Below are 230,686 nucleotides of genomic sequence, written 5' to 3' on the forward strand. Positions count from 1 at the left end.
ACCTGCTTCCCGCTTCTCCAGCCAGCTGCGGACGACTGCAACAGTCTGTTCCGCAAAGCCGTTGCGGCGTTCAATCGCCTTCATCACTGCCCGTTCAGCAGCATCATCGCCGATGGCTTCCACAATCGCTTGAACTCTGTCCATCCTGCCGCGAAGCGCATTAAACCACAGTTCATGCGCCAGAGGTACAACCGGCACAACGACATCATCCGCAAGTTTAACTTCAAGCGCGTGCGGATATAACAAATCATGAACTTCCGTCTTATAGACGCAGCCGTGCGCCGTCACCGAAAAACCGCCAACCAGCTCTACTTCCACTTCATGAATGATGCAGCAGCCAAGCATGGAACGGTACATGGCGGTTACGCTAAGCTCCGGCTCGCTTACTCGCGTTTCCCGGCTAAGCCGTTCATATAACAGCCCGAAATCATCGTCATCCGCATATAAATCAACATCATTTGGCGGCTGGGAAAGCCGGATTCCCCGCAGCGCCAGCCCGGCGCTGCCCCCGACCACCCAGCTGCGGTCCCGGCCTAATGCCCGGGCAGCAGCGGTCAGCGCCTGGGCTATATTCGTATTTGGCAGCATTTACGTACACTTCCTTCAATCGTTGCAGCAGCCGGCATCGTTAAAAATAAGGTTTATTTACGGCTACAATCCGCTGAGCGCCTTGCTTTACAACCGCTTGGCAGGCAAGCCTGTAGCCCTGTTCGAATTCTTCCGGCTCCAGCCGGTCCCACTCTTCATCTGTTATGCCGTCCAAATATTCGTTCCCTTCCGAAACGAAACAGCGGCATTTGGCGCAAGTGCCTTTCTTACACATGTGGCCCCAATCCACTTTATACTTAATCGCATGCTTCAGAATCGACAAGCCGGGTTCCGGCTCTACGACCGCGAACTTGGTTCTTCCTCTCAATTCAATCATGCTGTGATCTCCTTATGTACGCTATAAAATAGAGAAAAAGCCGTAAATAAAGCCAAAAACAAGCATAACAAAAGCAATAAACGATAAAATACCCTTCATGATCCCTCTAGTTTTGACACGGGCAAACGTAATTAAAAAGGCTGCAACGGCCATCAAGCCGATGCCGATAAAAGAAACCCACATCTTTGTCATTCCATCCATCGAGGCGATCTTCTCCTAATCTGTGAAATTCTCCTATTGGCAAGGATCACCTTATTATAGCATCGTTACAAAAAAAGGACAAAAGCAGCAAAGAATCTGCTTATATCCCTATCGGTCGACAGGAAGCAGCAGGCTTCTTTTCGCTTTTGCCCGTGTACTTCTTATTTTTTGACCATCATTTTGATCAGCGATTCCAAATGATTCAAACCAACGCCGCTGGCGGTAACCGCCTTGACAATATCGTTAGTTGTAGATTCCGAGACCGGCACCTTTGCCATTTCCGCTACTTGTTTAATCAGCTTCCGGAGCTCCGCTTCATTTTTGAGCGTATCAGCCGTAACGCTGCTAGCCAGTTTTTTGACCGCATTCTCGGAGATATTTTTTCCGGTTTTTTTGTTGATGGCGCCTAGCACATCTTTGGACAAATCTTTGTTAGCCACTGCTTCCCCTCCTAATGATGCGTAAATAAGTTCTCCCAGCATCATATGAGGGAAACGGGCGATAGGTGCAGGCTATCCGATCGGCTCGATTTCATGCGTCCGCAGCCGGCCCATCAGGCGCGATACGGCCGTCCGGGGTTCCAACTGCTCGAACAGCACTTGATAAAGCTGCGCTGTGATCGGCATTTCAACATCATATTGCTTCGCCAGTTCGAATGCCGCATTTGTTGTGCGTACGCCTTCAACGACCATGCCCATCCGCTCCAGCACCTGGTCAAGCGGAGCGCCGTCCGCCAGCATGGAGCCAGCCCGCCAGTTGCGGCTATGCTTGCTTGTACAGGTCACTACAAGATCCCCGACGCCGGCTAATCCGGCGAATGTCAGCGGATTAGCGCCCATCGCGCCGCCAAGGCGGCCGATTTCGGCAAGGCCTCTTGTAAGCAAAGCGGCTTTGGCGTTGTCGCCAAAACCTAACCCGTCGGATAAGCCGGCGCCTAAAGCGATAATGTTTTTGATCGCGCCGGCTACTTCTACGCCAATGACATCCGGATTGGTGTACACGCGGAAATACGGATTCATAAAAGCATCCTGCGCCTGCTCCGCAACGGACAGCTCTTCAGCGGCTACAACCACGGTTGTCGGCTGCTTGCGGATAACTTCCTCCGCATGGCTTGGGCCAGACAAAGCGGCGATATGGCTAACCGGGCGGTTCAGCTCTTCTGCCAGCACGACCGTCATCCGTTTGAGCGTGCCTGTCTCAAAACCTTTCGTCGCATGCACGCATAACGTAGCTTCATCCATATGGGGGCAGCCTGACGGGCAACATCACGCATCGCTGAGGAAGGCGAAACAAACAAAGCAAGCTCCGCGCCAGCCAGCGCATCCTCCATGCGGGTTGTCGCCTGAATGCCGTCCGCTAGACGGATCCCCGGCAAAAACTTCCCGTTCTCATGCTTCTCGTTGATTTCCTCCGCCTGCTGCGGATTCCGCGTCCAAAGCTTCACTTCATAACCGTTGTCGGCAAGCACCGAAGCCAGCGCAGTTCCCCAGCTTCCAGCGACAAGCACGGCAGCGCGGCGTTCCTTCCCGTTTCTGTTCAAGCTGCCTCACATTCCTTTCTTGGCGCCAAGCTTGCTTTCCGTGCCGTGCACAAGCTTCACCAGATTGGTGCGATGGCGGACAAACGCAAACACGCATAATACAAGACTGATCACCAATTCAGGAGCGCCAAATTGAATAATGCCAATCGCAATCGGAGTCAATAACGCAAACAGCAAAGAGCCGAGCGAAACATAACGTGTAAGGGCAATAACAGCAATGGCCACTACGCCGGCTATAAGTGCCGGAACAAACGCAAGCGTTGCGACAACGCCTACCGTCGTAGCAATGCCTTTGCCTCCTTTAAAGCGGAAATAGACCGGCCAGTTATGGCCGATAATCGAAGCTAAGCCGGCTACAGCAGGGATCCAGCTGTTGTCGCCAAGCCATTTGCCCAGCCATACAGCAATTACCCCTTTTGCAATGTCCAGCAAAAACACGAGAATGCCCGGGCCTTTGCCAAGCACGCGAAGCGTATTCGTTGCACCGGCGTTGCCGCTTCCGTGCTGGCGAATATCAATCCCTTTTACCCATTTGGCAATCAAAATACTGAATGACACCGACCCCAGCAAATAACTGACGACAACCGAGATAACCGATAACAGCAATGTTCTCTCCCCTAATCTTCGTCGGACTTCCGTCTGGTGAACAGACGAATCGGCGTGCCTTCGAAATCAAAGGCCGCTCTGATTTTATTTTCCAGGTAACGTTCATACGAGAAGTGCATGATTTCCGGATCGTTTACAAAAATAACCATAGTAGGCGGTTTTGTCGCCACTTGGGTCACGTAATTAATGCGAAGCCGTTTACCTTTATCTGTTGGAGGCGGATTAATCGCTACTGCATCCGAAACGACATCATTCAGCAGATGCGTTTGAATACGAAGCGAATGCTGCTCCGAAACATGGTTCACAACCGGCAGCAGCTTATGCAGCCGCGACTTCGTCAAGGCGGACAGGAATACGACCGGCGCATAACTCATAAACAAAAAATGATCGCGGATCGTTTGCTCAAACCGCTGCATCGTTTTATCGTCTTTTTCCACAACATCCCATTTATTCACGACAAAAATAGAAGCTTTGCCCGCTTCATGCGCGTATCCGGCAATATGCTTGTCCTGCTCGATAATGCCTTCTTCGCCATTGATTAACACCAATACGACGTCTGCACGTTCAATCGCTTTCAAGGAACGCATTACGCTGTATTTTTCCGTTGTTTCATACACTTTGCCGCGCTTGCGCATACCGGCGGTATCAATAAGGACATAACGCTGCCCGTCCCGTTCAAAAGGCGTATCAATCGCATCGCGTGTTGTGCCTGCCACATCGCTGACGATAACGCGGTCTTCACCTAGCAGGGCATTCACGAGCGACGATTTGCCGACATTCGGCCGGCCAATCAAAGCAACTTTAATAATATCCTCGTCGTATTCTTCATCATCCAGCTCCGGCAGCTTCTCCACTGCAGCATCCAGCAGATCGCCAATACCGGTACCATGAGAGCCGGAGATCGCAATCGGCTGTCCAAATCCTAATCCGTAAAATTCATAAACATCATCCATACGGTTCATGTTGTCGACTTTGTTTACTGCAACAACTACCGGTTTGTGTGATCGGAACAACATTTGAGCCACTTCATCATCAGCATGCGTAAGCCCGGCTTTCGCATCGACCATAAAAATAATGACGTCCGCTTCTTCGATAGCGAGCTCCGCCTGTGCGCGAACCAGCCTCAAAATATGGTCTTCGCCATCAATTTCAATACCGCCTGTGTCAATAATACTGAATGATCTGCCGTTCCATTCACCGATTCCGTATATCCGGTCACGGGTAACGCCCGGTTTATCCTCTACAATCGCGAGCCGGTCGCCAATGACCCGATTGAAAATAGTGGACTTCCCTACGTTCGGACGCCCGACGATAGCAATAACGGGTCTAGCCATAAATTTCCATTCACTCCTTCAAAAATACTCATGACTATCATCATAACAAAAAAGCGCTCGCTTGGCTAATATTATCAAACATTGTTTGCAGCCGCCAGACTAAGCTTCATCTGCATCCCCGCCGGCCTCGCCGCTTGTTTTCCAAGACAAATAAGGAAGTTTCCGGACAGCTTTCTTCAGCCAGCCCAAAACAGCCGTCACCGTTCGGGCTGCAGCCAGTGAAATTAATAATCCGTCCCACCAGGCCAGCGAGCCGATGGATGCTGTATAACCTAACGTGCTTAATGCCGCCCCTGTTATTTCCGACCAAATGGCGCTCCAGACAAGCAAAGCAAACTGATGCGCAAGCTTGCTTACAAAAGCCGAGGCAAGCAAACCGCCAAGAAGAGGCGCATCCCATACCGGGTGCACCCAATAAAAAACCGGATCAGCATAATAAATTTGCTTGACCGAACCCCATATAATACCGACAATAAATGCGCAAAGCATCAAATATCCGGTTTGCGTAACAGGCTTCTCGCTTCTGAATACCGCTGATGATAGCAGCAGCAGCGCAAACACGCCCCCATAATATTCGATGTGGATATGCCCGAGCATAAATGTCCCATACACAAGCTGAAGCAGACCGCATCCGACTCCAGCAGCCGCTGCCGCCCGACCCGAAACGCCTGGAAAAAAAACAGTGCCCCACCCTGTACTGAGCAATATACCCGCCGCAATTAGTATTAGCAGTGAAATAAACCCGGGATTCATTGGACGCATCACCTCATTCCTGCCTATTATGCGCCAAAAAAAAGAGGCTATTCCAAGATCCATAGAATCGAGGAACAGCCTCCGGACAGCCTGCGGCGGTAAGCTGCAGCTGCTATGAAATTATTTCAGCTTGCTCAATTTGTCGCCGAAACGTTCCGCCAGCGTAAAGCTCATGCTTTGATTGCTCAAGCTTACGTTAGGGTTGTTGATTTCTTCTTGCTTAGGTGCGCGCTCACGCTGCGGTTTTTCCGCTTTTGGAGCTTGCTCAGGAGCTTCTTCCGTTTCTTTGATGCTGAGGCTTACGCGTTTCTCAGCCGGGTTGAAGTCCAAAATTTTCGCTTTCACTTCTTGGCCTTCTTTCAATACTTCGAAAGGAGTTGCGATGTGACGGTGAGCGATTTGAGAAATATGAACAAGGCCTTCAACGCCTGGAGCGATTTCAACGAATGCGCCGAATGCTACGAGGCGGCGTACAACACCGGTAACGATGTCGCCGATAGCGAATTGCGAACCGGCCGTTTCCCATGGGCCAGGCTGAGCCGCTTTAATGCTCAGGCTGATTTTGCCAGCAGCCGGATCCACTTTCAGCACGCGTACGCGAACCGATTGGCCTTCGGATACTACGTCTTTTGGATGTGCAACATGCTGCCACGACAGTTCGGATACATGAACCAGGCCGTCGATGCCGCCGATATCCACAAATGCTCCAAACGGAGTGAGGCGTTGTACCGTACCGTCCAGCTCTTGGCCGGCATACAGCGATTCCATAATGCGTTGTTTATTTTGTTCGAATTCCGCATCCAGCACTTCTTTGGCGGACAAAATCACTTTATTGTTTTCGCGGTCGATCTCTTTCACTTTCACGCGAAGCGTACGGCCTTTGTAATCGCTGAAGTCTTCAACAAAATGGCGTTCAACCATCGAAGCCGGAATGAAGCCGCGTACGCCAACGTCTGCTACGAGGCCGCCTTTAACAACATCGGCAACCGCTACTTCAAACACTTCGCCGCTTTCAAAACGGGCTTGCAGAGCATCCCATGCTTTTTCAGCGTCGATTTGGCGTTTCGACAATACGAGGCGCTCTTTCTCATCGTCGATGCTAACCACTTTCACTTGCACTTCCTGACCGACTTGAACCGCTTCGGAAGCATTGTTCAATTGGACTGAAGAAAGCTCGCGAATTGGAATAACGCCGTCATATTTATATCCAAGGCTTACGAAAGCTTGGTTATCTTCGATTTTGACGATTGTACCGGTTACGATATCGCCTTTCTTCAAAGATACGAGATTATCCATAGCTTCTTGACTTTCCTGTACATTCAATTCTTCTGACATCCCAATTACCTCCTCAATTCATACCACAACTTTATTTAAATCCGATTGACTTGCTTGGTCAAGCGGCATTTAAAACTTATTTGACGGCCCATTCTCGTTAACCAGTTCGCGGATGCGCCCCATTACAACTTCGGTAATAAGCTCAAGCGGGTCTGCCGCTTCCGGATTGGCCTCTACGACCGCTTTCGGGTCAATCGGCTCTCCATATACTACTTTTAAAGTTCGAAAAAGTTTATAATTTCCAATAATAGCAGCCGGAACGATTAATGCCCCGCTCCGATGAGCGATAAGAGCAAGCCCTTTTTTGCCGGAACCTCCGCTGTTGCGTGAGCCTTCCGGGAACATCGCCAGCGCCTTGCCTTCTTTCAGAAGCGCAATGGCGGCTTTAATGGCATCCTTGCTGACGCCGCCGCGGTTAACCGGGAATGCGCCAAGCCTGCGAATAAGCGGACCGAATAAAGGAACTTTAAATAATTCCACCTTCGCCATAAAATGAAGCTTTCGCTTAATCGGAATGCCTACCGTTGGCGGGTCGAAATTGCTTACATGATTAGAGGCCACAATGATTGGGCCGCGGAGAGGGATATGTTCCACTCCCGACGATTTCAATCGAAACAGCGCTCCATACAGAACACGCAAAAAGAATTGACCTGCTAAGTATAACATTAGTTTACTTCGCCTCCGCCAATTTGGTTCTGCTTAAATTCACAATCGCCGCTGCGACCTCGTCAATTGACATGGAGGTGCTGTCCAGGACGATAGCGTCATCAGCGCATACAAGAGGCGATATGTCCCGCTCCGCATCAAGTTTATCGCGGCTCGCTATTTCCTTCTCCAGCTGTTCCAACGTTATGCCTTGGCTTAAGCCGATTTCGCGATATCTGCGCAGCGCCCGCTCTTGCACGGAAGCCGTCAAAAACACTTTCAGTTCTGCGTTCGGAAGCACGGATGTGCCGATATCCCGGCCGTCCATTACGACGCCCTTGTCCTGCGCCAGCTTGCGCTGCATATCGGTCAGCACGCTGCGTACCGTTTCATTAGCCGCTACTTGCGACACCGATAACGTCACTTCGCGGGAACGGATTAAATCCGTTACATCTTCGCCGTTCAAATAAACAAGCTGCCCATGCTCTCCGGGCCGAAGCACGATGTTTAACGTCTTGGCATGCTCGGACAGCGCAGCCGAATTCTCAGGCTCTACGCGGTTTCTTAGCGCGCTTAGTGTCACAGCGCGATACATGGCACCCGTATCGATGTAAATATAACCTAGCTGTCCCGCAACTTTCCGCGCTACCGTACTTTTCCCCGCGCCTGCGGGTCCGTCGATGGCAATATTCATGCGGAAGACGTTGCCGTCTTGCTGCATCACTAACTGTCAGCCCCCTTAGCTCCGATAAATTCTTGGCAGAATAATCGGTTGCCAAGAAAAAAGCAGGCTCTGCCTGCGAACGTGAAAATTATACCACACTGTGGACATAGATGCAAAATTACGTAATGGATTAAAAGCGGGGAAAACCGCATAACCATGCCGTTTTATCTTATTGGAAGGAATCCCCTTCCCATCTTTCGACATGGGTCGCCCACTGTCTAAACGTGTCGTTTTGCAGCAGTATTTGTATCACGAATACAGCTGTCAAAAGCACGATAACCGCAATTCGCAGCCCGCCCGCAACCCGGTCAGAAAACGCAAGGAGCCGCTTGCGGCTCCCTGCTGGCTTGTTCGAAACGGTTTGTATTTTATTGCGATTCGAATCCATCGGAATGCCACCTGCCCTTCTGCAAGCTAGCATTCCAAATTATAACAGTTATTATTCACCGGTTGCGGAAATCGAATTGCCGCTCAAAGCAATACCGGATAATCTTTTGGCGCTCATAATCGTTAATGGATACGAACTTGATCATGACCTGCTTCCGTGCTGCCGCCACTTCAACGATACGGACAATTTCAGCCGCAAACGGCGCATGCTCAATCGTGCCGTTTTTATAATTCAACAACAGCCAGCACACGAGAAGTTGACCTGGATGCAGCTGCCATTTCGATTCACAAAGAAAAGAAATACCGCCGCCGCCTACGTCGTCTGTTACAGCAACAAATTGCTCATGATCAGGGAGCTTGACCGCAATTTCCAGCTCAGCCGGCACCCGCAAAAAGTTTCTTCTTTGCACTTTTGTAATCCGGTCCGTATCGGGAGTACGGATTTTGACCAGCGGAATCGCATCCTGCTGGAATCCTAATACATGCGAACCAAAATAATGCTTGACTCCGGTTTCCGTTATGTAGTAAAACGACAGCTCGTCACCGAGAAACAGCTTCTTCATCCTGCCGGACTGCTCGTGAATCGGGGTCTCCATTAAAATGAATTCATCGTTCCAATCCGCAATCCTTGCTTTGTACTCTTTGCCCGCTTCCTCTTCATCAGGCGTTGCAACATGAAGAAACAGCATTTGATTAATTTTTGGCAACAAATAGGCTCCCTCCCATATAAACGTCATTATAGCACGTCGAATGGAGGGGAGCCATACTGTTATTTGGCGTATTTTGACATTCTAGATTGCGCTGTTCTGCAATGCCATTTCTTCGATAGCTTCTTCTGTGCCATTATCCGCATTGATGTAAATCCGGTACAAGCTGCCATTAATTTTGCCGGAAAACTCATAGCAAAGCACTTCATCGCCCATTTCGCCTTGAATGAGCGCCATATTTTCCCGCGTAATTTTCATATTCGGATTAACGGCTTTTCTGGCTTCATCTTTGCTCAGTTTAGCTTGCGGCAAGTTCCGTTTATGATGCTCATACACATAATCGTTTGCATGCAGCCCAATCGTCTCGCCGTTATCCAGCGCAACTTTCACCGTCAATTTTTCGGGATAGATCAGCACGCCGTTCTGGGTGCCTACGTAAGTAAATGTGCCTGTATTATTGTATTCGTCGTACGCGATCGGCTTCATGCCATCAAAGTCATGTTTCTTCAAAAACGCGCCTGCCGACTTTTCCGCTTGTTTTATTTGAATCTGTTTGCTGCCTACATCCCTTGAATTCATAAACCAGATAAGCTGGCCGCCTTTTTGCGTAAAATCCATATGGATCGTACTGTCCTGCTTGCCTTTAGGCTCGATGCTGGCCGAGTAAGAGGCATATTCGGTGCCTTTTCCGTTCTCAACAACACGGATCTCATCCGCATTGGTGTTCAAAAACTTGGCGGCAAGCGATTTCACCTGTTCCGCCGTAACCATATTGCCGCTCAGCATATTGACCGTTCGTTTTTGATACATGCTGCTGACTGAAGGGCCCCAGTTAATTTCCGGGTATTCGCTTACTTTTTTGTCAACTGTCCTGAAGCCGTCGATAATAGAGTTGTCGCGGGCGGATTTTTCGGCGGCAACAGCAACCTCTACATCCATCCAGCGCAAGTTTTTGCTAAGTACTTTTTCCTGCATGCTTTGCAAGTCATTGGAAATTTGCTCCGAATTGGCATACAGCGTCTTCATCGTCTTAAACTCTTCATCCGTCAGCGGCTGCTTGCTCAGATCGCGGACTGCTGTTTTGTAAGAAAAGTTGGCGATTTTGGACAAAAACTCTTCTGCATCATTAAAAGGAAGCAGCGTCAGCGGGAGCTGATTGACTTCATTTTGCGCTTCGCTTGTCAGCCGCCACACATTAATAAGCCCTTTGCGGTGATAGTTTTGGGAGGTGGAGTTGACAGCAAGCGTATTGCCAAGCTGGTTATGAAGCTGCTGCACATGGTAGGTCAGATCATGGAAGGCGCGCTGGTATTGGTTTTCCGCTTTAATCAGTACTGAATTTTTATCCTGATGCTCCTGGTAGCCCCAATAGGCTGCGCCGATAAACAACACGGTAAAGACAGGAAACAGCACTGCGCTCAGTCGTTGGTACATAACACAAAAGCTCCTTTCTTGTGCAAAACCTGGTGTTAGTTTGGTTTGCCAAAAGGAGCTTTATGCATCCGAATGCTATGAAGTTATCGTTTTTAAAGCGCGATATGCTCTTCAATCTCCAGGTCATTGCTGTTGTTGCATATGCACTGGCGGAAACCGGTATCAATCGTGCCTTTGTCCCTTCGCCCGCGCAGCACATACTTCTCGCCGCATACTTTGCATCTGATCGTAACCTTCACTCGGCTTGTCTCCATCATAACCTCCATGCCCATCCTTTTTTTCAATCTTTTGTATCATCCAGTATGGGCATTTCGGTTAAAGCTTAATCTCTTCTTCGGAGGCGAGGTAGCGGAACGGCGATCTGGAAGTTGCTCTTTGCATTTTGCGGATTCCCCACACCCACAAAAAAGCCATGAACGGGATAATCGTCCACATCCAATTGCTGCTGTAGCTGACCATCAAGTAGTCGTAAATGCCGTGCAGCAGCATCGGCAATAGAAGCGTAATCGCCAAATAACGCTGCACTTTGCGCTTCGGGGCAAATTTGGCTTTGCCCAAATAATACCCCATCGCGACGCCAAACAGCGCATGGCCGGAAACCGGAAGCAGCGCCCTCATCAGCAGCGTACCGAACGTCGCCGGCGAAAACACGGCGTACATGACGTTTTCCAGCGTTGCGAAACCTAGCGATATCGATGCGGCATATACAATCCCGTCATACGGTTCGTCAAATTCGGTATGGTTAAATATCAAATGATACAGCACAAACCACTTGGCCAGTTCCTCAATGCCAGCCGATTGCACAAAAGCAAACAGTACCGGATTGTCGCCAAGCCACAGCTCTAACCCCCGCTGGATAACTACGATCGGAATAACGATCAGCATGCCGAACACAAACATGCGGATCACCATGGAGATCGGTTCGGACTCGTACCGGTCTTTCAAATATAAATAGGTGAGCAGCGAAATGCCTGGTGCAACTGCAGCCGTCAATATGGAGAACAACAGCATTTCGACTCACCTCCTGTGTGTATGAAATGCTTTTCATTTGCCATGTTGCTTACAAGTATACAATGCCTCAGCCGATAACGGAAATACTTCTCCCGTATGCAAACGCTATTATCCATACATTGCTAAGCAAGAAGAGCATCCGCTGACGAAAACCGCCTGCGGATGCTCTTTAGTCCCAGCTTTCTTGTGCCCGCGTTCAGCCGGAAAAATGCGTGCATATTTCTTGTATCGCTCCCGATGCAACAATCACCTTGCCGTATTCTTCAAGCATGGCGTATGTCACCGATGTTGCTTCGCCAAATTCGGCTAGCACCGCGATAACCGCATTATGCCTCGATGTTTCCATATTCGCAGGCTCTAAAGCCAATATATATTTCCCGTTGTACGAATAGAGCCGACCGTCTTCGGTAAGCGAAGCCGATTTCAGTTTCTTGCACACGTCGATAACATCCTCGAAGTCCCGAAAGGCGTACATGACAACATCGCTTTGCTCCATTGTCACTTCCATTTCGTATATATCCTCTTCGCTGTCGTCATCTTCCTCCAGAATGTGATCTTCAGAACCGGCAGCAACTTTGCCGCGGGTTACGATGACGACCATTCCTTGTGCAGGAAGGGCAAATACTTCAACGGCGAGCGGTCCCCCGCTTGCGTCAAAGCCGAGTTCGGTGTATGCCTGATCCATCATTTCGCTAAACAGCTCATGTACTTTAGGAATTTCTCGCCACATATCATCCTTCTGGATCCCACGTTCCAGCAGGTCGTCGTACGTCAGGAATATACGTATCTTGTCCTGACTCAGCCGCTCGATCTTCATGACAGGATCCTCCTCTGCAGCATCTGTTGTAACAGCGTATGAAATTTTAGATAAGATGTGAACAAAATATGCTATGTAACTATGTTACCATGTTCGTCCTTTAAATGCACTATCACCCTAAAAAAAGAATCGTACAATCAGCCCGCTTTTTCTTACAGGCGATTGTACGATTCTTGATCCGTCCGGCGTATTTAATGCGGGCCGGAAGCCGCCTCTTCCTTAATACGCGATACCTCCTGCTTTACCGAAGGGTCACTTTCAATAAGCGCCTCCAGTTTACCCCATTCTTCGCCGGAGTGAGCTTTGGTATCGCTTGACGGCTTTGGGACTTGCTTGGCCGCCTCGTGCATCGATCGGTTCATCATGCCGGATACCGCAAAGCCCGTTAATTTAGAGCCGATGCCCGTCACTGCGTGTGAAAGACGGGCAGCCGCATCCGGCCTTTTGCGCGCAAACACCATAGCTGCTGCTGCGCCTACGAGACCGCCTACAATAAACCCGCTGCGTAGCTTGAACATATTCGGAAGCCTCCTTCAAATGAGACTCAAGTTATGCGCATGAGCTCATTTATAGAATGCCTGCCTCTCCGTCCCTCCATGCCGCATAATTATTGGAAAGGCGCTTACTCCGTATAGTTAATCCCGTACCAGAACAACCCGGCAACCAGGCAAACAAACAGGACAAACAGCAGATTGTAATACCACTTGCTCAGCTTTTGCGAGCTTGAAGGATGTTTCTTGCTTCTGGGGGGCAGAGCATGATCCGTCATCGAGTCTGTGCTTGCGGCCGTTTGTCCGGGCGCTTGTTCATGCTGAGAATGCTTCTGCCTCGATTTACCGAATTTTTCTACCCTGCTCATGGCTCCCTCCTGTATCGGATAATTAGTCCCATAATCAAATCAACAATAAAATGCGTAACGATTGGGGCCCAAATCGTCCCCGTCTGAATGTAAATCCAGCCCAGCCCATAGCTGATGGAAAATACAAGCCCCGTTGGAATCCAATGCCGCAAGTACCGGACATGGATTGCAGCAAAGATAATGCTTGTCCAATACGGGCCAAATGAATGCTGAACTGCACCGCGGAACAGCAGCTCCTCACAGATCGATACAACCAAACAAATAAGCACGATATGCCAAATCGGCCTTCTGCGGAACAGCATTTCGTTAATGCCGCCGTCATCCGACGCTTCTTCCGGCACCCATTTGGCGAGCAGCAGGTCCGCAGCTACTACAGCCGCTGCCAAACCGGCGCCCCATGCGGCAAATTCCCAATTGCCCGGCAGCTTAAAAAGATGAAAAATATTTTGGCGCTGAAATAACAGCCAGATCAGACCGATAATAAGAGTAAGCGCCTGAGTCATATACAAATTAATGAGAAGCAGCCGGTCGTTAAGCTGATCGGAGGTTACCTGCTTCAATCGGATTTTTCGAAATTCGAACTTTTTCATAGATTCCCGCCTGTCTTTGAAGGTTCATATGGTCTTTGCGCTTTACGGTAATCATTTTATGTTATAAAAAAGGGGTTATTTTATGGAAAAAAGACATCGCCGCTCTACTATGCTGTTCAGCCTTTTATTTTTGCTTATGCTTGTCATAGCCGTTGGCTCTTTTATTTTCGGCGTCAAAATCGGCGTAAACAAAACGGAGGACAGATACAAGTCTGACCAAGAAGCGGCGGCTGTATTAAAAACAGCGGCGCCAGCAAGTCAGCAGGATCTTGTTTCTTTCTATAATACCGTATTTTTGCCTTATAGTGAATTTCAGACGAAATGGCTCGAATCCGAGCGGGCTTTGTCGCAAGGCAAACTGACAAAATCCGAGTCTGCATTCACCAAGCTGGCCAAACTCGCCAAACAACAATATGTAGAGGCCGGAACGGTAAATATGCAGAACATTCAGCTGCTAGGCAGCGCGCAAACGAGCTATCTGCGCAGTTTAAAGCTGTTTGGACAAGCAGCAGAGGAAGCTGCGGCTCATGCTAAAAAGCTGAAAAACGCCGATTTGAGCGCAAGTATCGCGGCAGACGTCAACTACAAGACCGCCATTAAGCAGCAGCTCGCCGCACAGCAGCTTTTTTATGACGGCATGCTGCAGTGGAATGCGTCCGTCGACAGCAGCATCCCGGCACATTACAGCTATAACCCGAATATGAAGCTGGCGGCCTGGAATAAACTTCCTTTAATTGTAAAAAATAAATTAATGGCCGATCAGCTTAAATCAGTTAATGCCCTAACGGAATTTTACCCGCAGGACTTGGCAAGCCGCATTGATGCCTTGGTTAAAGGCGGCCAAGCGGCCAAGCTGAAGCTGGTTACGCTGAGCGATGCCATTCATTTGCTCTCCGATACGAATGCAGTACGGAGCGGCGACTACGATTCCAGCAAAACGAAGCTTTACGCAGGAGAACAGCTTCCGGTGCCGTTCTCCTAAATCGCCTAATCGTATTGAAAACCTTGGAGCATGGCATACGCCGCCATACCGCCAGTTACGTTATGCAGCCCGGTGATGCCCTGCTCCGCTAAATAATCGCATACGGCTGCGCTTCTCACCCCATGAGCGCAAATAATATAAACCGGCTTGTCTTCCGGCAGCCTGCCGATTGCATGCGGAATACTGTTCATCGGAATATGAGTGGATGACGGGATATGATAATATTGCCATTCCGCTAGTTCTCTTACGTCAATAATTTGCTGCGGTTCCACTTCCTCGGCTTCCAGCAGGCGAAGCAGCCCGGAGGCGTCCAAATCTATCCAATTGCTCATACAAGTCTCTCCTTATTCTCCATACCGTGTCAAATTACGGCTCTATCCTTCAGTTTACTGTACGAATTCTAACGAAATTTTCACAATTGGGCAAGTTTCAGCATTGCATTCCAACGCTGCCTTGCTATAAAATGATATAGTCTAAATGGAGAACTTGTTCTCGTGCTTGATTTAATGGATGTGTTTGAGTACTAAATTTTTTGTAAGAGGCGGTATCAAATTTCTGTAACAACGGAAAGTTTCTTATCCGTTTCGTCTTGTTGTTTGCAGGCAATGAGTTACATTAAAGTGTTAAAGTGGTGATTAGAACTCCATGCGGAGTTTTTTTCTATAATTTACTCAGTCAACATTCGTTATGAATCCTTTAATTATCAGTTTCATAGCGACACCACCATTAGGAGGCATTCTGAACATGTTTAAAGTGCTAGTATCGGATCCAATCAGTGATCTCGGCATCCAGCAGCTTGTCGATGCACAAGATGTTATCGTCGAGAAAAAAACAGGGCTTAGCGAAGATGAGCTTGTCGCAATTATCGGAGATTACGACGCGCTGCTCGTTCGCAGCCAAACGCGGGTAACCGCACGCATTATGGAAGCGGCTTCCAAACTGAAAGTTGTTGGCCGCGCAGGCGTAGGTGTCGACAATATCGACCTGAATGCCGCTACGACACAAGGCATTATCGTTATTAATGCTCCAGACGGCAACACGATTACCACTTGCGAGCATACGTTTGCCATGATGATGGCTGTCGCACGCCACATCCCGCAAGCATATTTGAAAACGGTCGGCGGAGAATGGGACCGTAAAACATTCCTCGGCGTAGAGCTTCGCAATAAAGTGCTTGGCGTTCTCGGCATGGGTCGTATCGGAAGCGAAGTTGCCAAGCGCGCAAAAGCATTCGGCATGCAAATTCTTGGCTACGACCCGTTCTTGACGGAAGAACGTGCTGACAAGCTTGGCATCAAGCTGGCAACCGTGGATGAAATTGTCCGCAACGCTGATTTTATGACGGTTCATACGCCGCTTACACCGGAAACCCGCCATATGATCGGAAGAGCGCAATTCGAAGTGATGAAACCAGGCATGCGTATCGTTAACTGCGCACGCGGCGGAATTATTGATGAAATGGCATTGGTAGAAGCGGTTAACAGCGGCATTGTAGCCGGCGCTGCATTTGACGTATTCGAATCGGAGCCGCCTGCAGCCGATCATCCGTTCCTTTCCAATCCTAAAATTATCGTAACGCCTCACCTTGGCGCTTCGACAGTTGAAGCACAAGAAAACGTGGCGATCGACGTTTCGGAGCAAGTGCTGCACATTTTGCGCGACGAGCCGTTTATGAACGCAGTAAACATGCCTCCTATTCCGGCAAATCTGCAAAGCAAGCTTCAACCTTATTTCGAGCTTGGCGAAAAGCTTGGCAGCTTTATTGCACAAGCGACGGACGGCGCGGTGCAGGAGATCGTGGTTGGCTACTCCGGCGAGCTTGCTGAGCTGGATACACAGCCGATTACCCGTTATATCGTAAAAGGCGTGCTGTCGCATCACCTTGGCGCTGAGCAAGTGAATGTCGTTAACTCGATGCATCTGGCCAAAGTGCGCGATTTGAACATCGTCACCAACAAATCGCATGCAGCTAAAGACTTTACGAACCTGGTTACCGTTTCGCTTCGCACGAAACAAGAAGAACGTTCGGTATCCGGCACATTGCTGACGGGCTACGGCCCGCGTATTGTAAGCATCGACAAATTCTCGGTTGACGTTACACCGGAAGGCAATCTGATCCTGATTGCGCATAACGACAAACCGGGTATTATCGGTAATGTCGGTACGCTGCTGGGCAGCAACGACGTGAACATTGCAACGATGCAGGTTGGCCGTCAGCTCGTAGGCGGTTCCGCTATTATGGTGCTTCGCGTCGACAAGAGCGCGCCAAAAGACGTACTGCAAAAAATTACAAGCTTGCCTGATCTGAACAACGCGAAAGAAATTACGCTGTAATCCGATCAAGCTGATACAAAATCCCCTCTATGCTAGACATAGAGGGGATTTTTTTTGCCGGTTATGGTGCTGTCAAATCCATGGAAAGCTGCTCAGCTTCATCCCGGTCAGCCGCAGGACCAGCCAGATACACTTGCATGCCGTATTGGTTATCCAAATCTTTAAGGCTAATCCATGCTTTATCCGCCTGTTCGTCCGCCCATACAAAACCAATTGATTGTACGGTTTGATCTGAGCCGGAGACGGTGACATTACCAAACAAAGAATGGCCGTCTTGACGCAAAGTAACCGGATAAGACTTGTCATTGACGGTCAATGTCCCTTTAAAACGGTAATTTCCCTGCAAGTTATGATTTCTTGTGCCGCTCAAATGAAATGACATCTTCTCCACCAAATGCGAATCAACGCCATACAAAACACCGTCCATTTGCTTGTCCACTTTCAACGGCTTCAGCCAGCCGTAACCTGCATAAACGAGTACAACGATAACGACCGCTGCAATTGCCGCAATCCATTTTTTCAAAATGCCATCACCGCCCAGATGTAAAAAAGATTATGTGCCGATAGCATAAACGCACCAGCTAACAAAAAGGTTACCATAAACGTTAACTTGCAGCATCTTTTTTGCCGTTTCCTATTTATTCCGCTTTATTTCGAGTGATTACAGCAATAATAACGCCCAATGTTTCACGAGCAACAAGATTACTCTTCTTTTTTCAACAAAATAATGCCCCGATTAATTCGGGGCATGGACGGACGAGGCAGCTTCGACAGGCAGCAGCAGCGTAAACGTTGTACCGGCACCAACAGTGCTTTCAACTTGAATACGGCCTCTATGCAGTTGAACAAGGTTTTGCACAATCGCCAGCCCGAGGCCGGTACCGCCGCCTGTTGCCTCGCGTTTGCGGGCTTTATCCGCTTTATAAAAACGTTCGAAAACATACGGAACGTCTTCGCTTGGGATCCCTTTTCCTTCATCTATCACTTTAATTTGAATAAACCGGCTGCTGTTTTGCACGATTGGCTGTGCAGCGATCGTAATCGACTTGCCCGGCGGCGTATATCGAAAAGCATTGTCCAGCAAATTCGTTAAAATTTGCTCAATCCGGTCAATATCCGCTTCTTCGACGGTAAGCGGCTCCGGTGACAAGTTAACGCGAAGCTCTACTTCGCGGTCTTTCGCATATACAAGAAATTTCCGGTGCACGCGGACGATAACGGACTGCAAGTCGACGGATTGCAAATGAAGTTCGGTATGCCCCGCTTCCATACGGGTTAAATCGAGTAAATCCGCTACCAGTCGCCCCATCCGAAGCGATTCGTCATAAATGATCTGCACCAGCTCATTACGCTCCTCCGGCGTTGTAGGAATATCATCCAGCAGCGCCTCGCTGTAGCCTTGCAGCATTGACAACGGCGTCCGAATTTCATGCGAAATGTTCGCCAGCAGATCGCGGCGCATCTTATCCAGCATATGCTCCTCGGTCACATCACGGATCACCGCCACAGCGCCTCTTGTTACGCCTTCCGAACGAAGCGGCGCCATCATTAATGACCAGACGCTGTTCTGCACCTGCAGCTTTTCGAATATTTCCTTGCCTTCCTCTATGACCGTATCGAATGAATCGCGTAAAGGAGCCGGAACCTCCTGTAGATTGGGCTCGCCGTCTTCTTCTTTCCGCCAAGTTTTGTCCACTTCCGCCCAGCGGCCGATCAACTTCTCGCCGGGCGGGTTGGTCAATATAATTTGCCCATCCGCGTCAAAGGACATGACCGCGTCGCCCATGCTGCGCAATATACGGGACAGCTGCTCTTTCTCATGGCTTAAATCATGAATAAGGCGGTCCAGCTCATCGGTCATCCGGTTAAAGGTTTTGCCCAGTTCGCCGATCTCATCGCTGGAGCGGATTTCAACCCGCATTTTGTAGTTGCCCTGCGAGATCGAATCGGCGGCTTTTTTGAGCTGCAGCAGCGGCTGCTGGATTTTGGTCGATAAGAAAAAAGCAAGCAGCGTGGACAATAAAAATCCGATAATGCCCACCACGACATAAAGCAGCTGTACCTGCTTTGGCTCGCTGAATGCCACATCAATATACCGAAGCAGGAATACGCCCAATATGAGAAGCACAAACGCAACGAGCAGAATGATGGTCGCCCACAGTTTGCCGACGACGCTGTTCCAGATGAGGCGGAACAATTTTCGCCACAGCTTCATTTTATTTCGGCACCTCTAGCTTATATCCGATACCCCATACGGTTGTAATCATCGCCGCCGCTTCGGAGGATACTTTATTCAGCTTTTCGCGCAGCCGTTTGACATGGGTATCGACCGTGCGCAAATCGCCAAAAAACTCGTAGTTCCACACATCCTTCAGCAGTTCCTCGCGGGAGAAAACTTTATCCGGGGATACGGCCAAATAATGCAGCAGCTCATATTCTTTTGGCGTCAAGCTTACTTCCTGCCCGCCTGCGGTTACACGGTGCGCATCATGCTCTATAATGAGATGCGGGAACACAATATTGTTGCTTGAATTGGCTTCTTTAGACAAATAAGCCGTTGCCGACGAGCGGCGCAAAATCGCTTTTACACGGTAAATGACTTCGCGCGGGCTGAACGGCTTTACGACATAATCGTCGGCACCAACCTCAAACCCTTGCACACGGTTCATTTCTTCGCCTTTCGCCGTCAGCATAATGACCGGCGTTGCTTTTACCTGGCGCAACCTGGAGCACACCTCCACGCCGTCAATTCCCGGCAGCATGACATCGAGCAAAATGAGCTCGTAGTCTTCGCTTGTCGCCATGCGCAAAGCGGTCTCGCCGTCTTCCGCCTCGTCGATCAAGTAACCTTCCTTCTCCAAATACATTTTAAGCAGCCGGCGAATTCTTTCTTCGTCGTCTACTACTAGAATACGGCTGTCAAATTCCGACAAAGCCCTCACTCCTTTCACGAACCATCTTTATTGCGATGATCCTGAACGATCTATCTATCTTTATTATACACCTGCATAGGAATGTAATCCTGCTATTACAAGGTTTACGCCAACGAGCGTAAACAAGACGATAACGAATCCGATCACTGCAAGCCAAGCCGACTTCTTCCCGTGCCAGCCCCGGGATAACCGGAAATGCAAATACGCGCTGTAATACAGCCAAGTGATTAGCGCCCACACTTCCTTGGGATCCCAGCCCCAGAAACGTCCCCAAGCCTTGTTCGCCCAAATCATCGCAAAAATAAGCGCGCCAAGCGTGAAGACAGGGAATCCGATGGCAATCGCGCGGTAACTGATTTCATCGAGATCCTCAGCATCAATTCCTTCCGTTAACGGATGAACTACCGCAGACAGCCGTTTGCGGAACAACAGCCGCAGCAGCCCATACAAGAGGGTGCCAGTTATAAGCGACCAGATGACCGTGTTCAGCTTCCGTCCAGCGTTCACCCCGTTCATCCACGAAGGCGCTTCGAACAAGCCGTCCTTCATCCCGAGAAAAGCGTCCACCTTGACCGCTTGGCTGTTATACGGTTTCGCAATCGGCGGCAGCGTATAGTCGACGGTCTCATTAGCTGACTGCTCAACGCCTTGGCTGTCGATTTTCACTTTTTCCTGTACAAACTGCGCTTCATACCCAGCGCCTTTGAATACAAAGACCGCAAGAATAAAACCTACAACCAAAATAATCGAATAATAACAAAATTCGAGCCAAAACTGCTCCCGTTTCGCTTTTTTGTCCGTCCCTTTAAAATCTACCACGCGGGTCAAGTAAACCATGCCGGCTGCAAAACCAACTGCAAAAAACGCTTCGCCAAGCGCAGCTGTTGTGACATGCACCTTCAGCCAGTTCGATTGCAGCGCCGGAATAAGCGGCTGCACGTCGGATGGAAACACGGACGCATAAGCGATAATAATGACAACGAGCGGCAGGGTAAACATGCCAAGAAGATTTTTTCGATAAATGGCATACACGATTGTAAAAGCAATCATAATAGCCATAGCGAGAAAAGTCATAAATTCATACATATTGCTGGTCGGGATTTGCTTGCTGCCGATCCACCGGGTAAAAAAGAACAGCAAATGCCCTAGCAAAGCGGCGCAGGAGACGATAAACGAAATTCTGCCCCATTTTTTCTCATGGGCTTCCGGATCGCGGTTATTGCCCCATCTCTTCCCGGCGATTGCAATAACGAAAAACAAGAACGCAAAACAATACAGAAAAAAGGCGACAAAAAATACGTTGCTGCTGAAATGTACCATTACGCTTTATTCCCTCCGTTGTCCAGCGTTTTCGGATCGACCTCGATGCCTGCTTTTCTTAAAGCACTTGCGACGTCCGAACGCATGCCATACCAGTTTTTATTCGTGTGCGCGCCAAGCGACAGTTCGCTGCCGTCTATTCGAAGCCATATCCGGCGGTGATGCCAATAAGCGCCCATCAGCAGGCCGATCATGGAAATCACTGCACCGATCCATATAAAATTCATAGCCCGGTCAATACGCACGTTCAAATAGGTAGCCGATTCGGAATAATGGACATTTTCCATCCCGTCGACATGAATCTCGATTTGATTAGCCAAATCTCCATTGATTTGATCCTGTCCAAACTTTACTTTGTCCTTTTCCATCGGGAAGTACATATAAGGCACTCCGTCTTGGGCGAGGCCGGGGCCTTTTACAATAAATACAAAGGCAGGTGCGTTCGGATCGCGTCCAAGCGTCGTCGGGTTGCCTTTGTCATCAAGCGCAAAGTCCATAAAGTTGGCATAAAGCTTTAACGTATACGGACCGACGGTATAATCCAGCGGAGCGTCCTTCATCGGCAAGTCAAACGGCCCATAGCTTTGGCCGGTATGCTTGTCCGTAATAACAGGACTGACGGATTTTAGCCGCGGCGTCAAATCGTAATCGTACTGGTACAGCTTGAGGCCTTTATATTTCAGCGGGCTGTTCACTTTAATATCATGCTGGTAAACTTCCTGCAGCACCGGCTTTTTTACCGGATCGTCGCACTGGCTTGTACATTTGTACAAAATCGCTTTTGTCTCGTACAGTTTCGCGCGCGCCTTGCCTCTCAGCTCCTCGGGGAGCTCATCGTCCTTGTAGTATACAACGGTAAATTTATCGTTCTTCACAAAATAATCGGTGCCTTCAATCGCAACGGTTTCGCCGTCCGGCACAGACACATATGCGTCCATCTGCCAGCCTGGCAGGCTGCGCGCCAATATCGAAAGCAAAAACACGATGAGGCCAATATGGTTAATGTACGGCCCCCAGCGGCTAAACCTGTTTTTCTCGGCAAGCAGCGCCGTGCCGTCAATATGTACGCGGTAACGCTTTCGTTTCAGCGCATTCGCAAACGACTGGATCCATTCGCCCGAATCAGCCTCGATCGTTCCCGTATATACGGTCTTCTGGCGGCGGATAAACTGCAGATGTTTGCGAATCTGCTGCTTGCTGAGCGCTTTGTAAAGCGGCAGCACCCGGTCCAGACTGCAGACGACAAGCGAAGTGCCTATCATTACAAGCAGACCGATAAACCACCAGGAATCATATGTATGCGATAAACCAAGCGCGTAATAGATTTGCCCCGTTACGCCGTAGGTGTCCTTGTAATAGGACGCAAAATCGGCGTTGCTGCTGACAAATGTATTTTCCTGCGGATAAATGGTTCCAAGCGAAGCAGCGACAAGTGTAATCAGAATGAGATAGATAGCAATTTTAACCGACGAGAAAAAATTCCATACCCGGTCAATCACGCCCGGATTGCTTTTTTGGGAACGTCTCGCCGCCCCGTCGTATCTCATTTCGAGAGGCTCGCTGGAATGTTCTTCTTCGTTAAGCAGCGGCTTGCCGCAGCTTTCGCACAGCACTGTCCCGACATGGTTCTGATGCCCGCACTCGCATTTCGTATTATGGATGAGCGACAATTCTCGGAAACCTCCCAGACCAAACTCGCTTTGCTAGAAGCGGCTACAAGGAAAGCAAACGTTCAACACGCTCGTCAATGTCGGATTGTGACATGCCGCCAACCATGATGTCCATAATGGAGCCGTCAGGCTTCACAAAAAAGGTTGTCGGGTATGAGCGGAGCCCGTAGCTGTGTTCTGTCTTTCGATTAACGTCGCGCAGGATCGGATAATGCAAATCAAACTGGCGGACAAAGTTGTTGACCGTCAGCGTGTCCTCGCTTAAATTAATCGCCAAAATGACAAGCCCTTTATCTTTCCATTTCTGGTACTGCTGCTCGAACTCCGGCATCTCCTGTACGCATGGCGGACAAAAAGAGCCCCAGAAATTGATGACAATCGGCTTGCCTTTGTAATCAGAAAGTGCATGAACGTTCCCTTGCAGGTCAACCAGCTTGAAATCGGCGGGCTTGCCCCCCACTTTCGGAATCTGCCCGTCGCCGGCGGCAAACAGCGTCGTTCCTATCGCGTAGCCACCGATGATGAGCACAGCAAGCAAAATAACAATTTGAACCGGCTTTCGCGAAGCTTTCATTGTTCCTGTTCCACCACCCTGAGGGTATTGTCTGTTGTAGGCAGTCTAGGATGTCTGGTCTTGGCTGATAATCCCATTATAACGAAAATTCGACGGCAAATGCCGCCGATGATTTTTGCTATTTATGAATATTATGTGACTTCATCGCGATATCGCGAAGCTCTTTAATTTCTTCCTCATTCAGATGACGATATTTGCCGCGCGGCAGCGGACTTAGCGGAAGTTCGCCGAAGCGAACCCGCTTCAGCCTGATAACCGGATGGTGGATCGCATCGAACATCCGGCGCACCTGGCGGTTCCGGCCTTCATAAATAGTAATGCTGATTGTCGCTTGGTTTTTTTCAGTATCAATGTCGTGATATTCGACCTCTGCCGGAGCAGTCATGCCGTCCTCCAGCTTGATGCCTTTTTGCAGCTTCTCGAGCGAAGTGCCATGCGGAACGCCCCGTACGGTAGCCAAATACGTTTTGGGCACGTGATGGCTAGGGTGCGTCAGCAAATTGGCAAATTCGCCGTCGTTGGTCAGCAGAAGCAAACCTTCCGTATCGTAATCCAGCCGGCCGACCGGGTATACCCGCTCCTTGATTCCGGGCAAAAAATCAGTCACCACTTTGCGCCCCTGCGGATCGGTTGCGCTTGTGATGACGCCTTTTGGTTTATTCAGCATTAAATAGAGCTTCTTCTCGCCGCGGATTCGTTTGCCGTTTACCGTAATGACATCGGCAGCAGGATCGGCTTTAGCGCCAAGCTCGGTTACTTTTTCGCCGTTAACTTCAACCAGTCCGGCTTGAATCATTTCTTCGCATTTGCGCCGGGATGCTACACCCGCTTGCGCTAATATTTTTTGTAATCGTTCCAATGGGTTCACCTCAACCTCCATCATAACGATATGAAGGCAAAAGCACAAGCGGCGTTACCCGAATAGAATCATACAAATGACAATTGCCGCAACAAACCCGACTAAATCGGAAAAAAGCCCTACTTTCAACGCATAACGGGTCCGTTTAATGCCAACGGCTCCAAAATATACGGTCAGCACATACAGCGTCGTATCGGTGCTGCCCTGGATGGTGGAGGCGATCCGCCCGATCATCGAATCGGGTCCGTAATTTTGGATCAAATCCGCCGTAAAAGCTAACGAACCTGCTCCTGTGAGCGGTCGCAATATGCCCAGCGGCAAAATTTCAGTTGGAACGCCTATCGCATCAAAAACCGGCTTAACTGCGCCCAGCATTAAATCCATTGCGCCGGAAGCCCGGAACATGCTGATGGCCACCATCATGCCAACCAGCGGCGGAATGATGTTAATGGCGGTGCCAAAGCCGTCTTTGGCACCTTCTATAAACGTTTCGTATACGGGTACTTTGCGAAATGCGGCATATAACGGGACAAATACGATAATGGCAGGAATAATCCAAGCGGATACCTGCATGAACCAATCATACAACAGACTCACCTCTGTCTGTCGTATTTCCGGTGCCGGCGGCCGGAGGCGTACTGCCGGGTGCGTTGCCGGAAGCCTGCCCGAAGATCGAAGATGGCTGCGCGCGGTTTGCATAGACTGATGCGGCAGGCGGCTGCATCCGGACGTTGCCAGCCGGCGGAGGCGGATGGAGGTTTCCGGCTGCGGAAGGCGAATCCGCCGGGCTGCTGCTCGTGCGAGGCGCTGCAGCCCGGAATACGCTTCCTCCGCCGGAGATCGGATTGGCCGGAGGCTGCCGCTTCCGATACCACCTATCGGCCGCTATCGCGGCTCCTGTCGCAATAATCGTCGCCAGTATTGTCGTGCCTACGATTTCAGCCGGATTGGCAGAACCATATTTCATACGGATCGCAATAAGCGTTGTAGGCACAATCGTAATGCTCGATGTATTTAAGGCCAGCAGCGTACACATGGCCGGCGTAGCCGTCTCCTTGTCCGGATTCAGCTTCTGCAGCTCCTGCATCGCTTTAATGCCCATTGGCGTAGCCGCGTTGCCAAGCCCAAACAGGTTGGCGCTCAGATTGCTCATAATATAGCCCAGCGCGGGATGGCCGGCCGGTACATCGGGAAACAGCTTGCGCACTGCCGGGCCAAGCAGCTTGGCCAGCTTTTTGAGCAGACCGGCATCCTCGGCAATGCGCATCAGCCCCAGCCATAACACCATGATGCTGATGAGGCCAAAGCTGATCGTGACGCCGGATTCCGCGCCTTGAAACGCCGCTTTCGTCACGTCTTCCACTTTCCCGTTATATACAGCTGCAGCAACGCTTGCCACCATAAAAAACAACCAGATCCAATTGACCATCAACAACCGCCTCCCCCAAGCGATTTATTGCTTATGTTTCTCCCATTCCTTCCCTATCGAAACAGGGACGAAAGAACATCCCGGAGATCGGACCAAACGCCTTTATCTCCGGCAGCTTTTTTATAATCAGACCAAGCCTCGTCAGACATCGGTTTTTTCTCCGGAAGCTTCAGCCTTTTGCTGCCAATATCAACAAGCGGGACAGCTCCGATTTTGGAATCGTTCAAATACCACTCCAGCCGGCCTTTTTCCCCTAATACCGCTTGGACCGAAACCGGGTCATGCATTATAACGCGAGCTTGTACCTTTGATTTTTCCGAGTCAGTCATCGGATATTGAAACGCTTGTCCGGCAGCCAAGGCATAACCAGGAACAGGTTCTCCTTTGGCAGCAAGAGGCGTCAGCTTATAATTCGCAAATCCCCAGTCCAGCAGCTTCATATGGTCATTCCAGTCATCCCCGTCATTAATCGTTACCGCTGCAAGCTGCTGGCCGCCGCGGGTCGCCGAGCTGACAAGACAGCGCAAAGCCTGCTTCGTGTAACCTGTCTTAACGCCGTCCGCGCCTTCATAAAGGCGGAGCATTTTATTTTTGTTCGTCCATTTGTAATCCCATGGATCATTGGGATTCGGGGCTGTCTTTACGCTGGTTGATACAATTTTGGCGAACACAGGGTTTTTCAGCGAATACGCAGCAAGCTTGGCCAAATCATTGGCAGACGAATAATGGCCTTCGGCATCCAGCCCGTGCGGATTCATAAAATGCGTATGGCTAAGCCCCAAATAAGCTGCTTTTTCATTCATAAGCGCAACGAAACCTTCTTCGCTGCCGCCGACGTGTTCGGCGATTGCCGTTGCCGCATCATTGCCCGAACGCAGCATCAAGCCATACAACATGTCAAGCAGCTTCATCTGCTCGCCCGGCTTCAAGTAAATCGAAGAGCCTTCCTTGCCTGCAGCACGATTGCTTGTTTTGACAACGCTGGACAGTTTGCTGTGCTCAATCGCTACAATAGCCGTCATAATTTTCGTCAGGCTTGCGATTTTTAACGCTTCATCGCCGTTGCTGCTGTACAGCAGCCTGCCCGATGCCACATCAATTAAAGCGGAAGCTTTGGCATGTGTGTAGACGTTCGGAGGTTGTTCTCCCGCCGATTGTTCCGCGCTTGCGATGCATGTCGGCATGCACAGCGCTGCAGCAACCATCATGCTTACACTAAGCTGTAAAAGCCGGTTTCCAAACATTGGTCTTAAGTTGCCCCTTTCAAGTGTGCATTTCGTATCACGGCTTTATATAGTTTATGCTTATTCTCCCCGGGTTAGACGCTTGTTCCAAAACATCTCCGCTCCGTGCCGTCCCGTGCCAAAAGAACAACAGCCTTATCCCTCTGCGGAAGAAGGAATAAGGCTGTTGTTCATATCCTGTGCGATTGTTTAAATATAACGGTCATGTTCAACCGAGCCATGCTCCAGCGAATCAGAGTGATTGTGATTTTGGCGAATCATGGATTGGATTTTATCAAATACATGCGGCGCCGAGTCAATTACACGCTCCATCAGATGCGTTTGATTATCAAGCGGCACCACTTTAACGCCTTGCGAGCCTACAACAAGAAAAGCAATTGGCGTAATTGAAACACCGCCGCCGCTGCCCCCGCCAAAAGGAGCCGCCGAATCGTGGCTGCCATCGGATCCATGCATATGGCTGGCGCTGCCGTCGAACCGGATATCGCTGCCGCCCGCCACGAAGCCGAATCCAACTTTGCTGATCGGCATAATTACACTGCCGTCCGGCGTCTGCACCGGGTCACCCACTATCGTATTAACATCCACCATTTCCTTAATATTTTCCATCGCAGTCTGCATCAAGCCTTGAATCGGATGCTCGGACATTGCTATTCCTCCTCTATGCGAATCGGATTATCCTTACGCTTGTAGTATTGTGCTCACTGCGGGGAGAGAGTATGTACCGGATACCGAAAGTTAAAATTGTGCCTGGCGGCATCATTTGCCGATCATGTCGGCGAAAGCCTGAGCAGCCGCTGAATTTCTTTAAACGTTGTTTTCGTTTTGCGGAGGCGGCCAAGCAGCTGCATCGTAATGACAAAGCCGTCCCACAATGAAAGCGTTGCTTTGCATGTCCATTCCGTCCGCAGGCAAGGCTGCTGGGTATATATCGGCTGCACAACCATGACCGGCTCCGCCTTCAGCCGGACCAGCTGTGACAGCAATCCTAGTAACGCTGTTTTTACGGACCATACAGCGCCGGTCGCCATTGCCGTCCACATCGCGTCCCCCGTTCCGACGTCCGTCTTCCAATTCCACTCGACCAGCTTCACTCTGGCCAGCGCCTTGCGCATCCAGCGTTCCAGATTGCGGAACAAATGGACGATCCTCTGCATCCGGTCAATCGCGGTCATGACTTTGTCTTTATCAATCTCGGTGTCGGTTTCTCCGTCCATATGGGCCGCTGTAATATCAAAAGCCGATTGCTGCTGCAGCTGCAGCACACGGCCGTTAAAATCAAGAAACGGAATTCGTTTCCGGTAATTCACAATCCCATACAGCGCCCGGACCTTAAATATCCATTCGTCTGCAAAATCTTGCCGGTTTAAATACCCTTCGATAACAATCGGCGACAACATCACTATTAAAATGAGCAAAAAAAAGAAGCCTCCCCTATCGCCCAACCGTATGAGGCCGGAATCATTCCTTCCTCCTCCATTTCCTAATGCTGGTTGGCTATAGTATGGCTTGGCCGCTTAAACTCATGCATACGTTTAAACCGATTCCTCTTCTTCTGGCTGAGGCTGTGCCATCGGCGCGAATTCATCCAGCGTGAGCTGGCGCTCATCAAGCCGCTCGAACAGCATTTGCGTCTGCTCCTCCAGCGCATCTTCAATGCTGACATGTCCCGGATCCGGCAGCGCCTTCAAGCTGGCGAGCCCGAAATAATCGAGGAACGCTTTTGTTGTTCCATATAGGATAGGCCGCCCGATTGCTTCCGCCCGTCCGACCTCTTCGATCAGATCCTTGGATACAAGCGATGCGATCGCACGGTCGCTTTTGACGCCGCGAATCTCTTCGATATCGATACGGGTTATCGGCTGTCTGTACGCCACGATCGACAATGTCTCAAGCGCGGCTTGAGACAGATGCGAACGAGTTGGCGAATAAGCCATTTTCTCAAAATACGGCGCATGCTCCGGATGGGTTGTCAGCCGGTAAGCGCCTGCCACCTCCGCCAGCTGGATGCCGCGGCCTTCCCTTTCCAAATCGCGGTGCAAATCGTAAGCCAAATCGGTTATCAGCTCGGAATCCAGCTCCAGAATATCGGCGAGCTGCCGCTTCGTTAAGCCTTCGTCCCCTGCCATAAACAATAAGCCTTCAATAATCGATTTCAGCTTCGAGTAATCCACTTTCCGCCATTTCTCCTCTCCAATGAATGACAATATCTTCGAACAAGGTATGCTGAAAGCATCTAATATGCTTCATTTTCATCAGTTCCAGAATCGCCAGGAATGTTACGACGATCTCATGCTTGTTCATATTTTCACGAATTAAACGCGAAAAACGAACGGTTTCGTATTGCTTCAATACTTCCACAATGTCGCGGATGCGGTCTTTGACCGATATTTCATCCCGCTGGACGGTGGCTACGATACTTCTTCGCGCTGCTCTGCGTAATGCTTTCTGAAAGGCTGCTATCAAGTCGCTGAGATGAATGCCTTCCACCGGATTAACCGGCACTTCTTTCATATAAGGCGTCAAATCATCCGGCTCTCGCATATACACAAGGCTTCTGTTCATTTCCTTTTCTTTCAGCTGGGCCGCGATTTGCTTATATTTGCGGTATTCGATCAGCTTCTGGATCAGCTCGTCCCTTGGATCAAGCCCGTTATCCTCATCCATCCATTCGTCAATAAATTCATCTTCGAATACCGGCGGCTTCGGCAGCAGCTGCTTGCTTTTGATAGCAAGCAAAGTGGCCGCCATCACGAGAAATTCGCTTGTCACATCAAGCTCCAGCTCTTTCATGGCGTCCAAATATTCCATGTATTGATCGGTAATTTCACTTATAGAAATATCCTGTATATCGATTTCCGATTTATCAATTAAATGGAGCAATAAATCAAGCGGCCCTTCAAAAGTATCCAGCTTGTAAAGCACCGTCACCCTTATTCCTCCTGCCTGTCTCAACAACTCTATTCCATAATATTACCCGATACAAGTGCACATGGTAAAGCCCCAGACCCGGATTGGGTTGGGGGCTCTGCGATGAATGGAGCTGTAACGGACCGTCCGGTCAATCGCCTGGCAACCTGCCGTTAGGCTTGCAGCTGTCTCGTAAGGTTAGCCATCTCAATAGCGGAAACGGCAGCTTCATATCCTTTGTTGCCTGCTTTTGTGCCGGCGCGTTCAATTGCTTGCTCGATAGAATCAACCGTCAGTACGCCGAAAATAGTCGGCACGCCGGATTTCAGCGAAATCGCCGCAACGCCTTTCGCGACTTCGTTGCACACATAGTCAAAGTGAGGCGTTGACCCCCGGATAACAGCCCCCAGCGTAATGACCGCGTCATACTTGCCGCTTTCGGCCATTTTTTGCGCGATGAACGGAATTTCGAAAGCGCCTGGAACCCAAGCCACTTCCACATCGGAATCTTCTGCGCCATGGCGTTTGAAGCCGTCCAGCGCGCCATTCAGCAGTTTCGTCGAAATAAATTCGTTGAAACGGCCAACGACAACACCATATTTTAAACCTGACGATACTAAATGTCCTTCATATACATGCGGCATACAAATAATCCTCCTAAGTATAAATCAGTTTTTATTGGTCAAAACGGAGCATATGGCCAAGTTTGGCCTGCTTCGTCCGCAAATAACGGTCATTATCTTTATTGCTTTTCATTTGAATCGGCACGCGCTCTGTTACTTCAAGGCCGTAGCCTTCCAGCCCTTTTATTTTGCGCGGATTGTTTGTTAAGAGACGCATCTTCGTAATGCCCAAATCTTTTAAAATTTGCGCCCCGATGCCATATTCACGCAAATCCGCCGGAAACCCGAGCTTCAGGTTAGCATCCACCGTATCCAGGCCCTGCTCCTGCAGCTCGTAAGCTTTCAGCTTATTGATGAGGCCGATGCCTCTTCCTTCCTGCCGCATATAAAGCAGGACGCCTTGGCCCGCTTCCGCAATCTGGCTTAACGCCGCGGCAAGCTGCGGACCGCAGTCGCAGCGGTGGGAGTGGAATACATCGCCGGTCAAGCATTCGGAGTGGACACGGACCAGCACCGGCTCATCCTGCTGCCATTCGCCTTTGACAAGCGCCACATGTTCCTTGCCGTCAATCTCGTTCGTATAAGCTACCGCCCGGAAATCGCCGAAATCGGTCGGCAAGTTGACATCAACGGCGCGCTGCACCAGTTTCTCGCTGGCATTGCGGTATTGAATCAGCTCTTGAATAGTGATGAGCACCAGATTATGTTTTTGCTTGAATTCGATCAGGTCCGGCAACCGGGCCATCGTGCCGTCTTCTTTTATAATTTCACAAATAACGCCTGCCGGCGCCGAGCCGGCCATCCGCGCCAGATCAACCGCCGCTTCCGTATGTCCTGCGCGCCGCAGTACGCCGCCGTCTTTTGCAATAAGCGGAAAAATATGCCCCGGCCGGCGGAAATCCGATGCGCGCGTCTGATCCTGGATAAACGCCTGAACCGTCTGGGAACGCTCAAACGCGGATATGCCGGTTGTCGTTGTCGCATGGTCAACCGAGATCGTAAACGCCGTTCCGTGGTAATCCGTATTCCGGTTTACCATCGGCGGCAAGTCAAGCTGCGCTGCTCGTTCCTGCGTAATCGGCACGCATACAAGACCACGCGCTTCCGTAATCATGAAGTTAATGACTTCAGGGGTCGCATGCTCCGCCAGGGCGATCAAGTCCCCTTCATTCTCGCGGTCTTCGTCGTCGACCACAATAATGGGCTTGCCTGCCTTCAAATCGGCAATGGCTTCCTCAATCGTGTTAAAAGCCATTTAAATCCCCTCCTCATCCGATTGTGCTGCTTTATTATAAAAATCCGTTATCCGCCAAAAAATCCGCCGTCAACCGCTTAGCCCCGGCCGGTTTGGAATGGGCCGGCTCTCTGTAATGAAGGAGATGGTCGACATACTTGCCAATAACATCACATTCGATGTTGACGATATCCCCTTGCGATTTATGCTGCAAAGCCGTCTCCGCCAGCGTATGAGGGATAATCGAAACTTGGAATGTATCCATGCTTGTATCCACTACCGTTAAGCTGACGCCGTCAATCGTAATCGAGCCTTTCGGAATAATGTACCGGAGCGATTCCGGTTCCGATGCGCGTAATGTAAACACAACCGCATTCGCTTCCGACTGCCGGTTTAAAATTTCGGCCATGCCGTCGCAATGCCCTTGGACGATATGGCCGCCAAACCGGCCGTTCGCCTGCATGGCGCGTTCGAGATTTAACGGCTGCCCCGGGCGCAGCTGCTGCAGATTGGAACGCCTGAACGTCTCGGGCATCACATCAGCTGCAAAAGATGTCTGGTCATAAGCGATAACGGTCAGACATACGCCGTTCACCGCGATGCTGTCGCCGAGTGCAATGCCTTCAAGCACTTTGGACGCTGTGATAGTGAGAACCATCGCTTCTCCTTGCCTGAACACTTTTTTCAAACGGCCAATTTCCTCAATGAGTCCGGTAAACAAGACGCCCGCACCTCCTCTTTTGCCTATTGTTCCCCATATTGAGGATAACCGGTCACGCAAATATCGGCTCCCGCCAGCTCCACATGAACGTCTGTGAGCTGAATCGCATCAGCCATTTTCGCAAAGCCGTCAAACGTAAAAGTGCCGGGAGCATCGGAGCCGCCGATAATTTTGGCCGCATAGTACAAAATCACTTTATCGATCAGGCCAGCTGCCAGCATGGCCCCGTTGAGACGGCCGCCGCCTTCGAGCAATATCGAGCCGATCTCCAGCTCGCCAAGCTTAAGCATCGCCAGCTTTAAATCGACATGCGGGCCAGCCCCGCAAGCGATAACCTCCACGCCGGCCTGCTCTAAATCCGTTCGCTTAGACTCGTCCGCGCCTTCTGTCGCAAGCACCAGCGTACGGGCAGAACGGTCGGTTACAACTCTTGCCGCAAGCGGCAAACGCAGCTTCGAATCCACAATTATCCGTACCGGATCGATAGCATCGACAGCGGCGCGGGTCGTCAGCTGCGGATCGTCAGCAAGCACCGTTTCAATGCCAACCATAATCGCTTCATGCTGATGGCGGAGCGTGTGCACCTGTTCGCGGGCGGCAGCTCCGGTGACCCAGCGGCTGTCCCCTGTCCGGGAAGCGATTTTGCCATCCAGCGTGCTGGCCGTCTTGAGCGTAACGAACGGGAGTCTTGTCGTAATGTATTTGTTAAATTTCTCATTCATCGCATTCGACTTATCGCCCAGCAGGCCGACCGTAACGTCGATACCCGCTTCGCGCAGCCGTTTAATGCCTCTTCCGGCGACCTGCGGATTAGGATCCTCTGTCGCGACAACGACCCGAGACGCCTTCGCCTCGATAATTCTCTCGCAGCATGGCGGCGTTTTGCCGTGATGGCTGCAAGGCTCAAGCGTTACATATACCGTTGCGCCCTCCGCTTCATCGCCGGCCATCTTCAGCGCATGCACTTCAGCATGGCCGGTCCCGCGCTTCAAGTGGGTGCCTACGCCGATGATCCGGCCGTCTTTGACAACGACGCAGCCGACAACCGGGTTGATGCCGGTTTGCCCTTGCGCTTTGCGCGCCAGCTCAAGAGCAAGCTGCATATAATATTCATCGTTTAAAATATCTATCAACGCAAATAACCCCCGTAGGCAATCGCTTGGCCAACGGGGGAAATAGATGAAAAATGAAAAGCGTCCCGGCGCACTTCCGCACAAGGCAATTGACAGTTTCACAACCATCAAAAAAACAGGCCATGCGGAGCCGGCTAAACAACGCGCAGCGCTATAAGCTGCCGCCCGTTTATTGAGCCTCTGTGCGTAAACATCTTCAAATAAGCCGGCTGCTACGTTTGTGTGAATTCCTTCACAACAACAGCGGACATGATGCTAACCGAAAAGCTTCCCCTTCTCCCATCCAGACTATACTGTCGGTCCCGGATTTGCACCAGGTCCACCGTTCCGCTTCAGTCAAATGCATCAATCTGCTCTTCGCTGCAGCTCGGAACGGGTCACGGACTGACGAATAATGCTGCGATTTGGTGTTCCAATCCCGCAGCTTTATCCGATCACCGCCGGTTGGGACTTTCACCCGACCCCGAAGGTAAGCTGATTATTCATTTGGAATAATTAATGTGCATAATTAACTGCATCCGGTATAAACACATTAACATTGATGAAATGTTACCACTGAAAAAATAAAAATGCAAGGCTTTCTCGCGGCACTATTTTTGTAAGGGTTTCCACAATAAAAGGAAAACCGATTGATTTCGACATGAACAGACAGGCCGCTTCATCACAAAAAACCGCTCAAACCAAGGAATCCCCATCGGTTTGAGCGGTTTTCAGTTCGTTCAGCTAGGGATGGAAGGATTAAACTTCGACAACCTCTACCTTTTCCATTTTGGTGCCGTTTTTGAACGTATCGACATGCTCCATGCCTTTTGCCACTTTGCCAAATACCGTGTGCTGGCCGTCCAGGTGCGGCTGCGGCTGGTAGCAGATATAGAACTGGCTGCCGCCTGTGTTGCGTCCCGCATGGGCCATTGCAAGCGTACCGCGCTCATGTTTGTTCGGGTTGATCTCGCAGTTGATCGTGTAGCCAGGGCCGCCGGTGCCAGTGCCGTGAGGGCAGCCGCCTTGCGCTACAAAGCCGGGAATAACGCGATGGAACGTAAGTCCGTTATAGAAACCGCTGTTTGCCAGCTTCTCGAAGTTTGCTACCGTGTTAGGCGCATCAGCGTCAAACAGGTCCAGAACAACTTCCCCGCCGTCTGCGAGCGTAATTTTTGCTTGTTTTGCCATAATCGCATCTACCTTTCTTTTGCCAAATTTACAGCAGAAAAGCCAGCCACGGCTTTCGCATGAGACAGCCTGGCTGACTTTCTTGTCCGATTAACCTATACGTTACCAAAAAACACCCTTACTTCGCAACTCCGGATTTGCTCAGGCGAGCCGGGATCACATCGTTGCAAATAATGTTGTCCAGCGATTCGCGGTTTACGACGAGATCGGCTTCGCCGTTTTGTACAAATACAACAGCCGGACGGCGGATGCGGTTATAGTTGCTCGCCATCGCATAGTTGTAAGCGCCAGTGCAGAATACGGCAAGCAGATCGCCCGAATTTGCTTTCGGCAGGTCCAGATCCCAGATCAGCATATCGCCGCTTTCGCAGCATTTGCCGGCAATGGATACCGTCTCTTCTTTCGGTTCGTTGGCGCGGTTAGCGAGCACCGCTTCGTATTTCGACTGGTAAAGCGCAGGGCGCGGGTTATCAGTCATGCCGCCGTCAACGGCAACATATTTGCGCACGCCCGGAATGTCTTTGCTTGTACCAATTGTATACAGCGTTGTACCTGCATCGCCAACCATGCTGCGGCCCGGTTCAACCCAAATTTCAGGCAGCGGATATTCCGCAGCGTTGAAATTCGTAATAATCGCGCCCGTAATGGCTTGAACATATTCTGCGATCGGAAGCGGCTTGTCGCCTTCCACATAACGGATGCCGAAGCCGCCGCCCAGGTTGATCACTTTGAACGTGAGACCCAGCTCCGAGCGAACCGATACCGCAAATGCGGCCACTTTGTCGACAGCCATACGGAAGCCTTCCACTTCGAAAATTTGCGAGCCGATATGGGAATGTACACCCAAAATAACAAGGTTGCTCAGGCCCATAGCCGTTTCGATTGCTTGTCTAGCCGCTCCATTGCCGATATCGAAGCCAAACTTCGAATCCTGCTGGCCGGTCGAAATATAGTCATGTGTATGGGCTTCCACGCCAGGCGTTACGCGGAGCAGAATGTTTACTTTTTTGCCTTTGTCGCCTGCCAGCGCGTTCAGCAGCTGCAGCTCCACAAAGTTGTCTACAACAAAGCAGCCGATGCCTGCATCAAGAGCCATATTGATTTCGTCCGGCGTTTTGTTGTTGCCATGGAAATGGATGCGCTCGACAGGGAATCCTGCTTGCAGCGCGGTGTACAGCTCGCCGTCGGATACGACATCCAAGGAAAGCCCTTCTTGCTCAGCGATGGCGCACATCGCCATAACGCTGAACGCTTTGCTTGCATAAGCGACCTGGAAGTTCAGGCCGGATGCCTTGAACGCTTGGACATATTCACGCGCACGCTGGCGTACAAGCGCTTCATCCACAATGTACAGCGGCGTGCCGAATTTTTGAGCCAGGTCGGTTACATCGTTGCCGCCGATTTCGAGATGGCCTTTATCATTTATTTTACTCGTTCCATGCAAAAACATGATCTCTCTCCTCGTTTCCACTGCTCTTGCTCCATCCAATCGGCATTCGCAGTTCCGATAAAATATTATTTGCACCAATAGCATCAGTATATAATATTCTATCCGCGAGAGATATGGATAAATTAACAACACATTTGCAATTTTCACTCATTCTGGTTTGGGCATTTTTTCTCTTCGCTGCGGACGGAGCAAGTTTGGACGGAACCGGTTTTGCAGCACCGGCGGCCTCAAAATGATATTCATTAAAGCCCGCAGGTCAAACGGGATAAACGGCCACATATACGGACGGTTAAAGGAACGTTCCGTGCACAGCAGTATAAGCACCGCTGTAGTCGCAATGACCAGCCCCGGAACTTTAAACGCCGACACCGCAATGATTAAGAGGAGCCGTACGATCCGGTTGGCTAATCCCAACTCATAGCTTGGCGTAGCGAACATCCCAATGGCGGCAACCGCCATATATAAGATAACCTCGTTAATAAACACGCCTGTCTGAACGGCGATGTCGCCGATCAGGATCGCTGCAACGAGGGACATCGCCGTCGCAAGCGGCGTTGGCGTATGGACGGCCGCCATCCGCATCAGGTCAACCCCGACCTCCGCCAGCAGAAACTGGACGACCAGCGGCAATTTCCCGGTTTTCTCCGGACCCAGAAAATCAAGCGCGCTTGGCTTATATTCCGGATGCATGACGAACAAAATCCACAGCGGCAGCAAAAACAACGAAGCAAAAATCCCGGCAAAACGCACCCAGCGGAGATACGTGCCGATAAACGGCGTCTGGCGGTTCTCTTCGGCATGCTGAATCAAATCAAAAAAGGTTGTCGGCAATATCATGACGCTAGGCGACGTATCGACCAGCACAACCACCGCGCCCTCCAGCATATGCGCCGAAACGACATCGGGCCTCTCGGAATAACGGACGTTCGGGAACGGGTTCCAGCCCCGCTTCACCGTCGCTTCCTCCAGCTGCTTATCCGCAAGCGGCAAGCCGTCAAGCTTGACGGCTTTTATTTTGTCCTTGATCGCCTCCAGCAGCTCTTTGTCCACCAAATCGTTGATGTAGGCGATACAAATATCCGTCTGCGTCCGCGCTCCGACACGAACTAGCTCATACCGCAGCTGCGGATCGCGCAGACGTCTGCGGATAAGCGAAACGTTGGTCATCAGCGTTTCTGTAAAGCCGTCCCGGCTCCCGCGGACAACGCGTTCGATGGACGGCTCCTCCGGGCCGCGTCCCGGAAAGTTTTTGGCATCAATGTCGATCGCAAAAGGCTCCTCGTCAATAAACAACGCTGTATTGCCGGACAGGACGCTCGTTAAAATTTTGTTCCAGTCTTCCTGCTTAACCGCCTGTGAAGATGGCAAATATTCATTGAAAAACATTTTGAACGCATCGCCGGACAGATGATCCGGATTCAAAAACGTAAGCCGGTTAATGAGATTGCTGAGCAGCAGGCTGTTTGCAAGCCCGTTCATAAAGAAAAATGCGACGCGTTTATCACCGAAACTCATTTCCCTGACGACGATATCAAAGCTGGTACCGTAGCCGACCTCGTTTTTCAGCCGTTCCAGCACTTCATCCAGGTCTTGTGGAATCGGACTGAATTTTTTTTCGTTATCCGACTGCTCCTTTTGGCGGGAATCGCCGGCGGCATGCTTAGACTTCCGTTCAGCCCGTTTGTCCGGACGTTCATCCTGCTCATCCATCATAGGCAGGAAGCTTCTGTCTTCATCCTTCTGATCCCCGTCTTCATGGTCTTTATTCCGATCCTGATCCCGTCCGTACCTGCCGGATTCCTCGGCCAGCTGCTGCTCGGGAATGCCGATGAAGCTGTGGGGAATTTCTTCACTGCCTTTATCGCCAGTTTCCAAATGTTTCGACATGTCTTCCACCTCGTCTATTCAAAAGTTGCTGCTTACCATTGAAACCAAAGCCAATCAAACAAGGAACCTGCCGTCTTGCCAATGACCATCGCCATAACAAGCCCTACCGTATACTTCTGCAAATGAAGGCGTTTGGCGAGTATCGGCAGCACGTTCATCACTTCTGTCAAAGCTGCGGCCAGCATGCCGACGAACAGGCCGTCGAACAGGCCGGGCAGCACCAGCGTCCATTGTCCCGGCAGCATCGTCCGCCATCCGAAAAAATCGGCCAGCGTCCAATAAAGCGAGCCGCAAATAACGGCCGTTTCAAACCATAGCGATGATTTGTAAGCTGACGCGAGCTGCGCCAGCCGCGGAATCAGGTCAAATACAATCAGAAGCGCAACCGTACCGCTGCCAACCGCCAGCCCGCCGGACAAGCCAAGGATGGCTACAAACAGATTGACCAGAGCGTCAGCCATCGCCCTCCTCTCCCCCGCGCTGTTTTTTCCCCATTTCTTCCGCAATGACGTAAGCATTGACATTTTCCTGATACGTATACAGCTCGACCTCGAGCGGATTGGGTTCTTCGTTAAATTTTTTGCGGAACAAATGATTGAAGAAAACCGCCATGCCGAGGCCGATGCCAATCGAATACGGGATTTGGAACCATAGCGGGTGCTCCTCCTTTTTTCCGGTCAGCAGCTCCACAATGCGGACCTGCACTTCCTGCATATTGACATCCACATGAAAGTTCATAATGGCAAGGCCTGCACCAAAAAACAGGAGCAGCCATACGGCAATCAGGACTGTTATGCGGGGTTTGGCCGGTTTTTTCGAAATCATAATGAGCACTTGCGGTTCGCCAAATGTCTCAATCGACAAGTCAGGCGCCGTTTCCCGGATCGCCTTTACGATTTGCAGAATGTCAAGGACCACCCGGTTGCCGTCACCGGCGTGGTGTCTGTAAACTTGCATCTCGTTCAGCATTTGCTCCGTCTCGCTGTCGCTGGCCAGCATGCGGGCGATCTGGCCAAGCGTTACGGTTCTTTCCGGGCGGATCGTTATTTTTTTCTTCAGACGCAGATAGAGGACTTGCCCACTCCCATTGTCCATCTCTCATCATCCTTTTCGCCATATTCCTGTTTAGTATGAGAAAAGGAAGCGCTGGATACTCATGCAAATCCGGAAAAAAGAAAAACCAGACCGCGTCACTGCGCGATCTGGTCTTTTATGGACTGCAATATTTTTTTCTCCAGCCGGGAAACCTGCACCTGCGAGATGCCAAGGCGGCTTGCGACCTCGGACTGCGTCTTGTCCCGGTAATACCGCAAATAGACGATCAGCCGCTCTCTTTCGCTTAAGCCTTCGATCGCTTCCACGAGCGCGAGCTTATCGAACCAGCGTTCCTGCGAATCATCGGCAATCTGATCCATCAGCGTAATCGGGTCGCCGTCATTCTCAAACACCGTCTCATGGATCGAAGTTGGCGGTTTATTCGCTTCCTGCGCGAAGACAACATCTTCAGGCGTAATGCCAAGCCGGTCAGCTACTTCCTTGATTGTCGGAAGCCGGCCAAGCGTCTTGGACAGCTCATCTTTCATTTTGCGCACCTTATTGGCGGTTTCTTTCAGCGAGCGGCTGACTTTAAGTGTGCCGTCATCGCGCAAGAACCGCTGAATCTCACCGATAATCATCGGCACGGCATACGTCGAAAATTTGACATCGTAAGAAAGGTCAAATTTGTCCACTGATTTCAGCAGGCCGATACAACCGATTTGGAATAAGTCTTCCGGCTCGTAACCGCGGTTAATAAACCGCTGCACTACCGACCAGACCAGCCTGATATTGCACTGGACCAGCGTATCGCGGGCAAGGGTGTCGCCGGATTGGCTTAAGGCGATCAACCGCTTCACTTCCGCGTCATCCAAGTACGGCTGAGCCGTTTGCTTTAAGTTCACATCCATAGGCTCACCCCTACGCTAATTGTAGAGCGCTTTTTTCGATTCGATTCGTTTCATCATCTCGAGCCTTGTGCCGCCGTTCAGCTCGCTTACGACTTCGAACCGGTCCATAAAGTTTTCCATAATCGTAAAGCCCATACCCGAGCGCTCCAGCTCCGGCTTGGACGTATAAAGAGGCTGACGGGCAAGATCCAGATCCTCAATCCCTTTGCCTTTGTCAATAATCGTAAGCGATACCGTATCGCCTTCGATGAAAGCTTCCACCGTTACAATGCCTTCCGGGTTGCTGTCATAGCCGTGAATGATCGCATTCGTGACCGCTTCCGATACCGCTGTTTTCAAATCGTTCAGCTCATCCATGTTCGGATCAAGCTGGGAAACAAACGCCGCCACCGCGATGCGCGCAAACGCCTCGTTTTCGGAACGAGCGCTGAAGGAAAGCACCATCTCATTGCGTCCCTTCATGACACCACCTCCAAGCTGGAAATTGCCGCTCTTTCATTATCATAAGCGGTCAGAATTTTGAATAAACCGGACATTTCAAGCAGGCGGTGGACACTTGCATTAACCCCGCAGACGACCATTTTGCCGCCTTTGCTTTTCACCTGCTTGTAACGGCCCAATATAACGCCGAGGCCCGAACTGTCCATAAACTGCAAGTTTTCCAGGTTTAAGATGATGTGGCTGCTCGCCCCTCTCATGATCGCTTCCTCCATTTTGTAACGGACGACATCCGCCGTATGATGGTCAAGCTCTCCATGAAGGCGAACGATAAGCGCATTGCGGTAATGCTCCAATTCGACCTGCAGACTCATATCAGCTGTTCATCTCCTTCGCGCAATCTAGGTTCTGGATTGAACTAGCATTTCTCCTTCGCAGGCGGCTTTTCCTGCCCCCGACAAAACTAGAAGCAGACAGCTAAGAGATGACAAAATGAACGCCTGCAGACGACAATCTCTGCCTATTTCCGCCGATGCTTACTTAAACAATCCGCCAATCGAGCGTTTCATCATTCCCCACAGGCTGGCTTTGCCGACCGCCTCAGGCGCTTCGAGCGGGAATTCCTTCAGCAGCTGATTGCCCTGATAAACCGCAAGCGTACCGATTTGCTGGCCTTTCGCGATTGGCGCTTTCATTGAAGGGTTCATCTTCAGCTCGTGGCGGATATTTTTCAAGTCCGCTCCTTTGCGCAGCAATACGCTGTACGGCTGGCTGGCTACAATCGGCATCGATTGGACGGCGCCTTTCTCAATCTTCAAATTGCCGATCGTATCGCCGGATTTAAAGATCGGGTAATTCATGTATTGCGCAAACGCGTAGTCGAACATTTGCGTCACTTCCGCGTTTCTCGTTTTCGTATTCGGTTCGCCCATGACGACAGCGATAATACGGAACCCGTCCCGTTTGGCCGTTGCGGTCAAACAATATTTCGCTTCCGTCGTAAAGCCTGTTTTCAAGCCGTCTGCACCGCTGTAAAAACGGACCAGCTTATTTGTGTTCACCAGCCAGAACGGCTTCGCCGACGTTTTGCGCAAATGATCCTGGTACAGCCCCGTATAAGACGTAATCTCCGGATATTTCAGCAGTTCGCGGCTGATGACGGCGATGTCATGCGCGGAGGTGTAGTGGTCGGCTGTAGGAAGGCCGTTACAATTGGAAAAATGCGTATCCTTCAAGCCAAGCTCCTGCGCTTTTGCATTCATGGACGCAACAAATTGCTGCTCGGTGCCAGCAAGCTTCTCCGCCATCGCCACCGAAGCGTCGTTGCCCGATGCAAGGGCGATGCCACGCAGCATCTCATCAACGGTCATCTCTTCACCCGGCTCCAAAAAGATTTGCGAGCCGCCCATTGATGCCGCGTATTCGCTTGTCGTCACTTTATCCGTCAGCTTGATCGTGCCGTTATGCAAAGCCTCCATAATAAGAAGCATCGTCATAACTTTCGTAATGCTGGCCGGAGGCAGCTTGTCATGGCTGTTTTTTTCGAAAATAACCGTACCGGTATCCGCGTCCATCATAATCGCCGAACGGGCAGATCCTGCAAGCGCCGGCGCTGCGGACGGCGTATTGCCGGATGTGGGATTAGGTGCGGCTTTGGCCTCCTCCGCAAAAGCTGTGGCAGGTAACTGAAGCGCGATTACAGCGGCTGTTAGTAATAGCTTGAGCAATTTCATGGGTCAGATGTCCTCCTATGTCTAGTTCGGCTCTCTTTGATGCGATAGAAGAGGCCGGAAATCGGCTATAGTTCTTTCTCATTGTCGACCTGATTGAAGGAAAATATTCCAAGCCGGGGCAGAAAAAAAGAAGCGCCTTCCGTATTACATATGACGGAAGGCGCTTCTGCGCTGGAGCAGCAGTATCAGGTTTCTTCTGTAAAACGCTGAATGCCGGCGCTCGTTACAATCGAAAGCAGCAGCGGGCGCAGCTTCGGCGCTTCGCTTTGCAGCGTATAGGCCGCCTTGACTTTGGCGGCTACTTCGTCGTTGCTGCTGTTTAATGCATGAACATGCATAACAGCCAGCGTATCGCCGGCTTGTACGGCATCGCCTACTTTTTTGCTGAGCATCAGCCCGACACGATGGTCGATTGCATCGTCCTTGGTTGCTCTGCCCGCACCAAGCAGCATCGCTGCGATCCCCAACTGCTCGGCTTGAATGGCCGCGACATAACCGCTTTCCGAAGCGATGACCGGAACTGTATGCGGCGCTTGCGGCAGCTTCTCCGGATTATCCGCTACACTTTCGTCGCCGCCTTGCGCCGCCACAAACGATTTGAATTTGGCCAGCGCTTCGCCGCTGGACAGTTTCTGCCGCAGCAGCGCCTCCGCTTCTTCGAAGCTGGCAGCTTGTCCGCCAAGCACAACCATATAAGCGCCAAGCGTCAAGCAAAGCTTCGTCAAGTCCGCCGGCCCTTCGCCTTTCAGCGTTGCGATCGCTTCTTTCACTTCAAGCGCGTTCCCGATCGCATAACCAAGCGGCTGGTCCATATCGCTAATAACCGCTGCCGTCTGGCGGCCGACTTCGCTCCCGATCTTCACCATCGCTTCGGCCAGCTGCTCGGACTGCAAGACGGTTTTCATAAACGCGCCGCTGCCCGTCTTGACATCCAGCACAATGGCGTCCGCTCCCGCAGCGATTTTTTTGCTCATGACAGAGCTTGCAATAAGCGGAATCGATTCCACCGTAGCGGTCACATCGCGCAGCGCATACAGCTTTTTGTCGGCTGGCGCGAGATTGCCGCTTTGGCCGATGACCGACAAGCCGATGGCGTTGACCTGGGAAATAAAAGCTTCGCGGGACAGCTCCGTCCGGAAACCAGCAATCGACTCCAGCTTGTCGATCGTACCGCCGGTATGCCCTAGTCCTCTTCCTGACATCTTCGCAACGGGAACGCCCGCAGACGCTACAAGCGGCGCCACGATTAGCGTTGTTTTGTCGCCTACGCCGCCCGTACTGTGCTTATCCACTTTAATGCCGCCGATAGCCGATAAATCCACCTGGTCGCCCGACTGCGCCATCGCTAATGTTAAAGCGGCCGTCTCTGCAGGCGTCATTCCGCGAAAAAGGACCGCCATCGCAAATGCCGACATCTGATAATCCGGAATGCCGCCGTTGCTATAGCCGTCCACTAAAAAGACAAGTTCATCTGCGGACAGCTCGCGGCCGTCGCGCTTTTTTTGTATAATGTCTACCGCCCTCATGTCATCCCCCGGTCATTTGTTCATTTGGACCGTGAAAGAGCCAGCTCTTCTTGCGCTCTTACGATCAGCAAGTCAAGCGATTGGCTCAGCAGCAGCACTTCACGGTTCAGAAAATCTTCTTTTACCAGCGCTGTTTCGACCATTTGAACCCTTAAGTTTTCCATTTCCAACAGCAAATGCTTGTCCATCTCTATTCCACTCCGCATCTTTCAGTAATCATGGACATTATACGACTGTTTAGGAAAAAAATACTGTCACAATGAGTCGAGCGCAATATTACAATTTTGTTACAAAAAAGGTCTAAAGATATGGAATAACCCCTTTTACGAGACTAAGGAATTGGGTCTTGACGCGGTCTGTAGTTTCCATAACTTCATCATGCGACAGCGGCTGGTCCAAAATACCCGCTGCCATATTGCTGATACAAGAGATGCCCAGCACTTCCATGCCGGAATGCCTAGCTGCGATGACTTCCACAACGGTCGACATTCCGACAGCATCGGCGCCTAACGTACGCAGCATGCGTATTTCGGCCGGGGTTTCGTAGTTCGGGCCAAGCAAGCTGGCATATACGCCTTCCTGCACGGAAATGCCCAAGCTTGCGGCAACCTCTTTAGCCGCAGCGCGCAGCCTTTTGCTGTACGCCTCCGACATATCCGGGAACCGGACGCCAAGCCGGTTATCGTTTGGTCCGGCCAGCGGGCTTTTGCCCGTTAAATTCAAATGGTCGGAAATAAGCATCAGATCGCCCGGCTGAAAGGATGTGTTTACGCCGCCAGCGGCATTCGTCACGAGCAGAGATCCGATGCCAATCGCATTCATCACCCGCACCGGGAATGCCGTCAGCGCTGCTTCATACCCTTCATACATATGGAAACGGCCGCGCATAAGCGCTGCCGGACGGCCGTTCAGCGTGCCGACCATCAGTTCGCCGGCATGCCCTTCCACCGTCGATACCGGAAAATGCGGAATATCGTGATACGGGATCGATACCGCGTCCTCCAAATGATCGCCAAGAATACCAAGCCCTGATCCTAAAATAAGCCCGACTTCCGGCTGTATCGTTATTTGCTCACGTATGTACTGCGCAGCCTCCTGAATATGGCTGTAACCTGTTTGTCCCGTCATGCCAATGCTCCTTTATGCTCAAAATAGTCAAATGATTTTAGCTGCCAAAGGGCAATGGATGCCCTTCATCCGGATCTTATCTAAAAGCATCAAGCTCCGACAAAAAGCTGCTGCCGTTAGGCGGCGCCGCAACGCCAAAATTGTGCGCAATCGTTGCGCCCAGATCGGCATAGGTCGAACGGACCGCCAGCTGACCCGGCCGTTTAAAAGCAGGGCTGTACAGCAGCAGCGGCACATATTCGCGGGTATGGTCGGTTCCGGGATGTACCGGGTCATTGCCGTGGTCGGCCGTAATGACCAGCAGATCCCGCTCCCCGGTCAGCCGCATCAGCTCCGGAACGGCACGGTCAAATTCCTCCAGCGCGGAAGCGTACCCTTCGGGATCCCGCCGATGGCCGTATAAGGAATCAAAGTCAACCAGATTCGTGAACAACAAGCCGCGGAAAGGCTGTTTCAGCGCTTGCGCAGTTTTAGCAATGCCATCCGCGTTGCTTACGGTAGCCGTTGCCGAAGTAATGCCTTCGCCGTCGAAAATATCATTAATTTTGCCGATCGCAATCGTATCATAACCGCCGCTCTTCAAGGCATCGAGCACGGTTGGCGCCGGCGGCTTCAGCGCGTAGTCATGGCGGTTTGGCGTCCGCTTGAACGCGCCCGGCTGCCCGGCGTAAGGACGGGCGATAACACGCCCGACGGCGTACCGGTCATCCAGCGTCAGCTCGCGGGCGATCCGGCAAGCTTCGTACAGCTCCTCCAGTGGGATCGTCCCTTCATGCGCAGCGATTTGAAATACGCTGTCCGCGGACGTATATACGATCCATGCGCCTGTCCGCAATTGCTCTTCGCCAAGCTCGTCCAATATGTCAGTGCCGCTGGCCGCTTTGTTGCCGATCACTTTACGGCCGGTTTGCTCCTCGAATTGCTGAATCAGCTCCGGCGGAAAACCGTCCGGGAATGTCCGGAACGGCACCTTGATGTCCAGCCCCATCAGCTCCCAATGGCCGGTCATCGTATCTTTGCCTGCCGATACCTCGGCCATCTTCGTATAGACAGCTTCCGGCTGCCCGTCCGGTGCGGACCAGCTTCCAAGACGGGCGATCCGGTCCAGCCCCAATCGGCGCAAATTCGGAAGTGTTATGCCGGGAACCCGCTCTACAATATGGCCAAGCGTATGGGAACCGGCATCCCCAAATGATGCGGCATCAGGAAGCTCCCCGATACCAACGCTGTCCAATACAATAACGGTTATACGATCAAACGCCATTGCTGCCATCCTTTCAGGCTCCCCCTGCAGCCCGGTTAGGCGCGGGGATGCGTATGGTTGTAAATATCTTTTATTCTGGTTTTGGTCAATTTGCTGTAGCGCTGGGTCGTTGAAATATCCGCATGCCCAAGCAGCTCCTGCACCGAGCGGAGATCGGCCCCGTTCGCAAGCAGATGGGCGGCAAAAGAATGCCGCAGCGTATGGGGGTAATCTCCCCGCTGATGCCGGCTTCCCTGGCGTATTTTTTGATCATTTTCCAGAAGCCTTGCCTCGTCATTCTTGTGCCCAAATGGTTCAAAAACAACGCATGCTCGTCCGGTTCATCTTTCGCCAGCTGCTTCCGGCCGCCTTCGGCAAACAAATAGTCCTGCAGCGCCGCTTCCGCCATTTTGCCAAAAGGAATGATACGTTCCTTTCCTCCGCTGCTAATACAGCAAATGATGCCCAGCTGCAAATTGACGCTGTCCACGTTCAGCATGATAAGCTCCGTAACCCGGATGCCGGTAGCATACAGCAGCTCCAGCATCGCTTTATCCCGTCTGCCGGCCGGCGACGAAGGTTCCGGCGCGTCCAGCAGCGCGCCAGCCGCTTCAACGGACAATACGCTGGGCGGCTTCGCCTCCAGCTTGGGCGATTCAACGGCGACGGTCGGATCTTGCAGCACAATCCCTTTCAGCGCCAAATAATGAAAAAAACCGCGGATCGAGACGATATGGCGTGTTAAAGTAGACGGTTTGCGCCCGCTTTCTTTTAGCATAAGCAAATATCGGGACAAATGATGGCGCTCGACAGCCGCGGCTTCTGTAATGCCTTGTTCCGCTAAATAAGCGGCAAAAGCGCTCAAATCCCGCTCATACGACTGCAGCGTATTGACAGCCCGCGCTTTTTCATCGGCTAAATAATGTATAAAAGAATGAAGGTGATCGTTCATGGTCTTCCTCTCATGAGCTTGGTGACAAAACAATTCAACATTCGACTTCTAAATCCTGCTTAGCCGGCAACAAACTGTTTACTCGCCGTACCAAAAAAACCATCTTAACCGATCCAGCGGATTGTTGTCGCCGGGAATCTCCGGGTCGCTCCGGAATACTTTCGCCGCATGCCCTCTCGGCTCCTGATAAGGATGGACAGGCGAAATGGCATCAATCAGCAGCCGGTAACCGCCCGTAGCGACCAGAAACAATATCGCAAATGCGATCAAAAATAAAATGCGCGCCAACCATCTCCGCACCGAAACAATCATCATTCCACCGCCTCCGCACTTCGCTCCATACAACGTATGTGGGGCAAGCCGGGAATATGCAGACGGTTGTCCAAATGTAAAACGGCCTCAATGCCATTGCGTGACATCGAAGCCGCCTGTATGAGGATCGTCAACCGGACGATGAACCTTTAGGTTATGGTTTGCAGCGATGGCAAATGCCTTGAAAATCAAGGCGATGATCGTCAACCGCAAATCCGTATTCCTTCTCCAGCCGCTCTTCCAGCGGAAGCAGCCAATCTTCCTTGATTTCGTCAACCGAACCGCATTCCGTACAAATTAAATGATGATGATGGTGCTTGGAATTGTCGGCCCGCAAATCGTAACGGGCAACCCCGTCGCCAAAATTCAGTTTCTCAACAACATGCAATTCATGGAGCAGCTCAAGCGTACGATATACCGTTGCCAAGCCAATCTCCGGCGCTTTTTCCTTAACGAGCAAAAATACATCTTCCGCGCTTAAATGGTCGTCTTCATTAGCCAGCAGCACGAATACGGTTGCTTCCCGCTGCGGTGTCAACTTATAGCCCTGGGCTTGCAGCTGCTGTTTGATTTTATCAATCCGGGCTTCCATCGTTTCCCCCCGCCGTCTTTACATACAACGATTATAGGGGGAATGTTTCCGCAAAGTCAAACCTGCCCGGTTATGCCGGCTGCAGCATTGGCGCAACCCAGCCCATCATGACAGGCGATACGTAAGCCTCCACCAGTGCGGCGGCGGCAAGCAGGAGCAACATAAATAACGTCGTGGATGTTAAGGACAAGACTTGCGGCGCAAGCGGCCCGTTTTGCTTCAGCAGCCGGTTGTTAACGACATACAGCGAAAAGGATAATGAAGCGGCGCTTGCCATGAGAATCGCCGGCACAGCAATGATATTCGGCGGAGCGACGGATACAAGCGAAAATAATGCGCCTCTCCACGAATGCGTGCTGACCAATGTGCCGACCGCAAAACCAACCAGCGCGCCTTTCATAAAATCAAGCGCCAATATAAACGGTATGCCCACGACTGTTATGCCAAGCACCCATACGAGCAACAGCCATTTCGCATTAAACAGCAGCTGGCTCCAGAAGGAGGCCGTCCCGTCCTGCACGCCGCTTGCGCCGGTATAAATGCCGCCGATGAAGCGCGACAGATCCGCAGCCAAATCCTGCTGCTGCTCCAGCGTCAGCGCATTCACCATCAGGCCGCCGAATACTGTGCCCACAACAAATAAAATCGAAACGAACAAATATAACGTAAAGTGGCTTTGAACAGGCTTGTCTGCCGGGAACGGCTGCGGCTGGATCGACAAGGCTTCCCCCTCCTTGATGTTGGTAGGACAAACAGTCCTCCATACATCGTATGCTCGCAAAACCGGGCATATGCGGGGTGGCAGGCTGCAGGCAGCTTTTATACGATTTGTCCGGTCAGCTTATACAGCTTCCAGGCGTATAGTGCCATAATCGTTTTGGCATCACTGATTTTACCTTCCGCCAAATAGACTTCGGCTTCCTCCAGCGTAATCGCCTTCACCTGCAAAAACTCATCTTCATCCGGATTGGATTGTCCGGGCACAACCCGCTCGGCAAAATACAAATACAGCTTCTCGTCCGCAAAGCCGGGTGATGTATAAAACGCGCTGACGAGTTGAAGATGTTCAGCCCGGTAGCCGGTTTCTTCCTCCAGCTCGCGGGCGGCGGCAGCTTCCGGATCTTCTCCCGGATCCAGCTTGCCGGCCGGAATTTCAACTTGAAACTTCTCAAGCGGTTTGCGGAATTGCTCAACGACAAGCAGCTTGCCGTCCAGCAGCGCCATGACAGCAGCGGCTCCCGGATGTTTGACAATTTCGCGTGTAGCGGTTTTGCCTTCCGGAAGCTCTACAGTATCCACCTGCAGCGATATGACTTTCCCTTGAAAAACCGGTTCCGTATGTATAGTGCGTTCCACCCAAGCATCTATGGAATCTGATGGTTTCATAACGTTCTCCTCTCTGTACGCAGCTGAATGGAATGACCACATCAAATGTGATCATAGAAACAGGTATAACTTGTCCCCTTCCACGCATAACTATCGTTATCAGCCTAATATCTCGCTATGAGCAAAAAAGGGGCATTATAATGAAAATGTATATAGCAGACCATCAAATCCGCCTCATCGGAAAAGCATGGGAAGTCCGGCATCAGCTTCGCCGCCTTGTATCCGAGTCCGGTTCGATGCCTGTTTTTCCGCAAGGGAAGGAAACACTCCAGACAGACAGCAACAGCTCCCGCTCCGGCAGCCATCAAAGGCAGGGCTCCCGCTAAAACAGAGCGCAGCCTAAAGCCGTAATCGCCATTAAAGCCGGCGCTGCTTCTGACACTCTTTGTGTGACAAGAGGGAGAAAGTTGCGCCGGCTTCCGTATGCCTGTTATTGCACAGCCGCTTGCTTAATAATCGCCAGAACCAATTCTGCCAGCTTAGCAAGATCGGCCGCTTTAATTTGTTCTTTTGTCGTGTGAATATTTTCGTAGCCAACGGACAGGTTGACTGTCGGAACGCCGAAGCCGTTAAAGATGTTTGCGTCACTGCCGCCGCCCGAACGGAACGTGCGCGGCGTCAGGCCAATCGACGTGATGGCCCGCTTCGCAAATTGCACCACCCTGTCGGAGTCCTCGTATTGATAAGCCGGATAAGCGGTTCTCGCATGCACCTCGCCGCGGGCGCCAAACCGGTCCGCCGCCTCTTTCACCGCTTGCCGCATCGCTTCCACCTGGCTGTCCAGCTTATGCTGCACAAGACTGCGAGCTTCGGCTACGATTTTGACATAATCGCAGACAACGTTGGTTGCGCCGCCGCCTTCGATTTTCCCGATATTGGCCGTCGTTTCCTCATCTACGCGCCCCAGCGGCATAGCCGCAATTGCCGCCGCCGCCACTTCAAATGCGCTGATGCCGTCCTGCGGATTCACACCGGCATGAGCCGATTTCCCGAAAATTTCAATATCCACTTTCGCTTGCGTTGGCGCTGCAACCGCAATATCGCCAATGGAACCATTGGAATCAATCGCGTAGCCAAACGCGGCGTCCAGCTTGGAAACATCAAGCGCCTGCGCGCCTACAAGGCCGGATTCTTCGCCAACGGTAATGACGAGTTGAATTTGTCCGTGTGGAATCGACTGTTCCTGCAGGACGCGGATCGCTTCCAGCATCGCCGCAATGCCCGCTTTGTCATCCGCTCCCAGAATGGTTGTACCGTCGCTGCGAATATAACCGTCCTCGTCAAGCTGCGGTTTAATGCCGTTGCCCGGCGCCACGGTATCCATATGCGATGTAAAAAATATTTTTTCTGCTTGCACGCCTTCGGAAGCCGGGAACGTCACAATCAAATTGCCCGCGCCATGCCCGGTTATGGAAGCGGCATCGTCTTCTGCCCAAGTCAGTCCCAGCCCCGCGAACTTTTGTTTCAGAACGGCGCTGATCGCTTGCTCCTGTTTGGTTTGGCTGTCGACCTGGACAAGCTCCATAAATTCGGCGATAAGCCGCTTTTGATTAATCATGAACATTTCCTCCTGGTTTGACAATCGTTTATAATAGGGACAACTAACCTACACCGAAAAGAAAGGAGCGTTATGGATGCGCCCCGAGAAGCTGATTCGTATTGTCTCCATCATCATTGTGGCGGCAATCGTTGTTACTACCCTTATTTCCGGCATCGGCATGTTATTCTAAAATCGGCACTTCAAAGTTAAATCTCCGGCAAAAATGCGGCAGCAATTCCCGGGCTGCTTCCTCGACGGTTTTGTCCATTCCGGTCAAATCGTTAAAGGAGGTTACGCCGTATTGCTGGATGCCGCAAGGAATAATGCCGCTAAATCCTTCCGAACCGATTCCTTTTTTAATATTGAGCGCAAAGCCGTGGCTGGTGACGAAACCTCTTCTCGTTCTGGCCCGGTTGAACTTAACTCCGATGGCGGCGATTTTCTCGTCGCCGACCCATACGCCGGTATATTCCGGCTTCCGCCCGCCTTCGATGCCGTAATCGGCCAGCCAATCGATAATCGCCTGCTCTACCGTCCGTAAATACGCGTGCAGGTCCAAGCTTGCCGCATCCAAATAAATAAGCGGGTAGCCTACAAGCTGGCCCGGCCCGTGATATGTAATATCCCCGCCCCGGTCAATCTCGTATACGGCTATCCCTTGTTCCTTCAGCTCGGCTTCATCCATGAGCAGATGTTCCGGATGCCGGTCTGTGCCAAGCGTATATGTCGGCGGATGCTGAAGAAGGAGAAGCGTCTCGGGACGCTTCTCCTGATCAATTTCCTTTACATACGCTTTTTGCAAATCCCACGCTTCCGCGTAGTCCAGCATCGGAATATACCGGGCTTCCAAACGTTTGGTGCTTGCTGCACTTTCCGTCTCAGCCATGATGTTTTCCTCTTTTCCTATACTTTGATACAGCTATATATTAATACAGCTTGGTTTCCATATTAAAGCTTTCGAGATTGTCTTTGACGCGCTGCAGGAAACGGCCGCAAATGACGCCGTCCAATATGCGATGGTCAAGCGACAGACACAAATTCGCCATCGAGCGGACCGCAATCATATCGTTAATGACAACCGGGCGTTTCACAATTGATTCGAACGTCAAGATCGCCGCTTGCGGATAGTTGATAATCGGATAAGACAAGATCGAACCAAACGAACCGGTATTGTTCACGGTGAACGTTCCGCCTTGCATGTCGGACAAGGTCAGCTTGCCTTCACGCGTTTTTCTCGCCAGATCGTCAATGTCGCGGGCAAGGCCGGCAATCGTTTTATGATCCGCGTTTTTAATAACCGGCGTCAGGACGGAATCGTCCGTGCCGACGGCCAGCGACAAGTTAATGTCCCGCTTCACGATAATTTTATCAACTGCCCACATGGAATTCATGATCGGATAGTCCTTGATGGCGTTCACGACCGCTTTCAGAAGGAAAGCCAGGTACGTCAGGTTAACGCCTTCGCGCTTTATGAATTCATCCTTCACCTTGTTGCGGAGCATCACAAGGTTCGTGACATCCACTTCAATCATCGTCCACGCATGCGGAATTTCGGATACGCTCTGGCGCATATTGCGCGCAATCGTATTGCGGATCGGCGTGACATCAATATAGTCTTCGCCGCGGCCGGCAATGGAGGAACGCTCCACCTCGATGCTTGGAATACGCGGCGTTTCCGACAGATGCAGGCCGGACGAGCGGACCGGCTCCTTCGGAATGGCTACCGTTGGATCCGCTGCCGGTTTCGAGCCGGTACGCTGATGAGCGCCGGACTCGACATATGCAAGCACATCTTTGCGGGTAATCCGGCCGCCAAGTCCGGTGCCCGGCACGTCGGCCAGTCGGACGCCATGCTCGGCTGCCAGCTTCTGTACCGCCGGGGAATAACGATGGCGCATCGATTGATCCGTATCTTCGGCAACCGCCGAAACGGCAACCTGTTCCTGCGAAGCAGAAGCAGCGCTGCTTCTGCTTCCCGCTGCCGCTTCCGTCTCTACGATGCAGATCGGCGTGCCAACAGGGACGGTCTCACCAGCCGGAACTAAAATTTCCTTCAGTGTCCCCTTCACAGTGGAAGGCAGCTCGGCGCTTACTTTATCGGTCAGCACTTCACAGATCGGCTCATACATATCGATGGTGTCGCCAGGCTTCTTCAGCCACGTATCAATCGTTGCCGATACAAGCGATTCCGCAAGCTGCGGCACGACGATTTCGGTTAAAGCTTTCATTCATTCCTCTCCCTTCGGCCTAATAGAGAGCCAGCTGCCTCATGGCGTCCATTACTTTATCTTTATTCAGCATAAAAAACTTCTCGCCCGGCGGGTTAATTGGCATCGCCGGCACATCCGGTCCGCAAAGCCGCATAATCGGCGCATCCAGTTCATACAGCAGCTCTTCGGCAATAATGGCCGCCACTTCAGCGCCAACGCCGCCCGTTTTGTTGTCTTCATGGACGATCAGCACTTTGCCGGTGCGGCGAACCGCTTCCAGAATGGCTTCCTTATCCAGCGGCTGCAACGTACGCAAATCGAGAATATGCGCGCTGATCCCTTCTTTGGCCAGTTCGGCGGCAGCCTGCTCGATAAACAGAAGCGGCATACTGTAGCCGATCACCGTAATGTCGTCTCCTTCACGGAGTACATTCGCTTTGCCGATCGGCACGATATAATCATCTTCCGGCACTTCGCCCGTGACGAGCTTATAACCTTTTTTGTTCTCGAAATAAAGAACCGGATCCGGGTCTCGGACGGCTGCCTTCAGCAGGCCTTTGGCGTCATACGGACGGTATGGCGCTACGATTTTCAGCCCTGGCGTGCCAAAAAACACCGACTCCGGGCATTGTGAGTGGTATAAGCCGCCAAAGATGCCGCCGCCAATCGGTGCGCGGATCACAACGGGACAGCTCCAGTCATTATTGGAGCGGTAACGGATTTTGGCCGCTTCGCTGATGATTTGGTTTGTAGCCGGGAACATAAAATCCGAATATTGCATTTCGGCAATCGGCTTCATCCCGTACATGGCTGCTCCAATCGCCACACCGGCAATCGCCGACTCCGCGAGCGGCGTATCCAGAGCGCGATATTCACCAAACTGCTCCATCAGCCCTTTGGTAGTCGTAAACACGCCGCCTTTAACGCCAACATCTTCGCCTAGAACAAAAACGTCCTCGTCCCGTTCCATCTCTTCCCGCATTGCAGAGCGGATCGCTTCGATATATTCCATTACTGCCATTATCGTTTCCCTCCTTGCGGAGCATCATCAGCGTATACATGGTAAAGCGTCGACTCCGGTTCCGGGAACGGCGCATGATCCGCGTAAGTGGTCGCTTCGTCGACAGCCGCGCGCAGTTCGGCCAGCAGCTGGTTGTCAAGCTCCTCGTTCCATAAGCCGCACTCTTCCAAATAATTACGATACTTCACAATGCCGTCCTTGGCGCGATGCTCATCCACTTCTTCTTTCGTCCGGTAAGCCATATCGTTGTCGGAAGTGGAATGCGGCGATACGCGGTATACCATGGCTTCAATCAAGGTTGGCCCTTCGCCGGCAATCGCACGTTCACGGGCTTCCTTCACGGCGCGGAACACTTCCAGCGCATCGTTGCCGTCTACCTGGTAACCCGGGAAGCCGTAACCAAGCGCACGGTCGGCTACGCGGCCGCCAAGCTGCTTGCTTACCGGTACCGAAATGGCGTACTGATTATTTTCGCACATCAGAATAACCGGCAGCTTATGTACGCCAGCAAAGTTGCAGCCTTCATGGAAGTCGCCTTGGTTGCTTGAGCCTTCGCCAAAAGTCACGAAGCTGACCAGCTTCTGCTGCTTCATCTTGGCCGCAAGCGCGATTCCAACAGCGTGAGGCACCTGGGTTGTCACCGGGCTGGAGCCCGTTACAATCCGAAGCTTCTTATGGCCGAAGTGACCCGGCATCTGCCGTCCGCCGCTGTTTGGATCCTCCGCTTTTGCAAAAACCGAAAGCATCAGCTCTTTTAACGTCATGCCAACCGACAGCGTAAACGCGTAATCCCGGTAATACGGCAGAAAATAGTCGTTATCCTTATCCAGTGCGAATGCAGCCGCTACCTGAGCGACCTCTTGGCCAACTCCGGAAACATGGAAATTGATTTTGCCCGCGCGCTGCAGCAGCAGCACACGCTCATCAAATTTGCGTCCCATTTGCATAATTTTGTACATTTCAATTGCTTTTTCATCAGAAAGACCTAATTCAGTATGCGGGAATACCCGCTTGGTGGAATTGATAGGGGTCATTAGGAACAGCCTCCTTTTAACCAAGTATTAAAACCAGGTACTAATACTTGCTCACACCTATTATACCCGCTTTTTGCTAAAAGGGAAACCTTCTCCCGGATTCCCGCTTCTAGAACGCTAACGACTTGCCATCAACCGCCAGCATCGCTTCGCCAAGCGCCTCCGACAGCGTTGGATGCGGGTGAATCGTCTGCCCGACCTCCCATGGGGTAGCATCCAGCACCGAGGCAAGCGCACCTTCCGCGATCATGTCGGTCGCATGACCGCCAATGATATGAATTCCCAGCAAATCGTTGGTTTCACGGTCGGCGATGACTTTTACGAATCCTTCCGGATGGCCGGTAATGACCGCTTTGCCAATAGCCTGAAACGGAATTTTGCCTGTCTTAATATCATAGCCTTTGGAAAGTGCCGCTTCTTCCGTTAAACCGTAGGAAGCGATTTCCGGGCGCGAATAAATGCAGCGCGGAATCAGATGATGCGGCACCTGTGAAGGCCGGCCGCCCAGCAAATGGTCAACAGCATTGATGCCTTCATGCGCTGCAGCATGAGCCAGCTGAACGCCGCCAATTACGTCGCCAATCGCATAAATATGCGGTTCATTCGTTTGCCCGTATTCATTCACCTGAATAAACCCGCCGGAAGTGCGGATATCCGTATTCTCAAGGCCGATGCCTTCAATGTTGGCCATGCGCCCAACCGACAACAGCATTTGCGCAGCCGTCAGCTGGACGCGACCTTCCGGTAAGGTTGCGCTAATTTCAACTTCTCCCTCATCGCCAGTTCGATATGTATCTGTATGCAGCTGGGCGCTGGTCACAATCCGTACGCCGCGTTTGCGCAGCGATTTCGCAATCTCGGCCGAAACCTCGGTATCTTCGCCGGGCAATAGCCGCGTGCCGGCTTCAACAATCGTTACTTCCACGCCAAAATCATGCAGCAGCGACGCCCATTCCACGCCGATTACACCGCCGCCTATGATTAGCATGGAGGAAGGCAGCTTATCCAGCTTAAGCGCATCATCACTTGTTAAAATATGCTTGCCGTCCGGCGTCAGCCCTGGGAGCGAACGCGGCCTGGAGCCTGTTGCAATAATAAGATTAGCGGACACGACCGATTCCATCTCACCGTCCGGCAGTTCAACCGCCAGCGACCCGCTGCGCGGCGAAAAAATCGACGGCCCGATAATTCGGCCCCTGCCGTTAATGATTTGAATGCCATGTTTTTTCATAAGGCTTTGCAGCCCGCGGTACAGCTGGTCTACGGTTTTTTCCTTCCGCTGCTGCACGCCGCCGAAATTTAACGAAGCCGCCCCTTCGGCGATGTCGATGCCGTAAGCGGAAGCGTTCAACAGCGTTGCATACACCTCTGCGCTGCGCAAAAGCGATTTGCTTGGAATGCAGCCCCGGTGCAAGCAAGTTCCTCCGAGCTTGTCCATCTCCACGATAGCGACGCTTTTGCCCGCTTGAGCGGCACGGATTGCCGCCGTATACCCTCCCGGACCGCCTCCTAATACGGCTACATCTACTTCAATTGCCATGCTATGTCCCTCCAATAATAATAAGTCCAGTTATAATGACCATCTATCCTTATAGAACTCGGATACCCTCATCTCTTGTCTATCCCATTGTAACCTGTTTGCATACGTGTGGACAAACGCTATTCCGAAATAGACAGTGCGCCGCGGAAAAGGTATGATAGAAGAAATGTAAAATTCAGGACAAGGGGCAAAGACAGATGAAACTTGTTGTGGCAAGGTTTATTGCGATCCTGATATTAGCCATTCCCGGTTTAATTGCATGCATTGGATTTTTGAAAATGAAAGATGCTGTATTTTTCTATTTTTCCGACTTTGGCAATGATGCGGTAACGCCTCATTTTGCTTGGCTCAAGTTCATCCTTGGCTTCCTTATGTTTGGCGGCGGCGCCGGTTTTATTAGCGGATGGGTCTTTTTCCGCGACCGGAAGCGCAACTATGTCGCAACACGGTTCCGCGAAAAACGTCCTCGGCCTCCGAAGCCGCAAATGTAACAGATATGCGTGACAGCCGCCGTTATGGATCTGCGCCTCCAATCGTTATTTAACCATTGGAATGCAGCCGTTCATGAAACGAGCGGCTGTTTTTTATTGCTTCGGCATAAGGAGGAAAAGATACTGCAGCTTCATCCGCCCATCATTCCACAACGACGGCTTCAAACATACAGCAGCAAGAAACAAAAAAGCACAACCAAAGGCGGTTGTGCTTGTCGTAATAATAAAACTAACTCACTTTATGCTCAATCCGCAGCTTATCCGCTACCATCGCAATAAATTCGCTATTGGTTGGCTTCGACTTGCTGATGTTGATTGTGTAACCGAACAAGTGGCTGATGCTGTCGATATTGCCGCGTGTCCAAGCGACCTCAATCGCATGGCGGATGGCGCGCTCGACGCGGGAAGGTGTTGTTTTGAACTTCTCGGCAATTGCAGGATATAGGGTTTTTGTAATAGCACCCAAAATTTCAATATTGTTATAAACCATCGTAATGGCTTCACGCAAATATTGATATCCTTTAATATGCGCCGGCACTCCAATTTCATGAATAATACTTGTAATGTTGGCGTCCAAATTTTTGCCTTTTGCCATTGGGACCACATTGGATTTCAATGTGCTGGTTGTGCTTGCATTAAACGTAGCAGACGAAGAATACGTAGAATTGCCAACAAGCTGACGAATCCGGTTTGCCAATATTTCCATATCAAATGGCTTCAAAATATAATAAGATGCGCCAAGCTGAACTGCTTTTTGCGTAATATTTTCTTGGCCAAATGCCGTAAGCATAATAATTTTGGGCATTGGCTGCAAATTCATGTCTTTAATCCGTTCCAGAACACCTAATCCGTCCAAATGCGGCATAATAATATCGAGTATAAGAACATCTGGAATTCGTTTGGATTCCTCTAGATGCCTTAGAACTTCTTCACCGTTATAAGCTACACCGCTAATGTTCATATCACTTTGTTCGGATATGTATTCTGATAACAGGTTCGTAAACTCACGATTATCGTCCGCTAACAATACTTCAATTTTATGCAAGGTTTGGTCCTCCCTTAAGTAATATTCATGAATTCCCCTTCCCTCAGCTGTCTGCTAAACATTTTCGACATGTGCGGTTAAATTCCTTCTGTCGAAAATTATTTTTGTTTATCTTTTTACCAAAATCATTTATAATTTAAATTTATTTGCATTTTATGATAAAAAGCGAAACCGTTCGACAAATTATTAACAAAAAACCGCTTAAAAAGCTTGAAGCTTTTTAAGCGGTTTTTTTCCGTCTTGAATTATGCTGCAGTCTGCTTATGGTTGGAGTTCGCCGCCGGTGTAATTACACCGGCATCTTGCAGCATCCATTCAATGAAGCATCCATATCCGGAAGAAGGATCGTTTACAAATACATGTGTAACGGCCCCAACTAATTTACCTTGCTGAAGAATGGGGCTGCCGGACATGCCTTGCACAATACCGCCTGTTTTGCTTAATAATCTTTTATCTGTAATTCGAATGACCATTCCTTTAGTTGCAGGAACCTGCTGCTTGGACACATGGACAATTTCGATATCAAACCGTTCAACCTTCTGGCCGTTAATAACGGTTAAAATTTGAGCAGGTCCTTCCTTCACTTCTTCGGCAAATGCGACAGGTACGGCACGCTCGCTGTAGCTGTGCATAGGCTGCTCGTGCATTTTCCCGAATATCCCAAATGAAGTATTGCGCTCCACATTGCCTAACACTTTACTTTCCCGAATGATTTCGGCCCTTTTTGATCCGGGATCCCCATTTTGGCTTTTATTGATCGACGTTACATTGGATTGCAAAATTTCGCCTTGTCCCACCTCAATGGGCGTTTGCGTGTCCATATCGGTAATGACATGACCTAATGCGCCGTATACGCCGTGATCGGGAGCATAAAACGTTAATGTGCCCACTCCTGCTGCAGAATCACGGATATACAAGCCTAACCTCCATGCCCGGTCTTCATTATCATACTCCGGATACAGTTCGGTCAGCTGCAGTTTGCCATTGCGCTTAAAGGTAATGGCCAGCGGCTTTTTGGACAAACCGGCTTTCTCCACAATTTTACTTACTTTGCGAACTTCATGAATCGGAGTGCCGTCAATCTGGACAATGAGATCTCCGAGCCGCAGTCCCGCTTTTTCACCGGGCGAATGCTTTTCTCCTTCGCGGTTTGTAACTAAATGATGGCCTACAACCAAAATACCGGCAGATTTCACTTTAACGCCTATCGTTTGTCCGCCGGGTACAACTTTCAAATCTGGAACGACGTTCACTTTAATCGTTTTGAATGGAATCTTGCCAAATAATTTGACTTTCATGCTCGTCTCGCCGATGTGGTTGGGCTTTAACGATAACGGTTCGTTCAGGTTTACCGATAGTGATTGCCGCGCCGTCCCATTCACTTGCAGCATCTGGGGATCGACCTCAACCTCTGCGTGTACCGGAACTCCATAATGCAAGCGTTTCATTTGGCCTGAGAATAAACGTAGTTCATTCGGGAATGCGGCAAAATTTTGAAACGGGGCGGAGCTTCCGATCATACAGACGAGAAAAACGAGAACCAACCCTAACCATCGCTTCCGATTGGTGGAGTTCAATGATTTCACGCTCCCTGTATTCCGTCGCATGACGAAGTCATTTCGCCGTTGGCGTACCTTTAAGTTACCCCGCCCCAACTGTTTTATGACCGCAAAAACTTTCCCTGAATACCTCTCATTACGCTCCTTTTTTCCGATACGCCAAATCAAGCATTTCTTGTGCATGATGGCGGGTTTTTTCCGTCACTTCCACACCGCCGAGCATTCTTGCCAGTTCTTCAATCCGGTTATGGCTGATCAGTTCCTGGATGGAAGTCGATGTCCGCTGCTCTGTAACCTGCTTACGGATTTCATAATGATGGTCAGCCATGCATGCCACTTGAGGCAGATGTGTAATCGAAAAAATTTGGCATCTGGATGACAGCTGCGACATTTTCTCCGCAATCGCTTGCGCTGCCCGGCCGCTGACCCCCGTATCCACTTCATCAAAAACAAGCACTGGGATCTGGTCAATTTCAGCAAAAATGCTTTTCAGCGCGAGCATAATCCGGGACATTTCGCCGCCGGAAGCAATTTTATTAAGCGGCTTTAACGGCTCGCCGGGGTTGGTGGACAACATAAACACAGCCTCGTCGATACCGTTCGCATTAAGCTGCACGATGTTGTCTTCCTGCACACGTTTGGAATGATCGAGCTGAACCCGGAATTGCGTACTGCCCATTTGCAGGCTGCCAAGTTCGGATTCGATGGCTGCCGAAAGCTTTAATGCCGCATGAATCCGCATTTGCGACAGTTCTTCGGCTAACGCAATCGCCTTCTCGAACAAACGGTTTTCTTCCCCTTGCAGCCGCTCCAAATGCTCGTCGCGGTTTTCAATTTTATCCCGCTCTTCGATCGTGCGCTCCAAATAAGCTAAAATATCAGGAATCGTTTCGCCGTATTTCCGCTTCAAGCTGTTAATCAAATCAAGCCGGTCATCGATATAAGCTAATCGTTCTGGATCCGACTCAATGCCGTCCCGATAATCACGAAGCTGGTAAGCCGCATCCTCCGCTTGGTAAAAAGCCGATTGCAGCTGTTCCACCAAAGGGGAAAGGACGGACTCGTCATATTTCTGAACGTCTGACAGCTTTGTAATCGCTTTGCTGAGCGCGTCAAGAGCCTTGCCGTCATAAAGCAAGGAATACGCTTCCGATATGCTGTCCATTCGTTTACTTGCATACATTAGCTTGCGCTTCTCTTCCAGAAGCGATTCGTCTTCACCGACACGAAGCTGGGCGTTTGATATTTCCTCCACCTGAAAACGGAACAGATCCAGCATCTGCACATTATGGCGGGCAGACTCCTCCAATTCTCTCCGTTCGGCGCGCTTCGCCTGCAGTTCCGTGTAAATGCCTTTGTACACCCTCTTGTGCTTCAGCAAATCCTCGCCCGCAAACAGGTCGAGCCATTCCAAATGCTGCTCTGTCCGGAGCAGCGATTGATGTTCATGCTGGCCATGTATGTTGACCAGACATTCGCCGATATCCCTTAACATCGTCATCGTGACAAGCTGTCCGTTCACTCTGCTTGTGCTTTTGCCCGAAGCCGACAATTCCCTGCGAATAATAAGCATTTCATCGGAGGATGCATGTATGCCTAACTTATCTAATACGGACCATACCGGATGACCGGGCTTCACATCAAATACCGCTTCCATCTCGGCCTTGTCGCAGCCATAGCGGACAATGTCCGATGTTCCCCTGCCGCCTGCAATCAGGCTTAGTGCATCAATAATAATGGACTTTCCGGCTCCTGTTTCACCTGTCAACACATGAAATCCTTCATGGAACGAAACATGCACTTCTTCGATGACGGCCAAATTCCGAATCGATAACTCATGCAGCATAAATAAGCATCCCCCTATACGTCATGGCAATTACTAATCGACTTGCGACAGCAGCCGGTCCACAATCGTTTGGCTTTGCTCCTTGGAACGGCAAATAATCAAGATTGTGTCGTCGCCGCAAATCGTTCCCATAACCTCGCTCCACTCCATGTTGTCGATCAAAGCGCAAATCGTATTGGCTGTGCCCGGCAAACATTTCATGACAACCAGATTATCGGTATAATCAATATGTACAAAATGGTCAAGCAGCGCTCTCTTCAGCTTATTGGCCGGATTTAGCCGGGATTGATCCTGCGGCATCGAATATTTGTACGCACCGTCTCCTGTCGGCACTTTGATGAGCATCAGCTCCTTCATATCCCGGGAAACGGTAGCTTGTGTCACCTGCAGGCCGGCGGCGCGCAGAGCTTCCACAAGCTCTTCTTGCGTTTCAATATTTTGCGTCATTATTATTTCTCGAATTTTAAATTGACGAGCGTTTTTCATAAATATCCTCCCAAGCATAGCTATTCCGCAAACTGGAATGTAATCTTCCTTATTATTTGTTCCTTAACATCAACGAACAATACCCCGTCGCATTCGGGAAGCAGAAGCGAATAAACAAACAACCTGTCCCTCACGCCGCTGCCGGTCCAGTCCATCGGCATCCGATCGCGTGCCGTCTTTACGATATAGAGGCTGCCGTCCTGCTCGGCTATATAATCAATATACAGCCTGCTCTCCAGCAAATTTCCGTCGAGGCCGATCGTAATGGGAACCCGGTGTTTGCCGGACAGCACCTCATAACCTGCGGATTCAAGGAAAATAATATTCTCATCGTCCGGGCTCAGCTTTGCGCCCTTGCCCAGTGTGAGACGGTTCATGCCAAGCGGCTGATGCAGCCAGCGATAAAATACCCAAAGCAGCCAAAACACCAAAAGGCCGCCGGCTATCAGCATAATGAACCAGTCGCCGTATTTATTCACCTGATCAGCCCCTTATCTTAACAATGAGCTTCTTTTCTCATAGTTCGATACAGGATGGGCTTATTCCTGTTATAAACGGATAAAGCGAACGCTTGTTTGGTTTTTTAATTGTAACAAAAACCCATTCAAGCTGTAAAGAAAAAAATAAGGGGATCCTGCACTCGCTTTACAAGCAAGCAGCAGGTATCCCCCTAAGCCTTCTAGTTCGCTTTGCCAACCGTAAATGTATCGCCCGCCTGCCGAACAACATCCGTTATTGCTGCTTCATCATATCCCGGTTGTTGAGGTTCGTTCATCCAAGTCCAGTACGCCAAAAACTCAATGTTGCCCTCTCCGCCCGTAATCGGGGAAAAGGTTAACGCCTCAAGCTTATAGCCAAGCTGGCCGGCCGCGCCCAGCACATTGCGGAGCACTTCCTCATGCACTTTCGGATCGCGCACGACCCCTGATTTCCCGACCTTTTCCCTGCCGGCTTCAAACTGCGGTTTAATAAGCGCTACAATACCGGAGCCTGTTCGCAGCAATCGGGATAATGCGGGCAAAATGAGCTTCAGCGATATAAAAGATACATCGATCGATGCAAAAGTCGGCTCGGGGCCAACCAAATCGGAAGGCTGCGTATAACGGAAGTTGGTTCTTTCCATCACATGCACTCTGCTGTCCTGCCGGAGCGACCAATCCAGCTGGTTATAGCCTACGTCAATTGCATATACGTAAGATGCGCCATTCTGCAGGGCGCAGTCGGTAAAACCGCCGGTAGAAGCACCGATATCCAGCATAACCCGATCCTTCATATCAATTTGAAACAGCCGGATTGCCTTCTCCAGCTTTAACCCGCCGCGGCTGACATAGGGATGGACTGCGCCTTTTACTTTTATATCCGCGCTGCGATCCACCTTCATGCCGCTTTTGTCAACGGGCTCGTCATTCACAAGCACAAGGCCGGCCATTAACGCCGCTTTTGCCTTTACTCTGCTTTCGTAAAAACCGCGCTCCACCAAAAGCACGTCGATTCGTTCTTTAGTCGTTGTCATTTCTCTCCTGCAGCCGCCTGTTATTTGCCGGCACTGCGAATCATGCGGCGCGGAAGCATCGCTTTCAGCTCCGCTGCAACATGTTCGCCTGTAAGGCCAACTTGTTCACGTTGTTGTTTAATTGTTGCATGTTCCACAAATAGATCCGGAACGCCTATAATATGAACCGGCACGCCATAATAGCCGTTCATCGAATAAAACTCCAGTACCGCTCCGCCTAAACCGCCCAGCACCGAACTTTCCTCCAGCACGATAATCGGCTTGCCTTCTTCAGCCAGCCCGCGCAGCATCTCTTGGTCAAGCGGCTTAATGAAACGCGCATTGACAATTCTGGTCTGCAAGCCTTCCCGCTTCAGCATTTCCGCTGCTTCTTCGGCTACCTGCAGCATCGGTCCGATCGCAATAATAACCGCGGAATCGCCTTCGCGTACCGTTTCCCATTTGCCGATCGGGAGCGGTTCCATTTCGGGATCGATTTTGACGCCGACAGCGTTAATACGCGAGTAGCGCACTGCAATCGGGCCGTCATTATAGTCAACCGCCGTCTTCATCATACGGCGCAGCTCATTTTCGTCTTTTGGCATCATCAATACCAAATTCGGAATATGGCGTAAAAAGGCGATATCGTATACGCCTTGATGCGTTTCGCCGTCCGGACCAACAAACCCGGCGCGGTCAATCGCAAATATGACGTTCAGATTTTGGCGGCAAATATCATGCACGACCTGATCATATGCACGCTGCAAGAAGGTGGAGTACACCGCAAATACCGGCTTCATGCCCTCCATAGCCAGTGCAGCGGATAATGTCGCCGCATGCTGCTCTGCTATCCCGACGTCAATCATCCGGCCAGGATACAAATCCGCAAACTTAAACAAGCCGGAGCCTCCCGGCATCGCGGGCGTGATCGCAACGATCCGCTCATCCTTCGCCGCAAGCTCGATCAACGCCTCGCTGAATACTTCCGTGTACATAGGCGGTACTACGACCTTCATACCTTGGTTGCTTTCCAGCTTTGGACTGACGCCATGCCATTTGTACGAATCTTTCTCCGCGGGAGCATAACCTTTACCCTTTAAGGTCACGACATGAAGCAGAACCGGTCCGTTAATCGAATCGGCTTGTTTCAGCACTTCCAGCAGCTGCGAAAGATCATGGCCGTCAACCGGCCCCAAATAAGTTAAGCCAAACTGCTCGAATAATACGCCGTTAACGAGCAAATATTTAATGCTGTCTTTAACTCTGCTCGACATTTTGGCAAATTTGCCGCCGACAGCAGGTATTTTATTCAAAAATTGGCTGAGCTCCTCTTTCGCCTTCTGGTAATGCCGGTCTGAACGGATTCGCCCCAAATATTGATGGAGCGCGCCTACGTTTGGCGCAATCGACATCTCGTTATCATTCAGGATAACGATCATTTTCCGCTTTTCGTGCCCGATATGGTTCAGTGCTTCCAGCGCCATGCCGCCGGTCAAAGCGCCGTCGCCGATCATCGCGACGATGCGGTTATGCTCCCCCTTGAAATCGCGGGCCATAGCCATCCCCATCGCAGCGGACAAAGAAGTGCTGCTATGTCCGGCTTCCCATACGTCATGTTCGCTTTCGGCGCGTTTCACAAAGCCGCACAAACCATTTTGCTGGCGAAGCGTGTTGAAGTCATCTTTGCGTCCGGTCAATATTTTGTGAACATACGATTGATGACCGACGTCAAAAATAAACTTGTCATTCGGGCTGTCAAATAAATAATGCATGGCCAGCGTAAGCTCAACCACACCTAAGTTTGAAGATAAATGACCGCCGGTTACGGAAAGCTTCTCGATGAGAAACTGTCGGATTTCACCGGCCAACTGATCGAGTTGTTGAACGGTCAATCGTTTTAAATTTTTTGGACCGTTAATTTGATCTAGCAGCACGTTCCTTCCTCGCTTTCCGAAGCGGCAAAGCCGCTGTCCAATAAAACATCCCATGTGCTCATGTCTCTATTGTAACATAGGATCACTCGAATTCCATTCGATCATGCAGCGGCCTGCCACATTTCTCCTAATGATCGCGGTGAACCAAATAATCAGCAATTTCGAGCAGCTTGCCGGGAGCGGCCAGCTCCGCTTCCAATACAGCCGATTTCGCTTCTTGTGTCAAACGTTCCACAAGCGTGCGGCTTTCCTCGATCCCAAGCAAGTAAGGATAAGTGACCTTTTTCTGCTCAACATCGCTTTGCGTTTTTTTACCCAGCTTTTGAGCATCTCCGGTCAGATCGAGAATGTCATCCTGAATTTGAAAAGCAAGCCCGATATTGCGGCCGTACGCTTCCAAAAGCGCCAGCTGGCGGTCGTCGGCTTTCCCGACCCTTCCTCCGGCTTTCAATGAAAATACGATCAGATCGCTCGTTTTATGCAGATGAATGTATTCCAGCTCTTGCATGGTTGTAACGCCTTGCTCGCCGAGCATATCGGCAGCTTGCCCGCCGACCATCCCTCTCGCCCCTGCAAAGTAAGAAAGCTCTTCGCTAATATCAAGCGCTGCAGCTGCACTGATCCCGCCTGATCTTGCCGCTTGGGCAACGAGATAAAAAGCATGCGTAAGCAAGGAGTCGCCGGCCAGAATCGCCATCGCTTCGCCAAACACTTTATGGTTGGTCAGCTTGCCGCGACGGTAATCATCATTATCCATGGCCGGCAAATCATCGTGAATTAATGAATACGTATGAATGTACTCAATCGCACATGCGATCGGAATCGCAGCGTTTGCCGCCGCTTTGTCGCCGCCTACGGCTTCTGCTGCCGCCAGTACGAACGAAGGCCGCAGTCGTTTGCCGCCTGCTTCAAGCGAATACGCCATCGCATCGCGCAGCGGCTGCGGCACATCCCACGACGCCGGCAAGGCGCGCGTAAGCTCTGCTTCTACTTTGGCGGCAAGCTCCGCCAAATACGTTCGAATTCCCGCAAATTGGTCGTCCATTATTCACCTTTATCCTCGTTTGCCGGCGCAAACGGTTTTTTCTGGAAACCTTGGTCGGTTTCAATCAGCATTTCGATTTTCCGTTCCACCTGGTCCAGCTTGCCTCCGCACAGTTGGGACAATCTCATGCCTTCCTGGAACAAATCAATCGCTTTCTCCAGCGGCACGTCTCCGCCTTCCAGCTGCGCGACAATTTCTTCCAGCTGCTCCATTGCCGCTTCAAAGCTCAAATCCTTTTTCCCTTCGTTCTCCACCGCTAACTTTCCCCTCTCATCGACCAGACATGGCATTCCAGCTGGCCGTCCATGAGTTTTACCTTTATCATATCGCCCGGTTGGACTTCCTGAATCGTCTTGATCAGCCGCTTCTCTTTTTCATCATATACAAGGCTGTATCCTCGTGACATGATTTTCAAAGGGCTTAACGCGTCAAGCTGCTTCATCGTGCCTATCAACTGCAGCCGGTTATGTTTCACGCGAGCCAGCATCGCCTGCTCCAGCCGCCGGCTCGCCGCCTGCAGCCGATTTGCGGAAAATGCCGCTTTTTCACCGGGATGGTTGCCCGACAACTGCGCATGCAGCTTGGCCAGCGATGTACGGTTCCGCTCCATTTTACGGCGGGCAAGCCCGATTAGCTTCTCCTGCAAACGGTCAAGCCGTTCCGCCTGCTCCAGCAAATATTTGCGAGGGTGTATAAAATAAGGCGAACGCCGCACGGAAGCGAGCTGTTCGCGGCTGCTGCGCACGCGATGGCGAAGCGCATTCTCCATTCGGCTTCGCAGATGGGACAGTTGCTGCTGCAGCTCGAGCACATGCGGAACAGCCAGCTCAGCCGCTGCCGTTGGCGTCGCTGCCCGTAAATCAGCTGCAAAGTCCGCAATCGTGAAGTCCGTTTCATGTCCTACTGCGCTAATAACCGGAATGGCCGATGCCGCAATGCTCCGGGCTACCTTTTCTTCATTAAATGCCCAAAGCTCTTCCAGGGAACCACCGCCGCGTCCAACAATTAATACGTCCACTTCGCCAAAACGGTTCATCATTTCAATCGCTTTCACAATGGAAGGCGCCGCTTGCGTCCCCTGCACAAGCACCGGAACAACATAAACCGGGACAGCGGGGTGGCGCCGCTGCATCGTAATGATAATATCCCGTACGGCGGCTCCAGTCGGAGAAGTAATGACTCCAACCGCTTTCGGATATTTAGGAATAGGCCGTTTGCGTTCTGACGCAAACAGCCCTTCGGATTCCAGTTTTGCTTTCAGCTGCTCGTAAGCCAAATACAAGCTGCCGATGCCGTCCGGCTGCATAGCCGTCGCATAAAATTGATAATTGCCGTCCCGTTCGTAGACGGAAATATTCCCTCTGGCCATCACTTTGGTGCCTTCACGGGGAATAAAAGGCAAATGCTGATTATGGGAAGCGAACATAATGCACTTTAACCGACTGTCTTTATCCTTCAGCGTAAAATACATATGCCCGCTTGAGTGATGCGTAAAATTCGATATTTCCCCGCGCAGCCATACATCGCTGAGCAGCTGGTCCGAATCAAGCTTCATCCGGATATACCGGTTAATATCCTTAATAGAGAAAACACGCGGCTGTTCTGCCATTCGTATCGTTACACCCCGATTCCGTTAGCCCTCTTTGCTGCGGTAATCGTATTTTTCATCAGCATCGTAATGGTCATTGGACCAACGCCGCCCGGTACAGGCGTAATGTAACCCGCAGCATCCAGGCAATCCTCGTAATCTACATCGCCGCAAAGCTTGCCGTCCGGCAAGCGGTTAATACCTACGTCAATAACGACTGCGCCCGGCTTCACATAGGAGCGGCCGATCGCTTTCGGCTTGCCGATGGCAACGACCAAAATATCGGCTTGTCTTGCAAGCTCTTCCATGTTGGCCGTGCGGGAATGTGCAATCGTCACCGTTGCATTCTCGCGGAGAAGGAGCATGGCAACCGGCTTGCCTACAATATTGCTGCGTCCGATGACAACCGCATTTTTGCCGGCAATGTCCACTCCGCTCCGTTTGATCAGCTCAATTACGCCTGCAGGCGTGCAAGGCAGGAGGCTGTCGTCGCCAATCGACAGATTGCCGACGCTTTGCGGATGGAAGCCGTCCACATCCTTCTCTACGCGAATGGCATCGATTACAGCCTTTTCATTAATATGTTTCGGCAGCGGAAGCTGCACCAGAATACCGTTAATTGTGTCCTGGTTGTTCAGCTTGTCGATCAGAGCCAGCAGTTCTTGCTCCGTCGTATGTTCCGCAAGCCGGTGAACCTCGGAGTAAAAGCCAAGCTGTACGCATGCTTTTTCTTTCGAGCCTACATATACTTTCGATGCAGGGTCGTCGCCGACGAGAACAACAGCGAGGCCCGGGACAATCCCTTTGGCCAGAAGCTCCGCTGTTTCAGCTTTAATTTCCTCACGAATCATATCGGATATTTTTTTGCCTTCAATAATTTGTGCGCTCATTTCCCGCCCGCCCTTCTCTCCTATAGCTGTCGTTGACAAACCTGCTTTATTAGCGGCCTTCTTTTAATTGCTCCACGCCTTGAAGCAGCTTGCCAAGCACGCCGTTAACGAACTTGCCCGATTCATCGGTGCCAAAATGCTTGGCTAGTTCAATAGCTTCATTCGTAGCCGCTTTCGGCGGAACATCCTCACGGTACACAATTTCATAGCAGGCGAGGCGAAGAATTTGGCGGTCTACACGCGACAACCGGTCTACTTGCCAGCCTGTCAAAAACTGCTGAAGCATATCGTCAATCGCTTGTTTATTTTGGGTTACGCCTTGAACCAGTTCCTCAACAAACGATTCCGTTGCTTTAATTTCGGCAGGATCTGCACCAAGTTCATTATCTTGAACGCCTGCTTCCTCCATAATCATCCCGATTGCATCCGCACCGGAAACTTCCTCATTCATTTCCATTTGGTATAAGCTTGATACTGCAATTTCTCGACCTAATCTTCGTTTCATGGTACCTCCGCGGCATTGCCGTTGTAAATTAATGCGTTCTGCGTAAACTTACCGTAATCGAACGCGGCCTTATCCGGTAAAAAACCTATGGCCTCCTCCCTGCCCCGAACCTTCTTGGAGGCATTCCATCATCCGGAGTACGGAGGAGACCACAGGATCACTTGTAGAATCGGACCCTTTCCATTAACACGCTCCATAATTGCTGCAGCATGCGGAGAGGATCATTATGCAATTCTTTTTGCTTGCCGAACCAGTAGCCAATCGCCACAAGCAGTCCTACCATAAGCATATCCCAAAATCCGGCAAACAAATAAATAATGCCAAAAAACAGCCCGATAGCGGCACCGATCGTCCGTTTCCCGTAAGAAGTCCAGAACTCTTTCCACATCGGCTTCCCCACCTCTATTCTACCCGGCTTTTAGGAACAGTTGATTGAATAATGTTCGCGATAAAAACGGATACGTTCGTAACCGGAATTCCTGCTGTTTCTTCAACGTACTGCTTAACCGAACGCTGCATCTCTTCCGTCAGCGCCGGGATAGCCGTCTCGCCGTCCACCACAACGCGCAAAACAATGTCTAGCCCTGCATCCGCTGCGTGAATTCTAGCCCGGAGATCCTTTACGCCGCGCTGGCGGGAAGCCGCTTTAAGCGCCAAGTTCTCGATCGTATCAAGCGAAATTCGAATATCGCCAAAATCCGTATGCTGGTCAATAGACGGAGCAGAAGACGGACCGCTGCGATGCAAAGAAAAAATAAAAAAGCGCAAGCTGATCAGGAACAATACGATGCCGACTACGGTAATCGTAATTTGCGCAGGCTCTGTGCTGTAGAAGCTGCTTGCGGTTTCGTTGACGCCCGATTCCGTAATCCAGTCCAGCCCCAGGCAAACAAGCACCACGGCTAGAGCGCCCGCTATAATGCTGTAAATAAACAAGAGCAGCTTGTCTATTATTCGAATCACGCTTTATGCCTCCCGTCATCTCTCCGAATAAAAACCCCCTGCGCCGAGCGGCATGCCCATTCACGAGGGGGTTTATGAAAATGAAATGTTATTTCACGCGATTGCCTAACTCTTCTTCTTCCGGCTTATCGGCCGTTTTGAAATGAACATCATGGATATGTACGTTCACTTCCACAACCGTCAGGCCAGTCATCATTTCGATGGATCGTTTGACATTGCGTTGAATTTCCACAGCGATTTCAGGGATTTTATTGCCGTATTCCACGATGATGGATACATCGATGGCTGCTTCGCGTTGTCCGACCTCAACCTTGACACCCTTAGACAAGTTTTTCCGTCCAAGCAGTTCTACAATCCCGCCGGCAAAGCCGCCGCTCATACCTGCCACACCATCCACTTCGTCAGTAGCAAGCCCGGCAATAACCGCGATCACTTCCGGTGCAATTTGAATGGTACCGATGTCGGTTCTCTCATAGTCTGCAGCAATCGTACTCATAGCGATTAAACACCTCCCAAAAATTGCGCGTCCAGCCTTCTGCAGGCCGGATGATGAATCCGCAGCTTATTTCTATACTATATCATCCGGCTAGGATTATGACAAACAGTTGCTAGCTGTCAAGACGAGCTGCCGGTCCCGCTTCCGGATCGTTCACATCATAGTCCTCCAGGAACTTGATATCGAACGTGCCTTGAACAAATTTCGGATGGTTCAGCAATTTTTGATGGAAAGGAATCGTCGTACGAATGCCTTCAATCGCAAACTCCGATAATGCGCGTTTCATACGTGCAATCGCTTCATCGCGGGTTGGTCCCCACACGATCAGTTTTGCAATCATCGAATCGTAATGCGGGGAGATCGTATATCCCGGATATACCGCACTGTCGACGCGGACACCGTTGCCGCCCGGAGCCAAATAGAACGGGATATGGCCCGGCGACGGCATAAAGCCGCGTTCCGAATCTTCCGCATTAATGCGGCATTCGATCGCCCAGCCGTTAATGTTCAGATCTTCCTGTGTAAACGACAACGGATTGCCTTCGGCTACCGAGATCATTTCTTTAATCAGGTCGATATTCGTAATCATTTCCGTCACGGGATGCTCAACCTGGATACGCGTATTCATTTCCATGAAATAGAAATTGCCGTCCGGTCCCAAAAGGAACTCCAGCGTACCTGCGCCGGCATAATTAACCGCTTTGGCAGCGCGAACTGCCGCTTGACCCATACGCTCGCGAAGCTGCGGCGTCATGACCGGGCACGGCGCTTCCTCAACCAGCTTCTGGCGGCGGCGCTGAACCGAGCAGTCGCGTTCGAACAGATGAACGGCATTGCCGTGTTTATCGGCCATAATTTGAATCTCGACATGCTTCATGCCGGTCAAATATTTTTCCAAATAAACGCCCGCATTGCCGAAAGCTTTTTCCGCTTCCTGCTGTGCGGTTGTAATTTGCTGAATAAGCGCTTCTTCATTCTCCGCAATGCGGATGCCGCGTCCGCCGCCGCCCGCAGTTGCTTTGATGATAACCGGATAACCGATGGAACGGGCAATCCGGACCGCTTCATCCAAATTCTCGATCAAGCCGTCCGAACCCGGAATAACCGGTACGTCAGCTTCCTTCATCGTTTGCTTGGCAACGGATTTGTCGCCCATACGGCTGATTGCCGTTGGGGACGGTCCGATAAATGTAATGTTGCAGGATTCGCAAATCTCCGCAAAATCGGCATTTTCCGAAAGGAAGCCATACCCCGGATGAATCGCGTCGCAGCCCGTAATGGTCGCTACGCTCATAATATTAGTCAAATTCAAATAGCTGTCCTTCGAAGCGGTAGGACCGATGCAATAAGCTTCGTCCGCCAGACGGACATGAAGCGATTCGCGGTCCGCTTCGGAATAAACAGCCACGGTCGAAATACCAAGCTCGCGGCAGGCGCGAATAATCCGAACGGCGATTTCACCGCGGTTGGCAATCAATATTTTCTGGAATTTCAATTGCTATAACCCCTTTCAAACGTAGTAGGACCCTATTCCGTTCTTACAAGGAAAAGCGGCTGGCCATACTCGACAAGCTGTCCGTTCTCAACGAGGATTTCAACGATTTCACCGCGAACTTCCGCTTCCAGCTCATTCATCAGCTTCATCGCTTCCAAAATACATACGACGCTTTTCTCATGGATACGGTCGCCTTCCTGAACGAATGGCGCCGCATCAGGCGAAGATGCACGATAGAACGTGCCGACCATCGGCGATACGATCGAATGCAGGTTTTCTTTCGCAGCAGTCTCTGCCGCCGGTGCTGCAGCTGGTGTTTGTACCGCAGCTGCTGCGGCTGGTGCAGGAATCGGTGCCGGTGCATATGTATGCGAGACTGGGGCCGATTGTACATTCACCACTTCAGTTTTGCCCGGTTTGCGGATCGACAGACGAGCCCCTTCATTTTCAATTTCCAGCTCATGAACGGAAGTCTGATCAACCAATTTGATCAATTCTTTAATCTCGCTCAATTTGAACATGAATAGTTTCACTCCTCAACATTTTACGCGCGTCAACGGCGCCGTTTGGTGAAGCCGGCATATCGGCTGCATCTTGCAGCGCGTTGTTAGATCAATCGCTGACCGTATTCTGCCAGTCTTTCGTATAACGTTAAATATTATAGCATAAACCGTTCACAACACGAATCTATTTTTTGGACATGCCTGCTTTCCCCATACATCCGCCTCCATAAACAAAAGGCCGGCGCCTTTTGCGGACGCCAGCCCTTTTTCTTTCCTTATACCGCTTTGGCTGTTTAAGGAACGTATTGCACCGAAACGAGATCCGCGGGCACATCCAGCGTTTTTACAACTTGATCGATAATGCTGACCGCTTCGCTTTTTTCCAGCTTTTCGGTTTGAACTACGACTTTGAACCGGTTGTTCTGTTCATCAATCGCGACATTATCGAATTTTTTCTGCAAATCAGCCTGCAGCCCGTTCAGCTTCTCATAGCGCTCTTCCAGTTGCTGCAGATCGGTCGCAGCTTGGGATGCCTGTTCCGCGGTGCTGTCGGAAGTGCTGGCAATTTGCTTCATCAGGCTGTCGACCTGATCATCATAACGTTCCTGATTTTGCTCTTGGATTTGAGCAAATACGGCCGTGCTTGGCACACCTGTAAGATTGTCGATCACTTGCTGGTCGGCTGCGCTTGGCTCATCGCTGCTTGCTTTATCTGCGGAGCTGCCTGCTTTGCCTGCATCGCCCGCATTTGCTGCCGTGCCGTCGGCATTGCCGGATTTGCCCGCATCACCTTTGCCGGATTTAGCTGCGTCTCCTGCATCCGATACGATAATGCCGTTATCGCCGGCCTTGCCGTTTACTTCCGTCGTTCCCGCCTGCTGCTCGCTTTGAGTCCCGTCTGTCAGCACATTAGGCGAACTTTTGTCCTGCGTAAATAAGTAGTAGGCGGAGAGCACAACCATCAGGCTGAGCATGGATACAAGCCAAACCGTTTGTCTTTTCGTGTTCATTCGAACACCCTCCTTTTAATCCTTTGTTTTATTGTTTTCTTGGCACTACGGATATTCGGCTTACCGGAACGTTAACGCCTTTGCTGACCGCATCGGTTATCAGATGCCTGATCGCGGTGTTTTCCGCTCCTTTAGCCACTACGATAATGCCGCGTATACGCGGACTGATCGTTTTGGTGATGACGGGCTTTTGCTCGCCGGCCACTTCGTACAGCACGATTGTGCCGTTTTTTGTGGTGGATGTAATATACCGGCGCCCGCCGTTTGGATCTGTTTCTTCGGTAACAGACTGGGTATCCTGATCGTTTTGGGCGTACACTTGCTCTCCGGTGGAATCGACGGTAACCAGCACATCCACATTGCTTACGCCAACCACCTTCTCCAAAATATCCTTCAGCCGCATCTCGAGCTGCTGCTCGATGGCATCAAACGGATTATCCGAAGCTGAAACGCGGGTTCCGCCAAACGTTTCCTGATCCTGGTCTGCCGGCGGAACCGGAGACTGGCTGTGGGACGGCTCCACCGGATTCATCTTCAAGAAGGAGTTCAGCAGCATCAGCGCCGCTCCAACCGCCCCGACGATAAGCAGCATCCGAAGCGTACGGATTCGTTTCGGGCCGGACGGGCCGCCTCCAAAAGCCCTCTCCAGCCATTGCATCCACTTCGCCAACCGGCTTTCCTCCCCTCGCTAATAGTTCCCCGCTGCGTCAGCAGGCTGGCGGACGATGACGAGTTCGGGGGCGATTCCCCAAACATTTTGCAGCAGCTGCCGGACTTGACGATCCAGCACAGCGGATACCGGAGCCCACGCTTCTGCCGCTTGGCCGTCTTCTTTGCCGTCCGGCAAATCCGGCGACGGGTTAACGGTGACCGCTTCAACCGGCTCCACGTTAACGTCTACCTGAACCGGCTGCACCGGTCCCTCGCTGCCCTGCCTGCTGCCGGCCGGGGAATCTGCATCAGATTGTGCCGGTTTCAGTGTAATGACAACGCTGCGGACCTCCGGATTGTTCTCCGTCTGCTCTTTCCAAATGATCTGCACGTCCATCGTTTCAGCTCCTGTGCTCTCCTTCACCTGCCGGCTTATATCCTGCTCGAGCACCTTTTTGGACAGCTGTTCCACATCGGCGGCCCGCTTGCTGGAAAGCTCGTCTGCTTCCTTCCGGATCTCGGATAAGGTCGGCATTTTCAAATCTTGCTGCCCGCTCTCCGCGCTCCAGTTTTGGAAACTCGTTTCCAGCTTTTGTTCAAAATCGCCCTGAAGCAGCTGAAAAATCGGCGTCATCAGCGTAAGCAGTACAAACAATCCGACAACCAGCCTGGCATAACGCTGCATCGCTTTGTTCGGGAGAAGAAGCTCGACAAAGACTGCAAGCAAAATGACAGCGATAATATTACGGAGCCAGTCTGAAAGGAAATCCATCATTGCCGTAACCGCCTCTCTCCGCCCGCTACCGGATCATCATGGCTGCATTGCCTGCTGTCAGCATGATGGTAATGGCCAGAAAAAACATAAACCCTACGGCTGCGAGCGCCACAAAAATATAAATCATCGTTTTGCCGATCGTCTGGAGGCAGGTAACGATCGGCGAATCGCCGAGCGGCTGCATGACTGCCGCCGACACATTGTAAATCAATGCTAACGTTAATATTTTCAGCGCCGGAAAAGCGCACAGAAACAGCAGTATAATGACGCCGGCGAGGCCGATCGCATTTTTGGCAAGCAGAGAAGCGGAGATTACAGTGTCTGCGGCATCGGATACAACCCGTCCCACTACCGGGACAAAATTGCCGGCAAGGAACTTGGCCGTCCGGAGTGTTATGCCGTCTGTAATCGCGCCTGCCGCCCCGCGTACCGAAATGACCCCGAGAAAAATCGTCACCATCGCACCCATCAGCCAAACCGAGATCGTCCGGAGCAAATTGGCAAGCTGCGTCACTTTGAACCGCTCCGTCAAGCCGCTTGCGATATGGAGCACCGCCGAAAAGAACAGCAGCGGGAACACGATCGTGTAGATGACGGTGCCGACGGTATGGATCATAAAAACAACCAGCGGATGCATGATCGTAACGGTCGTGACGTTGCCAAGCGACGCGAGCAGCGTAAGCAGCAGCGGCAGCATGGCGAGCATAAATTGGATCATCGTTTCGATCGCCTGCTGGGCATAGCCGATAGCGACATGGAAGCTGTTTGCGGCCATAATGATAAGCACCATATAAGCGATTGAATACCCGACCTTGCTCACAGTGTTACGCTCGAACGCATTCTGCAGCGTCTCCAGCACAACGCTGAACACCGTCAGCATGACGATGGTGACAAGCAGCTTGGCGTTGTACAGCACCTCATGCAGAAAGTAACGCGCCAGCGAGCTTAACACGGTCTTCATCTTTAAACCTTCGCCGCCAGGCATGATCATATCGACAAAGCTGGGAATTTTCTGGTCGGGAAAAAATCCGCCGTATTGCTCTCTGAGCTGGTTCCAGTAATTTTCCACCGCGTCCGTATTGAGACCTTCGAGCTGCTGTTCGGTCAACTGCCCGGTCATCCCGCCGTCATCAGTTTCTCCGCTGCCGGCTGAACTGCTCGCCGCGCCGGCCGGGACCGCGCTTACCGCCGCCGCTGCCGCATGAGTTGATCCTGCCGTTACGAGCGGCGTAAAGCCGGTCAAAATAAGGACAGCCATCATAACACCAAGTAACCGGAAGCGGATCGCCTGATTCATCCGCTTCCTCCTCCGCTCGGGAGCAGTCCGATCACCGTCTCCACAATGACGCTTATAATCGGAACGGCCATAACCAGAATTAAAATTTTGCCGGCAAATTCAATTTTGGATGCGACGCTCTCCAGCCCCGCATCCCGGATAATTTGCGCTCCGAATTCTGCGATATAAGCAATTCCGATAATTTTTAATATCGTCTTTAAGTAAATCGAAGGGATTCCCGCCTTATTCGCCAACTGCTCCAGCACTTCGATAACCGATTCGATTTTGCCGATGACGAACAAAAAGAGGAACAATCCGGTGAATGCCGCCAGCAGATAAGCGAAGACCGGCTTCTGCTCCCGAACGACAAGAATAAGGACGGTGGCAATTAAGCCGATACCGACGACCTGAATGATTTCCACAGCCGTTCACCTACCTGTGCAGCCTGCTGCGTTTACTGGAACAAAAAAATGGTCTTGATCTCCTGAAACAAGTCCGCGAGCATTCTGATGACCATAAACAACACAACAACAAATCCGATTAACGTCACCCAATGCGCCATATCTTCCTTGCCCATCTGCTTCAGCACCGTGTGGATCATGGCAATGATGATGCCGATCCCGGCAATTTGGAATATGGCGCTCACATCCATCTCCATTTGTGCGGCCCCCACTAAATCATCACAATGACGACGAGCGCGGCGGCCAGTACGCCAAGGCTTTTCCACATTTTTTCGTAGCGTGCTTGCTCGTCTCTAGCTTCATCTTCCTCCGCCTTCAGCTGCACCAGCGCCAGCTTCAAATGCTTCAGCTGGTCATCCTTATCGCTGATGCCAAGAGCCGATCCGAGCCGCAGCACGATGCCTTGCTCCACCGAACGCATCGCCGTATACGCCCATACCCGGTTTACCGCAGCTGTCCAGCTTTCCTGAAAGGTTGGCCCGTCTTCCCGCCTGAGCTCCTCTGCTGCAGCTTTGAAGATGTCGGATACAGGCGGCGAAGCCGCCTCTCCTGTTCGCAGCAGCGCGATCGGGAGCGGTGTCCGGCCATACCCGATCTCCGTCTCCAGCCGCTTCAGGGCATAAGCCATCTGGCGCAGCTCCCGCGGGCGGGCCGCATATTTGCCGGCCATCAGAAATCCGATCAGCGTGCCGGCCGCCAGCACCAGCATTGCGCCAAGCAGCTTGATCACAGCCATTCCTCCCGCTGCAGGCCGCTGGCAGCCGGAGCCCGGTCTATCACTGTGCGATGCAGCGCTGCGGTTGGTTCGCGGGCCGCTTTGATCCCGTTTCCGGCTTCAACCGGAATGACCCGGTGAAGAAACCCTTCCTGGTTTCTCCGGAGTTCAACGATAAGGGAAAACACGCCGCCTGCAAGCAATTCGTTCAGTACCGGCCGGCCTCTGGCATCCTGCAAATCGTAAGCGTGCGCTGTAGCCACAACACTTACGCCTGCATGGCTTGCTTCCCGTATCGCTTCGGCGTCCTCAGCCCGTCCGATTTCATCCACCACGATCACATCCGGCGACATGGAGCGGAGAAGCATCATCATGCCTTCGGCCTTGGGGCAGGCGTCCATCACATCGGTGCGCGGCCCGACATCAAACGTTGGAATTCCCCGCACGCAGGCGGCAATTTCCGACCGTTCATCCACGATGCCTACTTTTCGCCCGGACCAGCTCCGGCCGTCACCGCTGCCCCATAAACCTGTACTGACCGATCTTGCAATATCCCGAATTAATGTTGTTTTCCCCATTTGCGGAGGCGCCAGCACGAGCACCGGCTGGATTGATTTGCGCGGCAGGTCCAGCAGCTTCGGAAGCAGCGGCGCAGCCGCACCCACTACCTCTCTAGCGATCCGGATATTAAAAGCGCCAATATCGCGCAAACCGCGCACATAACCGCCGTCCAGCACCGTCCTGCCTGCCAGTCCAATCCGATGGCCGCCTGACACAGTTATAAATCCCCGCCTCAATTCTTCTTCCATGGCATACAGCGAGTAATTCGTAATCCGGTCGAGCAGCCTTCTGCACAAATCCGGCGTTGGCTTGTACGCTCCATCCGCCGTTCCTCGCAAAATACCGTCAGTTCCTACGAATCTGGACTGACCTCTTACCCCTACTTCCAATGGCCTGCCTTCGCGGATTCGAATTTCCTCCAGTTGCTCCTGCGATGCTTCTGGCAGCTTCTCCAGCAGCGACTTTAACTCAAGCGGAAGCAAATGCGCTACACGATGCAACATAACTCACCATCACTCCCGGATGTTTGTCCTTCCTTCGTAGTTCATATGTATGCAGAGCCCGCAAAAATATGTCCGCTGTCCGCGTCGTAATAGATTAGAAGTCTATCATTTCTTTAAAATACCGATGAGCAGACATGTGACGCCTACCGTTATCCATACCATCTTGGCAGCGGAAAGCTTATCCGAAATGCCGATAAGACCAATAGTTGTAGTTGTAATTAAAACAAGCGGGCCGACCAGCGCCAATGATGAATTGACAACAAGCGCTTTATCAATCTGGTTCCACCGCAGCATCAGCATCGCAGCGCATATTTCCAACGTTCCGGAAAGAAGCCGCAGCGAAGCCATCGTCATTACGATTTTGTTGATCATGCTCTCTTTGACCTCCAGTTCATTTGTAGTGGACTTGTTGCTGCAACACGCATCGGTAGTACGAAACCTATCACTATTAGTACTATATGCGAGCTTGTCTCTTCTTCATGACGCCAAGCAGGGACACCAGCCCAGAATAAAACGCATATAGTACATCATGGCAGCAATAAGCAAGAACAAATGCAGGAAGGCGGAAAAAAGAATTATGCAGGTGCAAGTCATTTCCAGTGCCAATGAGATTAGCGCTTCGCAAATGGTGAATAAAACCGTTATCGTCATCGATGTGCTCCGTACCATAAGCACGATCATAACGGCTTTGGCAGCCGGAGCGGCTTCTGTAACGCCCGTGGAGACGGTGATGGAAGCCCGCTCGCTGCAACGAGCAGGGGATCTGCTGTGCGGAGAACGTTTTTGCCGGAAAATTACGGGATTTGATTTGGGCAATTCGCCGTTTGAATATGAAGCGTTAACGGTCGACAGCCGGCGTATTTTGCTCACGACCACCAACGGAACCCGTGCGCTGCTTAAAGCGATGCGGGCCGATTATGTGCTCGCCGGCGCTTTGCTGAACGCCGGTTCATGCGCCCGGCTGGCACACGACTTGAGACGCGATGTCATCTTGCTGTGCGCAGGCGCGCATGACCAGTTTGCCGCGGAGGACGGCCTATGCGCCGGGCTGATGATCGACCGGCTGCAATCGTTACGCCAAGCTCCAGTCGAGCTGGATGATTTCGGGCTGGCGATGCTCGGCTTCTATCGAAACAACGAACATTCCATCGAGTCAGCAGTTGCAAGCAGCCTGACCGGTAAAAAGCTGATTAAATTAGGATATAAAAAAGACGTGGAGCTGTGCACCAAAATCGACCATTTCAATATGGTCCCAAGGCTGAACGGCGATTCGCTGCTGCTGGCGGGGGGAACTTCGTAACATGTATGAGGGGTTAACGCAAAAAAGCCGTCCTCGTGTGAGGACGGCCAGACTGCCGGACATGGCCCGGCAGTTCTTTTATTAAGAAACCTGACTCCGATTAACGGCGGTCTTTCGGTCCGCCCACAAAAGCCTGCTCTGCCGTATCAAGGCCGTAAGCGGTATGAAGCGCACGAACTACATCGTGAAGCGGCTCCGCCTGGATAACGCAGGATACTTTAATTTCCGATGTGCTTACCATCTTAATGCTGACGCCAAGGGAAGAAATCGTCGAGAACATTTTTGCAGCAACGCCAGGATTGCTGACCATGCCAGCGCCTACGATCGAAATTTTGACAAGATTGTCTTCCGAGCTCACCTCGCGGTAAGGAACTTGGCCGCGGATGCCTTCGATCACTTCGAGCGCTTTCTCGCGGTCGTCCAGCGAAAGGGTGAACGAAAAATCGGCTTTGCCGTCTTGCACGCCGCTTTGGACGATAATATCCACGTCAATTCCGTTATTCGCCAGCGCGCCAAATACGCCCGCCAGCACGCCCGGCACATCCTCAACGCCTATAATGCTGATTCTTGCCACGTTTTTGTCAAATGCAATGCCGCGAACGGCAATCCCTTGCTCCATGATCGCTTCCTCCTTTACACTTGTGCCTTCATTATGCGTAAAGCTCGAACGTACTACAAGCTTCACGTCGTAATGCTTTGCATACTCGACAGCGCGAGGATGCAGGACTGCCGCTCCCAAGTGGGCAAGCTCCAGCATTTCATCATACGAGATTTCATCGAGCTTTCTGGCGCATTTCACGACACGCGGGTCGGTAGAATAAACGCCGTCTACATCGGTATAAATTTCGCATACGTCCGCGTCGATAGCTGCGGCCAGCGCTACGGCAGTCGTGTCCGATCCGCCGCGGCCAAGTGTCGTAATTTCGCCTTCGTCCGTCATACCCTGGAAGCCGGCAACGATCACGATGCTGCCTTCGTCAAGGGCGCTATGAATACGCTCCGGACGAATATCGTTTATTTTGGCTTTACCGTGCACCGCTTCCGTCAGAATCCCTGCTTGCCATCCGGTGAACGATACCGCTTTGTGCCCAAGTCCATGAATGGCCATTGACAATAGCGCAACCGATATTTGTTCTCCGGTCGTAAGCAGCATATCCATCTCGCGGGCCGGAGGATTAGGATTCAACTTTTTGGATTGGTCAATCAAATCGTCCGTTGTGTCTCCCATTGCGGATACAACGACAACAACCCGATCGCCAGCTTGTTTCTTTTCAATAATACGTTCTGCGACACGCTTCATCCGCTCGGGTGTGCCGACGGAACTGCCGCCAAACTTCATCACAGTCAACGACAAAGCTGATTCACTCCCCAACCTTGACATATACATACAAGACGATATTATAGCACAATTAACCCGGCTATGGATATAAATGCACGCAAAAAAACCGCCGGGCGGGAAGCCCGGCGGTTGAAGCCTGATTGTGTATTAAGCGCGGGAAATATATTTGCCTTCGCGCGTATCGATCAGAAGCAAATCGCCTTCGTTAATGAACAGCGGCACTTGAACGTTCAGGCCGGTTTCCACCTTCGCGCTTTTCGTAGCGCCCGTTGCCGTGTTGCCTTTAATGCCCGGCTCGGTTTCCACGACTTTCAGTTCAACGCTGTTAGGCATTTGAATGCCGATGATTTCGCCTTGGTAGCTGGAGATATTCACGTTCATGTTTTCTTTCAGGAAGTTAAGCTCCCATTCCAGCTGGTCTTTGTCCAGGTTGAATTGATCGTAAGTTTCGTTGTCCATAAAGGTATATTCCGTACCGGAGTTGTACAAGTATTGTACTTCGCGGTTTTCAATGATTGCACGGCCGATGTTTTCGCCTGCACGGAATGTTTTTTCCACAACGTTGCCGTTGCGCAGGTTTTTCAGCTTGGAGCGTACGAAAGCCGCGCCTTTGCCCGGTTTAACGTGCTGGAATTCGATTACCGAAAAGATGTCGCCGTCCACTTCAACGGTCAGGCCTGTTTTAAAATCGTTTACTGAAATCATGGGATTCCTCCTGAATGGTTGTCTCTATCCCAGAACAAGAAGTTCTTTAGGGGATGAAGTTAATATTTTAATACCGGATTCCGTAATGACTATGTCGTCTTCGATGCGAACACCGCCAAATCCCGGGATATAAATGCCCGGCTCGACCGTCACCGTCATGCCTGGTGTTAAAACGCTGGTGCTGTTTCGGGCCAGCCGGGGCTGCTCATGCACTTCTACTCCAAAGCCATGTCCCGTGCTGTGGCCAAAATTGTCGCCGTAGCCGTATTTCGCGATAATATCGCGGGCCAAGGCATCCGCTTCATGGCCGGACATGCCTGGACGGATATGCTCAAGCGCATGCAGCTGAGCTTCCAATACGATGTTGTAAATTTCAAGATGTTTGGCCGAAGGCTTGCCGACAACCACTGTCCGTGTCAAATCGGAACAATAGCCGTTGTACAGCGCCCCGAAATCAAACGTAATGAAGTCGCCTTCTTCCACAAGCTTATCGCTTGCTACGCCGTGCGGAAGCGCGGAACGTACGCCGGATGCGACAATCGTATCGAAGGAAGTCGCCGACGCGCCGCGGAGCCGCATAAACATTTCAAGCTCCAGCGCAAGATCATTTTCTTTGACGCCCGGACGGATCAGCTGCTGAACATGAGTAAAAGCCGCATCGGCCAGCTGGCAAGCTTCCTGAATGACGGCAAGTTCTGATTCATCCTTCAGCATGCGGATTTCCTCTACAATTGAACCGGACGGAACGAGCTCGATATCGCCAAGCAGCTCTCTCCAGGCTGCAAAATCGCTGTATACCACCTGGTTCTGCTCAAAACCCACCGAACGAATGCCTCTGTCCGCCAGAAGTTCACGGACATTAGCAAGCGGCTTTGGACCATGCTCTACGATTGTAAAGCCTGCCGCCTGATCGGCTGCTTGCGTTGTATAGCGGAAGTCCGTCAGCAGGAAGCTGTCGGAGGAAGTGATCAGGAGTGTACCTGACGAGCCTGTAAAACCGCTCAAATAACGGCGGTTATGCGGACTTGCAATAACGATGGCCTCAAGGCCTGCCGCTGCAAGCGCTTGGCGCAATTTGGCCAGTCTGTTGTTTGCCATTGTGATTTCCCCTCTCGTCCAATCCGTATTTCATATACGAGGCCTTATCCGTTAGCCGGCAATATGCCGGCAAGCGCAGCCAGCCCCAGATCATAGCTTTTTGCCCCAAATCCAGCGATTTGGCCAACGGCAACAGGCGCAATGACGGATGTATGCCGGAAGGATTCTCTTTTATGAATATTGGACATATGTACTTCCACAACAGGCAGCGCGACCGTGCTGAGCGCGTCGCGAAGCGCGTAGCTGTAATGCGTAAGAGCGCCGGGATTGATCAAAATTCCGTCAGCTTTGCCGTACGCCTCGTGAATCCGGTCAATGATCGCGCCTTCGTGGTTGGATTGAAAAAATTCAACCTCCACGCCAAGCTCATCGGCTTGCTCACGCAGCCGCTCTTCGATGGATGCCAGTGTATCCGTTCCATAAATGCCGGGTTCTCGTATCCCCAGCATGTTCAAATTCGGGCCATTGAGAACGATGACTTTCCGCATGTTTACACCTCCAGACGGAACACTATGCGGTTGTCCGCAGATCAATAGCCATTTTACCACAAACGCATATCTTTTGAGAAGATCATAAAATGGGGGAAGCGCAGCTCCTGTCAACGCGCTTTGGAAGGTTCACGCGACGCTTCATCCGTAAATTCGAACGCAATGGTATATCCGATAAACAGCCCCCACATCAAAAACACACAAAATTCGGTCGTAATCGTATCCCAGCCGATAACATTCATCGGCTTAATGAATTTCAGCATCGGCCCGATCCAGCCGAACCAGACGAGCCACCAGAAGATGCCGTAGCCGATTCCTGCCCAAGGGCCGCGGACTTTGCCGAGCACAAAGTAATACAAATACGTTGCGATAATTGAAAATACAATAAAGCTTGCAATCCCGACGGCGATTCCCCAGCCTGTTTTCAAATAGGAGGTTAGAAAAAACGGCTCCGCCACCAGCCCCGGCACGAGCATGGTCAACTTCATTTCATAACAAAGCCAGCGGACGATCCCCCAAATCAAGCCCGCAAAAAAACCAACTTCCAAGCTGTACAGCCAAAAGTTTGTATGATGGTTGCGATACGGTTTGGACAACCGTTCCTCTTCTTTGCCTCTGCCGCTGCCTTCATAATGCAGCGCTTCTTGCTGGCTGCTCATGCTGCCGCCACCCGCCTTCCATGTAATATCCTATATACCGCTCCCCTCAGTATGCGAAAAAAACGGCTATCATAACCGTTCTCCCCTTGAACGGCTTGCTTGGCAACTGGGCAGCTAATCAAGTACAATAGAAAGAAAAAATCATTGATTCGCTTTACTGGCGATTCCGACTTGAGGAAGGTGACACATTTGCCGCAACAATCCAGAAGCATTTACGGCGGCCAGGCGGTCATTGAAGGCGTCATGTTTGCAGGCAAGCATGTAAATGTAACGGCCATTCGCCGCAAAAACGATGAAATCGAGTTTTACGAAGTGCCGAGAACAACGGTGAAATGGACCCGGCTGCTTAAAAAAATACCGATCATACGCGGCGTTGTAGGCATTATTGAATCAAGCGCCAAAGGTTCGGCCCATTTGAATTATTCCGTCGAGAAGTATACCGAGGATGAAACCGAAGACGGCTCCGTACCGGAAACCGCTGCAAAAGAAGAAAAAGGCTGGAGCCTCAGCATGATTGTCGGCGTTGCCGTCGCCGGTGTCATTTCGTTTCTGTTCGGGAAAATCGTATTGACTGCCGTTCCGGCTATTTTGGAACAATTGATGTTTGAAAACGTATTCGAAAATAAGGTCGGGCATAATCTGATAGAGGGGCTTATCAAAATCATTTTGCTTCTCGTTTATTTGTACATGATGTCGCTGACGCCGATTATGAAACGCCTGTTCCAATATCATGGAGCCGAGCATAAAGTGATCAGCGCTTACGAAGCCGGCGAGGAGCTGACCGTTGCCAATGTGCAAAAATATAGCCGCCTCCATTACCGGTGCGGCAGCAGCTTTATTATTTTCACCGTCATTGTAGGGGTTATTATTTATTCGCTGCCTATTTTTGAGTGGCATTCGATTTGGGAGCGCGTCTACATTCGTCTGCTTCTGCTTCCGGTCGTTCTCGGCATTTCTTATGAAGTGCTGCGCATTACGAATTCCATGAGAAACATTCCGGTCCTTCGCTATCTCGGCTATCCGGGCTTGTGGCTGCAGCTGCTCACAACCAAAGAGCCAAAAGACGACCAGGTAGCCGTATCCATCGCATCCTTCAACCGGATGCGCGAGCTTGACCGCCAGCTCAGCTAGCGGCAGAAGGGTTATCCCACATCAGAAAGGCAGGGATTTGGATGAGAAACCGCTGGAATGCCGCATCCGTTATTGTGTTTGCGTTAATTGCAATCGGTATCGTCTACTCCATCATCTCTAACCCGTTTTATTTTATCGTTCCGGTTGTGGTGCTGGCCGCCATCTTCGTATTGTATAAATTTCCGCCGAGGGCGTTCCGGCGCAGCGGCGGCGTATACAGGAAGCCTAATGCCAAACCGAATGTGCGGCAATCTTCCGCCCGGCAGCCTAACCGCCACAACCGCTCCAAATCCAAAAACGTTCCGTTCCGCGTCATTGACGGCGGACGGGACGACGATGATGCGCCGCGTTATCATTAACGGCGCGTTATCGCCAAACAACAAACAAAAGGATTGCCGCCAGATTGAAAAAATCTGGCGGCAATCCTTTTGTTGTTCATGATTTTGTTAAGCTACTCTGTATCGAGCGCAACCCGAATGCGATTCAGTTCGTCCGTCCGGGTCGGGTCGCTGCGGAAATATTCAACCAAGGTTTCAATACATGTAATCGAATCCCAGCTTAAATGATGCTCAATGCCTTCCACATCACGGTAGATGTTTTCTTCCTGCACGCCAATTAACGCCAAGAATGATTCCAGAAGCTGATGCCGGTCTACCAGCCGTTTGCCAATCTTTTTCCCTTTATTCGTCAAGACAAGCCCTCTATACTTCTCGTAAATAAGGTAATTGTCCTTGTCGAGTTTTTGAATCATTTTGGTTACAGATGAAGGATGCACCTCTAGACCCTCGGCAATATCCGAAACCCTTGCATAGCCTTTTTCTTCTATCAGCTTATAAATCCGTTCCAAGTAGTCTTCCATGCTCGGTGTCGGCACAGGAGAACCCCCTAACACTCATCAATTGCCTTGTTCTATGGCGTCACTCTAAATATCATACACTTTTCGGCATAAGCGCTGCAACTTTTTCCTGCGTCTGCCAATGCCCGATCGGGATCATGACAAGCTTAAAACTTCAGCCAATCGGGTGTCGTCGTGTTCAGCCATATCGTAATGGAGGTCATCCGGTCCGTGAACAGCAATATGCCCATCAAAATCATAACCGCTCCGCCGATCTTCATAATGCCGTTCGAGAACCGGAGCAGCCATCTGGCCGAGCCGATAAAAAACGCCAATACAAAAAAAGGAACGGCAAAGCCTATCGCATAGGCGGTCGTCAGCTGAAACCATGTTCCGGGCGATGATGCCGCCAGCGCAAGAATGGCAGTTAACGCCGGACCGATGCAAGGCGTCCAGCCCGCTGAAAAACCAACCCCAAAAATAAAGGATCCCAAATAGCCGCTTTTCTTATTCGGATTGATGGAAAACCGGCGTTCCTTCATTAATAGCTGCGGTTTAAATATGCCGAGCAAAAACAACCCCATCAATACGATTAAAATGGCAGATAACATCCGGATCAAATCGGCATATTGGGCAAAAAATTCCGCAAACACATTGGTACCGTACCCTAATGTATAGTAAACGGTGCAAAATCCTAATATAAAAAACAAGGTGTGGGACATCGTCCTCACCCTCATTTCACGCGTATGTCTGCTGCTCCTGATGTCGGTGACCGAAATGCCGGTTATGTAGGATAAATAGGAAGGGTAAAGCGGAAGGCAACATGGCGATATAAAGGAAGCAAAGCCGGCGCCAAGCGCCAGCCCCACATTAATATGATCCAACGACATACACCCCGTTTGGCGGTTAGCCGCTTGTCCTCATTCCTCTTCTGGCTAAAAGCAGCAGCAGCAAAATAATAATCAGCAGCATCACAATCGTGCCGCCGGGAGCAAGGTTCCACACTCCTGCAATCATCAATCCTGCAATAACGGCAATTTCGCCGATCACAACGACGGTGACAACGCTTTGCCGAAAGCTGCGCGCCACGATCAAGCCGCACGCGGCCGGAATCGTAAGCAAGGCGGACACAAGCAGCGCTCCTACGATTTTGATGGAAACGCTGATAACTAAAGCCGTAAGCACGCTAATCATAACATTATAAAAACGGACGGGCAAGCCCCGACAGCAGCCGCTTCCTCGTCAAAGGTAAGCAGAAACAGTTCCTTTATTTGGAACCATACTGCCGCAAGTACGATGACGGTTACAATCGCAATGGTAATTAAATCCGAAGCGCTTAAGGTATAAATGCTACCAAATAAATAGCTGTCTATGCTGACGCTGAATCCTCTGTCCAGCGTAAATAAAATCGAAGCAAGGCCGACACCGCCGGACATAATAATGGCGATCGACAACTCTGCATACGTTTTGTACGCTTTCCGGAGCCTCTCAATGGCAAACGAAGCCAGAATGGCAAAGACAAGCCCTGCGGCCATCGGATATACTCCGAGCAGAAAACCGAGCGCCACACCGGCAATGGAAACGTGAGAGAGTGTATCTCCAATCATCGACAACCGGCGCAGCACCAGAAACAAGCCGATCAGCGGCGCCGTAACCCCGATCAAAAGTCCGCCTATAAGCGCACGTTGAAAAAAATCAGTACTTAACAGATCCAACTCGAGCAACCTCTCTCCCGTTATCCATATGCTGGCGCAAGCCGCGCAGGCTATGCGTCAAATTGTTTTCCACGCAATCCTGCAGCTCATGTGAATGCTTCAAATAAAATTTCAGCTTGCCGTATTCCGCCGCCGGCTTCTGGCCTAAATAGGAACGGATCATCTCCATATCATGCGATACCATCAAGAAAGTAATGTTATGATGCTGATGCATATGCTTGATCATATGGAAAAATCCTTCTTGCGTTTCCGCGTCGATGCCAACCGTTGGCTCATCCAAGATGAGCAGCGACGGATTGTTGATTAAAGCCCGGGCCAGGAAAACCCGCTGCTGCTGCCCTCCCGACAGCTGGCCGATCCGTTTGGCAGCCAAATTCTCGATATCAAGCGCATGCATCGCGTCGTCCGCCTTCTGCAGATCGGCTTTGGACAGCCTGCGGAACAGCCGGCTTCTGCCGTAAAGCCCGGAGGTGACCACCTCCCGCACGGTAGCCGGGAACAACGGGTTAAATGCGTTTTTTTGCGGTACGTAGCCGATTTTCTCCCACTGCTTGAATTCCGGCAGCGGTTTGCCGAACAAACGGATTTGCCCGGTATCCGGCTTCAGCAAGCCTACTATCATTTTGAGCAGTGTTGTTTTTCCCGCTCCGTTCGAGCCGATCAGCCCGACAAAATCCCGTTCCTTCACCGACAAGTTTAATCCGGACATCACCTGCCGCTGGCCTTGATAACCAAAGCCGACATTGTCTAGTGTAATAATATCCTGATGGCAGTCCGGTTCCCGCTCCCAAAATGGGGTTGATTGCTGCATTTCGGTCCCTCCTTCGTGACTGTGCATTATTTTAAAGCCAGCATCAGCTGGTCCAAATTTTTGTACATGATCGAAATAAAATCTTGGCCCTGCTTCTCCTGCTTCGGCGTCAAGCCTTCCAGCGGGTTCAGCACCAGCATGCCGACATGGGCTTCGCTCGCCAGCATTTTGGCAATTTCGGGCGAAATAAGTTCTTCGGAGAAAATATATTTAATCCGGTTATCCTTCACAAAATGGATGATCCTCATAATATCTTGCGAGCGGGGTTCCGCATCCGGGGAAAGTCCCATAATCGCCACTTGCTTCAAACCGTAATCCCGCGCCAAATAACCGAAAGCCTGGTGGGATACCACAATATCTTTACGCGAAACGGTAGCCAGCTCGGATGTATACCGGGCATCCAGCTCTTCAAGCTTCTGCTTCAGCTTCGCATAGTTCGCTTCATAATCCTCCTGATGGGAAGGATCTACGGCGATGAGCTTGTTTTTCAAATGATTAGCCATAATGAGCATCGACTTCGGGCTTACCCATGTGTGCGGATCGGTATGGCTGCCGTTTTCTCCTTCGTCATGCGCATGCCCGTGTTCGTCTTCTTCTTCTCCGCTCCCTTCAAGCAAAGCAATGCCTTCGCTCATGGCAGCCGTCTTCACTTTGCTGTCGCTGGACAGCCCTTTCAGGAAATGGTCAACCCAGTTTTCCAGCCCGGCGCCGTTATACAAAAAAAGATCGGCTTCCGAAGCGATTTCGATATCGCGGCTTTTGGGTGTCCAGTCATGCGGCTCGACGCCGGCCGGGACGAGGTTTATGACATGCACATCATCGCCGCCGATTTGGGAGGCTAAATAATATAAAGGATAAAAGGTTGTGACCACATTCGTTTTCGATTCATCCAGCTGCTCGCTTGGTCTAACGCCGCAAGCGGATAACATCAGGAACATAACGGCAGCCGCTATAACAGCTGCAGCCCGTTTCCGGTTCGCTTTGCTCTGAAACATATGAATACTCCGTTCTTACATATAATCGTAATCGTTACTATTACGATTATAGAGATGGGCATTAGTACTGTCAACAACTTATTCTCTATCAACAGTATGTTCAACTCCCGTCAATCAAAAACAGCCCTCAATCCGTATCCAACACGGATTAAGGGCTGTTTGGAATGCAGTCTGTTATTTTACGAGCGCGCCATTTGGCATTTGATCCGGAACGGCAGCAAGCGTAAGCTGGCCGTCATGCGATGCGGCAAGAATCATCCCTTGCGACAATTCGCCGCGCAGCTTGACCGGCTTCAGGTTGGTAACACAAATGACTTTGCGGCCGACCATTTGTTCCGGCGTGTAATATTGCGCGATGCCGGACACAACCTGTCTTTGCTCGTAGCCGAGATCCAGCTGCAGCTTCAGCAGCTTGTCGGCTTTTTTCACCGGCTCAGCTGCAATAACCTGGGCGACACGAAGCTCGACTTTGGCAAATTCATCAATGCCGATCTCTTCAATTCCCGATGCTTGCGGTGCAGCAGCAGCCTGGTTCCCTTCTGCGGCTCCGGCATTTGCCCCGGCCGATGCTCCTCCGCCCATCGCATTAGCGATAAAAGCTGCTTCCTCCGCCGCTTCAAGACGCGGAAACAGCGGGTTCGCTTTGGCGACTTTGGTGCCTTCCGGCAGCTGTCCGAACTGTTTGGCGCTTTCCCACTCGGTCAGCCCGCCTGCGGCGATGCCCAGCTGCGCCCACACGCCTTGCGGCGCATGCGTCAGGAACGGCTGCAGCATAATCGAGACGATACGCAGCGATTCCGCCAAATGATGCATTACCGAAGCCAGCTGATCGCGGTTCGCTTCGTCTTTGGCGAGTACCCAAGGCTGGGTTTCGTCGATATATTTGTTCGTCCGGCTGACGAGCTGCCAGATAGAAGCAAGCGCAACCGAAAACTCCATTTTCTCCATTGCGGCTTCCACTTCGGTGATCGTGTTCTGCGCGAAGTCTTCCAGCGCGCCGTCAAATTCCGTTACTTGGCCCTTATAGCCCGGAATGGCGCCATCAAAATATTTGTCAATCATCGCAACCGTTCGGTTCAGCAAATTGCCAAGATCGTTTGCAAGATCGTAGTTAATCCGCTCGACAAAGTTTTCCGGCGTAAACGTTCCGTCAGAGCCAAACGGCACTTCGCGCAGCAGATAATAACGAACAGCGTCAAGGCCGTAACGGTCGATCAGCATAACCGGATCAACGACATTGCCTTTTGATTTCGACATTTTGCCGTCCTTCATCAGCAGCCATCCATGGGCAAATACTTTTTTCGGCAGCGGCAGATCCAGCGCCATCAGCATAATCGGCCAATAGATCGTATGGAAGCGGACAATTTCCTTGCCAACCAGATGAACATCCGCCGGCCAGAAACGGTCGAACTTCGGAGCACTGCCTTCCGTATCGTAACCAAGCGCCGTAATGTAGTTGGATAACGCGTCGATCCAGACGTAAACGACATGTTTCGGATCGTTGGGCACTTTGACGCCCCAATCAAACGTCGTGCGCGATACGGCCAAATCTTCCAGGCCCGGCTTAATAAAGTTGTTGATCATTTCGTTCTTGCGGGATTCCGGTTGAATAAAATCCGGATTGTCCTCGTAATATTGAAGCAGGCGGTCGGCATATTTGCTCATCCGGAAGAAATAAGATTCTTCCTTCACCAGTTCAACCGGGCGTCCGCAGTCCGGGCATTTGCCGTCAACGAGCTGGCGCTCGAGGAAAAACGATTCGCATGGCGTACAATACCAGCCTTCGTATTCGCCTTTGTAAATGTCGCCTTGCTGCACAAAACGGTCAAAAATATGTTCGACGATTTTTTTGTGCCGCTCTTCGGTCGTCCGGATAAAATCATCGTTCGAGATTTCGAGCTTTTTCCACAAATCTTGAATGCCTACAACAATGTTGTCTACAAACTGCTGAGGCGTTGTTCCTTTTTCTTTTGCTTTTTGCTCGATTTTTTGCCCATGCTCGTCAGTGCCGGTCAAATACCAGACATCGTAGCCGCGCAGCCGTTTATACCGGGCCATCGCGTCGCCCGCCACAGTCGTATAAGCGTGGCCGATATGCAGCTTGTCGCTTGGATAATAAATAGGCGTTGTAATGTAAAAGGTGCGGTCGCGGTTTGTCATTATAACATCTCCTTTTTTTTCGTTATCAATTGGCGCAAGTGTTTAAAAAACAGCAAAAAGCCCCCGTCCAACATGGGACGAGAGCTCGAATACTCACGTGGTACCACCCAAATTTCCAATGTCGCCTTACTTAAAAAGCTGGCATCGGCTTCGTGCGCCGCCTGTATAAAGCGGCAATCGCCATTATCGCCGGCGTGCGCGCCGCCCTCTTACTGCTATGCGACTCGCGCATCCGGCAGCTCGAAAGCAGTTCCTCCAGGACCATCTTCCAACGTTTGCCCATACCGGCTCCCACCGTACTGACCGGTTCTCTGAGATAGGCGGAATCATTGTACTTATCCGTTCATCGGATGTTGCTATATGTCTCAAATATAGCGAATTGCTATACCGGGTGTCAAGAATCCGGGCTGCCCGTTTCACGTTCCGGCTTCAAAACAGGCGGAACCGGGTCATAGCCGCCGGGATGAAACGGGTGGCATCTGGCGATCCGCTTCGCGGCAAGCCATGAGCCCTTGGCTGCGCCATGCTTCTCAATCGCCTCCAGAGCGTATGCCGAACAGGTCGGATAAAACCGGCAGGTCGGCGGCTTGAGCGGCGAAATCCATTTGCGATAAACATGGATCGGGCTTTGAACAATACGGCGGACTGTAACCGGCCTCGCCATTATAGATCTGCCGTTTGCTCTTCCTGCATGCAGGATTTGCAATATCCAAACACTTCGAATTTATGTTTGACGACTTGAAACTGATCCGGCACCAGCGTCTGGTCCATCGGACAATGCGTAATCGGATACGTTTTGCCGCATTGCAAACAGATCAGGTGATGGTGATGGTCATTTTCTCTGCAGTGCAGCTTGAATTTGACGCCGTCTTCAAAAACAACCTGCTCCAGTACGCCCAGTTCTTCCATAATCCGCAGATTGCGGTATACCGTATCAAAGCTCAGTCCCGAATAGGACTTGCCCATATAATCGTATACTTCCTTCGGCGCGATATATCCCGGCGATTCCACAAACAGCTTGGCAAGCGATCTGCGTTGATCGGTAATGCGCAAGCCTTGCGATGCCATCTGTTGAACGATTTCATCCATTGTATGCATCCAAATAAGCACCTCCTTGCCAACAGGCGCGGGCAGATGCAGGTTACCGAAGGGCCTGATCTCCCTATTATGCCTTATCTTCATATTGCCGAAAAAAAAGACTCCCGTCAATGAGAGCCTCTTCCCGCATTAGTTTTCTTTATCCGTCTAACCTCATTCGAATGAGAAAAGTGACCGACATTGCTACAAAGAAGACAACGCTTGCAACAGCGGCCGCAGCCCGAAATCGCTTGAATCTCGCCGCATCCGATCCAGACCGTCTGGCTTCCGTATAGCTTCGGTGGATAAATAAATAGGCAATGACCGAAATAACAAAAAAGCAGTTAAACACAAACCAGATTACTTGCCACAAAAGGAATCCCTCCCGCAAACCTTCGGGTTATAACTGCAAACTTCTTAAGCAAACGCTACGAATACCACCGATTAAGAATCCAAATAAAGACTGCGAAGCTAACTGCTGCGAATCCGAAGCAATACCAGCCCCTCCGATAGCGCTGCTGGAACATTTGAAGGATACCGAAGCTGAGCAGCCCGAATACAAGCAGAATGAATACGACGCCAATGGTGAACAAACCTGCGGAGACGCCGCTTAGATCGTCTGTTGTCACGTCACACACTCCCTCATGTCCAATCATCTCAATTAGCATTATAAGGGATTGAGGTAATATTAGCCAGCGCAAACCAAACAGGTTCCAGGCTTGCGATGGCCGGCTTGTCCGTTATAACGGCATGAAGGCTCGAAGCGAGCCTAATGGCGTTATTCCCAGCGGACATCCGCAATATGGTACAGCTCGCCGCCAGGCCGCTTCTTCAGTTTCACCTGCAGCACCCCGCCTCTTACAAGCGCCCGGCATTGCTTTGGAAATACCGGCTTCGGCAGCTTGATCACTTCCGTTTTGCCTTCAGGCAGCCCTTTAATTTTTACTTTATCCGCTTTGACCAGCACCTGCAGCTGATCTCGTTCGGTACCAGGCGGAAGGGTGTATTTCACGATGACAAAATGATGTGTCTCGAAAGCTTTTGCATCGGGAGATCCGGATGGACCAGGCATCACATTTGCGACATCCGGGAGCGCTTTGGTCATCAGTTTCCGCACAAATTGCTCCACCCAATCCGGTTCACGGAGCACGTCAAATCCTTTCGGCATCTTTTGCCCTTCCATCCATTGCTCCAAATCGTCCCAATTCATTGCCACCCGTTGTCACCTGCCTTTTGCCTCTCCTAGCCCAGTATATGCCGGCGCAATTGGGCAGGGCACTCGATAGAGCAAAAACGGCCGGGCGGGAACCTATAGGCCATTGCCGCATACACTGTACCATCATTAGTCCGTTTACAAGGGGGGATAAGGATGCCGTCAATCGTTGGTTTCGTGAAAATTGTAAGTACCGGTTCCGGTTCGGTCGTCCAGTTTGGCGATGCCTTGCAATTGTCTCCTGCGAGCAATTCCAAAACATATGCCGGTTCCGGCTCATTCTTAACCGGCAGTCTTACAAATTCTAACAATGCGGTCAGCGCTACCAGCACGTTGGATGATGATCTGCTGGATAACACCAACAATCAGATTGGTACCGGAGGTGGTGTCGCATGAATTGGACGATTCATCAAACGATTACAATCCATCAGCTGCGTGTTGAAAGTGTTTCGAACAGCTCGGTCCTGCAGGTCGGCAGCGCGGGTTCAATCCGCTCGTTGTCCCAGCTTTACAATTCCGGCGGTTTTTCGGAGCCTGCTCCGCAGCTTGGTTCAGAAAATCCGCTATCCTTTGTCCCGCTTCCTAATCCGACGTAATCGCATCGGGGGATAAAGGCTGTGAAGAAGGAGTGATCTTGGCATGCCGTATGGACCCCATATGCCTCCCATGCCAATGTGGATATGGCAATTTCAAGAGGCTTTAAAAGAACAGCGGCACGAAATCGAAAAGCTTCAGAAGCAGGTGGCTGCCCTCGAGGAACAGCTGCAGCAGGCTGGCGCGCGACCGATGTACAGCATTGAACGGCTGGAATATCATTTTGACCAGTTAAAGGTGCAAAAGCTGGAAGGCACGCTCAACATCGGCATGGCTCCGCCGGGAGAGTGCGGTCCGGTTCCGCATGGCGATATCGACCAGTTTACAGCTGGAACGCCTAATGTATTCCCCGCTGCCGAGTCTACTATCGTAACGCCCGGAGTGCCTTATCCGACGATTTATGAAAATGTGGATACCTATTTTAACGAGGAAGCGCCCAAGCGGCTTTTGATGCTGGAGCAGGAGATGAATGTGCAGCTCGACCCTTATCATCGCCGCATTATCATTGATGATATCCGCAAGCAAGTGCCTACCCGCATTAAATATTATATGAAACAAATAGGCGGCAAAGATCAATCCAAAGGTTCGCCGGAGCCAAACAGCGAAGTCATTGCAGCTGTGACCGCGAAGACGATCCGCGATGCCGAATCGGCCATGCGGAAATATGTGCAGCAAATCGCCTACAGCCAGCAGCAGTCTAACCCGGGTAATGTGCAAACGCCAAACGTACAGCCGAATCCGGGCAGTTCGCAATCACCAAACGTACAGCCGAATCCGGGCATTTTGCAATCGCCAAACTTGCAGCCGAATCCGGGCATTTTGCAATCGCCAAACGTTCAGCCAAATCCGGGCAGTTCGCAATTACCAAACGTACAGCCGAATCCGGTTAAACCGCAGGTGCCGCTTAACCAGCTGCTATCAGATCAAGACAATGGAGGTAAAGGATCATCATGATCGTGTTTCAGGTCAACAATTACGCATTGGGGGTTGGCAGCATCGAGGTATTAGGGGTAGCCAGCTCCTCAATGCTGCAAGTTGGAGATACCGACTACGTCACCTTGTATTCCATGTTTGATACGCCGCCGGAGTCCGTCATCGTTGGCCCGATGGCTCCTTTTCCCGAGCCGGAAGGCTCGGATGAAGCGGAAGGGGAAAGGTTCGAGGAGGATTAAAGTGATACATCCGCATAAGCAGCCAGCCGGGCCAAACCGAACAGGATACGGCAATGCTGCCGTAAGCTACCCGGTACGTACCGCTGAAGTTGGCGGTATTTACATTATTGACTTGTCTCTCTCCGGCATTTTGCAGCTTGGGGACCATGCTTCGGCGACCCCGCTTCTGCGGGGTTTAGCCCTGCAGCGGGAGACGGAACATAAAAGCGAACAAGATGTTTATTTTGAATCGTATAACATATTTGACCGGCCGCTGCCGAAGCTGATCGATCCGATCGCCGATTCAGGCATGGATGTGCGCATTCTTCGTACGAACCGATCGCCGCGGATTAGTGTCGGCAAAATTTTTATTACAGCGATGGGCGCATCATCCATTGTGCAAGCCGGAAACGGCATGAGGCATACCGCCGAGTCCCGAATCAAACATATTAGGCAATTCAAGAGGCCGCTGCCCTATCCGGGAATCGGCTGCCCTTAAACTGAATCACCCCCGAACAAACCTCCACCCCGTACAGCAGCGGAAATACGCCGGATACCCGCTAATTGTCCATACCGGAACTTTGTCTCCTGCATACATTAACCATGTGATCTACAACATCACAATACCAATACCAGGAGGTATGTTCGGTGGGCTACCCTGTTGGAGTAGGTTGCGGCGGCGGATCGGGCTTTGCTTTTGTGCTTGTTCTATTTATTCTGCTCGTTATTATAGTTAGTGTTTGCGCATTCTAACTTATAAGGCCGCAAAAATAAGGGACGGGAGCCTCATGGTTCCCGTCCCGCCTATTTCGATTCAGATTTTGCCGAGCTGCTCGGACAGCTCTTTATGTTTGTTTGCGTACTTACAGACGCTATGCACGAAGGTCGCATGCGACCAAGTTAACGGAGCGACCGACATCGGGCTGCCGTTATGCGGATTAAGCTGTTCGGGCAGCAGTCCGCTTTGCAAGCTGTGGCGCGTAACCCATTGCAGCATTCGCAGTGGCTGCTCAAGCTCCTCCAGTGTGCGTGCGGACTCAATATCAAAGTCAGCCGCCCATAATGTACATATGATCCATGGATTTCCCGGCACTTTCTCAATATCGCCCGACTGCTGGAAATAATAGTCGTTTGTATAGCGGGCAATACCTCCGATTTCCGTTTTGACGCTTAAGCCGTTTTTGATCGCCTGCATCGTACGGATAACGCGTGTGTCATCAACCGGCAATACGCCAAATTCAATAATAAAATACAAGCTGCTTTCGAGCGTCATATCTTTCACCCAGCGATTGTCCCTTTGCACCAGGCCGCGGGCAAAGCGTCCGGACTCCTCATCCCATAGATGGTCCAGAATGCCTTGCCTAAGCTCCTTTGCCTTCTGCTTGTAATGGTCGCTTCTTTCGTAATCGCCAAACAAGTCGGTAAAAAAAGCCGCCGCCATCAATCCGCCGTATACGGATGCCGCCGTATAAGTCCAAATGCCGTAACGTTCCTCCCATAAATCGTAACTGGGCTTCGGCAAAGACAAAGCCGGTTCCATATAATCCCCCAGGAATGCAGCTGCTTTGCGGATGAGCTGGGCGTAGACCGATTGAGGCAGCTCAATAACCTGATTCCGGTTGTAATCTTTCCATAGCGCAAACAGGACAAGCGCCGTTTCGTCCTCCTGAATCGGAAGTCTGCGGCTGCCCTGCACGATATAAGGATGCCAGCTCGAGCCGATGGTGCCGTCGGGATTATATTTGTGATACAAGTAACCTTCCGGGATAATGCATCCGCGCAAAAATGGAAAAACGGCGAAATGACGCTTTGGTATCCGGCCATCGACATTGCATCGGCAATCAGCGCGCCGTCGCGCGGCCACATATAGCTGTAATGGTCGCGGTTGTATTGCAAAATATCGGTGTCCGTCGCGGCTACAATCGCCCCCCGCTCGTCAATCTGCGTCCGGACAAGCAGAAGGCTTTGCTTGAACATGCGGACAACCTCTTTGGGCAAGCTGCTTAAATCGGTTTCGGTCTCTGCCCGGCGCAGCCAATTTTTCCAATAGATCACGATTCGGCTGAGCAGCTTCTCCGGGTGATTATCTTGAACATAGGCATTAAGCAATTTGGCTTCTTCAAGGCTGGGCGCAACGGACATCCAGTAGTACATCGTTTTTTCGCCATGCGGCGCCAGCATCGTCCGAAAGCTGATGGTGCTGTCCACTGACCCTTGCGAGATCGTATTCCCCATCAGCATGCCGTCTTCCGCATCCCGCCAAGTCCCTTCCGCTGACTGAAACCTTTTAATCCCGGTAGAATATTGCGTAATGCCGCCTTCATCCGAAAAACCGTTAAACATAAAAAAGTTCGAACGTTTATAATGAAACAATGTCCCGTTCTCGGGATAATAAGCAGCCGTATCGCCTACCTCTGAGCCTTCGATCATCAAATCCTGGTGAAAAAAAAGCTTAAATTCCCTTGTATCCTCATGCAAATTGCGGACAACCACCCGTTTAATATAAATACATTCGCGCTGATGGATGCCGTCGTTAATGAACAGCTCGATACCAAGCCCTTCATGCCTTGCGACAACGTTAGTGACCAGTGAATCCTCGATATAGTCCAGCTCGATTTTCCATTCCGGGTCCCCCAGCCAGGAGAACACACCGCCGGCCCAAACGCCAAAACGGCAATATTGCCCGCCGACATGGTTTAATTGGCCTACATACGGATAATAAATGTCGCGTATATAACAGCGGTCGTCGAGGTTCAGCAGCAGTTTTCCATTCCCGATTACGAGATGACGGGCCATGTCTCCGTCTCCTTTCGGTGCGACGCTAATCCGTCGTAAATGCCGATATACGCCTTAGCCGACTTGTTCCAGCTGTAGTCCTCCTGCGAGCCGATCATCACAATACGCTTCCATTCCTCCTCCTTGCGATAATAGGATAAGGCTCGCCGGACCGCATCCAGCATGTCATGCGCGTTATAAGTCAAAAAGGTAAACCCGTTCCCTTCTTTTGCGGCTTCGTTATACGCTTTAACCGTATCCTTAAGCCCGCCTGTCAATCTTACAATCGGAACAGAGCCGTATCTAAGCGCAATCAGCTGGCTTAAGCCGCATGGTTCAAACTGGGACGGCATCAGGAACATATCCGAACCGGCATAAATCCGCCTTGCCAGACGGTCATTATAGCCCAGCCACACCTTCACTTGCTTCGGATGGTAGAAAGCGGCGCGGTTAAAAGCTTCCTCGTACCGGTATTCGCCGGCTCCCAGCACAACCAGCTGCACATTCTCCTGCAGTATTTCTTCCAGTACGTGAATAACAAGGTCGAATCCTTTATTTTCAACCAGCCGGGATACAATGCCAATCATCGGCGTCTGCTCGGACTCGGGAAGCCCCAGCTCCTGCTGCAGCGCCAGTTTGTTTTTCCGCTTGCGGGATAGCGAACTGCGGTATGGGGTATGCAAAGCGCTGTCATCCATCGGATTGAACAGTTCCTGATCAATGCCGTTTACAATGCCCAGCAAATCCCCCGAACGGTAACGAAGCAGCGAATCCAGTCCTTCGCCGTACCATTCTGTTTGAATTTCCTCCGCATAGGTCTCGCTGACGGTCGTAATTTTATCCGCGTACACGAGCCCTCCTTTCAAGCAATTGCCGGCTCCGTCACATTCCAGCCCTTCGGCATCCGAGCCAAGCAGCTCCTTCAGCTGTTCAAGCGGCATCTTTCCTTGGTATTTCAAATTGTGGATGGTCAGGACAGAACGAACCCCGTTCCATACCGGATCCTGTGCATACCGCATGCGAAGCAGGTATGGAATTAACGCCGTCTGCCAGTCATGGCAATGCACGATATCCGGCGCCCAATCCATATGCCGCGCCGCTTCCATAACCGCTGCAGCCAGAAACACAAACCGTTCCGGATCGTCATCGTAGCCGTAAAGGCCGCCCCGTTTAAAATAATACTCATTGTCGATCAAATAATAGACCACTCCGTCAACCTCGCCTTGCCAGATGCCGCAGTATTGATTGCGCCAGCCAAAGGAAACGTTAAACGAAGCAACAAACTGGAACAGTTCCAAATAAGCAGCGGGTATCGCCTCGTATTTCGGCAAAATCACTCTGGCATCAACGCCTCGTCCTACAAGCGCTTTTGGCAATGCTCCCGCTACGTCGGCAAGCCCGCCTGATTTAGCGAGCGGGACGGCTTCCGATACAGCAAACAACACATTCATGTCCAGTTCTCCTCTCCTATCCGATATTAAAGAACCTTCCGTTTGCCTGCCAAATACGGCAGTTCCGCGGCTCCCCGTATATCTCTGCCGGGCTGAACCGTTACATCCTTGTCCAATATCGTATGCTGTACGATGCTGTTTTCGCCGATTTCACCGTTTTGCATGATGATGCTGTTGCGCACGACCGCTCCTTTTTTGACATGGACGCCGCGGAACAAGACGCTGTTGACGACCGTCCCTTCAATGACGCAGCCATTGGCGATCAGCGAATCGCTTACCAGGGCCGACTCCAAATAACGGGCAGGCGGTTCGTCTTTTACTTTGGTATAGACAGGGCCAGGCCGGAAAAACAGCTTCCGCCAAACTTCCGGAATAAGCAAATTCATGTTGTGGTTGTAATAGCTTGCTAACGTATTCACGACTCCCAAGTACCCTTCATGCATGTATGCGGCCACATGAAGCTTGCCGAGACGCGAAAAAATAGCATGCCGGACGAGATGGTCCTGGCCTTGGGCAAGCGACGTTTCGACCAGGCTCATCAGCAGGTCTTTGCGCATCACGTACATTTCCATGGAATAAATGGAGCTGTTCATTCTGCCGTATTGCTCCTGGAAGGATGTAATCCGCCCGTCTTCGTTTATTTTCACTTTACGCGCCTTGCCGCCGGCGAGCAGGGCGTCTTTTTTGCAAATGACGGTGATGTCGGCGCCTTTAAGCTCATGAGCGGCGATTACCGGCTCGAAATCAATATTGCATACCATATGGCTGCGGGTAATGACCACATATTCAAGTGACGAACGGGTAAACAAATCGCGGTGCTGATAAAAATGGTACAAATCGCCCCGGCTCAGCTCCTGTATATCGTCGGTAGCCGGAGGCAATACAAACAGGCCGCTTTGCCGGTTGTTCAGGTCCCAATGATTGCCGGACCCTAAATGGTCCATCAGCGAACGGTATTTCGTATGTGCAAAAACAGCCACCTTCGAGATGCCCGAGTTGACCATGCTGGATAACACAAAGTCAATTAGCCGGTAACGGGCGCCAAACGGCACAGTCGCCAGGCAGCGGTTTTGCGTTAAGCGCTCCATATCGTCGGATTCATGGATCAAATTAATAACACCCATCACTTTTTGCTTCATGGCTGTTCGACCTCCTCCAGCAAATGCCCATTCGCTACATGCTCGCCAACGCCAACGACGGTAATGCTGCCGCCATGCGGATCGCCGATAATTGCCCCGGCTTCAATCTGTGCGCCTTCGCCAATAATGGCTCGATAAATGGTTGCCCCGCGCCCGATTTGAACGTTTGGCATAATAACCGAGTCGATAATTTCGCTGCCGTACCCGACTTCCACCCCGTAAAATAAAACGGAATGCTGAACGCGCCCTTCAATCATGCAGCCTTCAGAAATAAGCGAGCAATGGACCTCGCCTCCTTCCGCAATATATTGCGCGGGACGGTTCGGGTTAACGGAATAAATCCGCCAGTCGCCGCCGGATAAGTCAAGAGACGGCTGTTCTTTCAGCAAATCCATATTGGCTTCCCATAAGCTTTCGATCGTGCCGACATCTTTCCAGTACCCTTGATACCTATAAGAAAACATCCGGATGCCTTCCTGCAGCATCAGCGGAATGATATCTTTTCCAAAATCGTTATGGGAGGCTTTGTTCGCCTCATCGTATATCAAATAGTTCCGCAGAACCGGCCATGAGAAAATATAAACGCCCATCGAGGCCAGGTTGCTTGTCGGCGTCTTCGGTTTTTCTTCAAAAGCGGTTATCCGGTCTTCATCGTCAATATGGATCACGCCAAACCGGCTTGCTTCCGCCCAGCTAACCTCAATGCCGGCAATTGTAACATCCGCCCCTGTTTTTTTATGATGGTCGAGCATTTTTTCGTAGTCCATTTTGTAAATATGGTCGCCGGAAATGACCAGCACATAGCTCGGATCGTAACGCTCGATAAACGCCATATTCTGATAGATGGCGTTGGCCGTGCCTTTATACCAGACACCGCCTCTTTGCTTTACATAAGGCGGAAGTATCGTCATCCCGCCGTCACGCCTGTCAAGCCCCAAGGGCTGCCGATCCCTAAATAGCGGTTCAGCTCAAGCGGCTGATATTGCGTCAACACTCCAACCGTGTCGATGCCCGAATGCGCACAATTGCTAAGGGTAAAATCAATAATGCGATATTTGCCGCCAAAGTAAACGGCCGGCTTGGCTAAATCCTTCGTTAATACGCCAAGCCTCTTGCCTTCTCCTCCGGCCAGCAGCATAGCGATCATTTCTTTTCGGGCCATAGACTCCAACTCCTTATTTCATTGTGAGTTCCCCGTAAAACCAGGATGAAGCGGGCAGGATGAGAGGGATTAAAGCGTTTTTTGATGGATGGCGCCATGCCATATGACATAACCATGACGCTGCATGCCCATATGAGCATGAGGAGTTCGGGACAGAAAATAACGTACAGCAAACATAACCACGATACATTGATGTCAGTTTCCTGGAGAGATTGCAAAACCGTTAAATCCGATGTGTGTAGTAGATTAGAAGTGGCGACGCTGAAGATCATACATGCTGCACATGATGGGTAAAAAGCTTGCGAGTGGGGATAAATCAAGGAAAATCGAATGTGCTTCCAAGATGTCCGCTGCAGGAAAAAAAGGCTCCCTGCAGCACATATCCAATAGAATTAGCATTAGGTGTAAAGCTAACAAAAGCACATCATTCGAAGTTAACTCCATTATACATGGTCTATTGAAAAAATGACACCCTGTTTTCATATTTACGATACATCCAATGTTATAATAGATGACACAATTCGAAGTTAATCGCGGAGAACAGACACGCGGTGGATATAGTAGTGCTTAGGGCATAGTCCTTTTGATGTTGCTTTGCGATCGCAATTCACCCAAGTGCATGGTCTTTCCAGCTTGGTTCTGCGGGGCAATACGATATTCGGGTCGCCGTGCCGGCGCATGCGCTGATGATGCATGGAACATAAACCTTTCGCTTTAACCCGCTTTAAGCAATCTTGAATGTTGCAATAATCCATGTTGACTGACCCCTTTGTCCAAAATCGCCAAGCCGATCTTTGAAAGCGTGGCATACCATCCCTAAACCGAAATTAACGGCGTCAACTCACCTGTATAATAAACATGAAGCTCATGCATCGCTCTTGTACAAGCTGTGTAGAACAGCTTTCGTTCGCTTTCCCGGCCGTATACTTCCTGCGACGCGTTAAAAATGGCGACAGCGTCAAACTCAACGCCTTTGGCCAAATAAGACGGAATGACAACGATCCCTTGCTCGAACGTAACCGTTTCTTTCTCCACCAGGCGAACCTCCATGCCCGTCTCACGCAGCATGCCGGCTGCCGCCTTTGCTTCGGCCGCTGTTTTGCATATGACAGCCAAGGCGTTCAATCCTTGCGCTTTCCATCCCCGCAAGCTGCCGCTAACCTTCCGCACCAGCTCCTCGGCGCTGCAAGCCTGCGCAACCAGCGGCTGCTCGCCATCGCGGTTAAATGGAATAATACGGCTGCCGCCCGGAATCATCCGGCTCGTAAATTCAACTATAGGCCTTGTCGAACGGTAGCTCCGCGCCAGCACGACCGTTTCCATTTCTTCATAGCCGTACAGCCCTTTAAGCATCGCGAAGCTGTCCATCGGTTCGGCATGTGCGAATATCGCCTGATTCAAATCGCCAAGCACCGTCATTTTGGCCCGGGGGAATATCCGCTTCAGATAATGAAATTGAAACGCGGAGTAGTCCTGCGCTTCGTCAATAAAAACATGCTGGACTTGCGTGTTCGTATGGAACCCTTCCAGCAGCTCCTTCAAATACAGCAGCGGAGTTGCGTCTTCATAATAAAGCTCGCCATTCTCCAGCTTGGCAGAAGTGATTGTGCATATATCCGCCCATTCCGCAGGCAGCTGCTCCTGTCCGTCTGCTGTCCAGTGCGGCTTTTCGAACAATGCCCGGTACATTTTGGGTATATCCAAAAACCGGTACCTCTTCACGCTGCTGCGCAGCTTTTTAAATTTTTGCTGGACAAGCATGGAAGCAAGCATTTCCTTCTCGCGCTCAAAATCATCAAACGATTCGGAGGTAAACCCTTTTTTCCTCATCAGCTCGTTATAAGCGTGAATGTACTGTTCCTTATCCATCAGCTCGATTTCTTCTTCCACCCAGCTTTTTTTTCGTTCCAGCTTGCCAAGCGCAGTAAGTTCCTTAAGCATCCATTCCGACAGCAGTTTCAAGCGGTTTGCAATAGACAACGTCCGGTCAAGCTCGTAAAATCGCCGGGACATCTCTTCCGATGAAATAAGCACGCTGCCGCGGAACCGGATCGGCCGGAACTTGATGCCCGCTTCGCCAAGCGATTTGGCATAACGCTCGATTATTCGCATGAACGGCACATCCGACTTAAAACGGATGGCGGCTACACGAGCCTCATATTGGCTGTCAGCCATGCCGCTAAGCGTATACTCCATCTGCGTGAACGGATCCTCCAGCTCGAATGAGCGGCCGAGCCGATGCTCCAAATAGTGCTGGTAGGTTGTTTGCTGCATGTTTTCTTCGCCCAGCTCCGGCAATACTGTCGCAACGTAGCTGTTAAACATCGGATTCGGCGAAAACAATACGATCTGATCAGCCGCCAGCTGTCCGCGGTACCGGTACAGCAAATAAGCGGCACGCTGCAAAGCGGCAGAAGTTTTGCCGCTTCCCGCAGCCCCTTGCACAACCAATAACCGGGCTCTTTCATTGCGGATAATCGTATTCTGCTCTTGCTGGATCGTCGCAACAATCCCTTTCATCTGTGCGTCGGAGTGGCGTCCCAGCACCTCCTGCAGCACTTCGTCTCCAATCGTAACGCCAATTTCAAACATGCTTCTAATCCGCCCGCCGCGAATGACAAACTGGCGTTTTAGCGTCATTTCCCCTTCGATGGTGCCAACCGGCGTCTTATATTGGGCAGGGCCGGGCGAATAGTCGTAATACAAGCTGGATACCGGCGCGCGCCAGTCATAGATCAAATATTGTTCTTCATTCTCATCCAGCAGCGAACCAATCCCTAAGTATACTTGCTCGGCTTGTGTTTCGCCGTTTTCTTTAAAGTCAATCCGTCCAAAATACGGCGACTGCTCCAGTTTTCTCATCGTAAGCAGCTGCTTGCGCGCGTGCCTGTGGCTGTGCTCCCGTTCAAACAGCACTTCTGCCTGCTGCTTTAAGCTCGCCGCCGTTTCCGCCGCTTCCGCCGAATCTTCGAAGTTTACCGTGACGTCATCCCAGAAATCTCTCCGGATTTCGACAACGTCTCCGCGCTTGTCGCCGACCTGCTCCTGCAACGTTTCGATTTTTCGCTTAATATGGGCGGTTACACGGTCAACACGCTGCTGCTCGATCTGCTGTTCGTCTTGCATTTCCATATTTGATACTCCTTTACCTGATGATCGTTCCGGTCGAAACCGGCGCCCAGCCTCCGCTCATAAAAAGGATGCTTTCACATTTTATCACCAACGGAACGCAAATGGAAACGAAGAATGTTGGCATATGATTGCCCATTTTGGCCATTGCTTATATAATGACAAAGGTGTATAGCCAAGTAGTCCGGCATCCTTTAGCCCGGGCCGCGGTTCGAAACTTCCCGCGTTATCAAAACTAGGAGGAGAAAAATGTTTAATTTATGGTTTGGCGCTTTATTTATGCTTGTTCACTTTAGTTTGTTTTTACTCGGTTACCGTCTGTTCGGGCGTGTCGGCGTGTACGCTTGGATCGGAATGGCGACGGTACTGGCCAATATTCAGGTCGTCAAAACCATCGACATCTACGGGATTGTGCTTACGCTTGGCAATACGATGTACGGCACGATTTATTTGGCTTCCGACCTGCTGAATGAGAAATACGGAAAAAAAGAAGCGAAAAAAGCTGTCTGGTTCGGATTCTTTACGTTGATTGCTTCCACGGTCATTATGCAAATGGCGCTGCGCTTCAATCCGCAGGCGGATGAGCTTGCGCTGGCCAACAATGATGCTATGCATCAGCTGTTTGGCTTAATGCCGCGTATCGCTTTAGGAAGCTTATGCGCTTATTTTATAAGCCAGTTTCTGGATGTACGCATTTATTCGCTGCTCAAAAAAACGTTCCCGAAACCCGGCCAGCTTTGGATTCGGAATAACGGCAGCACCGTCGTAAGCCAGCTTGTTGACACGTTTGTGTTTACAACGATTGCGTTTGCTTACTTCTACGACTGGCAGACATGGCTGTCCGTCTTTATTACAACTTATCTGATCAAATTTCTCGTGTCGATCTGTTCAACACCGTTTCTGTATGCGGCGAGAAACTTTACGTTCAAAGACGACAACGAACAAGCCGCTTCGCAATGAGTATAAAAAAGCCTTGCCAGCGATCCGATTCCGGGATACTCCCCGGCGATCCGTTGGCAAGGCTTTTGTTTTGCCCGGGCAAGCTTCATGGCTCTGCTATTCCGCCTGCGCAAAACCGATGTTATCCAGCATTATGCGGCCCGATCCTTTTAATTGGAACGTAATGCTCGCAATATCCCAAACGTCCATTCCGTTCAGCGGAAGCCTGACCGTTTGAAATACCGGTTCATTGGACTGCTTGTATTTTCCGTTCTCCCACGTATTTTCCAGCAGCCGCGGAAGCTTGGCATACGTAACGAATACCGGGCCGGCCGGTTTGATCAGCCGATCCAGCGGCACAGATTCCGTACGGCCGTCCGCCGCCGTCACCTTGATTACCAGATCCGACGCTTGGAATGAGTAACCGGCCGGATTTGGATCCTGATCGCGGGCGAGATCGGCCATCGCAAATGTGAACGCCGCCCCTCCTTCATGGAGAGAGCGGGTAAGCCGCTTTACTTCCCATGAATCCAGCGTAAGCGTATATTCCGCTTCACGGCTGCCGTCCCATTCCAGCACAACGCCTCGGGTTCCTTTTGCATTCCGGCTTCTGTCCAGCGCATCCGCTTCTTCCCAATCCGTGAACCCCGTTCCGGCCGCCGTTCCCATCCGGATGGTCGATAGATCCCGATCTTCGTCATAATCCGCTGCCGAGACAAACGAATCGTCTTCATATTGGTTCACATACGCCGTAGAAGCAGGAAGCCATGCGCTGCCGTTCCGGTAATCCTGGAACAGCGGCTTATACGCCTTGTCCCCTTTCAATGTCGTATCCAAGAAAGCGGATATATACACTTTCGCAACCTCGCGCTGGTCTTCGCCATTCATCAGCCGGCGCAAATTGAGCAGCAGCCCGCCTGGCGGAACTTCGTCCATTGATCCCCAGGAAGTATTGAACTGGCCATGGTTCGCATTCGTCAAATAAATCGACGATTTGAACCCGCCGCTTGAAGGCGTAAAACGTGTGCGGATATATTGCTGATCGCCATAAAAGTCATTCACATCGGCATCTCTGGCCCCTTGCAGCGTTAAAAAGTTAACATTAACAAGCTCGGCTTTCCGGCCGTCGACTTCCCGATCGGTAGGCGCTATCGCCACAACGGACCGGATTCGTACCCCGCCCAGCTGCAGCGACCCGTCGCCTGCAAACCATTTATCCTTATCCGCTGCCATCGACACCGCTTGCCCGCCGCGCGAATGGCCGATTAGCGCCACATTGTCCCAATCCACTTTGCCGTAAAAAGGACTGCCTGCTTCCCCGCTGAACCCTTTCAGCTGCTGCAAATGTTTCAGCAGCATCCAAGCGCGGACTTTCATGTCATTGTCGGGGATATCCGACCAGGCGGAATAATTCAAAAAGTTTTCATCAACCGAAACGGCGATATATCCTCTGCTGGCCAGAAGTTGGCCGATATAGGCATAACCATCGTCCGAGAAATCTTCCATGATATGATTGCCATGGACAATCAGCACAAGCGGGTACGGACCGCTGCCTTCCGGCATCCACACCCGGCCGTTGACCGGAAGCTGCTTCTGGTCGAATCCCCAGAACAGCTTTTTCAGCCAAGGCCATTTCGAAATATAAGCGGAGGCATCCACCGGTTCCGTTACGATCTTCGCATGGCTGCCAAAATCGCTTCGGTGACGATCCGTTCCGCTGCCGTATGCCCATTCCTCGTAGAGGTATGGCCCCATATCCGCCGGATTGCCCGCTTGGATCGGTGCTGGCCCGGCCGCTATTGCACCGGCTTCCGCCAAGGTAAGATGCTGCGCCCCTCCAGGCGGCCATGCGATGACAGCTGCAAGCACAAGCGCCGCGCCGGCTGCAGCTAATATCATTGTGCTGCGCGAGCTGCGGATCAAATGGCGCCTCATCGTGTAGATCAGCATGCCGGCAAGGGCAGCAGCAAAAGTTAGAGCAGCTGCGATAACCAAACCGCTGACCCATGTCAAATTGGCGTAATAACCAAACCCAAACAATATACCGGCCGTATACAAGGCATGCGCTGCGAAACGGCGAGACACCGGAATATAAAGCGCAGAAAAAATAATAGCTAAGACATTCCCGGCCAGCCATTGGCACAGCAGCTGCAGCAGACCGGCAAGCAGCAGATCGGCAGCCGGTCCAAGCCCGGTAGGCGAGCTGAGAATCGCAATCCAGACGACCGTCATTCCAAGCGCCGCCATTGCAGCTGTGCCGGCTTGCCAGTAGCGGCCGTTATAAGCGTTGCGGGCTGCAAACCTATTGCGTAGCCAGCCCCCGATTTTACGCCGCCTGTTTGTCCGGCTGTTAACCGTCAGCGGCTGGCCGGGGGAAGCGGCTGCGGTATTAACCTCGTTTGACATAAAGCCAATGTCTTCCGTCTTTTTGTTCTATTTCTACCGGCACATCAAAAAACCGGCTCATCCGGCCAGAAGTTAATACGTCTTTCGTTTGCCCCGCTTCATATACTTCGCCCTTTTTAATAAGCAAGGTGTGGCTGAATACAGGCAAAATTTCCTCAACATGATGTGTGACGTAAACAATGGTTGGAGCATCAGGCTGAGCTGCAACCGAATGGATCATGCCTAACAGCTGTTCTCTGGCAAAAATATCGAGGCCGGTGCACGGCTCATCCAAAATAAGCAGCGATGGCTTGGCCATCAGCGCTCTTGCAATTAATATCCGCTGTCTTTCTCCTTGCGACATCGTCTGATAGGTGCGGTTTTTCAGGAAGCTGCAGCCTAACTGATCCATAATCGCTTCAGCCTGCAATTCATCGGATTCTTCAATTTGCTCGTATAGCCCAATGGAAGCAAACTTGCCGCTCAGCGCAATTTTCAAGCCCGTCTCGCTGCCGTACAGCTTTTGCTGAAGGGCGGTGCTGACCCAGCCGATTTTTTTGCGCAGCTCCCGCAGGTCGGTCTCGCCAAACTTGTTGCCCAATATGCTGATTTCGCCCCGGGTCGGCCATATATATCCGTTAATCATGTTTAATAACGTTGTTTTGCCGGATCCGTTTAAGCCTAGCAGACACCAATGCTCACCAGGCTGTACCTGCCAGTTCATTTCCTTTAATATCGTATTCTCTCCGCGCTCCCAGCTCACATTGCGTATATCAATAACCAAGGCGACCGCCCCTCTCTGTTATTACTGACTCTAGCACTCTACTAAATTATAGGCAACTAGAGAAAGGCGGGCAACCTTTTGAACATTTAACCAGCGCCAGCGCACAAAAAAAAACGCCGCCTATTATAGAATAGGACGGCGTCTTATAACGGCAATTCCTTTTTGTGCGCAATTCAGCCCCGTTAAGTTACGGCGTAATAAAAAGGAATAATTACAAGGTAAACCGCTGCCGCAATCAGCCCGATTGCCATTGACCATGCTCCCATTCTGCGGGCGCCTTGCGTATAAGCGATGAATCCTAATACAGCAGACGTAATTCCCAGAAGAACCGGCCATACGAACCACGAAACGGCGGCAAATACCAGTGCAACCCAGCCAAGCGAATAGCCGGCCGGCCTTGAGATCGGCGAGTCATCGGAACTTTGCTCCGTTCTTGCCCGATGGGCATATCCCCCTGCGGCAAAATCGGCCCCCATTTCCTCATTAAAATCGCGGTTCAGTTCTTTTAAATGCTGTTCCCGGTTTTGCTTGTCTTTCCCTTCATCCTCGTAACGATGCACATCCATCACTCCTTTGGCTTGAAGGTAAAGCAGCAGGTTGCCGATGATTTCAACGCCTGATCCTGATGCTGCAAGCCTAAATCGTCAGATGCAAACTCCTCATAAAAATGCTGATCGGCGTGCTGATCAATATCAACCGATATTTTGTCAGCAGAACAAGCATTTCCTTCTTTCCAAAACGTGCAATTCGATACACTGCAGGATACTCCTTGCGGCATAATGGCAAACCTCCTATGGGGCGTATCGTCATGTTGGAGTCGTCTGCCGTAAACGAACAAACGCCTCCGTCATCAAGTTTCCCTGAGCGGAGGCGTTTCATTCTGTTTATTTTTGGCCTTGCATCCGTCGCTGCGTCAAATAATCGCTTTCGTAATAAGACAGCTCGTCACGAAGTTCTTCGTATACTTTGGATAACGAAAGAACGATGTCACGGGCATCACGGACCGGCTTCCGGCGGAACCGGATGGCATCCTGGCCAGTATATGCATAACGGCCGTCTTCCGAGTAACATTCATTTTTAGGATAAAAATAAGAATTCACGCATTGGTGGTACACTTCGTACAAAGCGCGTTCAGCGAAATCCACATCGAAGTTAGGGCGGCGAAGCAGAACGCCGAGCTTCTCAACGGATACTTCCGTAAACACCAGCAGATGTCTTAGATCGGACAATAAGCCTTTATAAAACAAGGTGGTATCTTCGCTGTTGTCCTCGCCAGCCAACAGACCTACCGTATGGGAGTTCAAAAACGGCTCCAATACAGAAATCGCTTCTTTAAGCTTAGCTTGAGTATTTTCGCTTAACGCTTTGACATTCGCAGGCATAGGTGATAGATCTCCTTTCATTCATCACGACAAAAAAACTTTAGGCATCAACATCGTACCACAAATTACTGGGAAGTGGTACTGGCGTTTCACGCTTTTGCTTCGCATATTTTGCGGATGACTTTCGGAACCTACTCCTATACCATCAGTTTCGCTGACAATGGAGGTTAAAACCAAGATGCGTAAAAAATGGGTCGGTATTTTCGCCGCTCTTGCTGTAGCCGCAATGCTTATTCCGGCTATTCCGTTTTTTTTGCCCAAAGGCACTCCCCCTTCGCCTGCTCCCGCTCCTGCTGTGCCAAGAGCAGCGAGCTTAAGCGGCCATCAGGAGAAGATGCGCAAACTTGCTGATGTAAATCAGGATATGAAAGCGACCGCTTTTCTTTGCGTAACGGAATGCTCCAAAGATTTCAAAAACTTGCTTAACACTTCGGCGGCAACCGATCAAGCGAAGCAGCTTAAGCTGAAATCGCTGATGGATGGACATCATCATATGCAACAGCTGACATGGATCGCCGGTGAGCGCAAATTGTCCAAGGGCTCGCTGCCGGACACCAGCAACGGATTGGCTCAAACCTATGCTGCTGAAGGCGCGAAACGTGTAAAAGCAGGGCAAAAGTATGAATCGCCGGCTTTTACGGATAACAAAGGCAGCCGTTATATCGTCTTGGGCGTACCGAAAGAAAACCATAAAGGAGTTGGCATCGTAGGGGTCATCCGCCAAGATATCGTCACGCAGGTGGAACGCCATCAGAAAAGGAATTTAAGGCTTGTGCCGTATCCGGCTGAAGGCCGCTACCGCGTTGAGTCGGTTAAGCCAAACTCCATGGAGGACACCACGGTCAAAACCGGCGAAGATAATGGAAACGCAAGCCATTACCATACGCGTGAAGTCGTTGTTCATTTTAAAACCGACCCTTCGAACAGCGAGATGGATAAAATCCAGAAGCATATCCATGCCGTATCGGTGAACCATATCGGGGATGTATATATATTCCGGTCCTCCGATGTAGATGCTGAAGATATGATGAACTATTTCCGCAAAACATGGAAAACCGAATATGTAGAACCTCATTACCTGTATATGACAAATGCGGCAGCAGCGGACAGCTTTACGCCAAACGATCCGCTTTATTCGCAATATCAGTGGAATTTACCGTCCATTGAAGCGGAAAAAGGGTGGAAATCAACGAAAGGCAGCGATCGGGTCATTGTGGCCGTCATTGATACCGGCGTACAAGCGGATCATCCCGATTTGCAGGGCAAACTGCTGAAAGGAACAAACTTTGTTAATCCGGATGCCGCTCCAGACGATGATGTCGGCCATGGGACGCATGTCTCCGGTATTATTGGAGCTGATGTCAATAATGGCGAAGGGGTTGCCGGCTTATCCTGGTATAACAAAATATTGCCGGTGAAAGTGCTTGACAGCACCGGAGCGGGTTCCACCTATTCGGTGGCGCAAGGCATCATTTGGGCGACCGACCATGGCGCCAAAGTGATCAATATGAGCCTCGGCAACTATGCGGAAGCCGACTTTTTGCATGATGCGATCAAATATGCATACGAACGCGACGTTGTGCTTATAGCAGCGAGCGGCAACGACAATACGGACAGGCCGGGTTATCCGGCGGCTTACCCGGAAGTGTTTGCCGTAGCGGCAACTGACGCCCATCATCAAAAAGCGTCTTTCTCCAATTACGGCAACTATATCGACGTCGCCGCACCGGGCGACAGCATTGCCAGTACGTATCCAGGCGGGCAATATGCCGCATTATCGGGTACGTCGATGGCCAGTCCGCATGTGGCTGCCCTTGCAGGGCTGATCCGTTCCCTCAATCCGGCTCTTACCAATGAGCAAGTTATGGACGTTATGCGCCAATCAGCCGTCGACATCGGCAACGACGGGAAAGACGATTATTACGGCTACGGTGAAATCGACGTCGCCAAAGCGCTTAAACTTGCTTCCGACTACACCACGACACTGCTTGATTATCCCAGCGAAGTGAAACGGCGCCTGGAAGCGATCAAACAGCAGTATGACGGAGAAACCTTATAAAGGGCCATTAAAAAAGGAGCATCCTTGGCGGGATGCTCCTTATTCATGCTTATTTGTTTGTTTTACGTATAAAAGCCGTTTGGAAAGTTTGCCGTAAGCCGGGTTCTGTACTTCAAGTGGTTCTGACGGGAACGACCCTCCCACCGTTAAGCGACAATCATCTATCTAGGCCATCCATTGCTGGACAGCTCAAGCGACACACCCGAACGCGCCTCGGGCAAAGGCTGCGGCGCAAAGCCGCTGCGTTCTCTTGGTCTTGCTCCAGATGGGGTTTACCAGGAATATAGTCACCCATACTCCTCGTGGTCTCTTACACCACGGTTCCATCCTTGCCTGATCCGGCGTAAGCCGGCCATCGGCGGTCCATTTCTGTGGCACTATCCTTCAGCTCGCGCTGACTGGACGTTATCCAGCATCCTGCCCTGTGGAGCCCGGACTTTCCTCTCGCGGCAACAAGGCCGCCAGCGATTGTCTGTCAAACTTTCCATGTACTCGAATAAGTATACTAGCAAACAGGCTAAATCTCAAGCCTGGAATGACTGACAAAAGACCCTTGCTTACTCATTGTTTACACAAATCGGAAAGGCTCCGTATGAACAGCGGAAGCAGACGCTTCCGTTTCATATTTTCGTGCGGCCAGCTGCTCATTCAGCCAGCCGGCTACTTTGGCTTTCATTATTTTCTCCGCATTATGGCCGGGATCAATGATCGTGAAACCCGCTTCGACTGCGTCTACCGCCGTATGATAGTCGATATCGCCGGTGATCAGCACATCCGCGCCGGCAAACATGGCGTGGCGCACATATCGCGCCCCCGATCCGCCAAGCACCGCCGCTTTTTTGATGACACGCTGCGGGTCGCCTACCACACGCAATGCAGGCACATCAAACGCCTGCTTCACTCGTTCACACAACTTCTCCAGCGTAATTGGTTCGGCAAGCTTTCCGACGCGGCCAAGCCCAAACGAACGTCCCTTCAAATCCATCGCATACAAGTCATAAGCCACTTCTTCATAAGGATGGGCTTTCAGCATCGCTTGGATGACTTTGCGGTGAATGCTGTGCGGAACAATCGTTTCAATTCGTATTTCCGCCGCCCGTTCCAGCTGGCCTTGCTTGCCGATAAACGGATTCGTATGGTCCCCGGGTAAAAATGTGCCCGTGCCTTCCGTATTAAAGCTGCAATGGCTGTAGTCTCCGATATGCCCGGCGCCAGCCTGGAACAAGGCTTGCAGCACTGCTTCATGATGCGACTTGGGCACAAATACGGCCAGCTTATACAGCTTATCCGTATGCACCTCTTCGAGAGAGTCGCGTTTATCCGGCACAATCCCTACCAGGTCGGCCATCCAGTCGTTCATGCCTCCGTCAGCCGTATCCAAATTCGTATGGGCGATATAGACGGCTATATCATGCTTGATCAGCTTCTCGTACAGCCGGCCTGCCGGCGTCGATGTATCCAGCTTGGCAAGCGGCCGGTAAATAATCGCATGGTGGGCAATAATCAAATCCGCTCCTGCGGCAATCGCTTCATCAGCAACCGCTTCCGTTACATCCAGGGCGACGAGAACTTTTTTCACTTCTTTATTTAACGTACCGAGCTGGAGGCCGATTTTATCATTTTCCACAGCATAATGTTTTGGCGCCAGCTGTTCGATCAGCTGAATGACGGTTTGTCCGTTTGCAAACATTGCAGCACCTCCTGAATCGCATCCATTTCCGATTTAAATTGTTGCAGTTTTTCTTCCGCTCCCGGCTGCTCTGCAAGCGCAAGCTGGGCCGTAACCCGCTCCAGCTTAGCCAATTCGCTTTTCCACTTTTTGAAAAAAACAGCGTTTGGCTTACGCAGCAAATACGGGCCCATTTTCAATAATAGACGTTGCTTGGAAGGCGCAGCCGCGTTAACTTGTAAAAACCCGGCATCATAAATATCCGGCGTTTCCTTGATTTGATCCGGGCTCAGCCTTACAGCGTGCAGCAGCTCGTATATTTTGCCGTCTTCCTCCATAATAAGCTCTTCTGCCAAATGCCAGCCACGCTGCACAAGCCATTGCCGAACAAGCTCCTCGCCGATATTCGGCTGCAGCACGAGCTCCCGTACGCCTTCCAGCTTGCCGGCCTGAAAGCCTTCTTCCAGAATATCCTTCATTAAACTGCCGCCCATGCCGGCAATGGTAACCGTGTCCGCTTCACCTGGCTGCAATACGGCCAGCCCGTTGCCTTGCCGGACCTCGATTTTGGCGGATAAGCCGGCTGCAGCCACCTGTTTGCGTGCGGCCAGCAGCGGCCCTGTATTCAGCTCGCCGGCAATCGCCGACGGCGACTTGCCCGACTGAACCAGATATACCGGCAGCAGCGCATGATCCGAGCCGATATCCGCTACACGCGATCCTTCCGTTACATATTGGGCAATATTTTGTAATCGACTTGATAATTTCAACATTAAGCCACCCACACCATCCATTGTTTTCGAAGAAAGAACAGCAAACCGCCGCCTGCAGCAATTTTACCGATCAGTTGAAGCTGAAGCCACGCTGTTTCTTTCAAAAAGAGCATTTGATATATTTCGGGCATAAACCATAAGCCGGCGCAAACGACAAACAGAACTGCCGACACCTGTTTCGTGTAACGGTGGAAAAACCAGCTGCACCAGCCAAACAAGCAGCATACCGGCAGCCAGTACAGCTGCGCTTCATACCAGGAGCTGCCCGATGCATAACGGTCAAGTATGAGCGCGTATACAAAGGCTGCGGCTATCCAGCCGCAGGCGTGCAGCGCCGGTATTTTGGCGGCAATTCCGTAAACAATCCATAAACACGCACAGCCAAGGATCAGCCAAAGCTGATTGTGCCAAGTGTCATACCCAAACGTTCCTAGCATATACAAACCGCCGCCTAATAAAACAAGCATTGCAATACCTACCATGCTTAACCCTACGGCTTCCTGTCTGCTGCGAATGCGTCCGCCGAATCCGATTAAGGCGGCTGCGGAAATAACGATAACCGCTATTTGCAATGCAGGAGGAAAAGCGTTAAAATAAAGCACAACAAAGGAAATTAAGGTAAAAATTCCAATTGTAAGAAGCCATTGTTTGCCGGTTGCTTTTTGGACCGCAGCAGCCGCTTTGCCGATATGTACTTTGGACAGCCGGTTTGGAAGCTCCTCGTCCTGATTCTGATTCCGGTACAGATTAAGCAGAAAATCGCAATACTGGTCTGGCAGAAGTTTGTTTCTGCGCCAATACGCAATTTCCGCAATAATCGTTTGCCTGCGCTCTTCGTTCATAGCTGAATTCGTTCCTTCCGAAATGAATATAAGCTTGTATGCGCGGCTTAAGGTGATAACCATAAAAACAGCCGCTATGTGGAAAAAAGACCTTTACTGCAGACGCAGAAAGGTCCCTTCCCATCAAAGTTTCGTTTATTCAAGGAAATCTTTTAAACGTTTGCTGCGGCTAGGATGACGAAGCTTGCGAAGCGCCTTCGCTTCAATTTGACGAATCCGTTCACGTGTAACGCCAAATACTTTGCCCACTTCTTCAAGCGTTCTTGTCCGTCCGTCATCAAGTCCAAACCGCAAACGAAGCACGTTTTCTTCCCGTTCGGTCAAGGTGTCCAGAACGTCCTCGAGTTGCTCCTTCAGCAGTTCGTAAGCTGCCGCATCAGCCGGCGCCAATGCTTCCTGATCCTCTATGAAATCACCCAGATGCGAGTCATCTTCTTCCCCGATTGGTGTTTCAAGCGAAACAGGTTCCTGCGCGATTTTCATAATTTCCCTTACTTTATCCGTGCTAAGCTCCATCTCAGCCGCAATTTCTTCCGGCGTTGGTTCGCGCCCAAGCTCTTGAAGGAGCTGGCGGGATACACGAATCAGCTTGTTGATCGTCTCAACCATATGAACCGGAATCCGGATCGTACGGGCCTGATCGGCAATTGCGCGTGTAATCGCCTGGCGAATCCACCAAGTTGCATAGGTGCTGAACTTGAACCCTTTGGATTGGTCGAATTTTTCCACCGCTTTAATAAGGCCCATGTTGCCTTCTTGAATCAGATCCAGGAACAACATGCCGCGCCCGACGTAACGTTTCGCGATGCTGACAACGAGACGCAAGTTGGCTTCCGCCAATCTGCGTTTCGCCTCTTCGTCGCCGTTCTCAATCCGTTTGGCGAGTTCAACTTCGTCATCTGCAGAAAGGAGCGGCACACGGCCGATTTCCTTCAAGTACATCCGGACGGGATCGTTGATTTTGATGCCGGGAGGCAATGATAAATCATCATCAAAATTAAAATCGTCCGAATCCCGCTCATGCTCGTCGCTGTCTTTTGCGCCCAGCGGATTTTCGTCTTCGTTTTCGTTTACGACCTCTATGCCCAAATCGTCCAGCTGCTCAAAAAACTCGTCGATTTGCTCCGGATCTTGATCGAAAGGCGACAGTTTCTCCATTATCTCTTTATAAGTTAAGGAGGACCTTTTCTTACCATGCTCGATTAATTGATCTTTTACCTGATCCAGCTTTTGTTCGGTATCTAGTTCTGTACGCTGATCATTCGCCATACTCCGACTCCCTCCTCCCTAGAACCGCTCATCGGGTCGACCCTTCAACTGTCTTTCTAGGGTTATAATCTCACTTGCAATTTGTGCTGCCACAATGTTTTCTCCGGCACGTTCCGCCCGCACCATCTCTTCCTTCTTCTGTTCGATTTCCCTAAAACGGGGCACCTTCAATATATCTTCAATATCGGCATCCAGTATCTGTTCGTTAAACGGGAAATCTCCATCCATGAGAAGAATGGATGCGGCCGCTCGTTCCAGCCGTTCATCTTGCAGCGATGCAATAAATCGGCCCGCATCCGGATCAAAGCCTTGCGCGTAATAAGCATATAAATAAGCAGCAAGCGCTGCGTGATCCTCAATATTGAATGACTCCCCAAGACGCTCATGAACAAGCTGCGCGACTTCGCGGTCATTCATCATCACATGAAGCAGTCGCCGTTCTACATTGGCATATGCGGGTAAAGGCACAGGAGCCCCTGATGCGCGGCGTTTTTCATTCCTACCATTATTCCACGAATTGTCGTTATTATCCCTTGAAGGGCGCTTTTTTTGCAGTTCCTCTCTTTTATGAAATGAATCCTGTTTCAAAGCGTGGAGATCAATTTCAAATTCGCGGGACAATTCCTTTAAATAAACTTCTCGTTCGATGGATGAATCAAGCTCCGCCACGATTCCGACCGCTTCCAGAAGATAGTTTTTTCTTCCTTCTTCTGTTAGCAGTATATGGTTTTTTCTTGAATATATAAGCTTAAATTTTGTGGCGGATACAGCCTGCCCGATCGCTTCGCGAACGAACGCTTCCGGACCGTATTCTTCAATGTATTCATCCGGGTCTTTGCCTTTGGGCAGCATGGACACCATGACTTTAAGCCCAGCCTTCTCCAGCATCGCAATTGACTTCAGCGCAGCGGCTTGTCCGGCATCATCGCCGTCATAACATACGATAATTTCTTCAGCTGAACGCTTCAACACCGCACAATGCTCTTCGGTCAGCGCCGTTCCCATTGTAGCGACGCCGTTATGAACTCCGGCATACCAGGCTTTAATAATATCCATGTAGCCTTCAAACAAAACAACCTGCTTGGACTTGCGTATGGACGCTTTTGCCTGATGCAGATTATATAACGTACGGCTTTTGGTGAACAGCGCGGTTTCCGGCGAATTTAAATACTTCGGCTGCCCTTCGCCAATGACGCGTCCGGCGAAAGCCGTAACTTTGCCGTCCCGGTCCCATATCGGGAACATCAGCCTGCCTCGAAAACGGTCGACATGGCCGCTTCCGTCGTTTTTTGCCGATAAAAGCCCCGCACGTTCCAGCAATTGCGGATCAAATTTCCGCGCTGTTAAAAACCGGGCAAGCGTATCCCACTGCGGCGGCGCATAACCAATCGAAAATTGATTAATCAGCTTGTCGCTGATACCTCTGTTCCGCAAATACTGCAGCGCCTCCGCGCCATGCGTCGTATTCAGCAGCAAATAATGGTACAGCTTGGCTGCAAGCTCATGCGCTTCCAGCATTTTACCGCGTTCCATATCTGCTTCGGAAGGCTTGTCGCGGTCCCGGTCGGCCCACGTAACAGGAATTCCCGCTTCTTCTGCAAGAAACTGAACGGCCTCCGGAAAAGAAAAACCTTCGATTTCCTCAATGAAGCGAATCACTGTCCCGCTTTTGCCACAACCGTAACAGTGGAAAATTTGAAGCTCCGGCGTTACTGTAAATGAAGGTGTTTTCTCCGAATGAAAAGGGCACAGACCCTTCATATACTTGCCGTTCTTCGTGAGATGAACGTACTTCCCGACTGTCTCGACGATGTCATGCTTGCGTCTTACCGCTTCTATGACTTCTTCCGGTATTCTGCCGTTTGTCATCGTTCATCACCTTCTATACTTCCTAACACGTATAATTCGCTACTATTCATGCTTCTCCTGCTGCAAACGTAAAAGTTTTGTCAGCTTTTGTTGGAATCGGTCCTTATCTTCTGAGCTTAAAGCTTTAGGACCTTTTGTTCGCCCGCCTGCCCGCCTGCGTTTGGCCAATTCATGGCGGCGTTCCATCAAATAGTCGATATTGTCGTTTGTATAACATTCGCCGCGCGGGGAAATGACATACGCGCCTTTGCCGATCGCCATACAAGCCAGACCGAAGTCCTGCGTCACGACAATATCTCCTTTGGAGACATGGTTCACGATGTATAAATCAACCGCATCCCTGCCTGGATCGATCTGAACCACTTGGACGCCATCCAGCGCTTCAAGCCTATGGTCATAGGAAGATACCATAAGCACGGGAGTCGAATAAGCACGGCCGGCCAGCACAATTTCCTGCTTAACCGGGCATGCGTCCCCGTCAACTACAATCGTATGTTCCATCGGCTTCTCACGCTCAATTCTTTCTTCGTGCAATATTATTATATACGCCGCACTTTGAAAAAATCCTTCCAATTCGCCTTAATTGGAGCGGATGCTGCTCATGACGAGACTTGCGGTTTCCTCCACTGCGCGATGGGATACATCAATGACAACGCAGCCCAGACGGTCCATAACATTTTGGGCATATCTCATTTCGTTCTCAATGCGCTGCTCCGTTGCATAGGCCGCGTTGTCCGGCAGCCCAAGCGCCTTCAGCCGCTCCTTGCGGATGATGTTCAAATAATGGACGCCAATCGTCAGCCCGATAATTTTTTGTTTCGGAATGCGAAACAGCTCATCCGGCGGCTTAATTTCCGGAACTAGCGGCACATTCGCCACTTTATATTTTTTATGAGCCAAATACATCGACAATGGTGTCTTGGATGTCCGGGATACGCCAATTAACACGATATCCGCCTTCATGATGCCGGATGGGTCTTTCGCATCATCATAACGGACAGCAAATTCGACGGCTTCCACTTTGCGAAAATAGTCCTCGTCCAGCACATGGTTCAGACCGGGCTCGTCACGCGACTTCCGCCCGGTCCGATGTTCCAGGCTTTCAATAAGCGGACCTAGCAAATCAATTGCCGCAATGCCGTGCGTATCCGCCAATGTTCGCATTATTTCTCTCAGCTCAGGGATAACAAGCGTGTAAAGCACGATACCTCTGTTCTCTTTCGCCAGAAGCACAACCCTTTCAAGAGCAGCCGCATCCGTAATGAACGGCATGCGGCGAATGCTAGCATGAACCGGATGAAACTGGGCGACGGCAGCTCTTACGACAAGCTCCCCCGTATCGCCCGCCGCGTCCGATGCCACGTAAATCGTAACCTCCGGTATGGACGGATACATAGTTACATCCCCCTAATCCATTCTTCGTTCAAGAAGACTGTCTGAAGATGATCAACTAAATCGGCGTATTACCAGACAAGCTTGGAGAAATCGGCGAGCGCTGCGATATCTTCGGCAATTGCAGCAAGCGTTGCAAGGCGGTTAGCCCGCACAGCTTCGTCATCCGCCATAACCATCACCGCATCGAAATAACGGTTGATCGGCTCTTTTAATCCCGAAAGTGCAGTCAGCGCTCCCGCAGCATCACCTTCGTCCAGTGATTTGCGGAATGCAGGGTGAACCGCCTGCCATGCTTCATAAAGCGTTTGTTCTGCCGCTTCCGCGAACAGCGACGTATTGACTTCTTTGACAACAGCTTTCGCCGCCAAATTGCTGACACGGTTAAACGCATCCGCTGCAAGTTTCGATTCATGGCGGTCATCGCCCGATGTCCACTCCTGAATAACCGAAGCGCGGTCTACGGTAAGGAGCAGATTGTCGAAGCCGGCGGCCATAACGGCATCCACCACATCATAACGGCTTGCTTGCTCGGTCAACACATTTTTAACCCGCAGTGCAAAGAAATCATGCAAATCTTTACGCACTTCATCCGCCGTACGTTTCATGCCGCGCTGCTCATGGACAGCAATCGCTGCATCAAACAGCTGCTGCAGACTTGCTTGGAGGCCATGCGCCAGCACAATTTGCACGATGCCGGAAGCTTGGCGGCGCAGGGCGTAAGGATCCTGCGATCCGGTCGGAATAATGCCGATAGAGAAGCAGCCCACAATCGTATCCAGCTTATCCGCAAGGCTGACGACAGCGCCTGTCAAAGTGGCTGGAGCGCGGTCGCCGGCATGGCGAGGCTGGTAGTGCTCATTGATCGCTTTCGCTACCGCTTCCTGTTCTCCTGCTTTACGGGCATAATCTTCGCCCATAATGCCTTGCAGTTCCGGGAACTCGTATACCATTTGCGTAACGAGGTCGAATTTGCAAATATCAGCGGCGCGGCTCACTGCCGCTGCCGTCTCTTGGCCGGCTCCAAGCAGCGAAGAAAGCGAATCTGCAGTCGCGCGAATGCGGCGTACTTTATCCGCAACCGTACCGAGTTCTTCATGGTAGACGATATTCTCAAGCTTAGCAAGAGCATCCCCAATCTTCAGCTTTTGGTCTTCCGCATAGAAAAATTTCGCATCCGACAAGCGTGCGCGAAGCACTTTCTCGTTGCCTTTTGCCACAACATCAATAGAGGTCCGGTCGCCGTTGCGCACCGTTACGAAATAAGGCTGAAGTTCGCCTTCCGCATTAAGGACAGGGAAATACCGCTGATGTTCACGCATGGAAGTGATCAGCACTTCTTGCGGGATTTGCAGGAACGATTCGTCGAATGTGCCGAACAGCACATTCGGGTATTCCACAAGGAACAGAACTTCCTCCAGCAAGTCTTCTTTCACGGCAATTTCCCAGCCATGCTCTTTCGCAAGTCCGTTAATTTGCGAAACGATCAGCTGTTCGCGTTCTTCCACGTCCACAATGACATGCTGCTCCCGCAAACGTTCTTTGTATTCGGACGGTTGGGCGATTACCGTCTCCGTTCCTAAAAAGCGGTGGCCGCGCGAAACGTTGCCGCTTGCGACTCCGGCAAGCTCCAGCGGAACAATGTCTGTGCCGAACAGCGAAACGAGCCAGCGGATCGGGCGCACAAAACGAAGATCATAGCTGCCCCAGCGCATATTTTTGGGGAATGTCATCGAAGTAATAATATTCGTGAGTCCTTCAGCCAATACGTCCGCCGTATGGGTGCCGATGCTGCTTTTATTTGCATAAACGTATTCAACGCCGGCAAGCTCCTGGAAATAGAGCTGGTCCGCGCTTACACCTTGGCTTTTCGCGAAGCCAAGCGCCGCTTTGGTCCATTCGCCGCTGGCCTCTTGCGCGATTTTGCGGGAAGGGCCTTTCACCTGCTCGTTAACGTCGGCCTGCTTTTCTTCAACCGCTTCAACGATTACCGTCAAGCGGCGCGGCGTTGCATAAGCTTGCACCTGTCCATGTCCGATACGGGAATCAGCCAGCCATTTCGCCGTTTTGTCCTTCAGCTGGTTCATCGCAGCACGGACAAAACGGGCCGGCACCTCTTCCAATCCGATTTCAAGCAAAAGGTCTTTAGCCATTGTGCTCCACTCCTTTCTTCAGCAACGGGAATCCGAGGCGTTCCCGCTCCTCCAGGAACGTTGCCGCGCATTCTCTCGCCAGATTGCGAACCCGCATAATATAACCCGTTCTTTCAGTTACGCTGATTGCGCCGCGCGCATCAAGCAGGTTGAATGTATGCGAGCATTTCAGCACATAATCGTAAGCCGGGAATACCAGTTTATTGGCAAGCGTCTTTTTCGCTTCTTCCTCGTACATGTTAAACAAGGAGAACAACATGGACGCATCCGAAATTTCAAATGTATATTTGGAATGCTCATATTCCGGCTGAAGGAATACGTCGCCGTAAGTAACGCCGTCTACCCATTCGAGGTCATAGACGTTTTCTTTTTGCTGAATATAGGAAGCCAGACGCTCCATACCGTACGTAATTTCCACCGCAACCGGATTCGCGTCGATGCCGCCGACTTGCTGGAAATACGTAAATTGCGTAATTTCCATGCCGTCCAGCCATACTTCCCAGCCGAGTCCCCAAGCGCCAAGCGTAGGCGATTCCCAGTTATCTTCAACAAAACGGATGTCATGATGGTTGGCGTCGATGCCAAGCCGCTTCAAGCTTTCCAGATAAAGCTCCTGGATATTGTCCGGCGACGGCTTCAAAATGACTTGGAACTGGTGATGCTGATACAGGCGGTTCGGATTCTCGCCGTAACGTCCGTCAGCCGGACGGCGGGATGGCTCCACATAAGCAACATTCCACGGCTCCGGCCCGATCGAGCGGAGGAAAGTCATCGGATTCATTGTACCCGCGCCTTTTTCCACGTCGTAAGGCTGCACCAGAATGCAGTTTTGCTCCGCCCAAAATTGCTGCAGCGTTACAATCATACCTTGAAAATTCAACACTTGGTTTTCGCTCCTTTTTTATATATTCCTCATGCGAGGACAACTGCGGCAGCTTGCGGGAATGATACGAACGGGCGCAAAAAAGCCCCCGTCTCTACGCCTGCTGCCAGACGTAGGGACGAGAGCTGAAGCTCCCGCGGTTCCACCCTACTTGGTTCACTTGGTATTTGCGAATAACGTCATCGGTATGTATCCTGTAACGTTCGAACGCAATAAAGCAAACCCGCTTTGTTCAACACGACTCCGGAGCGCCATGTTCACGTTTGGCCGGCCGCCGGGCTTGCACCTTCCCCGGCTCGCTGCTTGACCTTTATCAAACGTTACTTTCTCCATCATTGTCCGATATTCACTATTAGAATATTCTAATCACCGGAAATGGTTTTGTCAAACACGGGTCAGCGGGCCTCTTAATGGCCGTGTGCTTCCAAGGAAGATTTCTCGTCTTTTGTCTTGGTTCCGATAATGTCTTTCATGCCTGCACCGCCCATCATCAGTACACAAGCGAGCGCCAGCACCGCTGGAATTACCGACCACATGAATGTAGTCGAAATAGAGCCGGATAAAGTGTCCACGATTTTATCCATCACATCGTGCGGAATTTGCTCCCGGGTTTCCGGCGAAAGCAATTGCCTCGCATCCTGGGACTGCGAAACCGGCGCCCCGCCGTTCGTACCGGCAAAAGCGTCCTTCATCCCGCTTGCAAAGTTGTTGCGCTGAATGATGCCGAATATCGTAATCCCTACCGTCATGCCCAGCGAACGGACAAACGACATCGTCGAGCTTGCCGAACCGCGCTGAGTGGCGTTAAATCCATGAATCGACGACATGCCAAGAACCGAAAACGAGAAGCCGATGCCAAAACCGGTAATTGCCATATAAAGCCTCAGCGTCCATTTGGTCGTGTCCGGCTCGATCGTTGCCAGCAGAGCAATGCCCGCGATAAAAATAATAGCGGAAATCGTCATAATGCTGCGATAAGACATTTTGGAGCTTAAAATGCCCCCGACTTGCGCGGCAATAACAGATGCCACCGTCATCGGAATAAGCATAAGCCCGGAGTTCGTTGCCGTTCCGCCGTATACGCCCTGCACAAAAATCGGAATGTAAAGCGCTGCCGTAATAAACGCAGATCCGTAAAATAAACCGGCTCCCGTGCTGGCAGCAAACAATCTGCGCTTGAACATCTCAAAAGAAATAATCGGATCGGATGCTTTCGTTTCCACAAAAAGGAAGGAAATGAACAGCACTACAAATCCTGCGAGCAGTGCGATAATCGGAGCCGAATTCCAAGCGTATTCATTGCCGCCAAGCTCCAGGCCAAACATTAAACACACAATTGCGCCTACGAGCGCTCCTGCTCCGAACCAGTCAATTCTTTGTTTCTCATGATGTAAAGACTCTTTGTAAAAAAAAATGATCAGCACAAGCGATACGATGGCGATTGGCGCATTGATGTAAAAAATCCAGCGCCAGTTAATTGCGTCCGTCAAGTAGGCGCCGGCCAGCGGGCCAAATAAACTGGATACGCCAAATACTGCACCAAATAAACCGCCCATCTTGCCTCTTTTTTCCGGAGGGAAAATATCAAAAACAATCGTAAAGGCAATCGGCATAATTGCGCCGCCGCCGATCCCTTGAAGCGCGCGGTAAATGCTAAGCTGCGTAATGGATTGCGCTGTACCGCACAATAAAGAACCAATTAAAAATATAAGTACGCCAAATACAAAAAAACGTTTACGGCCGTACATGTCGGACAGCTTGCCGAATATCGGCATACCCGCCATCTCGGTCACCAAATAAGCCGAGGTTACCCATACGAATTTATCCAAGCCGTTCAAATCGCTTATAATCGTAGCCATCGCGGTTGAAACAATGGTGTTATCAATTGCCGCAACGAGTATTCCAAGCAGCAATCCTGTCACGACAAGGCCCATTCTGCTTTGTGTTGCCGTCATGCTTAACGCTCTCCCTTCCCATTCTCGTTCTCATCCATCTTTCGTACCCATCATACCGTATCCGGGCTTGGTCTAAAATGGCCGCTAGAACGAAACTCCCTCGGTCTGCAGACCGAGGGAGTTTCGTTTCCGTACCCTTACCGCATTTATGTAAGCTTGTCCAGCTGGTCCAAAAAAGTTTGCGACTTCAGCTTTAACCCAAGCAGTTCGTCCATCATCCGCCTCATTGCCAGCTTCAGCTCCGCTTTCGTTTCCGGCTTAACCTGGATATCGCCGAGCCGCCGCAAATCCATTCGGCGGAACAGCCGCAGCAGCTTGTACGCGGTATCGCCCGGGCGAAGCGCGCCGGGATCGCTTGCCGAGCAGCGGATACATAAAGCGCCGCCCATATGAGGGCTAACCCGGAAAGGCCCTTCCTCCTGGCCGCAGTTTACGCAGAAATCAAGCTCCGGTGCGTAACCCGACGCCTCCAAAATGCGCATCTCGTATAAATGCGTAACAATTTGCGCGTCTTTGCCTGCTACATAACCGCTTAGGCATGCCTTCAGCTGCTCAAACAAAAAACCGCCCGCTTCTTCGTCCTGAAGCGCGCGGTCGGTCAATTCCGCAACATAAGAAGCATAAGCGGCCTGGTCCAAATGTTCGCGCAAAGTATGATACGAATCGTAAATCTCGCCTGCGTTTAAGTTGCCCAGCCCCCCGTTAGGTCCGCGAAAAAACACGAATTCCCCATAAGTGAAAGGCTGCGCCAGCGAGCCATACCGGCTTTTTACCTTTTTAGCTCCCTTTATTAAAACGCCCACCTTGCCGCTGTTATTGGTCAGCAAAGTTACGATTTTGTTGCCTTCCCCATAATCCATACTGCGGATTACGATTCCTTCCACACGATAAAGCATGCCGCTCTCCTTCTCCCTTGGCTGAGGAAGCGTCAAGAATCAAGCTCTACTGCCGTCTCCTCAAGTTCAGCTTCAAGACTGCCGTCCGCAGCAGCCGCGTCAGCTTCTTGCCCCGATCCTATCTTGTTTACTTCTTTGTATAACAAAAAGGATTCCACATCCCCGGTCAACGTAAAATACTTCCACGAAAAGTTTCGCAATCGTATTCATCCTTTCCCTCGGAAATGTTCCCTGACGAAAATAGGATGCGATAAATCGGGATGTGTTATCCTTAGCAATTATTTCAGCCGCAGCGGCCGGTTAATCATGCCGGAAGCCGAAGTCTTTCAATATTCTTTCCTGATTCCGCCAATCCTTCTTGACCTTCACCCACAGCTCAAGGAATGTGCGGGAACCAAGCAGCGACTCAATATCGTTGCGCGCAAGCTTGCCCACTTCTTTCAGAAGCGAGCCTTTTTTGCCGATAATAATCCCTTTTTGCGAATCGCGTTCGACATAAATAACAGCTCCGATATAGACAACTCCATTATCCTGGACGCGCATATCTTCAATCTGTACGGCAATCGAGTGCGGAATTTCTTCCCGCGTCAAATGTAAAATTTTTTCACGGATCAGCTCGGCGCATACGAATTGCTCCGGATGGTCCGTTACCTGGTCAGCCGGGTAATATTGCGGCCCTTCCGGCAAATAACGGATTAATTGCGCAAGAAGCGTCTCTACATTATTGCCCTGCAATGCCGAGATCGGCACAATTTCCGCAAAATCGTATAAATCTTTATATTCGGTAATGATGGGAAGCAATTTTTCCGGCTCAATCTTATCGATCTTGTTCAAAACAAGAAATACAGGCGTCTTCACCTTTTTAAGCTGTTCGATAATAAACCGGTCGCCGCCGCCGATTCCTTCCGCTACGTCAACAAGAAATAACGCCGCTTCGACTTCTTTTAGCGCGCTTTCCGCTGTTTTGAACATGTAGTCGCCCAGCTTGGATTGCGGCTTATGGATACCCGGCGTGTCCAAAAATACGATTTGGGCCTCGTCGGTCGTATACACGCCATGGATTTTGTTGCGCGTTGTTTGCGGCTTATCCGACATAATGGCGATTTTCTGGCCGATCAGATGGTTCATCAAGGTTGATTTTCCGACGTTTGGCCGGCCGATAATGGCTACAAACCCGGAACGGAATTTAGAATTGCTCATAAGTTTAACGAATTACCCCTCTTTCTCCAAAGAAGAAGACGTAAACGCGCCTGGCAGCAGTTCTGCTACCGTTGTAACGCTCCACGCTCCTTTTAAATTGCCCATAACAACAGGCATATCATGTGCACACAGCTCGACAAGCACTTGGCGGCATACGCCGCATGGCGCAATGGGGCCTTCCGTATCGCCAATAACGGCAATCGCCTGAAACTCGCCCGGGCGCTTCCCGTCCGCAACCGCACGGAACAAAGCTGTCCGTTCCGCACAATTGCTTGGGCCGTATGCCGCATTCTCAACGTTGCAGCCGTAATGGATCACGCCGTCACGTCCCAGCAATGCAGCGCCGACTTTAAAATGCGAATAAGGGACATATGCCCGCTCCATTGCTTCACGGGCCGCCTCCAGCAGCGAAACGTAATGTTGTTCGAGGCCAGTATATACCGCCATTTCTCCCACTCCCTTGTTAGATGCAGAAACGACGTCACCGCTTCGCGGGAAGCGGTGATGCCGTTTCAAAAGACGTTGTTTCCATCATTGAAATAATAATTCCCAGATAGGGGGCAGCAATACGATTACACCGATAACAACCGCAGCAGCCGATACGATCAACACAGCTCCTGCAGCGACATCTTTTGCACGTTTCGCTAAAGGATGAAGACTTGGGCTCGCAAGGTTAACTACCTGCTCCACAGCAGTGTTCATCATTTCCGCCGATATGACGGACCCGATGGTCAGCAGCAGAATAGCCCACCTTGTAACGGTCAGCCGCGCGATCAATCCAAGGAAAATAACGATAACGGCTGCTGCGGTATGAATACGCATGTGGCGCTGCGTACGCAAGGCATATTGAATGCCCGAGCACGCGTAGCCCAAGCTCCGGATAAATTTCCGCATTAGCGGGACAGACCAGCCTTTTGAAGAACCGCTTCCTGCTTCGCAAACATTTCTTTTTCGCTTGCGTCATCCTGATGATCATATCCGATCAAATGAAGGAAACCGTGAACGAACAAAAAGCCGATTTCGCGTTCCAGCGAATGCCCGTACTCTTCGCTTTGCTCCGCTGCCCTTTCGACGGAAATAATAATATCGCCCAGCATGCCGGAAATCGGATCAAGCTCGTCTTCGCTTTCCACCTCAAAAATAATGTCCAGCTCTTCGGTGCCTTCATCCTGCATCGCAAACGACAACACATCCGTCGGGCGGTCGATGCCGCGGTATTCTTTGTTCAGCTGGTGAATTTGCTCGTTGTCGGTAAACGTCAGCGTCACTTCTCCGTTCAGCACGTTCTCCGCTTCGCCGGCAAGCTGCAGCAGCTGCTCCAGCCGCGCGATCCAGCTTTCCGGAATGTCCATTTTATCCTGCTCATTGCTCCAATCCAATTGCAAACTCATGCTAAACGCTCCTTTGATTTGTCTTCCTCCGGATATTCAATGCGGGAGTGGAAAATGCCGATGACGCTTTCCTTCAGCGACTGGGCGATTTGTTCCAGCTCCTTCATCGTCAAATCGCATTCATTCAGCTGGTTATCGTCCAGCCTGCTTTTAATGATTTTATGAATCAGCGAGTCAATCTGATCAACCGTAGGGTTGCGCAAGCTCCTTACCGCCGCTTCCACGCTGTCGGCGATTCCGACTATCGCCGCTTCTTTCGACTGCGCTTTCGGACCCGGGTAGCGGAAATCGTCGAGCGTAAATGCCGGTTCGATTCCTTGCTCTTCAGCCTGCTTGACTGCTTTATGGTAAAAATAATACAAGCTTGTTGTGCCGTGATGCTGCTCCGCAATATCGCGCAGCTGCTTCGGCATATTGTACGACTTCAGCATTTCCACGCCGTCCCGCGCGTGGGCGACAATGATTGACTTGCTCAGCTTCGGATCAATCGTATCATGCGGGTTTTCAATATTCGACTGGTTCTCAATGAAATAGTTTGGCCGTTTTGTTTTGCCGATATCATGATAAAAGGACCCGACCCGGCACAATAAACCGTCCGCTCCGATCGCCTCTGCCGCCGCCTCCGATAAATTGCCGACCATTACGCTATGATGGTATGTACCGGGCGTTTCCGTAAGCAGCTTGCGCAGCAGCGGGTGATTCGGGTTGGACAGCTCCACAAGCTTAAGCGCAGACAAAATGCCGAAGGTCACTTCAAAAAACGGCATAAGGCCGATAACCAGTATGGCCGTCAGCAGCCCGTTCACAAACGCAAATCCGATGCTGTAAATCATCGTTGCTTCCTGATCCAGCTTGCCGGTAAGCAGCGTAAGCGACAAAACGGACAAAGAGCCGAACAAGCTGGCCATAATGCCCGCTTTCAGAATGGTGGACCGCTGGCTTGCGCGGTGAATGGAAAAAATCGCCGCAAACGCCATTGCCATTATCACAAAGCCGTAGCCGTAGTTAAACAGCTGATTCTGGTTCGTATTAAGCACTATACTGCCAAAGGCGGCGAACAAAATCGAGCTTACAATCGCCAAATGCATGTCCAGCAGCAGCGTAATAAGCATAGAGCCAAGCGCCGCCGGAGCCAGATAGCCGATATAAAACGCGGCGTCCGTTTGAATAATGGCGATAATCTGCATCGCCACCATCGTAATGAAATAAATTAGCCACAGCATAAGCAGCTGTGTGTTGTTATATTTATTTTGGCGGCTGGAGAAGACGCCCGTGTGATCCAGGTAGCTGAATACGCCTAATATAAGCAGCAGCGACATCATAAACAAGCCAAGCTGCGGCCAGTAATTTTTTTTGTCCTGCAGCAGCGAAGAATCGGACAATATCTCATATATTTCCGGGGTAATGATTTCCCCTTTTTTTACAATAATATCTCCATCCTTGTAAACAACAGGCGGAGCATCTTTTTTGGCTTGCGCTTTTGCTTCATCCGTAGCGCTTTTATCCAAAAATTTATTTGGCATAATGGCAAAACGCGCGAGCTCCTGCACGATCTCGCGGCTTGTCCGGCTGCTGATAGAGCTTGCGTTGACCAGCTCCGGCACTTTCATTCGGGCCGTCTCCGCTTCGCGCAGCGAGTCTCCCATCAGCTTGCGGACGACATCCTGCGCTACCGTGCGCATTTCTTCCAGCTCCGTAAGACTTAGATTCGGAATCTTATAGAACGTTTCTTCCGGAATCGTATATTGCTGCTCTTTTACAACTTTAACCATCTCTTCCATCAAGGTAGAGCTATAAGTACCATTGCCGGCATTCACTTTGGCGAAATTATCGACATATTGTGCGTATTTGCCGGGAATTTCATTGCGGTAAATATCAATTTTATTTTGAGTCGTAACCTGATCGTCCTGATTCAGCTGCTCGATCCGGTCGAATATTTGCCCAATCAAATTATCGCTTCTTAAAGCTACGTTGGAATACACGGTTTCAACGCGGTCGGCTGCATCTTCCTGTGCTTTCAGCGTCCCTTTTACATCTTCGATCTGATGGGGAGCGACGATATTTTTCTCGCTGATATCGCCTTGCTTGATGTCGTATGTTTCCGGAAGCACGTGCGGAGCCAAGCTGAAATAGAACAGCAGCACAAACAGCAACAAGAGCAGCCACCTTACGGCGGCGCTCTGCTTCCACCCCGCCGATTTCGACGGTTTCAAGCTTCCTTGTTTACCGGATTGTTTGTAGCTCATGCAGCGGACATTCCTCTCTAAGCTTTGTTTTCAGCGTCCACATTGTAGGCCATAACGATTTTCTGCACTAAAGAATGCCTAACGACATCCGATTCCGAAAAATAGATAAATCCAATTTCTTTAATATCTTTCAGGATGCGTTGTGCTTCTATTAAACCCGAGTTTTTGCCTCTGGGCAAATCGATTTGCGTCATGTCGCCTGTAATGACCATTTTCGAGCCAAAACCAAGGCGCGTCAAAAACATTTTCATTTGCTCGGGGGTCGTGTTTTGCGCCTCGTCCAATATAATAAACGAATCGTCCAATGTACGGCCGCGCATATAAGCAAGAGGCGCGATCTCAATTACGCCGCGCTCAAACAGCTTTCCGGTCTGATCCGGCCCCATCACATCGTGAAGGGCATCATACAATGGGCGAAGATAAGGGTCAACCTTTTCCTGCAAATCTCCCGGCAAAAACCCGAGACTTTCACCCGCTTCCACTGCCGGGCGGGTAAGCATAATTTTTTTCACTTTGCCTTCTTTAAGCGCAGCGACCGCCAGCACCACCGCCAAATAGGTTTTGCCCGTGCCCGCAGGGCCGATGCCAAACACGATATCATGCTTGCGGATGGTTTTGACATAATGCCGCTGGCCAATCGTCTTGACGCGGATCGGCTTCCCTCGGTACGTTGTTGTAATCTCTGCTTTAAACAAATCAAGCAGCTCTTCGGCCTGCATGGCGCGCGCCAGCTCCAGCGCGTACATCATATCTCTCTCCGTAGGCGTATAGCCGCCTCTCACAAGCTGCAGCATCACATCATAAAGCTGCTCAAGCGAGTCTACTTCCGCTGGATCGCCCGTTATGACGATTTCCGCCTCGCGAGACGAGATCCGTGCTGTCATTTGCTCTTGCACCAAACGCAAGAACCGGTCCTGCGGCCCAAACACTGCGAGCCCTTCCGCCGCATTGCCCAGCGGGATTTTCACTGTTTTTGCTTCGATTTGCAACAAACCTCAATCTCCTTGTTCATGGACTAAAGGCATCTCTTCTATGATTGACTGCTCCACTTCAAAAAGAACTTTCATATAAACTTTACCATTGTCCGTCTTTTCATGCAAAATAATTTCATCCCGGACGACCGAGTCCGCTCCTGCTTTTGAAGCCAGCACTGCCTTTGCCTGCAGCAAACCCGCCTGCTTTGCTTCGTCCGCAGTCAATTGCCTTTGCTCCGTACGGACTTCCATCACCGTTTCTTTCATTCTTCCAATCGGCAGCTTCCAGTTGCGCCAGCCCGCCTGCTCTTCCTCCCGCACCGCTTCCGACTGCTCGAAGGGCGTTTTCCCGAAGCCGCTTACCTGCAGCAGCCTGGAGCCAAGCACCGCATACCATTTTGTCTTTTTCTCTCCTGTATAGACTTTAACCGGCTGGACAAGCGGTGACGTGATGTTATATTCATACCAGACCAATCCTTTCACTACCCCTTTGGCCGGTACGGTCTGCGTATAAGCACCGTCGCCAATTGTGCCGGAAATAAGTGTCTGGCCTTTTTTCACCTTCGTATTTTTACTGACGACCGGACGGCCTTTTTCCACCAATATTTGCGTGACGACTGCATCATGAGAGGCAACCAAATGCCTAGGCGTGTTCAAGTCCGCTGTTTTCGGAACGGTATTCTCGACTACTTGAATAACAATGCGTGTCCCTTTTTTCTCCACGCCAACCCACGAGGCGTCCGGCAGCTTGCTTGTTAAACGTTTGGACAATAGATCGGCGTCAGCCAGTTTAAACGACCACTGAAAAGGAAAAATCCCTTCCTGCTTGGCTGCTTGTTCAATCTGCTCGTCCGACATGCGGGAGTTGCCCGTAATTTCAACCGTCCATACTAAAGAAGACAATAAATAAATAATGGCAAAAAACAAAACGATGCCTAACGCAAAAAACTTTCTTTTTCCCATTTTGTCCAAAAGAAAAGGAAAACCTGCTCGTCCTGTCACATGGATACGGCAGCCGGTTTTTTTCAAATAAGGGCGCAGACGAAAAAAATCGCTGACGGAAACTTCGAACTGGAGCTTGCCATCGCTTGTCCAGCGAATGGACGATAATGTTAAACCTCCTGCAAGCGCGCGGTTCACAAGCTCTTCAGGCTGTCCGCCGCGCACTTGCACGGTTACAATACCTCTCACCCAATGCAGCCATAACACGCTAATCATTCCCTTCAATCCGCATATAGTCCGCCCCTTAGCCGGCGGCTTGTACACCAGCGCCCGATAGCGCCGTTATCCGGCTATTTGAGCGCGATTTGCTTGATTAAGCCTTCGATAAACACTTCTTCCGTCCAAATTGTGCGGATGACCAAATCTGAGCCGATAACCTCCAGCTCTCCTTTGCTCAATGCAAGCGTCAGCTTCTCGCTGGAGAACTGAATGACGCCGCGGTGATTCTCGATATAAAGTTGTCTATCCCCGATCATGGTAAGCCTCGGAAGATCGTACATGACGTCCTGCGGCATATCCAGCATGTCGGCGGTCCATTTTCGTATTTTTCGGTTGATGCGGCCCATATGCTCTCCGGTCCCCCCGCCTTGCGTATGCGATGGCATAAGCCTGTTAAAATAACAAAACGGTTCTTCATTCCAAATTATGCTCGGAGCGGCTCATTTATGAAGATCGCAAAAGATAACATACACCGCGTCGCAAGGAAGGGCTACGGCTGCGAATAATAACGGCTGATCCTGCCTGGACAGCAAAAAAAAGCAAGCTTCCGGATTGTAACAATCCAGAAAGCTTGCTTTTTATTTACGGAACGGTTTTTTGGCGCGCGGCGGGCCTAAAATTTCCGACCATACGACAGCTCGCCGCAAGTCTTCTTCGCTGGCGCGCAGCACCGGCGATTTGGCCGGCTGCGCCTTGGGCTGGCGGGCAGCGCCCTGCGCGTTCTGACGCACTCCCAAGCCCGTATGGCCGTGTCTGGCGGGAGGAGCCGGCTGCGAGGCCGCCTGGCTGCGGCTCTGTGCCGGATACGCCCCTGAGAACGGGCTTACGCCGGGAGGCTGCACAGCGGAACGGGGAGGCTCCTCTGCCTGCTTAGGAGCCGGCTCATAAGGAGCTTCTCGCCAATTCTCCTCATCGCGGCTGTTTTCGTTCCTTTCGTGCTCCTCCTGCGGATGCGGATAACGCCGCTCGCGTTCTCCCGGCCAGGAGCGGTCAGCGCCGCCGCCAAAGGTCGGCATACCGCCTCTCGGGCGCTGCTTGCGCGAGCCGCCCACGATTTTGGCGATAATCCCGATAATGACCACAATAAAAAAGATGTTGCTTGATAAAAAAGCGATCAGCTTCTCCAATCTATCACCCCCGGCAAATTAATGGAATCGCCGGTCAGGCGTTTGAGTTGCCGCCATTGTGGTCGGAATCCGCCGAATCCGGCTTGCCGATCGTATTGCGCATTTGCGTATCCGCTTCAATATTTTTCAAGTTCATATAATCCATGACGCCGATTTTGCCCGACTTCAGCGCTTCTGCCATTGCAAGCGGCACCTGTGATTCCGATTCGACAACCAGCGCTCTCATTTCTACGACACGCGCCTTCATTTCCTGCTCTTGGGCAACCGCCATCGCGCGGCGTTCTTCCGCTTTAGCCTGAGCGATCCGCTTGTCGGCTTCCGCTTGCTCGGTTTGCAGATTGGCGCCGATATTTTTGCCTACGTCCACATCGGCGATATCAATGGACAAAATTTCGAATGCAGTTCCGGCATCCAGCCCTTTCCCTAACACAGTGCGCGAAATCAGGTCCGGATTTTCAAGCACGTCTTTATGCGAACCGGAGGAACCAACCGTCGTTACGATCCCTTCGCCGACCCGGGCGATAATCGTTTCTTCGCCGGCGCCGCCGACGAGCCGTTCGATATTGGCGCGAACCGTAACTCTTGCTTTTACTTTCACTTCGATGCCGTCTTTCGCTACCGCCGCTACAATCGGCGTTTCAATAACGCGGGGATTAACGCTCATTTGTACCGCCTGAAGCACATCGCGGCCAGCCAAATCAATCGCGGCCGCCCGTTCAAAAATAAGCGGAATGTTGGCGCGTTGGGCCGCAATCAGCGCATTAACTACCCGGTCGACGTTGCCGCCCGCCAAGTAATGGCTTTCCAGCTGGTTGATCGACAACCCTAATCCCGCTTTCGTCGCTTTGATCATCGGGTTCACGATCCGGCTTGGCGTAACACGGCGCAATCGCATCGCTACAAGCGTTATGATGCCGATGCGCACGCCCGATGCAATGGCGGAAACCCACAGCATAACCGGGAAGAAACTAAGAAATACAGAGATGACGATAATCGCCAGCACAACAATAATGACTGCAGTTACTAATGGATCCAAATGAAATCACGACTCCTTTCAAGTTTAAACCGTTTCTTTTTTTTCTTTCACAAAAACCCAGGTGCCTTCCGCTTTCGTAACAACGACCGCCGCTCCCTGTTTAATAAATTCGCCGGAGGTGACGACGTCGACCCGTTCCTCGCCGATTTGCACCGTCCCCGCCGGACGGAGCGGCGTAACGGCTACACCTTCGCGCCCGACTAGCGGAACTTTCGTTTCAGCCGGCACGAAACCTTTATCCGCAGTAAGCTTCTCCCGCAAAATAAACTTGTTCCAAATGCCGCGGTGGCCGAATTTTTTGATGGAGATCCCTATTACGATAGCAGCCAGAACAATTGCCACAGCTAATGACAGCAATGCGGACAGCGGATCGGAAGCGGCCATCATCACGCCCGCGATCAAGGATATGCTGCCTACAATTCCGAGCGCCCCGAAACTAGGCACAAACAGCTCCAGTATAAGCAGAATTAATCCAAGCACAAACAGCGCAATAGATTCTTTTCCTGCGAAACCGGCTACATAATGCCCGAAAAAATAAAGCCCAAACGATATCGCTCCGATAAGCGCCGGAAATCCTAATCCGGTAACAATCAGTTCCAGGGCAATGCCGGCTACGCCAATAATGAGCAGCAGCGTCCGGATGTACGGATCAACCAAATACCTTGCCAGTTGCTCGGCAGGCGACGGCTTCACATCAATCCGGTCCCGGCTATCGAGACCTAGCCATGCAATCGTTTCCTCAACAGAACCTGCGATGTGATCCGCGTATCCGGCCTTTTGCGCTTCATCGGCCGATAAAGTCAATATTTGCCCCTTGTCCTTGCTAATGCCGGAATCCGGCAAAGAAAGGGTAACATCTTTATTGACCATCGCAGCAGCAATGTCCGGGTTTCGGCCGTGAAGCGCCGCCGCCTCCATCATCATTTTGGTCCAGAATGACACGGTTTTCGGATTGTCAATCAAATCGCCCGAACCGTTGACGACTGCAGCAGCTCCAATCGTGCTGCCCGGCTCCATCACAATCTGTTCGGCGTTTAAAGCGATGTAAGTGCCTGCCGATACCGCTTTTCCTTCCACAAACACCGTTGTCGGCACCGGGCTTTTGCGGATCAGCTCGCCGATTTGCTCGGCACTGGTTACTGCTCCGCCAAAGGTGTTAATGGTCAAAATGACTCGTTCCGCCCGTGCCTCCTCCGCTTCCTTGTAAGCCCGGCGCAAAAAAGCCTCCAGACCCGACTCAATCGTCTGCTCGGCCGGAATCACAACAACGGCCGGCCCGGCGGCCGACGCTTGCTGTGCAGCCTGCCCCTCCGCCGCTGCGTGAACAGCCGACGCGCCAACCGCAAAACTTAACCATGCGGCAAGCATGCAGCCAAGCAAAACCAGCTTGGGCCATCTAAGCAGTTGCATGTGAGCTGCCTCCTTTTTACGGCATGATCTACCTTTACGGGTTAAACGCACCAAACGTTTCATATATATGTAAATGATAACATAAGCCAAGCCCTATTTTGGGATTTATTCCAATACAATGCCAATAAAAAAAGTCCACTTCAGCTTTCTCGGCATTCGTGGACTTTATTCACAGGTTCCCGGCTTATCACATAGAAATAACTTATGAAAAAGCCGCAAATAAGCGTACATAGTAAAAAACACCCCAATTAAGGGGTGTTTATGTCCGATCCTTGTTTATTGCAGAAATTGTTGCACCAATTGGTTTACTAGTTTACCGTCTGCGCGTCCTTTTACTTTTGGCAAAAGAGCGCCCATCACTTTCCCCATCTCGGCTTTGGAAGAAGCACCGAGTTCCTGGATCGTCTGCGTCACTATCGCTTTAATCTCTTCTTCGGTCAGCTGTGCGGGAAGGTATTGACTAATAATATCAATTTCTGCTCTAAGAGCTGTTGCCAGATCCTCACGGCCGGCTTTCTCAAATTCTTGGAGGGAATCTTTACGTTGTTTGATCTCGCGACTTACGATATCAAGCACTTCATTATCGTCCAAAGGACGCTTCAAATCAATTTCCAAGTTTTTAATGGACGCACGAACCATGCGGATTGTGGTCAATTTGAACTTGTCCTGATTTTTCATAGCTTGCTTCATATCGTCGTTCAATCGTTCGCTAAGGTTCATTATGGAAGGATCCTCCTAAAACTTTCTCTTACGCGCAGCCTCGGACTTTTTCTTGCGCTTAACACTTGGCTTTTCATAATGCTTGCGTTTCTTCACTTCCGCCAGGACGCCATCTTTAGCGATGGAACGTTTAAAGCGGCGAAGCGCTGCATCAATAGTCTCGTTTTTGCGAACTTTCGTTTCAGACACCAGTTTTCCCTCCCTCCGAAACAGACCGTCCAGAGCATAAACACGGTTTATCAAACTTCATTATATGTCAAAATGAATAACAGTGTCAACTTTGCTTGGAAGCATGCCCGCTCTGCGGCATATTCGTAACTATTATAACGGATTATGCGCTGCGAGTCCAATGAAAAAGCGCCTGGCCAATGTCTGGCCAAGCGCTTCGGACGAACCGTCCTTAGAAGAAAAACGGCAAAAGGGATAAACCAAGCAATCCGCCCAGCGGGAATACTTGACGGTAAAAACGGCGGCGAGGGAAAAACGGGTACGGATAGAAGCCAGGGCCAAAAAACGCCCGGTCGTCATGCGGCCATGCCGGGACAGCCAAACAGACGACGTGATCGTCGATATGCTCGATAAAGCCGTCGATGCAGTAGCCGCTGTGCGTACGCAGCAGCACATAACGGAATTTGTGATGTTCGCACCATTTTTTATGATGGTCCGGATGCGCAACATAAGGCATATTAGCATAAGATTCATTGGCTTCTTTTGCAGCCGGGATAATCGGATTCGGCATATTGGATACGCCGGCGGAGCTGTGAGCTTTTTTATTTTCCAAACGAAAGCCTCCCCTTTCATACGCTTTGCTTTCATCGTATTCAGGAATAGGCGAATGGCTACTTCCGTTTGAAATTATTTTAGGCTGCTGCCGTGAACGAGAATGGCTTTCTCCAAATCGTCCGCGATATCAAGCCAGCCGTATCCGCCGCCCAGCCGGATGGAGGAGCTGCGGATGCCGATCGTGTCAAAATTGAAGCGCAAAATAATTTCCCGCTCCTGCGCATAGGCATCACGCAAGGCGGTCAAATAATTCCTGTCCGCATCGGACAGGCTGCCGTTCTCCATCGCGATCAGCCTGAGCTTCTGTTCGTTATCGCTAAATATTTGAAATACAGCGTCAACCTTGTCGTCTTTGCCTTCCAGCTTATGCGCCGCCGTTATGAAATCAAGGACTCCTTGCACATGATTCCCGAAACTTTGACCCAAATTAAATTTGTCGATCATCATTTGCCCGGTGCCGGAACCGTCGTTCTGGAGCAGGGAATCCAAGCTTTGCAAAGCACTGTTATAAAACGATGCAGTCTGCTCCGCGTTCATGCCTACAACCTGCCCGGCTTCGTATTTGCGGTCTTGGCTGTTCTGAATCGATTGGGCATACAAAAACACGTTGCCGATCAAGCTGAAAACGAGCAGCGCCAAAGTAATAGGAAGGGCGGCGGACCGCTTCCCCTGCTTGTCGTATTGCTTATCGTGTTCCATTCATGAGCCTCCTATAATTGCGATCGCAACGCATCTCGGGCTTGCGCCTCCGGTTAGCGCAGCCGGACCGATTGCCCTCCGTCAAAAAAGAATACGTGGCATTCGTCAACCGGCTTTCCACGTATTTGGCCAATCGCTTCCGCATACAGTTCCAGCTGGAATCGGTGCTTCTCGGCGGCCTGTTCCCACTGCTTCATATAAATCCGGTCGGTTTTGTAGTCCAGCAGAACGACACCGTCCTTATCCTCAAACAAGCAGTCGATGACGCCTTGAATGAGAATCGGCTCATCCGCCGAAGGAGCCGGCGCGCCGGGATAAACGCGCGATGCCGGGAACATACAGCTGAAAGGCACCTCCCGCTGCACACGGTCCGCCTGCAGCAGCCGCCTTCCAAGCGGACTATCGAAAAAGGCGGCGATAGCCGGCAAATCCAGCGCTTCAGCCTGCCGCTCCGTCAGCAGCCTCCGTTCAATCATACCGGCAAGCCTCTCTTGCAGCTTCCCGGCATTGATCTCGCCCTCCAGCGGAATATGCTGCATCATCAAGTGGCTGACAGTCCCTTTCTCCGCTGCGGTCAAGCTGTTTTCCTCCATAAACTGCGGACGGCGCAGCCGAAACGTATAACTTCCGCCTAGAGCAGGCTTACGCTGCTTGGCAGCGTTTTGGTCCGTCTGGCTTTCGTCAGAAGGCGGCGATTCAGCCGGCATGTCCGCAGATTCGGCGGCTTCCGCAAACCCGGCGAGCTGCTCGTACGGCATCCCGCCTGTATGTTCCTCCGCCTCCAAAAATTCGGCGTGCAGCCGTTTCATTTCCGTCACGGACGACTTGGCCGCCATGCCGGAGGCGTGCTGATAGCCGTAGCTCCAGTCGAGCCGCGCCCGAAGCAGATCTGCCGGCTGTGTGTCGTCTAGAATTGCCAGCGATGTGACTGCCTGCAGTCGTTCCTCACGCGTTATATCTGCATCTCCCCCGGCGCTTCCGCGGAGGCGGCAGCTTCGGAGCCAAACAAGGAAGCGGCCACTATGCCGGCTTTCATCTCCAGCGTTTCCGGGCGGACAGAGGCCGGACGGCTGTTTTCCGCAGCGGCGGATTCCGGTTCCGCTTCCGTATCCGCGATATCGAAAGCGGAAGCGGCCAGCGGGCCAATCCAGTCAAAAAACGATGTAGCGGAAGCGATCTGATAATCGGGGAGCTGCCCGGCGGCAGCTGCCGCTTTCCAGCGCTGCAGCTTCTTGTCTGCATCGCTGACCGTTCCGACCAATATCATTTTTTCTTTCGGGCGGGTTAACGCCACGTACAATATCCGCATTTCCTCTGCCAGCATCTCCATCTTCATCCGCCTGCGGATGGCGAGAAACGGAAGCGTCGGATAGCTGATCCGCCGCTCCGGGTCGACATAACGAGGGCCAAAGCCAAGCTGCTTATGCTTCAGAAATGCGCTCCGTGTATCCTGCTGGTTAAATGATTTGCCAAGTCCGGCAATAAAAACGACAGGAAATTCCAGCCCCTTGCTTTTGTGAATCGACATGATCCGCACGACGTCCTGCTGCTCTCCGGCCGCGCGCGCCGTGCCGAGATCGCCGCCGCTGTCGCGCATCCGTTCGATAAACCGGAGAAAGCGGAACAAACCGCGGAACGATGTTGCCTCATAGCTGCGTGCACGGTCATGCAAAGCGCGTAAATTGGCCTGCCGCTGCACGCCGCCGGCCAGCCCGCCTACAAACTCGTAATAGCCAGTTTCCCTGTAAATGTGCCACAACAGCTCGGACAAAGCTCCTTGTCTTGCCTCCTCGCGCCAATGGTCGAGCTGGTTCAGAAACCGCGACAGTTTGCTGCGAAGCTCGTCCGGCAGCAAAAGGCTGCCAGCGGCATGCAGCACGGCGTCGTAATAACCGGAACGTTTCGCATGAATCCGAATAAGCGCCAGCTCCTCCGCACTCAAACCAACAAGCGGGGAACGCAGCACGCCGGCCAGCGGAATATCCTGATACGGATTGTCGATAATTTGAAGCAGCGACAGCATCGTTTCCACTTCAGTCGCGTCAAAATACCCGGTGCTCAGCTCGGCATAAGCCGGAATGCCGTTAGCTTGCAGTTCTTCGATAATAACGGGCGCCCACTGCTGCGTGGCGCGCAGCAAGATGACGGCATCCCGCCACATCATCGGGCGGGTAACACCCCGTTTGCCGTCGTACACCGGAAAACGTTCGTCCATCATTTGTTTCAGCCGCATCGCCATCCATCTGGCTTCCAGCTGTACGGTTTGCAGCTCTTCAGGCGTAGGTGCGGCTGCCCCGCTTTCGCGGTCAACTGCCGCGCCGGAGCCCTCCTCCTCCGCATCGTCATCCTCTTCCGGCACAGCCGCCCCGCCGGATTTGCTGATCACGGCCAGTTCTACCTGAAAGGCGCCTCGCTGCTCCGGCTCCGGATAATAAGCGCCGCTTACAAGCTCTGCCCGGCTGTCATAATCCATCTCCGCAACCGATTCGCGCATAATCGGCCGGAACACGTTGTTAACCGCATCCACCACCTCGGTGCGGCTCCGGAAGTTGCGCGCCAGATCGATGCGAAGGCCGGCCTCGCCGGCTGCTGCGCTTCCTTCCGTCTCGCGGACACCGCCGGACTTGTCGTCCCCTCTGCCTCAAGAACACCGCCGCTGCCGACGTAACGCTTATACTTGTCCAAGAACAAGCCCGGCTCCGCCAAGCGGAACCGGTAGATGCTCTGCTTGACGTCACCGACCATAAACCGGTTGCCCGGGCCTGATTTCGAGATCAAACGGACAATAGCCTCCTGGACCATATTCGTATCCTGATATTCGTCCAGCAGTATTTCGTCGAACTGCTGCTGATACTCCAGCGCAGCGCTGGAAGGAACGGCCAGCGCCGGCGTCGATTCGGGCGCCCGCAGGATGCGGAGGCAATAATGCTCCAAATCGCCAAAATCAAGCAGTCCTTTTTCTCTCTTCGCCGCTTCATACCGCGCACCAAACTCGGCAACAAGCCCCGACAATGCTTCCATCAGCGGCGCAAGCTCCTCCAGTTCGGCCGCAAATGTTTCAGGGGAACGCCCGAACAGCTCCGAAGCAAGCGTGCTGACGAGCTTCTTGGCGCCTTCACGCAGTTCCTTGCTTTGCTCCTGCAGCTCCTTGTCATACTCATCGCCGCGCATTGCCTTCAGCTTGCCGAACTGGACTGCGGCAAACGGTTCGAACCACTGCTCCCATGGCGCTGCCTGCACCTGGTATTGAAGTCCGCGCACCAGCTGCAGATCCTGCTCAAACGTCTCTGCATAAGGAGCCGGGCCGGCAGGCAAACGGGTCAAAGCAAGCGCCTGCTCCAGCAGCCCTTCAGCCCCGGCCAGCGATTGCAGCACATCATCCCGAATGCTCTCTATCCAGCTGCTGCGGCCAAGCGAAGCGGCATCTTGCACACGAAAAGCGGCAGCGGTTTCCCGCAGCCAATGTTCCGGCCAAGGATGGCTTTGCGCAAAATCATACAGCTGCTGCACGAGCCGGTACAGCGGGTCATCGCCTTTCTCCCCGCCAAACCGGTCGGCAAGCCGGAGAAACGCGCCGCCGTCGGAGGCGTTGTCATATTTTTCCTCAAATAACTGATCCAACACGTCAATACGCATAAGTTCGCTTTCCGTTTCGTTCGCGATGCGGAAGCCGGGATCAAGCCCGATCAGCGGATAATAACGGCGAATGACATCCAGGCAAAAAGAATGGAGCGTCGTAATGGAAGCGCGGTTCAGCAAAGCAAGCTGCCTTTGCAAATGCTCGGAATCCGGCATCTTCTCCAGCTCTTTTTCCAGCGCAAGCCCAATCCGTTCTTTCATTTCCGCTGCGGCCGCTTTCGTAAATGTGGCCACCAGCAGCCGGTCCACATCGGTAGAAGCGCATATTTTGCGTATAATCCGCTCGACAAGCACGGCAGTTTTGCCTGAACCCGCCGCTGCCGCTACCAGGACGTTGGAGCCTTCGGCCGTAATGGCGTGCCACTGGTCATCCGTCCAGCTGCTGCCTGCCGGCTTAGGCGTTATGTTCGAGTCCATCTTCCTCTGCTCCTTCCTGCAGCGTTTCCCACAGCTGTTCCTTTGGCGGCTTGCGCCATTTGCGGTAGTTGTTCCCTTCAAACAGCGGATCAAACTGGCATACCGCTTTGTAATCGCAATATTGGCAAGGCGATTTGCCGCCAAGACGGTAAGGGGCAATGTCGATTTTGCCTTGCGTAATGTCGGCGCCGATGCTGCCGATGGTCCTTCTGACCGAGTTCCGGAGCACGTCCCATTGCTCGCCGGTTACGACGGAAGAGCTGCTGTAAAAGGTGCCGTCCCGCTTCAAGGCGACAGGCAGCAAATCGGAGTAGCCGGTGTCCAGCTCGCCGTCCATCAGGCGAGCCGTCTCCGCGTCGGCGGATATAAGCCCGCGCGTCTTGAACTTCTTTAGGACAAGCCCGTTTGCTTCCGCTTCGGTCATGCTGTTCGAGACGGCAAGCAGCGGGTTATGCACGTGAAAATAAAGGACGCCCGCCGGCGATGCCGGCTTTCCGATCCACTGTTCCGCATGCGTCACAAGCACATCCAGGTAAGTGAGCATTTGCAGCGACAAGCCGAAAGCAACCTCCTCCAGCTTCAGCTGGGTCGGGCTTGATTTGTAATCGAGCACCCGGAGCAGCATGCCGTCTTCTGTTTCCGCGCCGTCCACCCGGTCGATGCGTCCGATAATTTCCATCGTGCCGCCGCCTGGCATCGGCACGACAAGCGGCGGCAGATCGCCGTCCGGCCCAAACGCCACTTCCAGCCCGATCGGCTCAAACTGGGCGCGGCGGGCATGTTCGCCTAAGATGACGGCCGCCTGGCCAATAATTTCTTTCAGCTTGCGGGCAATATATTGGAATCTTGCGCTGCTGAGCAAAATTTGCGACTGCAGCTTGGGCGCAAGCTCGTCCACTGTTCCCGCCGCCTCCTGGCGGATTTGCGGCACGGACATGGAGCCGAGACGCGGCCCAAGCTTCTGGGCCAGCTTGCTTAATGCGGCGTGGAACAACTGCCCGACATCCGGCGCTTCCAGCCGGTAAAGCTGCCGTTCCCGAAGTTTCAGCCCATGAATGGCAAAATGCTGGAACGGGCAGGAAACAAACCGTTCCATCCGCGACACGCTTGCTTTCAGCTGCTCGCCGTAAAGTTCCCGCGCGGTTTCCGGCGACAATGACGCCTCGAAGTTAGTATACGTTAACGATCCCGTTAACAGCTGCAGCTTGGGCTGCCATGCCGGACGGATCGCAAACCAGTTGTACAAATCCCACCAGAATGGCGCAATATCCGCCCCCTGCCGCCAAGCGCGGAGCTGGGCAATAAGGTAACCCAGCGTCTGCTGCGGATTTCCGATGTAAGCATATTGTTCTTCTTCGGGCATATCCGGTGCCGGTTCTCCTGCCAGTGAACGGACAGGAATACCTGGAAACAGCTGCTTGACATGGCGGACTACTTCGGAAGGCAGCATCGCCTTCCCTTCCTCGTCAGCCTGCGTCCAACTGATCCATAGATGGGACTCCGGCGTTGTCAACGCGTTATATATCAGAAAACGCTCGTCCAGCAGCCGGCGGCGTACGCCCGGCGCCATCGCGATTCCCGCTTCGGCCAACCGCTCACGTTCCTCTTCCGTCAAAATACCGTCTTCTTTGACCCGCATCGGCATAACGCCGTCATTGGCGCCGAGCACATAGCTGACCTGGATACGTCCGGGACGCGTCCGGTCCATGCTGCCGACGAGCACTTGATCAACGGCCGGCGGCACTGCCGCCAGCTTCAAGCTTTCCAGCCCCGTCTCCAGCATGCCGGCGAACAGCTCCGGCGATACGGACTCTTCGCCCGCCATCTCCACAAGCTGATCCAGCAGCTGCATGACGCCGTCCCAAAGCTGGCGATGCGCCCTTGCGCGCCTCATATCACCTTCAGCTTGATGCAGCCGGCTCCATCTTTCCAGACGGTCCGCCGCATCGGCGTGATCCAGCAGCCGGTACACCGCTCCGCACATTTCGCGGATATTTGCCGCTTTATGAAGCGTTTGTCCTAACCGGCGCAGCGGCGGTACAATGTATTCCCTGGCGGCGAGTACCGCGTCCAGCTCCAGCAGCGCTCTTTGGCTCGGTTCGGCAAGACCGCTTCCATCCTCTTCCAGCGACTGCTTCATTAGCGGGCGCCATTGTTTTCTTTCCAGCCATTTCCACCCGTCAATGCCGGCTGCAAGCACATAGTTTTCCAACAGGTCAAACGCTTCCCGCGTCTGCGATCCGTCTATCGGAAACAACAATTCGGTCTTGATGCAGCGGAACACCGCTTCATACCGCCAGCCATGCAGCACCGTTTCCAGTGCGGAGCGAATAAATTCAACCAGCGGATGATGGACAGCCGTTTTTTTCTGGTCCAAAAAATATGGTATACCGTAATCGCTGAATACCGATTCAATATATTCATTGTAGTCACCCGCGTTACGCACCATAATGGCCATATCCCGCCATCTGAGTCCTTCATCGCGCGCTCTGCGCAGCATATCCCGGGCTGCCGCTTCCACTTCCGCCCTGCGGCTGTCCGCCGCATGGAGCGAGATGCCGCAGCCGGGCTGTTCCGGCTCCAGCTGCCGGATATCCGGCACCAGCATCGGGACGCGTTTCGTGTAATGGCGTTCCAAATGCGCCAGCATCGGGCTCGCCTTAAACCGCTGCGGCGGCCGGCTGTCCAGCTGAATCGGCTCCAGCACATCCACGCCGGCTGCAAGCGCAAGCTCCAGCAGCTGGCAGTAAGTTGATGCTGTCGGATGAAATAAATCGAGCTCATGCGGCTGTTCGCCGGAAGCATACGGACGGTTCAGCGTCAATGTTATCGTTACATCCGCAGATGACCCGATCAGCACCGCTAATGCTTCATATTCTTTTGGCGTAAAACCATGGAAACCGTCAATCCAAAGCGCTGCTCCCTGCATGGAAGGAGCTGCGGCGAAGCCGGAAGCAAGCCGCGTCAAATAATCTTCCGAATCGATATATAGTCCGTCCAGTTCTTTCTCCAGCATGCCGTATACAAGCTGCAGATCATGCAGCTTGCGCTCAAGCAGGGGCGAACCCCCGGAGAGAGCGCGAATATCATGCTCATCAATTAAAGCGGAAGCATCCATGCCGTAGCGTTTCCATTCCGTCAACAGCTCGGAAAGCCTTTCGATAAAGCCCGGCTGCTCCGCTCCGCCTTGAAAAAGCCGCAGCTCGTCCTGAAGGCGGTGCACGATTTTAAAGAGCAGCATCTGCTTGCCGTTGTCGTTAATCGGAACAAGCGCTGTCCCGCCCGTCTCCTGCATCACCCGGTAAGCAAGCCTGCGGAAGCTCAGCGCCTGAGCGCGGATAGAGCCGCCCGCTCCGCCTTCGCGGAACAATGCGTATTCGGTCTGAAACGTCGCCTGCTCCGGAACAAGCATAATAAGGGGCGGACCTTCCGGATGCTCTGCGAGCCTGTCCCTCACCTCATTTAAACAAAACGTAGTTTTGCCTGCGCCGGAGACGCCCAGCACGAAACGAAGCGCCACGCTTATCATCCTTTCTGTACATACCCTGTCTATTCTTAATCTACTATTCTACCATACTTGATGCAAATAGGAGAAAGGAGGCGGCTGTCGATAAAAATTGGCAGCGTAAAACGCAAAAAAAGCCCGGGGCCGGTTATACCGCCTCCCCAAGCTTTGTATGCCCGCTTATTCGCCTGCCGCTTACTGCCCGCCGCTTCCGCTTGCAGGCGGCTGTCCATGAATAATGCCGTCAATCAAGCCGTAATCTTGCGCTTCCTCCGCCGACATGAACCAATCCCGGTCCGTGTCCTGATGGATCCGCTCCACCGGCTGTCCCGTCCGTTCGGAAAGAAGTTTATTAATATGCCCGCGCGTACGGATGATACGCTCCGCTCGGATGCGGATATCCGAAGCTTGCCCTTGCGCTCCGCCTAACGGCTGATGAAGCATAATCTCGCTGTTGGGAAGCGCGAAACGTTTCCCTTTTGCCCCGCCCGCTAAAAGAACTGCGCCGAAGCTGGCCGCGCTGCCCAAACATATGGTCGATACGTCCGGCTTAATGTACTGCATCGTATCATAAATGCCAAAGCCTGCTGTAATGGACCCGCCTGGGCTGTTAATAAACATTTGGATATCCTTGTCGGGATCATCCGCAGCCAGAAACAAAAGCTGGGCTACAATCGCATTCGACAGTTCGTCGGTTATTTCCGAGCCTACCATCACAATCCGGTCTTTAAGCAGCCGGGAAAATACGTCGTAGCTGCGTTCGCCGCCTTTGGACTGTTCGATGACATAAGGAATTAAAGTCATTTGAGTACCCCTCCTTAAAATGATTTGCCGCCGCCGCTCTGCTTGCAGCACAACGGCAACCCTGCCAGCCGCTTACGCCGCCATGCGCAGCTTCGCCGTTGTGCCCGGCGAGCCGGATCCCCGCGACCGGATGCTCCGCTGCTGCGACTGCTGGCGGATGTGGACAGCCGCGGACTGCCGGCTTTCTTCATCCTGCTGCTGCATCAGCATCGCAATAGCTTGCGCATCACCGTCGTGCAATGCCGCCACATATGCAAGCATCACAGCGTGCTCCTTTTCGCCAAGCGCTCCTGCCTGGCAGGCTTCAAGCAGCGGCAAGGCGGCTCCCCGCTCCGTACGAAGCTTGCTAATAACGATGCGCGCGCGGTGCAAAGCCGCTTTAACAGCGCCTTCCGAAATTTGCAGCATAGCCGCCGTTTCTTTGGCCGGCAAAGCCACAGCCTCCCGCAGCAAATAAACGGTCCGCTGCAGCGGCGTCAAATGATGGATCAGCATAAGCAGCGCCTGCTCCACATCGTCCTGCTCGATGCCGGATTGTTCCTCTGCTTCGGGCAGGCCGCCCGCCTCCCGTTCCAATGCAGCGCCCTTGCTGCTTCTGCGCAGCTGGTCGATCCACCGGTTTTTGGCCATTCTGAACAAATAAGCGGAAGGATTGGCAAGCTCGCGGACCGAAGCCATAAAAGGCAAAGCTTTCATATACGTTTCCTGCGCCAAATCTTCCGCATCCCATTGCGAGCCGGTTAAGCTGCGGCAATAACGGACAAGCGCCGAGCGGATTTGCTCCGCTTCCCAAATCGGCTGCTGCTCCATCTGATCATCTCCTTTCGGTCGGTTGACTGTTATTCCAGCAAATAAGCCAGATTTTCCGAATTCGTGCTTTGCAGGCTGCCCGGAAGACCTTCACGGCTTGACGCCAGGCTGAAGTACCTTGTGTCTTCTTTGTCATCATACAAATGATAGCGCAACAGACGGCTGCCGCCTGTTATCTGTTGAACGAGCCGTTCATGAAACTGCCCGTGCGTCATCTCATCCACCGAACCAAGATGAAAGATGCCTCGTAAATTCTGTTTAAGGATATAGCGCAATTGCCGGGCCAGCTGCACATCCAGTAAATGGCTGCATACGAGATTGCTGTACACGTCAATCTCTTTGTTATTTTTTATGCTTTCCTTGACCTGATCCCACCGCGGTGAAGGTTTGCCCCAAATGGCCGGAATCCGGATAATGACCAATCGTTCGCCCATAATTCGCTTCAGCATATTTTCACAGCTGATTTTGAACTTTCCATAATCGGACACGGCAATGGGATTGTCTGCTTCGGTATGCGGTTTGGAAACATCACCGTCAAATACGTTTGTGGTCGATAAATAATACAGGCGGCTGTTCCCCTCCGCCAATGCCGCAGCCAGCTGCATATGGAATTCGAGCTGCCGGCCATAATCCCCTCTCAGGCAGGATATTACGATATCGGGGTTCATTTCCTTTAATTGTTCCTGCAGCTTGTCGTACTGCTCCATGTCTAATTGGAATTGCTTTGTTATTAACATAACGAAAGCCGGCTCCAAAAAGATACGGCTGCCGCAAAAAAAATTCCGGCGGGATAGTCCCCGCCGGAATGATCATGGATGGTAGTTGTTCCGGACCTTTATTTGCTCCGGACTTCAAAAATGGCGAATTTCAAGTAATGCCCCTCGCTGACGCCCAGCAGCTGCGGATGGTCTTTGCCCGCAGCCCGCCATTCAACCAGGCGGAGCAGCTTGCCGGCATCGGCTGCCGCGTCCTGGATCGTCTCCAGGAACAAATCCGGACGCATATGGTACGAGCAGCTGGCGGTCACTAAATATCCGCCTTCATTTACGAGCTTCATGCCTTGCAGATTAATATCTTTGTATCCCCGGCAGGCGCCGGCAACGGCGCTTTTCGTTTTGGCGAATGCGGGCGGGTCCAGAATGACCACATCCCATGTACGGCCGGCCGAACCAAGCGGCTTGGACGTATCCGCGACGCCGCGGGCACGGTCTTCGCGTTCTTCGCGGCCTTTGACCTGCGTGCGCAAATAATCAAAGGCGTCTGCAACAACGAATTCAACACGGTCGCTGAAGCCGTTCCGCTGCACATTGCGGCGCGCCGTGTCAATCGCATGCTCGGACACATCGAGGCAGGTGACTTTTTTAGCGCCGTATTGGCAGGCGTGCAGCGTAAAGCTTCCCGTATGGGCAAAGCATTCCAGCACGGTTGCGCCGTCCCAATAAGGGAATGTTACGATTTTGCCGTTGGCGTTTACCGGAACCGCAACTTGACCGTCCTTCGCCGGTTTGGCCGCAAGCTTTGCTTCCTCCGGCACTTCCCCGGCCGGCTTTGTTTCCAGATGAATGCCGCTGCGCGCGCCCCAGCCGGTCATAAGCGGAGCTATGGAAGCGCGGTTTTCCCGCTGGTCAAAAAAGTAGCCGGTTTTCTGCCCTTGCTCGATATCCACTTCCATAAGCAAACCGTTTTCCGTTATTTCCACAATCCGCGGACAGTCGCCGTACAAGACGCCGGTGCGCTCTTCCAGCCCTTCCAGGCGCCGTACGCCAACGTCGCTGCGTTCATAGATACCCTGCGGCTTAAAAACTTCCGCCAGCGCCGCTGTAATCGCGTCTCTGCGAATATCCATGCCAAGCGTCAAAATCTGTACGACAAGCACGCCTCCAAACCGGTCGACGACCAGCCCCGGAAGGAAATCCGCTTCGCCGTATACAAGCCGGCAGTCCGCATCCGGAACAAACCGCCCGCGGTAATCCGCGCAGCTTTGGAACCGCTCTTTAAAAAAAGCAACATCCATCTCATCCAACGGCTGGTAGGAGACGACCCTGACCGTAATTTGCGACTGCGGATTCCAATAGCCGGTCGCCAAATATTTGCCGTTATGGCTAACCACGTCCACCAATGCACCCGGCTCTGCTTCGCCTTCCATTTTGTCGATTTCGTTGCCGTAAATCCAAGGGTGGCCTTGTTCGAGACGTTTTTTCCGTCCGCGCTGCAGCCAAATTTTCGCTTTGCTCACTTCGATTATTCCGTCCTCTCTTGTTCCTGTCCGGCATTGTTGCCGCAGCCTTAGGCAAGGAACTCGTCATGCTTGTCCTCAGTATCGCATATGTATAAATCAATCCAATACGGCCATTTCGATAAAGGAGGGCCATATGTTTATTGCCATTCTTTTGCCCATGGCGTTTGGCTTCTCCATCTTTATGAGCGGGATGAAGCTGATGGAGCTGGCGCTGCACCGGCTCGCCGGATCCCATTTGCAGCGGGCGCTCCATACCTTTACGTCAACCCCCTTACACGGGCTTGTTACCGGCATAGCCGCCTCGGCTTTTTTGCAAAGCAGCACGGCCGTTACCGTCATAACGATCGGGTTAGTTAACGCCGGGCTGCTTAGTTTCCCGCGTACGCTTGGCATTGTGCTCGGCACCAATATCGGCACCTGCCTGACCACCGAACTGATAGGCCTTCATTTAACGAAGCTGGCGATGCCCATATTATATGTTTCTCTTGCAATGTGGCTCATTACCGCCGTATTCGATGAAATGAATCTTCTGCCGGGTTTGCAGAAACGCGGCTGGCTGCCGAAACTTCGGGCTTCGGCGCTGGCTGCCGGCGGTTTCGGCCTGCTGCTGGCCGGGCTTGCCGTTATGCAGTCTATTGGCCCGGCCATTCAGCAAAGCCCGCTGTTTCGCTGGTTTCTCGCCCATGCGTCGGACAACCTGTGGTGGGGGCTGCTTGCCGGCGCCGTTCTGACGGCTGCCGTCCACAGCAGCACCGCTGTAATCGGCCTTGTGATGGGTTTCGCCATGCTTGGCTCGATGTCAATCGATATTGGCACCGCTATCGTCCTTGGCGCCAATATCGGGACATGCGTCACGGCACTGCTCGCTTCCATCGGCGGTTCAAAAGCAGGGCGTTTTGTCGCCTTGTCGCATATTGTTTTAAATGCCGGCGGGGCGCTTATGTTCATGCCGCTCGTCAGCCTGCTTGCAAGCGCAGCCGGAATTGCAGCCAGTTCGCCGGCCAGCCAAATCGCTCATGCCCAAACGCTGTTTAATATCGTATGTTCCTTGCTCGCATTGCCTTTATGTTATGTTCCATATATGAAAAAGCTGGGCCGTTGAAGGCAAGCCGTTACATGCATAAGCTTGCCGGCCGGCGCCAGGCCCGTTAATTCACTTGGATGCCAAGCAGTTGCAGGGCGCCTTGCAGAATGCGGTTATTGTTGTCATAACCGGATTGTTTTTGCCTGCGCCACGCTTCGAGCGGTTCAAACCAGTCTACGCCGCGGATTTCTTCGACTTGCGCATGAAGCGTTCCGCCAACGGCTTCCACTAAATAGTAGTGCACTTCTTTATCAACCGCACCTTTGGTATGGTGGATATATTGGTATTTAATTTGGTCGATCGGCTTTTTGATTATGCCGTCCAGTCCAGTTTCTTCTTTGATTTCCCGCAAAGCCGTCTGCTCAACGGTTTCTCCTTCTTCCATTTTGCCCTTCGGAAGCGAAACTTTGCCGTATCGGTCCTGGATTAATTGAATTTGCAGGGCGCCACCGTCCAAATACCGATAAACGACGCCACCAGCCGATATTTCCTTCATGTGGATCTCCCCTTTGCACTCGAACTGTGTACCGATATAGAAACGAGGATTCCGCCATCCCTGCCAGACGGGAAAACCGGAATCCTCGATTTTGGACTACCCGATTCGGGAATTAAGCCCCGCGAAGCGAAGCGGTGTTGCTGTCCAGCACGCGAACCAGCTGGCCGCGGCATTCATTAACTCCCGCTTCCGTAACTTTCACACGGCAAAGCTGTCCGATCAGCGACTCGTCGCCTTCAAACAGCACTTGCAGGTAATTGTCCGCGCGGCCCATCAGAAGACCTTGTGCAGCAGCTTTTTGGTCCCGTTCCGGAATTACTTCCAGCACTTCGCCTACGTAATTTTGCGCGTAAGCCAGCTGCATCTCTTCGGACAAATCGATCAGCCTGTGGACACGTTCGTTTTTCACTTCTTCATCCACCTGATCTTCCATGCGCGCCGCAGGCGTTCCCGTACGTTTCGAATAAGGGAAAATATGCATCTCGGAGAAACCAAGCTCCTTCATAAAGCGGTAGCCTTCTTCAAACATCTCGTCCGTTTCGCCGGGGAACCCGACAATGATGTCCGTCGTAATCGCAACACCCGGCATCGCTTCGCGAATCCGTTTAATTTTGGCGCCAAATTCGGCTGTTGTATATTTGCGGCGCATCCGCTTCAGCACCGTATCTTCGCCGGCTTGCAGCGGAATGTGCAAATGGCGGCACATTTTGCTCGAGCGGTTCAGCACGTCGATCATCGCATCGTCGATTTGGCTTGCTTCAATGGAGCTGATGCGAATGCGCTCCAGCCCTTCGATTTTGTCCAAATCCCACAGCAGGTTGACCAGCTTGTAGTTCTCGAGATCGTCGCCGTACCCGCCGGTATGGATGCCGGTCAATACGATTTCTTTGTAGCCCGCTGCAACAAGCTGTTTCGCTTGTTCCAGAACGCTTTGCGGATCGCGGCTGCGGGAGAGGCCGCGCGACCAAGGGATAATACAGAAGGTGCAGAAGTTGTTGCAGCCTTCTTGAATTTTCAGGAATGCGCGCGTACGGTCGGAGAAGTCCGGTACATCCAGCTCCTCGAATTCGCGTGTTTTCATAATGTTGCGCACCGCATTAACAGGCTTGCGGTCCGCCTGGATTTGCGCAACAAAGTCCATCAGCTTGTCACGGTCCTGTGTCCCGATCACGAGATCCACGCCCGGAATAGCTAATATTTCAGCCGGGGACGTCTGAGCGTAACATCCCGTTACCGCCACAACGGCATCCGGGTTGCGGCGGATCGCACGGCGGATAATTTGCCGGCTTTTCCGGTCTCCTGTATTCGTGACATGGCATGTATTAATTAAGTAAACATCAGCTGTTGTTGTTTCAAAGTCGACTTGTTCATACCCTTCTTTTTTAAACAGCTGCCAAATCGCTTCCGTATCGTAGAAGTTAACTTTGCAGCCCAAGGTGTAAAATGCGACTGATGGCATCGTTATGCTCCTCCCATTTCTCCAGATTCATATAACAGGCAGGTTAATCCGACGATTCCCGCCGTCTCTGTTCGTAGTATACGCTTGCCCAGACCTACAATAACCGCTCCCGCAGCTTCCGCTTCATTCGCTTCCGCTTCGGTAAAGCCGCCTTCCGGTCCAACCATAAGTATAATATGAGGCTGCGCGTCTTGTGCAGGCGCTTGTTCCGAACGCCACTTCCTTACCGCGTCCGCAATGCCCGTTCCTGCTGCCGCATCCCCTTCACGTTCATAACAAAATAACGCAAGGTCAAAATCCGGCACTGCCGCCATCAGCTCACGCCATGTTTTGACCGCCTCTACAGCAGGCACGCGGTTCCGGTGCGACTGCTCGGCGGCTTCTTTCGCAATTTTGCTCCACCGCTCCAGCCGTTTCGCTTCCTTCTTATGATCATATTGCACAATCATCCGCTCGGATTGAAAAGGGGCAAACGCGTACGCGCCGATCTCGGTTCCTTTTTGGATAACGAGCTCCATCTTGTCGCCCTTTGGCAAACTTTGCGCAATCGTTACGGCCCATGCCGGTTCGCTGTCAGAAGCAAGAAGCTCTACGATATCAGCTTTCACTTCCGACGAATCCGCTTCCGTTATAGAAGCTATCGCTGTAACCCGGCTTCCGTCGCTGACGATGAATGGATCGCCGGGCTTCATCCGCATAACACGAACGGCATGAAAAGCATCTTCGCCGGTCAAGCGAACTTTACTTGTGCCATCAAATTGCTCCGGCGCCACAAAATACCGCTGCATCGAATTGTCAAACCACCCTTATCTAAATTCCAAACCACATCATAGCATGATTTTATCGTTAAAATCTATGAAAAACCTATTCCAGCAAGGCAACCTAAAAATTATAAAATAGAGCGGTATAAAGAGTCCAGCCATAAAAAGATATCGCCGGATAAATTCAATATGGGATCAAGTGTTACTCTCCGCAAAGCAGGGACAAAAACAAGGATTAAAAAGATAAGCGAGCCCCATTGCGCATTTTGATCCAATTTGTACCGGAGGCGAAGCGGCAGCAAATCCGCAATAATCCGGTAGCCGTCAAGCGGCGGCAGCGGAATCAGATTGAACACAAATAAAAGCAGGTTAATCGAAATGAGGTATCCAAAAAAAGTATGGACCGCCATAATGACACCCCTGGAGCCGTCCATCAGCACACCGTTTCGCAAAAGCACATAATAAATAAACATGCCGACGGCTCCGATCAGCAAATTGCTGATCGGACCGGCCGCGGATACTACAATCCCCATCAGCCGGGGATACTTGAACCGGCTTGGATTAACCGGCACCGGCTTTGCCCAGCCGAAGCCGGCAATCAGAATGAGAATCGTGCCTAATATGTCGAGATGCACTCTTGGATTCAGCGTTACCCGCCCGGCATCATACGCTGTCCGGTCGCCGAACTTATATGCAAAATATGCATGGCTGAATTCGTGAACCGTAAAAGCGATCAATATCGTTAAAACGACAAAAGGCAGCTCATCAACCGGATACCGGAAAAAACCGTCTAAATTCATCCGCTCACCTGCGGCTTTCTCGCAATAATCGCGCACCAGTCTTCCTCGCGGCGTTTCTCTTCAATGGTAAAGCCGGCTTGCAGCAGCCCTTGCTCGACAACCTGCTCCTTGTCCTTGTAAATTCCTGATGCAATGTACAAGCCGCCCGGCTTCAGCGCCTCGTATACATCGTCGATAAACAGCATAATAATTTCCGCCAGTATATTGGCTACTACAAGATCAACCGGTACGGTAACGCCTACGGCGCTGTCCGCCCCATCCTGGCGCAGCACGCCCAGCAGATCGCTCAGCCGGATATCAATGTCCTCTTCCAGGCCGTTCAGCTTCACATTGTCCGTTGCGCTGCTCACCGCTACCGGGTCCAAATCAAGCGCAAGCACCCGTTTGGCGCCCAGTTTTATCGCCCCGATGGCAAGTATGCCGGAGCCGGTGCCAACATCAATCACTTCTTCACCGCCGCGGACTACCGATTCCAGTGTTTGCAGGCAAAGATAAGTGGTTGGATGCGTTCCTGTTCCGAAAGCCATACCCGGGTCAAGCTCGATAATTTTTTCTTCCGGAGAAGGCTCATACGCTTCCCAAGTCGGCTTAATGGTTAACGTCTCCGACACGCGGATCGGCTTAAAATATTGCTTCCAGTTATTCGCCCAGTCCTCTTCGTCCACCAGCTTGTGCGAAATCGTATAATTACCCGGATCAATGCCGAACTCTCTCAGTTCGTCAATCCGCGGTTTAACCGCTTCGGTAATTTCCTCCAGATCCGTGCCTTCCGGGAAATACCCTTGAATAATGGCCTGGCCTTCCGGTATATCGTTAAGAGGCGTTTCATACCATTGGCCAAACGAAGTATCCCGCTCCTTGTTCAAAGTGCCTGATTCCTCAATAGTTACGCCGCCGGCGCCCATTTCATGCAAAAAATTCGAAATCATCTCGATGGATTGCTCCGTCGTATGGATTGTCAGCTCATACCATTTCATTCAAGTGCTCCTCCAGTGCTAAAAACTAACAACTATTGTACACTAGAAAGCCGGGAAGCACAAAACAGCACGCTCAAAAGCCAGCCCCCATTCCGGCTGCATTATCAACGGGCTGAACAGCCTGCCTGTTCCATAAAACAGCAGCCCCCTTTTTATCCCGGTACGGCGGAATCAAAAGGGGGCTGCGATCCAGTAGTTATGATGATGCTTCTCCTAAATCATCTTCCGGCGGATTAATCACACTTCCGCTTCCGTTACACTGTTGAACCGGGATAAATGAAAAGGCGCAAGATCAAAGGCGGACTGGTTTCGGATAACCAAATCGCTAATGATTTCGCCGACAACGCTGGAAAACTTGAAGCCATGCCCGGAAAATCCTCCTGCAACCAGGACATTCCGATGCTCCGGATGGGTATCGATAATAAAATCTTCGTCCGGCGTCATCTCATATTTGCATATCCCGCCGCGGAGCAGCTTGCCTGCAGCCCGGGGCATATAAGCTTCAAGAGCACGGCGGAGATCCCGCTCGTCGTCTTCATAGGCGCCAAATGGCTCGAACGGCTCTCCTGGCCGCCAGCTTCTGCCCGCATCATGGCGGCCGATTTTCACTCCCGATCCGTCCCGGCTCGGAAAACCGTAATAACCTCCCGAAGCATCGCCGAATGTAAAGCCTGGAAAATGGGCCGTATCAAACAGAAGATTATCACTCTGGAACCAGCCGACAACTTTACGGACCGGACGGACCGGCATATCAATAAACGAACGGATAGATCCAAACCATGCCCCCAGACTCAACACCAGCTTATCCGCCGTATAAAGACCATGACGGGTCCGAACGCCGAATCCTTCACCGGCCGCTTCAATGCCCTCCACCGGCGTATTCACCAGCATTTCTGCGCCATACGATTCCGCTTGCCGCCGGTACGTTCGCACACATACATCACAAAGCAAATAACCCGCCTGCTGTTCATACAACCCCTGGAAGCCGTCCGGAAACTGAAATCCGCTCCAGCGTGTCCGGATCTCATCCGCATCCAGCAGCTCAACCGGAACATGGTATTGTGCAGAACGGTTTATTTTAGATGACAAAACCGACGCAGCCGGCGCCGCATTCAGCACGCCCGACCGGACAAGCAGCGTCTCGCCGGACTCCTGCTCCAGTTCCGTCCATAACCGGTCCGCCCTAAGCGCCATCTCCGTATAAACCGGGCTGCCGCTGTATACATGCCGCATTAAACGGGTATCCCCATGATGGCTTCCGAATAGATGGGGAGGATCAAACGCATCAATAAGCAGCACGCGAACCCCTTGCCTTGCCAAATAATAACCGGCGCTCATGCCCATAGATCCTGCTCCGACTACAATCACATCATAAGATGTATGCATACTTCCCTCCTTGACTCCTGTAATTTTCGATAACAGCTCTTCCTGCACCAAATAATGAAGCATCGTCGCCTAGCGACGTCATATGCATTTTAGGCGTCACGCTGACAAGCACCGCCAAAGCGTTCGATAATCTGCCCAAAAAGTTGTCGATACCGTAAGCCATTCTGCCGCCAAAAACAAGCGTGTCCGGGTCCAGCAGCACGATAATGTTAACCATTGCATAGGCGATATGCTGAATGATCCGGTCTTCGAGCCGAATATTTCTTTCCTGCGATTGAAACGTCTTATATCCGAACTGCGCTTCAAAATAGCCAAACCGGCCGGTCGATTGGTACGGATCTGCCTGGATCTGTCCAACCGTAGCCGGATCGACAATCAGGCTGCCGATTTCTCCGGCTGCAAAATGCGCTCCTTTATACAGCTTGCCGTCCAGCAATATCCCAGCCCCTATTCCCCGGTCCAAGTGGATATAAACGGACATGCCCGCCCATGCCTTTCGTTTCCAGGAGTCGCCAATAGCCGCTAAGTTGACGTCATTCTCTACAACAACCGGACAGCTTAAGCATGCCGTATAATAGTGCAGAATAGGCTCCTGATGCCAATGGAGCTCCGGCGCATTGGACACAATGCCTTCATCGTTCACAACGCCGGGCACAACCACGCACACACCTAGCCATAACTCGGGCTGAAGCTGCTGGGCTTGCATCAAGCCTGTCAGGCGGCTGACCGATTCTCTGCACTGCTCTTCGACGCTGCGGCCAGAAGGCTTGAATTGTTCCTCCGCATATACCTGTCCCGCCAAATTAGAGAGGCGGATGCGAAATTTATCCGCATTCATCTGAACCGCGCCAATAAAGCGCGCATCCGGGTTCAGCTTAATGAGCTGGGGCGGTTTGCCGCCATGCGATACACCGCCGCCTGCATTATGAATCCATCCTTCCTCCATCAGCTCCTTCACGATCGAAGAAACAGTCGGAGGACTTATCCCCGACACAGCGCTTAACTCGGCCCGGCTTGTAATCCCCGCCTGTTCCAAAAAAGTAAGAATGGCATTCCGGTTGACCAGCCGCAGCATATTGGGCGTACCCGGCCTATTCTTTTTGTTGTCCATGGCTTCAGCTCCGTATCCTTTGAAGGGAAATCGAACGAATGGCTGTAACGGCTAACCTTTCATTCCAGTAAGCGAAATACCTTCTACGATTCTTTTTTGAAAAATGAAGTAGACGATGACGATCGGGATTACGGCAAGTGTGCTCATCGCCATAATGAGATTCCATTGCAGGCCTCCGGCATCCGCCGTTGAGAAAAGCGACATCCCGACAGGCAGCGTACGCATATTCTCATCGGAAATGACGATAACCGGCCACAAATAAGCGTTCCAATTCCCGAGAAACGACAATATCCCCAGCGCCGCAAGGGCTTGCTTCACCTGAGGCAGCGCGATTTTAATAAAAATGCTGAAATCGCCCATTCCGTCAATCCGGGCAGCCTCCAACAGATCGTCGGGCACGGCATACATAAACTGCCGCATTAAAAATACGCCAAAGGCGCTCATAATGCCCGGAAACATAATGCCCCAGTACGTATCCACCCAGCCCAAGTCTGCGCTCAACACATACCAAGGGATGACAAGCAGTTCGATTGGAATCATCATCGTGCTCAAAATAAGATAAAATACGATCTTGTTTCCCCGGAATCTGTATTTCGCCAGCGTATATCCGACCAGTGAAGCAAAAAACACCTCACTTACCGTTACCGCAATTCCCACGATAAAGCTGTTGCCGTACCAGCGGACATATTCCGTCTCCGAAAAAATAAATCGATACGCCTCAGTGGTCCAATGTTTCGGAAGAAAATGAAAAGAATAAAACTCAGGAAGCGATTTAAAAGAAGATACAACCATCCAAACAAACGGGAGGGCTACGCCAAGCAGTCCGGCAAGCAGCACGATATGGGCGGCTATCGCCCCTGCATCCGTTTTTTTCCGCATCTCCTCACCTCCTTTAATAATCGGCCGACCGATTCAACAGCTTCATTTGAACCCCGGTAACCAGCATCATTAATAGAAACAGAACGACGGTAACCGCGGAAGCAAACGGCATATTAAAATCGTTGAAGCCTTGATTGTATACATATACCACGATGCTGAGCGTGCTGTTGAGCGGGCCGCCGGCTTCTCCCCCGCTGCCCCGGTCATATTGGCGATTTGAGTAAATGTTTGCAGGGCGCCGATCACGCCGGTTACAGACAAGAACACAATCGTAGGATTCAGAAGCGGCCACGTAATCGCCCAGAACAGATTCCAGCGGCTGGCGCCGTCGATTCGGGCAGCTTCGTAATAAGATTTGGAAATCGACTCCAGCCCCGCCATAAAAATGAGCATAGAAAACCCGGACGCTTGCCAAATGATGACAATGCTTACGGAAATCAGCGCAAGCTGCGGATCATGCAGCCATTTTTGGGCAGGCAGATGCAGCCCTTTCAAGAAGATGTTGATGATGCCGTTATCCTGGTCATACATAAGCCGCCACACCCAGCTGATCGCTACGGCAGAAGTAATGTAGGGAAGGAAATAAAAGGTGCGGTAAAAACCTTTAAACCGGTTTACCCTTCCGATCAGCAGCGCCAGCACAAGGCCGATCCCCAGCTGGAAGGGCACCGTGATTACTACGTAAAGCAGCGTATTGGCGATCGCGCGCCAAAATACTTGCGAAGTGAACATTTCCTCGTAATTGCTCAGCGTGTATCCCGGCCCTGACTGCTTAAAAAAAGACATGGCGAATGCATAAAGCGTAGGGGCTATCCGGATTCCCAAAAAAAACAGCAGCGGCAGCGCCAAAAAAGTATAGGCTGTACGTGTTTTTTTGTTTTCCAAAGTCAGCCGGCTATACGCAGGCGCCGGCGATCCGGTACCGGCTTCGTACATTTTGCGTGCCATAAGCTTCACCGCCTTTTGCTCATCCTAACGGGCATTGGAGATACGCAGGTTTACACCCGCGTATCCCGCCCGCTGTACAGCATGGATTAATTGTTATGCTGCTTAAAATATTCGTCCCGAATCGCCTGCTGCTTCCCGACCAGATCGTTAAACACTTTATCGACGGGAGCATGGTTCAGGAAAATTTCGTTCGTTTGGTCAATAATGAGCTGGCGTTCGTCTTTTTCGTTTACAAAATAAGTAGCGTGCGCCGCATTCAAGCCTTTGACGAAAGGTCCGTAGATCGGGTCGCCGATAATAGACTGATCGTCCGCAAATGATGCGGCAGCCGGCAGCTCGCCGACGGCGGACAGCCAATATTTCTGCGTTTCTTCGGAGGTTAAAAACTTCAAAAACTTTTCGGATGCCTCCAGCTTTTTGCCCGTAACGCCTTTGGCAATGCCGTGGACCCAATAAGAACCAAAGTTCGATTCCAATCCGCCTTCTTCTTTGGTTGGTATCGTTGCAACCCCCCAATCGGCATTCGTCGATTTCTTGGTTGTTTCGATCGCAAACGATCCGTCGATGATCATGCCCGCTTTGCCAGCCTGGAAGGCAGTCTCATACCCCTGATTGAAGTTCTGATCACCAATTTTGAACGTGTCAAACATATCGATCCAATATTTAAAAGCTTCCAGACCGGCAGGCGCAGCATTCCACTGTACTTTCCTGTTATCCTCGCTGTAAGGGGTAACCCCCATTGGCGCAGTAAAATTTCTTCAAAAACGTGGAAGCCCTGTCCGCTTACATCCGGCGCAAAACCTTCCTGCGTTAATGTGCCGTTATCGTAGACCGTCATTTTCTGCGCATCTTTGATCAGTTCATCCCATGTCTTTGGCGGGGCTTCCGGATCAAGGCCGGCTTTTCGGAACAAGTCCTTGTTGTAAAATAGGGCAAGCGAACGGACGGCCGTCGGAATAGCATAATATTGCCCGTCCAGCTTCGAATCCCGCACCATCGGAATATAGTAATTATCGATATCCTTCGTGCTCATCAAATCTTGCGGAATCGGCTGCAAGTAACCCTGCTGCACATATTGAGGAATCCAGCCGTAATACAAATTCAAGATTTCAGGCCCTTTTTTCGCATTGACCGCAGCGGCTACCTTCTGGTTGTATTGGTCGTAAGGAAAGTCCTGGGCGACCACTTTAATATTCGGGTTCTGTGCCTCGAAGTCTTCAATCAGCTTCTTGATCGCCGTTATCTTGGAAGGGTAGCTGTACTGCCAGTAGGTGATCGTCACCTTGTCTCCATCTCCTCCGCTAGAGCCGCAGCCTGCAAGGAGCACAACCGTCAAAGCAAATACGAGAATCCATTTTAAATTTCTAAGCATTGCGTTTCCCTCCCCAAATTAGAACCTTACTTAACTTTCCGAACAAAGGTTGTGAGACCGATTATAAATTAGGTTATAATTTCCAGTCAATCCTTAATTCCTAGATTGACAAATGGAATACTCGGGATTAAGATGACGGTATATTTAGAGCTTATTTACAAAATATGGTCATCGTATCGTCGATACGGCTCCACCTTTGTTAACCTTCTTAATTAACTTTTTTCTTTAGTGCCTTTATTTTGTGTGTACAGACCTGAGGAGGTAGACAAATGGGAATAAAACAAGCGATATTCGAACGTGAAGGCAGCTCCTTCCCGGGAGCCACCTATTCAGAGGTCGTGCTTGCTCCGGCTTATGAACAAGCCAAATCCGTCCTGCTTCACCCCATGCTGGCGATTCATAAAGCGCATCTGATTATGCTGGTAGAGCAGTCGCTGCTCTCGCGCGAACAGGCTGCAGCCATTGTACAGGCCATTCGCAGCTTAAATCCGGCAGCCATTACCCAGACGACGTACGACGGCCATTATGAGGATCTGTTTTTCCTGGTCGAAAGCCAAATTATGCAGCGCGCCGGAGAAATCGGCGGCAGCCTGCATCTCGCCCGCAGCCGAAACGATATGGGAGTCGCCATGTACAGGCTGACGCTTCGCGACAAGCTGCTCGTAACAATCACTTCCGCGGTTTCCTTCCTGCATACGCTGCTGGATACGGCGGACAACCATACGAATACGGTTATGCTGGGCTACACGCATACCCAGCAGGCGCAGCCCATGACATTCGCCCATTATATAACGGCAGTATTCGACTCCGTCAGCCGGGATGTCAAACGGTTAACAGCTGCTTACGATACGAATAATGCAAGCCCGCTTGGAGCTGCAGCCTTAACAACCTCCGGATTTCCGATAAGCCGACAGCGTGTGGCCGATCTGCTTGCTTTTGACAGGCTGGTGGAAAACTCCTACGATGCGATTGGCGGCGCCGATTATTTAGGAGAAACTGCCTCCGCGCTTAAATTGTCGTTTATCGGCATCGGGCGTTTCGTCCAGGATCTTCTGCTCTGGTCTACCCAGGAATTTGCCGCCATTCGCGTCGCTGACCCTTATGTACAAATCAGCTCCATCATGCCGCAAAAACGCAACCCTGTTTCCCTGGAGCATATCCGCTCGCTTAGTTCCAGCGGCGTGGGCAGCGCATCCACTGTTCTTCAGATGCTCCACAATACCCCATTTGGCGACATCGTGGATACAGAAGACGATCTCCAGCCGCATCTGTGGCAATCCCTGCATTTGTCCGATCAGCTGTTCCGTTTATTCGCGGCCGTCATCGGCACGCTTGAAGTAAACAAAGAAGTGCTGCTTGAACGGGCAAAGCGAAGCTTCGCTTCGATTACCGAGCTTGCCGATTCACTGGTCCGGGAGAAGCAAATCCCTTTCCGGAGCGCGCACTCCATTGCCAGCGGCGTCGTGAAGCTGGCGTTGTCGCGCGGCCTTGACGCGACGCAAGTGACAAGCACTCTGATTGATGAAGTAGCGGAGCCAATTATTGGCGCCCCGCTCTATTTGCCGGCGGAGATTGTGTCACGCGCCATGGACCCTGTCCATTTCGTAGAAATTCGCAAGCTGACGGGCGGGCCGTCGCCTGCGGAAGTATCCAGAGCATTAGCCGCACGACGCCTTAAGCTGCAGGAAATCCAAAGCTGGCTGGATACGCAGAAAACACAAATATCCCGGGCCTATGCCGAACTGGACGAAATTACAGATGCATGGCTGTAGCCTTGGAGATAGCAAATAACGGAACGATAAGGAGCTGATTCGGTATGCAGCCTATTCATAAACAGCAAGTCCAGGAAAAACTCGATTCGTTTTTGAACCAGGACGTCTTTCTCCATCTGGAAACGACAACCGGATCCTACGCTTCCCTGAAAGGGGAGAAAGCGGTATCTGTCTGCGCTTTTATCCGAAATGGCAAAATTCATTATGAACGCGGACAAATTACAGGCAGCGGGCCGTTCCGCGTCGGATTGAAGATGGGGAAGGCTGGGTTTATGCAGAAGGTCTTACCGACTTTGAGGTGATGGAGGACCATAAGCTGCTCCTTGCCGGCCACGATGAAGAGGGGCAACTGGGCATCGCTCTGCAGCTTAGCCCAAAACCGTTTTGACGATAGAGAGGAGAATGAAGATGAGCCGCCCCGTATTAGCGGTCTTCCCGCATCCTGACGACGAATCCTTTGGCAAAGCAGGCGCTCTCGCGCTGCATGCAAAGGAAGGTTCACCAATTACTTTAATTTGCGCCACCTCCGGACAAATGGGACGACGGATGGGCAACCCTTTTTTCGCTAATCGCGAAACATTGCCTCATATCCGGGAAAAAGAGCTGCAAGACGCCTGCCTGGCAATCGGCATTACGGATTTGCGGATGTGGGGACTCTTGGATAAAACACTTCAGTTCGAGGATCCGGAGCAATTAGCAGACCGGATTTACGAAACCATTCTAGAAATCCGCCCTTTCCGGATTTATTCGTATTATCCCGAACACGGCGTACATCCCGACCATGACGCCCTTGCGGATGCCACCATCCGTGCAGTTGCCCGGCTGCCGCTTGAAGAAAGACCCGAAATTTACGCTTCTGCCTTCTCCAAAAACTGTCTGGAAGCGCTTGGCGCTCCCGATGTTGTGCTGAATGTTTCAAGCGTGCTGCACGAGAAAATGGCGGCTATCCGCGCGCACCGCTCCCAATCGGAAGTCATCACCCGCAAGCTGGATGAACAGCTGGCGTCCGGCAGCGCACTCGAAGAGGAGCTGCTGGCGCCGCAAAAACGCGAGCAGTTCTGGATATACCGCTGGACAGACACGCTTGCGCAGCATCCATAACCGGCTTGCAGGCGCCATCCGGCGCAAAAAAATAAGCGGAGATGGAAAGCTGCTACAGCCATCCATCTCCGCTTGATCCTTTTCAAGCCCCTGTTCAAAAGCAGGGCAGCGGTTAGAATATCGTCTGCAAATCGCCGCCGATTTGCTGAATTAATCGGGAAGCACGGTCAGCAATATCCCTGTCCACCACAACGGTCAACATGCCGTTCTCCGGCAGCCCCGCCACATCAAGCGCCCGTAAAGCCTGCAATTTATGAATCGCTTCCTGCGCTGCTTCAGGACCGCCAAACAAAGCCCGAATTTCTACCGAATCCATCTGCTCCGCGCCTCTTACAGATCACGGCGCTGTTTTGCCCGCTCATCAGCGGAAGCGGCGCGTTCCTGTGCTTCCCAATCATCTTCATCAGCAAGCGCTTCTGAAAACTCCACGTCCTCGTTTAAGCCAACCGGCAAATCGCCAAAATTCACTTTTATATCTTTTTTATTTTTATTTGCCACTGTCAAACAGCTCCTTTTCCGGCAATGCGGATTTGTAATCAGAACGGACTGATAAGTAGCATGTGCAGCATGACTGTTTTTATTCGCTTGCCTAACGGCCGGGAAGTTTACAATAGCTATTCGAACGCCAATCATCAAAAAAAACGTCCCGGGCTACTCGCCGCGGAACGCTTTTTTCATTCTTTCGAATATGGACTCATGATGTTCGTCTTGATCGTCCGGCGTCATACCGCCGTCCCCCCGCCAAATTGACGAAGAAGCTCCTTCTGCTCTTCCGTCAGCTTGGTTGGCGTAACAACCGTCACTTTTACATGCTGGTCGCCTTGGCCATAGCCGCGCAGCTTCGGAACGCCTTTGCCTTTGAGACGGAAGTAGGTGCCCGTTTGTGTGCCTGCGGGCACTTTCAGCTTCACCTTTTCCGTTAAGGTCGGCACTTCGATTTCGTCGCCGAGCGCCGCCTGCACAAACGAAAGCGGAACTTCGCAATAAATATCGTCGCCTTCGCGTTCGAAAAACTCATGCGATTTGACGCGGATGACAATGTACAAATCGCCGGACGGACCGCCGTTATGCCCCGCTTCGCCTTCGCCGGACAAACGGATTTGCGCGCCGTCATCGACGCCCGCCGGGATGCGGACATTAATTTTACGCTGTTTTTTCACTTTGCCTGCACCATGGCAGGTAGAGCATTTTTCTTTGATGACACGCCCTGTGCCGCTGCAGTTCGAGCAGGCACGGCGGTTGACCATACGGCCAAACGGCGTGTTTTGCACGACCTCTTGCTGGCCTGTGCCGCGGCATACCGAACAAGTTTCCGGTCTGGTGCCTGCCTTGGCACCTGAACCGTGGCAAGTATCACACGATTCCGTACGCGGGATCGTAATTTCCGTTTCCTTGCCGAACACCGCTTCTTTGAACTCAACCGTCATTGTATATTGCAGATCGTTGCCGCGCTGCGGCGCATTAGGATCTCTGCGGCCGCCGCCGCCAAAGAACATATCGAATATATCGCCAAAGCCGCCGAAGTCCTGGCCGCCGCCAAAACCGCCGCCGCCCATGCCCTGGTTCGGATCGACATGGCCAAACCGGTCATACGTGCTGCGTTTGCTCTCATCGCTCAGCACATCGTACGCTTCTTTCACTTCTTTGAACTTTTCCTCAGCGTTCGCTTCCTTGTTTACGTCCGGATGGTATTTGCGCGCAAGCTGACGATACGCTTTTTTAATCTCATCCGCCGACGCGCTTTTCCCTACTCCAAGCACCTCATAATAATCACGCTTTTCCGCCAACAGTTCTCACCCCCGCCCGAATAGCACCACTTTTACAGCAAGAAGGCCAAAGCCGGGAAGCCCCCTGACTTTGACCCCTCACCTCATTTACCTCGTTTGAGGTTTATTTCTTATCATCTACCACTTCGTAATCGGCGTCAACAACATTGTCTTTGCCTTTCGAAGCGGCGCCGTTGTCTGCCGATGCGCCTTCTGCCCCGCCGGCAGCCTGCCCTGCTTGCTCATACAGCTTCACAGAAAGCTGTTGTACAATTTCAGTCAGCTCTTCTACAGCTTTGTTAATTTGTTCGATATCATCCGTCGCAGCAGCAGCCGTTACTTTTTCTTTCGCAGCGTTTGCTTTTTCGATTTCAGATGCGTCCACTTTGTCGCCAAGGTCTTTGATCGTTTTGTCGACCGAATATACAAGCTGATCAGCATTGTTTTTCGCTTCAACCAGCTCGCGGCGTTTGCGGTCTTCTTCCGCATTCAGCTCCGCGTCTTTCATCATGCGGTCGATTTCTTCGTCGCTTAAGCCGCTCGAAGAAGTGATCGTAATTTTTTGGCTTTTGCCTGTTCCTTTATCCAGCGCCGATACGTTAACGATACCGTTCGCGTCGATGTCGAACGTAACTTCGATTTGCGGCACGCCGCGTGGAGCAAGAGGAATATCTCCCAGCGTAAAACGTCCCAGCGTTTTGTTGCCGTTCGCCATTTGGCGTTCGCCTTGCAGAACGTGAATTTCAACGCTAGGCTGATTGTCCGCATAAGTCGAGAACACTTGCGATTTGCTTGTCGGAATCGTTGTATTGCGGTCGATCATTTTCGTAAATACGCCGCCAGCCGTTTCGATACCGAGGGACAACGGAGTTACGTCAAGCAGAACAACGTCTTTCACGTCGCCTGTCAATACGCCAGCTTGAACAGCTGCACCAAGCGCAACTACTTCGTCCGGGTTAACGCCTTTATGCGGTTCTTTTCCGATCAGCTTTTTGATAGCTTCTTGTACAGCAGGGATACGAGTCGATCCGCCGACAAGGACAACTTTATCAATTTCGCTTGTGGACAAACCGGCATCGCTAAGCGCCTGGCGGGTAGGTCCAAGCGTACGCTCTACAAGCGGAGCAGCAAGCTCTTCGAATTTCGCGCGGGTCAGGTTGAGCTCCAAGTGCTGAGGAACGCCGTCGACCATCGTAATAAACGGCAAGGAAATCGTCGTCGTCATCACGCCGGACAATTCTTTTTTCGCTTTCTCCGCAGCATCTTTCAAACGTTGTACAGCCGCTTTGTCTTTCGACAGGTCGATGCCTTGTTCTTTTTTAAATTCTGCTACGAGATAATCAATGATGACTTGGTCGAAGTCGTCGCCGCCAAGATGGTTGTCGCCGCTTGTTGCTTTTACTTCAAAAAAGCCGTCGCCCAGTTCCAGAATGGATACGTCGAACGTACCGCCGCCAAGGTCATAGACAAGGATCGTCTGATCTTCATTTTTCTCCAGGCCGTATGCAAGCGCTGCAGCCGTAGGCTCGTTGACGATACGGAGCACTTCGAGGCCGGCGATTTTGCCTGCGTCTTTAGTCGCTTGACGCTGGCTGTCATTGAAGTAAGCAGGAACCGTAATAACCGCTTGGGTTACCGGTTGGCCCAGGTACGCTTCCGCGTCGGATTTCAGCTTTTGCAAAATAATCGCCGAAATTTCTTGCGGCGTGAACTCTTTGCCGTCGATTGATTCTTTATGGTTTGTGCCCATATGGCGTTTGATGGAAATTACGGTACGGTCCGGGTTCGTAATGGCTTGGCGTTTGGCCGTTTCGCCGACGATACGCTCGCCGTCTTTCTTAAAACCGACTACAGAAGGCGTTGTGCGGTTGCCTTCCGGGTTTGGAATAACAACTGCTTCGCCGCCTTCCATCACTGCAACGCAAGAGTTTGTTGTACCAAGGTCAATGCCTATCACTTTGCTCATAAGTATTTTCCTCCTCATTATTCATTTCATTTAACATCCTATTCATTTATCAAACATTAGCCGCTGACTTTAACCATAGCCGGGCGCAGTACACGATCCTTCAGCATATAGCCTTTTTGCACTTCTTCAACGACAACGCCTTCTTCATGCTCTTCGGATTCCACTTGCATAATGGCTTGATGAAATTCCGGATTAAACGGCTCGCCAACCGATTGAATCGGCTTCAGGCCTTCCTGCTCGAGCGTCTGGGCCAATTGGCGGAAAATCATATCCACGCCTTTGGTGAACGACTCATAATCGCCGCCTTGGGCAGCGGCAGCAGTCGCGCGCTCAAAATTGTCCACAATCGGAAGCAGCTGAGTAATCAGCTTCATCGAAGCGTAAGCGGAGAGCTCTTCGCGTTCTTTCATCGTTCGGCGGCGATAGTTATCAAAATCCGCCTGCGCGCGTAAGTAGCGCTGTTGGTTTTCCTCAGCCAGCTTCTCCAGCTCGGCAAGGCGGGAATCTTCCTGCACCGTCTCGTTTGGCTCCTCTGCAGCCTGCTCAGCCGCATCCGCAGATTCAACAGCTTCTGTCGCTTCATTATGTTCCTGCTCTTCATATTGTTGCTCTTTCGTACTCACACTTGTCACCTCCTTAAAATCGGTGTCGTTTATTTGTACCATTTGCCAAGCAGAACGTTCATTTTTTTGGACAACGCATCCAGCAAGCTGATCACTTTGCCATATTCCATTCGGGTCGGGCCCAAAATGCCAATCGTGCCAAGCGGATGACCATCCGATTCATAAGTTGCGGTAATCAAGCTGCAGTTCGAGATCGCTTCATGATCATTTTCCGTACCGATGCGGACTTGTATCCCTGATGGCAGCGAGGAAAACATACGCATTATGGTAGGCGTTTCCTCCAGCAAATCCAATATCGTTTTCACTTTGTCGACGTCCTTGAATTCCGGCTGCGTCAGCATGTTGGTTGCTCCGCTCATAAAGACGCGATGCTCATCGCCGCTTTGCAGCACGCCGTCAAGCGCCTTCATCAGTTCTTCGCAATGGTCGACGTAACGTTCGAGTTCCTGCCCGACTTCCGAATACAACCTCGATTTCAGGCGTGTAAGCGGAACACCGGTCAATTTATGATTCAAAATATTTACAACCTTCTCCAGGTCGCCCATATCCAAATCCGGCGGGATGGTGATCGTTTTATTCTCAACATGCCCCGTATTCGTTACAATAATCGCCACAGCGGACGTCTGGTCAAGCGGGATCAGGCCAAAATGCTTTAAAGACGTATTGAACATTTCCGGACCAAGCACAATCGACGTGTAATTGGTCAGATTGGACATAATCATGGCCGTATGCTGTACAACCTGCTCCATTTGCGTCATTTGCTCGGTAAAAAACGACCGCAGCGACTGCAAATCATGCTCTTCAATTGCATTCAGTTTTACCAGATGGTCGACATAATAACGGTAACCTTTTGTAGAAGGCACGCGCCCTGCCGAAGTATGCGGCTGCTCCAAAAAGCCAAGCTCCTCCAAATCCGCCATCTCATTGCGGATCGTTGCCGGGCTGAACGCGACATCGCCGCGTTTGGAAATGCTTCGGGAACCAACCGGTTCAGCCGAGCGGATATAGTCGTCAATAATTGCATTCAAAATCATTCGTTGGCGATCCGTCAACATTTCATAACCCCCTTTTGGCTTGGAACAGCAGCTCATCTGTCACTCGTTAGCACTCATTAGACTCGAGTGCTAATCATTAATACAAAAATACCAAACCCACTCGTTTGTTGTCAAGTCGGTTTGGCATTTTCGGCTGGATCTGTCCAACAGCTAATCGATCATCCGAAGAACAGCAATTTCGTCACAAGCATGCTGCTTCGGGCAATTGACGCAATCGGTCCAAACTTTTTCCGGAAAAATCTCTTTTTGCACAATATGGAATCCGTTTTTCTCAAAAAAGGAAACGGCATAAGTTAACGCCATAATTTTAGGAATCTTCTGCTCTTTGGCCATTGCAATCAAGCTGTCCACCAGCTTGCTGCCAACGCCAAGGCCTTTATAGCCTTCGGTCATGCCCAGCGAGCGAATTTCAACCAGGTCGGCGCCTAGACGAGTTAGCGATCCGCAGCCAACGACAATGCCTTCTACCTCGGCAACTACAAAGCTGTCAATTTGCCGTTTCAGCACTTCCTTCGATCGGGGCAGCATAATCCCTTTCTGTGCGTAACCTTGAATCAATTCAAATAAAGTGTCGACATCATGATCATTTGCCCGTCTGCAAACGGCTTCCAGCTTGCTTGTCGTCTTCATGTCCGCTTTTCGCCTCCGTCCTGTGTATATTCACGCCATCAATATGAATAAATATACATCAAGACATAGGCGTATACAAGAGGCTTCCATAAATAATTTTTTCCGGTTCTAAGCGGGTTCAATCGGAGCTTTATCCATTTTCTACTATAATAGAAGCACCATAATCGGCGCCATAAGCCTACTAAACAAAAAAAGCGATGCTGCATTAGCCGGACCCCGGCTCCAACAGCATCGCCATTATTGTAAATCCTATTACCGGAAACAGGTTGTTTCCGTTTCGCCGAATTGCTGCACAGCGACGGCGCCAGCCTTCCCATTACAGCAAAGCATCCATGTGGGCTAATTATCTATGCCCCCAAAAGCCATTTGGCGATAAGCGGCAGACGTTATCCATTCCAAAAGGGGATTCCGAAGCGTTTAACCGCTTCAAGGGCCATTAAACCTCAATAAAAGCGGCAAATACTTCGTTGCCGAATAAAACGCCTTTATCCGTCAGGCGATATACCGTATCGCCGACGTTATCGATTTGCTGGAGCAGACCGTCCTGCTTCAGCTTATTGATAATCGGCCCGAAATGCCGCTCCAGGCTTTCACCCGGGAACTGGCGGGCAAAATCCGACGCCCGTACGCCTTCAAGCAGCCTTAACCCCACCATCATAAAATCTTCCATCGCTTCCGCTTCGGAAACGCGGTTTTCCTCCAGACGGGGGTAACCGGCTTTGCTTTTCTCAATGTAAGGCTGGACGCCCTTCACATTGATATGGCGCAGCCGTTCCGCATAACCATGCGCTCCCGCGCCAAGTCCGTAATACGGCTCATTGCGCCAATAAACGGAGTTATGGCGGCTTTCGAAGCCGGGGCGCGCAAAATTGCTGATTTCATAATGCCCGTAACCGGCTTGCTTCAAGCGGTCCATCAACAGCAAATACATTTGCAGCTCTTCATCCTCTTCCGGCAATGGAAGCTCGTTGCGCTCATACATCGTATGGAACAGCGTATTTTCTTCTACCTTCAAGCTGTACAGCGAGTAATGCGGCAGATCCAGCTCAAGCGCTTTATCTACGCTATGCGACAGCAGCTCCACCGTCTGCCCGGGCAGGCCAAACATCAAATCGATCGACAGATTCGTAAAACCGGCCGCCCGCGCGTTCTCCAGGCTTCTGTACACATCATCCGTGTTATGGATACGGCCGATACGCTCCAGCAGCCCGTTATCAAACGACTGAACGCCAAAGCTGATCCGGTTCACGCCGCCCTGCTTCATCGCAGCCAGCTTATCCGGGTCAACCGTGCCCGGATTCGCTTCCATCGTAAATTCCACTTCGTTTGCGAGCGGGAAATAACGGCCAACAGACTGCAAGAAACGCTCCATCTGCGGAGGCGTCAGTACGGTAGGCGTGCCGCCGCCTACAAAGACGGTATCAATCTGCGCAGGAGGCATCAGCTTCACCGTATGCGCCATTTCGCGCTCCAGCGCATCCAGATAATCATCCACCGGCTGGCCTTTCAGCACATAGGAATTAAAGTCGCAATAAAAACATTTGTTCGTACAAAACGGAATATGAATATAAAGCGCACGTGGCGCATTCGTTGCCATAATGGTAAAACTCCTAGTCTTCGTCGATTTTGAGCACCGCCATAAACGCTTCCTGCGGCACTTCCACGCTGCCGACCTGCTTCATCCGCTTTTTGCCTTCCTTCTGTTTCTCCAGCAGCTTCCGCTTACGCGAAATATCGCCGCCGTAACATTTGGCAAGGACGTTTTTGCGCATCGCCTTAACCGTCTCACGCGCGATAACCTTCGTGCCGATGGAGGCTTGAACCGGCACCTCGAACATTTGGCGCGGAATAAGCTCCTTCATCTTTTCGCAAATAATTCTGCCGCGGTTGTAAGCGCGGTCGCGATGGACGATAACGGACAAGGCGTCGACCTGCTCGTTGTTCAGCAGAATGTCCATCTTCACAAGATTGGAACGGCGGTAGCCCGACAGTTCATAATCAAACGAAGCGTAGCCTTTCGTCCGCGACTTCAGCTGATCGAAGAAATCGTACACGATTTCGGACAGCGGGATTTCATATTTGAGCGTAACGCGGTTCAGGTCCAAATATTCCATGTTCACGAACTCGCCGCGTTTGCCTTGGCACAAGTCCATAATGGCGCCAACAAAATCATTAGGCACAATAACGGATGCTTTCACATACGGTTCTTCTACATAATCAAGCTTGCCCGCTTCCGGATAGTTGGACGGGTTGTCGATTTGCAGCTGCTCGCCGTTAGTCAGTGTTACTTTGTAAACAACGCTTGGCGCGGTTGTAATAAGCGGGATGTTGAACTCCCGTTCAATCCGCTCCTGAATAATTTCCATATGCAGCAGCCCAAGGAAGCCGCAGCGGAAGCCAAAGCCCAGCGCCGACGACGTTTCCGGCTCGTACGTGAGCGATGCATCGTTCAGCTCCAGCTTCTCCAGCGCTTCGCGCAGATCGTTATAATCCTGCGTTTCAATTGGATAAAGGCCGCAGAATACCATCGGATTGATGCGGCGGTAACCCGGCAGCGGCTCGGGAGCCGGATTTTTCGCTTCGGTGATCGTATCGCCGACACGCGTATCGCCGACGCTTTTGATACCGGCTACAACGAAACCAACGTCCCCGACAGCCAGCTCGTCAACAATCGTCATACGAGGCTTAAACGCGCCCACTTCGATGACTTCGAATTCCGCTCCCGTTGCCATAAAACGGATTTTTTTGCCGGCTTTGATACTGCCATCCACAACGCGCACATACACAATAACGCCTTTGTAGGGATCGTAGTGCGAGTCAAAAATAAGAGCTTTCAGCGGCTGGTCCGGATCGCCCGTTGGCGCAGGCACCTTCGCTACGACCTGCTCCAAAATTTCCTTGATGCCAATGCCCGCTTTCGCCGACGCCAATACCGCATCGCTCGCATCGAGGCCGATGACATCTTCGATTTCCTGCTTCACCCGTTCCGGTTCCGCGCTTGGCAAATCGATTTTGTTCACGACTGGCAAAATTTCCAGGTTGTTATCCAGCGCCAGATAAACGTTGGCCAGCGTTTGCGCTTCAATGCCCTGTGCAGCATCCACCACTAGCAAAGCGCCCTCGCAGGCGGCAAGGCTGCGGGAGACCTCGTACGTAAAGTCGACATGCCCCGGCGTGTCGATCAGGTTGAGGATATATTCCTCGCCGTCATCGGCGCGGTAAGCGAGGCGCACGGCCTGCAGCTTGATTGTAATGCCGCGTTCCCGCTCCAAATCCATTTGGTCGAGCACCTGCTCCTGCATTTCGCGGGACGAAAGCGCTCCGGTATATTCCAAGATCCGATCGGCTAGCGTCGACTTGCCATGGTCGATATGCGCTATAATCGAAAAATTCCTTATTTTCTTTTGCCGGCTCCGAACGTCTGTCATGCCAATCCCCCAACATTTCCAATATTGCTAACCATTCCGTCTATTATAGCAATAACTAAGGGAGCCAGCAATGCAAGAACATGAGGGACAAGCAACCCGCCGCCAATTAGCTCGTCACAGAGTCAAATAACGAAACGACCCATTTGATGCCGCTTGTTGTAACCGTCTGCAGCAAGCCTGCCGTACCGTCCGCCAGCTTGTTGACAGCGGCGTTATCGCTTTGATCAATTGGCCTGCCGTTTTCTTTGGCCTGCTCTTCAGCCAGCCTGCGAACCTCCTGCAATTCCTTCTCCAGCTTGGCAATGCGCTGCTCGGTTAACCGGTCTCCTGTTGTTTCCGCCGCCGGCTTGCCGGAAGATACAGACGGTTCCGCTGCGATGGAAGAAGGCTGTCCGCCTTCGATCGGCCCGTAAATGCGCTCGATCCCAGAAGTGGATACCTCCATGCCATAGATCACCATAATGACAATCGCTCCGCCCAGCAGCACCCACTTCAACGCGTTCCATCTCATGCACATTCACTCCTTCTCTTTGTTTTCATTCCGTTTCCCGCCCGCCGCCGCTTCCATGCCGGTTAGCTGGCCGGGCCGGTTACTTTTTTCGCATCCGTATCTTCGTGATAAATATCGGCAATGACTTCGGCAAGCGCGTCAGCCGTCCGGTAGCATTCCTCCGGCGTATTGTCTACGCCGCCGATTTCAATCAGAACGCTGCCCGGCGATAGCGACTGGTTATATTCGCCGTTTCCTTCCGATTTGGCCCAAATGCCGCGGGACAAGCCTTTATAGTCTTTTTCCAGCTCGGTTTGAAGACGGGCTGCAAAAGCTTCATTTTCTTCCCAGTTCTCATTTTTGTGCCCGATAATGAAAAATACTTGGGCGTAACTTTTGCCATTGATTGTCGTGGTAGTTAAAGAACGGCCTTGCGAGTCCCGGTGAATATCAAAAATATATTTGAGCTGCTTGTCTTGCGCCATGGCATCCTGAACCGTTTTTTTAGAATATTTGTAGGAGTACGCGTAGTTATAGTCTTTAATGGTAGCGGCATAGTTTTGGTCGGAGTGCATCGTAGGTACTCCCATTTTATCCAATTGTTCCGCCATTCTTTCACCTACCAGCGTTACATTCGTTTTAGGAGAATCGGCAGATTTGGCATCCTTCCCGACGACAGGGTACCAAGATTCCTGATTATGCGTGTGATAAATAAATACTACGGCGTCCTTGCCGTCCTCTTGTCCGCTGCCAGCAGGCGGCGCGGAAGGCGTTGCGGATGTTCCAGGCGTTGGCGCCGGTGTAGCAGGCGGAGGTTCGGGCGTTTGCTGAGGCGGCTCGCCCGATGGCGTGGACGGCTCGTCCGATGGTTGTTCCGACGGCGCGGGAGGCAGCAGATCATCATCGTCTTCCGGCCCGACCGATACGTCGGTTCCTTCCCCTCTGCGGATCAGGAAGGATGTATTTTTTTTCATGCCGGGCATTTCTACGGCCAGCATGCTTTTAGGATCGTATGGATTTATGTCCGTGAGCAGCCTCATGACGAGACCGCTAACTTGCTTCCCGGACAAACCTTCATTTTGCTGTGCGGTTTGAAAAGCAGGCAGCTCCATCTCCAGCATACGGCCAAAAAAACCGCTGGATAATGATGCCGCAAATCCTTTCATCGAAGATACCGGCTCAGCCGATGCCTGTCGCTGCGCAATACCTGCGGCTCCGATCAGGATGAAAAAAAACATCGAACAAAACGATAAAACAGCAAACGTTCTGCCTGTTGCAAGCAGCTGGCGAAGTTTATTGCTTTGCTTGGCCAAATCCAGCGTAATGATTGTCCTTTTTTTCATCACGTTACATTCCCTCCCTCGTCTGTACTATTAATCTATGAGAGAGACGCAGCTCATAGAACTGCAATCGGAATGATAGAGTAGCAGCATCCGGAGCGCGCGAAATTACCCGTCATCAAAAAAAAGCGCCTTCCCTAAAGGGAAAACGCTCGCCAACGATCCTTCAAAATCTTCTAATGCGTATATGCCGCCACATTGGTCGTATCTACTGCCTCGTGCAAAGAAGCGTTCAAGCCGCTGGCAATAATGTTGCCGATATCTTCAATAAACTGGTCGATTTCTTTAGGCGTCACAAGCAAATCATGGCCAATCGGGTTTAACACCTCTTTTACCAGCTGGAGTCGCTCGTTCTCATTCATCTGGTTAATCAGACCAAGAATTTGGTTCGTATCGCCTTTGATTTGCTCAAAATGATTTTTCATCAGCTCAATGGTGTTCGTAACGATGGTCGAAGCATAAACAACCGTGGGAACGCCGATTGCAATGACGGGTATGCCCAATATTTCCTTGGTCAGCCCGCGGCGTTTATTACCGATGCCGGAGCCCGGGTGAATGCCCGTGTCGGCAATCTGGATCGTCGTGTTTACGCGGTCCAGCGAACGGGATGCCAGCGCATCAATGGCAATTATGACATCAGGTTTCGTCCGTTCCACAATGCCTTGTACGATTTCGCTGGACTCAATGCCCGTTATGCCCAAAACCCCGGGAGCAACTGCACTGACCGCACGATAACCAGGCGCAACCTGATCCGGCATCAATTCAAAAAAATGGCGGGTCACCATGACGTTTTCAACAACAATTGGCCCTAATGCATCGGGAGTGACATTCCAGTTCCCTAAGCCGACGATCAGCACTTTAGCAGTTCTGCCTATACCGATCCGCTCCAGGAAAGTCTCGAAATATTTGGCGAACTTGGTAGCCACCTTATCTTGAAGGTCGGTATCCTGACTGCGCAGCCCCGGTACTTCAAGCGTGACGTAATGGCCTTTCATTTTGCCAAGCGCACGCGAGCCTTCTTCTGTCATGACTTGCAGCTGCGTTACTTTTATGCCGTCTTCTTCCGATACATGGGAAGTGACGCCGGGGATTGGCATACCGGAGCCGGATTCCACCAGCTCCTTTGCCTCCAGCGCCAAGTCGATCTGTGTATCAAACGGCTGCATGTCCAGATCTGCCATCTATTATCGCTCCTTGCTGTCCGATTTCTGCCGTTAGGATTCGCAAAATCTGGCTGTTTCATACGAAGGCGCGCTATTGCATTTTACAGGTGTGCATGATAAGATATTTTAAGTTGTGTTGTCTAGCTATGTTTAGGAGGTGAATGTAAATGCCAAACATCAAATCCGCTGTTAAACGCGTCAAAACGAGCGAAAAACGCCGCGCTTTGAACGCTTCCCAAAAATCTGCTCTTCGTACGGCCGTTAAAACTGCTGACCAAGCAATCGCGGCAACTGACGTTGAGGCTGCTAAAGCAGCTCTTGTTGTTGCAACGAAAAAATTGGACAAAGCCGTTACTAAAGGCCTGATCCATAAAAATGCGGCTGCCCGCAAAAAATCCCGTCTGGCTAAAAAGCTGAACGCTCTGTCGGCTCAAGCTTAAGCTCATTGGGACTTTCCAAACAACCCTATCCCCTTTTCGGGCGATAGGGTTGTTTTTTTATGAGCATTATGGTTATCGCTCGCTGCCGCTGCTGCCTGTATGCCAAACCGCGCACAAGCCCAAGGGCAAGTGCGCGGTTTGAGCCCGTAATTTTATCGGGCAGCGGTCTCGCGGGATACGCCAAGCGACAATAAAAACAGCTCAAGCCCCAGCGTTTTGTCAATCGCTCCGGTCTTCATCTTGTAATCCAGCTCCGCCAAATCGGATAATAACACTGCCAGACGCTGGACCGAAAACCTTCTGCTTTTCTCCACCGCGAGCTTGACCGCATAGGGATGGAGGCCAAGCTGCCCGGCCATTTGCTGCGGAGAATAGCCTTGCGGCTCCAGTTCTTTAATTTGCAGCATAATCCGGATTTGCCTTGCAATTAACGCCGCAATCCGGATCGGCTCCTCTTTGCGGGTTAACAGCTCCTTGTACAGCTGCAGCGAGCGTGCCACCTGCAATCCCGCCATTGCATCTACAAGCGCAAATACGTCCTCTTCTACCGTCGAGGCGATAAGCATCGCCGTCTGCTCTTCATCTATCGTGCCGCCCGGACCGGCATGAAGGCATAACTTGTCGACCTCCAGCGCAAGCTGCTGCATGTGCGCGCCTGTACGGGATAGCAACAGCTCGGCTGCCGCTTCCGTCATCGTCCTTTTTTGATCGGACGCGCGTTTTATAGCCCACTGCTTCAGCTGAGAGGCGTCCAGCTCCTGGAACGCAACAAAAGCGTTGCGGTCTTTTAATGCTTTGACCAGCTTGCGGCGCTCATCCAGCTTGTCTGCCTGCACCGTAAATACGATAACCGCAAAATCGGAAGGATTATCGAGGTACGCCAGCAGCGTTTCCGGCTTATGCTCGATTTTGGCATTTTCCTTGCCTGCAGAAGCAGCCAGCACAGAGCTGTCACGAACCCATATCAGTTTGCGTTCCATAAAAAACGGCGGCGTCTCCGCCTCCAGCACGACTTCGTCAATGGCTGTTTCAGCCGTATCAAATTTTACAACGCCCAGTTCTTTTTCGTCAGGCTTAAACAATGTATCCGAAAGCTTGTCCACAAACTGATTTATCCGGTACCGGTCACTGCCAAACAGCACATATACGGGGCGGATTTTCCCGTTTTTCAGCTCTTTCAGCGCTTCTGTTATTTCCATTCGATTTCACCTATTTTCTGTGCTTACTCGGTCTATTATACCAAGCGGGCGATCATTCGTCGAAACTATTAAACAACGAAGGGATGGCCGCCTTATGCAGGTGCCATCCCTTCGTCCCTGAACATCTATATAAACATCCGCATACTGGCCCATGGTACCGTCCTGCGAATGGTCATAATCGTGTTAAGGCGCTTTTTCGGTCTATCTCTTATGTTTCAGTATACGCAGCCGCGTAAAAAAGTGTGCGGAACCTTTGCATAAAAATGTTATTCTGCAGGCGATTTTTCATCCGTTTTGGCCGTCAGATCAATCTGGTATTTCTCTTTGCCGCCTTGGTCCAGCTCCACGACATAGGTCAGGACGGTATCGGAATCATCCCATTTTAAGTCCGTAATTTTGCCGTTTTTACGATCGGTTTCGAACACGAGCCCGCCGTCGTTCATAAATACTTTAATGGTATACCCTACAGCTACCGCCGAATAACGGCCATCGGCCGACTGCGCCTGAATAGGGCCAGGTATCGCAACCAAAGGCTGCTGGTCGCCGGAAACGCCGCTTTTCGCATCCGGTTTGGAGCCATTCTCTTGATCCGATTGCTGAATGCTCATGTTAGGCTGATTTGTGCTCGAAACGCTGCCGCTTCCAACGTTGCCAGACGAGCCAAAGCTGCCGGCCGGAAATTGATCATCTTGCTGCACTGCGTTCAAGCTGCCGCCATCCACAAATAATGAACTGACATTATCCTGTTCCGGATCTGAAGTGCCGCCAGGCCCGGCTGCAGCAGCAGGGGTTTGCTCGGGGCTGCCGCCCTGATCTGCAGAACCGGCAGAATCCGATGAGCGGTTGGCGCTGTAAGGCTCAACCGACTGCGCCTCCACATCCTGAACATCCGTCCCCTTCGCCTCTTTCCGAAGCTGCGGCGCTGTTGAACCTGTGCTTGCGCTTAACGATTTGTTGGCTTGGCTTGGGCTGACAGATTCAGCGGCATCGTTCCAAGCCGATAATCCCGCAAATGGATGCTGCCCTTGTAGGTTATATAATGCAATGAATACAGCGGCGACGACTGCAGCTGAAGCTAGGCCAGCCGTAAACCGCCTTCTCCAGAAACGTCCACCCGTCCGCGGTTTGTTCGCTGCCGCAGCTCCAGTTACGGTCTCGCCTTCCGCTGCCGCAGCCCCTTGGTGCTCCGCGTCGCCTTCAAGGCGGCTCACAGCTGTATTCCTCTCCTCGTCAAGCTGCGCCAGGCGCGGCAATATCGCATCAACCAAGCTGTAGCGGGGCGTCACCTTCGGCAAGCTTTCCAGCTCGCGTGACAGCCTGGTCAGACGTTCGTACATGTCTGAACAGTCGGGGCAGTTCCGAATATGGCTCATCATGAGCTCATGCTCCAGAGCATTCAAATCATCGTCTAGACTGCGCTGCATATATTCCAATATTTCTTGACAGTTCATCCCCGGACACCACCTTTCTGATAATCATGCAGTAATGTTTGCAGCTGTTGCCTCGCGCGGAATAAATACGACTTGACTGTGTTCAAGGGCAAATCAAGCGATTCTGCTATTTCGTTATAAGAAAAATCCTGCAAATACCGGAGCACGACAACGGCCTTATGATGCTCCGGCAGCTTGTCGATCGCTTCCCGGATGTCTTGTGCGGCGTACGATGCAAGCACTTCATCTTCAACATTGCTTTTTTCCTGGAAAACAAGCTCATGTTCTTCAATCGATATGGAAGGTTTCGTTCTGCGAAATTTATCGATGCAAATATTGGTTACAATTCTTCCGACCCATGTTTTGAATTGGGCTTTCTCCTCATAGGAGCCGATTTTCGTATAAATTCGTATAAGTGCCTCTTGCGCAGCATCCATCGCGTCCTGCTCATTGTTTAATATATAGTAGGCTGTCCGATAGACGTGCGTTTCAACCTCCCGCAAAAGAGCTATTAATGCATCGCGATCTCCCGCCTGGGCGGCCTTGATTAAGGCAGGCTCCACCACGAAGGATCCCCCTCTCTTACAATCTCATCGACGTAACGGCACTCAAAAAAGTTGCAGTACCATCTAAAAATAAATAAATACCTAGTTAAGCATAGCAAAAAAAAGAAACTGCGTATAGCGCGGATGAATGCCATTTACCTATGCAATATTGAACAAGGAGAGCTTCACAGCCGCCCTCCTTTGCAAAATATGAGTACGTTTTCTATTTCACTGTTCGTACAAACAAACCTTCACCGTCTGTCTTGAACTGGATTTCGCCCTGCAAATCGGTCCGCCTTACTTCCACGCCAGCCTCCTGCAGCCGCTCCAGCGTCTCTTCGTTTGGATGCCCGTAACTGTTATGCAACCCCGCAGAAGCTGCCGCTTCGGCCGGATGCCAATAGCGGAGCCATTCCATGGAAGTGGAATTTTTACTGCCGTGATGAGCAAGCTTTAGCACATCAACCCGCCTGCCTCCTTCGCCGCCGCCCTTTTCGCCGAATTGCGATAGAAATCCGCTGGGCCGGTTTTGCAAGCTTTCCAGCAGCAGATGCTCTTCCTGCGAACCAATATCGCCAGGAAGCAAAAAACTTCTTCCATTTAATTGAAGAGCTATCACAACGCTGTCCCCATTTTGCTCATTTATCGTCGGAACCGTCCTGCTTCCCTCCTCTTCTTCCGGAGGCAGCGGCCATAATACGGCGAGACTCGTCTGGCCGTCCGCCTGCCACTGCTGCCCGGCCTGGGCGGCATACAGCGGGATCGAGCGCCCTATCGCTTGCCGCAGCAAACGGACTGCCTCTTGGTTTTCCTTAATACTGCCGTTCCACAATATCCGTTTGACAGGTATCGTATCCAGCACCGCTTTTAATCCGCCGATATGGTCCGTATCCAGATGGGTAATGACGAGCAAATCCAGCTGATGCACGCCGCGTTTCATCAGAAGCGGGGCTACGACATCCTTCCCGACTTCAAACGGATCGCTGCGCTCCTTCCATTGCTCGCCTGCTTTGCGGAACGTAACCGTTCCCCCTCCATCTATTAAAATATGTTTGCCCGACGCGGTTTGCACAAATATCGAATCGCCTTGCCCGACATCCAAAATATCTACTTGCCCTTCCCCGCGGCTTCCGCCCGGAAAATAAGCCCACAGCAGCAGGGCGGCGGCAGCCGCTGCAGCCGTCGCAATCCCGGCATTATACAGCTTGCGCCGCCTAGCTGCGGTTTGTTCATCCAGCATCGATATATCATACTCCGCCAAACTTGGCGCCGCCTGATCAAATACAGCCATACCAGCTTCCATGGCGAGCAAGGACTGCCGGACAGACGGCGTCACCAATTCCCCTTCGGCCGTTAAAGCTTGATAGGGCTTTCCGGCAGCTGGCCTGGCAGAAGCCTGTTTTATAAATAATGCTCCGCTGCCGGTGGATGGATCAGATGGCCTGGTTTCTTCCTCATCATGGGCGAAAGCGGCTTGTGCTCTTCTGCTCGACGCGGCAGCTGCAAGCAGCCAAAACAGCAAGCCGATGACGATATACCATAAAGCTATCCAGCCAAATGAAGGAGAAGCCCATATCGTGCGCAGCGGTTCAGCGGAAGACATCCTATGAACCAGCCAGAAGGTGATGTCGTTTGCGTACACGGATAGAAGCGCCAGCACCTTGCCTCCAAGCGGCCATGCTGCGCCCAATATTAACGCGCCTCCCCCAATCGGCATTACAATAAAACTGATAAAAGGAACAAGCACCAGATTGGCCATAAGGCTCAACAGATGAAACTGGTTAAAATAATAAATGGACACCGGAAAAGAAATCAGCTGCGCCACGATCGTGACTGCCAGCAAATCGTACAGCCCTTTCCAGCGCGTTCCCTGCGGCAGCGCAGCACGGAAAGGCGAGACGCCTACAATTAAGCCTGCCGTCACCAGAAACGACAATTGAAAGCTGACATCTTCAATATAATAAGGATTCCACGCCAGCATCAGCACAGCTGCCGCAGCAATTAAATGAAGCCCGTCTTTCAGTTTGTTCATTCTGGCGGCGAGCAGCCCCAGCATTGTCATCAGACCTGCACGCAGTACGGACGGCGACCCGCCTGTCAGAAGCACATACAGCGGGACGGCGCCAAACACTGTCATCAGCATTCGTTCTCTCGTGTAATCCTGCAATAAGATTGAGATGAAATTCTTTCAAAACCCTTAATACAACAAGACACCATTTCACAAATTAATGATACGGATTCATTAATTATTGAGACTGGAGTGTTTTTTTTCAACTTTTTTTGAGATAAGTTGACATCCAGAAAAACAAAAAAAGCAGCTTGGTCGCTGCCTTTTATTTATTCGCTATATTTTAAGAAAGCTTCGCTTCCACTGATATAATGACTAGTTGTACCATTCGAATTTTGATTCGAATGGTTAATTACCAATGTACCATTTCTGATATCGTTTCTGATCTTCCGAAGATCCACTCCGTACATCTTACTTATCTCCCCTACTGTATAACCCCACCTAACTATTCGCTCTTCAGTTTCTTGAAGAATATATTTTTTTAGACTTCCATTGTCAATAAAAAGTCCACGGAAATTGTTCTGTGATTCCAAAACAACTGTTTTTAGTTGACCTTTCGAAATCAATTTCATAAGTTCTATGTTACTAACACCAAGATGTCGAACAGCAAAGTTTGCCTTTCTAAACGATAATGTATCCGCTGGTATGGATTGCAGTAATTGACTATGCTTGAAAATTGATTGTAGACTATTCACCGCATCTTCTCTTAGAATTATCCAGTCTGCATATCCATCATGGGTTGGTCCATGTAATGCAATTAATAGTTCAGCATGAACCATTTTAACCACAGTAGCTTGTTCGACACCGAAATATCGCGCAACTTCATGACTAGACATCGCGGTCATTGATCGTTGAATGTAATCAATTACACTCTGCTTCTCAATTAAGGAAACTTTCCCCTTTATAGAATCTGATGACAGTTTACAAATATGATTTTGCTCAATAAGATGAAGTAATTTGTGTTTGGCTATCCCGAATGCCATTATTACCTCACCCATCGTAATGTATCTTTTCTCACCTATGTTCAGTTGAGCCGAGTTTCTCCGATTAACAAACTCAGTTGTAAGATTGCTCAAATACTTTTTATATTCATCCTTATATTTCCCCCCGTCAGGTCTTGCGTAAATTGTATCCAACATTCGCAATTTCAACTTACGCGACTCTTTGCTTAGCTGATCTATTTCAAATAGAAGTACAGGCATGTACTTCTCAGGATGTATAATTAGTCCATGCACTACAGTCGTTAAACAGGTCATCATTTGAAGATCTCTGGGGGACTTGTTCTTTTGACCAAATTTAATGATTTTATGGTCATATCCCTTCAGATAATTATCGATTTTCAAATTATCGATCACATAGCAAAAACGTATAAAATAATCAAAATACTCCTTCTTCCCCATATGTAATTTGGTTTGAAAAGCCTTTTGTGCGCCGAATTCTGACTCAGTAAAATTTTTGTTTTTTTCGAGATGTTTACTGAAGATAAATCCACACCTACACTCATCCGCCATCAGCCTCGACATATAAATTTTTCTTTGGCAATTCGGGCATTTTTCTAACAGTGATGTTTCATGTGTTGTACAGATTGTAATCATCGATAAATCCCAAAAAAGTCGATGATATTTATCCTCTGCATAACAATACGGGCAATATCGTGTAAATGATGAATGAAAGAGTACTCTTGAACCGACTATCCCAATTCTTTCTTTCACCATGAATAGTTCATCATAACGATTTAACATCAGCTTTGTACAATCATATCCCGTGAGTTTTATTGCCTTTTCGTATTGCTTGAACCAATAGAGCTCTTTCGAAATATAATTCAGATTATACCGATAAACCATTGGTCCAATTGAATGTAACATCGAACCCAAGGTAGTGGAATAATTACGTTGCGCACATCTAAAAAGATACGAATAGATGCTCTCATTTACCTTTGGTGGGGTTCTATTATTGAAAAGTCGCATGATTTCATTCCTTTTCAAGATTAATTATGATTAGCAGTCTTCGACTCTAATTAAAGCTATAAGTCTTCGAATCCACGAATGTGATTCGAAGACTTATTCAACTTCAACTAACTATGCAACAAAAGGATTTAGCCCGTTACCTATGCAATTATGCAAAATCAATGCTTCTTTGAAGTCTTCAAAGGTTATCTTAAGATGTTCCTTTTCCATTGCAATCTCTGCTGCTTGACCGATCAGTTTCATTAGTGCACGTAAAACGCCGTTTGTAACATCAAAAAGCCGATTATAAAATTCTGGGTCAGCTAAGTTTGATGATTCGACAAACGGAAGTTGCTGATCAATTTGATAGAGCAACGTGCGAAATTCATGGATCCTTTCTTCATTTTCAAGTCCAAATGGGTGCAGGTTGTAACGGATTGTAAACCTGCTTTGCAATTGGTTATTTTCTTTAACGACATCATACGCCTCTTTTTCATACCCAAAGAGTACGACCGGAACCTTCGTTAAGTTAATGATGGATTTAAAATAATCCGCGACTTCATAATTGACACTTTTGTTCTTTTGATTTTTGAAGTGTTGGAATTCATCTAGAATAATGAGTTCAACACCGCAATCCCTTATTAAATTAACAAGACGTGTGTTTTTGTTCCCCCTTGTGCCACTAGAAGGATTGTAATCACCTAATTGTCCAAGAAGATCTTCCATGAACGAGGTTATATTTGCTGGACTGAATATTTCTGCATGCAATATGGTTCGCTTAGTTGAATCTCCCACATAAATAATTTGGGAATTTTCCCTCAAGTATGCAGAAATGAGTTCGGATTTACCTACACCGGATTGTCCTTCAATTATTGCGCATTGCAAACCAGTTGCCGAACTCAAAGACTGATGGCAGGTTCTTATTATGTCCAACCCTTTTTGAACACGGGGATGATATATACGAATATCTCTAACGATCTCTCTTCTCTTTTCTATATCCATAGAAGAGTAAATTGCTCTATCGGTGGAACTAATATTTTCTTGCACTTGTAGCCCTCCAGTTAGTTGTATCAACACCCTCGAAAATGTTGATATTCTTGTTTATACTACTTTTACTTGGTACCGTCTCTTGATTACGAACGGGTTTATCTGAAAATACTTGATTCGACCCAACCCCTAAAAGACGTCCAATCTTCCCTACAAACGATTTCCCGTCAAAAATTATGTCCGTAACCTTTTTCTTTGCTCGCGCAAGAGCAGATAGATCAACAGAATTAAACTCTGCATTTGCGATCCTTTGATAAACTTTATGCGCATATTCGTTAAGACCTAACGCATATTCTTGATTCGTGCACGGAACATCAAAATACGTTTTTTCAAAGGGATCGTAGACATAAATTTTCCCAAGATCCGATGGATCATATTTAATATCTACGTCTTTGTTTCGGTATTCTACTTCAATCTTCCTTAGAAGCGTATGAAGAGCGGGACTTTGATAAAATAGATTATCCATGCGAATACCATGTCGTTGAATGGTTCTTGACTCCATTTTCATCAACGCGATTTCCCACTGCAGCTTTGATGTTGGTATATCTGGTTCTCCATAGGTTTTGATGCCACTCTCCCAAATTTTGCTTGGGATTCCCCTCACCCCCTTATTTGTATCTTGAGCATAATAATCTAGCAGCCATATATGAAAAACCTTAAGAAACTGTGACAATGACATTACCGCATTTTTCTTAGGATCGTAGTCACCCTTTTCAAAAATATTTGAGAAAGTAGTTCCCGGTATCTTGTGAATAAGCGATTGATTTATAGTCCTAAAGTGCCTTTCAACAGCGCCTTTGTACCAAGGACGTTTTCCTGGAAGATGCTCCAGTTTGATATTAAGCTGAGCACATGCATCTTCCAAATTGTCACCCATAAAATCTTTGCCACGGTCCGTTACTAACAAATCTGGCAGACCATATGCCAACCATGGATTTTCCACTTCCGGGTAGAGTTCCTTGATATAATTCTTTGGTGAAATGGCATGTCGAAGCGCATGCATAATAGCTGTATACGATGGGGGCTCAAACCCAAAGTAAACTCCTAGTGGGTAGCCAGAAAATACATCCAGAAGGGTTGTAACAGTTGGTCTCCCTAATGGTATCTTTTTCTCTTCATCGACGAGAAACAGATCGAGTAGTGTATGATCTATTTCTACTCGCTGTAAAGGACGATCTGGTTTTTTTTGTAATTTTACTTGAAGATATTTCATGTACGAGAACCGCCCGCCTTTTTTTGATTTCGCGATATCTTCCTGATCCCGCCCTTGCACACGACGATACACTGTTGCACGCGAAGGATATTCCAATTTCTCCTTGTCAATACGAAATTCATTTATCTTATCTATTTCGTAAATCACAAGTTCATGTATATCCTTAGGGTTGACTGCTTCTCGGCGTTTGTAATATTGATCAATCATTTTCTGAATGATCAATTCTACTTCCCGATTTATCAACTTCCCTTTGGGACCACATTTATCGTAAATTGCAACCAAAGACCAGATGTTACAATTACTTTGTTTATAGTCTTTAAACCATCGATAAATTGATGCACGAGAGAAGTTGTAGCCTTTGTGATGATATCCCCCATCATTGAGCTCTGCTAATCTTGCATCAACGTAAGGGTTTAACGATTTCACATCTTCCAGAGCTAACAATGGCTCAATCGCAAATAATCGAAACTTTGCAAGGTCCTTTTGTTTATCTGGGAGTTTCGAAAAATCAGCGCCAATATTTTTACGGATTACTTCCTCCGTAGTATTCTTACCTTCTTCCGAAAAGACAATTTCGCCTTTTTCCAATGCTTCATAAAAAAATTGCTTTGGAAAAACTTTTTTTCGTCCCGAAGCCAAATTTTTACATTCAAAATTGTCTTCCTCTAATTCTTCCATAATCACAAAACTTCGATCATCGAATAAAAACTTTGCACCACTGCCAAGAGATATTCGTCCCATAGTTGATCCCTCCATAAAAATCTTTATTTTAATGCTGCATTAGAAGAAATCCCACTAGCCATTCATGAATCATTAACTTTCGCCTCTATAATGGTACGACGAAGCGCATCCATGACGCCTTTATTGGAAGGAGGATCAACTTCAAGAACAAAACTTTGTACGCCTGAATAGACGTCTAATATCGTTGTCATGACAGCTCTACCTACTGGTTTTCCACTATTTTCATCGACTAAATGTAAATCCATTAATTCTCGGCTTATCTCCATGTGGTTAAAGGGACTCACTCGCCTATTAATCTCGTCGTCGATGTTCTCCTGTGATGTAATTTGCGGATAACGGTTTACAGTGGGCTGAACGAACTCAATCCCATCCGCAACTATTTTAGTTTTTGGATAAACGTGATTGAATTGTTCAAGCTTTTGTAATTCCGGCAATTGTGACGACTGTATATCATTGTCTCTCGCATCTATATTTTCTTGCTCTATCGAGCATTCGGACCCTTGTGATTTCAGAAAAGAGCGGAGGCGGTTATAAACTGTCGAGAACGAAGGAGTCTTCAGTTTAGATAAATCATTACGATTCTCGTTCATTAAGTGAATTTGATTGCAAATTAATTGGTAGCACGAAGTAGCCGAGATATTCTGTCTAGCTTGACTACTAGCTCTAATGTGTTGATGAATGACGCTTTCTACTTCTTTCGATATCATGTTTTTTCTTGTATTTGTTTTCATGGTCTTCCTCCTAGATTCTATGAAAAATTTTTACTTGGGTGATTCGATCATACCCAACATAATTTTTTCTATACATTTTTCTTCGTGACTTGAGTATATTGTTTTATCGTACCTAGTGCGGGTTGGTTTCATTACCATATATTTCCGAACTAAAAAAAGCGCCCAACGGCGCTCCCTATAGCTAAATATGAATTAACAATTTGTTTATTTCTGATTTTTCTGACTATTAAAAGCACTCTTGATATCGCGCAAGAGATCATCTTTAGATAGGTGCGGATTTTCCTCTTTTTTTGATTTTATCTCTCTTAAAATTTGCCTAATCACATCAGTATCATCAACTGAAGTAATTATACCTTTTAACGTGTAGATAAGTTCATTAATACTATCAGCGTTTGAAACGCTCAAGAGTGAATGCAAATGGTTTAATATTGAAGTAATGGTATCGACTTTTCTATTTTTCTTTAATTTTCTTACAGCCGCAGCTAAGCGCTCTTGCTTTTTAACTTCATTAACTTGGCTTACGCTAGACTGGACATTCGTATTGTTATCATTGAAGTTTTTAATGATTTTGTCTGTGCCTTTCAATGCTGTCGTTATTGATACACCTAATTTTTCCTTTAAATATGGAAGATCCGACGCGGAGATGATTACCTGTCCACTTTTTAATTTTGAAATTCGCTGTTCACTAATCCCAATATGTTCCGCTAAATCTTTACCTTTTTTTCCGGAATTGGCAAGTTCCTTCACAATATTGCTAGAGATTTTCTCCTGCAATTGTTTTTTCAGTTCATCTTCCGGTATGTAATCCATGGATTGAATTTCATCGACAGCACTTTCAATTTCTAGACGTTCCTCTTCCGCATCGTAATCTATGATGTCCGACGAATCAATACATAAATCTAAGAGCCGAAATCTCTTCACAGCTTCATTACTTTTCAGTTTCGATAAACTCTTTTCATCCAAGCAAAATAATATTTTCCCATTAGCTAGCTTTAAAAGCTCTTTGTACTCAACAACATACCTACAATTGTTCTTTAACATCTAAACACCACCGCCTTTATAAATCATCATTGGTTTATTCAAAAAAAATAAACAACCAAACTCCAATTTTTTAGGAGATTGATTGTTTATTTTGATGTAAGGCTTTCTTTACATCATTTTCATTAAGAAAATATCGATTTGATATCCCTCTAAAACTATCTTGTACTTTACCAAGCTGAATCCATTCACGGATCAGACTTCGCGGTACATTGTACTTTTGTATAACTTCATTTATCGTTACATGGGTTTTTACAAAGTCATCAATTTCTTCCTTTTTAAAAAACCTTACTGTTCTACCATCACTAATTCGATATGAATATTCAGATTTTAAAACGTTAGAATCTACCAGTCTTTGCATAGTTATAATATCGATCTTCAACATTTTTCTTACTTGAATTGCACTGTAACCTTTCGTTTTCTTAAGTTCACTCTTTAACTCGTTTACACATCGCAAAAGATCTGTTTTTCTATACCACGAATCATTCAACTTCCCTTTTGCCTTCTCGGAATGCGGTGTCAATTTGCCAATTTGAATAAAACTTAGTAAGCGTATTAAAGATAACCCTTTATTTGAAAACTTATTTAATGCATCATAAAAGTATACCTTGGAGCCGCTGTATTGAACATTACGCCCTCTACCTCCATAAAAATCTAAAAACTTTTCAACTTCTGCTTTATATAAATACCATCTGTTCCCTGGATATTTTCTCAATGTTAGATAGCCCGCATTAATAACTCGATTCACTGATTCACGCACTCCAATCCCCAAATACTCTGCCGCTTCAGCACGTGTTATTAATTCATTAGCATCAGTAATGGTTGGATAAGATATTAAGTTATCTGAAACTTGGCAGTTTCTTCTTTTTTTTCTTCCGCGTCTTTTCGATACCATTTTTCTGTCTGACAAATTAATCTCTGTAAGACTTTTATTATCTTTTACACATCGTAGAAGCTCTCTTCTTAACGGTTCGAAGCACTCATCAACAAAAAGTTCTTCGAATTTATTTCTGCGTGTCTCCATAACCTTTCTACGCTGTTGCAAAAAAATTTTCAGTACGATGCGGAAATTAACCGGGAAATTATCGTACATCCAGTAAACGGTTCCAAAAGCTTGAAATGACATACCATTGTTGTGTTTTCCCGCTTTCTTTGTCGATATCGCCTCCAGAATAATTTCTCCGCTTCCAATCATACTTTGTTGTCCTTCAAGCATAAACAAACTACTATACAACAGCTTTATCAATTGTTCTTTGGAGAGGTCTTTAAATATGCCAATTGGTAGACCGAAAAGAGATGTTTGAATCACTTCTTGTGCCTGTAATTCGAATGAGTCCTTAGCTAATTGAACTGTTGGAGCATCCTTATATTGAGCGCCGCAATTTTCACAAATAGATTTCATAAATCCGTTTAAACTAATTTGCTTTTTACATCCGTGACATCTATCAATTAGTATCATACGATGCTCTAAACAACACGTCACCGGTTGAACCCACCATGATTTCTTATGATGTATTGTATCTTTTATACAAGCCGGACAATATTTAATTTGTGTGTTCAATAAAAAAACTTTTCCTAGTACTCCCCATTCTGAACTTAAGGAATCACCTGTGCAATTATACAGCTCTTCCACACTATAAGCTGTCATTTCGGATAGCTTCTCTATAATTTCAGTTTGAAGCGTATTACTATTTAATGCTAACGTTGACATGCCCCATATTGAAGTAAAAGCTCTAACTGTCTCATAATGGTTAGCTTGTGACAACCTATTTATATAGCTTCCTAGACTTTCATCAGGAAGTAGCTGTAGACGATTGTTTAAGATCATATTCTTCCCTCATTTGAAATAAAGTTGAAATCTCTCTGGCTTCAATCACTATCAAACCAATATGTGCAGTAGTTTATCCAAATCGAATTAAACTATAACTAACAATGGTATACTATTGGTATTAATTTGAAAGGACCAATAACCATGACTGAATTTCAAGCGATGCTTCAAGACCTGCTTGATGCAAGCGAGCTTGCAAGGAATGTGTTTAAGACAAGTCAAGCAATTAATATTGCTTCTGAAGATGCTGCAATTCAATTCATTTTTGAACGTGCAAGACAACAAAAGGCTACGGGGGGACTGACGTGCAAGTTTGCGATGTCTAATGAAGAAGTGATATATGCAGAAGGTCTTGCTAATTTTAAATGGAAGAAAGTTGGCTCCAAATATATGGGCAACTGGCTTACAAATTAACTTATTCTTTCACGTAATCTTTCTGTACTTTATCAATCAGTTCTTGATATAGTTCAGGAAGATTTTTTATACCCGGCTGTTTTTTTAAAGCAGTCCATTGGACTTCTTCTAGTTCCATGTGGATTCTGTTTTTAAAGACAAGCCAATTTATACTTTCCACACCTTGGTCCTTCGGTAGACATAAGCTCAGTTTTCTAAATTTACGGTTAACTTTATATTGAAAATAGGCATACAGATATTTTTCATCAGAGCCCCATCCACAAAAAGTTGGACAATCCTGAAGATATTCAAATCGTTCATAAAATTCTTTAAATTTAAGCATTTTTATGTCAACTCCTTTCTCGCATCGAGATCATAATGCATGACGAGAAAAAGTCAATATTATATAGCATTTTATAAATGATGAAAGGCGTGTACAGATGAAAGAGCAATTACTCGATTTATTAAAGCAAGTAGGCGTCACTTTAGCGGATCATAAGTTGTTAGTTAAACACAGAGGCATGCCACACGAAGTCCCGTTCAAAGGAGATAAGCTGTATGTATATACGTTTAAATTTGATGGGCAGTATTTAAAGATAGGCAAGGCGGGAAAAAAGAGCAAAGCTCGCTTGCAGCACCAGCATTATAGTCCTACAAGCAGTGCAAGTAATTTAGCATTATCTTTGCTCCAAGATGAGAACATGAAAAAATATAACATCACAAATGAAAATGTCGGTGCCTGGATACGAAATAACGTTGAGCGTGTTGATATCGAAATTGATGAAGATGCTGGCGTATTCGTTCAGAATTTTATTGAAGCAGCTTTACATTGCATGTTTAAGCCAAAGTATGAAGGGTTTGAATCTCAAAGGTGAGTAAAATGTCGTCGTTGACAAGATCTGTTACAGAAGAATACGAAATGCTAATTAGAAATATAGCCCCTATAACCGATTTGCTTCAGAAATCCGAGCGTAATCCGTCAGGTTGGTCTATTAAGAAGACACATGCTGAGGAATTGCCGGAGCATATATGTGAAGGCGGCGTCTATGCATTTTGGTGGATTAAAACCGAAGAATCTATGGCAATCATGAAAAACCGTACAAAATGCTACACCGTAAAAGGCAAAAAGATAAAAGAAGATGTGGGACATCATGAAGTTACCATCGAATTCACCGATCAATGGTTAGAATATAGTGGGCAACAAAAAGAAGGATACATTCCGCTCTACGTTGGAAAGAATGATGCGTGTATTCTTGAACGACTTGAAAAGCATCTGCGCATTCCACAATTAAAATATCAACGTACAACTTCAAAAACCGATCAGTTACGTCGTGGCATAGAACGTATTTTTTCGAAAGATGAAAGAACATTGATATTATCGTCAGCCACATCGGGTATATCTTTATACCTTTGCACGGTGTTGATGAAGTCGTAAATCGATTTTATCTTGAAGATTATGCAATAGGTCGACTACAACCGCTGTTTAATATTGATATCGAACGTTGAATCAAACAAAGATCCACGTTGCTTGTTAAGCAGCAATGGATCTTTGTTTTTTATATTCTGGATATGAAAAGAACTCCGATTGTTAATAATGCATTGTGGTAGAACATTGAAATAACAAAGGAGAATTTTATGGAAGAGTTTGAAAAGCGAATTTATAAACCTGGAGATTTAGCGGATTGCTACACCTTCGCAATGGACGACAACATGACGACAATCAAATATCAACTTCGGTTAATTGAAAAAGTGGAAGACCTTGATGCCAATTGGGGAGAGGAAATTTGGACAACGATTCAAGCGGACGGCTCTTCAAATGCCTATAATCGAAGCGCGCCGCTTGATAAACTTGATTGGGATGCAATTGGAGAGCCAGAACAACGGACGATTGTAACAAATGCTAAATATCTTAATCGATTAGAACATCTGGCAAAGAACGAGTTATCTTATCGAGAATTAATGAAGGATGCTTAAACGAAGAAAGAGCCTAGGACACTTGGGCTCTTTCTTCGTTTCAAGTATGATGGCAATGTAATTTCCCCTATTATCGTAATCTCGTTATGGCGTTTGTTTCGAGTGCCTTATTTGTTCTCGTCTAAGCGGTGAAATTGAAGGGTATAAATAATGTATCAGTACTGGCGTGTGCACTACATGAATTTACTTTCAGCTTAATAAGCTAAGAGTAATATGCTAATTGGAGGGGCGATATTATGGGGCGACAATTCAAGGTGTATTACGAATTTGATGATGAATGGCATGATGCTGGGACCGTAGAAGCTGAATCAAAATCAGAAGCCGTATCCAAAGTCAAACACGAGAGTCTAATGAATATTTGCTTAAAGCACGCAGTCGACCCGGATTATATTCAATCAAGAATGAACTTCGATGTTGAAGAAGCTTACTAATTAAGATAAACCTACCAGTTCCAGCTTGCCTATGATAAAATATAGAACATAAGTTCACATTGAGGCGTGGAGCGGGTCGGATGCGGAATATATCAGGTTTAACAGTACGCCGTGCAATCCTGCACGGCATTAACAATAATCCCGAAACCAGAAGTATTAATGTAAGTGATCTACCTATGCTGTTAGTCCCGTTTGAAAAGAGATTTATTGTAAACCATATTTTGACTAGCATGGGCGATGAGAAAGTCAGAGCGGCTAACTTTGTTTCTGGTGAGAATCAACCAAACATAGCAAAAGATGCATTAGTATCTCTTTTGGTTGAAGATGACGAACAAATGTTCATCGATAAATCCATCGTACTAACCAACCATTTAGCCGATGCAATGAAGTCACATCATAACATCTCATCGGCAGAGATTATCATCTGCACATACCATGATGATGCACAACCGGAACAGGTCTACGCAGCAGTCTTAAAATTGGATTATAAATCAACGATTGTACGAAAAGAGCAGAAAGAAGTTATTAACGGCGTAGAGAAAGTTCGTCATGTGATTATGGAAGACGGTTTAGGGCTACCGGACGAGGACCAAAAGCTCCAAAAGTGTGCATTCGTTCAACTGAAAGATGCAACTCAAGAAACCGACATTTCATATGAAATCTTATTTTTGGACAAGCAAAATAAAGGAGAAGCAATTTTCTTTAAAGACTTGTTCTTAAAATGTGAGCTGGTACTTGACGATCGCGTCAAAACTGAAAGATTCTCTGCCGCAGCAAAAAAATGGTTAGTTGCGAATAAAGAACAACTCGGGATCGAACAGTATCATAACATCATCAATTCAATGGACTCGAATCTTAAGAACAATGCTTCTATTAATATTAATACCTTCATCGAACATGCGATTCAAGATAGTGCTTTGAAGCAAAGCTTCACTCAATCATTGAGAACCCAAGGTCTTGTGGAAGACGAGTTTACGATCGATAAAGAATGGGTTAGAGAAAACTTAAAAAGAGTAACCCTTCAATTTGAAAATAACATTGTAATCAGATTAACGCCTGAACAAATGAGAGATGAAACGATCTTCAAACAAGAAAAAACAGCTGCCGGTGAAGATAAAATTACAATAATCAGCAAAGTAAAAGATATAAAATGGTGATCATATGAATGAACTGCTGACTTTCCTCCAGGTTGTTTTAAAACCTAATATCTCTTCGCCGACTGAAAACGATGACGTCCAGGTTTACAAATTAACTGGACGTCTTTCTCGTATGCATTACAATTTGTTTTTCACTGAATTGGAACATCTATTTTTACATTGTGCAGAAGCAAGCGCTTTGCGAATAACTATTTCTCATGATTTTGGTAATGACTCGATTAATACAGCTCAAGAAGCTCGGGCTTATGATCGTTCTTCACTTGGTGACGATACATACTTTGAATTTGTTTTGCGAAAGGTTGATTTACTAACCAATACGCAACATACTTATCTCTTCTTACTCGAAGACAGCCTCCTTTCTTTTCTAAATGTTCCATTTGAAAAGTTTGAAGAAGACATAAAAATCAACTGTAAAAAAGTAGTCACTTTTTTAATTGCGGATCAAGAGTACTGTTATGAAAATAGATTTTTTAAGTTTATTGGTATTAAACAAACAGGTCTGGCTGCATTACCTACGAATGTCGCCACAGAGTCACCGTCTCAACATGAGATTATTGATTCAAGACATCACTTGGTAAATTGGGAAGATGGACCAAAGTATTTAACGCCCAATCATTTTTATTTCTCAAGTTTATATGATGAAAAGCCATTAGAAATTGCATTGCGAAAAAGGCTTTTTCTGCTTTGCCTCTCTTATTTGTCCAATTACATTAACAACCAAGGAATTGCTACTTTAAAAGGATTTCGAACGGTTCAGATTAACTCGTCAGTTTTCATTGTCAGTAAAGACCACATTGGTGCGTTATATGAAATATTCAAATGGACATATGACGAAAGAGTCCATGATAAAATTGAAATTGTTAGGAACTTAGTCAGTATTCAGTTGGGTTCCGACGTGAACAGCAATGCTTTATTATTTTTACAAAACGCCTCCGATATCTTTAGTGCAGTGAAGAGCAATTACAACTTATTAATAAAAGATAATGTCGGATTGTTTTTTCAGGAACGCGGAAAAGCAGAAACCTATATAACCGATATCAGCAACCAAGTAACAAAAGGAATTACCGATCTAATTGATTTTTCCTCAAAACAGTTGCTTGCCTTTTTTGCTGCGATCGTAGGTTCTTTTGCCGCATATACCGCTAATGATAATCAAACTATTGTTTTTATAGCTATTCTGCTTTTCGCTTTTTATTTGTTGCTCAGCTCCGGATATTACATGATCTACACCGTCCGGATTTTTAAAGGATGGGAGTCTGATTATGAACACCGAAAAAAGAATTGGCAAAGCATATTTACATCAGAAGAAATAAATAAAATCACATCAAATGATGAGTTGTTTGGACAAAGGAAAAAGTTGTTTTATAAAAATTGGCGAATGTCTCTTTTCATCAATTTATTCCTACTGTTATTGTCTCTAGTGTCCCTTGTTTATTTAACAAATATCGTTGATTATTTCTTTCATCATAATAAAAAACTTGAAGAAATATGGAAACTTTTAAAAGAACTCTTTACTTCGAGCAAATGATGGTTTGTATTTATTAACTTACAGAACTGGAAATGTGACACGAAGAAAAAGCCTTCACTCGAAGGCTTTTTTATATGAAATAATTGGGAGTACGCTCATAAACCGTAACTGATTGCCAGCGTAGTACATTATTACATTTCTCGCATCTTCTCTTCAATCCAATCGACATCGGTCAACATTTCACAGTGGTCAAATTTGATTTTAAAATCTATCTCTTCTGCTTGCTCCTGACCAAGCTCAATTGCGTCAATTTGCTTTATTAAACGGATAATCAGCTTGCCACAATCCATGATAATCCGTCGTTTTTGACGAAACGAAGTTTCATCGAATTGATCGAAGACCATTTCGCAAACCGTGTTCCTCACTTGGCTTACATCGAAAGAACCAGGTATGAAATGAAGCGATCCATTATTTCTTGTTTTATTAATGACCGAGACGACGAAGTTAAACTTCGTCGTGAAATAAGCGCCTACAAGCAAGTGGTATGCTGTTTGCTCATAGAACCAAGCTTCTTGCATAACTATCGGCTCTCCAATGATCAACCCTTGGTTATCAAAAATCCGATTTTTCACTTCTGCTTGAATTTCGCTTAACGTCATTCGCATCGTAATTGCCTCCTTGGATAAACAGAAAAGCACCACAAACGAGGGGATTATTAATCCCACAAGTTTGCGGTGCTTCCGCTTTTAGATATGATTTGTTATTAGAATAGCAGTTCTAACCAAAAACAGCAAATAAATCTTCCGTGCGCGATAACCATTCAAAGTGGTAAGAGAAAAAATATTCGTAGCAAAGTCATGCCCGAATTCGGCTGTATATCGCCGAATAGCGGCTTTGACAAGTCATATGCCCCATGTGATACGATCGTCTCCTACACCATACGAAGGAGTTGACAGAATGAGTTCAAAGCAAGAAGCAGAAGTATCCAAACAGATCTACACGGTCGAGAGGCTTTTATGGGCAATCCAAGATGTTGTGACAGAGGAACAGCATGATATGGATTTCGAGACGTTACAGAGCGTTCTGGAGTCCATAACAGAGCGAGAGACGGAGCTTAGACAAGACCTGCACGATTTGCGTCAACAAACTACGAAAGACGGCTGCTTGAATGATTGATGACCTATTACGGGAAGAAGATTATTTGAAATCTGAAATTTACACCTGCGAACAAATAGCCGATGTCATTTTCAAAGCCATCCTACAAAGTGAACAAAACTTAGATCGGACCACAATTAAAAACATACTTACATACGTAAAGAGCAAGCATATGAATGCTCTAAGTGATCTTTATGATTTGAGAGTTGAAAAGCAATTTTTCATATTGAAGTCAGTTAATTGAACAAAGAACCTATCCTTTTTGTAATGGGATAGGTTCTTTGTTTTATGCGGATATTCCGCCCGTACGAATTTCTTGCGCTAAACTTTTCATCTCTTTTAGCTTTTTAATCGAACGATACAACATAAATGGCGTTGCCACCACACCAATGACAATGGATACTACCACTTTGATGATCCAAAATATAAAGTGTACGTTTGTTGTAGCGATGGTTCCTCCGGAATCCGTCTTGCTGCGCGCAAGATTCAGCAGTTGCCAGCCAAACGGTATCGAACCGCCCTGGTAAGCTGCCCACAGTGAGGTGAGCAACTTCTTGCTGGTCACCATATCACTACTAGAGAGAATCCATTGGTAAAACAGGAATACCGCCACGAATAAAGCACTAGAGAGCACAAATGTGCCGATAATGCTTCTGGAATACGAAGCGTTAACCTTCACCACGCAATGTTCACATGATAAAAGCGCAAAGCGGTCAGCACATTCCCTGCATAAACTTCTGCCGCAATCACCACAAGTGGCAACTGCGTCGATGTGCGTATGTTTATGGCACTTCAAAGATATTCACCTCGCTTAGTTTATGAATTTGGCATCAAGGAGTCCTACATATGCCGAATTATAAGACGTGTTGTAAAACGGTTTTACTGTAAACTCAACTCTAAGTTTTAAAGCACCTTTTAAATCAGCGTCTACTTTAATTGGCTCTTGGATATCCGAAGCAATCGCTCCACTTGAATAGATGAGTTTATCATCTGCATAGAGTTTTAAATCGCCCACATTATCACTTTTTGGTTTTTTAGACCAATCTAAACTTGGTGCCAAATAGGCTTCAAATTTAGAGAATTGTCCATCTAAAATGTATTCATTTTTAATGAACCCTTCTCCGTAAATACCGTTATATGTAGCATATCCATGAATAAATTTAGCGCCGGTATTGGTCTCGAATGTGGTTAGTGGTCCATCAAAGAAGTACCCTGTGTCAGACGTATGTGTTTTCATGTCCTCCATGTAGGTAACGGTACCTTCTTTCTGCTTACCAACATAAATAGAGGTCGTCTTGCCATCGTAACCTACTTTTTTACTAAGCGATTCAGCAACAAAGCGTAGCGGAACATACGTCGTGCCTTTGTACGTAAACCCTTTTTGATCGTCTGGCGCTTTCTTTTCGACACCGTCGAAGTAATACTTCAACGGCAAAAAGTTCACTTCGATCATTGCTAACGAAGATGCGGCGTAACCCACGCCGCTAAAAAACAAACTTCCTAACATAAATGATGCGACCAAATGTCTTGCTTTAAATGTTTTCATTCCCCAATGCCCCTTTTTTTTACAAGTGTAATTTAGTTCTACAATCACACTCATAGGATTAATTTACCATCCCATTATGCAACGAGTGTGATTCATACGTCAATATACACTTTTAGGATGATAGGCTTTCACATCATGCTTTCGTAAGCTTGGGGTAAGAGGTGATGGCATGTCCTTGCAACGATTAGGCGAACGGATTCGAGCAATCCGTAAAGATAAGGGCTATTCACAAGAGCAGCTAGCTGAAAAAGCGAACACACACGTCAATTATGTGAGCGCTGTGGAGCGTGGCGAAAAAAATGTCACGTTTGAAAGCATTGAAAAAATAGCGGAAGCCTTGAACATTAGCTTTGCTGAGCTGTTTCGATTTGTCGATACCAACGGCAAAGAAGACGAAGTCGGTCAGCTCGTAAACGCGCTGTACAAATTGCCGCTTGCGGATCGACAGTTCGTCATCAATAACGCGAAAACCCTCATGAAATGGAAACATAACAAATAAAGCTGTGCTCACATGAGCGCAGCTTTATTTGTTGATTATGATATTTTACTTTCATCCGATAATCCCCAATCGCTTTGCGAACGGAGAAAAATCGGATAAGAGGGACTCCAAAACGTCATTTTGTTATTTCGGAACTACCAATGCCATTTGTACCACAAAAGCAAGAAATACAGTGCGATTTTAATAATTTGTTTTAAGCGTTTTTTTAAAATAAACCTCCAAGACAAATTTTAAAAACCGCGTTTTTAATTTGATGCTGAACATTTCACATTCTCCTCTACAGATGACGTTATAGAGGAGCCCTTTATCCTTAGTTCACATGTTAGCAGATAACTTTTGTCCAAAGCAAGGATGATTCATATCGGGACGCAGTTGTTTACAATTGCTTTTTGAAACCCTGCTCCTTTTCGACGGTTTTCCCAGTCTTAATAGATGCAAGTGTCGATTTATCAGGAATAGGATACAGTTTCGATTTTGAAATTCCAATTTGCTGTGATGTGTAAATGCCTGTATGACCAGAAAACAAATAGCTTACAATGCAAGCCATAAACATGTAAATCATACCTTCTGATCCGAAAAGTTCAATCCCCATAACAAAGCAGGCAATAGGTGTATTGGTAGCTCCACTAAAAACCGCAATCAAACCTAAACCGGCTAAAAATGGCGGCGAAAGATGAAGCAAATCTGCAAGTGAGTTACCCAAAGTAGCACCAATAACAAACAATGGCGTGACTTCTCCACCTTGAAAACCTGCACCAAGCGTCAAGGTGGTAAATAGCGTTTTCCATAAAAACGCTAGGCGTGAAACAGGCTCTTCAAATGACTGCTGCAGCAAGGGAATGCCAAGTCCTAGATAATCACGTGTACCGAAAATGAAAACAAGTGCAATAATGACAAGTCCACCAACAAAACCTTTTATCATTGGGTTTTTGAAGAGCTTCGTATACATTTTTTTAAGCCAATGCGTAAGTTCACTAAATAAAATGCTAGCTAATCCAAAGAGGATGGATGCAAAAATAACTTTGAGCACCACGGAAACAGAAAGAACTGGCACAGCTCCCATATGGTAGTGAATATGGTGAATGCCCCAAGCGGTCGTAACCAGGTTGCCGACGAAACTGGCGATAAAGCATGGAATGATAGCCTGATAGCTGACGAGCCCAATGGCAATAACCTCAAGACCAAAAATCGTTCCGGCAAGGGGCGTTCCAAATACAGATCCAAACCCGCTGCTGATACCACACATCAACAAAATTTTACGGTCGATGCCATCGACTTTAAACACTTTGCCGATCCATTCCGAAAAGCTGCCGCCCATTTGTACCGCAGTTCCTTCTCGACCTGCTGAGCCGCCAAATAAGTGGGTTAAAAACGTGCCCAAAAGCACAAGCGGAGCCATGCGAAAAGGAATACTCTCTTGCCCATCTTGAATCTGCTCTAAAATCAGATTATTACCTTTACCGGCATTTTTGCCGAATTTTAAGTATAAATAGCTCATGAAAGCCCCGCCGATTGGCAATAGGTACAGCAGCCAAGAATACGCCATTCGTTTATTGGTTGCAAAATCGAGGCTTGCTAAAAATAATGCGGAAGATGAGCCAGATAAAATACCTATAATGCCACCGTAGAATATCCATTTGAATAGTGAGCCAACTAAAGCAACATGCAATGTTTTTTCGGCATAATGAAATGCCACGTCTTTAAGCTTTTTCAATGTTTTCTCTCCCTTATCAATTGACTTATTATGTGAAATTCTGGACAAAAAAATAGACTCCTACCAGTGCAAAGTTCTCACTGGTAGGAGTCATTAGCCCAGAAGGGCGGTTATGGCGAACTCCATCGCCTTATTCACATAAATACATATTTACATGAAGTATTACCGGAAGTCAATAAAAATTAAAACTATTTTGCGATCACGATTGTTTTGTTACAAATCCTCTAGTAACAAGAATCTTCATTTCTTCATGTTTGAGAACTCTCCCTGGGTAGCTTTTCCATAATGCTAAAACACTCATGAAATAGAAAATTAACAAATAAAGCTGTGTTCACACGAACACAGCTTTATTTGTTGATTTCGTCCGTAATCTTTTCTGTGCCTTACAATCAAATTCAACCAACGCTGTTCATTAAACGATTACCTATTTCCATAAACTTCTGGTTGCTATCAGTTGTATAATCTTCAGAAATTAAAACTAATTTCTCATTATTTAGAATGGACAATGAATAATATATTTTTTGAAATTGAAATCCAATAAAGTCTCTTCCGTAGTTGGATAAATTACACTCAACACCAATAATGTCCTTCAAATTTATACGTTTCAATGACACGCAATTATTAGGCTTATCATTGATTATAAATTCTCCCTTCATCAACCCTTTTGAATCCAGCGACAGAAAACAGAAACCTGTATGCGCCTTATTCATTTTTGCCAAGAATCCTTCACTATTGAAGTTGTTTAAACCAGTAGCCTGAAGGATTTGGTTGCCTTCATTATAACTTTTTAACCAGCGCAAAAGATCAGCATAATTCTCGGGGATAAACAAATTATTCACCCTTTCAAATCATAATTTAAATGAGTATGCCAACGAAGATGTCCAAATTGACCTAACAATTTTTTCAGGCGTCATGGATTCGTCTTTTGTTGAAAAACTTAGTGTCATCTTAAGTGCCATCTGGTTATGTTGGCTAACATCTACACTAATAATTTCGTTCATTGAATTGTCCGATCTCACACTTATATGGTTACCATAGCTCAGACAAATCGAATTTGTATTATAACCTAATCCACCAACCCAAATTTTCACACCTGACACTTGGTTCCCATTCAAATATAGAAGGAATACCCTCTTTTGGTTATCAATTTGCTCACTGCTAAATTCAAATCCAGAAGTCTTCCTACTCATTTGTTCGAAGAGTTCTTCAAATAATCTGCAAATTTCAATAAAGCTACCATTAATGAATTTCTTTTTAGCGAGATCGCTTATCTTGTTAGCACTAGGTAAATCCAAATCATCAAAAACACTTTTATAAGTCGATACTTCTTGAACCTGAGTATTATCCGGGAGCATGACACCGAAATCAGGAATATTACCTAATCGCGCTTTTTCAAATTTTCCTTTCTTATAAATACGACGAATCAGTTCATCTAACTTTTGCTTATATTCCACATCATTACTAAAATTAATAGCATAGTAATCACGTAAATGATACGGAAAACCTGCTGCATAGTCCCCTTCTCGCATTACGAATATAAATTTATCAGGTTCGGTTCTTAGAGCAGGCAATGACAACATAGTTTCAAATCCAACTCCGCCTTGGAAATCATCTGCTTTCTGAGCATAAGAACTTGTAAGTACTACAATAACGTAATCATTATCCCGTATTGCATTAATCATCATCTTATTTAAATTTACCGTTTTTTCTTGTACTTCAAATTGATCACAAGTTGCATCTACTCCACCTTGTGATCGCAAATCATTTACAAGATTTCTGATCCATTCCTCATGAGCAGGTCCGTCCCAACTGTAGCTAATGAAGGCGGTATATCTCTTGTCCAATTTTCTCGCCCCTTAAATTTAATAATCCTTTTGCGATTATAGAACATAAGTTCCCTATCGACAAGGCAGATTCAATATTCAATGATAAATGTTTATAAAAACAAAAAGCAATAAGAGGGTTTCTCACAGCCTATACTACATCTTTTTTACTTATTCATTGTTGTTCGACAATGTGGATAATTCGTGCAACCATAAAACGGGACTCCCCTACTGTTCTTTCGCATCACCATATATCCTTTACATGTCGCACAATACACTTGATTTTTAATTAATCTGATATCGCTATAAGTTCGGCGGCATCCTGGATAATTGCTACATCCTACAAACAAATTTCCATTAGAAGCCTTTCTTTCAACTAAGGTTCCTGTTTTACAAGTTAGACACTTTGGATTAGAAGAGATGGGCTTTTCAATGCCGGTTAGAACATAAGGCACTTTATATTCATTTATTAACTCATTAACAAATACCGATTTTTCGTTTTCTGGTACCACAATAACAAGCTCGTTGCGTGTACGGGTCAGCGCTACGTAAAACAAACGTCGTTCTTCTGCAAATTCCAAGGTATCAGGAGTCGTTAAAACCCATTGAAGAACAGGATCATCTGAGATCCGGTTCGGAAAACCGAGTAATGCATTTCTGCCATTGATTAAAATGACGTTGTCTGCTTCAAGCCCTTTTGACTTATGCGCTGACATGAAGGTCAATTTAAGCCCCTTATACTTCACTGATTTTATTGTTCGCTTGTCCACGTCTACAATAAAGCTTCTATGATCAGCCAACTGTTTAATGTCTCTATTGTTACGTCCAAGTAACATAATGCTGCTTTCGACTCCGTACTCCTCTACAATGTTCTCAATCGTCGTATGAACGACGTCACCCATGTTTGTTGAAATAGCTTGAACCTTTATCGGCTGCGGTGAAGACTTCGCTGATTTAAGGTCCTTCGTCATTTGTTTCTTGTTTCGCATGACAAATTTACCAGCTATATTTATAAGTTCTTGTGAGTTTCTATAAGTTCGTTCGATTTTCATCGTTTCGTAGATTCCAAAATAATCACCAAAGCGAGTAAATAAATCGAGATCGCTACCTGCAAACCGGTAAATCGATTGCCAGTCATCACCCACACACATGACCTTCGCGCCGGTCTTATCTTTAATCGCTTTCACGAGCCCATAGCGGCTCTTAGAGATGTCCTGGTACTCATCGATGATAATATACTTATAATCAAATCTAGCCTCTGGTAACTGCGCTATGCGGGTAGCTTCGTTGATCATATCGTTAAAGTCAATTCGCTGCTCAATCCCAATCGATTTTTGGTAAAAATCATAAATCGGATGAACAATTGAAAGAAACAACTCCGTACGATCGCGAAGAAACAAATTGCGCTCAGAAGCCCGATTGTCATTAGACAACCGTTCAAATTCGCTATTAGTATATCCGCTTGATTTATACAAATTGATAAAACTGCATACCAATTTTATAAACTCTTCGAATTGTTGATTATTCTGTCTTTTGCAAAGAAGCTCAAATAAGTTACGGACATCAATGGTTTTATATTTAATGCCCTGCTTCAACAAATTTTCACTTAGTTTGGAGAGCAAAACACCGTTTTGATTGTAGTAAGAAAACGACTCGATGCACGTAGTCTTTTTCTCCGCATGGATGCTGCGCTTCCAGCGTATGCCGCTAATATATTTCTCTTCTTCGATACCTTCAAGCCAAGGTGCACGCATTTTTTCATTGACACCAAAGTGTTCAATGTAAAGCCCATATTCGGGCAGATAAAAGTCCGGTTTGTACTGCCGGAATTCTCTAGTGGCAGTGGGGTATCCATAATCTTTTTCATACTCGTAATCAACACCATTTAAGAATAAGAAATTTGCAATAAGTATCTCTTCTAAGCTTTTCATCGTCTCACCTTTTAAGGTCTGATGAATGCTGTTCATACGATTCAATTTGCTTTTCAGAGACTCAAAATCAAGTCCTTTTTGTGATTCGTGGTATTCGCCAAGCGTTTTAAAATCTGCTCGATCACGAGGAATATTAAGGTATACACCAAAGAAGGAAACGATCTTTTGCATCAGCGCAGGCTTAGTCAAAATTTCGGCTTCAAAGAATGCCTGCACATACGGTCTTAATTCTTCGACTATTCCCCTCTTGGCATTCGAATGCCTTGCGATGATCTCATTTCCTAACTTATGAAATGTCTTTACATCTACATTCACATGTAATCGCTCTGATATTCGTTCTTTCATCTCTCCAGCTGCTTTGTTCGTAAATGAAATGAGCAGGATCTCTTCTGGTCGAACGTTTTTTATTTGTGTCAAGAATTTAACTTTCCCAGCGATCGTAAGTGTCTTTCCGCTTCCTGCACCCGCTAGAACGAGATTGTTATCTTCATCGGTCAAAACCGCAACGCGCTGTTGTTCATCAAGTGATTTGCCATCGATATCATCAAAAAAAGCTTTATGTTCTTCAAGGCTTCGTTGAATGTAGTCTTGATTCCAGAACGTAACTTGATTATCCCACGTATCAAATATCGCTTTGAAAGCGTTCTGCGGCTCTGTCAATTCATCGTTTTGGGCGTCTTTAAAGAAACCATAAACTTCTCTGTATTCACCTTGAATGCGGGTTTTAACTGAATGTGATATATAATGCTGTTTAATCTGTTCCAGTTCAACTTGCGCCTGCAAAACCCTATTATCATATTTCTGATTATGAAGATTAATCGTTTGTAATTGTTCAGAAGCTCGTCTTCGAACAATATTTGATTCTTGTTGTACCCGAGCATAATATTCCAAGATGGCACTGAATTCTGAATCCCGATAGATCCATTTACTTAGTTTATTAAATTCTGACTTTGCTTTTCCGTTGAAGATAAAAGGTGTTCCAGCTTCAAAATAGGATCTGTAACTGGCATAACGTTCAACAAGGCTTTGATACTGTTTTGCAGAAACGAATATAGATCCATCATTAAAAGCATCAAGCAATTGGCTTGCCGTTCTATTTGAATGTTGAAATGATTCAAGATACATCTTGGTGCGTTGTATTAATTTTCTTGCTCTTGGTTTATAAATTAACCCACTTAGATATGAGATTACATTCATGTAAAATATCCTTTCTAGTAGTACCTTGCAATGGATTCGTCTATATCAGTCAACCTATCGCTCACTCTATATCGATCAATAACTGTAAGGCAAGATAATTCACTAAATAAAATGGGCTACCAATTAGGTAGCCCTTACATCACTGCTGCCAGTGTAATATTATTTGCAGTTGCCTAATAGTTTCCTTCTTCTATCCAATTAGTCGGAATCAAGGCTCTACCATTTCGCCAAGGGTCTTCAACAAGTGAATCTTGATATTCTTTACTGTCTATATTGGCATGGTCTAAAACGATTATTTGAAAGTTACCTTGTAACTCTTCACAGACAGAAAACAGCAAATTGAATAACCGTGATACTGCTAAACGATCCTCGTCTGTGAGCTCTTCATCTAATCCTTCCATTACCTCATATTTCTCTGGTGGAAAATAAACCTGTGTTGGCTGATCCAAGATTATAAATGAAGGCACAGGTCTTCCTCTCTGAATAAAGTATTTATGAAGTGCTAAATGTGAAACTAGATGACATCCAAGCCAATTCTCACCACTACCCATTCTGTACATTGGAATTGGTCTTTCCTCTTGATCGGCAATAACTGTTAAGTTCTTCAGATCTAAACGGTATGGAGAGGTGGAATGTTCAAGTTGTAATTCCTCAGCCCATTTTGTCATATAAGTAGATATTCTGCTTAGAGCGGATGTAAGTAATTCTTCTTTTTTATCTTTATCAAGTTCCTGTTCTAATAATTTGATCTTTCCTTCCAGTTCAGCAATTTGAATCTTCAAATCGTTATCTTCATGCACTTCTTGATAGTTTTCCAAAAACAAGCTAATTCTACCCACGACTCTTGCTATTCTAGTATTAATCTCTTTTACTTCTTCTGCTACTTGTTGCTCCATCAAAAGTGAATTCATGGCATTTGTAATGGTTTGTATTTCTTCTTTATATGTTTGTAACTGATACTCCAACTTTTGTAGAAATTCACGTAGTTTTGGTCGTTCTCTTTCAACTGATGTTAAATTGTTCCTTAAATTCACAAGTGAATTATTGATCAGCTCAACTGATGGAATGACATCTCCTAGTCTAGAAGTACATAACGGGCAATGATGTTGCCCATCGCCATCATCTGGAAATAAGTTCACTGTTTCCAGACGCAATCTTTGTTGATTGGCTTCATGAGTGTAGCCAACAGCTTCAGCAGCAAATGCTTTGGCTGAACTTATTTGATCATTAACCTGTGCTATGTGTTCAATTAATGCTCGTCTTTCTGATTGTAATTCCTGTAAACGATCTGTTTCGAAAATGGGTTCAGAATACGGCTTCCATTTCATTGTGCCTCTTAAACAGCTAAGTACATAATTCGAGTCTTCTACTTGAAGAGTTTCATCAATTAATCCAACTTGTTTCGCTTCTTCAAATAAAGTCCCTGCTTGTGAACTTGAATTGCCAACAATCAAAGCAGCGTCTTGTAGTTTCCGTTGTAACAATTTCAGTTCCCTTTTTGTTTGTCGAAGTTCTTGCTCTAATTTTAACTGGTCTTCTCGAATAACACCTAAAAAATATGGAAGTGTATCTTTAATAGCTTGCGGTATAAATTGCTCGTTTTGTCGATGAAATAATATAGACTCATTCGCAATTACACTTTGCTTTTGAAAGAGAAAGGTTCGTGCATGTTTAAAATTTGCTTCCAACGAATCACGTGATTGTCCATCTGAAGGGATATGTAAATTAGCTGAAATACCAATAAGGCTTCCTAAATAATCAATTAAACTCTCGTCATTGCTATTTGTTGTTATGTCAACAATCTCCGGGAATATGAGATTTGTTCCTACCTCTAGATGAAGTTGGCTTTGACTTAGTGCATTTCCTTCCGGCGCTTTTTTAATAATAATAATTTCTTGTTGTTCGTAGACGAGTTTAATTCCAAAAAAAGCGACATGGTTACGAATGACACCTTCTGGAATTCTAAATTCCGATCGTCCTAAACAATATTCTATGATTTCAATAATGGCTGATTTACCTACTTTAGATTTTCCAGTAATAATATTCACTTTACCAAGCATAAAGGGAACAATTCGCTTTTGCCCCTGCTTATTATAAAGAGCGATCTCTTTTATCTGTATGCTCACGGACAGATCCCCCACATTGTATAGATTGTAGTACTTGAAGAACTAGAAAACCAACGACCAATAAATTTGCTCTTATTCACGAATTCTTTAATTTCATCATCAATTGGAAACCGCTTATATCTCTTATCCGTTGCGAGGAAAACTCCATTTGATTCAGAGAGATAACCTTTATTTATGAGGAATATCATGGCTTCTCGCGTAATGATGATCAAATCATTTACACGATTAGCAAAACCAATCCGAATTTCAGGATTAGATTGTAGCCATGCTTGAAGGTGAGTACGTATAGTCGACGGCAGCTGGTCCCGTGTGTGTCGATGCAAAACTATTGGTAGCAGCAGGAACATAAGTTCGAACGGAACCCCAGATCCAGTTTCATTTTCATAAGACTTAACATATTCTCTAAGTATGTATCCACAAAAGGCTGGATTAAGAAGGTTCGCAACTTCAGTAGGACGTTGGTGCCAATTTCTCATCCTGCTGCTCCCCCTTAAATTTTTCAAGTATTTGCTTGAAATGCGGATGCCAACCTATCGGAACCTCCACTTTATCGGCAAGGATATGGTAACTCCCTTTCAAAACGTAGGGTTCCGTACAGCCTTGACGAATACTTAGATGATTTGCCTGCATTAAGCGATCGTACAAAGTTTTTCCTTTTGTTTCTAACTCGGCACTGGTTAACCCTTCAATACCAGCTTCAGTTAAAATTTCGAAATATTCCTCCCATGCTTCATGCAACCTTCGTTCATAACGTTCCAATTCGCTAATACTTACTAATTGATCAGAGATCCATCTAGATCTTTGCATAAAAGCCCGGTAATAGTCTCTCAGAGCAAGTTCGATTCGTTTTTCACTGAGTGAGATGATTTGCAGTTGTTTTACGAACTGCCTACCATCATATGTTTTAGGATCTTCGGGAAGCTCCCCATGGTAATCAATTGGTAGACTATCAGGTCTTAATTGGTCAGCAATATCATGAATTTTTTCAGATAAATCTGCGCCAGTTATAGTTCCGCTTGACTGCCCTTTTAAATGAACAACAACCTGGTGAAACCACCATCCCTCAAGCCGTTCATACAAGGCATCGATCAAGTTTCTTCTTACTGATAGTGCTAACAATCCCTTAATCTTTCCAGCGATATCAACAATATCCGGTGATTGGTCAAGAATATATATATTTTCTACTAACGATAATTGTTGTTCAGGTGTCAATATGGAGAACGCTAGATATGCAGCCTGATTCGTTTGATTAGTTGAAGACGCGATTACATCAAGCATCATTGTTCTAGCCTTCATGGGCTCTCTGTATAGGTTGTCCTTCAAATAGTAACCAATGGAGTCTTGTGGAACAGTGGATGTTGTTACTAATGTTAACCTGGCTACTGAAACTTGTGCTTTCAATGCCTCACTCCACACTCGTACAGTTTTCCACAAATCGGAACAAGCATTTGTTAGAGAAGCAGATGTGTTTAAATGATGCTTAAGTTGTAAAAGTTCAGCGGGTGAATAACCATCTTCAAAAGCAACATCATCCAACTTTTCTATTGATACTTTAGAATCAATTTTTTGCAATAATAGGTAAAGCGCATATCTAGACTGGTAGAGGTAGCCTATAGCAGATCCCCCAGCTGAAAATGGTGTGGTCATACTGATTCCCCCATACAAAAAATTACAGGATACTCCATTATTCTATCAAGCAATTACTACCAGCGCCACTCTTTTACAAAATTTCTCATTCCTTTACTGAATGAACACCAACACCTAAATCAGCTAAGAATAGAATTATTAAAACAAAGTTGAATACTATAGAATTAGCTTCTAAGTAACCGGGAGGCTCACTATAATGAACGATAGAGATATTTCTATATTTGGGAAACTTCTAATTGCTAATGCTATATTCATCAATAGTTGTTTGTCTCGTGTTCCTCACAATCACCCAAGATTTAAGTTATTCCGATTTCTTCTTCATTTAATATATATATTCATTCCCTCGTGCTTGTTTGGCTTTACACTTTACTTTGTCTTGGCAATCTTCTTCACTATGTTAAATAGTGAGATAACTATAGGCGGAGCTACGATTTACTCCATGATTTTGTTTATTTTTTCAATATTATTTAGTGTGATCTCATTAAATTATCATAACACCCAGTTTAACCTTCCTAGGGAGCTATTCATCTTAGTTTCTCTCATAAAAAAGTCAAAGTTTATTTCACGTGTTTTTAAATCTGTGAGCTTTGTTATCTTAATAAGCTTACTATTTTTATTTTTATGGATGATACCGCTGTCCCAGTTTTCTATAAGTACAACTGGTATCAAACTGATAATCTCCATAATATTTTTGATTAACTTTTTATTGGCTTTTGCAATTTATAGTTACTCAACTGTGAATGAAGATGAACGAACATTTAGACAACTTGTACTTTGGACAGTTGTTCTAGTTGTCATGTTTGTATTTACAGCGATTCAAATCACTTTATATTTGGGAAGCCCTATAAACAGCCTGAATTTATCCGGATTTATATTATCCGTCATTGGGTTACTGTTCAGCCTTACTTCAGTTATTGATAAGGCAATACAATGGCTAAAATCCGAATTTAAACATAATGAAAAGCAGATATTAGAACAGATGGAGCTATTAAGCTATGAATTAATAACGATTACGAAAGTAACCCAGATGATGAGGAAGCAGAAACAAGATTTTGTGGAAATAGGTATTAAACAACGTGAACTGTGGAAAACAGGTCATAAACTGAATGTTGTTAATGCCTACTTATTATTAATGATTATGGCTATTGGGATGTTCCTATTTCATAAAATTCTTATTGATGGCAAAGTCGAAGAAGCCTTTTATTTACTTACAGAGTACACAAAACGGTCAATTGGAATCTCTAGTGAATCATTAAGACATACAGCTGCAATTGCAATGGTCGTAGGCATCAGCATTTGGTTAATATTTCATTTATTGATACGTTTTAATACACGCCCGTTTTTAGAAAAGCTGGAGCGAATAGCTATGCTCATCGCGACGATTACTTTTTTAATCATCATGCTTTCAAGTATTGTACCTTTTTTCAAAGTCCTTACATACCCAGTGATGATTGTAACTGGATGGTTAATCGGTGGAATAGGATTATTCATTATGTTAATAAAATTCATATCTTGGCTATATAAAAAAATACAACATTTATAAATTAGTTTGTTTATCGTAAAATGAAGCACCGCAAACACAGAAGGTCTTTCCTTCTTTTTTACGGTGCTTCAAATAAAAAGGAGCTATTAGTTTATTTTAAAGTGAAGCACCTAAACGAGTAGCATCCTTGGAAGCATCAAAAGCAAGTTTCTCTAAGCGAAGATGCGTATTTTTGTTACCCGCGACTCTTATTTCTTTATAACTTCTACAAAGTTTGTTTGATGCAATAATCTCGATACCTGACCGATCATATTTAATTTGATTGAGACTTTTCATTCCAAGGTGCTGAATATGAATTATTTTACATTCTGGATGAAGTCGACGAGATATTGCATTCACAGCAAGTGCTGCTCTTCCACCGCAACAAATAATTACACCTTCTATTTTTGACAACTCCTTCGCTAAACGATTTAAATTCTGTACTCGAAGAATATCACTACGATCTGCCTCGGTAAGACCATTATTATTAGCTGCATACATTACTTTTGTCGAAGCATTTGAAATTGTGATATCCTTTCTTGTAAACTTTGTTTTTTGGAACTGATTGAAAAAGTCTAAGAAAAGAGCAAGGTTATTACCAGTCGTTCCTGCTGCAGGATAGCCTGCTATTTTCTCCTGCCTTCCTGGGCATGAAAATACAAAGCCAACTACATTTCCAATTCCTTTTTGATGATGGATACTCATTGGTATACCTACTTTCAACTTATTTATTTATCAAAAAAATCAGTTCATCATATCCCATTTCATCTCTCTATATTAAAAGATAGTATCAAAGATACATAAATACCGAGAACTTAAGTTTTAACACCTATTTTTCAAGTTTCTGTACGAGCAATAACCTGCCATCTACTGAAATTGAAAGGGAGCGCTTGAATTAACAAGCGCTCCCTTTTTTCTTTTTGAAATGCCATTAGGTTTAATACGCTTCATGTTTCATTTAATAACATTTTATCTAGTATTTTGAATTCCTTACATGTTTTCAATTTGATACAATTATGTAAATCAAATAACTTCTTTTTCAGATCCTCATTTTCCGATGAGTCAGCGAGTACGATAACTTTTTCCTTATGTTCACGGTGACACACAAGGTGAAGTTTGTCATTAATATTTTCTTCATTAGCGTTTAAATAAATCAAGGAAATTCTTATGAATTTACTTACTTCTAAACTTTCCGAATAATTATATCTACAAAAATAACTCTTTTTGTGGGAAATATAATACTTTTCCGCAATTTCCTTATCAATTTTCAGTAGTTCATCTTCAATTGTTAAGCTTTTCGAGTCTATTTGATCGCGAAGAAAAAGAGGTCCATTTTCATTTTTTTCATATTTTATACTGTAGCTCCATTCTAATGCGTTCTTGCTTGTTCTTTCTAACAGTTGTTCTAGAATCAATTTGGAAAATTCTCGCTTATCATAATACACCATTATATTCAATAACCCCGCTTCACTAAAGCCATAAATATAAAAAGCAAAGTTTCAAACAAACTTTACTTATAGAATTTCAACAAAACAGTACATACTATCTATTTTTCAGATTTTATTAAATTGTTTTCAAGTAACGCTAGAACTTGCTTAATATTGTCTACGTTTAAAGTTTTGCTTTCGTGTTTTGTAATTAGCTTTTGTATATTCCCCTTTTCTTGCAAGAAATCAGATATAAGGGCAAATAGCTTTATTGCTGTTACCCTCGGTGGCAAGATCCCACTTAATTTTTCAATGTCAATATCACTCAAGATAACTTTAATGGGTTCTTTATTTATGATTGAATTTTTTTGTTGCGGTTCAATTGACCCTTGAATTTGCTTTACGTCTGGTCTTTCAGATATTTTCTTGATGATTTTTATGTAAATTGTCTGTCCTTCGTCGGACTTGAATTGATATGTGGATATATTGAAATTTTTGGAGCTCGTTTTATTCTTACTTACCTCCTGTAATGTTACAGACGAGAATGGTCCAATAGAAATTGAATCTGCTCTTTTCAAATTCGGTATACTTTCCTTAATGTTTCTATTGTCAGACGAGTTCCATAACGTTTCATTAGTATCTTCAAAAATTATTTGTCCTACATTATGAACTAATTTTCTAGCATAATCATAATCTTGCACTAAGTACCATTCTGGATAAATCCACTCTGTACCGTGAATAGCTCCAAGTAGTGATCCTGTCATCGATGCAATCGTATCAGTATCCGCATTTTGCATAGAAGCTAAATCCATTACTGCTGAAGCTGGATCGGCAGCATACTTAGATGCCATATAAATAGCTACCAATGTAGCAACCGTACCTGCCCCTCTTGTTGATTTATCGAAACAATTTAATTTTTCAAGAGTTTCCATTTTAGAATCTCGAAGTCCTTTTTTCATTGCTTTCGAGATTAACTCAAGTCCACTCACTAGTTCATTAGCTGTTGCAACCCACAAATCATCATATTTTACTGTTGCAGCAAAGTTCGAAGCTTCTTTCCAATCTTTAATATTATTTACTTTCGGGAATTGTCCCCAGTTATCTTTATTATCTAATAAATATGATACTAATTCACCATACTCAAGATTATTTTCTTTCTGTACTAAATAATGCATTGCCCAAGAGAAAACAATTGCACTTAATAACGCTCTTGGATGACCGTGTGTAGCTATACCGTTTAAGAAAACTTGATTTGTTAATTCTTCCAGCCTATTTTTACAAAAAAACACATGGGGCATAATCCTCATTGTGACACCATTGCCACCAGCATTAAAATATCTTTTTATAGAATCCACATTTTGCTTTTCTAATTTCCATGGTGGGTGCCCATTGCTCCAAGTTTCTGCAGCCCTTTTAGTAGCTCCACCGCCACCTCTTTCATATAATAGCCAAGATGGTAATTCAATTTTCACAAAATGGGAAAACCAATTTTTATATTGTAGACTTCTTGCTGATGCAAAAATCAATTGTGTATCATCACTATAAGATCCAGCAGAAATATATTCTTCATGAGGTTGATATCTCCCACCAGCTCTCCGACTCCATGAAACAAAATTACGTTGTATATTCACATATTTCCCAGTATTCATTCCTCTGTCTTCATAAACCCAACCTAATGCATCACCAACCATCGCGCCTAATAATGCTCCGAGATATTTATCTACAAATTCAACCTTAGATTTCGAATCCATATACCCTTCATCCCTCTCTATAGAGAATTTCTGAAGGTACTTGTCCATTTCTTACAGCTCCACTCCAAGTAACTTCAAATAAATCTGGTGCAATAATAAATGGGATATCTTCCGGTACCCCGCCAACAAATCGTAATCTTGCCTTTTCAATCCGAGCTTGCTCTTCAGTAGGAACAGCTACCCCTAATATAGCACTTCTTGATATATTTTTATAGATTAATACCTCTGCTTGGTCATCTGTAGGACAACAAGGTAACATACGTGGTGTTCTTGTTATTATTCTTTGCCCCTGCACTGATTGTTTAAACATACCGGCAAACCCTTCAACTCCCTCTTTTATAAATGCGCCGTGGGAAGCAGCTGCATTTCTGTGGCAATAAAGAGTTGTTGATAAGGCAGCCAATTTCGGATTAATTAACAATACAACCCATTGTTTAAACAATGGGTCTTTATCTTTAATTTTTCTCAAATACCACGTATTTGGATACTGGATGGTACAACAAACATAATCTTGTTTACCATCCAAGCGTAAAGGGTCATTTTGACTAAGTAATTCAATTTGATCATCCAATTCCGTATTAGCCACTATTCCCGACTCTTTGGATAAAATATGTGGTAATTTGTTAGAACGGGTAAAATGGCAAATTCTAGTTATACCCTTTTCTGCAATGAGATCTTCAATTGAAGACATATTATTTATCTTCCTCCTCATCTTGGTAGTACAAATCCGGATCAATTGGAAGCATTTCGGTTATTTCACCTGTGTAAGAAATATATAACTCGGACTTAGCTCTTGTTACACCTACATACAGCAATTTGATTTCTTCATTCATAGCTTCTTCACGGCTTCCTAGGGCAAGAATCCGTTCTTCTACCGGTAATCTGGATGAATTGCAATACGGCAAAATTACTGTATCAAATTCTAATCCCTTTGCTGAATGATATGTACCTACAGATACACCAGGCGCAGCTTGCCAGTAATTCATTTCACCTTTCAGTTCTTGAATTTGAGTAATCCGTCTTAGCTTTTGAATTACTGTATTCACCGTTTCACGATCACGGACAAGAATTGCAATTGTTCGTGTACGATTATGACGGATAACTTCCTCAATAAAGTAGTCTAATTCATCATTTTCTGAATTGAATTTTAACAAATCAGGTTTCGGTCCCGATGCTCTTTTGAATTTTGGTTCAACCAGATCTGTATCATCTTGAAAATATGGCATTTTCGAGATCGCCAATGCAAGTAATGCAATTTCTCTCGTATTTCTGTAGTTCTGTTCAAATTTCCAAATTTTAGGGTTGATTAAACCTGCAGAACGCCAAGAAATCCTACTTCCATAAATCTGTTGAGCAACATCTCCGAAATAAATGAGGCTGCCGTCATTCGAACCAGCTAATGCTAAAGATCGAAGCATCATTGGAGAAAAATCTTGTCCCTCATCAATGACAATATGCTTATACATACGCTGTGTCTCATCTTGAAGCAACTCTTGTACAACATGAATAGCTAACTCTTCAAAATCATACTTATATCCGCTTTCTTGCCGCAGTTGAATGTAAGCCTCGTACACATAGAAGAAGTACTTTCTATTGGCTCTTGCAATCCATACACTGCTTCTTCCTACACGTTCTACTGCCTCATACTGTTCTAAATTTGTAATTCCCATTTTTTGAAGCCAATTGATTTCTTCAACGAATACTTCATGTTCTCGTTCTAATGTGGTTGCAGTCGGATACTTACTTTTAACGTTTATGAGTGCTTGTTTAATTAAGCTAACTTTGGTTTCTGCTGGAGCAATAACATTCCAGCCCATCTTATTTCGAGAATTCATATATCCACGGGCAAACTTATGATAATTTATAACATCAATGTTCTTCAATTCCCGGTCTGATATCGCTCTAAGATATGTAACCAGCGCTTTGTTGAAAGTAACTAACAAAACTTTCTCACCTTGTTTACAGTGCGTAGAAGCAAGATAAGCTGCCCGCAATATTGCTAGAGTTGTTTTTCCGCTACCAGCTGTGCCAAGGACAACATAATGTCCTTTTTCAGGCAAATATAAGACTTCGGCTTGTAGTCCTTCAGGCGTAGGCAATGACACATCGGTTCCCCCTAGAGGTTCTTTTTACTCATTAAACTAATACGAGCCATGCAAAATTTGGGTTTCAAATTAATACGAACTATCTAGATGATTCTTTGTACCCAATGAGCAAATAAAATCACCGTTTTGTCAGAGTTCGTGCCTCTAATTATGATATCGGACAATTGCTACATGAAATGTATGTAATCAGCTTCCTAATGCGCGAGTACAGCAAAACGTAGATTAATATCATCTATTTTATTTTTTGTCTTAACAATACAAACAACTAGCGATGGCAGTAATCACTATCTCGATCAAATTATTAAAATAAAAGTACCAAAATTAATCTAGCGCTTATTTGGTTTATCTATAAGATCACCAACGACGTAGCAGATGGACTTAACAGAACTACAAAAATTTATATTTGTACTGAAATCCGGATGTTCAAACATCAAATCTTACTATCTCATTAAATGTTGACGTTACATAGGCATACTGCATTCGGGAATTATTCTCATTTTCATCCTCCTACCATCGTTCTCAATTAATTGTGAAACTACACCTATTAAAACAAGGACATTTAAAAAAATCTGTATCACACTTAATGAACTGAGTCTCAATCTTCATGCAAGATTACATCTCGTAAAACGGAGCAGACGCAGCAGGCCGCCGAAAGCATATACAAAAACAGCGACGTGAAGACCTGATATGGCCAAAATATGCGTAAGGCCAAGCCTTGCGAATTGGCCGTATTGATCCGGGTCCAGGTCCTCGCGTATGCCGAGGACCAGCCCTTTCATGTATCCGGCCTGGTCTGCCGGATACAGCTTGTCTACGCGCGAGCCGAGCCACGCTCGCGCGTTGTCGATGCGGCCGAGCAAAGCGGCCGCCGTCCATGCCGGGCCGGGCGCCGCGTGCACGGCGCCTGTGCCCTGCACTTGCAGCAGCCAGTGGATACCCTGGCTGCGCAAATATCGGCGGTAATCAAATCCGCCGATATTGGATTGTGCCGCCGGCTGCTGCAGCTCGCCGGCGATTTGTACCTGCTCGCCGCGCTGCCAGGCGGCGGCAATCTCCTGCTGCGGCTGCTCCTTCAGCCGCACACGCACCAGCACCGTCTCGCTCAGCCGGCGGGCTCCCGCTTCGCTGCCAACACGCGCGGACGACAACTTCGCGCGGAATTGCGCGATATCGCCGTCGACTTCAACCGGCGATACGATCGTACCCGATACGCTGGCCGGCGACGTTTGCAACGGGTCAGCCGACTCGGCGAGTCCGGTAAAAGCGGTTACGTTCCGGGCATCGGCCCACAGCCGTTCACCGGAAGCCAGCCCGTATGCCAGCAGGCACATCACAGCCAACCGCCAGGTCGCCGCTTTCCCGATCGCCAAGGCTGCCAGCACGGCCGTTACAGCCAATCCGGCGAACACGATGCCCATGCCGGTAAGCGAAGCCGCACAGCTTGCGCCAGCCAGCCAACTGACGGCAAACCAGACAAGCGGACGCCGATTGATGATACGCATCTTTTCTCCCCCAGTCCTGTATGCTTGTTGATACACGACAAAAAAACCTCCGTACGGCATCCGCTTGGGATGCTGCCGGAGGTTCTTCCTCAATTGCGCTGCTATTCGTTTATAACGTTCATACGGGCTTGAGCCGGCGGCTCATACTCCAGCAATTGCCGGAAAGTGATCCCTTTGGCTTCCATCAGCCGTTTAACTTTGTCGCTGTCCTTCGGATAACCGCGGTGATAAACAATTTCTTTAATGCCGCTGTTAGCAAGCATATTGCTGCAAGTCCAGCAAGGCTCGTCGGTTACGTACACCGTCGAGCCTTCCCGATCGATCCGGTCCGTAAACAGCAGCAAATTTTGCTCAGCATGGATCGTCCGGATGCAGCGCTGTTTTTTCACCGCTTTTTCCACACCGTCCACCAGCTCTACTTCCAGCTGCTCCGAAATCATGCAGCCGGCTTCCGAGCAATCCGGAACACCCATCGGCGCGCCGTTATAAGCCGTTCCAAGCAGCTTCTTGCCTTGGACCAGCAGCGCTCCGACATGTCTGCGGGGACAACGGGAACGCGTCGATACCATATACGCAATATCCATAAAATAGGTATCCCAATCCTTGCGTTCCGCTTCAAACGTTAATGTAGCCATATTGAATCTTCCTTTCTCTTGTTGCCTTCAATCTTGCTGCCCGTGTCCGTTGCTTACCCTTGCTGCGCAAAGGATGACGCCGGAGCAGACGTTACGCTTGCTGGCTCGCCGCAATCGCTTGTGTCAAATCCGCAATAATATCATCAATGCCTTCCGTTCCGACGGATAAGCGAACCATACCCGGCGTTACGCCTGCTGCAAGCTGCTCCGCTTCGCCAAGCTGTTGATGCGTCGTGCTCGCCGGATGAATAATGAGCGACTTCGAATCGCCTACGTTAGCCAAATGGGAAAACAACGTAACGGCATTAATCAGTTTTTTGCCCGCTTCAATACCGCCTTTAATGCCAAATGTCAATATCGCGCCTTGCCCCTTCGGCAAATATTTGCGAGCCGCGCCATACGACGGATGGCTTTCCAGTCCCGGATAGTTTACCCATTCCACCGCTTCATGCTCCTCCAAAAACTGCGCTACGCGCAAAGCATTGGAGCTGTGGCGTTCCATACGCAGGTGAAGCGTTTCCAGCCCTTGCAGCAGCAGGAACGAGTTAAACGGCGAAAGCGCAGCTCCCATATCGCGCAGCAGCTGGACGCGAGCTTTGATAATGTATGCTAGCGGTCCAACCGCATCCGTGTATACAACACCATGATAGCTAGGGTCCGGTTCCGTCAAGCCTGGAAATTTGCCGCTTGCTTTCCAGTCAAATTGTCCGCCGTCAACGATAACGCCGCCGATCGACGTCCCGTGGCCGCCGATAAATTTGGTAGCCGAATGAACAACGATGTCCGCGCCGTGTTCGATCGGGCGAAGAAGGTAAGGGCTCGGGAACGTATTGTCCACAATAAGCGGAATCCCATTCTCATGCGCAATTGCTGCAACAGCCTCGATGTCGAGTACGTCGCCTTTTGGATTGCCGATCGTTTCAGCATATAACGCTTTTGTGTTTTCGTTAATGAGTGCGCGGAAATTTTCCGGGTCGGACGAATCTACAAAATGCACTTTGATGCCGAGTTTTGCAAACGTGTGGGAAAATAAATTATAAGTGCCGCCGTACAAGCTGGAGGAAGATACGATCTCATCTCCGCTGCCGGCAATATTTAAAATCGAATACGTAATGGCAGCTTGTCCGGAAGCGACAGCCAAAGCGGCCGGCGCGCCTTCCAGTGCGGCGATTCGCTTCTCGAACACATCCGAGGTCGGGTTCATAATTCGAGTGTAGATGTTGCCGAATTCCTGCAACGAAAACAAGTTTGCCGCATGATCCGTATCTTTGAACCCGTAAGAGGTCGTTTGATAGATCGGCACTGCACGCGCAAAAGTTGCGGAATCGATTTCTTGTCCTCCGTGGACGGATAACGTTTCAAGAGAGAGCTTTTGTTCATTTGACATAGAATGACAACTCCTTCGAAAAACTGTAATAGGCCGACAAGCATAAGCCTTGAGGCTTGCAAAGCGGAAAAATTCCCCTTGGAACAAGCTGTTACCATTCTCTCACAATTATGGTCCTGCTACAATGCTGTCTTTAATGTCGGCCAGAAGCTTCTCTCCAATCCCCTTCACTCTTAGCAGATCATCTACTGAGCGAAAAGGCCCATTGGTCTCCCGGTCCGCCACGATAGCCTGGGCTTTCGACGGGCCAATACCTTTAAGCGCATCCAGCTGCTCCGCAGTTGCTTTGTTAATATCCAGCTTTCCTGCCATGCTGCCGGAGGCTGCACCCGTCCCCGCTGTCCCCGCCGCCTCCGCTCCGGACGGCGCTTCAACCGCCCCGTCTGCGCCGGAACCGCCTGTCGTTGTGCCGGCAGATCCAGTTACAGCCGCGCCGCCTGTCCCGTTTGCCGCTTCTTGCCCTGCCGCAGCTGCATCTGCAGCACCGCTGCTGCCGGCTTCTCCCGCCGCACCGGTTCCGGCCGCACCAGCGCCGCCAGCCCTCTCCGCTCCGGCGCCATCCGTTTTGCCGGCGTCTGTCTCTCTGGCGTCGCCGCCTTCCGGGGTTATGCCTTCCAGCTCATCCAACGCCGCGGATGCCGCGCCGTTCACTTTCGTCCATCCCGGCGGCTCATGGTTTGGATGCTGCATCGCCATGACAAAAAAGATAACTGCCAGCAATCCGCAGCCGGCAGCTGCGGCTATTCTTCCATTTATAGTCCGGATCATCGTCTTTTCTCCTTTTCGCATAAAGTGACATACTCTTGTTACCATTCGAATAAGGTAAAGGAGCAGGTGAACTGCGCCGTTTCATAATATAGCATGATACTAAGCCGTGCTTGCCGGGATTGGAGGTTCCATGGATGAATGTCGGATTTATCGGAACAGGAACAATGGGCAGCTTGCTGATTGAAGCTCTCATCTCATCGGATGCGCTCGCTCCCGAGCAGATCAAAGTGAGCAACCGGACCCCCTCGAAAGCCGAAGCGCTTGCTCGCCGATTTCCCGGTTTGAAGGCCGTCCTTACCAATACGGAAGCGGCAAAAGGCTGCGAGATCGTATTCCTGTGCGTCAAGCCGCTTGAATTTCATAAAGTCGTTGCTGAAATTGCTTCTTCCGTTCAACCGGAACAGCTGTTAATCTCCATTACCAGCCCTGTTCTTATCGAGCATTTGGAGCAGAAGCTGCCCTGCAAAATCGCAAAAGTAATTCCAAGCATTACCAATTATGTATGGAGCGGCGCAACGCTTTGCATATACGGAACAAGGGTAACCGACCAGGACCGCGATACGCTGGAGCAGCTGCTTGGCCGGATTAGCGCGCCGCTGCGGATTGAAGAAGCTTACACTCGCATTGTGTCCGATATTTCCAGCTGCGGACCGGCGTTTTTTGCCCATTTGCTGGAGCAGTTCATCGAAGCTGCCGTTGAACAAACCGGCATCGAACGGGAAGAAGCGACCCGGATCGCCAGCGAAATGCTGCTCGGGACCGGACTGCTGCTTACCGAAGGCGGAATGACGCCGGCGCAAGTGCAGGACCGGGTCTCCGTGCCTGGCGGCATTACCGCGCAAGCGCTGGACATATTACGGCAGGAGCTGCCGGGCGTATTTACCAGGCTGGTGCATACGACACATGATAAATTCCGCGAAGACGTCGAAAAAGTCGAAGATCTGTTTAATGAAAAAGAGGTGAACGGTCCTTGAGTCAGGCCGCTCACCTCTTCTATGTTGCTTTTGCTTAGTTCGCTACGATGTTGACGAGCTTTCCTTTAACTGCAATGACTTTGCGGATCGTTTTGCCTGCAATGGCTTCTTTTACTTTATCCAGCTCTTTGGCAAGCTGCTCCATCGCGGCTTGTTCCATATCTGCAGCAATGGATGCGCGTTCCACAATTTTGCCGTTAACTTGAACGACAATCTCGACCTCTTGGTCAACGGTCCAAGCTTCATCATAAACCGGGAACGGCTCGTACGTAATGGATTCGCTATGGCCCAGCTTCTCCCAAAGCTCTTCCGCAATATGCGGAGCGATCGGCGAAAGCAGCTGAACGAAGTTTTCCATCGCTTTACGAGGCAGCACGTCGGTTTTGTAAGCTTCGTTGACAAAAATCATCAGCTGGCTGATTACCGTATTGAAACGCAGATTCTCGTAATCTTCCGTTACTTTCTTGATTGTGCGGTGCCAGGTCCGTTTGAACGCGTCCGTCGTTTCGCCGTCCGTCATTTTGCCGCTCAGCTGGCCGTCTTCGTTCACAAACAAGCGCCATACGCGGGACAGGAAACGGTAAATGCCTTCCACGCCGTTTGTATTCCAAGGTTTCGTCGCTTCCAGCGGACCCATAAACATTTCGTACATACGGAGCGTATCGGCGCCAAATTCGCCTACGATATCGTCCGGGTTAATGACGTTGCCGCGGGATTTGGACATTTTCTCATTGTTTGTGCCCAAAATCATCCCTTGGTTGACAAGCTTCTGGAATGGTTCCTTGGTTTCCACAATGCCAAGATCGTACAGCACCTTATGCCAGAAACGGGCATACAGCAGGTGAAGCACCGCATGCTCCGCTCCGCCGATGTACAGGTCAACCGGCAGCCATTCGCGCTGCTTTTCCTTTGAGCACAATTCGTCGTTGTTTTTCGGATCGATGAACCGCAAGTAATACCAGCAGCTGCCTGCCCATTGCGGCATCGTATTTGTTTCGCGGCGGGCTTTCATGCCGGTCTCGGGATCAACCGTGTTTACCCATTCGGTAACGTTCGCCAGCGGCGATTCTCCTGTGCCGGAAGGGCGGATGGCGTCTACATCCGGCAGAAGCAGCGGCAGCTGGTCCTCCGGAATCGTCTTCATCGTGCCGTCTTCGAGATGGATGACCGGAATCGGCTCGCCCCAATAACGCTGGCGGCTGAACAGCCAGTCGCGAAGGCGGTAGGTCACTTTGCCTTGGCCGTAGCCTTTTGCTTCCAGATGCTCGATCATCGCTTTGATCGCTTCTTCCATGCCAAGCCCGTTCAGAAACTCCGAATTGACATGCGGGCCTTCGCCTGTATACGCTTCTTTCTCAACGTCTCCGCCTTGGACAACCTCGATAATCGGCAGATCGAACTGCTTCGCAAATTCCCAGTCGCGTGTATCATGGCCCGGTACGGCCATAATCGCGCCTGTGCCGTAGCCTGCCAGCACATAATCGGCAATCCAGATCGGAAGCTTCGCGCCGTTCACTGGATTGATGGCATATGCACCGGTGAACACGCCGGTTTTATCTTTCGCCAGATCGGTGCGCTCCAGATCGCTTTTGCGCGCTGCCGCATCTTTGTAATCGGCCACCGCGGAGCGCTGCGCTTCGGTCGTAATGGCATCCACCAGCTCATGCTCGGGAGCCAGCACGCAATAAGTTGCGCCAAACAGCGTATCCGGTCGGGTCGTAAAGACAACCAGCGATTCGTCATGCCCGTCGATGCGGAATGTAACTTCTGCGCCTTTCGACTTGCCGATCCAGTTGCGCTGCATATCTTTAATGCTTTCCGACCAGTCCAGCTCTTCCAGATCGTCCAGCAGGCGGTCGGCGTAAGCGGTAATCTTCAGCATCCATTGGCGCATCGGCTTACGGATGACCGGATGGCCGCCGCGTTCGCTTTTGCCGTCGATAACTTCTTCGTTGGACAGTACAGTGCCCAGCGCCTCGCACCAGTTCACCGGCACTTCCGCTACATAAGCAAGCCCTTTTTTATACAGCTGGATAAAAATCCACTGCGTCCATTTGTAATAATCCGGATCCGTCGTGCTGAATTCGCGGTCCCAGTCGTAGGAGAAACCAAGCGATTTGATTTGACGGCGGAAGTTGTCGATATTTTTAAATGTAATATCACGCGGATGTTTGCCGGTATCCAATGCATGCTGCTCGGCCGGCAGGCCAAATGCGTCCCAGCCCATCGGGTGAAGCACGTTAAAGCCTTTCATCCGTTTGAAACGGGATACGATATCCGTTGCCGTATAGCCTTCCGGGTGACCCACATGCAGGCCGGCTCCGGATGGATACGGGAACATATCGAGCGCGTAAAACTTAGGTTTGCCCGCATCCTCTTTCGTTTGAAACGTCTTGCCTTCTTCCCATTTTTTCTGCCACTTCGGCTCCAATACAAGCGGATTGTAGCCGTTATTTTGCGTTTGTTGCGCCATTTCAGTTGACTCCCTTCTCATTCTCCAATAACGAGCTGCCGGCATTTACAAAAAAAACTCCCGCCCCAGCGAATTGTCGCTAGGGACGAGAGATTATTCTCACGCGGTACCACCCTAGTTAGCGGCAGGCATGCTTTGCCTCACGCTCACTTGTCGCCTTTAACGCAGGCCAGACGTTGCGCTCGCACGCAAAGCTCCAAGGCGAGTTCGTATCGCTGCAGGTCCGGCTTGCACCAAACGCCGGCTCTCTAAGCCTTGCCCCGCGATATTACTGCTCCTCTTCAATACCTTCAATATGATAAAAGATGGTTATTTTAGATTATAATGATGCATGGAATGGATGTCAAGATACGGCTGATTTCAACAAGAACCCGCCGGACCAGCTTATGAGCATATTTGTTTCCAGTCCTTTTTTTCTAAAAATATTATTTTCTGGAAAAAGGGAAAACTCGAAAGTTGTCGAATTAAAAAAGTTGGAAAATGATACAAATTAAATTGGAGTGGACTGAGATGAAATCGGCTCATTATCTGATGATTGGTGCTCTTATTTTTATAATCGGCACCATGTTTCAGATACAACAAGTTTCCTTAAATAACGAGTCGAAGCAAAATGTTTCGATCATTACCAAGTGGGACTATCAATGGCTTAACGAAAGCGGCCGGCCGTTCTCGGCGGCATGGGCGGATGATGCTGATCCAAACAAATGGGAAAAAGCGGATCCAAACAGCCCGATGACCAAACGGGCCAATCAAGCAACTGCCTTGTTATTGCGTGTTCAAATTCCCCCTCTTCCATACGCAACGCCGGGAATATGGCTGAAACGCGTATACGGCACTGCGGTCAGCGTGTCTATCGAGCATCAAAACAATCCGATCTATCAAATAGAAAGATCTTACGGTTACGATGTCAATTACGCGCTGCTGCCGTTAACAGGAATCGATAATGGGAGCAGCCTCATTATTTTATTGAGGCTGTCGGAAGAGAGACAGTCGCTGGAACCTGAAATGGTAGTCGGCGATTATTATCACATGCTGCCTCAATACGAAAGATTCGGCTTGATTGAGCTTTTTTACGGCGGTTCCTTCTTGTTTATCGCGCTAGCGATGGTTACATGCCTGTTTTTCTTGAAACGCGAGCAGCGGTCGATGTGGATGTCGTTATGCTTTATCTTTTTTTGTCTTGGCGTCATCATCGTGTCTTATTCGCCCGCCTTTTACCATCATTACGGCGCTTACGGCAAACCGCTCCTTGCAGGCTTCGATATTGCGCTCTTTCTCATTGCGCCGGCACTGGCCGTTTTTTTTGAACAAGTGCTTGGACCCGGCATATACGGCATGACCAAGAAGTTTAGGCAGCTGCTGATGCCCGCTACAGCCATACTGGTACTGCTATGGGTGCTCGGCAAGACGGTCGTGCCTTCAATCAGCCTGAGCCTGCTTGAGGTTTTGCCGGTTACGATAATGGGTTCAATCTTGTTCATCATTCTCATGATTCATTCCATCGGTTATGCCAGTAAAGGCAATCAGGATGCCATTATTCTTCTGGTAGGCCATTCAGTGTTTACTGTTGTAACAATGCTGGAAATCATCCGGTACTTTCAGGATGAAACCTATCATTTGATCTACTGGAAGTGGGGGCTGCTCCTCTTTTTGCTGTCGCTTATCGCTGTGATGGGACGGCAATTTTCCGCCAATCATGATCAGCTTGTTCAATACTCCCAGGAGCTGGAAATGTTTAACCGGGAAATTCAGCGGTCGGAGAAAATGGAGCTGATCAGCCAGCTGGCCGCTTCCATTGCGCATGAGGTACGCAATCCGCTGCAGGTTACACGCGGTTTCCTGCAGCTGCTCGGCGAAAAAGCGGTCGAAAAAGACCGCCAGTATCTGACTCTGGCGATTGAAGAGCTGGACCGCGCTTCCGGCATTATTACGCAGTTTCTTACGTTTGCCAAACCGCAGATGGACGATGTGGCCACCTTTAACATCACCGAAGAGCTGTACACCATTTACGACATGCTGAAGCCGCTTTCCGTTATGCAAAGCGCAACACTGGAGCTGGTGGCAGAGCCTGAATTGTATACGGTAGGCAATGCGGACAAGTTCAAGCAAGCGGTAATCAATATGATAAAAAACAGTCTCGAAGCAACGACCGAAGGCGAGGGATGGATTAGAATTCATGCAGCGGCCGAGCGCAAAGAAATTGTGATCCACGTGCTGGACAACGGTGAAGGGATCGACCAGGAAGCGATGAACAAGCTGGGCGAGCCGTATTTTTCGAGCAAATCAAAGGGAACCGGACTTGGCCTTATGGTCACCTTCCGCATCATCGAAGCCATGAACGGCACACTGCGATTCAACAGCACGAAAGGAGAAGGAACAGCGGCAGCCATAAGGCTTCCTGCGGCAGCTGCCCCGAAGAAAGAAGCCCACACGCCGGATTAAGCGCCCCGGATATGAAAAATCGTTCTTTTGGCGGTATAATAGGATCATTCGTTTAGTAAAGGAGAAATGGCCTATGCGATTTATCGACAATAACCATATAACGGATCCGACTTTAAATCTGGCGCTGGAAGAGTACATATTGCGCTCGCTGCCTGATGATGACGACTATCTGCTGTTTTATATTAATGAACCGTCGATCATTATCGGCAAAAACCAGAATACGGTCGAAGAAATTAACGCGGAGTATGTAGAAGAGAACGGTATTCATGTCGTACGCAGGTTGTCCGGCGGCGGCGCCGTATACCATGATCTCGGCAATCTTAACTTTAGTTTCATTATGAAAGACGACGGCAAGTCGTTTCATAACTTCCAGAAGTTTACCGAGCCGGTGGCTGCGGCGCTTCGGAAGCTGGGGGTTGATGCGGAGCTGTCCGGACGGAACGATCTCCAGGTCGGCGAGCGTAAAATTTCCGGCAATGCGCAATTTTCAACCCGGGGCAAAATGTTCAGCCACGGCACACTCTTGTTCGATTCGGAAATTGATAATGTTGTCTCCGCACTCAAAGTTAATAAAGAAAAATATATCTCGAAAGCAACCAAATCGATTCGCAGCCGCGTTGCCAATATTGCAGAGTTTCTAAAAGAGCCGATGACCATCGAGCAGTTCAGGCAATATTTGCTGGATACCATTTTTGAAAATCAGACTCCGATTCCAACCTATGAGCTAAGCGAGCAGGATTGGGCGAATGTGCGGAAGCTTGCGGACGAGCGCTACCGGAACTGGGATTGGAACTACGGCCGTTCGCCTGCCTTCAATGTCCGCCAAACCAAACGGATTGAAGGCGCCGGCACCTTTGATGTGCGACTGCAGGTTGAGGAAGGAAAAATCGTGGAGGCTGCCATTTACGGCGATTTCTTCGGGCGGGGCGAAAGCGCGGAGTTTGCGGACAAGCTTGTAGGTCTCCGGTACGACGCCAACGAGCTGCGAAACTTGTTGTCTTCGGTTGACCTGTCTTATTATTTTGGGCCGGTTACCGAAGAAGAATGGCTTACGCTGCTTATTTAATACAGGCAATTCCAATTGAATGGCTTGCCCGGAGCGATGAAGCGAGTTTGTGCCCGCATCATCGCTCCGGGCATTTTGAGCATGTCTGATTTTGCGATAAAAGCCGCTGTTTTTCCTGTTTTTTCGCCCGAAACCGGGAAGAAACGCCATTTCTCGACGCTATTATTTTCCCATTTTATGAAAAATCTCGCCAACAGGCGATTCTGCTAGTATAATGAAGAAGTTCTAGCAAAATGGCTGTTAAACAGAGGACATATATTCCAAATTAAGGAACTCGCAGAATGCTAGAACATTTTAGTCTTTAGGCGCGTCAATAGTACATAAGCCGGAGCTTAAGGATGTATGTTTTATGGGGAGGAATCATTAATTTGAGAAACAGGCCGCTTCTCACATGGTCAGTCAGTGCACTGGCAGTGGCCGTCATGCTCGTTGGGGCGTTGACGTTGATATGGTATTTAAAGCAAGACAAACACGAAGCCGCAATGGTTACCCAGCCGCTGCTTCCGGTATTATCTGAGTTATCCATTCAGAACGATTATGATGTCATTGTCGCCGGTACGGATCCGGAAGGAATTACAGCAGCCATATCAGCAGCCAGAAACGGGCTTAAGGTGTTGCTCATCGACGGGCATAACCGCGACAAGCTTGGCGGGCTCATGACAATCGGCGAGCTGAACACGCTGGACTTAAATTACTCTCCATCGCAATCCTTCATCAATAAAGAGCTTGGCAAACAAAGTTTTCTGAACAACGGCATATTCCTGGAATGGTTTAAACAGGTGGAAGGCTCTTCGTTTGATATCAATACGGCGGCCAATGTGTTTTACCGGATGGTAAAAGAAGAGCCAAACATTGATCTTCAAATGAAAGTTCAGAAGATGACACCCATCATCGAACAAAAAGGGGCTTCCGGCAAAACGGTCATCGGCATGCATATCGTGGATGAATCCGGCGCGGCAAAAGATATTTATGCGAATACGGTTATCGACGCTACGCAGGATGCCGATATTGCCGCTGCCGCAGGAGCCTCTTTTACGATAGGACGCGAAGATATCGGCAGCAAAAGCGACCTGATGGTTGCTACGCTTGTATTCCGGATGAAAGGCGTTA

At 49.3% G+C, this 230,686-nt stretch carries 231 protein-coding genes, 1 other RNA gene, 9 pseudogenes, 2 riboswitches and 1 other annotated feature (2 of these 244 only partly in view); of the genes and pseudogenes, 35 read left to right on the forward strand and 206 right to left on the reverse strand.

Going from position 1 to position 230,686, the window contains the following annotated elements; genetic code table 11:
• The 20 genes and pseudogenes from ET464_RS06960 to ET464_RS07050 all read right to left on the reverse strand — a co-directional run.
• A protein-coding gene (locus tag ET464_RS06960; protein ID WP_129439490.1) for a hypothetical protein crosses the window boundary here: on the reverse strand, positions 1 to 588 show its 5' portion. The gene continues 18 nt to the left of window position 1, outside the view; the window shows 588 of its 606 coding nt (coding positions 1-588); it begins with the start codon at positions 586 to 588; its stop codon lies off the left edge, out of view.
• A gap of 40 nt (positions 589 to 628) precedes the next feature.
• Positions 629 to 925, reverse strand: a complete 297-nt coding sequence (locus ET464_RS06965) for a 2Fe-2S iron-sulfur cluster-binding protein (protein ID WP_129439492.1) — start codon at positions 923 to 925, stop codon at positions 629 to 631.
• Between the two features lie 21 nt (positions 926 to 946).
• Positions 947 to 1,126, reverse strand: coding sequence for a DUF2768 family protein (locus ET464_RS06970; RefSeq protein ID WP_129439494.1), 180 nt, complete (start codon positions 1,124 to 1,126; stop codon positions 947 to 949).
• A gap of 161 nt (positions 1,127 to 1,287) precedes the next feature.
• A complete protein-coding gene (locus tag ET464_RS06975; protein WP_244226703.1) occupies positions 1,288 to 1,566 on the reverse strand; it encodes a stage VI sporulation protein F in 279 nt (92 codons plus the stop codon).
• Between the two features lie 72 nt (positions 1,567 to 1,638).
• A pseudogene (locus ET464_RS06980) lies at positions 1,639 to 2,666 on the reverse strand (NAD(P)H-dependent glycerol-3-phosphate dehydrogenase).
• A gap of 6 nt (positions 2,667 to 2,672) precedes the next feature.
• Positions 2,673 to 3,272: a glycerol-3-phosphate 1-O-acyltransferase PlsY gene (gene plsY, locus ET464_RS06985; RefSeq protein ID WP_129439496.1), complete on the reverse strand. Its 600-nt coding sequence runs from the start codon at positions 3,270 to 3,272 to the stop codon at positions 2,673 to 2,675.
• Positions 3,273 to 3,283: 11 nt separating this feature from the next.
• On the reverse strand, positions 3,284 to 4,606 hold the full coding sequence (gene der / locus ET464_RS06990) for a ribosome biogenesis GTPase Der (RefSeq protein ID WP_129439498.1): 1,323 nt from the start codon (positions 4,604 to 4,606) through the stop codon (positions 3,284 to 3,286).
• Positions 4,607 to 4,705: 99 nt separating this feature from the next.
• A complete protein-coding gene (locus ET464_RS06995) occupies positions 4,706 to 5,359 on the reverse strand; it encodes a YphA family membrane protein (RefSeq protein ID WP_129439500.1) in 654 nt (217 codons plus the stop codon).
• A gap of 120 nt (positions 5,360 to 5,479) precedes the next feature.
• On the reverse strand, positions 5,480 to 6,694 hold the full coding sequence (rpsA, locus tag ET464_RS07000) for a 30S ribosomal protein S1 (protein WP_129439502.1): 1,215 nt from the start codon (positions 6,692 to 6,694) through the stop codon (positions 5,480 to 5,482).
• Between the two features lie 69 nt (positions 6,695 to 6,763).
• The gene (locus tag ET464_RS07005; protein WP_129439504.1) at positions 6,764 to 7,360 is read right to left on the reverse strand and encodes a lysophospholipid acyltransferase family protein; all 597 of its coding nucleotides are present in this window, start codon (positions 7,358 to 7,360) and stop codon (positions 6,764 to 6,766) included.
• 4 nt (positions 7,361 to 7,364) lie between these two features.
• A complete protein-coding gene (gene cmk / locus ET464_RS07010) occupies positions 7,365 to 8,060 on the reverse strand; it encodes a (d)CMP kinase (RefSeq protein WP_129444171.1) in 696 nt (231 codons plus the stop codon).
• Between the two features lie 172 nt (positions 8,061 to 8,232).
• Positions 8,233 to 8,451, reverse strand: a complete 219-nt coding sequence (locus ET464_RS07015) for a hypothetical protein (RefSeq protein ID WP_129439506.1) — start codon at positions 8,449 to 8,451, stop codon at positions 8,233 to 8,235.
• A 55-nt stretch (positions 8,452 to 8,506) separates the two neighbouring features.
• Positions 8,507 to 9,160, reverse strand: a complete 654-nt coding sequence (locus ET464_RS07020) for a flagellar brake protein (RefSeq protein WP_129439508.1) — start codon at positions 9,158 to 9,160, stop codon at positions 8,507 to 8,509.
• Positions 9,161 to 9,241: 81 nt separating this feature from the next.
• Complete coding sequence (gene ypeB / locus ET464_RS07025; RefSeq protein ID WP_129439510.1) at positions 9,242 to 10,591, reverse strand: germination protein YpeB; 1,350 nt, start codon at positions 10,589 to 10,591, stop codon at positions 9,242 to 9,244.
• A gap of 92 nt (positions 10,592 to 10,683) precedes the next feature.
• Positions 10,684 to 10,875 carry a hypothetical protein gene (locus ET464_RS19780; RefSeq protein ID WP_208543961.1) on the reverse strand — a complete coding sequence of 64 codons (192 nt, stop codon included), beginning with the start codon at positions 10,873 to 10,875 and terminating at the stop codon, positions 10,684 to 10,686.
• Between the two features lie 31 nt (positions 10,876 to 10,906).
• On the reverse strand, positions 10,907 to 11,602 hold the full coding sequence (gene prsW / locus ET464_RS07030; protein ID WP_129439512.1) for a glutamic-type intramembrane protease PrsW: 696 nt from the start codon (positions 11,600 to 11,602) through the stop codon (positions 10,907 to 10,909).
• A 196-nt stretch (positions 11,603 to 11,798) separates the two neighbouring features.
• The gene (locus ET464_RS07035) at positions 11,799 to 12,419 is read right to left on the reverse strand and encodes a genetic competence negative regulator (protein WP_129439514.1); all 621 of its coding nucleotides are present in this window, start codon (positions 12,417 to 12,419) and stop codon (positions 11,799 to 11,801) included.
• Positions 12,420 to 12,610: 191 nt separating this feature from the next.
• Positions 12,611 to 12,937 carry a hypothetical protein gene (locus ET464_RS07040; RefSeq protein ID WP_129439516.1) on the reverse strand — a complete coding sequence of 109 codons (327 nt, stop codon included), beginning with the start codon at positions 12,935 to 12,937 and terminating at the stop codon, positions 12,611 to 12,613.
• A gap of 104 nt (positions 12,938 to 13,041) precedes the next feature.
• Positions 13,042 to 13,278, reverse strand: coding sequence for a hypothetical protein (locus tag ET464_RS07045; protein WP_129439518.1), 237 nt, complete (start codon positions 13,276 to 13,278; stop codon positions 13,042 to 13,044).
• Complete coding sequence (locus ET464_RS07050) at positions 13,275 to 13,868, reverse strand: CPBP family intramembrane glutamic endopeptidase (RefSeq protein ID WP_129439520.1); 594 nt, start codon at positions 13,866 to 13,868, stop codon at positions 13,275 to 13,277. The genes ET464_RS07045 and ET464_RS07050 overlap by 4 nt, the downstream gene beginning before the upstream one ends.
• A gap of 82 nt (positions 13,869 to 13,950) precedes the next feature.
• On the opposite strand from ET464_RS07050, the gene ET464_RS07055 reads away from it, so the two are divergent.
• Positions 13,951 to 14,850 carry a hypothetical protein gene (locus ET464_RS07055; RefSeq protein WP_129439522.1) on the forward strand — a complete coding sequence of 300 codons (900 nt, stop codon included), beginning with the start codon at positions 13,951 to 13,953 and terminating at the stop codon, positions 14,848 to 14,850.
• Positions 14,851 to 14,855: 5 nt separating this feature from the next.
• Here ET464_RS07055 and ET464_RS07060 read toward each other — a convergent pair whose 3' ends face one another.
• Complete coding sequence (locus tag ET464_RS07060) at positions 14,856 to 15,182, reverse strand: rhodanese-like domain-containing protein (RefSeq protein WP_129439524.1); 327 nt, start codon at positions 15,180 to 15,182, stop codon at positions 14,856 to 14,858.
• Positions 15,183 to 15,594: 412 nt separating this feature from the next.
• On the opposite strand from ET464_RS07060, the gene serA reads away from it, so the two are divergent.
• Complete coding sequence (gene serA / locus ET464_RS07065; RefSeq protein ID WP_129439526.1) at positions 15,595 to 17,184, forward strand: phosphoglycerate dehydrogenase; 1,590 nt, start codon at positions 15,595 to 15,597, stop codon at positions 17,182 to 17,184.
• A 61-nt stretch (positions 17,185 to 17,245) separates the two neighbouring features.
• On the opposite strand, the gene ET464_RS07070 is transcribed toward serA, so the two are convergent.
• The 36 genes and pseudogenes from ET464_RS07070 to ET464_RS07245 form a co-directional block, all read right to left on the reverse strand.
• Complete coding sequence (locus ET464_RS07070; RefSeq protein WP_129439528.1) at positions 17,246 to 17,707, reverse strand: hypothetical protein; 462 nt, start codon at positions 17,705 to 17,707, stop codon at positions 17,246 to 17,248.
• Between the two features lie 213 nt (positions 17,708 to 17,920).
• Positions 17,921 to 19,399 carry an ATP-binding protein gene (locus tag ET464_RS07075; protein WP_129439529.1) on the reverse strand — a complete coding sequence of 493 codons (1,479 nt, stop codon included), beginning with the start codon at positions 19,397 to 19,399 and terminating at the stop codon, positions 17,921 to 17,923.
• A gap of 1 nt (position 19,400) precedes the next feature.
• Positions 19,401 to 20,117, reverse strand: a complete 717-nt coding sequence (locus ET464_RS07080) for a response regulator transcription factor (RefSeq protein WP_129439531.1) — start codon at positions 20,115 to 20,117, stop codon at positions 19,401 to 19,403.
• A 63-nt stretch (positions 20,118 to 20,180) separates the two neighbouring features.
• The gene (ccsB, locus tag ET464_RS07085; RefSeq protein ID WP_129439532.1) at positions 20,181 to 21,437 is read right to left on the reverse strand and encodes a c-type cytochrome biogenesis protein CcsB; all 1,257 of its coding nucleotides are present in this window, start codon (positions 21,435 to 21,437) and stop codon (positions 20,181 to 20,183) included.
• Positions 21,437 to 23,107, reverse strand: a complete 1,671-nt coding sequence (gene resB, locus ET464_RS07090; RefSeq protein ID WP_129439534.1) for a cytochrome c biogenesis protein ResB — start codon at positions 23,105 to 23,107, stop codon at positions 21,437 to 21,439. Before resB ends, ccsB begins: the two co-directional genes overlap by 1 nt.
• 43 nt (positions 23,108 to 23,150) lie before the next feature.
• Positions 23,151 to 23,681, reverse strand: a complete 531-nt coding sequence (locus tag ET464_RS07095; protein WP_129439536.1) for a redoxin domain-containing protein — start codon at positions 23,679 to 23,681, stop codon at positions 23,151 to 23,153.
• A 118-nt stretch (positions 23,682 to 23,799) separates the two neighbouring features.
• Positions 23,800 to 24,540 carry a pseudouridine synthase gene (locus ET464_RS07100; RefSeq protein WP_129439538.1) on the reverse strand — a complete coding sequence of 247 codons (741 nt, stop codon included), beginning with the start codon at positions 24,538 to 24,540 and terminating at the stop codon, positions 23,800 to 23,802.
• Between the two features lie 54 nt (positions 24,541 to 24,594).
• On the reverse strand, positions 24,595 to 25,113 hold the full coding sequence (locus tag ET464_RS07105) for a spore maturation protein (protein ID WP_208543931.1): 519 nt from the start codon (positions 25,111 to 25,113) through the stop codon (positions 24,595 to 24,597).
• Between the two features lie 264 nt (positions 25,114 to 25,377).
• Positions 25,378 to 25,969, reverse strand: a pseudogene (locus tag ET464_RS07110) (nucleoside recognition domain-containing protein); the annotation flags it as partial.
• A 53-nt stretch (positions 25,970 to 26,022) separates the two neighbouring features.
• Positions 26,023 to 27,213: a D-alanyl-D-alanine carboxypeptidase family protein gene (locus ET464_RS07115; RefSeq protein ID WP_129439542.1), complete on the reverse strand. Its 1,191-nt coding sequence runs from the start codon at positions 27,211 to 27,213 to the stop codon at positions 26,023 to 26,025.
• A gap of 189 nt (positions 27,214 to 27,402) precedes the next feature.
• Complete coding sequence (gene ytfJ / locus ET464_RS07120) at positions 27,403 to 27,861, reverse strand: GerW family sporulation protein (RefSeq protein ID WP_129439544.1); 459 nt, start codon at positions 27,859 to 27,861, stop codon at positions 27,403 to 27,405.
• A gap of 122 nt (positions 27,862 to 27,983) precedes the next feature.
• Complete coding sequence (locus tag ET464_RS07125; RefSeq protein ID WP_129439546.1) at positions 27,984 to 28,631, reverse strand: DUF2953 domain-containing protein; 648 nt, start codon at positions 28,629 to 28,631, stop codon at positions 27,984 to 27,986.
• 117 nt (positions 28,632 to 28,748) lie between these two features.
• Positions 28,749 to 29,387 (reverse strand): SMC-Scp complex subunit ScpB, encoded by a 639-nt coding sequence (gene scpB / locus ET464_RS07130; protein WP_129439548.1) that lies wholly within the window; start codon positions 29,385 to 29,387, stop codon positions 28,749 to 28,751.
• A complete protein-coding gene (locus tag ET464_RS07135; protein WP_129439550.1) occupies positions 29,356 to 30,144 on the reverse strand; it encodes a segregation and condensation protein A in 789 nt (262 codons plus the stop codon). The genes scpB and ET464_RS07135 overlap by 32 nt, the downstream gene beginning before the upstream one ends.
• A 152-nt stretch (positions 30,145 to 30,296) precedes the next feature.
• A complete protein-coding gene (ribH, locus tag ET464_RS07140; RefSeq protein ID WP_129439552.1) occupies positions 30,297 to 30,767 on the reverse strand; it encodes a 6,7-dimethyl-8-ribityllumazine synthase in 471 nt (156 codons plus the stop codon).
• A gap of 31 nt (positions 30,768 to 30,798) precedes the next feature.
• Positions 30,799 to 32,001, reverse strand: a complete 1,203-nt coding sequence (locus tag ET464_RS07145) for a bifunctional 3,4-dihydroxy-2-butanone-4-phosphate synthase/GTP cyclohydrolase II (RefSeq protein ID WP_129439554.1) — start codon at positions 31,999 to 32,001, stop codon at positions 30,799 to 30,801.
• A 34-nt stretch (positions 32,002 to 32,035) separates the two neighbouring features.
• A complete protein-coding gene (locus ET464_RS07150; RefSeq protein ID WP_129439556.1) occupies positions 32,036 to 32,701 on the reverse strand; it encodes a riboflavin synthase in 666 nt (221 codons plus the stop codon).
• Between the two features lie 23 nt (positions 32,702 to 32,724).
• Positions 32,725 to 33,831 (reverse strand): bifunctional diaminohydroxyphosphoribosylaminopyrimidine deaminase/5-amino-6-(5-phosphoribosylamino)uracil reductase RibD, encoded by a 1,107-nt coding sequence (gene ribD, locus ET464_RS07155; protein ID WP_208543932.1) that lies wholly within the window; start codon positions 33,829 to 33,831, stop codon positions 32,725 to 32,727.
• 270 nt (positions 33,832 to 34,101) lie between these two features.
• A riboswitch (FMN riboswitch) is annotated at positions 34,102 to 34,309 on the reverse strand.
• A gap of 263 nt (positions 34,310 to 34,572) precedes the next feature.
• Positions 34,573 to 35,004 (reverse strand): peptidylprolyl isomerase, encoded by a 432-nt coding sequence (locus ET464_RS07160; protein WP_129439560.1) that lies wholly within the window; start codon positions 35,002 to 35,004, stop codon positions 34,573 to 34,575.
• Between the two features lie 118 nt (positions 35,005 to 35,122).
• A complete protein-coding gene (gene lysA / locus ET464_RS07165; RefSeq protein WP_129439562.1) occupies positions 35,123 to 36,454 on the reverse strand; it encodes a diaminopimelate decarboxylase in 1,332 nt (443 codons plus the stop codon).
• Positions 36,455 to 36,601: 147 nt separating this feature from the next.
• Complete coding sequence (locus ET464_RS07170; RefSeq protein ID WP_244226704.1) at positions 36,602 to 38,341, reverse strand: spore germination protein; 1,740 nt, start codon at positions 38,339 to 38,341, stop codon at positions 36,602 to 36,604.
• Positions 38,342 to 38,373: 32 nt separating this feature from the next.
• A complete protein-coding gene (locus tag ET464_RS07175; RefSeq protein ID WP_129439564.1) occupies positions 38,374 to 38,802 on the reverse strand; it encodes a stage V sporulation protein AB in 429 nt (142 codons plus the stop codon).
• On the reverse strand, positions 38,795 to 39,436 hold the full coding sequence (locus ET464_RS07180) for a stage V sporulation protein AA (protein WP_129439566.1): 642 nt from the start codon (positions 39,434 to 39,436) through the stop codon (positions 38,795 to 38,797). The genes ET464_RS07175 and ET464_RS07180 overlap by 8 nt, the downstream gene beginning before the upstream one ends.
• A gap of 95 nt (positions 39,437 to 39,531) precedes the next feature.
• Entirely contained in the window at positions 39,532 to 40,287 is a 756-nt protein-coding gene (gene sigF, locus ET464_RS07185; protein ID WP_129439568.1) for an RNA polymerase sporulation sigma factor SigF, read from the reverse strand.
• Between the two features lie 15 nt (positions 40,288 to 40,302).
• On the reverse strand, positions 40,303 to 40,749 hold the full coding sequence (gene spoIIAB, locus ET464_RS07190; protein ID WP_129439570.1) for an anti-sigma F factor: 447 nt from the start codon (positions 40,747 to 40,749) through the stop codon (positions 40,303 to 40,305).
• A complete protein-coding gene (gene spoIIAA / locus ET464_RS07195; RefSeq protein WP_129439571.1) occupies positions 40,746 to 41,099 on the reverse strand; it encodes an anti-sigma F factor antagonist in 354 nt (117 codons plus the stop codon). Before spoIIAA ends, spoIIAB begins: the two co-directional genes overlap by 4 nt.
• Before the next feature lie 162 nt (positions 41,100 to 41,261).
• Entirely contained in the window at positions 41,262 to 42,458 is a 1,197-nt protein-coding gene (locus tag ET464_RS07200) for a D-alanyl-D-alanine carboxypeptidase family protein (RefSeq protein WP_129439573.1), read from the reverse strand.
• A 185-nt stretch (positions 42,459 to 42,643) separates the two neighbouring features.
• Complete coding sequence (locus ET464_RS07205) at positions 42,644 to 43,984, reverse strand: pyrimidine-nucleoside phosphorylase (protein WP_129439575.1); 1,341 nt, start codon at positions 43,982 to 43,984, stop codon at positions 42,644 to 42,646.
• 20 nt (positions 43,985 to 44,004) lie between these two features.
• Entirely contained in the window at positions 44,005 to 44,172 is a 168-nt protein-coding gene (locus ET464_RS07210; RefSeq protein WP_165279937.1) for a Spo0E family sporulation regulatory protein-aspartic acid phosphatase, read from the reverse strand.
• Positions 44,173 to 44,284: 112 nt separating this feature from the next.
• A complete protein-coding gene (locus tag ET464_RS07215; protein ID WP_129439579.1) occupies positions 44,285 to 45,112 on the reverse strand; it encodes a purine-nucleoside phosphorylase in 828 nt (275 codons plus the stop codon).
• A 76-nt stretch (positions 45,113 to 45,188) separates the two neighbouring features.
• On the reverse strand, positions 45,189 to 46,376 hold the full coding sequence (gene deoB / locus ET464_RS07220) for a phosphopentomutase (protein ID WP_129444177.1): 1,188 nt from the start codon (positions 46,374 to 46,376) through the stop codon (positions 45,189 to 45,191).
• A gap of 35 nt (positions 46,377 to 46,411) precedes the next feature.
• Positions 46,412 to 47,307 (reverse strand): annotated as a pseudogene (gene xerD, locus ET464_RS07225) (site-specific tyrosine recombinase XerD).
• A 78-nt stretch (positions 47,308 to 47,385) separates the two neighbouring features.
• Positions 47,386 to 47,622: a DUF4227 family protein gene (locus ET464_RS07230; protein WP_244226705.1), complete on the reverse strand. Its 237-nt coding sequence runs from the start codon at positions 47,620 to 47,622 to the stop codon at positions 47,386 to 47,388.
• A gap of 151 nt (positions 47,623 to 47,773) precedes the next feature.
• Positions 47,774 to 48,211 carry a ferric iron uptake transcriptional regulator gene (fur, locus tag ET464_RS07235; protein ID WP_129439581.1) on the reverse strand — a complete coding sequence of 146 codons (438 nt, stop codon included), beginning with the start codon at positions 48,209 to 48,211 and terminating at the stop codon, positions 47,774 to 47,776.
• A gap of 70 nt (positions 48,212 to 48,281) precedes the next feature.
• Positions 48,282 to 48,932 (reverse strand): stage II sporulation protein M, encoded by a 651-nt coding sequence (gene spoIIM / locus ET464_RS07240; RefSeq protein WP_244226706.1) that lies wholly within the window; start codon positions 48,930 to 48,932, stop codon positions 48,282 to 48,284.
• Positions 48,933 to 49,030: 98 nt separating this feature from the next.
• The gene (locus ET464_RS07245) at positions 49,031 to 49,597 is read right to left on the reverse strand and encodes an NUDIX domain-containing protein (RefSeq protein WP_129439583.1); all 567 of its coding nucleotides are present in this window, start codon (positions 49,595 to 49,597) and stop codon (positions 49,031 to 49,033) included.
• A gap of 140 nt (positions 49,598 to 49,737) precedes the next feature.
• Here ET464_RS07245 and mciZ point away from each other — a divergent pair, with 140 nt between their 5' ends.
• Positions 49,738 to 49,923: a Z-ring formation inhibitor MciZ gene (mciZ, locus tag ET464_RS20835; RefSeq protein WP_129439585.1), complete on the forward strand. Its 186-nt coding sequence runs from the start codon at positions 49,738 to 49,740 to the stop codon at positions 49,921 to 49,923.
• 104 nt (positions 49,924 to 50,027) lie between these two features.
• On the opposite strand, the gene ET464_RS07255 is transcribed toward mciZ, so the two are convergent.
• Complete coding sequence (locus ET464_RS07255) at positions 50,028 to 51,155, reverse strand: M20/M25/M40 family metallo-hydrolase (RefSeq protein WP_129439587.1); 1,128 nt, start codon at positions 51,153 to 51,155, stop codon at positions 50,028 to 50,030.
• A 76-nt stretch (positions 51,156 to 51,231) separates the two neighbouring features.
• On the opposite strand from ET464_RS07255, the gene ET464_RS20840 reads away from it, so the two are divergent.
• Positions 51,232 to 51,327, forward strand: coding sequence for a stressosome-associated protein Prli42 (locus ET464_RS20840; RefSeq protein WP_425271748.1), 96 nt, complete (start codon positions 51,232 to 51,234; stop codon positions 51,325 to 51,327).
• Here the strand turns inward: ET464_RS20840 and lipB are convergent.
• The 5 genes from lipB to lpdA form a co-directional block, all read right to left on the reverse strand.
• Entirely contained in the window at positions 51,319 to 52,023 is a 705-nt protein-coding gene (gene lipB / locus ET464_RS07260; RefSeq protein ID WP_129439589.1) for a lipoyl(octanoyl) transferase LipB, read from the reverse strand. The two genes, ET464_RS20840 and lipB, sit on opposite strands and share 9 nt — an antisense overlap.
• A gap of 40 nt (positions 52,024 to 52,063) precedes the next feature.
• Positions 52,064 to 53,365: a dihydrolipoamide acetyltransferase family protein gene (locus ET464_RS07265; RefSeq protein ID WP_129439591.1), complete on the reverse strand. Its 1,302-nt coding sequence runs from the start codon at positions 53,363 to 53,365 to the stop codon at positions 52,064 to 52,066.
• Positions 53,366 to 53,384: 19 nt separating this feature from the next.
• The gene (locus ET464_RS07270; protein ID WP_129439593.1) at positions 53,385 to 54,368 is read right to left on the reverse strand and encodes an alpha-ketoacid dehydrogenase subunit beta; all 984 of its coding nucleotides are present in this window, start codon (positions 54,366 to 54,368) and stop codon (positions 53,385 to 53,387) included.
• Positions 54,368 to 55,402 carry a thiamine pyrophosphate-dependent dehydrogenase E1 component subunit alpha gene (locus ET464_RS07275; RefSeq protein ID WP_129439595.1) on the reverse strand — a complete coding sequence of 345 codons (1,035 nt, stop codon included), beginning with the start codon at positions 55,400 to 55,402 and terminating at the stop codon, positions 54,368 to 54,370. Before ET464_RS07275 ends, ET464_RS07270 begins: the two co-directional genes overlap by 1 nt.
• 109 nt (positions 55,403 to 55,511) lie before the next feature.
• Positions 55,512 to 56,942 (reverse strand): dihydrolipoyl dehydrogenase, encoded by a 1,431-nt coding sequence (gene lpdA / locus ET464_RS07280; protein ID WP_129439596.1) that lies wholly within the window; start codon positions 56,940 to 56,942, stop codon positions 55,512 to 55,514.
• 197 nt (positions 56,943 to 57,139) lie between these two features.
• On the opposite strand from lpdA, the gene ET464_RS07285 reads away from it, so the two are divergent.
• A complete protein-coding gene (locus tag ET464_RS07285; RefSeq protein WP_129439598.1) occupies positions 57,140 to 57,433 on the forward strand; it encodes a DUF2627 domain-containing protein in 294 nt (97 codons plus the stop codon).
• A gap of 229 nt (positions 57,434 to 57,662) precedes the next feature.
• Here the strand turns inward: ET464_RS07285 and spo0A are convergent, their stop codons facing one another.
• The 26 genes from spo0A to ET464_RS07415 form a co-directional block, all read right to left on the reverse strand.
• On the reverse strand, positions 57,663 to 58,478 hold the full coding sequence (gene spo0A, locus ET464_RS07290; RefSeq protein WP_129439600.1) for a sporulation transcription factor Spo0A: 816 nt from the start codon (positions 58,476 to 58,478) through the stop codon (positions 57,663 to 57,665).
• 245 nt (positions 58,479 to 58,723) lie between these two features.
• Positions 58,724 to 60,055 carry a SpoIVB peptidase gene (gene spoIVB / locus ET464_RS07295; RefSeq protein WP_208543905.1) on the reverse strand — a complete coding sequence of 444 codons (1,332 nt, stop codon included), beginning with the start codon at positions 60,053 to 60,055 and terminating at the stop codon, positions 58,724 to 58,726.
• A 118-nt stretch (positions 60,056 to 60,173) separates the two neighbouring features.
• Positions 60,174 to 61,883, reverse strand: a complete 1,710-nt coding sequence (gene recN, locus ET464_RS07300) for a DNA repair protein RecN (RefSeq protein WP_129439604.1) — start codon at positions 61,881 to 61,883, stop codon at positions 60,174 to 60,176.
• 33 nt (positions 61,884 to 61,916) lie between these two features.
• Entirely contained in the window at positions 61,917 to 62,369 is a 453-nt protein-coding gene (ahrC, locus tag ET464_RS07305; protein ID WP_129439605.1) for a transcriptional regulator AhrC/ArgR, read from the reverse strand.
• A 20-nt stretch (positions 62,370 to 62,389) separates the two neighbouring features.
• Complete coding sequence (locus tag ET464_RS07310) at positions 62,390 to 62,848, reverse strand: hypothetical protein (RefSeq protein ID WP_129439607.1); 459 nt, start codon at positions 62,846 to 62,848, stop codon at positions 62,390 to 62,392.
• A 200-nt stretch (positions 62,849 to 63,048) separates the two neighbouring features.
• Positions 63,049 to 63,882, reverse strand: coding sequence for a TlyA family RNA methyltransferase (locus ET464_RS07315; protein WP_129439615.1), 834 nt, complete (start codon positions 63,880 to 63,882; stop codon positions 63,049 to 63,051).
• Positions 63,883 to 63,902: 20 nt separating this feature from the next.
• Complete coding sequence (gene dxs / locus ET464_RS07320; protein WP_129439617.1) at positions 63,903 to 65,795, reverse strand: 1-deoxy-D-xylulose-5-phosphate synthase; 1,893 nt, start codon at positions 65,793 to 65,795, stop codon at positions 63,903 to 63,905.
• Between the two features lie 127 nt (positions 65,796 to 65,922).
• On the reverse strand, positions 65,923 to 66,840 hold the full coding sequence (locus tag ET464_RS07325) for a polyprenyl synthetase family protein (RefSeq protein ID WP_129439619.1): 918 nt from the start codon (positions 66,838 to 66,840) through the stop codon (positions 65,923 to 65,925).
• Positions 66,840 to 67,052 carry an exodeoxyribonuclease VII small subunit gene (gene xseB / locus ET464_RS07330; RefSeq protein WP_279630132.1) on the reverse strand — a complete coding sequence of 71 codons (213 nt, stop codon included), beginning with the start codon at positions 67,050 to 67,052 and terminating at the stop codon, positions 66,840 to 66,842. Before xseB ends, ET464_RS07325 begins: the two co-directional genes overlap by 1 nt.
• Positions 67,053 to 67,096: 44 nt before the next feature.
• A complete protein-coding gene (gene xseA / locus ET464_RS07335; protein ID WP_129439622.1) occupies positions 67,097 to 68,449 on the reverse strand; it encodes an exodeoxyribonuclease VII large subunit in 1,353 nt (450 codons plus the stop codon).
• A gap of 8 nt (positions 68,450 to 68,457) precedes the next feature.
• Entirely contained in the window at positions 68,458 to 69,318 is an 861-nt protein-coding gene (folD, locus tag ET464_RS07340; RefSeq protein WP_129439624.1) for a bifunctional methylenetetrahydrofolate dehydrogenase/methenyltetrahydrofolate cyclohydrolase FolD, read from the reverse strand.
• A 49-nt stretch (positions 69,319 to 69,367) separates the two neighbouring features.
• The gene (gene nusB, locus ET464_RS07345) at positions 69,368 to 69,823 is read right to left on the reverse strand and encodes a transcription antitermination factor NusB (RefSeq protein WP_129439626.1); all 456 of its coding nucleotides are present in this window, start codon (positions 69,821 to 69,823) and stop codon (positions 69,368 to 69,370) included.
• 157 nt (positions 69,824 to 69,980) lie between these two features.
• Positions 69,981 to 70,211, reverse strand: a complete 231-nt coding sequence (locus tag ET464_RS07350; RefSeq protein ID WP_129439628.1) for a DUF2273 domain-containing protein — start codon at positions 70,209 to 70,211, stop codon at positions 69,981 to 69,983.
• Positions 70,212 to 70,225: 14 nt separating this feature from the next.
• Positions 70,226 to 70,786: an alkaline shock response membrane anchor protein AmaP gene (amaP, locus tag ET464_RS07355; protein ID WP_129439630.1), complete on the reverse strand. Its 561-nt coding sequence runs from the start codon at positions 70,784 to 70,786 to the stop codon at positions 70,226 to 70,228.
• Positions 70,787 to 70,874: 88 nt separating this feature from the next.
• The gene (locus ET464_RS07360; protein WP_129439632.1) at positions 70,875 to 71,282 is read right to left on the reverse strand and encodes an Asp23/Gls24 family envelope stress response protein; all 408 of its coding nucleotides are present in this window, start codon (positions 71,280 to 71,282) and stop codon (positions 70,875 to 70,877) included.
• Positions 71,283 to 71,394: 112 nt separating this feature from the next.
• Positions 71,395 to 72,777, reverse strand: a complete 1,383-nt coding sequence (gene accC / locus ET464_RS07365; protein WP_129439634.1) for an acetyl-CoA carboxylase biotin carboxylase subunit — start codon at positions 72,775 to 72,777, stop codon at positions 71,395 to 71,397.
• Between the two features lie 32 nt (positions 72,778 to 72,809).
• Positions 72,810 to 73,298 carry an acetyl-CoA carboxylase biotin carboxyl carrier protein gene (accB, locus tag ET464_RS07370; RefSeq protein ID WP_129439636.1) on the reverse strand — a complete coding sequence of 163 codons (489 nt, stop codon included), beginning with the start codon at positions 73,296 to 73,298 and terminating at the stop codon, positions 72,810 to 72,812.
• A 275-nt stretch (positions 73,299 to 73,573) separates the two neighbouring features.
• Positions 73,574 to 74,290 carry a SpoIIIAH-like family protein gene (locus tag ET464_RS07375; RefSeq protein WP_129439638.1) on the reverse strand — a complete coding sequence of 239 codons (717 nt, stop codon included), beginning with the start codon at positions 74,288 to 74,290 and terminating at the stop codon, positions 73,574 to 73,576.
• 28 nt (positions 74,291 to 74,318) lie between these two features.
• Positions 74,319 to 74,960, reverse strand: coding sequence for a stage III sporulation protein AG (gene spoIIIAG, locus ET464_RS07380; RefSeq protein ID WP_129439640.1), 642 nt, complete (start codon positions 74,958 to 74,960; stop codon positions 74,319 to 74,321).
• A gap of 18 nt (positions 74,961 to 74,978) precedes the next feature.
• Complete coding sequence (gene spoIIIAF / locus ET464_RS07385) at positions 74,979 to 75,716, reverse strand: stage III sporulation protein AF (RefSeq protein ID WP_129439642.1); 738 nt, start codon at positions 75,714 to 75,716, stop codon at positions 74,979 to 74,981.
• A gap of 25 nt (positions 75,717 to 75,741) precedes the next feature.
• Positions 75,742 to 77,013, reverse strand: a complete 1,272-nt coding sequence (spoIIIAE, locus tag ET464_RS07390; protein WP_244226707.1) for a stage III sporulation protein AE — start codon at positions 77,011 to 77,013, stop codon at positions 75,742 to 75,744.
• Complete coding sequence (gene spoIIIAD / locus ET464_RS07395; protein WP_129439644.1) at positions 77,010 to 77,414, reverse strand: stage III sporulation protein AD; 405 nt, start codon at positions 77,412 to 77,414, stop codon at positions 77,010 to 77,012. Before spoIIIAD ends, spoIIIAE begins: the two co-directional genes overlap by 4 nt.
• Before the next feature lie 32 nt (positions 77,415 to 77,446).
• Positions 77,447 to 77,650, reverse strand: coding sequence for a stage III sporulation protein AC (gene spoIIIAC / locus ET464_RS07400; RefSeq protein WP_129439646.1), 204 nt, complete (start codon positions 77,648 to 77,650; stop codon positions 77,447 to 77,449).
• 14 nt (positions 77,651 to 77,664) lie between these two features.
• On the reverse strand, positions 77,665 to 78,183 hold the full coding sequence (gene spoIIIAB, locus ET464_RS07405) for a stage III sporulation protein SpoIIIAB (RefSeq protein ID WP_129444185.1): 519 nt from the start codon (positions 78,181 to 78,183) through the stop codon (positions 77,665 to 77,667).
• Positions 78,180 to 79,232 (reverse strand): stage III sporulation protein AA, encoded by a 1,053-nt coding sequence (gene spoIIIAA / locus ET464_RS07410; protein WP_129439648.1) that lies wholly within the window; start codon positions 79,230 to 79,232, stop codon positions 78,180 to 78,182. The genes spoIIIAB and spoIIIAA overlap by 4 nt, the downstream gene beginning before the upstream one ends.
• Positions 79,233 to 79,337: 105 nt before the next feature.
• Positions 79,338 to 79,604: a YqhV family protein gene (locus tag ET464_RS07415; RefSeq protein WP_129439650.1), complete on the reverse strand. Its 267-nt coding sequence runs from the start codon at positions 79,602 to 79,604 to the stop codon at positions 79,338 to 79,340.
• Between the two features lie 205 nt (positions 79,605 to 79,809).
• On the opposite strand from ET464_RS07415, the gene ET464_RS07420 reads away from it, so the two are divergent.
• Complete coding sequence (locus ET464_RS07420) at positions 79,810 to 80,532, forward strand: 2-phosphosulfolactate phosphatase (protein ID WP_129439652.1); 723 nt, start codon at positions 79,810 to 79,812, stop codon at positions 80,530 to 80,532.
• Between the two features lie 100 nt (positions 80,533 to 80,632).
• Here the strand turns inward: ET464_RS07420 and ET464_RS07425 are convergent, their stop codons facing one another.
• The 5 genes from ET464_RS07425 to ET464_RS07445 form a co-directional block, all read right to left on the reverse strand.
• The gene (locus ET464_RS07425; protein WP_129439654.1) at positions 80,633 to 81,886 is read right to left on the reverse strand and encodes an aspartate kinase; all 1,254 of its coding nucleotides are present in this window, start codon (positions 81,884 to 81,886) and stop codon (positions 80,633 to 80,635) included.
• A 132-nt stretch (positions 81,887 to 82,018) separates the two neighbouring features.
• Positions 82,019 to 82,576: an elongation factor P gene (gene efp, locus ET464_RS07430; protein WP_129439656.1), complete on the reverse strand. Its 558-nt coding sequence runs from the start codon at positions 82,574 to 82,576 to the stop codon at positions 82,019 to 82,021.
• 24 nt (positions 82,577 to 82,600) lie between these two features.
• Complete coding sequence (locus ET464_RS07435) at positions 82,601 to 83,674, reverse strand: M24 family metallopeptidase (RefSeq protein ID WP_129439658.1); 1,074 nt, start codon at positions 83,672 to 83,674, stop codon at positions 82,601 to 82,603.
• Positions 83,675 to 83,718: 44 nt separating this feature from the next.
• Positions 83,719 to 84,162 carry a type II 3-dehydroquinate dehydratase gene (aroQ, locus tag ET464_RS07440; RefSeq protein WP_129439660.1) on the reverse strand — a complete coding sequence of 148 codons (444 nt, stop codon included), beginning with the start codon at positions 84,160 to 84,162 and terminating at the stop codon, positions 83,719 to 83,721.
• Between the two features lie 110 nt (positions 84,163 to 84,272).
• Positions 84,273 to 84,821: a YqhR family membrane protein gene (locus tag ET464_RS07445; protein ID WP_129439663.1), complete on the reverse strand. Its 549-nt coding sequence runs from the start codon at positions 84,819 to 84,821 to the stop codon at positions 84,273 to 84,275.
• Between the two features lie 189 nt (positions 84,822 to 85,010).
• Here ET464_RS07445 and ET464_RS07450 point away from each other — a divergent pair, with 189 nt between their 5' ends.
• Together ET464_RS07450 and ET464_RS07455 are read left to right on the forward strand one after the other, a co-directional pair.
• Positions 85,011 to 85,952 (forward strand): DUF1385 domain-containing protein, encoded by a 942-nt coding sequence (locus ET464_RS07450; protein WP_129439665.1) that lies wholly within the window; start codon positions 85,011 to 85,013, stop codon positions 85,950 to 85,952.
• Between the two features lie 41 nt (positions 85,953 to 85,993).
• Complete coding sequence (locus ET464_RS07455; RefSeq protein WP_129439667.1) at positions 85,994 to 86,311, forward strand: 6TM ABC transporter family protein; 318 nt, start codon at positions 85,994 to 85,996, stop codon at positions 86,309 to 86,311.
• Between the two features lie 92 nt (positions 86,312 to 86,403).
• Here the strand turns inward: ET464_RS07455 and mntR are convergent, their stop codons facing one another.
• The 11 genes and pseudogenes from mntR to ET464_RS07505 form a co-directional block, all read right to left on the reverse strand.
• On the reverse strand, positions 86,404 to 86,826 hold the full coding sequence (mntR, locus tag ET464_RS07460; RefSeq protein WP_129439669.1) for a transcriptional regulator MntR: 423 nt from the start codon (positions 86,824 to 86,826) through the stop codon (positions 86,404 to 86,406).
• A gap of 128 nt (positions 86,827 to 86,954) precedes the next feature.
• Complete coding sequence (locus ET464_RS07465; protein WP_129444187.1) at positions 86,955 to 87,671, reverse strand: cytochrome c biogenesis CcdA family protein; 717 nt, start codon at positions 87,669 to 87,671, stop codon at positions 86,955 to 86,957.
• 22 nt (positions 87,672 to 87,693) lie between these two features.
• A pseudogene (locus ET464_RS07470) lies at positions 87,694 to 88,502 on the reverse strand (metal ABC transporter permease).
• Entirely contained in the window at positions 88,483 to 89,313 is an 831-nt protein-coding gene (locus ET464_RS07475; protein ID WP_129439672.1) for a metal ABC transporter ATP-binding protein, read from the reverse strand. Before ET464_RS07475 ends, ET464_RS07470 begins: the two are co-directional and overlap by 20 nt.
• A 26-nt stretch (positions 89,314 to 89,339) precedes the next feature.
• On the reverse strand, positions 89,340 to 90,308 hold the full coding sequence (locus ET464_RS07480; protein ID WP_129439674.1) for a metal ABC transporter solute-binding protein, Zn/Mn family: 969 nt from the start codon (positions 90,306 to 90,308) through the stop codon (positions 89,340 to 89,342).
• Between the two features lie 174 nt (positions 90,309 to 90,482).
• The gene (metG, locus tag ET464_RS07485; protein ID WP_129439676.1) at positions 90,483 to 92,468 is read right to left on the reverse strand and encodes a methionine--tRNA ligase; all 1,986 of its coding nucleotides are present in this window, start codon (positions 92,466 to 92,468) and stop codon (positions 90,483 to 90,485) included.
• A gap of 130 nt (positions 92,469 to 92,598) precedes the next feature.
• Entirely contained in the window at positions 92,599 to 92,751 is a 153-nt protein-coding gene (locus ET464_RS19785; protein ID WP_165279938.1) for a hypothetical protein, read from the reverse strand.
• Between the two features lie 111 nt (positions 92,752 to 92,862).
• Entirely contained in the window at positions 92,863 to 93,132 is a 270-nt protein-coding gene (gene yidD / locus ET464_RS07490) for a membrane protein insertion efficiency factor YidD (RefSeq protein WP_129439678.1), read from the reverse strand.
• Positions 93,132 to 93,566 carry a Fur family transcriptional regulator gene (locus ET464_RS07495; RefSeq protein WP_129439680.1) on the reverse strand — a complete coding sequence of 145 codons (435 nt, stop codon included), beginning with the start codon at positions 93,564 to 93,566 and terminating at the stop codon, positions 93,132 to 93,134. The genes yidD and ET464_RS07495 overlap by 1 nt, the downstream gene beginning before the upstream one ends.
• A 407-nt stretch (positions 93,567 to 93,973) precedes the next feature.
• Entirely contained in the window at positions 93,974 to 94,174 is a 201-nt protein-coding gene (locus ET464_RS07500; protein WP_129439682.1) for a hypothetical protein, read from the reverse strand.
• Between the two features lie 149 nt (positions 94,175 to 94,323).
• Positions 94,324 to 94,755, reverse strand: a complete 432-nt coding sequence (locus ET464_RS07505; protein WP_425271760.1) for an Hsp20/alpha crystallin family protein — start codon at positions 94,753 to 94,755, stop codon at positions 94,324 to 94,326.
• A 159-nt stretch (positions 94,756 to 94,914) separates the two neighbouring features.
• On the opposite strand from ET464_RS07505, the gene ET464_RS07510 reads away from it, so the two are divergent.
• The 6 genes from ET464_RS07510 (at position 94,915) to ET464_RS20845 (ending at position 97,256) form a co-directional block, all read left to right on the forward strand.
• Entirely contained in the window at positions 94,915 to 95,154 is a 240-nt protein-coding gene (locus tag ET464_RS07510; RefSeq protein WP_129439686.1) for a spore germination protein, read from the forward strand.
• Positions 95,151 to 95,354, forward strand: coding sequence for a spore germination protein GerPB (locus ET464_RS07515; protein WP_129439688.1), 204 nt, complete (start codon positions 95,151 to 95,153; stop codon positions 95,352 to 95,354). The genes ET464_RS07510 and ET464_RS07515 overlap by 4 nt, the downstream gene beginning before the upstream one ends.
• 43 nt (positions 95,355 to 95,397) lie before the next feature.
• Complete coding sequence (gene gerPC, locus ET464_RS07520; RefSeq protein ID WP_129439690.1) at positions 95,398 to 96,306, forward strand: spore germination protein GerPC; 909 nt, start codon at positions 95,398 to 95,400, stop codon at positions 96,304 to 96,306.
• Positions 96,303 to 96,524, forward strand: coding sequence for a hypothetical protein (locus ET464_RS07525; protein ID WP_129439693.1), 222 nt, complete (start codon positions 96,303 to 96,305; stop codon positions 96,522 to 96,524). The genes gerPC and ET464_RS07525 overlap by 4 nt, the downstream gene beginning before the upstream one ends.
• A gap of 1 nt (position 96,525) precedes the next feature.
• Positions 96,526 to 97,002 carry a spore germination protein GerPE gene (locus ET464_RS07530; protein WP_165279939.1) on the forward strand — a complete coding sequence of 159 codons (477 nt, stop codon included), beginning with the start codon at positions 96,526 to 96,528 and terminating at the stop codon, positions 97,000 to 97,002.
• A gap of 200 nt (positions 97,003 to 97,202) precedes the next feature.
• A complete protein-coding gene (locus tag ET464_RS20845) occupies positions 97,203 to 97,256 on the forward strand; it encodes a hypothetical protein (protein ID WP_425271761.1) in 54 nt (17 codons plus the stop codon).
• 61 nt (positions 97,257 to 97,317) lie between these two features.
• On the opposite strand, the pseudogene ET464_RS07540 reads toward ET464_RS20845, so the two are convergent.
• The 5 genes and pseudogenes from ET464_RS07540 to helD form a co-directional block, all read right to left on the reverse strand.
• A pseudogene (locus tag ET464_RS07540) lies at positions 97,318 to 99,299 on the reverse strand (glycoside hydrolase family 15 protein).
• Entirely contained in the window at positions 99,281 to 100,729 is a 1,449-nt protein-coding gene (gene glgA / locus ET464_RS07545; RefSeq protein ID WP_129439699.1) for a glycogen synthase GlgA, read from the reverse strand. Before glgA ends, ET464_RS07540 begins: the two are co-directional and overlap by 19 nt.
• Before the next feature lie 26 nt (positions 100,730 to 100,755).
• A complete protein-coding gene (gene glgD / locus ET464_RS07550) occupies positions 100,756 to 101,868 on the reverse strand; it encodes a glucose-1-phosphate adenylyltransferase subunit GlgD (RefSeq protein ID WP_129439701.1) in 1,113 nt (370 codons plus the stop codon).
• Positions 101,865 to 103,030: pseudogene (locus tag ET464_RS07555) on the reverse strand (glucose-1-phosphate adenylyltransferase). The gene glgD and the pseudogene ET464_RS07555 overlap by 4 nt, the downstream one beginning before the upstream one ends.
• 816 nt (positions 103,031 to 103,846) lie before the next feature.
• Positions 103,847 to 106,162, reverse strand: coding sequence for an RNA polymerase recycling motor HelD (gene helD, locus ET464_RS07565; RefSeq protein WP_165279940.1), 2,316 nt, complete (start codon positions 106,160 to 106,162; stop codon positions 103,847 to 103,849).
• Positions 106,163 to 106,408: 246 nt separating this feature from the next.
• Here helD and ET464_RS07570 point away from each other — a divergent pair, with 246 nt between their 5' ends.
• Positions 106,409 to 107,119 carry a queuosine precursor transporter gene (locus tag ET464_RS07570; protein ID WP_129439705.1) on the forward strand — a complete coding sequence of 237 codons (711 nt, stop codon included), beginning with the start codon at positions 106,409 to 106,411 and terminating at the stop codon, positions 107,117 to 107,119.
• Between the two features lie 96 nt (positions 107,120 to 107,215).
• Here the strand turns inward: ET464_RS07570 and ET464_RS07575 are convergent, their stop codons facing one another.
• The 5 genes from ET464_RS07575 to ET464_RS07595 all read right to left on the reverse strand — a co-directional run bounded on the left by ET464_RS07575 (position 107,216) and on the right by ET464_RS07595 (position 111,649).
• Positions 107,216 to 109,504, reverse strand: a complete 2,289-nt coding sequence (locus ET464_RS07575; RefSeq protein WP_129439707.1) for an alpha/beta hydrolase family protein — start codon at positions 109,502 to 109,504, stop codon at positions 107,216 to 107,218.
• Positions 109,488 to 110,267 (reverse strand): ABC transporter ATP-binding protein, encoded by a 780-nt coding sequence (locus tag ET464_RS07580; protein WP_129439709.1) that lies wholly within the window; start codon positions 110,265 to 110,267, stop codon positions 109,488 to 109,490. The genes ET464_RS07575 and ET464_RS07580 overlap by 17 nt, the downstream gene beginning before the upstream one ends.
• A gap of 182 nt (positions 110,268 to 110,449) precedes the next feature.
• Complete coding sequence (locus ET464_RS07585) at positions 110,450 to 110,827, reverse strand: DUF4190 domain-containing protein (protein ID WP_165279941.1); 378 nt, start codon at positions 110,825 to 110,827, stop codon at positions 110,450 to 110,452.
• Between the two features lie 5 nt (positions 110,828 to 110,832).
• A complete protein-coding gene (locus ET464_RS07590; protein WP_129439713.1) occupies positions 110,833 to 111,045 on the reverse strand; it encodes a DUF1540 domain-containing protein in 213 nt (70 codons plus the stop codon).
• Between the two features lie 106 nt (positions 111,046 to 111,151).
• Positions 111,152 to 111,649 (reverse strand): YpuI family protein, encoded by a 498-nt coding sequence (locus tag ET464_RS07595; protein ID WP_129439715.1) that lies wholly within the window; start codon positions 111,647 to 111,649, stop codon positions 111,152 to 111,154.
• Positions 111,650 to 111,827: 178 nt separating this feature from the next.
• Here ET464_RS07595 and ET464_RS07600 point away from each other — a divergent pair, with 178 nt between their 5' ends.
• Positions 111,828 to 113,708 (forward strand): S8 family peptidase, encoded by a 1,881-nt coding sequence (locus tag ET464_RS07600; protein WP_129439717.1) that lies wholly within the window; start codon positions 111,828 to 111,830, stop codon positions 113,706 to 113,708.
• Between the two features lie 79 nt (positions 113,709 to 113,787).
• On the opposite strand, the gene rnpB is transcribed toward ET464_RS07600, so the two are convergent.
• The 36 genes from rnpB to ET464_RS07770 all read right to left on the reverse strand — a co-directional run bounded on the left by rnpB (position 113,788) and on the right by ET464_RS07770 (position 151,627).
• An RNA gene (rnpB, locus tag ET464_RS07605) (RNase P RNA component class A) lies at positions 113,788 to 114,192 on the reverse strand.
• Positions 114,193 to 114,276: 84 nt separating this feature from the next.
• On the reverse strand, positions 114,277 to 115,398 hold the full coding sequence (locus ET464_RS07610) for a Nif3-like dinuclear metal center hexameric protein (RefSeq protein ID WP_129439719.1): 1,122 nt from the start codon (positions 115,396 to 115,398) through the stop codon (positions 114,277 to 114,279).
• Complete coding sequence (locus ET464_RS07615) at positions 115,365 to 116,150, reverse strand: tRNA (adenine(22)-N(1))-methyltransferase (protein WP_129439721.1); 786 nt, start codon at positions 116,148 to 116,150, stop codon at positions 115,365 to 115,367. Before ET464_RS07615 ends, ET464_RS07610 begins: the two co-directional genes overlap by 34 nt.
• On the reverse strand, positions 116,150 to 116,992 hold the full coding sequence (locus tag ET464_RS07620; protein ID WP_129439723.1) for a hypothetical protein: 843 nt from the start codon (positions 116,990 to 116,992) through the stop codon (positions 116,150 to 116,152). The genes ET464_RS07615 and ET464_RS07620 overlap by 1 nt, the downstream gene beginning before the upstream one ends.
• 135 nt (positions 116,993 to 117,127) lie before the next feature.
• Positions 117,128 to 118,261, reverse strand: a complete 1,134-nt coding sequence (rpoD, locus tag ET464_RS07625) for an RNA polymerase sigma factor RpoD (RefSeq protein WP_129439726.1) — start codon at positions 118,259 to 118,261, stop codon at positions 117,128 to 117,130.
• Positions 118,262 to 118,279: 18 nt separating this feature from the next.
• Entirely contained in the window at positions 118,280 to 120,130 is a 1,851-nt protein-coding gene (gene dnaG, locus ET464_RS07630) for a DNA primase (RefSeq protein ID WP_129439728.1), read from the reverse strand.
• A gap of 42 nt (positions 120,131 to 120,172) precedes the next feature.
• The gene (locus ET464_RS07635) at positions 120,173 to 120,631 is read right to left on the reverse strand and encodes a YaiI/YqxD family protein (protein WP_129444191.1); all 459 of its coding nucleotides are present in this window, start codon (positions 120,629 to 120,631) and stop codon (positions 120,173 to 120,175) included.
• A 78-nt stretch (positions 120,632 to 120,709) separates the two neighbouring features.
• On the reverse strand, positions 120,710 to 121,525 hold the full coding sequence (locus ET464_RS07640) for a pyruvate, water dikinase regulatory protein (protein ID WP_129439730.1): 816 nt from the start codon (positions 121,523 to 121,525) through the stop codon (positions 120,710 to 120,712).
• A 68-nt stretch (positions 121,526 to 121,593) separates the two neighbouring features.
• Complete coding sequence (glyS, locus tag ET464_RS07645) at positions 121,594 to 123,675, reverse strand: glycine--tRNA ligase subunit beta (protein ID WP_129439732.1); 2,082 nt, start codon at positions 123,673 to 123,675, stop codon at positions 121,594 to 121,596.
• Positions 123,668 to 124,555 carry a glycine--tRNA ligase subunit alpha gene (gene glyQ / locus ET464_RS07650; protein WP_129444193.1) on the reverse strand — a complete coding sequence of 296 codons (888 nt, stop codon included), beginning with the start codon at positions 124,553 to 124,555 and terminating at the stop codon, positions 123,668 to 123,670. Before glyQ ends, glyS begins: the two co-directional genes overlap by 8 nt.
• Positions 124,556 to 124,965: 410 nt before the next feature.
• Positions 124,966 to 126,513, reverse strand: coding sequence for an MDR family MFS transporter (locus ET464_RS07655; RefSeq protein WP_129439734.1), 1,548 nt, complete (start codon positions 126,511 to 126,513; stop codon positions 124,966 to 124,968).
• 146 nt (positions 126,514 to 126,659) lie between these two features.
• Positions 126,660 to 127,409 carry a DNA repair protein RecO gene (recO, locus tag ET464_RS07660; RefSeq protein WP_129439736.1) on the reverse strand — a complete coding sequence of 250 codons (750 nt, stop codon included), beginning with the start codon at positions 127,407 to 127,409 and terminating at the stop codon, positions 126,660 to 126,662.
• Between the two features lie 32 nt (positions 127,410 to 127,441).
• Positions 127,442 to 127,609: a YqzL family protein gene (locus tag ET464_RS07665; protein WP_129439738.1), complete on the reverse strand. Its 168-nt coding sequence runs from the start codon at positions 127,607 to 127,609 to the stop codon at positions 127,442 to 127,444.
• Between the two features lie 100 nt (positions 127,610 to 127,709).
• Entirely contained in the window at positions 127,710 to 128,609 is a 900-nt protein-coding gene (era, locus tag ET464_RS07670; protein WP_129439740.1) for a GTPase Era, read from the reverse strand.
• Between the two features lie 12 nt (positions 128,610 to 128,621).
• Positions 128,622 to 129,056: a cytidine deaminase gene (gene cdd / locus ET464_RS07675; RefSeq protein ID WP_129439742.1), complete on the reverse strand. Its 435-nt coding sequence runs from the start codon at positions 129,054 to 129,056 to the stop codon at positions 128,622 to 128,624.
• Between the two features lie 84 nt (positions 129,057 to 129,140).
• Positions 129,141 to 129,503, reverse strand: a complete 363-nt coding sequence (locus ET464_RS07680; RefSeq protein ID WP_129439743.1) for a diacylglycerol kinase family protein — start codon at positions 129,501 to 129,503, stop codon at positions 129,141 to 129,143.
• Positions 129,503 to 130,000: an rRNA maturation RNase YbeY gene (ybeY, locus tag ET464_RS07685; RefSeq protein ID WP_129439745.1), complete on the reverse strand. Its 498-nt coding sequence runs from the start codon at positions 129,998 to 130,000 to the stop codon at positions 129,503 to 129,505. The genes ET464_RS07680 and ybeY overlap by 1 nt, the downstream gene beginning before the upstream one ends.
• Complete coding sequence (locus tag ET464_RS07690) at positions 129,997 to 132,246, reverse strand: HD family phosphohydrolase (protein ID WP_129439747.1); 2,250 nt, start codon at positions 132,244 to 132,246, stop codon at positions 129,997 to 129,999. Before ET464_RS07690 ends, ybeY begins: the two co-directional genes overlap by 4 nt.
• Before the next feature lie 17 nt (positions 132,247 to 132,263).
• Positions 132,264 to 133,238 (reverse strand): PhoH family protein, encoded by a 975-nt coding sequence (locus ET464_RS07695; RefSeq protein WP_425271749.1) that lies wholly within the window; start codon positions 133,236 to 133,238, stop codon positions 132,264 to 132,266.
• 3 nt (positions 133,239 to 133,241) lie between these two features.
• Positions 133,242 to 134,438, reverse strand: coding sequence for a sporulation protein YqfD (yqfD, locus tag ET464_RS07700; protein WP_165280074.1), 1,197 nt, complete (start codon positions 134,436 to 134,438; stop codon positions 133,242 to 133,244).
• A 74-nt stretch (positions 134,439 to 134,512) separates the two neighbouring features.
• On the reverse strand, positions 134,513 to 134,788 hold the full coding sequence (yqfC, locus tag ET464_RS07705; RefSeq protein WP_129439749.1) for a sporulation protein YqfC: 276 nt from the start codon (positions 134,786 to 134,788) through the stop codon (positions 134,513 to 134,515).
• Positions 134,789 to 135,019: 231 nt separating this feature from the next.
• A complete protein-coding gene (locus ET464_RS07710; protein ID WP_129439751.1) occupies positions 135,020 to 135,568 on the reverse strand; it encodes a hypothetical protein in 549 nt (182 codons plus the stop codon).
• Between the two features lie 34 nt (positions 135,569 to 135,602).
• Entirely contained in the window at positions 135,603 to 136,604 is a 1,002-nt protein-coding gene (floA, locus tag ET464_RS07715; protein WP_129439753.1) for a flotillin-like protein FloA, read from the reverse strand.
• A gap of 24 nt (positions 136,605 to 136,628) precedes the next feature.
• Complete coding sequence (locus ET464_RS07720) at positions 136,629 to 138,014, reverse strand: NfeD family protein (RefSeq protein WP_129439755.1); 1,386 nt, start codon at positions 138,012 to 138,014, stop codon at positions 136,629 to 136,631.
• A gap of 276 nt (positions 138,015 to 138,290) precedes the next feature.
• Entirely contained in the window at positions 138,291 to 138,734 is a 444-nt protein-coding gene (locus ET464_RS07725; protein ID WP_129439757.1) for a GatB/YqeY domain-containing protein, read from the reverse strand.
• A 15-nt stretch (positions 138,735 to 138,749) separates the two neighbouring features.
• Positions 138,750 to 138,923 carry a 30S ribosomal protein S21 gene (gene rpsU / locus ET464_RS07730; RefSeq protein WP_005547957.1) on the reverse strand — a complete coding sequence of 58 codons (174 nt, stop codon included), beginning with the start codon at positions 138,921 to 138,923 and terminating at the stop codon, positions 138,750 to 138,752.
• 211 nt (positions 138,924 to 139,134) lie between these two features.
• Positions 139,135 to 139,515 (reverse strand): hypothetical protein, encoded by a 381-nt coding sequence (locus tag ET464_RS07735; RefSeq protein WP_244226708.1) that lies wholly within the window; start codon positions 139,513 to 139,515, stop codon positions 139,135 to 139,137.
• Between the two features lie 74 nt (positions 139,516 to 139,589).
• Positions 139,590 to 140,216: a hypothetical protein gene (locus ET464_RS07740; protein ID WP_129439759.1), complete on the reverse strand. Its 627-nt coding sequence runs from the start codon at positions 140,214 to 140,216 to the stop codon at positions 139,590 to 139,592.
• 53 nt (positions 140,217 to 140,269) lie between these two features.
• Complete coding sequence (locus tag ET464_RS20700; protein WP_341869777.1) at positions 140,270 to 141,025, reverse strand: PD-(D/E)XK nuclease family protein; 756 nt, start codon at positions 141,023 to 141,025, stop codon at positions 140,270 to 140,272.
• Between the two features lie 143 nt (positions 141,026 to 141,168).
• Positions 141,169 to 142,746 carry a 3'-5' exonuclease gene (locus ET464_RS20705; RefSeq protein ID WP_341869761.1) on the reverse strand — a complete coding sequence of 526 codons (1,578 nt, stop codon included), beginning with the start codon at positions 142,744 to 142,746 and terminating at the stop codon, positions 141,169 to 141,171.
• Positions 142,659 to 144,272, reverse strand: a complete 1,614-nt coding sequence (locus tag ET464_RS20710) for a UvrD-helicase domain-containing protein (RefSeq protein ID WP_341869762.1) — start codon at positions 144,270 to 144,272, stop codon at positions 142,659 to 142,661. Before ET464_RS20710 ends, ET464_RS20705 begins: the two co-directional genes overlap by 88 nt.
• The gene (gene addB, locus ET464_RS07750) at positions 144,250 to 147,792 is read right to left on the reverse strand and encodes a helicase-exonuclease AddAB subunit AddB (protein WP_129439760.1); all 3,543 of its coding nucleotides are present in this window, start codon (positions 147,790 to 147,792) and stop codon (positions 144,250 to 144,252) included. Before addB ends, ET464_RS20710 begins: the two co-directional genes overlap by 23 nt.
• A 180-nt stretch (positions 147,793 to 147,972) precedes the next feature.
• Positions 147,973 to 148,581, reverse strand: coding sequence for an ATP-dependent Clp endopeptidase proteolytic subunit ClpP (gene clpP / locus ET464_RS07755; protein WP_129439762.1), 609 nt, complete (start codon positions 148,579 to 148,581; stop codon positions 147,973 to 147,975).
• Between the two features lie 72 nt (positions 148,582 to 148,653).
• Positions 148,654 to 149,391 carry an RNA polymerase sigma factor gene (locus tag ET464_RS07760; protein ID WP_129439764.1) on the reverse strand — a complete coding sequence of 246 codons (738 nt, stop codon included), beginning with the start codon at positions 149,389 to 149,391 and terminating at the stop codon, positions 148,654 to 148,656.
• A 29-nt stretch (positions 149,392 to 149,420) separates the two neighbouring features.
• Positions 149,421 to 150,128 (reverse strand): sugar nucleotide-binding protein, encoded by a 708-nt coding sequence (locus tag ET464_RS07765; RefSeq protein ID WP_129439767.1) that lies wholly within the window; start codon positions 150,126 to 150,128, stop codon positions 149,421 to 149,423.
• Between the two features lie 98 nt (positions 150,129 to 150,226).
• Positions 150,227 to 151,627, reverse strand: a complete 1,401-nt coding sequence (locus tag ET464_RS07770) for a class I SAM-dependent rRNA methyltransferase (protein ID WP_129439769.1) — start codon at positions 151,625 to 151,627, stop codon at positions 150,227 to 150,229.
• Between the two features lie 136 nt (positions 151,628 to 151,763).
• Here ET464_RS07770 and ET464_RS07775 point away from each other — a divergent pair, with 136 nt between their 5' ends.
• A complete protein-coding gene (locus tag ET464_RS07775; protein ID WP_129439771.1) occupies positions 151,764 to 152,732 on the forward strand; it encodes a Na/Pi cotransporter family protein in 969 nt (322 codons plus the stop codon).
• 46 nt (positions 152,733 to 152,778) lie between these two features.
• Here ET464_RS07775 and ET464_RS07780 read toward each other — a convergent pair whose 3' ends face one another.
• The 11 genes and pseudogenes from ET464_RS07780 to ET464_RS20565 all read right to left on the reverse strand — a co-directional run.
• Positions 152,779 to 153,210, reverse strand: coding sequence for an NUDIX hydrolase (locus ET464_RS07780; protein ID WP_129439773.1), 432 nt, complete (start codon positions 153,208 to 153,210; stop codon positions 152,779 to 152,781).
• Between the two features lie 112 nt (positions 153,211 to 153,322).
• Positions 153,323 to 154,669, reverse strand: coding sequence for a tRNA (N(6)-L-threonylcarbamoyladenosine(37)-C(2))-methylthiotransferase MtaB (mtaB, locus tag ET464_RS07785; RefSeq protein ID WP_129439775.1), 1,347 nt, complete (start codon positions 154,667 to 154,669; stop codon positions 153,323 to 153,325).
• A 2-nt stretch (positions 154,670 to 154,671) separates the two neighbouring features.
• The gene (locus ET464_RS07790) at positions 154,672 to 155,457 is read right to left on the reverse strand and encodes a 16S rRNA (uracil(1498)-N(3))-methyltransferase (RefSeq protein WP_129439777.1); all 786 of its coding nucleotides are present in this window, start codon (positions 155,455 to 155,457) and stop codon (positions 154,672 to 154,674) included.
• A gap of 101 nt (positions 155,458 to 155,558) precedes the next feature.
• Positions 155,559 to 156,230, reverse strand: coding sequence for a site-2 protease family protein (locus ET464_RS07795; protein WP_129439779.1), 672 nt, complete (start codon positions 156,228 to 156,230; stop codon positions 155,559 to 155,561).
• Positions 156,227 to 157,207: a 50S ribosomal protein L11 methyltransferase gene (prmA, locus tag ET464_RS07800; protein ID WP_129439781.1), complete on the reverse strand. Its 981-nt coding sequence runs from the start codon at positions 157,205 to 157,207 to the stop codon at positions 156,227 to 156,229. Before prmA ends, ET464_RS07795 begins: the two co-directional genes overlap by 4 nt.
• A 237-nt stretch (positions 157,208 to 157,444) precedes the next feature.
• Positions 157,445 to 158,593, reverse strand: coding sequence for an N-methyl-L-tryptophan oxidase (gene solA, locus ET464_RS07805; protein WP_129439783.1), 1,149 nt, complete (start codon positions 158,591 to 158,593; stop codon positions 157,445 to 157,447).
• Positions 158,577 to 159,704: an ROK family transcriptional regulator gene (locus ET464_RS07810; RefSeq protein WP_129439785.1), complete on the reverse strand. Its 1,128-nt coding sequence runs from the start codon at positions 159,702 to 159,704 to the stop codon at positions 158,577 to 158,579. Before ET464_RS07810 ends, solA begins: the two co-directional genes overlap by 17 nt.
• A gap of 51 nt (positions 159,705 to 159,755) precedes the next feature.
• The gene (locus ET464_RS07815) at positions 159,756 to 160,583 is read right to left on the reverse strand and encodes a carbohydrate ABC transporter permease (RefSeq protein ID WP_129439787.1); all 828 of its coding nucleotides are present in this window, start codon (positions 160,581 to 160,583) and stop codon (positions 159,756 to 159,758) included.
• Between the two features lie 69 nt (positions 160,584 to 160,652).
• Entirely contained in the window at positions 160,653 to 161,531 is an 879-nt protein-coding gene (locus tag ET464_RS07820) for a carbohydrate ABC transporter permease (RefSeq protein WP_129439789.1), read from the reverse strand.
• 86 nt (positions 161,532 to 161,617) lie between these two features.
• Positions 161,618 to 162,271, reverse strand: coding sequence for an extracellular solute-binding protein (locus tag ET464_RS20560; RefSeq protein WP_129439791.1), 654 nt, complete (start codon positions 162,269 to 162,271; stop codon positions 161,618 to 161,620).
• Positions 162,272 to 162,405: 134 nt separating this feature from the next.
• A pseudogene (locus ET464_RS20565) lies at positions 162,406 to 162,903 on the reverse strand (extracellular solute-binding protein); the annotation flags it as partial.
• A 269-nt stretch (positions 162,904 to 163,172) separates the two neighbouring features.
• Between ET464_RS20565 and argH the strand changes: the two are divergent.
• The 3 genes and pseudogenes from argH (at position 163,173) to bshB2 (ending at position 165,776) form a co-directional block, all read left to right on the forward strand.
• Positions 163,173 to 164,675: an argininosuccinate lyase gene (argH, locus tag ET464_RS07835; protein ID WP_129439795.1), complete on the forward strand. Its 1,503-nt coding sequence runs from the start codon at positions 163,173 to 163,175 to the stop codon at positions 164,673 to 164,675.
• Between the two features lie 44 nt (positions 164,676 to 164,719).
• Positions 164,720 to 165,063: pseudogene (locus tag ET464_RS07840) on the forward strand (YojF family protein).
• A 20-nt stretch (positions 165,064 to 165,083) separates the two neighbouring features.
• Complete coding sequence (gene bshB2, locus ET464_RS07845; protein WP_129439797.1) at positions 165,084 to 165,776, forward strand: bacillithiol biosynthesis deacetylase BshB2; 693 nt, start codon at positions 165,084 to 165,086, stop codon at positions 165,774 to 165,776.
• A 112-nt stretch (positions 165,777 to 165,888) separates the two neighbouring features.
• Here the strand turns inward: bshB2 and ET464_RS07850 are convergent, their stop codons facing one another.
• The 12 genes and pseudogenes from ET464_RS07850 to gpr all read right to left on the reverse strand — a co-directional run bounded on the left by ET464_RS07850 (position 165,889) and on the right by gpr (position 178,255).
• A complete protein-coding gene (locus tag ET464_RS07850; RefSeq protein ID WP_129439799.1) occupies positions 165,889 to 166,092 on the reverse strand; it encodes a hypothetical protein in 204 nt (67 codons plus the stop codon).
• Between the two features lie 14 nt (positions 166,093 to 166,106).
• Positions 166,107 to 166,274: a YfhD family protein gene (locus ET464_RS20280; RefSeq protein WP_244226709.1), complete on the reverse strand. Its 168-nt coding sequence runs from the start codon at positions 166,272 to 166,274 to the stop codon at positions 166,107 to 166,109.
• A 153-nt stretch (positions 166,275 to 166,427) separates the two neighbouring features.
• Positions 166,428 to 167,563 (reverse strand): annotated as a pseudogene (gene dnaJ / locus ET464_RS07860) (molecular chaperone DnaJ).
• A gap of 103 nt (positions 167,564 to 167,666) precedes the next feature.
• A complete protein-coding gene (dnaK, locus tag ET464_RS07865; RefSeq protein ID WP_129439804.1) occupies positions 167,667 to 169,508 on the reverse strand; it encodes a molecular chaperone DnaK in 1,842 nt (613 codons plus the stop codon).
• Between the two features lie 56 nt (positions 169,509 to 169,564).
• Entirely contained in the window at positions 169,565 to 170,173 is a 609-nt protein-coding gene (gene grpE / locus ET464_RS07870) for a nucleotide exchange factor GrpE (protein WP_129439806.1), read from the reverse strand.
• The gene (gene hrcA / locus ET464_RS07875) at positions 170,161 to 171,186 is read right to left on the reverse strand and encodes a heat-inducible transcriptional repressor HrcA (RefSeq protein ID WP_129439808.1); all 1,026 of its coding nucleotides are present in this window, start codon (positions 171,184 to 171,186) and stop codon (positions 170,161 to 170,163) included. The genes grpE and hrcA overlap by 13 nt, the downstream gene beginning before the upstream one ends.
• Before the next feature lie 150 nt (positions 171,187 to 171,336).
• On the reverse strand, positions 171,337 to 171,816 hold the full coding sequence (locus ET464_RS07880; RefSeq protein ID WP_129439810.1) for an N-acetyltransferase: 480 nt from the start codon (positions 171,814 to 171,816) through the stop codon (positions 171,337 to 171,339).
• A gap of 436 nt (positions 171,817 to 172,252) precedes the next feature.
• Positions 172,253 to 173,413, reverse strand: a complete 1,161-nt coding sequence (gene hemW, locus ET464_RS07885; RefSeq protein ID WP_129439812.1) for a radical SAM family heme chaperone HemW — start codon at positions 173,411 to 173,413, stop codon at positions 172,253 to 172,255.
• Positions 173,414 to 173,426: 13 nt separating this feature from the next.
• Positions 173,427 to 175,244 carry a translation elongation factor 4 gene (gene lepA / locus ET464_RS07890; RefSeq protein ID WP_129439814.1) on the reverse strand — a complete coding sequence of 606 codons (1,818 nt, stop codon included), beginning with the start codon at positions 175,242 to 175,244 and terminating at the stop codon, positions 173,427 to 173,429.
• A 106-nt stretch (positions 175,245 to 175,350) separates the two neighbouring features.
• Positions 175,351 to 175,755, reverse strand: a complete 405-nt coding sequence (locus ET464_RS07895) for a DUF3679 domain-containing protein (RefSeq protein WP_129439816.1) — start codon at positions 175,753 to 175,755, stop codon at positions 175,351 to 175,353.
• A 62-nt stretch (positions 175,756 to 175,817) separates the two neighbouring features.
• Complete coding sequence (gene spoIIP / locus ET464_RS07900; RefSeq protein WP_129444201.1) at positions 175,818 to 177,077, reverse strand: stage II sporulation protein P; 1,260 nt, start codon at positions 177,075 to 177,077, stop codon at positions 175,818 to 175,820.
• A gap of 173 nt (positions 177,078 to 177,250) precedes the next feature.
• The gene (gene gpr / locus ET464_RS07905; RefSeq protein ID WP_129439818.1) at positions 177,251 to 178,255 is read right to left on the reverse strand and encodes a GPR endopeptidase; all 1,005 of its coding nucleotides are present in this window, start codon (positions 178,253 to 178,255) and stop codon (positions 177,251 to 177,253) included.
• A 149-nt stretch (positions 178,256 to 178,404) separates the two neighbouring features.
• Between gpr and rpsT the strand changes: the two genes are divergently transcribed.
• On the forward strand, positions 178,405 to 178,677 hold the full coding sequence (rpsT, locus tag ET464_RS07910; protein WP_129439820.1) for a 30S ribosomal protein S20: 273 nt from the start codon (positions 178,405 to 178,407) through the stop codon (positions 178,675 to 178,677).
• A gap of 152 nt (positions 178,678 to 178,829) precedes the next feature.
• On the opposite strand, the gene holA is transcribed toward rpsT, so the two are convergent.
• The 10 genes from holA to ET464_RS07960 all read right to left on the reverse strand — a co-directional run bounded on the left by holA (position 178,830) and on the right by ET464_RS07960 (position 192,463).
• Positions 178,830 to 179,876: a DNA polymerase III subunit delta gene (gene holA / locus ET464_RS07915; RefSeq protein ID WP_129439822.1), complete on the reverse strand. Its 1,047-nt coding sequence runs from the start codon at positions 179,874 to 179,876 to the stop codon at positions 178,830 to 178,832.
• 266 nt (positions 179,877 to 180,142) lie between these two features.
• Complete coding sequence (locus ET464_RS07920) at positions 180,143 to 181,327, reverse strand: anti-sigma factor family protein (protein ID WP_129439824.1); 1,185 nt, start codon at positions 181,325 to 181,327, stop codon at positions 180,143 to 180,145.
• The gene (locus ET464_RS07925; protein WP_129439827.1) at positions 181,324 to 181,872 is read right to left on the reverse strand and encodes an RNA polymerase sigma factor; all 549 of its coding nucleotides are present in this window, start codon (positions 181,870 to 181,872) and stop codon (positions 181,324 to 181,326) included. The genes ET464_RS07920 and ET464_RS07925 overlap by 4 nt, the downstream gene beginning before the upstream one ends.
• Before the next feature lie 202 nt (positions 181,873 to 182,074).
• Positions 182,075 to 183,994, reverse strand: a complete 1,920-nt coding sequence (locus tag ET464_RS07930; protein ID WP_129439829.1) for a ComEC/Rec2 family competence protein — start codon at positions 183,992 to 183,994, stop codon at positions 182,075 to 182,077.
• 194 nt (positions 183,995 to 184,188) lie between these two features.
• A complete protein-coding gene (locus ET464_RS07935) occupies positions 184,189 to 185,886 on the reverse strand; it encodes a TniQ family protein (protein WP_129439831.1) in 1,698 nt (565 codons plus the stop codon).
• A 111-nt stretch (positions 185,887 to 185,997) separates the two neighbouring features.
• Positions 185,998 to 186,912 carry a TniB family NTP-binding protein gene (locus ET464_RS07940; RefSeq protein ID WP_129439834.1) on the reverse strand — a complete coding sequence of 305 codons (915 nt, stop codon included), beginning with the start codon at positions 186,910 to 186,912 and terminating at the stop codon, positions 185,998 to 186,000.
• On the reverse strand, positions 186,896 to 188,866 hold the full coding sequence (locus ET464_RS07945; protein ID WP_165279943.1) for a TnsB C-terminal domain-containing protein: 1,971 nt from the start codon (positions 188,864 to 188,866) through the stop codon (positions 186,896 to 186,898). Before ET464_RS07945 ends, ET464_RS07940 begins: the two co-directional genes overlap by 17 nt.
• Positions 188,867 to 188,928: 62 nt before the next feature.
• Positions 188,929 to 189,597 (reverse strand): hypothetical protein, encoded by a 669-nt coding sequence (locus tag ET464_RS07950; protein WP_129439838.1) that lies wholly within the window; start codon positions 189,595 to 189,597, stop codon positions 188,929 to 188,931.
• A 204-nt stretch (positions 189,598 to 189,801) separates the two neighbouring features.
• Positions 189,802 to 190,638 carry a helix-turn-helix domain-containing protein gene (locus ET464_RS07955; RefSeq protein WP_129439840.1) on the reverse strand — a complete coding sequence of 279 codons (837 nt, stop codon included), beginning with the start codon at positions 190,636 to 190,638 and terminating at the stop codon, positions 189,802 to 189,804.
• 70 nt (positions 190,639 to 190,708) lie between these two features.
• Complete coding sequence (locus ET464_RS07960; protein WP_129439842.1) at positions 190,709 to 192,463, reverse strand: TniQ family protein; 1,755 nt, start codon at positions 192,461 to 192,463, stop codon at positions 190,709 to 190,711.
• Positions 192,464 to 192,607: 144 nt separating this feature from the next.
• Between ET464_RS07960 and ET464_RS07965 the strand changes: the two genes are divergently transcribed.
• Positions 192,608 to 192,877 (forward strand): hypothetical protein, encoded by a 270-nt coding sequence (locus tag ET464_RS07965; protein ID WP_129439844.1) that lies wholly within the window; start codon positions 192,608 to 192,610, stop codon positions 192,875 to 192,877.
• Between the two features lies 1 nt (position 192,878).
• On the opposite strand, the gene ET464_RS07970 is transcribed toward ET464_RS07965, so the two are convergent.
• On the reverse strand, positions 192,879 to 193,199 hold the full coding sequence (locus ET464_RS07970; protein ID WP_129439846.1) for a hypothetical protein: 321 nt from the start codon (positions 193,197 to 193,199) through the stop codon (positions 192,879 to 192,881).
• Between the two features lie 97 nt (positions 193,200 to 193,296).
• On the opposite strand from ET464_RS07970, the gene ET464_RS07975 reads away from it, so the two are divergent.
• From ET464_RS07975 to ET464_RS08000, 6 genes are all read left to right on the forward strand, one after another.
• On the forward strand, positions 193,297 to 193,731 hold the full coding sequence (locus ET464_RS07975) for a hypothetical protein (RefSeq protein WP_129439848.1): 435 nt from the start codon (positions 193,297 to 193,299) through the stop codon (positions 193,729 to 193,731).
• Between the two features lie 5 nt (positions 193,732 to 193,736).
• Positions 193,737 to 194,291, forward strand: a complete 555-nt coding sequence (locus tag ET464_RS07980; protein WP_129439850.1) for a hypothetical protein — start codon at positions 193,737 to 193,739, stop codon at positions 194,289 to 194,291.
• 200 nt (positions 194,292 to 194,491) lie between these two features.
• Complete coding sequence (locus ET464_RS07985) at positions 194,492 to 194,830, forward strand: hypothetical protein (RefSeq protein WP_129439852.1); 339 nt, start codon at positions 194,492 to 194,494, stop codon at positions 194,828 to 194,830.
• Positions 194,831 to 195,066: 236 nt separating this feature from the next.
• Positions 195,067 to 195,261, forward strand: a complete 195-nt coding sequence (locus tag ET464_RS07990; protein WP_129439854.1) for a hypothetical protein — start codon at positions 195,067 to 195,069, stop codon at positions 195,259 to 195,261.
• An 80-nt stretch (positions 195,262 to 195,341) separates the two neighbouring features.
• Entirely contained in the window at positions 195,342 to 196,418 is a 1,077-nt protein-coding gene (locus ET464_RS07995; protein ID WP_129439856.1) for a nucleoid-associated protein, read from the forward strand.
• Between the two features lie 4 nt (positions 196,419 to 196,422).
• A complete protein-coding gene (locus tag ET464_RS08000; RefSeq protein ID WP_129439858.1) occupies positions 196,423 to 197,946 on the forward strand; it encodes a hypothetical protein in 1,524 nt (507 codons plus the stop codon).
• 131 nt (positions 197,947 to 198,077) lie between these two features.
• On the opposite strand, the gene ET464_RS08005 is transcribed toward ET464_RS08000, so the two are convergent.
• Positions 198,078 to 198,551: a hypothetical protein gene (locus ET464_RS08005; RefSeq protein ID WP_129439860.1), complete on the reverse strand. Its 474-nt coding sequence runs from the start codon at positions 198,549 to 198,551 to the stop codon at positions 198,078 to 198,080.
• Between the two features lie 292 nt (positions 198,552 to 198,843).
• Between ET464_RS08005 and ET464_RS08010 the strand changes: the two genes are divergently transcribed.
• The gene (locus ET464_RS08010) at positions 198,844 to 199,062 is read left to right on the forward strand and encodes a hypothetical protein (RefSeq protein ID WP_129439862.1); all 219 of its coding nucleotides are present in this window, start codon (positions 198,844 to 198,846) and stop codon (positions 199,060 to 199,062) included.
• A 265-nt stretch (positions 199,063 to 199,327) separates the two neighbouring features.
• Here ET464_RS08010 and ET464_RS08015 read toward each other — a convergent pair whose 3' ends face one another.
• Positions 199,328 to 199,837 carry a hypothetical protein gene (locus tag ET464_RS08015; RefSeq protein WP_165279944.1) on the reverse strand — a complete coding sequence of 170 codons (510 nt, stop codon included), beginning with the start codon at positions 199,835 to 199,837 and terminating at the stop codon, positions 199,328 to 199,330.
• A gap of 15 nt (positions 199,838 to 199,852) precedes the next feature.
• Positions 199,853 to 200,587 carry a stalk domain-containing protein gene (locus ET464_RS08020; RefSeq protein WP_129439868.1) on the reverse strand — a complete coding sequence of 245 codons (735 nt, stop codon included), beginning with the start codon at positions 200,585 to 200,587 and terminating at the stop codon, positions 199,853 to 199,855.
• Between the two features lie 169 nt (positions 200,588 to 200,756).
• Between ET464_RS08020 and ET464_RS08025 the strand changes: the two genes are divergently transcribed.
• Positions 200,757 to 201,086, forward strand: coding sequence for a helix-turn-helix domain-containing protein (locus ET464_RS08025; protein WP_129439870.1), 330 nt, complete (start codon positions 200,757 to 200,759; stop codon positions 201,084 to 201,086).
• A 376-nt stretch (positions 201,087 to 201,462) separates the two neighbouring features.
• Here the strand turns inward: ET464_RS08025 and ET464_RS08030 are convergent, their stop codons facing one another.
• From ET464_RS08030 to ET464_RS08060, 7 genes are all read right to left on the reverse strand, one after another.
• Positions 201,463 to 202,800, reverse strand: a complete 1,338-nt coding sequence (locus ET464_RS08030; protein ID WP_129439872.1) for a voltage-gated chloride channel family protein — start codon at positions 202,798 to 202,800, stop codon at positions 201,463 to 201,465.
• A 77-nt stretch (positions 202,801 to 202,877) separates the two neighbouring features.
• A riboswitch (Fluoride riboswitch) is annotated at positions 202,878 to 202,939 on the reverse strand.
• A 256-nt stretch (positions 202,940 to 203,195) separates the two neighbouring features.
• The gene (locus tag ET464_RS08035) at positions 203,196 to 203,639 is read right to left on the reverse strand and encodes a hypothetical protein (protein WP_129439874.1); all 444 of its coding nucleotides are present in this window, start codon (positions 203,637 to 203,639) and stop codon (positions 203,196 to 203,198) included.
• A gap of 9 nt (positions 203,640 to 203,648) precedes the next feature.
• Positions 203,649 to 204,644 carry a toll/interleukin-1 receptor domain-containing protein gene (locus ET464_RS08040; protein ID WP_129439876.1) on the reverse strand — a complete coding sequence of 332 codons (996 nt, stop codon included), beginning with the start codon at positions 204,642 to 204,644 and terminating at the stop codon, positions 203,649 to 203,651.
• A gap of 146 nt (positions 204,645 to 204,790) precedes the next feature.
• Complete coding sequence (locus tag ET464_RS08045; RefSeq protein WP_129439878.1) at positions 204,791 to 207,751, reverse strand: UvrD-helicase domain-containing protein; 2,961 nt, start codon at positions 207,749 to 207,751, stop codon at positions 204,791 to 204,793.
• A gap of 173 nt (positions 207,752 to 207,924) precedes the next feature.
• On the reverse strand, positions 207,925 to 209,877 hold the full coding sequence (locus ET464_RS08050; protein ID WP_129439880.1) for a DUF3732 domain-containing protein: 1,953 nt from the start codon (positions 209,875 to 209,877) through the stop codon (positions 207,925 to 207,927).
• A complete protein-coding gene (locus tag ET464_RS08055) occupies positions 209,874 to 210,353 on the reverse strand; it encodes a three component ABC system middle component (protein WP_129439883.1) in 480 nt (159 codons plus the stop codon). Before ET464_RS08055 ends, ET464_RS08050 begins: the two co-directional genes overlap by 4 nt.
• Complete coding sequence (locus tag ET464_RS08060; RefSeq protein ID WP_129439885.1) at positions 210,325 to 211,524, reverse strand: ABC-three component system protein; 1,200 nt, start codon at positions 211,522 to 211,524, stop codon at positions 210,325 to 210,327. The genes ET464_RS08055 and ET464_RS08060 overlap by 29 nt, the downstream gene beginning before the upstream one ends.
• Before the next feature lie 196 nt (positions 211,525 to 211,720).
• Here ET464_RS08060 and ET464_RS08065 point away from each other — a divergent pair, with 196 nt between their 5' ends.
• Positions 211,721 to 213,067: a hypothetical protein gene (locus ET464_RS08065; protein ID WP_129439887.1), complete on the forward strand. Its 1,347-nt coding sequence runs from the start codon at positions 211,721 to 211,723 to the stop codon at positions 213,065 to 213,067.
• A 96-nt stretch (positions 213,068 to 213,163) separates the two neighbouring features.
• Here ET464_RS08065 and ET464_RS08070 read toward each other — a convergent pair whose 3' ends face one another.
• The 9 genes from ET464_RS08070 to ET464_RS19985 all read right to left on the reverse strand — a co-directional run bounded on the left by ET464_RS08070 (position 213,164) and on the right by ET464_RS19985 (position 222,621).
• Positions 213,164 to 213,751 (reverse strand): hypothetical protein, encoded by a 588-nt coding sequence (locus tag ET464_RS08070; protein ID WP_129439889.1) that lies wholly within the window; start codon positions 213,749 to 213,751, stop codon positions 213,164 to 213,166.
• Between the two features lie 242 nt (positions 213,752 to 213,993).
• On the reverse strand, positions 213,994 to 214,494 hold the full coding sequence (locus tag ET464_RS08075; RefSeq protein ID WP_129439891.1) for a hypothetical protein: 501 nt from the start codon (positions 214,492 to 214,494) through the stop codon (positions 213,994 to 213,996).
• A gap of 98 nt (positions 214,495 to 214,592) precedes the next feature.
• Positions 214,593 to 216,224: an ADP-ribosylglycohydrolase family protein gene (locus tag ET464_RS08080; protein WP_165279945.1), complete on the reverse strand. Its 1,632-nt coding sequence runs from the start codon at positions 216,222 to 216,224 to the stop codon at positions 214,593 to 214,595.
• A 7-nt stretch (positions 216,225 to 216,231) separates the two neighbouring features.
• Positions 216,232 to 216,915, reverse strand: coding sequence for a DarT ssDNA thymidine ADP-ribosyltransferase family protein (locus ET464_RS08085; protein WP_165279946.1), 684 nt, complete (start codon positions 216,913 to 216,915; stop codon positions 216,232 to 216,234).
• A 1-nt stretch (position 216,916) separates the two neighbouring features.
• On the reverse strand, positions 216,917 to 218,329 hold the full coding sequence (locus tag ET464_RS08090) for a 3'-5' exonuclease (protein ID WP_129439897.1): 1,413 nt from the start codon (positions 218,327 to 218,329) through the stop codon (positions 216,917 to 216,919).
• Positions 218,330 to 218,931: 602 nt separating this feature from the next.
• On the reverse strand, positions 218,932 to 219,831 hold the full coding sequence (locus ET464_RS08095) for a ComEC/Rec2 family competence protein (RefSeq protein WP_165279947.1): 900 nt from the start codon (positions 219,829 to 219,831) through the stop codon (positions 218,932 to 218,934).
• A gap of 101 nt (positions 219,832 to 219,932) precedes the next feature.
• Entirely contained in the window at positions 219,933 to 220,466 is a 534-nt protein-coding gene (locus ET464_RS08100; RefSeq protein ID WP_129439901.1) for a deoxycytidylate deaminase, read from the reverse strand.
• A gap of 91 nt (positions 220,467 to 220,557) precedes the next feature.
• Complete coding sequence (locus tag ET464_RS08105; RefSeq protein ID WP_129439903.1) at positions 220,558 to 221,853, reverse strand: homocysteine synthase; 1,296 nt, start codon at positions 221,851 to 221,853, stop codon at positions 220,558 to 220,560.
• Between the two features lie 108 nt (positions 221,854 to 221,961).
• Complete coding sequence (locus ET464_RS19985; RefSeq protein ID WP_244226711.1) at positions 221,962 to 222,621, reverse strand: ComEA family DNA-binding protein; 660 nt, start codon at positions 222,619 to 222,621, stop codon at positions 221,962 to 221,964.
• 134 nt (positions 222,622 to 222,755) lie between these two features.
• Here ET464_RS19985 and comER point away from each other — a divergent pair, with 134 nt between their 5' ends.
• The gene (gene comER / locus ET464_RS08115; protein ID WP_129439906.1) at positions 222,756 to 223,595 is read left to right on the forward strand and encodes a late competence protein ComER; all 840 of its coding nucleotides are present in this window, start codon (positions 222,756 to 222,758) and stop codon (positions 223,593 to 223,595) included.
• A gap of 34 nt (positions 223,596 to 223,629) precedes the next feature.
• Here comER and leuS read toward each other — a convergent pair whose 3' ends face one another.
• The gene (gene leuS / locus ET464_RS08120) at positions 223,630 to 226,068 is read right to left on the reverse strand and encodes a leucine--tRNA ligase (RefSeq protein ID WP_129439908.1); all 2,439 of its coding nucleotides are present in this window, start codon (positions 226,066 to 226,068) and stop codon (positions 223,630 to 223,632) included.
• 78 nt (positions 226,069 to 226,146) lie between these two features.
• Positions 226,147 to 226,362 (reverse strand) — a binding site (T-box leader).
• 216 nt (positions 226,363 to 226,578) lie between these two features.
• On the opposite strand from leuS, the gene ET464_RS08125 reads away from it, so the two are divergent.
• Both ET464_RS08125 and lplA read left to right on the forward strand, forming a co-directional pair.
• Positions 226,579 to 228,510: a sensor histidine kinase gene (locus ET464_RS08125; protein ID WP_165279948.1), complete on the forward strand. Its 1,932-nt coding sequence runs from the start codon at positions 226,579 to 226,581 to the stop codon at positions 228,508 to 228,510.
• A gap of 73 nt (positions 228,511 to 228,583) precedes the next feature.
• A complete protein-coding gene (gene lplA, locus ET464_RS08130; protein ID WP_129439912.1) occupies positions 228,584 to 229,576 on the forward strand; it encodes a lipoate--protein ligase in 993 nt (330 codons plus the stop codon).
• Here lplA and ET464_RS08135 read toward each other — a convergent pair.
• Entirely contained in the window at positions 229,573 to 229,770 is a 198-nt protein-coding gene (locus tag ET464_RS08135) for a hypothetical protein (RefSeq protein WP_129439914.1), read from the reverse strand. The two genes, lplA and ET464_RS08135, sit on opposite strands and share 4 nt — an antisense overlap.
• Positions 229,771 to 229,944: 174 nt before the next feature.
• Here ET464_RS08135 and ET464_RS08140 point away from each other — a divergent pair, with 174 nt between their 5' ends.
• Positions 229,945 to 230,686, forward strand: partial view of an FAD-dependent oxidoreductase gene (locus ET464_RS08140; protein WP_244226712.1) — the start only. It continues 1,190 nt past the right edge of the window; only the first 742 of its 1,932 coding nucleotides appear in the window; the start codon lies at positions 229,945 to 229,947; its stop codon lies beyond the right edge, outside the window.

It is taken from the genome of Paenibacillus protaetiae, from assembly GCF_004135365.1.
Lineage (GTDB): Bacteria > Bacillota > Bacilli > Paenibacillales > Paenibacillaceae > Paenibacillus_AP > Paenibacillus_AP protaetiae.

What these genes read in the sequence shown, in the direction of transcription:
- ET464_RS20700 (WP_341869777.1), bottom strand. Translation starts at nt 141,025, where the DNA reads ATGAAACGGCTGCACGCCGAATTTTTGGAGGCGGAGGAACATACAGGC.
- prsW (WP_129439512.1), bottom strand. Translation starts at nt 11,602, where the DNA reads ATGCTGTTGTTCTCCATATTGACGGCTGCAGTTGCACCAGGCATTTCG.
- ET464_RS07615 (WP_129439721.1), bottom strand. Translation starts at nt 116,150, where the DNA reads ATGTTGAAATTATCAAGTCGATTACAAAATATTGCCCAATATGTAACG.
- ET464_RS08045 (WP_129439878.1), bottom strand. Translation starts at nt 207,751, where the DNA reads ATGAATGTAATCTCATATCTAAGTGGGTTAATTTATAAACCAAGAGCA.
- spoIIIAC (WP_129439646.1), bottom strand. Translation starts at nt 77,650, where the DNA reads ATGGAGATGGATGTGAGCGCCATATTCCAAATTGCCGGGATCGGCATC.
- leuS (WP_129439908.1), bottom strand. Translation starts at nt 226,068, where the DNA reads ATGGCGCAACAAACGCAAAATAACGGCTACAATCCGCTTGTATTGGAG.
- ET464_RS07980 (WP_129439850.1), top strand. Translation starts at nt 193,737, where the DNA reads ATGTCGTCGTTGACAAGATCTGTTACAGAAGAATACGAAATGCTAATT.
- yidD (WP_129439678.1), bottom strand. Translation starts at nt 93,132, where the DNA reads ATGGCGAGGCCGGTTACAGTCCGCCGTATTGTTCAAAGCCCGATCCAT.
- nusB (WP_129439626.1), bottom strand. Translation starts at nt 69,823, where the DNA reads ATGAAACGAAGATTAGGTCGAGAAATTGCAGTATCAAGCTTATACCAA.
- ribH (WP_129439552.1), bottom strand. Translation starts at nt 30,767, where the DNA reads ATGCCGCATGTATATGAAGGACATTTAGTATCGTCAGGTTTAAAATAT.
- comER (WP_129439906.1), top strand. Translation starts at nt 222,756, where the DNA reads ATGAATGTCGGATTTATCGGAACAGGAACAATGGGCAGCTTGCTGATT.
- ET464_RS08000 (WP_129439858.1), top strand. Translation starts at nt 196,423, where the DNA reads ATGAATGAACTGCTGACTTTCCTCCAGGTTGTTTTAAAACCTAATATC.
- ET464_RS06965 (WP_129439492.1), bottom strand. Translation starts at nt 925, where the DNA reads ATGATTGAATTGAGAGGAAGAACCAAGTTCGCGGTCGTAGAGCCGGAA.
- mtaB (WP_129439775.1), bottom strand. Translation starts at nt 154,669, where the DNA reads ATGCCATCAGTCGCATTTTACACCTTGGGCTGCAAAGTTAACTTCTAC.
- ET464_RS07145 (WP_129439554.1), bottom strand. Translation starts at nt 32,001, where the DNA reads ATGGCTTTTAACACGATTGAGGAAGCCATTGCCGATTTGAAGGCAGGC.
- xseB (WP_279630132.1), bottom strand. Translation starts at nt 67,052, where the DNA reads ATGGAGCAGCTGGAAGAAATTGTCGCGCAGCTGGAAGGCGGAGACGTG.
- ET464_RS07415 (WP_129439650.1), bottom strand. Translation starts at nt 79,604, where the DNA reads ATGATCAACAAAATCGTAATGACGATGGCTTCGCTGCGGCTTCTTTCC.
- ET464_RS07510 (WP_129439686.1), top strand. Translation starts at nt 94,915, where the DNA reads ATGCCGTCAATCGTTGGTTTCGTGAAAATTGTAAGTACCGGTTCCGGT.
- ET464_RS08085 (WP_165279946.1), bottom strand. Translation starts at nt 216,915, where the DNA reads ATGTCTTCAATTGAAGATCTCATTGCAGAAAAGGGTATAACTAGAATT.
- ET464_RS07045 (WP_129439518.1), bottom strand. Translation starts at nt 13,278, where the DNA reads ATGAGCAGGGTAGAAAAATTCGGTAAATCGAGGCAGAAGCATTCTCAG.
- aroQ (WP_129439660.1), bottom strand. Translation starts at nt 84,162, where the DNA reads ATGCGGAAAGTCATCGTTCTCAATGGCCCGAATTTGAACATGCTGGGG.
- ET464_RS08010 (WP_129439862.1), top strand. Translation starts at nt 198,844, where the DNA reads ATGAGTTCAAAGCAAGAAGCAGAAGTATCCAAACAGATCTACACGGTC.
- rpsA (WP_129439502.1), bottom strand. Translation starts at nt 6,694, where the DNA reads ATGTCAGAAGAATTGAATGTACAGGAAAGTCAAGAAGCTATGGATAAT.
- ET464_RS07050 (WP_129439520.1), bottom strand. Translation starts at nt 13,868, where the DNA reads ATGAAAAAGTTCGAATTTCGAAAAATCCGATTGAAGCAGGTAACCTCC.
- ET464_RS19785 (WP_165279938.1), bottom strand. Translation starts at nt 92,751, where the DNA reads ATGGGCAAACGTTGGAAGATGGTCCTGGAGGAACTGCTTTCGAGCTGC.
- rpoD (WP_129439726.1), bottom strand. Translation starts at nt 118,261, where the DNA reads ATGGCGAATGATCAGCGTACAGAACTAGATACCGAACAAAAGCTGGAT.
- ET464_RS07640 (WP_129439730.1), bottom strand. Translation starts at nt 121,525, where the DNA reads ATGTATCCGTCCATACCGGAGGTTACGATTTACGTGGCATCGGACGCG.
- ET464_RS07175 (WP_129439564.1), bottom strand. Translation starts at nt 38,802, where the DNA reads ATGGCTGACGCTCTGGTCAATCTGTTTGTAGCCATCCTTGGCTTGTCC.
- ET464_RS07420 (WP_129439652.1), top strand. Translation starts at nt 79,810, where the DNA reads ATGCAGGTGCAAGTCATTTCCAGTGCCAATGAGATTAGCGCTTCGCAA.
- gpr (WP_129439818.1), bottom strand. Translation starts at nt 178,255, where the DNA reads ATGGCAGATCTGGACATGCAGCCGTTTGATACACAGATCGACTTGGCG.
- ET464_RS08055 (WP_129439883.1), bottom strand. Translation starts at nt 210,353, where the DNA reads ATGAGAAATTGGCACCAACGTCCTACTGAAGTTGCGAACCTTCTTAAT.
- lpdA (WP_129439596.1), bottom strand. Translation starts at nt 56,942, where the DNA reads ATGGCAATTGAAGTAGATGTAGCCGTATTAGGAGGCGGTCCGGGAGGG.
- ET464_RS07435 (WP_129439658.1), bottom strand. Translation starts at nt 83,674, where the DNA reads ATGGCAAACAACAGACTGGCCAAATTGCGCCAAGCGCTTGCAGCGGCA.
- ET464_RS07595 (WP_129439715.1), bottom strand. Translation starts at nt 111,649, where the DNA reads ATGCCTGCGAATGTCAAAGCGTTAAGCGAAAATACTCAAGCTAAGCTT.
- spoIIIAE (WP_244226707.1), bottom strand. Translation starts at nt 77,013, where the DNA reads ATGAATCAGGCGATCCGCTTCCGGTTACTTGGTGTTATGATGGCTGTC.
- ET464_RS07600 (WP_129439717.1), top strand. Translation starts at nt 111,828, where the DNA reads ATGCGTAAAAAATGGGTCGGTATTTTCGCCGCTCTTGCTGTAGCCGCA.
- ET464_RS08080 (WP_165279945.1), bottom strand. Translation starts at nt 216,224, where the DNA reads ATGGATTCGAAATCTAAGGTTGAATTTGTAGATAAATATCTCGGAGCA.
- yqfC (WP_129439749.1), bottom strand. Translation starts at nt 134,788, where the DNA reads ATGGGCCGCATCAACCGAAAAATACGAAAATGGACCGCCGACATGCTG.
- fur (WP_129439581.1), bottom strand. Translation starts at nt 48,211, where the DNA reads ATGGAAGCCCGGATTGATAAAATCAAACAGCAGCTGCAAGCCCAGGGC.
- ET464_RS07965 (WP_129439844.1), top strand. Translation starts at nt 192,608, where the DNA reads ATGACTGAATTTCAAGCGATGCTTCAAGACCTGCTTGATGCAAGCGAG.
- ET464_RS07945 (WP_165279943.1), bottom strand. Translation starts at nt 188,866, where the DNA reads ATGGGACGAATATCTCTTGGCAGTGGTGCAAAGTTTTTATTCGATGAT.
- mciZ (WP_129439585.1), top strand. Translation starts at nt 49,738, where the DNA reads ATGAAAATGTATATAGCAGACCATCAAATCCGCCTCATCGGAAAAGCA.
- ET464_RS07930 (WP_129439829.1), bottom strand. Translation starts at nt 183,994, where the DNA reads ATGCTGATGACAGTGTTTGGCGCCGTCCCGCTGTATGTGCTTCTGACA.
- bshB2 (WP_129439797.1), top strand. Translation starts at nt 165,084, where the DNA reads ATGAGCCGCCCCGTATTAGCGGTCTTCCCGCATCCTGACGACGAATCC.
- ET464_RS07075 (WP_129439529.1), bottom strand. Translation starts at nt 19,399, where the DNA reads ATGAAGCTGTGGCGAAAATTGTTCCGCCTCATCTGGAACAGCGTCGTC.
- ET464_RS07160 (WP_129439560.1), bottom strand. Translation starts at nt 35,004, where the DNA reads ATGGCAAAACAAGCAAAAATTACGCTCGCAGACGGCGGGGAAGTTGTT.
- ET464_RS07285 (WP_129439598.1), top strand. Translation starts at nt 57,140, where the DNA reads ATGAAACTTGTTGTGGCAAGGTTTATTGCGATCCTGATATTAGCCATT.
- ET464_RS08065 (WP_129439887.1), top strand. Translation starts at nt 211,721, where the DNA reads ATGAACGATAGAGATATTTCTATATTTGGGAAACTTCTAATTGCTAAT.
- ET464_RS07525 (WP_129439693.1), top strand. Translation starts at nt 96,303, where the DNA reads ATGATCGTGTTTCAGGTCAACAATTACGCATTGGGGGTTGGCAGCATC.
- ET464_RS07720 (WP_129439755.1), bottom strand. Translation starts at nt 138,014, where the DNA reads ATGCAACTGCTTAGATGGCCCAAGCTGGTTTTGCTTGGCTGCATGCTT.
- folD (WP_129439624.1), bottom strand. Translation starts at nt 69,318, where the DNA reads ATGAGCGCACAAATTATTGAAGGCAAAAAAATATCCGATATGATTCGT.
- ET464_RS07445 (WP_129439663.1), bottom strand. Translation starts at nt 84,821, where the DNA reads ATGAGCAGCCAGCAAGAAGCGCTGCATTATGAAGGCAGCGGCAGAGGC.
- ET464_RS07880 (WP_129439810.1), bottom strand. Translation starts at nt 171,816, where the DNA reads ATGAAGACGACAAGCAAGCTGGAAGCCGTTTGCAGACGGGCAAATGAT.
- ET464_RS07895 (WP_129439816.1), bottom strand. Translation starts at nt 175,755, where the DNA reads ATGAGATGGAACGCGTTGAAGTGGGTGCTGCTGGGCGGAGCGATTGTC.
- cdd (WP_129439742.1), bottom strand. Translation starts at nt 129,056, where the DNA reads ATGGCGGTATATACTGGCCTCGAACAACATTACGTTTCGCTGCTGGAG.
- dnaK (WP_129439804.1), bottom strand. Translation starts at nt 169,508, where the DNA reads ATGAGCAAAGTGATAGGCATTGACCTTGGTACAACAAACTCTTGCGTT.
- ET464_RS07725 (WP_129439757.1), bottom strand. Translation starts at nt 138,734, where the DNA reads ATGAACCTTAGCGAACGATTGAACGACGATATGAAGCAAGCTATGAAA.
- yqfD (WP_165280074.1), bottom strand. Translation starts at nt 134,438, where the DNA reads ATGATTAGCGTGTTATGGCTGCATTGGGTGAGAGGTATTGTAACCGTG.
- spoIIIAF (WP_129439642.1), bottom strand. Translation starts at nt 75,716, where the DNA reads ATGATGGATTTCCTTTCAGACTGGCTCCGTAATATTATCGCTGTCATT.
- ET464_RS08075 (WP_129439891.1), bottom strand. Translation starts at nt 214,494, where the DNA reads ATGGTGTATTATGATAAGCGAGAATTTTCCAAATTGATTCTAGAACAA.
- ET464_RS07970 (WP_129439846.1), bottom strand. Translation starts at nt 193,199, where the DNA reads ATGCTTAAATTTAAAGAATTTTATGAACGATTTGAATATCTTCAGGAT.
- ET464_RS07575 (WP_129439707.1), bottom strand. Translation starts at nt 109,504, where the DNA reads ATGTCAAACGAGGTTAATACCGCAGCCGCTTCCCCCGGCCAGCCGCTG.
- prmA (WP_129439781.1), bottom strand. Translation starts at nt 157,207, where the DNA reads ATGAAATGGTATGAGCTGACAATCCATACGACGGAGCAATCCATCGAG.
- sigF (WP_129439568.1), bottom strand. Translation starts at nt 40,287, where the DNA reads ATGGATGTGAACTTAAAGCAAACGGCTCAGCCGTACTTGGATGACGCG.
- ET464_RS07760 (WP_129439764.1), bottom strand. Translation starts at nt 149,391, where the DNA reads ATGGAGCAGCAGCCGATTTGGGAAGCGGAGCAAATCCGCTCGGCGCTT.
- ET464_RS07775 (WP_129439771.1), top strand. Translation starts at nt 151,764, where the DNA reads ATGTTTATTGCCATTCTTTTGCCCATGGCGTTTGGCTTCTCCATCTTT.
- ybeY (WP_129439745.1), bottom strand. Translation starts at nt 130,000, where the DNA reads ATGAGTTTGCAATTGGATTGGAGCAATGAGCAGGATAAAATGGACATT.
- accB (WP_129439636.1), bottom strand. Translation starts at nt 73,298, where the DNA reads ATGTTCAAATTGAGCGAGATTAAAGAATTGATCAAATTGGTTGATCAG.
- ET464_RS07515 (WP_129439688.1), top strand. Translation starts at nt 95,151, where the DNA reads ATGAATTGGACGATTCATCAAACGATTACAATCCATCAGCTGCGTGTT.
- ET464_RS07315 (WP_129439615.1), bottom strand. Translation starts at nt 63,882, where the DNA reads ATGACAACGACTAAAGAACGAATCGACGTGCTTTTGGTGGAGCGCGGT.
- ET464_RS07990 (WP_129439854.1), top strand. Translation starts at nt 195,067, where the DNA reads ATGGGGCGACAATTCAAGGTGTATTACGAATTTGATGATGAATGGCAT.
- ET464_RS07795 (WP_129439779.1), bottom strand. Translation starts at nt 156,230, where the DNA reads ATGAATTTAGACGGTTTTTTCCGGTATCCGGTTGATGAGCTGCCTTTT.
- glgD (WP_129439701.1), bottom strand. Translation starts at nt 101,868, where the DNA reads ATGAAGCAAAAAGTGATGGGTGTTATTAATTTGATCCATGAATCCGAC.
- ET464_RS20560 (WP_129439791.1), bottom strand. Translation starts at nt 162,271, where the DNA reads ATGGGGGTTACCCCTTACAGCGAGGATAACAGGAAAGTACAGTGGAAT.
- ET464_RS07635 (WP_129444191.1), bottom strand. Translation starts at nt 120,631, where the DNA reads ATGGAACATACGATTGTAGTTGACGGGGACGCATGCCCGGTTAAGCAG.
- ET464_RS08020 (WP_129439868.1), bottom strand. Translation starts at nt 200,587, where the DNA reads ATGAAAACATTTAAAGCAAGACATTTGGTCGCATCATTTATGTTAGGA.
- ET464_RS07205 (WP_129439575.1), bottom strand. Translation starts at nt 43,984, where the DNA reads ATGAGGGCGGTAGACATTATACAAAAAAAGCGCGACGGCCGCGAGCTG.
- ET464_RS07995 (WP_129439856.1), top strand. Translation starts at nt 195,342, where the DNA reads ATGCGGAATATATCAGGTTTAACAGTACGCCGTGCAATCCTGCACGGC.
- ET464_RS07325 (WP_129439619.1), bottom strand. Translation starts at nt 66,840, where the DNA reads ATGGACGACCAATTTGCGGGAATTCGAACGTATTTGGCGGAGCTTGCC.
- ET464_RS08025 (WP_129439870.1), top strand. Translation starts at nt 200,757, where the DNA reads ATGTCCTTGCAACGATTAGGCGAACGGATTCGAGCAATCCGTAAAGAT.
- solA (WP_129439783.1), bottom strand. Translation starts at nt 158,593, where the DNA reads ATGCATACATCTTATGATGTGATTGTAGTCGGAGCAGGATCTATGGGC.
- ET464_RS07255 (WP_129439587.1), bottom strand. Translation starts at nt 51,155, where the DNA reads ATGATTAATCAAAAGCGGCTTATCGCCGAATTTATGGAGCTTGTCCAG.
- hrcA (WP_129439808.1), bottom strand. Translation starts at nt 171,186, where the DNA reads ATGTTGACGGATCGCCAACGAATGATTTTGAATGCAATTATTGACGAC.
- ET464_RS07815 (WP_129439787.1), bottom strand. Translation starts at nt 160,583, where the DNA reads ATGCGGAAAAAAACGGATGCAGGGGCGATAGCCGCCCATATCGTGCTG.
- glgA (WP_129439699.1), bottom strand. Translation starts at nt 100,729, where the DNA reads ATGAATGTGTTGTTTGCTGTATCGGAAGCCGTCCCGCTCGCTAAATCA.
- ET464_RS07375 (WP_129439638.1), bottom strand. Translation starts at nt 74,290, where the DNA reads ATGAACACGAAAAGACAAACGGTTTGGCTTGTATCCATGCTCAGCCTG.
- ET464_RS08070 (WP_129439889.1), bottom strand. Translation starts at nt 213,751, where the DNA reads ATGAGTATCCATCATCAAAAAGGAATTGGAAATGTAGTTGGCTTTGTA.
- ET464_RS07790 (WP_129439777.1), bottom strand. Translation starts at nt 155,457, where the DNA reads ATGCAGCGGTATTTTGTGGCGCCGGAGCAATTTGATGGCACAAGTAAA.
- ET464_RS07655 (WP_129439734.1), bottom strand. Translation starts at nt 126,513, where the DNA reads ATGACGGCAACACAAAGCAGAATGGGCCTTGTCGTGACAGGATTGCTG.
- ET464_RS07005 (WP_129439504.1), bottom strand. Translation starts at nt 7,360, where the DNA reads ATGTTATACTTAGCAGGTCAATTCTTTTTGCGTGTTCTGTATGGAGCG.
- ET464_RS08005 (WP_129439860.1), bottom strand. Translation starts at nt 198,551, where the DNA reads ATGCGAATGACGTTAAGCGAAATTCAAGCAGAAGTGAAAAATCGGATT.
- ET464_RS07570 (WP_129439705.1), top strand. Translation starts at nt 106,409, where the DNA reads ATGTTTAATTTATGGTTTGGCGCTTTATTTATGCTTGTTCACTTTAGT.
- holA (WP_129439822.1), bottom strand. Translation starts at nt 179,876, where the DNA reads ATGGAAATAACAGAAGCGCTGAAAGAGCTGAAAAACGGGAAAATCCGC.
- ET464_RS06995 (WP_129439500.1), bottom strand. Translation starts at nt 5,359, where the DNA reads ATGAATCCCGGGTTTATTTCACTGCTAATACTAATTGCGGCGGGTATA.
- ET464_RS08105 (WP_129439903.1), bottom strand. Translation starts at nt 221,853, where the DNA reads ATGTCAAATGAACAAAAGCTCTCTCTTGAAACGTTATCCGTCCACGGA.
- ccsB (WP_129439532.1), bottom strand. Translation starts at nt 21,437, where the DNA reads ATGGTACATTTCAGCAGCAACGTATTTTTTGTCGCCTTTTTTCTGTAT.
- metG (WP_129439676.1), bottom strand. Translation starts at nt 92,468, where the DNA reads ATGACAAACCGCGACCGCACCTTTTACATTACAACGCCTATTTATTAT.
- lysA (WP_129439562.1), bottom strand. Translation starts at nt 36,454, where the DNA reads ATGTTTTTGCATGGAACGAGTAAAATAAATGATAAAGGCCATCTCGAA.
- ET464_RS07035 (WP_129439514.1), bottom strand. Translation starts at nt 12,419, where the DNA reads ATGAAGATCGAGCGGCTGAGTCAGGACAAGATACGTATATTCCTGACG.
- ET464_RS07620 (WP_129439723.1), bottom strand. Translation starts at nt 116,992, where the DNA reads ATGAACGAAGAGCGCAGGCAAACGATTATTGCGGAAATTGCGTATTGG.
- clpP (WP_129439762.1), bottom strand. Translation starts at nt 148,581, where the DNA reads ATGACTTTAATTCCTTATGTCATCGAACAGTCCAAAGGCGGCGAACGC.
- ET464_RS20710 (WP_341869762.1), bottom strand. Translation starts at nt 144,272, where the DNA reads ATGGACTCGAACATAACGCCTAAGCCGGCAGGCAGCAGCTGGACGGAT.
- ET464_RS07780 (WP_129439773.1), bottom strand. Translation starts at nt 153,210, where the DNA reads ATGAAGGAAATATCGGCTGGTGGCGTCGTTTATCGGTATTTGGACGGT.
- ET464_RS07935 (WP_129439831.1), bottom strand. Translation starts at nt 185,886, where the DNA reads ATGCGACTTTTCAATAATAGAACCCCACCAAAGGTAAATGAGAGCATC.
- ET464_RS07055 (WP_129439522.1), top strand. Translation starts at nt 13,951, where the DNA reads ATGGAAAAAAGACATCGCCGCTCTACTATGCTGTTCAGCCTTTTATTT.
- argH (WP_129439795.1), top strand. Translation starts at nt 163,173, where the DNA reads ATGGGAATAAAACAAGCGATATTCGAACGTGAAGGCAGCTCCTTCCCG.
- ET464_RS07950 (WP_129439838.1), bottom strand. Translation starts at nt 189,597, where the DNA reads ATGAAAACAAATACAAGAAAAAACATGATATCGAAAGAAGTAGAAAGC.
- ET464_RS07265 (WP_129439591.1), bottom strand. Translation starts at nt 53,365, where the DNA reads ATGAAAGCTTTAACCGAAATCGTCGTGCCGCAGCTTGCGGAATCGCTT.
- ET464_RS07015 (WP_129439506.1), bottom strand. Translation starts at nt 8,451, where the DNA reads ATGGATTCGAATCGCAATAAAATACAAACCGTTTCGAACAAGCCAGCA.
- ET464_RS07505 (WP_425271760.1), bottom strand. Translation starts at nt 94,755, where the DNA reads ATGAATTGGGACGATTTGGAGCAATGGATGGAAGGGCAAAAGATGCCG.
- ET464_RS07105 (WP_208543931.1), bottom strand. Translation starts at nt 25,113, where the DNA reads ATGCAGGTATCCGCTTGGATTATTCCTGCCATTATCGTATTTGTCCCG.
- ET464_RS08125 (WP_165279948.1), top strand. Translation starts at nt 226,579, where the DNA reads ATGAAATCGGCTCATTATCTGATGATTGGTGCTCTTATTTTTATAATC.
- ET464_RS07210 (WP_165279937.1), bottom strand. Translation starts at nt 44,172, where the DNA reads ATGGACAAGCATTTGCTGTTGGAAATGGAAAACTTAAGGGTTCAAATG.
- ET464_RS07850 (WP_129439799.1), bottom strand. Translation starts at nt 166,092, where the DNA reads ATGGATTCGGTAGAAATTCGGGCTTTGTTTGGCGGTCCTGAAGCAGCG.
- ET464_RS08060 (WP_129439885.1), bottom strand. Translation starts at nt 211,524, where the DNA reads ATGACCACACCATTTTCAGCTGGGGGATCTGCTATAGGCTACCTCTAC.
- recN (WP_129439604.1), bottom strand. Translation starts at nt 61,883, where the DNA reads ATGCTGCATGAGTTATCGATTCGGAATTTGGCCGTCATCGAAGAAGTG.
- hemW (WP_129439812.1), bottom strand. Translation starts at nt 173,413, where the DNA reads ATGGCAACGAATGCGCCACGTGCGCTTTATATTCATATTCCGTTTTGT.
- ET464_RS08095 (WP_165279947.1), bottom strand. Translation starts at nt 219,831, where the DNA reads ATGCGTATCATCAATCGGCGTCCGCTTGTCTGGTTTGCCGTCAGTTGG.
- ypeB (WP_129439510.1), bottom strand. Translation starts at nt 10,591, where the DNA reads ATGTACCAACGACTGAGCGCAGTGCTGTTTCCTGTCTTTACCGTGTTG.
- ET464_RS07480 (WP_129439674.1), bottom strand. Translation starts at nt 90,308, where the DNA reads ATGTTTCAGAGCAAAGCGAACCGGAAACGGGCTGCAGCTGTTATAGCG.
- ET464_RS07985 (WP_129439852.1), top strand. Translation starts at nt 194,492, where the DNA reads ATGGAAGAGTTTGAAAAGCGAATTTATAAACCTGGAGATTTAGCGGAT.
- xseA (WP_129439622.1), bottom strand. Translation starts at nt 68,449, where the DNA reads ATGGCAGAACAGCCGCGTGTTTTCTCTATTAAGGATATTAACCGGTAT.
- rpsT (WP_129439820.1), top strand. Translation starts at nt 178,405, where the DNA reads ATGCCAAACATCAAATCCGCTGTTAAACGCGTCAAAACGAGCGAAAAA.
- ET464_RS07350 (WP_129439628.1), bottom strand. Translation starts at nt 70,211, where the DNA reads ATGTGGAAAGAGTTCTGGACTTCTTACGGGAAACGGACGATCGGTGCC.
- dnaG (WP_129439728.1), bottom strand. Translation starts at nt 120,130, where the DNA reads ATGACAAACGGCAGAATACCGGAAGAAGTCATAGAAGCGGTAAGACGC.
- ET464_RS07115 (WP_129439542.1), bottom strand. Translation starts at nt 27,213, where the DNA reads ATGTTTGGAAACCGGCTTTTACAGCTTAGTGTAAGCATGATGGTTGCT.
- ytfJ (WP_129439544.1), bottom strand. Translation starts at nt 27,861, where the DNA reads ATGTCCGAGCATCCGATTCAAGGCTTGATGCAGACTGCGATGGAAAAT.
- lepA (WP_129439814.1), bottom strand. Translation starts at nt 175,244, where the DNA reads ATGACAGACGTTCGGAGCCGGCAAAAGAAAATAAGGAATTTTTCGATT.
- ET464_RS07495 (WP_129439680.1), bottom strand. Translation starts at nt 93,566, where the DNA reads ATGCATACAATGGATGAAATCGTTCAACAGATGGCATCGCAAGGCTTG.
- ET464_RS07275 (WP_129439595.1), bottom strand. Translation starts at nt 55,402, where the DNA reads ATGACCCCTATCAATTCCACCAAGCGGGTATTCCCGCATACTGAATTA.
- ET464_RS07200 (WP_129439573.1), bottom strand. Translation starts at nt 42,458, where the DNA reads ATGAAATTGCTCAAGCTATTACTAACAGCCGCTGTAATCGCGCTTCAG.
- lipB (WP_129439589.1), bottom strand. Translation starts at nt 52,023, where the DNA reads ATGGCTGAGACGGAAAGTGCAGCAAGCACCAAACGTTTGGAAGCCCGG.
- ahrC (WP_129439605.1), bottom strand. Translation starts at nt 62,369, where the DNA reads ATGAAAAACGCTCGTCAATTTAAAATTCGAGAAATAATAATGACGCAA.
- ET464_RS07215 (WP_129439579.1), bottom strand. Translation starts at nt 45,112, where the DNA reads ATGACGGGACAAACAGGTTACAGCCATATTCAGGAGGCTGCGCAGTAC.
- ET464_RS07690 (WP_129439747.1), bottom strand. Translation starts at nt 132,246, where the DNA reads ATGAGCTACAAACAATCCGGTAAACAAGGAAGCTTGAAACCGTCGAAA.
- ET464_RS07680 (WP_129439743.1), bottom strand. Translation starts at nt 129,503, where the DNA reads ATGCGGAAATTTATCCGGAGCTTGGGCTACGCGTGCTCGGGCATTCAA.
- recO (WP_129439736.1), bottom strand. Translation starts at nt 127,409, where the DNA reads ATGCTTTATCGTGTGGAAGGAATCGTAATCCGCAGTATGGATTATGGG.
- spoIIAA (WP_129439571.1), bottom strand. Translation starts at nt 41,099, where the DNA reads ATGAGTCTGCAGGTCGAATTGGAGCATTACCGCAATGCGCTTATCGTT.
- lplA (WP_129439912.1), top strand. Translation starts at nt 228,584, where the DNA reads ATGCGATTTATCGACAATAACCATATAACGGATCCGACTTTAAATCTG.
- der (WP_129439498.1), bottom strand. Translation starts at nt 4,606, where the DNA reads ATGGCTAGACCCGTTATTGCTATCGTCGGGCGTCCGAACGTAGGGAAG.
- ET464_RS07740 (WP_129439759.1), bottom strand. Translation starts at nt 140,216, where the DNA reads ATGGAACACGATAAGCAATACGACAAGCAGGGGAAGCGGTCCGCCGCC.
- spoIIIAA (WP_129439648.1), bottom strand. Translation starts at nt 79,232, where the DNA reads ATGTTGCATCGTGTAGCGCATTTGCTTCCGCTTGAGTTAAAGTCGCTG.
- ET464_RS07955 (WP_129439840.1), bottom strand. Translation starts at nt 190,638, where the DNA reads ATGTTAAAGAACAATTGTAGGTATGTTGTTGAGTACAAAGAGCTTTTA.
- glyS (WP_129439732.1), bottom strand. Translation starts at nt 123,675, where the DNA reads ATGGCTAAAGACCTTTTGCTTGAAATCGGATTGGAAGAGGTGCCGGCC.
- ET464_RS07060 (WP_129439524.1), bottom strand. Translation starts at nt 15,182, where the DNA reads ATGAGCAATTGGATAGATTTGGACGCCTCCGGGCTGCTTCGCCTGCTG.
- ET464_RS07810 (WP_129439785.1), bottom strand. Translation starts at nt 159,704, where the DNA reads ATGGACAACAAAAAGAATAGGCCGGGTACGCCCAATATGCTGCGGCTG.
- ET464_RS07765 (WP_129439767.1), bottom strand. Translation starts at nt 150,128, where the DNA reads ATGTTAATAACAAAGCAATTCCAATTAGACATGGAGCAGTACGACAAG.
- ET464_RS07170 (WP_244226704.1), bottom strand. Translation starts at nt 38,341, where the DNA reads ATGTCGAAACATTTGGAAACTGGCGATAAAGGCAGTGAAGAAATTCCC.
- helD (WP_165279940.1), bottom strand. Translation starts at nt 106,162, where the DNA reads ATGGAAATGCAAGACGAACAGCAGATCGAGCAGCAGCGTGTTGACCGT.
- ET464_RS07360 (WP_129439632.1), bottom strand. Translation starts at nt 71,282, where the DNA reads ATGAGTACGATTGCTGCAGACTATGAGAGAACCGACATCGGTACCATT.
- ET464_RS07040 (WP_129439516.1), bottom strand. Translation starts at nt 12,937, where the DNA reads ATGTTCAAGCTACGCAGCGGGTTTATTGTAGGCGGTCTCGTAGGCGCA.
- ET464_RS07095 (WP_129439536.1), bottom strand. Translation starts at nt 23,681, where the DNA reads ATGAAAGCTTCGCGAAAGCCGGTTCAAATTGTTATTTTGCTTGCTGTG.
- ET464_RS06970 (WP_129439494.1), bottom strand. Translation starts at nt 1,126, where the DNA reads ATGGATGGAATGACAAAGATGTGGGTTTCTTTTATCGGCATCGGCTTG.
- ET464_RS19985 (WP_244226711.1), bottom strand. Translation starts at nt 222,621, where the DNA reads ATGATCCGGACTATAAATGGAAGAATAGCCGCAGCTGCCGGCTGCGGA.
- spoIIP (WP_129444201.1), bottom strand. Translation starts at nt 177,077, where the DNA reads ATGAAAAAAAGGACAATCATTACGCTGGATTTGGCCAAGCAAAGCAAT.
- ET464_RS07475 (WP_129439672.1), bottom strand. Translation starts at nt 89,313, where the DNA reads ATGCAGCAATCAACCCCATTTTGGGAGCGGGAACCGGACTGCCATCAG.
- deoB (WP_129444177.1), bottom strand. Translation starts at nt 46,376, where the DNA reads ATGGCGTTTGATCGTATAACCGTTATTGTATTGGACAGCGTTGGTATC.
- spoIIAB (WP_129439570.1), bottom strand. Translation starts at nt 40,749, where the DNA reads ATGAAGGGACGCAATGAGATGGTGCTTTCCTTCAGCGCTCGTTCCGAA.
- ET464_RS07590 (WP_129439713.1), bottom strand. Translation starts at nt 111,045, where the DNA reads ATGCCGCAAGGAGTATCCTGCAGTGTATCGAATTGCACGTTTTGGAAA.
- gerPC (WP_129439690.1), top strand. Translation starts at nt 95,398, where the DNA reads ATGCCGTATGGACCCCATATGCCTCCCATGCCAATGTGGATATGGCAA.
- ET464_RS07610 (WP_129439719.1), bottom strand. Translation starts at nt 115,398, where the DNA reads ATGTTTGCAAACGGACAAACCGTCATTCAGCTGATCGAACAGCTGGCG.
- ET464_RS07180 (WP_129439566.1), bottom strand. Translation starts at nt 39,436, where the DNA reads ATGGACAATGGGAGTGGGCAAGTCCTCTATCTGCGTCTGAAGAAAAAA.
- ET464_RS20840 (WP_425271748.1), top strand. Translation starts at nt 51,232, where the DNA reads ATGCGCCCCGAGAAGCTGATTCGTATTGTCTCCATCATCATTGTGGCG.
- ET464_RS07960 (WP_129439842.1), bottom strand. Translation starts at nt 192,463, where the DNA reads ATGATCTTAAACAATCGTCTACAGCTACTTCCTGATGAAAGTCTAGGA.
- ET464_RS08100 (WP_129439901.1), bottom strand. Translation starts at nt 220,466, where the DNA reads ATGGCTACATTAACGTTTGAAGCGGAACGCAAGGATTGGGATACCTAT.
- ET464_RS07455 (WP_129439667.1), top strand. Translation starts at nt 85,994, where the DNA reads ATGAGAAACCGCTGGAATGCCGCATCCGTTATTGTGTTTGCGTTAATT.
- efp (WP_129439656.1), bottom strand. Translation starts at nt 82,576, where the DNA reads ATGATTTCAGTAAACGATTTTAAAACAGGCCTGACCGTTGAAGTGGAC.
- ET464_RS07230 (WP_244226705.1), bottom strand. Translation starts at nt 47,622, where the DNA reads ATGATGATTGTTTCGGTGCGGAGATGGTTGGCGCGCATTTTATTTTTG.
- ET464_RS07920 (WP_129439824.1), bottom strand. Translation starts at nt 181,327, where the DNA reads ATGAACTGTCAAGAAATATTGGAATATATGCAGCGCAGTCTAGACGAT.
- era (WP_129439740.1), bottom strand. Translation starts at nt 128,609, where the DNA reads ATGAGCAATTCTAAATTCCGTTCCGGGTTTGTAGCCATTATCGGCCGG.
- ET464_RS07245 (WP_129439583.1), bottom strand. Translation starts at nt 49,597, where the DNA reads ATGAAACCATCAGATTCCATAGATGCTTGGGTGGAACGCACTATACAT.
- grpE (WP_129439806.1), bottom strand. Translation starts at nt 170,173, where the DNA reads ATGGTACAAATAAACGACACCGATTTTAAGGAGGTGACAAGTGTGAGT.
- serA (WP_129439526.1), top strand. Translation starts at nt 15,595, where the DNA reads ATGTTTAAAGTGCTAGTATCGGATCCAATCAGTGATCTCGGCATCCAG.
- ET464_RS07820 (WP_129439789.1), bottom strand. Translation starts at nt 161,531, where the DNA reads ATGGCACGCAAAATGTACGAAGCCGGTACCGGATCGCCGGCGCCTGCG.
- ET464_RS07975 (WP_129439848.1), top strand. Translation starts at nt 193,297, where the DNA reads ATGAAAGAGCAATTACTCGATTTATTAAAGCAAGTAGGCGTCACTTTA.
- cmk (WP_129444171.1), bottom strand. Translation starts at nt 8,060, where the DNA reads ATGCAGCAAGACGGCAACGTCTTCCGCATGAATATTGCCATCGACGGA.
- ET464_RS07270 (WP_129439593.1), bottom strand. Translation starts at nt 54,368, where the DNA reads ATGGCAGTAATGGAATATATCGAAGCGATCCGCTCTGCAATGCGGGAA.